Origin of the sequence: Microbacterium sp. 1262 (genome assembly GCF_040544895.1) — a bacterium.
GTDB lineage: Bacteria > Actinomycetota > Actinomycetes > Actinomycetales > Microbacteriaceae > Microbacterium > Microbacterium plantarum.
In genome coordinates, this window is sequence record NZ_JBEPKU010000001.1 from 1867037 (window position 1) to 2092421 (window position 225385).

Here is a 225385-nt window from a genome sequence, read left to right on the forward strand (position 1 = left end):
ACGCGGAAGGTCAGGTCGGTGATGAGGGGCTTCTCGGGAGAATAGGCGAAGCGGACATGCTCGAACTCGATCACGCCGCGGCCTCCGCGCGCCGGCTCGACATCGGGAGCGTCGGGGTCCTGCTCGTCCTCGTCGAGGAGCTCGAACACCCGCTCAGCGGAAGCCGTGCCCGACTGCACGACGGCGGCCATGCCGCCGAGCTCAGACAGCGGCTGGGTGAACTGCTGCGAGTACTGGATGAACGCCTGCACGTCGCCGAGTCGCAGCTGGCCCGAGGCGACCATCAGACCGCCGAGGACCGCGATGCCGACGTACGTGAGGTTCCCGATGAAGGTCATGCCCGGCATGATGAGGCCCGAGAGGAACTGCGCCTTGAAGGCCGCTTCGAAGAGCTCGTCGTTCTCGGCCTCGAACTTCTCGCGGGCGTCTCGTTCGCGACCGTACACGCGGACGAGGGCGTGCCCCGAGAACGACTCCTCGACACGAGCGTTCAACCGGCCGACCTTGCGCCACTGCACCGCGAAGGCCTTCTGCGACCGCGGCCCGATGACACCGAAGATCACGGCCATGAGCGGCAGCGAGACGAGCGCCACGAGCGCCAGCTGCCACGAGATCGAGAACATCATGAACAGCACGCCGACCACCGTCAGCACGCTCGTGAGCGCGGTCGAGAGGGACTGCTGCATCGTCTGCGTGATGTTGTCGATGTCGTTCGTGACCCGCGAGATCAGCTCGCCGCGCTGGACCCGGTCGAAGTACGACAACGGCAGCCGGTTGATCTTCGCCTCGACCGACTCGCGCAGACGCCACATCGTCCGCACCATGATGATGTTGATCACGAAGCCCTGCAGCCAGGTCAGCACGGCGGAGCCGACGTAGATCGCGAGGACGGTGACGACCACCCACTTCAGCCGGTCGAAGTCGACGCCCGCGCCCACCTGGAAGTTCTGCATCGCCCCGACGATGTTGGCGACATCCGTCTGCCCTGCGGCGTTGAGCGCCGCGACGACGTCCTCCTGGCTCGTACCCGGGGGGAATTGCGAGCCGAGGTTCGCGGAGACGACGCCCTCGAAGATGAGGTTGGTGGCATCGCCGAGCACGCGCGGGGCGAGGACGGCGAGAACCACGCCGACCGCACCGAGAACCGTCATGAGACCGAACACGAGGGCATAGGGGCGCAGCAGACCGATCATCCGCAGGAAGCTCGGCCCGAACTTCGCCGCCTTGCCGGGAGCGACACTGTCCCAGCTGCCGGAGTTCTGACGAGCCTGTTCCGCGAGCTCGAGCTCGGCGCGCTCCTCGTCGGTGAGGTTCTCGGCGCTCATGCGTCCACTCCCAGCTGCGATTCGACGATCTCGCGATACGTCTCGTTGGACTCGAGGAGTTCTTCGTGCGTACCGAGACCCGCCATCCGGCCGTCGTCGAGCACGAGGATGCGGTCGGCACCGGTCACCGTGGAGATCCGCTGTGCGACGACGATCTTCGTGACCTCCGGCAGTTCGCGCCACAGCGCTTCGCGCAGTCGCGCGTCCGTGGTGAGGTCGAGCGCGGAGAACGAGTCGTCGAAGACCAGGACGTCGGGGCGCCGCACGATCGCTCGTGCGATGGCGAGCCGCTGGCGTTGCCCTCCCGAGACATTGGTGCCGCCTTGCGCGATGCGCGCTTCGAGGCCTCCCTCCATCTCCGCGACGAAGTCGCGCCCCTGCGCGATCTCGAGTGCCTTCCACAGTTCGTCGTCGGTCGCGTCCTCCCGCCCGAACCGGAGGTTCGACGCGACCGTGCCGGTGAACAGGAACGCGCGCTGAGGGACGTAGCCGATGCCGCTCCAGAGCAGGTCGAGGTCGGCCTCGCGCACGTCGACGCCGGCGACCGTCACCGATCCCCCGGTGACGTCGAACAGCCGGGGTATGAGCGAGACGAGCGTGGTCTTGCCCGACCCCGTCGACCCGACGACGGCGACCGTCTCGCCGGGATCCGCGCGGAACGAGATGCCCTGCAGCACCGGCGTCTCGGCGCCCGGGTAAGTGAACGCGACGTCGTCGAACACGATGGCGCCGGGCTCGGGGAACTCCCGCACGGGCGAGGCGGGACGCTCGAGCGCATCCTGAGAGGAGAGCACCTCGCCGATCCGGTCGGCGGAGACCGCGGCGCGCGGGATCATGATCGTCATGAACGTCGCCATGAGCACGCCCATCAGGATCTGGCCGACGTACTGCATGAACGCGAACAGCGTGCCGATCTGCACGTTGCCCTGATCGACCTGGATGCCGCCGAACCAGATCACGCCGACGACCGTGACGTTGAGCACCAGCATCGCCAGCGGGAACATCAGCACGAACAGCGACCCGACCTTGCGCCCGACGATCATGATGTCGGTGTTGGCACCGCGGAATCGCTGCTCTTCGATGCGCTCGCGGACGAACGCCCGCACGACCCGGACGCCGGTCAGCTGCTCGCGCATGATGCGGTTGACGTTGTCGAGCCGGGTCTGGAACTGGCGGAACAGCGGCACCATGCGGCCGATGATGAGCCCGGCGACCACGAGCAGGAGCGGCACAGCGACCCCGATCAGCCAACTGAGCCCGACATCCTGCTGCAGCGCCATGATGACGCCGCCGATCGCGAGCATCGGAGCTGTGACGAGCATCGTGGCGCCCATCATCGCGAGCATCTGCACCTGCTGCACGTCGTTCGTGTTGCGGGTGATGAGCGTGCCCGGACCGAAGCGCGACACCTCGCGCTCGGAGAAGCCGCTGACCTTCTCGAAGACGTCGCGTCGGATGTCGCGTCCCGCGGCCATCGCGGCACGGGCAGCGCACAGCGTCGCGATGACCGACGCGACGATCTGCCCGAGCGCGATGACCAGCATGATGGCCCCGCGCGACCAGATGTAGGCGGTGTCGCCTCGGGCGACGCCGTTGTCGATGATGTCCGCGTTCAGTCGAGGCAGATAGAGCGAGGCCATCGCCGAGCCGAACTGGAACACCAGCACGCCCAGGAGCAGCCACCGATAGGTGCGCAGATAGCGGAACAGGAGCTTGCCGAGCATGGGTCTCCTTGAGCGAGTCGACCGGACGGTTCATGGTAGCGCCGGGCTCCGACACGCGAACGACCGTGGATCCTCACAGCCGCCGCCGATGCCGGATCGGTACCGTCGGTGCCATGACGACCGGCAGCTCCGTGCCCCCGCTCTCGATCACCGACGGTCTCCAGAACTTCACGCCACAGGAGCTCCGGAGCCTGCGCGACGAGTTCCAGCAGTTCCTCCTGGAGTACCGCTTCGGCATGCAGGAGATCGAGACGAAGCTGCAGATCCTGCGCGACGAGTTCCAGCAGCTGCACGATTACAACCCCATCGAGCACCTCTCGAGCCGGCTGAAGTCACCCGACGGCATCGTGGAGAAGGTCGTCCGGAAGGGGGTCGAACCCGAGTTCGCGTCGATCCGCGAGCACATCACCGACATCGCCGGCGTCCGCGTCACCTGCAGCTTCACGCAGGACGCCTATCGCCTGTTCGACCTGCTCACGGCCCAGGACGACATCGAGGTCCGGACCGTCAAGGACTACATCGCTGAACCCAAGCCCAACGGCTACAAGAGCCTGCACGCGATCGTGGAGGTGCCCGTCTTCCTCTCGACCGGACGCATCACCGTGCCCGTCGAGGTGCAGTTCCGCACCATTGCGATGGACTTCTGGGCGAGCCTCGAGCACAAGATCTATTACAAGTTCGCCGCGAACGTGCCGGCGGAGCTGACCGCGGAGCTGAAGGATGCCGCCGAGACGGCGGCCGAGCTCGACGCGAAGATGGAGCGCCTGCACCGCGAGGTGCGGCACCGTCCCCGCGTCGTGCGCATCTGAGCGCGCGACGCGGGGACGCGGGGATCAGTCCTCCGAGACCGTGATCTCGACGGGGATGTTGCCGCGGGTCGCGTTCGAGTACGGGCACACCTGGTGCGCGGCGTCCGCGAGCTCCTGGGCGACCTCGCGCTCGACGCCGGGCAGCACGACCTCGAGGACGACCGAGAGCGAGAACCCGCCGGCATCCGTGGGGTGGATCTGCACCTGGCCGCCGACGGCCGAGTCGGTCACGTCGATCTTCTTGGAGCGCGCCACCATCTGCAGGGCGGAGTGGAAGCAGGCGGCGTAGCCGGCGGCGAAGAGCTGCTCGGGGTTCGAGCCGCTGCCCGAACCCCCCATCTCCTTCGGAATGGCCATCTCGAGGTCGACCCGGCCGTCCGTGGTGCGGACGTGCCCGTTGCGGCCGGCGCCCGTCGAGAGTGCTTCGGCGGTGTAGAGAGCGCTCATGCGTGCTCCTCCTTCATTTCCTTTTCGGGGGTGGTCTTCGTCGCGCGGGTATCCGCGCGCAGATCGGTGGCGGTGTCGCGCATCCCGTCCGCCAACTCGGTGAGGGCGGCGATCAGCTGCCGGGCACCATCGACGGTGACGCCCATCCCCTGCGCGATGCAGGCGGGCACGTGGGCGAGCTCCGAGCGCAGTTCGCGGCCTCGGGGGGTGAGCGACACGGTCACGACGCGCTCGTCGACACTGTCGCGACCCCGTTCCACCAGGCCGTCACGCGTCATCCGGCGCAGCAGCGGCGACAGCGTGCCGGAATCGAGGTCGAGCGCCTGGCCCAGGTCGCTGACGCTGCGGCCGTCGCGGTTCCACAGCAGCACGAGCACGAGGTACTGCGGGTAGGTCAGTCCGTGCGGCTCGAGGAGAGCCGCGTACGCCTTCGTCGTTGCCCGCGACGCGGCGTAGAGCGAGAAGCAGACCATGTGCTGCGTCGGTTCCATACATGCACTGTACACAACTAGGTTGTGCGCAATCAATATGCTGGAAAAGTGCGCCGGCAGCCGCGGCCACCGGCGCACTCGTCAGCGATGACGTCAGGGCGTGGGCATTCCGCCGTTGACGTTCAGGGTCTCCCCCGCGACGTAGCTCGACTCTGCCGACGCGAGGAACACGTAGGCGGGCGCGAGCTCCGCCGGCTGACCCATACGTCCCAGCGGGGTCTCCTCGCCGAAGCTGTCGATCTTCTCCTGCGGCTGGCCGTCGCTCGGCTGGAGCGGCGTCCAGATCGGCCCCGGCGCCACGGCGTTGACGCGGATGCCCTTCGGCGCGAGCTGCTGGGCGAGCGCCTTGGTGAACGTGTTGATCGTCGCCTTCGTCGAGGCGTAGTCCACGAGCGTCTCGGACGGCGAGTAGGCCTGGATCGACGTGGTGTTGATGATCGAGGCACCTGCCGGCAGGTGCGGCAGCGCGGCCTTGGTGATCCAGAACATCGCGTAGACGTTGGTCTTGAAGGTGTCGTCGAACTGCTCGTCGGTCAGATCGGCCAGCTCGTACTGGAAGATCTGCTTGCCGCCGTTGTTGACGAGGATGTCGATGCCGCCGAGCGCCGAGACCGTGTCGGCGACGAGCGAGCGGCAGTACTCCGGGTCGCGCAGGTCGCCGGGAAGCTGCGCCACCGTCACACCCGCATCCTTCAGGATGCCGGCGATGCGCTGCGCGTCCTCTTCCTCCTCGGGAAGGTACGAGATGGCCACGTCGGCACCCTCGCGCGCGAAGGCGATCGCGGTAGCGGCGCCGATTCCCGAGTCGCCGCCCGTGATGAGCGCCTTGCGCCCGGTCAGGCGGCCGCTGCCACGGTAGCTCTCCTCGCCGAGATCGGCCTTCGGCGTGAGGTCGGCGTCGAGGCCCGGCTCGTCCATGTGCTGCTTCTCGGGCTCGATGTCCGCGTACAGCTCGGCGGGGTTGACGAAGGTGTACTGGTCACGGGACATGGTGTCTCCTTCCATCGGTCTTCCTGGGGGTGGTCGTCACTCGGGTCCGTCGATCAGGCGATCGACGCAGACCCGAACGTGTGGATGGGGCGGCCGGTCGCGCCGGGTTCGAGGCGGAGGATGCCGCCCGAGAGAGGATGCCGCTGCAGCTGCTCCTCGGTGAGGTTCTCGCGCGCCGATCCGACGAGGAGGACGTCGAGGTCGGGCCCGGCGAACGCGACGGAGGTGATGTTGGGCACGGGCATCGTGCTCTCCTCGACGAGGTCTCCGTCGGCGCTCCAGCGCGCCACCATGCCCTCGCCATAGAGCCCGTTGAAGAACGAGCCGTCGGTCGCCATTACCAGCCCGTCACTCGACCGGCCGACAAGGTAGGGCTCGAGCTCTCCGAGCTCGCCGGCGGGACCGTAGGACGCGCGGTAGACGGTCGAGGTCGCGGTGTCGGTGATGTACATCGTGCGCCCGTCGTCGGACCACTCCATACCGTTCGCGATTCCGTAGCCGCCGCCGAGCACCCGCACGTCGCCGTCCGGGTCGACCGACCATACCGCCGCATCGGGGTCGTCAGTCGTGAGCTCCATGGCGCCGACGATGAAGCGGCCGAACGGGTCGACCTTGCCCTCGTTCAGCCGCATGCCGTCGTGGCGGTGACGCAGCGAGGCGAGGTCGCGCTCGATACGGCCGTCCGCGTCGAGAAGGACGACGCGGTCCTTCAGTGCCGCGATGTAGCCGCCTCCGGCGGCCGGCTGCACCGCCGATAGCGGCGGGGGCAACTCGACGACCCGGTCGTCGCTGCCGTCGACCGCCCCGTCGAGCGGGCCGCGATGCAGCAGCCCTGCGGTGATGTCGACCCACACGACCTCGTCGGTGCGGTCGTCCCACCAGATGCTCTCGACGAGCACGGCACGAGTGTCGCGGAACACTCCGATCTCATCTGCCACGGAGGGCCTCCTCGGGGACGACGTCGCGGATGGTGAGGACCGTCGCGATGAACGCGAGGTGGCTGAGGGCCTGCGGGGTGTTGCCCCAGGCGGTGCCGTCGTCAGCGTCGATCATCTCGGCGTAGATGCCGACGTCATTCGCGAGGGCGACGAGCTGGTCGACGAGGTCGAGCGCCTCGTCATGCCTGCCGACGCACGCCAGCGCCTCGGCGCGCCAGAACGCGCAGGCGACGAACGTCTTCTCCTCCGCCGACACCCCGCTGTAGCGGTACAGCAGCGGGCCGGCGCCCAGTTCGTCGGTGAGGGCGTCGATCGTCGTCGACATCCGCTCGCCGCGGTCGAAGCCGGTGGGCGCGTGCAGCAGCACGGAGGCGTCGAGCTCGTCCGAACCCGCGTAGAAGGCGTAGGCCGACTTCGCCTCGGACCAGCAGTTCTCGTCGATCCAGAGCCGGATGCGCTCGCGCTCGGCCTTCCACCGCTCGGCGCTCCCGGGGATCGCGCCGCTCTCGGCGAGCGCGACGGCGTCGTCGAGGGCTTTCCAGCATCCCATCTTCGAGGAGGTGTAGTGCCGTTCCTCCGGCAGCTCCCACATTCCCGAGTCGGGATTGCGCCACAGGTCGCAGGTGCGGTCGGCGACGCCCGCCAGCATCCGCCCCGTACCGATGTCCAGGACGTTCCCCGCATCGACGTACGTCCGGCAGATCGCCATGAGGTCGCCGTAGACGCCGAGCTGAAGCTGCTCGCGCGCTGGATTGCCCGTGACGACCGGACCGACGCCTCCCCAGCCGGGCACGGGGTAGTCCTGAGCATCGGGCACGAGTTCGCCGCCCAAGGTGTACATGACGTGCAGCTCGGGCCCGTGCTCGCGGATGGTGCGCAGCATCCATGACAGTGCCGCGTGCGTCTCCTCGCGGAGACCGAAGCGCACGAGCGCGTGAGCGGTGTAGGCGAGGTCGCGCACCCAGGCGTAGCGGTAATCCCAGTTCTTGCCGCCCTCGGGATTCTCGGGCAGCGACGTGGTGGCGGCAGCGGCGATCGCGCCGGTGGGACTGAAGATGAGCAGCTTGAGGGCGAGCGCGCTGCGCTGGATGCGTTCCTCCCAGGGGCCTTCGTACGAGAAGACCTCGGACCAGTGCCGCCAGTTGTCGATCGTCCGGTCGATGCCGACGTCGACGTTACGGGGGTCGGGAAGGTGCAGGGGCTCGTCGTGCGTCGCGGCGAGCGCGATGAGGTGACGCGAACCCTTCGAGGCGGTGAACGAGCCGGTCAGGCGGGGGCCGCTCGTGCCGTCGGGATCGGGAGCCTCGGGCCCGTGCTCGAACCCCACGACGACGAGAGCGGTCTTGCCGCTGCGGATGACGTCGCCGTGCTGAGTGCGCTCGATCCAGGGCGACGCCGTACGCAGCGAAGTACCGGGATGGATGCGCCAGGCCATCGGCACGGTGCCCTCGAGCCCGTCGATGCGACGAGCCAGCTCCGCCCACGGCATCCGCCCGGCGACTCCCGACACCATGGCGTCGGTGACTCTCACGGACCCGCGAGCCGTTGTGAACGTCGTCTCGAGAACATTGGTGTCGGGCACGTACCGACGGGTGGTCTCGAAATCCTCCGTGGGCGCGAGCTCGAGATATCCGCCCGTCTCGCGATCGAGCAGGCGCGCGAAGACGGGCGTCGAGGTCAGATCGGGGAGCGGCAGCCAATCCACGCTGCCGTCGAGACCGATCAGCGCGACGGTGCGGCCGTCGCCGATCGGCGCGTACGACTCGATCCCCGGGGTCACATGCCCTCGTCGTTGATGTCGCCCTCGCCGTCCTCGCCGAGTTCGGCGATGACCGGGTCGTCTCCCTGGGTCTCCGGCTGGGCGTATCCCGTGGGCAGGTCCTCTGCGGGGATCTCGTCTTCGTCCGACGGGATGTGCGCCGGGTCGTCGCTCGTCGCCGTCGCGACATCGAGTTCGGCGGGGTCGACGCCGGAGTCGAGCGCCTCGTCGATCGCGTCGGTGCGGTCCCACTCGCGCTGGGCCGGGTCGAGGTCGGGGTCGGCCACGCTGGTCGCATCGCCGTCGCGCAGCGGCTGGATGCCGGCATCCTCGGCTGCGGCGGGGCGGGCGAGGTCGTCGTTGAATGCGTTGGACATGCCTCCACGATGCGGCGGGGCGGCGAATCCGTCGAGCCACTTGCACCGGGCCGGAGTGCGCGGTAACGCGCGCACCCCTCGATCGCTCAGGTGCCGTCGGTAGGCTGGCACGCTCCGTCCCCGCTCTTCCCGGAGGTCCCCCATGCCCGTCGCCCGAATGCTGCTGGATGCCGGACGCGGCGCTCTCATCGGAACCGTCGAGATCATTCCCGGAGTCAGCGGCGGCACCGTCGCGCTCATCATCGGCGTCTACGAGACGCTCATCGAGTCGGCCGGCCACCTCGCCCGCGGGGTCGCCCGTGGTGTCGCGGACGGCGTGCGAGGCCGCGGGCTGACGCGCGCTCGTGCCGAGTTGGCCGCCGTGCGCTGGTCCGTCGTGCTGCCGGTCGGCATCGGCATGATCACCGCCGTCCTCGTCGCGTCCGCCGTCCTCGCCCCGATCATCGAGGCCGAGCCCGTCGCCTCACGCGCCTTGTTCGCCGGGCTCATCCTCGCGTCGCTCGTCGTGCCGATCCGCATGGTCGGCGGCCGGTGGCGGATGCGCGAGTACGCCGTCGCCCTCGTCGGCGCGGTCGCCGGCTTTGCCCTCACGAGCCTCCCCCAGGTCGACCCCCTCGACCCTCCTCTCCCGGTCGTCGCACTCGCGGCGGCGTTCGCCGTGTGCGCTCTGGTGCTGCCCGGCGTCTCGGGGTCGTTCCTCCTGCTGGCCGTCGGGATGTACGCGCCGACGCTGGCCGCCGTCAACGAGCGCGATTTCCTCTACCTGGGCGTCTTCATCCTCGGCGCCATGATCGGTCTCGGCCTGTTCGTCTCGGTGCTGCAGTGGCTGCTCGTCCACCGTCGGCGCATCATGCTCGCGACGATGACCGGCCTCATGATCGGCTCGCTCCGGGCGCTGTGGCCCTGGCAGGAGGGCGGCGCCGTCCAGGCCCCCGGGCCCGACGCGCTGCCGGCGCTCCTCCTGGTGGTGCTCGGCGCGGCGGCGGTGGGCGGCGTGCTGCTGATCGAGTCGGCCGTGTTGCGGCGGGCCGCGCGGCGCCTCGAATCCGGAGCCGCGGGCTAGCACACGGCGGTCCGATCCGCCTCCCCCTCGGCTCATCGGACCCGACGTGTGAGCGTGGAGACATGATGTCTTCGATCGCCGCCGCTGCACGCACGCTGACCGACGACTCCCCTCAGCTCCTGCTGCGTGGGTACCGATTCGGCGACCGCATCTGGAGTCGCGTACGGGCTGGCGCCCGCTCGGCTCCGATGGGCCTGCTCGGCGACCCGACCGTCTTCGTCCGCGGCGCGGAGGGCGTCGAGGTGTTCTACGACGAGGAGCGGGTCCGGCGCCACGGGGCGATGCCCGGAATCGTGCAAGAGACCCTGTTCGGGCATGGTTCGGTTCACAGCCTCGACGGCGAGGACCACCGGCACCGCAAGGCGACCTTCCTCGACGTCGCCTACGAGGACGAGCAGGTCGAGCGTCTGCGTCCGCTTCTGGCTGCCGAATGGCAGGGCGAGCTCGACGACTGGTTCGCCGGCGGGGAGCGTTCCGCCTACGACGCGGCGGTGGGCGCCTTCGGCCGCGCCGTCATGCGGTGGGCAGGACTCCCGGGAACGCCCGCGGCGAAGACGCGGTGGGCGGCTCGTCTCGCCCAGATCGTCGACGGCTTCGGCGTCCCCTACTCCCCCGAGTACCTCCTCGCCTGGATCAATCGCCGCTGGTCCGACCGGCACACCCAGCACCTCATCGAGGCGGTGCGCGACGGCGACCTCGAGCCCGAGCCCGGAACGGCCCTGCATGCATGGGCCTGGCACCGGGACCGCGCCGGTGTCCTGCTGTCCGCCCGCCTGGCCGGCATCGAACTGCAGAACAGCATGCGTCCGATGATCGCCGTCGCGCGCTTCGTGGCGTTCGCCGCGAAGGAGCTCCACGACCGTCCGGAGTGGCGCGATCGCATCGCCGCGGAGGCGGCCGAGCGTGAGACGCTCGACGGCGGGCCTCTCGCCGTGGCGTTCGCGCAGGAGATCCGGCGCACGGCCCCGTTCGTCCCCATGCTCCCCGCGCGTGCGGTCGCCGATATCGAACTCGACGGCCAGAGCGTCGCGGCGGGTGGCCGCGTCGTCCTCGACATCCTCGGCACCAACCTCGATGAGAACTCGTGGGAGCGTGCCGACTCGTTCGCGCCCGAGCGTTTCGTCGGCGTCGACGACTACGAGGCTCTCCCCGCATTCATCCCCCACGGCGGTGCCGATGTCGCGACGGGCCACCGCTGCCCTGGCGAGAAGCTCGCGATCGCCGGACTCGCGACGGCGATCACGGCGATGAGCCACCCGGATGTCACTATCCTCGACTCGGGTCTCGACGTGAACATGCGCCGGTTGCCCACCAAGCCGGCGTCGGGCGGGCGCGTGCGGGCGACGGGCACCGGCGGCGGCTGCCCGTTCCACCGGCGCTGACGCGTCACCGGCAGACGACGTGTCCCCCGAAAGGCCGACTCGACGGACCGGCGGGGAGGCCCTAGCGTCGATGACGTCGACGATCTTCCCCCCGGATCGTGGAACGCCCCGCATCCTCCGATGACGGGGCGTTCTGGTTTCTGCGGGACGCGCGGCGCCACGTCATCCGATCGGATGAAATCCTGCGCGGAAATTCAGCCCATACGTAGCTCGCAAATGGCACCGTTGCGCCCCGATTTCACTGCTTCACCGGCCATTTTCCCTCGAGGTGGACGGATGGTCGGCGCGCCCCAGCATCCTGCCACGCGAGGCATGATCGTGACGTCGGGTGCGATCCAGCGCTGATGGGGAGCAGGGCGGGCCTGCTCGATCCCTCGGCCGCGAGTTAGGTCCTCGTCTCGCGTCCGACCTGCGCCCGGGACTCTGGAGGGGTCCCGGGCGCCTTCTCGTTCCCGCGGACTTTCGCGCGCGGTTGCCGTTGCCGAATACGACAAAACCCCCGGTGCGTCCGGGGGTTTTCATCTGTAGCAGGAGCGGGGCTTGAACCCGCGACCTCACGATTATGAGTCGTGCGCTCTCACCAACTGAGCTACCCTGCCGCATCGCATCCGAGGATGCTGCGAGCCCCGAGTCAGGATTGAACTGACGACCCCTTCCTTACCATGGAAGTGCTCTGCCACTGAGCTATCGGGGCGTGCTACCCGCAAGCGGGCAACTAGAAGAGGATACCATCTCGGCGGCCTCACTTCGAATCAGGTCAGCGCTTCGTGTGCTCTTCGAGCCAGGCGATCGGGTCGATCTGCGTCGTCCCGCCGAGGAGCACCTCGAGGTGCAGGTGCGCGCCGGTCGACTTGCCGGTGCTGCCGACCTGTCCGATGATCTCGCCGGGCTCGATCGTGTCTCCGACCTTCACCCGCAGCGAGCCGTACTGCATGTGGCCGTAGCGCGTCGAGACGAGCTCACCGTCGATGTTGTGGTCGATGACGACGGTCACGCCGTAGTCGCCGCCTGCCTCGGTCGCGATGCGCACGGTTCCGCCCGCGACGGCGTGGATCTCAGCCCCGGCCCCCGGCGTCAGGTCGACACCGCGATGCGGGCGGGAGAACTCGGACAGGTACGAGACCGAGCCGAACTGCGCCGAGATCGGAACCCCGACCGGGAACGGCCACTGGATCGCGGCGTTGGGGTCGTTGACCCACGTACCGGCGAAGTTGGTCACACCCGAGTCGGCCGCGATCTCCGAGACGGACGTCACATCGAAGGTGTCGCTGCGATCGAAGGTGACGCCCGTGTTCGGAGACGAGACGTACGCCTGGATCTCTTCGGGCTCGATCGACGCGGATGTCCGGGGCGCCTCGGCCGTGATGTCGCGACCCGTGTCGCCCGAGGCGAAGACGGCGGCGGCAGGGCTCGTCAGGCCGACGGCCAGGAGACCGACGGCGGCGACGGCGCTCATCGAGACGGATGCGGCAGCAACTCGCTTGCCCACGCGACGCAGGCGACCCGGACGCGCGACCGTGACCTCGCGGGTGCGCTGCTGGTGCTCGGCGATGGACTCCTCGCCCACCTGCACCGGGGTCTGCGCAGTGAAGGAGAACAGCCGCGCGGCGAACTCGAACTCGTCGACGTCGTGCGCGTCGGACGGCTCGCGCGTCTCGTCGCTCGCGTGCGCGTCGCTGTGCGAGCGCGCGTCGTCGGCATCCGGCGTCTCGAAGTCGACCGCGGCCGGGCCGAACGACTCGCCCTGCGCGGCAACGTGCTCCGCGGCCGGGCGGGTGCGACGACGGCGGGATGGCGCGACGAAATCCGGTCCCGCGTAAGCGTCGCCGTCCACGACGGTGAGGACCATCTCGTCGGCTACGGTCTCGCTGGTCGCGGCGGCCTGCGAATCGACGGCTTCGACGTCCGGCGTCTGCGGTGCCTCGTCGATCGTTGCGACGTCATCGGCCGGAACGGCGGCGACCTTCGCGGCGAGCTCAGCTTCAGCTGCCAGCCGCCGCCACTGTGCCCGGGTGAGACAGGCAGCCCGCGTGAGTCCCGCCGAGGCTTCCCCTGCCGAGGGTCGCGAGGACGCGGCCTCAGTGGGAGTGGTCTCAGAAGTCAAATCGCAGGCTCTCGAAAACAGCGCGCGCTCGTGCGCAGCGGAACAGTCCGGGTTGCGTTCGATCCCTCGGCTCGGGTTCCGAAGATAACGAACGGGTAAACACTAACGTCTTACAGCTGGGAACGCGATCCACGCGTCAGCTTTCGTGGAAAACCCGTTCGGTCAGCCGACTGTGGAGCGACGACGACGCGGCGATCGTCATGGTACGGCCGGGCCGCTCGCCGGGCATACCGGTGACGACGCCGCCCGCCTCGGCGACGAGAAGCGCCCCGGCGGCGTGGTCCCACGGCTGCAGCCCACGCTCGACGTAGCCGTCGAGACGCCCCGCCGCGACGTAGGCGAGATCGAGCGATGCGGCGCCGGCTCGGCGGATGTCGCGAGCGACCGGCATGATCCGCCCGAGTCGCGCGAGGTCGCCCGCGTGCGTCGCCGGGTCGTAGCCGAAACCCGTCGCCAGGAGGGCACCGGCATCCGTCGGCTCGGACACCGCCAGGCGCGCATCCCCGAGCCACGCTCCCCCGCCCGCGGTCGCCCGGAACATCTCGTCGACAGCCGGCGAGAAGACCGCCGCCGCGACCGCCTCCCATCGCTGCGGATCGGGTTCACCGTCGACGACCGCGATGCTCACGGCGTAATGCGGGATGCCGTAGGCGTAGTTGACCGTTCCGTCGATGGGGTCCACGACCCAGGTCAGCCCGCTGGCGCCGCGCTCGGCGCCGGACTCCTCGCCGAGGAAGCCGTCATCGGGGCGCGCCTGTGCGATGCGATCGCGGATGAGGAGCTCGACCTCGCGGTCTGCTTCGGTGACGATGTCGGCGAGCGCCGACTTCGTCGCGGCGATCGCGACTCCCTCGCCGCGGCGTCGGCGCGCGAGCGCCCCCGCCTCGCGGGCGATGTCGACGGCCAGGTCTTCGAGCTCTCGGGCATCCACCATGCCACCCACGCTACGCGGTCGTGCCGGAGGCCAGCCTCGAAGCCGGATCGCCCAGGTCGAGGACTCGGGGTTCGATCGCCTGCAGCGCCTCCTCATCATGCGTGGCGCACACCACCGCACCGCCCTGCGCGAGATGACCGGTCAGCAGCTCTCGGAGCGCGCGGGCGGAGCTCCCCCCAGATCGATCCCGCCCAGTTAGCGAGGTCGAGCCCAATGAGGATGACGGCGCCGGCCGCTGTCTGCGACGGCACCCCGAACCGGGGCAGGCGAAGTGTCGTCAGGGCAGCAGCGACGATCCATGCGTGGGGCAGATCCACGATCACCGGCGCACCTCGCTCCGAACCGCCGGCATACGTGACAGCGAAGCTAGTGACGACACGGACATCAGCGCGTCGGCGGGAAGTCGCTCTACCGGAAGCTGACGATTCCGAAGCGCGCCGCCGTGATGAGAACCTGCACCCGGTCGCGGGCGTTCCACTTCAGCATGATGTTGCTCAAGTGGGCTTTGACCGTTCCTTGGGATACGTGCATCGAACGGGCGATCTCGCCGTTGGACTGGCCCGCTGCCAGATATCGCACGATCTCCGCCTCGCGCGCCGACAGCTTCTCCGACTCGGTAGGCAGTCGCAATGCACCGGTTTCAGCTGTCTGCAGGGCTCGGATCAGCTAGGGCGGCCCTCCTCGGTGGAGCTTTCGACTCCCGGCGTGAGGGGCGCGAATGGGTGGTGACGGCAGCCCTCCCCGTCGCCTGACGTGCGGCCGCGGAAAGCCTCAGCGCGGGGCGATGGGCTGGTTGGGCAGCGGTGGAGGCGGCGGATAGCCCCCGTACCCGGGCTCGGCGTGGGCCGCCTGCTGCGGCGGGGCCACCTGCGGTGCGGGGGCGGACTGCTGCGTCGGCGCGGGGGCCTGCGGCGCCGGTTGCGCCGGAGCGTAACCCTGCGGGTAGGTGGGGCGCCCCGTGTAGTACGCCTGCCAGTCGGGCGATCCGTCGGCGAGGACGGGGAGAGGCGTCCGGCCATCGGCGTAGGTCGGCCATGCCGGGGCAGCCTGCTGAGGAGCGCGAGGCATCAGTAGCGCGTTCACGAGGGGCACGAGGGCCGTGCCCACGGCGGCGAGGATCGTCAGTGCGACCACGACCCGCCAGTAGATCGGCAGGAAGTCGAACCACTCCCCACCGACCAACGGCACGATGAGCATGACCGCGACGATGCCGAGGAAGGCGATCGTCACATAGGTGACGATCGACAGGAAGGTCGTGGGGTTGCGCAGGTAGGCCTTGGTGAAGAGCCGCAGGTGCAGCAGCGCCAGCTGCAGGATGAGCAGCACCAGGAGGAACCGCATGAACCGCTCGTACCCCCAGCCGAAGCTCTCGGTCGGGGATGGAAGCCAGATCATGACGGCGCCCACGAGCAGCGCCACGACCCAGGTGCCCATGCTCGTCAGAGCGAACCACGCGGGGCGACGACCTGCGAGGTGCGACTCGAGGATGGCGATACCTGCGAAGCCGGCGAGCAGCAGCACGGTCATGAACGCGCGGGCGACGATTCCGGTGCCCGACCCGATCAGCACCCAGACGACGCAGACGATAGCCGCCGCGATGAGCGCACCGATGGCGACCCAGATCGCGGCTCGCAGCAGCTTGTTCGATTCCGGAGATGTGATGGGCTTGCTCATCGACAGGGTTTCCTTCCGCGCTGACACCTCACATCCTGGCATGCACGAGCGTTCCGTGCGGTGCTGAGAGGATTCTGTGGTGAACCCACCCCGAGAGCCTGGCCTTGAACTCGACGCATCCGCGACGCGCACCTTCTTCCGCACGCGTCGCGCGGCGCTGATCCTGGTCGCGATCGTCTCGGTGAGCACGACCGTTCAGGTGCTCGCAACGCCGATCACCGCGATGATGGCTGGCCCCGTCGATTGGCCCTTCGACATATCGATATCGCTGCTGTGCGTCATCCTCGCCCTGGCATGCGTGGCCCAAGCCTCGGCTGTCCTCCTGAGCGATCGGTGGCCCCGCATCGCGGTCTTCGCAACCGTGGCCGTCTACCTCCTCCTCCTCGGCGCCTTCGACATACCGAACTGGCTCATCGGCACGTATCTCGTCGTGGCACTCGCGCAGTTCCTTCTTGCCCGCCGGGTCTCGGCCGGTTCCGCCGTGGTGTGCTTGCTCGGCGTCGTGGTCGCCGGAATGGGCGGGCTCTTCACCTGGGCCGTCTTCTACTCGGGTGATGTCGGTACCGCTCTGAGCTTCATGGCGAACGAGTTCTTCCGCTTCACCGCGCCGGCCCTCGGGGCGACCGCCCTGGGGATCTGGTGGGGCGCCCAGGTTCGTCAGATGAACCTTGCTCGCGAGCAGGCCGAGCTCGCGCGCCAAGAACACGATGCGCGGGTCAACGAGGCGCGTGAACGCGAGCGCGCCCGCATCGCGCAAGAGCTGCACGATGTCGCGGGCCAGCACCTCGCCGGGCTCGTGACGCTGGCCGACGCCGCCATCTCCCTCGCACCGGCACGCCCCGACGAAGCCATCCGTCTGGTCGGCGAGGTGCGCAACGAGGGCCGATTCGCCGCCGCGAGCCTGGCGGGTGCGCTGAGCGATCTGCACGCTGCCGACGCAGCTGGTCCCGCCGAGACGACCCGCGACCTGCGTCGCGCCGGTGAGCTCGTGGAGTTCTGGTCGCAACGCGGCATGCCGGTCTCATTCGACCTCGAAGGAGCCGTGTCCGATCTGCCCGCCGTCGTCTCGACCACCGCCTACCGCGTTCTCCAGGAGGCACTGACGAACTCGGCGAAACACGCCCCCGGAGCGCCGGTCACCATCTCGGTGACCGTGACCGACGAGGAGCTCCGGGCCCGGGTCGTCAACCAAGCACCCGGCACTGATTCGATGCCCGTGCCGGGCCTCGATCTCGGCTGGGGCCTGCGCGGGATGCGCGAGCGCGTCGAACTGTTGCGCGGCACACTGTTCGCAGGGCCGACGCCGACCGGCGGATGGGATGTGCGAATCGCGATCCCGATCGACCCGATCGCCTGACAAGGAGAACGGTATGAATCGTGGGGCCGAGCGCATCCGCGTTCTGATCGCCGACGACAATCGCGCCGTACGCCGGGGGCTGCGGCTTCAGCTCGAAGGCGCTCCCGGCATCCAGGTCGTCGGCGAGGTCTCGAACGGCGTCGACGCCGTTCACGTCGCACGGGCCGAACGCGCCGACGTCGTGCTCATGGACATCCAGATGCCCCAGATGTCCGGGTTGTCCGCCACGCGCCTGCTCGCTCGTCCCGACGACGGTCGCTCCCCCATCGCCGTCATCGTCATGACGAGCTTCGCCGTCGACGGCTACGTCAGTGAGGCACTGGATTCGGGCGCCGTCGGATACCTGCTGAAAAGCCACGACTCGGACCAGCTCGTCGGCGCGATCTACGCCGCAGCGCGGGGCGAGGCACTCGTGTCATCGCGAGTGACGGCGCCGCTGATCCGAGAGTTCGTGCGCCGCGGCGGCGCTCCCGAAGACCCGGAAGCAAGCGCTCTGCTGACCTCGGCCGAGCGCCGCGTGATCTCCGTGCTCGCCGGCGGAGTCACGAGCAACGAAGGCATCGCCGAGACGCTGCAGGTGTCGGTTCACACCGTTCGATCGCAGCTGCATTCCGCACTCAAGAAGCTCGATCTCGCCGACCGCACCCAGCTCGCACTGTGGGGCGCGCGCAACCGGGTGTGAGATTCCTTCATACATCCGGGTGAAACTTCGACACGGGTTTTCACCGCACGACCGACCGCACGACCCGGCTTTTCGAACAGTTTCAGGTCTTTAGCCCTTCGCACCTCCTTGCCCCGGGTATTCTGAACGATCGCGATTGCTTCATCCATTCGGATGAATTTTCACGACCTATTTGCGCGCCGCCTCGGTGTCCGTGAACGGCTGCGACGCGGCACCACCGGCAGCTCAGGGCGCCTTTGTGCCGGCAGCCGCGCAGGCGACGCCGCCCGAGCGGACGGATGATGACCCTGAGCCCGTCGTTCCGGGCCATGGGGGAAGCAGATGGAACCGATTTTCGGGCGCTTCGCGACACGGGATCGGGTGTTCTACGACGCGCCCGGCACCGATGACGCCAGCGCCGAGGCCGACGGGCGTACCGCTGTGTACGCGCCGGCGACCCTCACGTGGCAGGGCTGGCGGCACACCCGACGGGGCCCGTGGTCGGTGTGGCTGCCACCCGCGCATCGTCTGCCCGAACAGGGATGGAAGGTGCACATCACCGCGCTTCCCGATGCGGCAGGCACCGTGCTGGACATCGCCTCGAGGTACTGCCACCGCCACGCCATCGCATTCAAGCACCTGCGAGACGAACGCGCCCTCGGGGCCGTGCTCGCCAAGGATGCCGACCGCGCGGGCGCGGGTAAGTTCATCACGCTCTATCCGCCTTCCGAGCGGAGCCTCGAGCACTGCCTCGTCTCGCTCGACGAGGTGCTCGGCGGCGAGCACGGCCCGTATGTCCTTTCGGACCTGCGCTGGAACGCGGGCCCGCTGTTCGTGCGGTACGGTGCCTTCACCGACCACGAAGTCCTCGTCGACGGTGAAGCCCTGCCCGCCATACAGGATCTGCGGACGGGAGAGTGGGTACCCGACCAGCGGACGGCGGGGTTCCACATCCCACCCTGGATCGAACTGCCGCCCTTCCTCCAGCGGCAACTCGACGCGCTCGGACACGAGCCGCCGCCCGGCTTCCCGGAGATCACCGGCGCCCTGCACTACTCCAACGCCGGCGGCGTCTACACCGGAGCTCTCGACGGCGCAGAGGTCATCGTGAAGGAGGCTCGCCCGTTCGCTGGCTGGACGCCCGACGGGCGCGACGCCGTCGCCCGGCTCCACGACGAGGAACGCACCCTCCGCGCTCTCGCCGGGAGGGTCCGCGTCCCGGCGGTCAGGGCTGCCTTCGAGGCGCACGGCCACCGCTTCGTCGCCCTGGAACGGGTTCCGGGCCAGCCCCTCGATCGGCTGGTCGCGACGACCAGCCCGCTCACCGCCGCCGTCTCGACCGCAGCGGAGCGCCGCGCGTACCGCGATCGGATGCTGCAGGTGCTCGACGCGCTGCGGAGGGAGATCACCCGGCTGCACGCCGCGGGCGTCACCCACGGCGACCTGCATCCGGCGAACGTCATGGTCGACGCCTACGGCTCGGTGAGCCTCCTCGATCTCGAGATGTCCCTTCCCGTCGACTCCCGCGCGCCCGCCGTCCTCGGCGCAGCGGGATTCTCCCTCCCGGACGAGCCGGACCCCGTGCGCCGCGATGCGCACGCTCTGGCGTGCATCGAGCTCTACGTCTTCCTTCCGATGACGAGCCTGCTGGCGCTGCAGCCGACCAAGGCGGATGCCCTCGTCACCGAGGCCGCGGCGGTCTTCGATCTGCCCCGCGAATGGCGCGAGCGGATGAGCGCCCGGCTTCGGCCCACCGACTGTGCGGCGCGGCATCCTGCACCCGTCGTATCGATCGAGCGCGTCGCCGAGCAGCTCGTGGCCGACGCGACGCCCGAGCGGACCGACCGGCTGTGGCCGGGCGACCCCCGCCAGTTCGGGCAGCCCGCGTTCTCGCTCGGTCACGGCGCACTGGGGGTGGCCGTCGCGCTGGATGCCGGGGGCGTCGCCCTCGCGCCGGAACTGCGATCGTGGGTGTCGCGCTCGATCGCGCACGTGAGCACCGGGCAGGCACGCCTCGGGCTGATGGACGGCGCGGCCGGTGCGCTCTGGGCCTGCCGGCGCCTCGGCTTCGCCGACGAGGCGACGGCACTCGACGAGTACCTGCACGACGACGCCGTCGGGTCACTCGGCTCCGACCTCGCGACGGGTCTTCCGGGAATCGGCATCGCTCTGCTCGACGAGCCCGATTCCGAGCGCAACATCGAGCGGGCGACCGCGATCATCGAAATCCTCCGCGCACGCTGGGGGCTGCTCGGCCCCGCCGCGCCGTCGGGAGCGCCGTCGCCCGCGCCGTCACGACGGCACGGCGGCCTGATGGGCGGCGCGAGCGGGACGGCTCTTCTGGCTCTCCGGGTGTTCGAACTCACCGGAGAGCGCCGCTTCCTCGAGATCGCCCGCCGGGCGCTCGACGTCGACCTCCGCACGTTGCGCCGCGACGCGGACGGGTCGGTGCAGGTCGACCAGGGATGGCGCATGCTTCCCTACCTCGCGCACGGGTCGGCCGGCGTCGGCCTCGTGCTCGCACGGTACCTGGCGCATGAGCCTGCCGATGACGAGCTGCGTGTCACGCTGCACGGCATCATCCGCGCGGCGTCGGCGCCCTTCGTCGTACAGGCGGGACTCTCCGCCGGCCGAGCCGGATTGGCCCTCTTCCTTCATTCTCTGGAGGCGACCGGACACGCGAGCGCAGACACGGTCCGCGCGCGCGACCATCACCTCGGGCGAATGACGCTGCACGCCCTCGACGCGCCGGTCGGCGCGCGTTTCGTGGGCGACGGGATGCTGCGCGCGTCGTGCGATCTTGCGACCGGCGCCGCGGGCGTGCTGCTCGCGCTCGCCTCCGCGTCGCCTCCGGCTTCGAACAGTGACCAGCCGGTCCTGCCCTTCCTCCCCCCGGTGCTCGTGCCCGCCGGTTCTCCGGCGGCGAGAGGATGAGGGAGGTGAACAAATGGGTTTCATCCTGGCATTGCAGACGCTCGAGAAGAGCGAAGAGGAACACCGCACTGTCGTGGGCAGCACAGTAAGCATCGGCCTGTGCCGGAGCACCGTGTCGACGGCCTGCTGATCCCGCCGTGATCGCGCGCTCCGCAGCGAAAAACGAAGGGCCCCCGCTGAGCGGGGGCCCTTCTCGATGTGGCGAGTGAGGGATTCGAACCCCCGAATGCAATGCAGTCTGATTTACAGTCAGATCCCTTTGGCCGCTTGGGTAACTCGCCAGTGCGCACCCGCCCGGCTTGTACAGTCGACCGGAGGCGCGAGAACCCATATTACCCCCTGTGGCCGGGTGCTCCGAACCACGGGGGTCGGCCGTCAGTCGTTGCCGACGACCCGTTCGACGAAGGCCTCGGTGCGGTGGCGCGTGCCGTCGATTCGGCGATCGACGCTCGCGCGGATCTCGCTGGGCGCGAGCGGGCCAGCGATCCGCACGTTGTCGTGGCATCCGAGGTCGGCGCAGATGTACGTGCCGATCGTGTCGCCGGCATCGCCGGCGGGCCCGGCCTTACGCGCACTGAAGAGGGTGACCTGGTCTCCGGGCTGCATCGTGTGACAGAGGTTGCACAGCGCGGACCGTGCGCGTGAGCTTCCCGACGCCGCGCGCATGACGACTCCGACCGGGGCGCCCTCACGCTGCGTGATGACGTATCCCCGCTCGCGCGAGTTCGGATCCCGCCACGCGAGGAAGTCGAGGTGGTCCCAGTCGAGCAGCATGAAGTCGATCGGCATCGCCATGATCCGGCGATCGTCGACCGTCGCGTTCACGAACGAAGCGCGGACTTGGTCTTCGGTCAGAGCTTGCACGCGTTCCAGCCTACGAAGCGCACGGCATCCGCGGGCCGCGTGCGCGGACGCCCTCCCGCGGTCACTGCGATGCGACCCATGCCTGCCAGTCGGCCTCGGTGAATTCGGTGCTGTCGACGAAGAATCCGCCGCCGAGGACCGAATCCACTGCCATCGTCCAGGCCGACCCGTCATAGGCATCGGCGTAGGCGTAGAACGAGCCCGCGGCGTCGTACGCGAGGTTCGCGTCCTTGCTGCGCAGCGCCTCGTCGGTGAAGGCACCCATCCCCTGCGCGGCGACGGCGGCCTTCACCTCAGGCCGGAGGTACCCGGGATCGGCGAGCCCCGATTTCCATTCGACGAAGCGGGCGAATCCCTCGTGGACCGCGACGGGCGGTGCGATGAACGACCCGGGCGCCGCTGCGTAGTGAAGGCCGTGTGCGAACTCGTGGACGAACACCTGCTCGCGACCCGACGCGCTGCCCGGGCCCATCACGATGAGCGTTCCGGATGTGTCGGATCCCGTCGCGATCACGGGGTCGAGGAAGCGCTGCGCGATCTGCGGACGCAGGGTCGGACGGGCATAACCGGCGACATCCATGTCCCACGGCGTGCCCTTGCCGTACTGCCAGCGCTGGAAGCGGTCATCGTCGTCGGTGATCGCCGATACGAAGCCGTCCTGCGTCGGCTCGCCGCCGAGGGCGCGGATCGTGTCGAGCGCGATGACGGCCGATCGCTCGGCCGCATCCGCGTTCTGATCGACCAGCTCGGCCTCGTCGCTCATCCCGAACAGGACGACGTGATCGCGCTTGGTGACGTAGATTTCGCCCTCGTCCCACGGGTTCGGCTCGCGCGCGGGGACGATGGACGTGATCGTTGCGGGCTCGGGCGGTTCCGTCTGCTCGTACCGGTCGAACGACCGGCTGGGGACGGTACCGGGCTCGAAGGTGACGGTGTAGGCGAAGCCCTGAATGAGGTCGAGGCCGGCGTCACGGTCGCCGTCGCCTCGCTGCGGCTGTGCCGCGAAGGCGTACTGAGCGCCGAGGATCACCTCGATGGTGCCGGTCTCGTCGACGTCGAAGTCCGACGGCGCGATCGCCGCGACATCCCACCCGATCTTGCTGGAGTTGTCCCACCACAGCGCGAGCTGCGTCGCCGCGTCACCCGTGGCGTGAGCGAGGAACCGCTCACGATCCTTGTCGCGCATCGCGGCGTTCATCTCGGCGAACGTGGCGCTGGTGGGAGTCGCGAGGTCGTTGTCGGCCCACGGCGCCCAGCCGACCGGAACATCGGCCGTCGGCCCGGTCTCGGGCGTCCGCGGCCACAGCACGACGCCCGCGGCGACGGTCATCAGCAGCGCACCGATGCCGAGGGAGGCGATGACGATCTGCATCGTGCGCGCCGCGCGATTGCGAGGCTTCGGCTGCGGTGATGCCGCAGGGTGCACTTCAGTCGTGTCGGTCATCGGGTCTCCGCCTTAGAGATGAGGATGATGCGGCGTTCGGAGTCGGTCGTCAACTCGCCGCCGACGCCTGTCGAGGCGAGAACGAAGACGTAGTCGGTGCCACCGGAAGAGATGAGGTACTGCTCGAGCGGCGCCGGGGTGTTGGGGTCGTTGTGCCAGCCCATCAGATCGGTCATCGGTGCAGCCTGGCCGACGACGGGGAACCCGGCGGCGAGGGCGTCGATGTCGATGCCGTCGTCGAAGGAGGTCGAGGTTCCGCCGCTCAGGCAGACCGCGGCCAGCACGCCTTCGGTGCGCGCGATCTCGGAAATCTGCGACAGCACCACGTCGGAGGTGTAACAAGCCTGATCGATAGGGGCGGGCTCGAAGCTCGTGGTCGCGACGACCGCTCCGTCGTACGCCGACGCCGAGGCGGCGCCCGTCACCCGCCAGGGGCCGATGGCCGTCGGAGTCTCCCCCTGGCGAGCGCCGGAGGGCACATCGTCACCGTAGTAGTAGGGCCGGGTCAGCCAGATCTCGCGGGTCGAGGTCGCCGTCTGCGGCGTGCCGTCGACGGTGAAGGTGTAGGTCATGTCGACCAGTGCTTTGGCGGTGTCCGCGCCGCGCGGCGACTCGTAGCCGGCGGTGCCGTTGGTTCCATAGAGGATGCCGCGCCGGTCGTACTCGATGGAGAGGTCGAGCACCTCCGCGGCACGCGCGTCGCCGAACAGCGGCGTCGCCGACCCCGAGATCGCGATGTACCCGGGCGAGGCGTACTGCGTCCAGCTGGGCTCGTCTGCTGTGGCGGCGGCGAGGAAGCCGTCGACGACATCCGGCGCCTCCGAGGTCGCGGCGGCGTTGGCCGAGACGACGGTCCAGCCGACGAACCCGGCTGCGCCGCCGACGATGAGGAGGGTGGCCGCCAGCACGATCCAGGTCACGCGCGTCATCACCTTCTGCCCGGGGTTCTTGGACGCGGGACCGGGCGCGGCAGCGGGGGCCGCCGCCGGCGCGGCATCCGACGCCGACTGCTCCGCCACAGGGTAGGGCGAGACATGGTCGGTCCATCGCTGGCCGTCCCAATACCTCAGCTGCTGCTGTCCCGATGGGTCGGGATGCCAGCCGGCCGGCGCGGTCGGAACAAAGTCCGGCACGTCGTTCACACGTCCCCCTCGCCCCGGCCGCGAGCACCGCCGGTCCGTGACGATGCTATTGGCATGCGCGAAGTGGCTCGTACACCTGCTTTTCCGCGCCGGATCTGCTAGTCGTGACGGACACCCTGGGCGTCAGATGAACCAGCCGTTCAGGAATCCGGTCCCCAGCAGCACCTGCCCCCAGCCGAGGATCAGCGCGACCACGGGCCACCCGTATCCTCCTCGGTCACCGCGCGCCGCGATCAGCCCGATGATGCCGAGCACGCCGCCGAGGGCTCCGGCCGCGATCGAGATCGGCAGTGCGATGAACAGCATCCATCCCCAGAGCGGATCCACGGTGTACCCGAGGACGACCACGACAGCAACCGGGAGGATGCCGATGCCCGCGAGGATCGTCGCGGCGATTCCCCACCCGCGGCCGCGGCGGCGCCGGGACCGGTCAGCGGGCTCACTCGTCATGGCGCGAGCCTAGCGTCCCCCGGCGCGACGCCACGGGCGCGGCTAGAGTAGCGGCATGGCAGATTCCTCGTTCGACATCGTCAGCAAGATCGATCGCCAGGAGGCCGACAATGCGCTGAACCAGGCCCGCAAGGAGGTCGAGCAGCGCTACGACTTCAAGGGCACCGATGCCTCCATCGAGTGGTCGGGCGAGTCGATCCTCATCAAGGCGAACTCCGAAGAGCGCGCCAAGGCCGTGCTCGACGTCTTCCAGACGAAGCTCATCAAGCGGGGCATCTCGCTCAAGAGCCTCGACTCGGGCGAGCCCACCGCTTCCGGCCGCGAGTACCGCATCGTCTCGACGCTGAAGGAGGGCATCTCGTCGGAGGATGCCAAGAAGATCAGCAAGATGATCCGCGACGAAGGTCCGAAGTCTGTCAAGTCGCAGATCCAGGGCGACGAGCTGCGCGTGCAGTCGAAGTCGCGCGACGACCTGCAGGAAGTGCAGCGGATGCTGAAGGCCGCCGACCTCGACGTCGACCTCCAGTTCGTCAACTACCGCTGACGCTCCCCCGCACCATCCCGGGCTGAGCGCTCACCGGTCGAGGCCGCTGACGAACGACACCAGTCGGTCAGCGGCTTCGGCGCGTGCGGGCGCAGCCGAGAGGAAGACGTCGTGCAGGGCGCCCTCGATGCGGGCGATCGTGACGGTGGCGGCGATGCGGGTGGCCGCGCGTGCGATGTCGTCGACGACGAGCACCGAGTCGGTCGAGGTCATCGTGTCGTTCCAGCGCAGCGGCGACGTCGACCGCGCCGAGAGCAGAACGAGGGCCGGTGCGCCGACCTCCACGCCGGCCGCGACGCGCGCATGCCCGGCGATGACGGCGGCGAGCCATGCGGGATGCGTCGGGAAGCCCCGTTCGGGACGCCAGCCGTCGGGCGCATCGGGCAGGCTGCCCACTTCACGCTGGGCCCGCGTGTAGAACCCGAGATCGACGGCGGGGTGGGCACCGCGCGGGTCGAAGCGCGCCCGCACCTCGACGAGCGGCGCGACCGCCTGCCGCCCGAGGGGGCCGAGCTGCAGCTCCAGCCACGGACTGTTCAGCACCACGGCGGCGGCTCGCCCCGGGTGACGCGCCGCCCAGAGGGTGAGCGTCAGCCCGCCGGTGCTGTGCCCGAGGAGCATGAGCCGCCGGCCCAGACGCTCGGTGTCCATGGCAGCGAGCGCCGCCTCGATGTCGTCGTCGTAGACATCGAGCGATGTGACGTACCCGCGCGCCTGTCCGGGACGGATGCTGCGCCCGTACTTCCGCAGGTCGAGCGCGTGGAACCGCGCGCCACGATCGGTGAAGATCCGCGCGAGGTCGGTCTGGAAGAAGTAGTCCGACCAGCCGTGGACGTACAGCACGTCGATGTCGCGCCACGCGCCGAAGAGGCGGAGCCCCGGATGCGGCATCGCCCGCACGAGTGTCGCGACCACGTCGCCCTCGTCATCCGACCCGAGCGGAAGCGTCGCCTGCTCGAAGCCGGGACCCAGCAGGTCGGGACCCCACGTCACCTCATCCGCCCGCATGCCCCCACCCTAGGTCGTGGACATCCGCGGGCGCAGGGCGTCAGGCGGCGGAACTCTGCTGCGAGCCCGAGCCCGCACCAGAGCCGGTGCGACGGGCCTCACGCTCCTGGGCACGCTGGAGCGCGCGCTTGCGCTGCTCGCGGGCATCGTCCTCGAGCTTCGCTGCCCTCTCCTCGTCGCGCGTGAGGTTCTCTCCCGTCTCGGGGTCGAACACGTGCAGCGAGTCGGGCGAGAACCACAGTGTCGCCGGATCCCCCGCGCGGATGTTGCTGAGCGAGTCGAGCGCCACGACGAGCTCAGTGCGGAGCCCCTCTCCGTCGAGATCGCGGTCGAGCTCGGCGAGCTTCTCGCGTACCGATTCCTCGACCTCGAACGGGATGTAGGCGTACAGCACCTCGCCGAGCCACTCGGTCATCTCGACATCGACCTCGGCGCGCACACCACCCTCGAGCGGACGGTCGGAGGTCTCGGCATCCTCGAATGCATCGGGACGCACGCCGACGATGACGAGCTCGCGGTCTCCGATCGCGCGGCGCAGCCGGTCATCGAGCGGAACGTCGAACATCGGCAGCTTGAGGGTGTCGCCCTCGACCGTGCCGTGCAGGAAGTTCATCGGCGGCGAGCCGATGAAACCGGCCACGAAGAGGTTCACCGGCTGCTCGTACAGCCCGCGCGGGCTGGCCACTTGCTGCAGCTCGCCGCGGCGGAGCACCGCCACCCGGTCGCCGAGCGTCATGGCCTCGGTCTGATCGTGGGTGACGTAGACGGTCGTCGTTCCCAGCGAACGCTGCAGCCGGGCGATCTCGGTGCGCATCTGCCCGCGCAGCTTGGCGTCGAGGTTCGACAGCGGCTCGTCGAACAGGAACGCCCGAGCGTTGCGGACGATCGCGCGGCCCATCGCCACGCGCTGACGCTGGCCACCCGAGAGATTCGCCGGCTTGCGCTCGAGGTGCTCGTCGAGCTCGAGAAGGCTCGAGGCCCGCCGCACGCGCTCGTCGATCTCGTCGTCGGGCACGTTGCTCGACTTCAATCGCATCGGGAAGGCGATGTTCTCGTACACCGTGAGGTGGGGATACAGCGCGTAGTTCTGGAATACCATCGCCAGGTCACGATCCTTCGGCGCCTTGTCGTTGACGAGGTCGCCGTCGATGAGCATCTCGCCGCTCGTGATGTCTTCGAGGCCCACGATCATCCGCAGAAGCGTCGACTTGCCGCATCCGGAGGGTCCGACGAGGATCACGAACTCGCCGTCGGCGATGTCGAGGTCGACGCCCTTGACCGCCGTGAAGCCGTCGTCGTACGTCTTCACGATGTTCTTCAGCGTGATGGAGGCCATGACGTTCCCTTCGAGGTAGACGCGGCGGCGGCGGGGATGCTGGGGGTCATCCCTTGACCGCGCCCTGCGTGAGGCCGGAGACGATCCGGCGCTGGAAGATGACGACGACCACCACGATCGGGATCGTCACGATGATGGCGGCCGCCGAGATCGCGCCCGTGGGCTGCTCGAACTGCGACGCTCCGGTGAAGAACGACAGAGCGGCGGGCACGGGGCGCGCCGCACTTGTCGAAGTGAGCGAGATGCCGTAGACGAAGTCGTTCCACGCGATGAAGAACGCGATGATCGCCGTCGTGAACACTCCGGGTGCCGCGAGCGGGACGACCGTCTTGCGGAAGGCCTCGAACGGCGTCGCGCCGTCGACCTGCGCCGCCTGCTCGAGCTCCCAGGGGATCTGGCGGAAGAAGGCCGCAAGCGTCCAGATAGCGATCGGCAGCGTCAGCGAGAGGTACGGGATGATGAGGCCCAACCAGGTGTCGTAGAGGCCGATGACCCGCCACAGGTTGAACAGCGGCGTCACGATCGAGACGATCGGGAAGACCGACACCGCGAGCGCGGTGACGAGGATGATGCGCTTGCCGCGGAACTCGAGTCGCGCGATCGCGTAGGCGCACAGCGTCGCGAGAACGACCGCGACGAAGGTGGCGATGAGCGAGATGCCGACGGAGTTGCGCAGCGCCGGCAGGAACAGGTCCTGTGCGCCGCCGCCGGGGGCGAGGATCTCGGTGTAGTTCTCGAGGGTCCATTCCTGCGGGAGCAGGGTGCCCGAGAACAGACCCGACGGCGTCTTGAACGACGTCATGAGGATCGAGAAGACGGGGAAGAGCGACCACACGAGCACCGCGATGATGATCGCGGCCCATCCGATCCGCTGCGGCCAGGTGAGCGTGCGCATCAGGAGTTCCGTCCCGTCGCCAGGTCGACTTTGAAGCCCTTGATGAAGATGGCGGCGATGATCAGGACGCTGAGGAACAGCAGCACCGAGATCGCCGAGCCGAGCCCGATCTCGAGGCGCCCGATCGAGGTGTTGTACGCGAGCAGCGACAGCGCCTCGGTGTCATTGGCGCCACCGGTCATGATGTAGATGTTGTCGAAGATGCGGAACGCCTCGAGCGTACGGAAGAGCACGGCGACCATGATCGCGGCCTTCATGTTCGGCAGGATGACGCGACGCATGACCTCCCACCCGGTGGCCCCGTCGACCTTCGCGGCCTCCTCCAGATCGCCGGGCACCTGCGCGAGGCCCGACAGCAGCAGCAGCGAGATGAACGGCGTCGTCTTCCACACCTCGGAGAAGATGATCACCACGAGGGAGGTGCCCTGCTCGGCGAACCAGTTGAGCTCCGGGTCGAACCCGGGGATCCAGCTGAGCCAGTTGTTGACGTACCCGCCCGAGTTGATGTCGAACGCATAGAACCAGGCGAAGGCCGCGACGACGGTGATGATGCCGTACGGCACGAGGATCGCGGTCCGCGCGAGCCCGCGGAGCTTCTTGATCGCCCGGTGCATCACCAGCGCGAGGAGGAAGCCGAGGATGAGCTCGAACAGCACGGTCACGACCGTGATGAAGAGGGTGACCCCCATCGACCGCCAGAACGCGGGGTCGCTGAGCACCACCCGGTAGTTCTCGAAGAGGACGAACGACCGCTCATCGGGGGCGGTGAGTCGCAGGCTGAACAGCGAATCGAACAGGGCCTGCCCGATCGGGTACATCGTGACCAGCAGCATGATGACGAATGCCGGTCCGGCCAGCATCCAGCCCAGTCGTCCCTCCGCACGCGCCCGGGCCGAGCGTCGGGGCCGCGGCGATGCATTCTCCCGCGTGCTCACAGCAGACGCTCCCCTCGCAGAACGGCGAGGATGAACTCGCTCGATGTTCTCGGGGTGGTGTCGGGGTTCACAGCTGCCGGCGGGTGCCATGTCCGCTGGAGCCCGATCGAGATCTCGTTGTAGTACGGCGTCTGCGGACGCGGCACACCGAGGTCGAGCGACTCGCGGATGGTGTCGGCCATCGGGAACTCCTCCTGCACGCGAGGGTCATCGTAGGCGGCGGCGTTGGACGGCGGGTTGCCGTCGGTGACGAAGTACTCCGACTGGTTCTCGGGCTGGACGATGCACTCGACGGCCTGCCAGGCGAGGTCGGGGTTCGTGCTGAAGGCGCCGACGCCGAGGTTGATGCCGCCCACGGGAGGCGCGGCGGGCTTGTCGGCATCGACACGCGGATACACCGCCCAGCCGAGGTCATCGGCGATGGCGGGGTCGGCGCCGGTCATCGCCGGCCACACGAACGGCCAGTTGACCATGAAGGACCCCTGCTCGCCCTGGAAGAGGTTCATGTTGGCGTTCTCGTCGGCGGTCGGGAGACCCGGCCCGCCGAGCCCGTCGGCCCCGATGCGGTGGATGATCTCCGCCGCGGCTCGTCCCGCGTCGCTGTCGAGCCCGAGCTCGAGCTCGTCAGCGGGCGCCTCGGGGTTCTTCAGGATCTCGCCGCCGGCCGACGCGACGAGAGCGTTGATCCACACCGTCAGCGACTCGGCCAGCGCGCCCTGAACGCCCAGCCGCAGATCCTGCTCCTCGGCGACGGCGATGATGTCGTCCCAGGTGACCGGCTGCGACATGTCGAGGCCCGCCGCCTCGACGACCGACTGCCGATACCAGAGCAGCTGCGTGTTGGCCCAGAAGGGAACGGTCACCAGCTCGCCGCCCCAGCTCGCGGAGTCGACCGCGCCCTGGACGATGCCGTCGGTGTTCTGCAGTTCTCCCGGGACGTCGTCGAGGAAGCCGGGCTCGGCGAGCTCCGGGATGAACGGCGGGTCGAGGCTCATGATGTCGAGCGAGGTGTCGCCGGCTGCCAGACGCCGGGCGAGCTGCTCGCGCTGCGACGCCGCATCACGCGGCAGCAGCGACGTCTCGATGCGATACGCGCCGTCAGCGGCATCCGTGCAGGCCGCGGCGATCCGCGCCTGCCCGCCGTCGTCGGGGTTGATGTACCAGGTGAGCGTGGGCACACCGTCATCGGGGGCGCACGCGCCGAGCGTCGCTGCGAGCGCGACCACCGACGCGGCTGCCAGGACCCGGGTCGTGCGCATCGGGCCTCCTCGTTCCGTATCGTCGCGACCCAGCGCGCTCACGGCACCGGGCGTTCCCCCATCATGGCGTCGGAGGAATGCAGCGACCACGGGTTGCCCAACCCGACGCGCTGTAGTACGCCGGGCGGACGAGGATGCCGGTCAGTTCTCGGCGACCAGGCTCACGATCTCAGCGGGGTCGTCGCCCGCGAACGCGTGCGATTTCGTCTCGAGGAACGCGCAGAGGGTCGACACCATCGCGAGCTCGGTCGACAGGGCGAGCGCGGCGCCGGCTCCGAGCCGCAGTTCGGTCTCGCGCGCCTCGAACGTGATGCGCCAGGTGTTTCCGCCCGGCACGTCCGGCTCGATGTACGTCACGGTCTGCGCGTTCATCATGTTGATCGCGACGAGCCCCGTGTCGCGGCCGAGACTGCCGTCCTGCGGGATGACCTTCACGGCGAGGGAGTATCCGAACTGCCGGAACTCCTCGATCCACGAGACGAGCGTCTCCTTGCTGCGGAAGGTCATCGCCCGACCTCTTCGCCGCGCGAGATGGCGACCATGTCGTCGCGGTCGACGACCTTCACACGCGCGCGATCGGCAGCGGCGCCGAGAGCGATCTCGTGCTCGTCGAGACGGTGCCACCCGTCGAGGTCGGTCCAGGCGACGCCGCGCTCGGTCAGCAGATCGAGGACGCCCTGCTCGGACGGGTCCACCGGCTGCCACCACGACCCCTGGTCGTTGATGACATGGCGCACGGTCTCCATCGCGTCGGACTTCGTGTGGCCGATGAGTCCGACGGGTCCGCGCTTGATCCATCCCGTCGCGTACACGCCCGGCACGCGCTCGTTCGAGTCCTCGTGGAGCACCTGACCCTCATGGTTCGGGATGACGCCGTGCGTGGCGTCGAACGGCACGCCCGGCAGCGGCGACCCGAAGTACCCGACCGCGCGGTAGAGACCCTGGAGGGCGACCTCGCGCATCTCGCCGGTGCCCTCGACCCCGCCTTGCCCGTCGGGACGCGTCCGCTCGTAGACGAGCGCGGCGACGCGGCCCGCGGCATCCTTCTTGACCTCGACCGGCTTGGCGTAGAAGTGCAGGTGCAGGCGACGTGAGGCCTCTCCCCTGGCGCCGTTGACGCCCGGGCGCTGACGCCATGACTGCAGCACGCGGTCGATGACCATCACCTGCTTGTTCGACGCGATCGCCGCCTTCGAGGCCTCGTCATAGTCGAAGTCCTCGTCGTAGACCACGAGGTCGACGTCGCGCAGATCGCCGAGCTCGCGCAGCTCGAGGGGCGTGAACTTGACCTGCGCGGGTCCGCGGCGTCCGAAGATGTGGACATCGGTCACGGCCGACGAGCGGAGACCCTGGTAGACGTTGTCGGGGATCTCCGTGACCAGAAGGTCGTCCGCGTGCTTGGCGAGCAGTCGAGCCACGTCGAGCGCGACGTTGCCGTTGCCGATGACGCCGACGGATGCGGCATCCAGCGGCCATTCGCGTGGGAAGTCGGGGTGACCGTCGTACCAGCTGACGAAGTCGGCCGCGCCGTACGAGCCGTCGGCGTCGATGCCGGGGATGTCGAGGGCTGCGTCGCGCACCGCGCCGGTGGCGAAGATGACGGCGTTGTAGTGGTGCTTCAGGTCATCGAGCGTGATGTCCTCGCCGAAGCGGACGTTGCCGAACAGGCGGATGTCGCCGCTGTCGATCACGTCGCGGAGGGCGTTGATGATGCCCTTGATGCGGGGGTGATCGGGCGCGACTCCGTAGCGGACGAGCCCGTAGGGGGCGGGCAGGTGATCGAACAGGTCGATCGAGACGTCGAACTTGCGCTCGGCCTTCAGCAGCAGATCCGCGGCGTAGATGCCGGCGGGCCCGGCTCCGACGATGGCCAGCCTCAGCTTGGTCATGGGTGTTCCTCGTTCCTGGTGGCACCCGAGCGCGGGCGCAGCGGGGGTCTGTGTCAGCTGGCGCGGTCGACGACGACCTCGGCGAACCGGGTCAGCGCGTCGCGCACGGCGCCGGTCGGCAACGGTGCGAGGGCCGCGACGGCGTCGTCGGCCCACTTCTCGGCGAGCTGCCGCGTCTGGGCCGTCACCTCGTGGTCGCGCAGGCGGGCGAGCGGCTCGTCGAGGATCGCGGGATCGGCTCCCTCCGCGATCTCGGCGACGCCGCGGTCGATCGTCGCGGCGAGCTCGCGCGAAGCGGCATCGTCGGCGCGGGTCAGCAACAGGTAGGGCATCGTCGGCACCCCTGCACGCAGGTCGGTTCCGGGAACCTTGCCCGTGGCCTCGGGGTCGGCGGAGAGGTCGATGACGTCATCGAGCAGCTGGAAGGCGACGCCGGCCTTCTCGCCGAACGCGAGCAGCGGCTCGGCCAGCTCCTCCGGCCCGCCGGAGAAGAGCACGCCCACCTGCGCCGCAGCGGCGATGAGCGAGCCGGTCTTGTCGGCGAGCACCTGGATGTAGAACTCGACGGGATCATCGCCCGGCTGAGCGCCGATGGTCTCGTGCATCTGACCGAGCACGAGGCGCTCGAAGGTGTCTGCCTGCACGCGGATTGCTCGCTCGCCGATGCGCGCCATCAGCTGGCTCGCCCGCGAGAAGAGCAGGTCGCCGGTGAGGATCGCGACGTTGTTCCCCCACACCTCGTGTGCGCTGGGGACGCCGCGTCGCTTGTCGGCACCGTCCATGACATCGTCGTGGTACAGCGATCCGAGGTGGGTCAGCTCGAGCGCCGCAGCGCCGGCGATGACGTCCTCGGTCGCACCGTCGCCGAGCTGCGCGGTGAGCAGAGCCAGCATGGGCCGCAACCGTTTGCCGCCGGCTTCGTAGAGGTATCGGGTCTTGGCGTCGACGAGCGCGTCGCTGACGGTGAGCTCATCGCCGAGGCGCGACTCGACGCGCTCGAGCCCGGCTTCGACGGTCGCGAGCAGCTTGCGGGTGCGGGGTCCGGCGAAGATGCGCTCGGTCATCCCGAGGTGCTTCGCCAGCCGCGGCGCGGATGGGCTCGATGTCACCTCTCCAGCCTACCGGCCGGGCGACCGCGCCGATCCGCGCGAGCCGGTTCAGACCGCGGGCTTGACAGCGCGGTGGAGCGCCACGATGCCGAAGGACAGATCGCGGTGCGCGACCTCGTCCCAGCCGGCCTCGCGGATCCACCCGGCGAGGGTGCGCTGGTCGGGCCAATCGCGGATCGACTCGTTGAGGTAGTCGTAGGCCTCGGCGTTGGAGCTCACCGCGCGCGCGACCAGCGGCAGCACCCGGTCGTTGTAGAAGCGGTAGAGCCCAGCGAACGCCCGGGAGGGCGGCTGCGAGAACTCGCTGATGAGCAGGCGGCCGCCGGGCTTGGTGACGCGCAGCATCTCGGCGAGCGCCTTCTTCGGCTCGTTGACGTTGCGGAGTCCGAACGAGATCGTGACGACGTCGAACTCGGCATCCTCGAAGGGCAGGTTCGTGGCATCCGCCTCGACGAACGACAGGTTCGGGATGCCGCCGCCCGGCGCCTGCGCTCCGTACCGGCGGACGCCCTCGGCGATCATGCCGGGCGAGAAGTCAGCGGCGACGACCTCGGCACCGCTGCGGGCGAGCGAGACCGAGCTCGCACCCGTTCCCGCGGCGAGGTCGAGGATGCGCTCCCCCGGCTTCGGGTCGATCGCGCGGGTGGCCGCGATGCGCCAGAGGCGGTCCTGGCCGAGGCTCAGGACGTCGTTGGTGCGGTCGTAGGCGCCGGCCACCTGGTCGAACATGCCGCTCACACGCGACGGGTCCTTGCCGAGGTCGGCGCGGTTGGGCTCGCTGGTCACGCTCCGAGTCTAGGCGCGGCTGTGCCCGCTCAGCCCCGCCCCGCGAGGTCCCACTTCGGCCGGGTATGGGCGCGGCTTTCCCGGCCGGAGTGGGACCTCGGCGGGCGGACGGGAGTCAGGGGCCCGCGGGGGCGGGGAGGGATGCCAGGATGCCGAGCCAATGGGCGGCCGTGGGGGCGTCGAAGGGCGCTCGGTGCGCGGTGACGGCCGCCTCGAGGTCGACGGCCAGGGCCTCGAGCTCGGCGACGATCTCCCGCGGGTACCCGTAGGCGACGCGATGCTCGTCCCACTCGTCGCGGTCGTCGATCCAGATGCCGCGGGTGGCGGAGTCGACGACATCCAGGTCCATGTCGATCGCCGTGGGCTCGCCGCCCTCGTCCCACCGGGCGTCCCAGGCGATGTCGATGTACACGCGGGTGGGATGCGGCGGAGCGTTCATCGTCAGCACCCACTCGCCGACCGGAGGCAGGAGCATCACGCACGGATGCGTCGCGACGAAGTCGCGTCCGGGCCGGTTGCTGCGGTCGCCGGGGCGCTGGCCGAACCAGTCGCCGTGCTCGTCGCTTCCGAGGTAGGTGCAGGCGTGCACCCAGTGGGTTCCGCCGTTCCACTTGCGCCAGCGGAAGGTCATCGGGGTTCCCGGCACGGGGCGGAGCATCACGCGCCGAGTCTAGGCTGGTCGAGTGAACGATTCTGCGCCCGCCGCCCGGCTGCGCGTGGTCACTCGCGAGATCGAGGCCCCCGACGAGCTGCTGGTGTTCGCCGACCCGCAGCACCCGACGGTGTGGTCGCGACGCGGCGACATCCTCGTGGCGCGCGGCACTGCCGCGGCCTTCGACTCAGCCGACGCGAACCCCGGTCCACGCGAAGCCGCCGACTGGTGGCGCAGAACGGTCGCCGCCGCCGAGATCGACGATCCGGTCGGATTGCCCGGATCGGGAATCCTCGCGTTCGGCGCTCTGCCGTTCGATCCCCGCCCCGACGACCGCGCCGACGCCACGACACCGCCGCTGCACTTCGCGGTGCCTCGATTCGTCGTGGGTCGCCGCGGGTCACGCGCCTGGGTGACCGCGATCACCGCCGACGGCTCCGACCCGGATGCCGCCCTCCCCGCCGCGACCGGCTTCGGCCCGCACTGGTCGGCGACGACCGGCCCCGGAGCGCTGACACCCGACGGCTACCAGGAGATCGTGCGCGCGGGCGTCGACGCGATCCTCCACGGCGACCTGCAGAAGGTCGTCCTGGCGCGTGATCTCGCCGGCACCGTTCCCGCGGATGCCGATCTCCGGCGCCTCGTGCGCGCACTGTCGTCGGCGTACCCGGACACGTGGGCGTTCGCGGTCGACGGTCTGATCGGTGCAAGCCCCGAGACTCTCGTGACGGTGTCGGGCGGCACCGTCACCGCCCGCGTCCTCGCCGGGACGATCGCACGCGGGGCCGACGCCGACGCCGACACGGCGGCATCCCTGTCCCTCGCCACCAGCACGAAGGACCTCGACGAGCACGGCTATGCGGTGCGCAGCGTGCTCGACGCACTCCGCCCGTCGACCTCGTCGCTCGTCGCCGGCGAGCAGCCGTTCATGCTCAAGCTGCCGAACGTCTGGCACCTGGCGACCGACGTCGAGGGCGAGCTCGCCGGGGATGCCTCCGCCCTCGACCTCGTCGCCGTGCTGCACCCTACCGCGGCGGTCGCCGGCACACCGACCCCGAACGCACTCGACGAGATCCGCCGCCTCGAGCCCTTCAGCCGGGGACGGTACGCGGGACCCGTCGGATGGATCGACGCGCACGGCGACGGCGAGTGGGCCATCGCGCTGCGGTGCGCGCAGTTCCGTCCCGGCGACCGCGCCGACGGCGGCGCCTCGATGCCCTTCACCGCCTACGCCGGTGCGGGCATCGTGGGCGCGAGCGACCCCGAGTCGGAGATGCTCGAGACACGCGTGAAGTTCCGGCCGATCATCGACGCGCTGGCCTGAGCGGGCGCACGGGCCGCACACCGGGCGGAGCGACTCAGCGGGCGAGCGGGACCTCGATGAGCTGACGTCCGCCGACCGGCGAGGTGAGCACCTGGTCGAGCGCGGAGCGCGTCGTCACGCGGCGGTACTCCCACCCGTAGGCGAGCGCGAGCTGCTCGAGCCGCGCCTCATGCGGCGTGAAGAGCACCCGGTCGGCGGCCTCCGGCGGTGCGGTGCCGGCGACCTCGAGCCCGTCGAAGATGGTGCCCCCGCCGTCGTTGCCGACGATGACCTGGATCCGGGGTTCGTCCTCGGTGCCGGGAAGCAGCAGCGCGCCGACGTCGTGCAGCAGAGACAGGTCGCCGGTGAGCACGCGGGTCACGCCCGCCCGTGCGTCGTCCTGGCTCGCGACCGCGATACCCATTCCGGTGGCGACGATGCCGTCGATGCCCGCGAGCCCCCGATTGGCGTGCACGGGCACTTTCTTGCCACCGAGCACCGTGTCGGCCACGCGAACGAGCCTCGACGAGGCGAACAGCAGACGATCGTGCGGCCAGCTCGCCCGCCAGACGGCGTCGACGAGCGACTCACGGTCGAGCGGAGCCTTGAGAACGGCCATCTCCGCCGAGATCGCGCCGAGTCGCTCCTGCGGCACCGCCGACGCGAGCCCGTCGACATCGGGCGCCGCGGGGCTCAGGTCGACGGCCTCCTCACGCGATGCGCGCATCCAGGCGCCGAGCCAGGCCCGGTCCGCCTCTCCGGGCTGAACGGACACCGCGGCGACCGCTGTCGTCGTTCCGTTGAGATTCAGGTCCTCTCCTGGGCCGCGCACGGCCCAGACCTCGACCTCCGGTCGCGAAAGCAATGCGGCCACCTCGCGGCTGAGCGTCGGGTGCCCGAACACGACGACCCGTTCCACGGCGTCGGCGAGATCGGGGCGGGAGAGCACCGCACGGTAACCGTGGACGAGGTTGCGCCCGAACCGCGCACCGCTGACGATCTCGGCGACGAGCGGCCAGCCTCCCGCGTGAGCGAGATCCTCCGCCGCCGGACCGGCATCCGCGCCCGCGACGACGAGCGTGTTCGGCCCGCGGGTGAGCTCCACCGGCTCGAGGGGCATCGGGGGTTCGGCTTGGCCGATGCCCCCACCGCCCTGATAGTGCGCGCCCGACACTGTGGCGTCGACTGTTTCGCCCGGCTCGGCGCCGCGGGCGGCCGGGGCGGGCGCGGGCTCGGCGTCCGCGTCGATGAGCCACGGCGGGAGGCCGCCCGACAACGGGTTCCGATACGGCAGGTTCAGGTGCACGGGGCCGGCCGGCCGCGATCGGTCGCCGAGCGCCGCGGTGAGCGCGTCGGCGGCCAGGACGGCGATCTCCGCCGACTGCGCCCCGGTGGGGGCGTCGTCGATGTCCTGCGGCGTCACGGCGTCGACCTCGAGCCGGACGAAGCGCGAGAACATCCCGGGCTGATGCGTCGCCTGATTGGCCCCGATGCCGCGCAGCTCCGGCGGCCGGTCGGCGGTCAGCAGCAGCATCGGCACGCCGGAGTGGTGCGCCTCGAGAACGGCAGGCATCAGGTTGGCGACCGCCGTTCCCGACGTGCATACGACAGCCGCCGGCATCCGGGTGTCACGTCCGATACCGAGCGCGGTGAACCCGGCGACCCGCTCGTCGATGCGGACGTGCAGACGGATGAGGCCCCGCCGCTCCAATTCCGCCGCCACGAGCGCGAGCGCCTGGGAGCGCGATCCCGGGCTCAGGACCACGTGGCGCACTCCCCCGGCGACGAGAGCACCGAGCAGTGCAGCGGCGGCGTCGGTCGCCGGCGCCCGATCCGCCGGCGTCGGAGCGTGTTCGGCGCCGTTCATCTCAGGCGCGCGGGCCGCGTGAGCCGGCCGGGCCTTCGGCATCGTCATCGCTCGACGACGAGGAAGCGGGCGGAACGTCGCGAGGGTCGTCGGCCTCGGCGTCGAGGGCCGCCAGCTCCTCCTCGAGACGGCGGATGCGCTCGTCCTGGTCTCGCACCGACCCGAGGCTGCCGAGGAAGTCGGGGTCGTCGTCCGGGGCTCGGCGGACGGGAGCGCTCGCGCGGCGGGCGCGTCCGACGACGAACCAGAGGATGCCGCCCAGCACGGGCAGCAGGACCACGATGAGGATCCAGACCGGCTTGCTGACGCCGCGGTGACGGGTCGCGTCCTGCAGCGCGCAGTCGACGATGCTGTACACCCAGAAGGCGAGTGCCAGCAGCACACCGATGAGCAGGAGCCGCGCCATCCCCCCATCCTAGGCGTCCGGCGACACCCTCGGCCCGGACGTAGAATGGCCGGATGAATGCCCGCTCGGCCGTCGTCTACTCGGTGCTGCGGCTCCTCGCCTTCCTGGTCCCGTTCGGCATCATGATGCTGTTCCCCATCATGCGCGAGTACTACTGGCTCTCAGCGATCTTCGCCGCCCTCATCGGCTTGAGCCTGTCGATGATCTTCCTGCGCCGGCCGCTCGACGATGTCGCCTCGGGCCTCGCCGAACGACGCACGCGCCGCCGCTCCGGCGCCCAGACCGATGCCGAGGCCGAAGACGCCGCGTCCTGACCTCAGATCTTCCGGGCCTCAGCCGACGAAGGCCCAGAACAGGAACGCGCCGTACGCGACGGACGTCAACGAGGTCAGCGCGAGGGCGACGACCAGTTCACGCGGCTGGCGGTACGTCCAGACGATGAGGATCGCCGACAGAGCCGGCAGCAGCGCGAAGAGGCTCAGCCAGGCGATCGGATAGACCAGGGCGAGCAGCACGGCGATCGCGAACGACGCCAGGACGAACAGGGTGAAGACGATGCGCGTCGCCGTCCGGCCGATCAGGACCGTCAGGGTGCGCTTGCCTGCGATGCGGTCCTGGTCGATGTCGCGCAGGTTGTTCGCCAGGAGCACGGCGCACGCGAGGAGCCCAGCGCCCACCGCGCCGAACCAGCTCTCCTGGGGAACGAATCCGGCCTGGACGAAGGTCGTGCCGACGGTTGCGACAATGCCGAAGAAGACGAAGACGAAGAGCTCGCCGAGACCCGCGTAGCCGTACGGGCGCTTGCCACCCGTGTAGAACCACGCCGCGACGACGCAGGCGGCCCCGACCAGCAGCATCCACCAGTGCCCCGTCCGCACGACGATCGCGATGCCGGCGACGGCGGCGATACCGAAGAACCCGAGGGCGACGATGAGCACCGTTCGGGGCTTCGCCAGCTTGCCGCCGGTGAGTCGCGCGGGACCCACGCGCACATCGTCCGTGCCCCGGATGCCGTCGCTGTAGTCGTTGGCGTAGTTGACGCCGATCTGCAGTGCGACCGCGACCACGAGGCAGCACAGCGCGATGACCCAGTGCAGGTCGCGGTCGACGAGCATCGCCGCCCCCGTGCCGATGAGAACCGGGGTGATCGCGAGCGGCAGGGTGCGCAGCCGCGCCGCGCCGATCCAGTCGCGAGCCGTCGCCTTCCGCGGCGGCGGAGCCGAGACGAGGCCGCGCTTGGCGGGGTTACCGCCGCGCGGCGCGGGACGAGACGACTTCGGGGAGCGAGACGAGCGAGCCACGAGGGATCATCCTAGATCGCGAGCATGCGACGCAACGCCGCACGGTCGGGTTTTCCGCTCGCGAGCACCGGCATGTGCTCGACCGGGACGACCCGTGCGGGGCGCGCCGGCTTGCCGAGCCGGTCGCCGACCGTGTCCCGGATCTCGGACAGCAGAGCCGACTCGTCGGCACCGATCTCGGCGAGCGCTGCGATCTCGACGACGACGGCGGACGCCTGCCCCCATCGCTCGTCGGCCGTCGCGACGACGACGGCCGACGCGAGTCCGGGTCGCTCCCGGACGACGGCCTCGACGCGGTCGAGCGAGACGTTGACGCCACCCGAGATGATGACGTTGTCGACGCGCCCGGTCACCCGCAGCACGTTCTCGTCGAACTCCCCCGCGTCGCCGGTGCGGTACCAGCGCACACCGTCGTCCACGATGAAGGATGCCGCCGTGCGGTCGGGCTCGCCGAGGTAGCCGTCGGCGAGCATGGGGCCCGAGAGCTGCACCTCGCCGGACACGATCCGCACCCCTACCCCGTCGAGCGGGACGCCGTCGTAGACGCATCCGCCACTCGTCTCCGTCGAGCCGTAGGTGCGCACGATGCGCGCCCCCAACCGCGTGGCGCGCTCGCGCTGCGACGCCGGGAGCGCCTGCCCGCCCACCAGGATCGCCTCGTAGGCCCGCAGGGCGTCGGCGACGGCGGCATTCGTCTCGGCCGCATCGAGCAGATCGGCCAGCTGGGCGGGTACCAGCGAGGTGAACGTCGCCGCACGCTGCCCGCCGACGCTCGAGTGCGTCGACGCGGTGACCGCGGCGAAGGCGGCGGGCGAGAACGACCCCGTGAGGACGGCCGGCTGGTGCCCCGCGAGGAGGCTGCGCACCATCACCTGCAGCCCCGCCACGTACCCGGGCGACAGGGCGAGGAGCCAGCGCCCTTCGCCGATGCGGGCCGCGGTCGACGCGGCGCTGGCGATGAGGGCCGAACGGCTGAGCACGACGCTCTTGGGCACCCCCGTCGACCCCGACGTCGTGACGACGGCGACGGTTCCCGGCGGCGCCTGCGCCGGAGCGCTCGTGCCGGCGGGCGCGCCGAGGGCGAGCGCCGGCCCGGCACCGTCGAGGGTCTGCCGAAGGGCCCGGAGCACCGCGCGGGGCTCCGACGCGACCGGGACGAGGTCGACCGCCATGTCAGAGGCGAGCCATCTCAGAAGTGGTAGGGGTAGGGCGACCAGTCGGGGTCGCGCTTCTGCAGGAAGGCGTCACGCCCCTCGACGGCCTCGTCGGTGCCGTAGGCGAGCCGCGTCGCCTCGCCCGCGAACACCTGCTGGCCGACCATTCCGTCGTCGATCGCATTGAAGGCGAACTTCAGCATGCGGATCGCGGTGGGCGACTTGCCGAGGATCGTGCGGGCCATCGCGATCGCCTCGCGCTCGAGCTCGGCGTGCGGAACGACACGATTGACCGCGCCCATCTCGTAGGCGCGCTGCGCGGAGTACTCCTCCGCGAGGAAGAACACCTCGCGGGCGATCTTCTGGCCGACCTGCCGCGCCATGTACGCCGAGCCGTACCCGGCGTCGAACGACCCGACATCCGCGTCGGTCTGCTTGAACCGGCCGTGCTCGGCCGAGGCGATCGAGAGGTCGCACACGATGTGCAGGGAGTGCCCGCCGCCCGCAGCCCAACCCGGAATGACGGCGATGACGACCTTCGGCATGAACCGGATGAGGCGCTGCACCTCGAGGATGTGCAGGCGCCCGGCCCGGGCCGGATCGGCGACCGCGCTCTCGTCATCGCTGTACTTGTAGCCGTCGCGGCCACGGATGCGCTGGTCACCGCCCGAGCAGAACGCCCAGCCGCCGTCCTTCGCGCTCGGACCGTTGCCGGTGAGCAGCACGACGCCGATGCGCGGGTCCTGGCGCGCGATGTCGAGCGCGCGGTACAGCTCGTCGACCGTGTGCGGGCGGAAGGCGTTGCGCACCTCGGGACGGTCGAACGCGATGCGCGCGATGCGCCCGTCGGTCGAGATGTGAGCGGTGATGTCGGTGTAGGCGTCCGCCCCGGGGGCGAGCGACCATTCCGCGGGATCGAACAGTTCCGAGACCATGCCGCCAGCCTATGCCGCGGTGGGAGGATGAACGCGTGGACCCCGCCCTGCCCCTCCCCTCCCTGGCCGAGCTGCTCGACCGATCGCACGTCGTGGCGCTGCCGCTGACGACGCGTTTCCGCGGCGTCGACGTGCGAGAGGCGCTGCTGCTCGAGGGGCCGGAGGGCTGGACGGAGTTCTCGCCGTTCACCGAGTACGACGACGGTGAGGCCGCGACCTGGCTGGCCGCCGCGCTCGAGTTCGGCTGGACCGCGATGCCCGCGCAGGTCCGCGAGCGCGTCGCCGTGAACGCCACCGTGCCGGCCGTCGCGGCCGAGCGCGTCGCCGAGGTGCTCTCGCGGTACGACGGATGCCGCACGGTCAAGGTCAAGGTCGCGGAGCGCGGCCAGGTGCTCGCCGACGACGTCGCCCGCGTGCGGGCGGTCCGCGAGGCGCTCGGCCCCGAGGGACGTGTACGGATCGACGCGAACGGCGTGTGGAACCTCGACGAGGCCGAGCACGCGCTCCACGCCCTGGCGGAGTACGACCTGGAGTACGTCGAGCAGCCGTGCGCGAGCGTCGAGGAGCTCGCCGAGTTGCGCCGCCGTGTGCGTTACATGGGAATTCCCATCGCCGCCGACGAGAGCGTCCGCAAGGCCGACGACCCGCTCGCGGTGGCGCGAGCCGGTGCCGCCGATCTGCTCGTCATCAAGGCGCAGCCGCTCGGCGGCGTCCGGCGTGCGCTCGCTCTGGTGGCAGAGGCGGGTCTACCCGCGGTGGTCTCGAGCGCCCTCGACACGAGCGTCGGCCTGTCGATGGGGGTCACCCTGGCGGCGGCCCTGCCCGACCTCGACTTCGACTGCGGCCTGGGAACGGCCTCCCTCTTCGTCGACGACGTCGCGACCCCCGCCCTGCGTCCGCTCTCGGGTGAGCTCGCGACCGGACGGGTCACGGTCGACCGGGATGCCGTCGCCGCGCTCGCCCCGCCCGCGGAGCGGCAGCGGTGGTGGCGCGAGCGGCTCGAGCGCTGCCACGCGGTGCTCGCACAGGCGCGCTGAGCGCAGGTCGCTCGGGCCTCAGGCGTCGAGGAGCGCGGTCGCGAGCTGCCCGATGCGCTCGTGCAGCAGCCGCGTCGTCTCGGGTTCGCCGAGCCCTTCGACCGCCGCCCGCTCGCACGTTGCATCGGAGAGGTCGACCATGAGCTGCGCGACCTCCGAGACCGGCAGCCGGAACCGCAGCTCGTAGACCTTCCGGATGTCGTCGACGATCACCCGGACCCGTTCGACGATGCCGTCCTGCAGGCGAAGGTACGCCTCGGCCATCCTCTCGTCGCGCAGAGCCTGCGTGCGCAGCTCGGACACCAGCCGGGGCTCCATGCCGGCGAGCGAGACGCCAACGACCTGGGGGACGAGCGAGGACGGGTCGGGCGCCGCGGTGCGGTCGAGGGCGCGCACGCGGTCGGCGACCAGGTCGAGCTTCTCGCTGGAGGACCGCTCGACCAGGGCGAGGAAGAGCTCGCCCTTGGAGTCGAAGTTCGAGTAGAAGGCGCCGCGCGAGAATCCGGCGCGGTCGCAGACGGCCTCGACCGACGCGGCATCCAGCCCCACCTCGGCGAACACCTCGGCGGCGGCGTCCAGCAGCCGGGCGCGCGTGTTCTCGCGACTGCGGGTGGCCGGGCGGGCCTCGGCATCCATGGTGCTCCTCGTGTTTCACACCGATCGTCCAGCCTGATCGATGGGTGATCAACCTAGGATACATTGGTGTATCGGATACAGCGCTGTATCGAACAACCATGACGATCGATCAGACCTGGAGCGCCCGTGTCCACACTCCTGTTCACCCTCGGACGCTGGTCGTTCCGTCACCCCTGGCGGGTCCTCGTCTCGTGGCTGCTGATCCTCGTCATCGCCGGCGGCGGAGCGGCGCTGCTGAACAAGGGCACCGACAACTCCTTCTCGATCCCGGGGACCGAGGCGCAGGAGGGGCTGGAGTTGCTGAACCGCACGTTCCCCCAGGCGAGCGGCACGAGCGCGCAGCTCGTCGTCGTCGCCCCCGAGGGAGACAGCGTGCGCGACGAGCCGTTCGCCGGCGAGATCGCCGACACCGTGACCGCGTTCGGCGACCTGGGTGATGACGTCCTCGCCGTGACCGATCCGTTCGACCAGACGGTCTCCGGCCTGGTCTCGGAGGACGACCGGGCCGCGATCGTCCGCGTGCAGTTCGACGGCGAGGCGACCTCGGTCAGCGCAGAGACGAAGGACGCGCTCACCTCGGTGGCCGACCGGATGCGGGCGGACCTACCCGACGGCACGCAGATCGCGCTGGGCGGTGACCTGTTCTCGACCTCGATCCCGGCGCTGTCGATCGTCGAGGTGATCGGTGTGCTGGTGGCACTGTTCGTCCTCATCGTCACGTTCCGCTCATTCGCCGTCTCGTGGTTCCCGCTCGTCAGCGCTCTCATCGGGGTCGCGCTCGCGACGGCGATGATCTTCGTGGCGACGCAGTTCGCCTCGGTGTCGTCGACGACCCCGCTGCTGTCGGTCATGCTCGGCCTCGCCGTCGGCATCGACTACTCGCTCTTCATCGCCGCCCGACATCAGGACCAGGTGCGTGCGGGCATGGACCCGGAGGAGTCCGCCGCCCGTTCGACCGGAACCGCGGGATCGTCCGTCGCGTTCGCGGGCATCACGGTGCTCATCGCACTGATCGGGCTCAGCTTCGCCGGCATCCCCTTCCTCACGACGATGGGCATCGCTGCAGCCGTTGCCGTCGCGATTGCCGTCGTCGTCGCCGTCACCCTCACTCCCGCGCTCCTCGGTTTCGCCGGAGCTCGTGTCGCCGGTTGGCCCCGCCGAGCGAAGCGGTCGCGGAAGCGACCGGCCGCGCCCCGTCGATCGTTCTCGGAGCGCTGGGTGCGCGGCGTCACGCGGCATCCGCTCGTCACCACGATCGCGGTCATCGCGGGTCTCGGCGTCGTCGCGATCCCGTCAGCGAGCCTGACCCTTGCCCTCCCCAACGCGGGGGTGCAGCCGCCCTCGAGCGAGGCCCGGCAGGCGTACGACCTCACCGCCGAGCACTTCGGTCCCGGCGCGAACGGTCCGCTGATCATGACCGGGACGATCGTCACCTCGAACGATCCGCTGACCCTGATGCAGGACATCGGCGATGACATCGCCACCATTCCCGGGGTGAAGGAGGTCGCGCTCGCCACCCCCAACGAGACCGCCGACACCGGGCTCGTGCAGATCGTGCCCGAGACCGCACCCGACTCCCCCGAGACGGCCGACCTCGTGCGCGAGTTGCGGGCACAGCACGACCGCCTGCTCGACGAGTACGGTGTCGACCTCAAGGTCACCGGGTTCACCGCCGTGGGTATCGACATCTCCGATCGGCTCGGCGAAGCCCTGCTGCCCTTCGGTGTCTTCGTCGTCGGGCTCTCGCTCATCCTGCTGACGATCGTGTTCCGATCGATCTGGGTGCCGATCAAGGCCGCGCTCGGATATCTGCTGTCGGTGCTCGCCGCCTTCGGCGTCGTCGCCGCCGTCTTCGAGTGGGGCTGGTTCGCCGACCTGCTGCACGTCACCCGCGAGGGGCCCGTGATCAGCTTCATGCCGATCATCCTCATGGGCGTCCTGTTCGGCCTCGCGATGGACTACGAGGTCTTCCTCGTCTCGCGGATGCGCGAGGACTACGTCCACGCCCGCCGCGACCGGGGCGGCCGCGCGGATCGCCTCACCGCCGTCGGGGCGGTCCGCTCCGGTTTCACCTCGTCGGCGCGCGTCGTCACGGCCGCGGCGGTGATCATGTTCGCCGTCTTCGCCGCGTTCGTCCCCGAGGGCGACTCGTCGATCAAGCCGATCGCACTGGGGCTCGCCGTCGGCATCGCCGTCGACGCATTCCTCATCCGCATGACGCTCGTGCCGGCCGTCATGGCGCTGCTCGGTGAGAAGGCGTGGTGGATGCCGCGCTGGCTCGACCGCGTCCTCCCCCACTTCGACATCGAGGGCGAGGCCGTCGAGCGCGAGCTCTCGCTGCGCGAGTGGCCGGAGCGCAACACCTCCGCCGCCCTGGTCGGAGAGGATGTCGCCGTCCACGCCGACGACGACGGCCACGCGGCGGTCTTCTCCGACGCGACCTTCCGGGTCGAGCCCGGCGAGTCGCTCGTCGTCTCCCACCCCGATCCGCGCGTCGGCCGCGCCTTCGCCCTCGCCGTCTCCGGGCGGCTCCGCGTCGACGGGGGGCTGCTCCGCGTCGGCGGGCACCTGCTGCCCGAGCGGGCGCCGTGGGTCCGCTCGCACGTCGGCCTCGCGCTGCTCGACGACACGACCGACCCGGTGGCCGAGCTGCGTCGCGCCACCTCGGGCGGAGCGACGATCGTCGTGGTCGACGGACTCGACGCCCTCGCCGGCGCTGACCGCGATCAGGCCGCCGCGGTGCTCCGCGATGCGGCATCCGACCTCGACGAACGCCACGCGGGGGCCGGTGCCCTCACCGTCGTGGCGATCGTCCGGCGCGAGCTCGGCGTGCTCGACATCCTCGCTGAGGCCCATCGCCCGGCGCCCCACACCCTCCCCCTGCACGGCGGTGCATCCGCGACATCCGCGTCCGAACCGTCGCACCCGAACACCGAGGTGATCCCGTCATGACCCTGTTCATCGAGCGCGCCCGCTCGCGCAAGCCCGTCACCTGGCTCACGATCGTGGGCGTCATCCTGCTGCCCGTCCTCATCGGCGGCGTCTTGGTCGCAGCGCTCTACAACCCCGTCGAGCGCCTCGACAACATGCGGGCGGCGATCGTCAACGACGACCAGGCGGTCGAGGTCAACGGTCAGCTCGCGCCCCTCGGCCGGCAGCTGACCGCCGGTCTGGTCGCCGGGTCGGACGAGGTCCCGAGCAACCTGGACTGGGTCATCTCGAACGACGAGGACGCCCGGGCCGGGCTCGCCGACGGCACCTACGACGCCGTCGTCACGATCCCGAGCGGCTTCTCGGCCGCGGCCACCTCGACCGCCCCGGGCGGCACGCCCGAGAAGGCCACCATCCGGGTCGACACCGCCCCGGACAGCCTCGTCGTCGACGACGCCATCACGGCGCAGATCACACAGGCGGCCACCTCGCTCATGGGCTCGCAGCTCTCGACGGTCTATCTCGAGAACGTGTTCCTCGGCTTCACGACGCTGGGAGATCAGCTCGGAGATGCCGCCTCGGGCGCCCGACAGCTCGCCGACGGCGGGCGGCAGGCAGCCGACGGCGCCACGCAGCTCGCCGACGGTGCGGGCCAGTTGGCCAGCGGTGCGGGCACCCTCTCGGACGGGGTCGGCCAGCTCGCGACCGGTGCCTCGCAGCTCTCCGACGGGGCCGCGGCGACCCAGACGGGCCTGACGACCTGGGCGCAGGGCGCGCGCACCCTCGCCGGCGGAACCAACGAGTTCGCGACCCAGCTGTCGCAGTCGCTGAGCGGGCTGAGCGTTCCCGAGATCCCCGCCGAGGCCGTTGCCGGAGCGCAATACCTCGCCGAGAACTCCGACCGCATCGCGACCGGCGTGACGCAGGCCGCCGACGAGCTCGCGGCCGTCGCGGCGAGCTGCGAGGCCGACGGTGGATCGGCGCAGGTCTGCGACGCCCTTCGCACCGTCTCCGCGCGCACGCAGAGCGCCCTGCCCGAGGTCACCGGTGTGATCGGTCAGTCCGGGCAGATCGCCGGACAGGTCTCGGGACTGGCGGCCTCTGCGCCCGAGCTGATCTCCGGTCTGCAGCAGGCCGCCGGTGCGGCGACGCAGCTCGCGAACGGCATGACCGAGCTCGCCGACGGTGCGGACGCTCTCGCGGCCGGAGGCGGCCAGCTGGCCTCCGGTGCCTCGGCCCTCGCCGCAGGTGCCGGATCGGCCGCCGACGGCGCCTCACAGCTCTCGTCCGGCGCCGTCGAACTGGCCGGCGGCGCGACCGACCTCGCCACCGGCGTTGGAACCGTCGCCGACGGCACGGGCACCCTCGCCGACGGCCTCGACACCGCGACGGCGGCGCTGCCGTCGTATACCGACCAGCAGGCGACCGACCTCGCGAGCGTCGTGGCCGCCCCCGTCGAGGCAGAGGGTCTCGGGTCCGACCTGTTCGGCGCCTCGGCCATCCCGCTGCTCACGGGCCTCGCCCTGTGGCTCGGCGCGATCGGATCCTTCGTCGCGCTGCAGGCCGTCCCCCGCGGCGCGCTGACCTCACGTCGCCCGTCGTTCCTGCTGACGCTGCGGGCCTTCGCCCCCGCCGCGGTGGTCGGGCTCGTGCAGGGCGTCCTGGTCGCGGTGGTCGTGCAGCTCGCGGCCTCGTACGACCCGTGGACGTGGGCCGCGTTCGCCGGACTCTCCGCCCTGGCGGGTGTCGCCTTCGCCGCCGTCAACCAGGCCCTCGTCGCGCTGCTCGGCGGAGCGGGCCGATGGGTCGCGGCCGGTGTCGCCGTGCTGGCGGTGGCCACGGGAGTCGTCTCGACCGTGCCCGGAGTGCTGTCGCAGATCGCGGGGCTGCTGCCGACGGCATCCGCCTACCAGGGCCTGCTCGCGGTGCTCACCTCGGCCGGAGGTGCCGGAGCCGCGGTTGCGGGGCTGCTCGTGTGGACGGCGATCTCACTCGTGGTCACGGTCATCGTCACGGCCCGGGCGCGCACGACCTCGGTGCGCGACGTGCTGCACCCCGCCGCCGTCTGACACGCGTTCGCCCCGCCTTCTCGTGAGGCGGGGCGGAGCGAGTGAGTTGGCAGTTCACGCCCCCTCCCGCGACGGGAATGGGCGCCTGCTGCCAACCGAGCCGACGCCGCGCACCACAGGCGACGCCCAGTTGGCCGTTCACGCCCCCTCCAGCGACGAGAACGGGCAGCTACTGCCAACCGAAGCGACGCCGCGCACCACGGGCGACTCCCAGCTGGCAGTTCACGCCCCCACGCGCGACGGGAATGGGCACATGCTGCCAACCGAAGGCGACTCCCAGCACCCCGGCAAGGTTCAATTGGCAGATCACGCCCTCTCCCGCGACGAGAATGGGCGCCTGCTGCCAACCGAGCCGACGCCGCGCACCACAGGCGACTCCCAGTTGGCAGTTCGCGCCCCCTCCCGCGACGGGAATGGGCGCATGCTGCCAACCGAGGCGACGCCCCGCACCCCGGCAAGGTTGAGTGGGCAGTTCACGCCCCCTCCAGCGACGAGAATGGGCGCCTCCTGCCAACCGAGGCGACGCCCCGCACCCCGGCGAGGGGTCAGCTCAGGCCGCTGTAGGCGTGCAGACCCTTGAAGAACTGGTTGACGATGATGAAGTTGAACAGCACCGCTGAGAAGCCGACGATCGACAGCCAGGCGCTGCGGTTTCCGCGCCAACCGCGCGTCGCGCGAGCGTGGATGTAGCCGGCGTAGAGCACCCAGATGACGAAGGTCCACACTTCCTTCGTGTCGAAGCCCCAGTACCGGCCCCACGCGTCGTTGGCCCAGATCGAGCCGGCGATGAGGGTGAAGGTCCAGAAGATGAAGCCGATGATGGCGAAGCGGTAGGCGAGCGACTCGAGGGCGTCGGCGCTCGGCAGCGTACGCAGGAACCGCGCACCGTCGCGCTGCGGAGCGGATCCCGCGGATGCCGCATCCCCAGCCTCGGCGCTGACCCGAGCGATCGCGCGTGCCTCGCGTCGCGCCTGCATGAGCTGCACGATCGACAGGGCGAACGCGAGCGCGAAGAACGCCGACGCCAGCGAGGCAACGAAGACGTGGATGACGAGCCAGATCGACTTCAGCGGGTCGGCGAGCGGCACCACCGCGACGTAGAAGTTGAGGACCGAGCCGCCGAGCAACACGACCGCGAGCCCCGTGATGAAGGTACCGAGGAACCGGAGGTCGTACCGGAAGAGCACGACGAGGTAGACCATCACCACGAGGAGCAGCCCGGTGAGGGCGAACTCGTACATGTTCGACCACGGCACACGCTCGGCGGCGATGCCCCGCAGCACGGTCGCGCCGAGGTGGAAGAGGAACCCGATCCAGGTCAGGGTCGTTCCCATGCGCGCCCACAGCAGGCGCGGGCGGTCGGCGGGGCGGGCGTTGAGCGCGAGCTCGGCCTGAGCCTCCGCGGCGCGGATCTCGCCGATCGTCTGCGCACCGCCTGCGGCGACGAGGGCGGGAGCCGCCGCCGCGGCGGGGACGGAGTCTTTCGTCTTCAGCGCGAGGTCGGAACGACGAGCCAGATCGATCGCGTAGGCGATGAAGGCGAGCGCGTAGACAGCCACCGCTGTCCAGACGAGCAGGACCGAGACGGCATCCAGCGACAGGTCTTCGGGCATGATCCTCAGTTTACGTCGGGCGCTTGCGCGCGGGCGGGGCGGGGACGGCGCGGACGCTCGGCCTCGGGCGGCAGCTCGACCTCATCGCGCCCGAGGGCGGCGAGGTGACTGCGGGAGATGTCGGCGACCGCCTGCGCGATCGCGGGGTCCTCGCCGCGGGCGAGGCCGGCGTACTCCAGGCGGATCGCTCCGTCTACCGGGGTCGCCTTGACCCACAGGCGCCGCCGCGGCACGAAGAGCCCCGCGAGCAGGCCGAGGGTGGCGAGGATCGCGAAGACGAGCACGAACGGCGCCCCCACGTCGCGGTGGATCGACAGCGAGACGTAGCGCTTGACCGCCTCCTGAGCGCCGGATGCGCGCTGGTCCTCGAAGGTCACGGTGCCACGACCGCCCGGGAGGTCGACGGTCTGACCGGGTTCGAGCTCGAGCGACGCGGCCTCCGCGTCGCCGCCGGCGATCTGCTCCATGCCGGTCGGGTCGAGCGTGTAGACCGAGCGGGGCGTCCCGTCGTCGATGCCGAGGTCGCCCTCGTAGACACGGAAGGTCACGAGCGGGTTGGTGAGGTCGCCGTAGGCGGAGGCGATGGCCCCCGTCTCGAGCGTCGCCGCCGTCGGGTAGAAGAAGCCGGCGAATCCGAGCTGCTTCGGCATCCCGTCGGCGATCTTGACGACGCCGATCGAGGTCATGTTGTTGTCCTGCGGCAGGAACGGCACGTCCTCGCTGAACACGACCTCGCCGGCGGCGTCGCGGACGGTGATCGTGGGGGCGTAGCCGTTGCCCATCAGATAGACGCGGTCACCCTCAATCCCGTAGGGGTGGTTGACACGCACCTCCCCGTCGCGCGGCTCCTGCCCGGGCTCGGTCACCGTGAGGTGGGCGAGGAAGTCTCCGGCCATCCCGTGACCCGGTCCCCCGCTGAACGGGCCGTACGTCACGTCGAACTTGTCGAGGGTCAGCGAGTACGGCGGCATCTGCTCGGTGTCGACGAAGCGGCCCGGGTTGAACGAGGTGTACCCGAGACCGAGCGAGTTGACGAATGTGTCACCCTCGACGATGACGGTCTGACCCGTGTACGTCAGCCCGCCGCCGATGCCGACCGAGATCAGCACGCCCACGAGCGCACCGTGGAAGACGAGGTTGCCCGTCTCGCGCAGATAGCCCCGCTCGGCCGAGACGGATGCGACCTGGCCCGAGTCGTACCGCTCGACGCGGTAACCCGACTTGCGCAGCTGTCGCTGAGCCTCGTCGACGGCCGCCGACGCCGCGGCCGCGGCATCCTCGTCGTCGCGCAGGGCGACTCCGACCGTGCGGTGATCGGCCAGCCGTGACAGGCGCACGGGGGTGCGGGGCGGGCGCGACTTCATGGCCTGCCAGTGGTGCTTCGTTCGCGGGATGACGCACCCGACGAGCGAGACGAACAACAGGATGTAGATCGCCGAGAACCACACCGAGGTGTAGACGTCGAACATCTGCAGCGCATCGAGGATGGGGTACAGATCGGGGTTGTCGGTGCGCCACTGGGTGACGCCGTTGGGGTCGGCGCTGCGCTGCGGCACGATCGACCCCGGGATGGCCGCGATCGCGAGCAGGAGCAGCAGGACCAGCGCCGTGCGCATGCTCGTCAGCTGCCGCCAGCCCCACCGCAGCCACCCGACGAAGCCGAGCTGGGGCTGGGTGATCTCGCGGTCGCCGTCGGCGGGTTCGGCCGCGGGAGCGGCGTCGGAGTGGTCGCCCGGTCGCAGCGGCGCCGAGGGATCGGCCTGGTCAGAGGAAGGTCGGGACACCGGCCACCACTCCTTGGAAGACGGACATGATCGTGGTCCAGACGCCGGTGACCATCAGCAGGCCGAGGACGACGAGCAGCGCTCCCCCGGCGATGTTCACGACGCGGATGTGGCGGCGCACGAAGGCCACCGAGCGAGTGGCCCAGCTCGCGCCCAGCGCCAGCAGGACGAAGGGGATGCCGAGCCCCAGCGAGTACGCCACGGCGAGAACCCCCGCGCGGGTCGGGTCGGCTTGGCTGAGGGCGATCGAGAGGATCGCGGCGAGGGTCGGACCGATGCAGGGCGCCCAGCCGATGCCCATCGCGATGCCGAGCAACGGCGCTCCGGCGAGGCCGAGGTTCTGCCGCAGCTGCGGCCGGTAGATCCGCTGCGCGAAGCCGAACATGCCGACGAACACGAGCCCCAGGACGATCACGACGGCGCCGAGGACACGCGTGATGACCTCCTGGTACTCGAAGAATGCGCGGCCGATCGTGCCCGCGAAGACGCCCATCGCGAGGAAGACGACCGTGAACCCCGCGATGAACAGCCCGACACCGAGCAGGAGGCGTCCGCGGCCCGGCGCGGACGTCGGAGAATCCGTCGAAACGCGGACCGATCCGGCGGCATCCTCCGAGCTTCCCGACATTTTCCGAGCTTCACCGCGGCTGGCGACCCGCTCAGCGGGCTCGCGCGGCGTGACCGCGCTGCCGAGGAAGCCCAGGTAGCCGGGGACGAGCGGCAGCACGCACGGCGACAGGAACGACACCAGTCCCGCGAGCACGGCGATCGGCACCGCGAGCCACAGGGCTCCGCCGAAGACGATCTCGCCCGGGTTCACGACGATCCCGCGCCGGCGCCCGCCTTCGCGGCGTCCTCGACGAGGGTGCGGAGGATGCCGGCATCCCGCAGCTGGCCGACGATGCGGGCCGCTACGCGCCCTTCGGTGTCGAGCACGAGCGTCGTCGGCGCCGCCTGGACAGACGCGGATGCCGCGAGCGCGAGCTTCAGCTCGCTGTCGCCCTGCATGAGGAGCGAGGGGTAGCTGATGCCGTAGTTCCGCTCGAAGGCCGACGCCTGCTCGGGACCGTCGTAGATGTTGACGCCGAGGAACTCCGCGCCGACCTCCTGCGTATCGGTGTAGACCTCTTCGAGCAGCGGCGCTTCGGCGCGGCACGGGCCGCACTGCGCGTACCAGAAGTTGAGGACGAGCGGCTTGCCGGCGTAGTCCGCGCTCGAGATCGTCGAGCCGTCGACGGCCGTGCCGCTGAACGCGATCGGAGCGCCGCGCTCGGCCTCGGGGATCTCGGTGGTCGTGCCATCGCCCGAGATGAACCCCTTGTTGTCGCCGTCGCGGTACTGCCCGGCGAGGTCGTCGTTGGGGCTCGAGCAGGCGGCGAGGCCCGCCGCGAGTCCGAGTGCGAGGACGGCGGCCACGAGGCGGCGCTTCATCAGACTGCTCCTACATCGACGGCGCCCGCGGTCGATGCGGGCTCGGCGTACGCGACCTCGCGCCACGCGGCGCGCTCTCCCCCGTCAGAGAGCTCGAAGCTCGTGACGCTCGAGAGCGCGCATCGGCGCCGACGCGGGTCGTGGCGCAGCGGCTCGCCGGCGATCGCGAGGTGGGTGATCCAGATCGGCAGCTGGTGCGAGACGATCACGGCATCGCCCGAATCGGTCGAGTGCCACAGGTCGCGCATGGCCGCATCCATGCGCGCGACGATCTCGAGGTAGGGCTCGCCCCAGCTCGGAGTCGCCGGCGTGCGCAGGTGCCACCAGTTCCAGGGATTGACGAGGGCGTTGCGCATGCGCCGACCCTCGAAGACGTTGTGCGGCTCGATGACTCGTTCGTCGATGACAGGATCGAGGCCGAAGAGCTCGGTGAAGGGCTCGGACGACTCGCGCGTGCGCTGCAGCGGCGACGACATCAGGGCGGTGACCGGGCGGTCGAGCGACGCGACGTGCTCGGCGGCCGAACGGGCCATGCGCCGTCCGTCCTCGCTCAGTCCGAAGTGCGGCAGCCGTCCGTAGAGCACGCGCTGGGGGTTGTGAACCTCACCGTGGCGCACGAGATGGAGACGGGCTGCGGGCACGGTCTCCAGTCTACGGCGGCAGCTCCTATGCGGACCCTGAGCGCCCGATCGGCCGGCAGCCGGTGGGTCAGGACCCCTCGACGCTCGGCTCCGGCGCCGGCCCCGCGCCCGCGGCTCGATCGCGACGCAGATCGCGCACGCGCTTCACGACGAACCAGACGATGAGCACCGCGACGACGACGATCACGATCAGCTGGAAGGTCTCGGCGTAGCGCTCGACGATGTGCCAATTCTCGCCGAGGAGGAAGCCAGCCATCACGAAGATCGAGTTCCAGATCAGGCTTCCCGCGGTGGTGAGCAGGCCGAACTTCCACCAGTGCATCCGCGCGACCCCGGCTGGGATCGAGATGAGGCTGCGGAACAGCGGCACCATCCGTCCGAAGAACACCGCGATCGAGCCGTGCTTCTCGAACCAGTGGACCGACCGCACGACGTCGTCGCCGGTCACCAGCGGCATCCGGTCGGCGATGCGGCGCAGCCGCTCCGCTCCCAGCCAGCGGCCGAGGAAGTACAGGATGTACGCGCCGAAGACCGACCCGAACGTGGTCCACAGGATCGCCTCGGCGAGCGTGAAGGATCCGCGTGAGGCCGCGAGCCCGGCCATCGGCAGGACGACCTCACTGGGGATCGGCGGGAACAGGTTGTCCATGCCGACCGCGATCGCCGCCCCCGCCGGCCCGATCGTGTCCATGAGCGAGACGGTCCAGTCGGCGAGCGTGGTCAGCCACGACCCGCCCTCGTCTGCGGAGGCCTCCGACGCGTGGGCGTAGGCGGTGCGGGTCATGACGGTCATCGGGGGCCTTCGCGCTCGGTGATCGGATGCCCGGCCGGGCCCCGCGCACAGCCTAGGACGGCAACGTCGGAGATTGCTGGACGCGTAGACTCTCCCCTCGTGAGTGAACGCGTTCTCGTCCAGCAGCTGCAGGCCCGCCCCGACGGCCCCGTTTCGGTGTCCGGATGGGTCGAGACCGTCCGCGATCAGAAGAAGGTGCAGTTCGTCATCCTCCGCGACGAGACCGGCGCCGTGCAGCTGGTCAACCCCGCGACGCGCCCGGCCGAGGACGGCAGCGAGCAGGATGCCGCGGCCCTCGCCCTCACCGAGCTGATCTCGAACCTCTCGACGGGCACGTTCCTCACCGTCACGGGCGAGCTCAAGCACGACGAGCGCGTCAAGCTCGGCGGCGTCGAGATCAAGATCGGCGCCCTCGACATCGCGGCCGCCGCCCTCCCCGAGACTCCCATCGCGGCCGACTCCGGTCTCGACAAGCGTATGGACTGGCGCTTCCTCGACCTGCGTCAGCGCCGCAACAACCTGATCTTCCGCGTGCAGACGACGCTCGAGCATGCGATGCGCACGTACTGGATCGAGCGCGACTACATCGAGATCCACTCCCCCAAGCTCATGGCCTCCGCTTCCGAGTCGGCCGCCGAGCTGTTCGAGGTGCCCTACTTCGAGGACAAGACGGCGTACCTCGCGCAGAGCCCGCAGTTCTTCAAGCAGATGGCGCAGTCGGCGGGCTTCGGCAAGATCTTCGAGATCGGCGACGTCTTCCGCGCCGACCCGTCGTTCACCTCGCGGCACGCGACCGAGTTCACCTCGATCGACGCCGAGATCAGCTGGATCGACTCGCACGAGGACGTCGCTGCGATGCAGGAAGAGCTGCTGCAGTTCGCCTTCCAGGCCGTCAAGGACAAGCACGGCGACGAGATCGCCGAACTGTTCGGTGTCGAGGTACAGGTTCCGCAGACCCCGTTCCCCCGCATCCCCCTGGCTGAGGCCCGTGAGATCGTCGCGGCACGCGGCTACGACATCCCGCGCACCGACGGCGACCTCGACCCCGAGGGCGAACGCCAGATCTCGGCGCACGTGCTCGAGACCTACGGTCACCAGTTCGTCTTCATCACCGACTATCACCCCGAGATCCGCGCTTTCTACCACATGCGCGACGAGGAGACCGGGCTGACCAAGTCGTACGACCTGCTCTTCAACGGCGTCGAGATCACGACCGGCGCGCAGCGCGAGCACCGCGTCGACGTTCTCATCGAGCAGGCGAAGGAGAAGGGTCTCGACCCCGAGCACCTCGACTTCTACCTCGACTTCTTCCGCTACGGCGCCCCGCCGCACGGCGGCTTCGGCATGGGCCTCGCGCGCGTGCTGATGCTGCTGCTCGGTGAATCGTCGATCCGCGAGGTCACGTACCTCTTCCGCGGGCCGACGCGCCTCGCCCCGTAACACAACACCCCACGCACCCGGCAAGCGCTCAGGCAGCGTCCGCCGCCGCCCGTATCGTGGCTTCTCCCGTGACGGAAGGAGTACGACGTATGTGGGACGGGTGGATGGAGTTCGCCATCGCGGTGCTGGTGGGTCTCGCGGTCGCCGTGGTGATCGCTGTGGTCGCTCATGTGGCGCTGAGCATCGCCGCGCGACGGCAACGCTGGCCGGAGGTGCTCGGCCGCCGCTCGCGCGCGCCGTTCCGTTCGCTGCTCGTCGCCATCGTCCTGTGGGCCGCCGTGCAGGCCGCCTTCCCCGACGAGCTCTGGCGGTCGGCCCTGAGCCAGCTGCTGACGATCGTCATCATCGCCGCGAGCGCCTGGCTGCTCGCCTCTCTCGTGCTGGTCGTCACCGACATCGCGCTCGGCCGTTACCGCATCGATGTGCCGGACAACCGCGTCGCCCGCCGTATCCGCACGCAGATGCTCATCGTGCGGCGTCTGGCCGTGGCGATCATCATTGTGATCGGCCTCGGCGCGGCCCTCCTGACCTTCGACTCGGTGCGGGCGGTGGGGGCGAGCGTCCTGGCCTCCGCGGGTATCGCGTCGGTGGTCGCGGGACTGGCCGCCCAATCGGTGCTCGCCAACGTCTTCGCGGGGCTGCAGATCGTCTTCAGCGACGCTCTGCGCGTCGACGACGTCGTCGTGGCCGACGGCGAATGGGGCCGCGTCGGAGAGATCACACTCAGCTACGTCGTGCTCGACCTGTGGGATGACCGCCGGCTCGTCCTCCCCTGCACCTACTTCACCACGACGCCGTTCGAGAACTGGACGCGGCGCGGCTCCGAGCTGCTGGGGGCCGTCGAGATGGATCTCGACTGGAACGTCTCGCCCGCCGCGATGCGCGCGCACCTGCACGACGTGCTCGAGAAGACCGACCTCTGGGATCGCCGGACGTCGGTGCTGCAGGTGACGGATGCCGTCGCCGGCTACGTCCGCGTGCGCATCCTGGTCACCGCGAAGGACGCTCCCACGCTGTTCGACCTCCGCTGCCTCGTGCGCGAAGCGATGGTCACGTGGGTGCAGCGCACGATGCCGCAGGCCGTTCCGGTTCAGCGGATCGTCATGTCGGATGCCACGGCCCCGGGGCACCACACCGACCACCCGATCACGCACGACCCCACCCCGACCAACGACGGGCTCTTCACCGGCAGTGCCGAGGCCGAACGACGGGCGAGCACGTTCACGAACGCGATCCCGGTGGTCATGACGGACGAGCTCGCCGAGCGCGATCGGCGGGACTGAGACCCCCTCGGGGCGAGCCGGTCGAGGCCGGGTGGCTCAGACCTCGAAGTCGACCGAGATGCGACTCGCGACGACGCCGCGGACGAAGGCGGCGACCTCCTGGTGAGCCGGGTGCACCTGGTACGCCTCGAGACCGGCGACATCGTCGAAGTCGGCGACGAGGGCGACGTCGCCGTTGACGTCGGCGTAAGCCGCGTTCGGCCCGATGCTCAGCGAACGGATCGACGGGACGACACCGACGAGACCCTGGATGCGGCGCGCCACCTCGGCGGCGTGCTCGGCCCGGGTCTCGGGGTCTTCGGCGGCGAGCTTCCAGGCGACGACGTGGCGAATGGTCATGCGGACTCCTCGGTCGGGGTCGGGGTTTCGTCGGTCAGCGCGGCGCGCAGCCGGTCGGCCGACACGCGCCAGTGCGCGTGGAGGCGGTCGTCGATCAGCACGACGGGGATCTTCTCCCACCACTGCTCGAAGAGCGCCGGGTCGTCGAAGATCGACCTCTCGACGACCTCGACGTCCGCTTCACCGGGCAGGTCGGCCACGACGGTGTCGACGATCTCGCGGGCGACGTCGCAGAGGTGGCAGCCGGGCTTGGAGATGAGCGTCAGCGTGGACATCGGTGGCGCGCCGCTGTCAGCGCTCGAGCTCGAAGCCGCGCGAGGCCCACTCGCCCGTGCCGCCGGTGACGTTCGTGGCGTCGTAGCCGCGTGCCTCGAGGGCGGCGACGACCTGGGCCGACCGTCCGCCGGCCTGGCAGATGACATCGAAGGCGCCGTCGGGCAGCTCGTCGATCCGCTCACCGAGCTGCGACATCGGGATGCTGATCGCGCCGGGGACCCGTCCCGCGGCGAACTCGTGATCCTCGCGGACGTCGATGAGGGGGATGTCGCGGCCCGCGCGGAGCTCGTCGATGGTGATGGATTTCATGCTCGTTCCTCCACGTCCAGCCTAGGCCGCGGCGCAGTGGGGCGGCCGCATCTGGAAAGCACGAAGCGCCCCTCGGCCGGAGCCGAATGGGGCGCTCAGTGACGTCGCCGCGACTTACTTCTTGTTGCGGCGCTGGTGGCGAGTCTTGCGAAGCAGCTTGCGGTGCTTCTTCTTCGCCATGCGCTTGCGGCGCTTCTTGATGACAGAACCCACGGAAAACCTCACTATGTCAGGGTCTGGACGCATCTCGTCTGCGTCCGGGAACAGGCACCTCGCGAAAAATGCCTCGGATCAGTCTAGCCGACGTCGGCGATCGGCCGTTGCACGGCGTCGCGAACGGCAGATTCGGGCACGCGATAGCTCCGACCGAAGCGGACAGCCGGCAGCTCGCCGGAATGCACGAGGCGATACACCGTCATCTTCGACACCCGCATGATCTCGGCCACCTCCGCAACGGTGAGGAAGCGCACATCGGGCAGCTCGGCCATCGTCATCCCTTTCCCCCGGATGCGAACACTCTAGGGGCGCGGCGCGACGCGTGTAAACCGGAGTGACACGTGTTGCGGACCGGGCACGGATCCCGCCGTGTCAGCGACCGGAGCGCTTGCCGAACACGCTCGTGACGGCGTGCTTGGCGGATGCCGCGGCCCGGCCGACGAGCTCGGCCGCAGCCACGGCCTGTTCGGGGAGGGCGGCGACGGGCTCGGCGTCGTAGGCCTCGGAGGACAGGAAAGGGACGAGCCAGTCGTCGACGACGTCGAGCGGCTCGGGCGACAGGCTGTAGTACCGGTGCTGCCCTTCCTCTCGGACCGTGACGAGCTCGGCACCCCGGAGGACCTTCAGATGCTTGGAGATCGTCGGCTGGCTCACCCCGAGCTCACTGACGATCTGCGAGACGCTCGTGCCGGACGAGCGGGGATCGGAGTCCCGATCGAGCAAGAGCCGCAGGATGTCCCGACGGGTACCGTCGGCGATCACGTCGAAGATGTCCGCCATGCCATCAGGTTAGTCGGCGCACGCGCCCGAGTACCATGACATCGGCACCGACCTACTGCGGCGCCGGGAGCAGCAGCTGCGATCGTGGGGAGGAACACGCATGGCGGACAGGTCCGTCGGCGCGATCGTCCTCCACCGCCTCGGTGGTTTCGGGCGCAGCGCCTGGGACGCCGGGCGTGATCTGGCGACCGCGTCGCCGTCTCGGTTCGCGGTGCTGATCTTCTCGACGCTGATCCTCGTCTTCACGACGCTGTTCTCCCTGCCGGCGGCATCCGCATCGGGCCGGGCGACCCCGTTCGCCGACGCACTGTTCACCGCGGTGTCGACGATCTGCGTCGCGGGGCTCGCGACCGTCGACATGGCCACGCACTGGTCGCCGTTCGGTCACGTCCTGATCTACATCGGCGTCAACGTGGGTGCGCTCGGCGTGCTGACCCTCGCGTCGATCCTCGGCCTCGTCATCTCCAAACGCCTCGGTCTGCGCGCGAAGCTCATCGCCGCCGGCGACAGCAATCCGATGCGCGCGCACGGCGGTCCCGTCAACGAAGGTCAGGCCGTCCGCCTCGGCGAGGTCGGCTTGCTGCTGCGGACCGTCGCGCTATCGACGCTCGTTATCGAGGCGGGGCTGGCGATCCTGCTGTATCCCTCGCTGCTGTTCGGCGGCGTCGATCCGCTCACCGCGCTGTGGGAGGCCCCGTACTACGCGGCGATGGCCTTCACCAACACCGGCTTCTCACCGAATGCCGAGGGCCTGCAGCCGTTCGCCCAGGACTACGTGATGCTCACCGTGCTCATGGCGGGGGTGTTCCTCGGCTCCATCGGCTTCCCGGTGATCTTCACGCTCTGGCGCCACCAGTGGCACGTGCGGGCGTGGTCGCTGCACGCGAAGCTCACGATCATCACCACGATCATCCTGTTCTTCACCGGCGCCGGAGTCTTCCTGCTCCTCGAGTACGACAATCCGGCGACCTTCGGGTCGATGGAGGCGTGGGACACCACGTTCCAGGCGTTCTTCATCTCGGCGATGACCCGGTCGGGCGGCTTCTCGATCATCGACATCGGCGAGATGCACGGCTCATCCCTCATCGTCGGATCGATGCTCATGTTCGTCGGCGGCGGCTCGGCCTCGACGGCGGGCGGCATCAAGGTCACCACCCTCGCGGTGCTCGCCCTCGCCGTGTGGTCCGAGGCGAAGGGGCGCCCGTCGGTGCAGGTGTTCCGCCGCCGCATCCCCAGCGACGTACAGCGCGTCGCGCTCTCGGTCGTCGCCTGGAGCGCCACGATCGTCGCGATCGGCACCGTCACGATCGCGCAGATCACCAAGGCCCCCGTCGACGAGGTGCTGTTCGACGTCATCTCCGGGTTCGCGACCGTCGGCCTGTCGACAGGCTTGACGGCCGAACTGCCCGACCCCGCGGTGTACGTCATGGCCCTCGTCATGTTCATGGGCCGCGTTGGTACAGTGACTCTCGCTGCAGCGGTGGCCGCGGCATCCCGTTCGCAGTTGTACGCCCTGCCCGTCGAAAGGCCGATCGTTGGTTGAGCAGATCCGAAGCGACGCTCCCGTCCTGGTCATCGGGCTGGGGCGCTTCGGCGCCGCCTGCGCGGGAGAGCTCGACCGCCTCGACCGCGAGGTGCTCGCGATCGACGACAACCTCGAGCTCGTCCAGAAGTGGTCGGAGCGCGTCACGCACGCTGTGCAGACCGACGCCCGCAACCTCGACGCGCTCAAGCAGATCGGTGCGCAGGACTTCCAGGTCGCCGTCGTCGCCGTCGGCTCGTCGATCGAGGCGTCGGTCCTCATCACCGCGAACCTCGTCGACCTGAAGGTCCCGCAGATCTGGGCGAAGGCGGTCTCGCAGTCGCACGGCAAGATCCTCGCCCGCGTCGGCGCCAACCACGTCGTGTACCCCGAGCGCGAGGCCGGCGAGCGCGTCGCGCACCTCGTGAGCGGGCGCATGCTCGACTTCATCCGTTTCGACGACGACTTCGTGCTCGCGAAGATGTACCCGCCGAAGTTCATCCGCGGCGTCGGCCTCAACGAGTCGGGCGTGCGGACGAAGTACCGCGTCACGGTCGTCGGTGTGAAGAGCCCCGGCAAGCCGTTCCGCTATGCCGAGGCCAACACCGTCGTGACCAACCACGACCTCATCATCGTCTCGGGCACCAACTCCGACATCGAGCGCTTCGCCTCCCTCGACCGCTGACCCGGTTTGGTCGCCGCGGTGTCGCGGTGTGCCGGGGTCAGGCGCCGGCGGCGAGCTCGCGGGCGCGGGCCAGCGCCGCGTCGGTCGCGCGGGCGAAGACGTCGTCGAGGCGGGCCTCCTGCAGCACGGCGATCGCCCGCTCGGTGGTGCCCTTCGGGCTCGTGACGCGTCGGCGCAGCTCCGCCGGGTCCTCCCCCGAGGAGTCCAGCAGGGCGGCCGCACCGATGAACGTCTGCTCGGCCATCACCCGCGCCTCGGGCTCGGCGAAGCCCTTGTCGATCGCGGCGCGGGTGAGCTCCTCGATCAGCAGGAAGACGTAGGCGGGGCCCGAGCCGGAGATCGTCGAGAGGGCGTCGATCTGCGCTTCCGGAACCTCGACGACGACGCCGCACGTCTCGAACAGCGCACGCACGGTCGCCCGGTGATCGTCGGATGCCGCGGGGCCGGCGGCCAGCCCGGTGACGGCCTTTCCGACGACGGCGGGGGTGTTGGGCATCGACCGGATGACTGCGACATCCGACCCCAGGATCCCGGCGAAGGTGTCGATCGTGACGCCCGCGGCGAGACTCACCACCACCACCCCCGGGCGCAGCACCGGCGCGATCTCGCGCAGCAGGTCGGGCACCATCGCGGGCTTGACGCCGATCAGGACCACATCGGCCGCGGCGGCGGCATCCGTGTTGCCCGTGGGAGTGTCGGCGAGCGCGACGCTCGTCACTCCCGGCAGGTCGGCGAGGGCGGCGGCCTTCTCGGCGGTGCGGTTGGTGACGGTCACTCCCCCGGCCGCGGCGCCCGAGGCCACGAGCCCCGACAGCACCGCACCCCCCATCGAACCGGCTCCGAGGATGGCGATCGGGGGCAGGGCGACGAGGTCGGGCATGCGGCCATCTTAAGTCCGGCCGTTTCCCAGCGGAGGGAACGGGCGCGAGGTAGAGTCGAAGCGTCCGCGGGCGCGGAGGCGCTCGCCGCGCAGAGCAGAGCGAAGGATCCCGCCATGCCCCTCTTCGACGGCATCACGCCACGCACCATCGAGACGTCGCGCCTGGCGGTGAACATCCTCGAACGCGCTGCAGACGACCCCGAGACGCCGGCCGACCGCACGCTCGTGCTGCTTCACACGGCTCCCGGGTCGAGCCTGTTCTGGCACGAGATCATCGAAGACCTGCCGAGCGACGTCCGCCCGATCGCCATCGACCTCCGTGGCTTCGGCGACACCGAACGGCTTCCCGTCGACGCGACCCGCGGCGTCCGCGACTTCTCGGACGACGTGCGGGCGACGCTCGAGGCTCTGGGCCTCGATGCCGTGCACCTCGTGGGCTGGGGCCTGGGTGCCGCGGTCGCGATGCAGTACGCCCTCGATCACCGGGTGCTCTCGCTGAGCCTGCTCTCGCCCGTGTCGCCGTACGGCTTCGGCGGTACCCGACTCGACGGCACGCGCCTGACCGACGATGACGCCGGATGCGGCGCGGGCGCCGTCAGCCCGGCCCTCGTCGACCGCCTCACGGCTCGCGACGCGGGCGACGACGAGGGCACCGCCCGTTCGTTCTTCCGCACGTCGTTCGTCTCGCCCGACTACGAGTCCGACAACGAGGACACGTGGGTCGAGGCGATGCTCACGACCTCGACGGCCGAGGGCAACTACCCCGGCGACAGTGTTCCGAGCGAGAACTGGCCCGGTTTCGCCGCGGGCCGGCTCGGCGTTCAGAACGCCCTCGCCCCGGGACACTTCGACGTCTCGTCGATCGTGGACCTGGCGGCCGGTTACGACGCTCCCCCGATCCTGTGGGTACGGGGCGGCGCCGACGTCATCGTCGCCGACGGCTCGTTCGCCGACAGCGGTCACCTCGGCGAGATCGGCGCGATCCCCGGCTGGCCCGGCGTGGAGGCCGCACCGGCTCAGCAGATGGTCGCGCAGACCCGTGCCGTGTTCGAACGGTACCGCGAGGCGGGCGGTCAGGTGACCGAGGTGGTCATCGAGGGCGTCGGGCACGCCGTGCACCTCGAGCGCCCGGGCAAGGTGCGCACCGCGATCCTGTCGACGATGGGCTACCTGGGAACGCCCATCTCGCCGGCGCCCCCGACCGAGGCGATCATCCTCAGCTCCTGGGACTGACCGGACCCGTCATCGTTGCTGCGCGAAGAACGTGCGCAGCAGCGCCGACGACTCCGCGGAGCGCACGCCCGCGACGACCTCCGCCCGCACGGGCAACCGACGGTCGCGCACGAGGTCGTACTGCGACCCGGCGGCTCCGGCTTTGTCGTCCCACGCCCCGAAGACGAGTCGTGAGACGTGCGCCTGGAGCATCGCGCCCGCGCACATGATGCAGGGCTCGAGCGTCACGGTGAGGGTGCACCCCGACAGGTTCCACGACCCGGTCGCGACCGCCGCCGCGCGCAGCGCGACCACCTCGGCATGAGCGGTCGGGTCGCCGGTCTCCTCGCGGAGATTCCGGCCCTCGCCGATCACCGTGCCCGCGGCATCCGTCACGACCGCGCCCACGGGGATGTCGCCGGCCGCCGCAGCCGCCTCTGCGAGCTCGAGGGCGCGCGCCATGCTGCGGATGTCGCCAGCGGATGCCGTGAGGGTCACCGCACCAGCGTAGAGCCGAGGACACACGGGCCGTCCGCGTAGGATCATCACATGCGTGTTCACGTCGCCGACCACCCCCTCATCACCCATAAGCTCTCGGTCCTGCGCGACAAGAACACCACGTCGCCGGTGTTCCGCCAGCTCACCGAAGAGCTCGTCACCCTGCTCGCGTATGAGGCCACGCGCAACGTCCGCACCGAGCAGGTGGAGATCGAGACCCCGGTGACCCGGACGACCGGTCTGGCGATCGCGAAGCCGCGTCCCCTCGTGGTGCCGATCCTGCGGGCCGGGCTGGGCATGCTCGAAGGCATGACCAAGCTCCTCCCCACGGCCGAGGTGGGCTTCCTGGGCATGGCACGCAACGAGGTCACGTTCGAGCCGACCACCTACGCGGAGCGCCTGCCCGACGACCTGAGCGACCGCCAGTGCTTCGTGCTCGACCCGATGCTCGCCACGGGCGGGTCGCTGGGGGCCGCAATCGACTTCATCTTCAAGCGCGGCGCGCAGGACGTCACCGCGATCTGCATCCTCGGTGCTCCCGAGGGCCTTGCTGCGATCGAGAAGCAGGTCGGCGACCGCGACGTGACCCTCGTCCTCGGCTCGCTCGACGAGCGTCTCGACGAGCGTGGCTACATCGTGCCCGGTCTCGGCGACGCCGGCGACCGCCTCTACGGCACCGTCGACTGACCCGCGCCCGCACCTGAACCCCACCCGGGGCATCGAGCGCACCTCCGCGAATGAGGCGCAGTTCAAGCTGCGCCTGTCGGTGGGAAGTGCGCTCGATAAGAGCGACCAGCGCGCTTCAGACCGCCCCGACGAGGCGAGCGAACGCGCTCATCCGCGCGACGCCCTCGGGCGTGCGCGGCAGATCGTCGAGGATGCCGGTGCCGTAGACGATGTACGCCGTGTGCTGAGCACGTGAGACGGCGACGTTGAGGCGGTTCTGCAGCAGCAGGAACTCCAGTCCCCGCGGTGCGTCGCGACCCGAGGATGCCGCGAGCGACACGATCGCCACCGCCGCCTCCTGACCCTGGAAGCGGTCGACCGTTCCCACCGGCACCTCGGCGTAGCCCGCTGCGGCGAGCGCTTCTTCTACGAGCACCTGCTGCGCGTTGTACGGCGTGACCACGATGATGTCGCGCTGTTCGAGCGGACGCGGTGCGAGCGCGGCGTCGGGCAGCCACGCGCGGCCGAGGAGATCGCCGACCAGGCGTACGACGACCTCGGCCTCTTCGGGAGAGGCGGTGGCGTTGCGCCGATGCGGGACGGGCACCGGCACGACGCCCGGGGCCACGCCCTCGAGCAGCCGATCGGCCGTCGACGCGTGCGCGGCGAGACGTCCGTCATAGGCCAGCACGGAGACCGGTTCGGCGACCTCCGGCCGCATCCGCCGGGTCTCGGCCAGGAAGAACCCGCGGTCGGCGGGGATGACGTGCGCGCCGTCCATGATCCAGCCGAGAGCCGACGTGTCGACCGGCTCGGGGTGCGTACCCTGGCTGACCTGCGGCAGCTGCTGCGGGTCGCCCAGGAGGAGGAGGCGGGATGCCGCGACCGAGACCGCGATCGTCGAGGCGAGCGAGAACTGGCCTGCCTCGTCGATCACGAGCAGATCGAGGCTGCCGCGCGGGATGCGACCCGCGTGGGTGAGGTCCCACGCTGTGCCGCCGATGACGTAGCCATCCGGACGGGTCGCGGTGAAGTCCGCCACGCCGTTCTTCGGGATGACGGTGAAGGCCTCGTCACCGGTCGGCTCGCCCTTCACCGCCTTGGCGATCTTCTCGCGGGGCACACCCGCCGCCGCGATGCGATCGAGCATGTTCTCGACGACGGCGTGCGACTGCGCGACGACACCGACGCGGTAGCCGCGTTCACCGACCAGACGCGCGACGACGTGCGACCCGACGTAGGTCTTGCCCGTCCCCGGCGGGCCCTGGACGGCGAGATAGCTGCGGTCGAGGTCGACGATGGCGCGCGAGATATCGGCAACCGGGTCCGATCCATCGCTCGGCAACCCGCCCGAAAGCGTCCGCGGCGGCCGGCGCAGCAGGAGATCGGTCGCGGGGTCGGCGGGCAGCTCGGGCGCTGCGGCGATCACGCCGTCGGCCCACGTGTCGATCGCCGCCTGCTGGCTGCCCGCGGGAGGCGGGGCTGCCGGGGTCAGCGCGATCGGCAGCTCCGACCACATGTACGCCCCCGCAGCGAGCTCCTCGACGATCGCGCCGTCGTCGAGGACCTCGACGACCCGGACGCGCCGGTCGGCGTGGATGAAGCGCGGCCGCGGTTCGGTCGGGAACGGCGCGGGCGACTCGTAGATCGCGAAGGGGGACGAATCGACGCTCAGCCGCGTGCCCGGCGCGACCTCGCCGCGGAGCTCGAGGATGCGCCGGTCGGTCCGGGCGCCCTCGGGGCGATGCCAGTCCTCGAGCACGCGGCTGCGCTCCGCCGCGACGGCGACGACATCACGGGTGTCCTCCCACATCGAGAGCGGTTCGCGCAGACGGAGGAAGTGGGTGGCCCAGAACGACTTCGCCTCGCGCGGGTAATAGTCGATCGCTGCCGCGCCGAGCCGGAGTGCAACCGCGGCCGGCGCTTCGACGCCCGCGGGGTCGTCGGCGGCCGCGGCATCCGCGAGCCGTGAGAGCGCGGTCGCTCGCGGCGACGGCTCGTAGGCGCGCTCTTCGGGCTCGACGTCTGCCGACGGCCGCAGCTGCGCTTCTCGCGCCCGATCGACGAGCCAGTCGCGCAGGCGCCGAGTGGAGACGCAGTCGTAACGGTTGTAGTCGGCGAGGTCGGCGAGGATCGCAGCGGCTCCGTCGGCGTCACCGGACTCGGCGAGTGCCCGCGCCTCGACGTAGCGGACGATCGAGTCGTCGCCCTTCTGGACATCGCTCGTCCGGACCTCGGCGCCCATGTACAACGGTTCGAGCTTCTTGATCGAGTACGACCGCGACCCCACGCGCAACGCGCGGCGGACGATCGGGTACAGGTCGACGAAGACGCCGTCACGTAGCAGCCGGTCGACCTCGGCCTCGCCGACGCCGTACCTCGCGGCCATCGCGAGAAGGTGCGTCGGCTCGTACGGTGCGTAGTGGTAGATGTGCATCGCCGGGTGCGCGGCGCGGTGCACGGCGACGAAGTCGAGGAAGGTCTGGAACGCCGCCTTCTCCTCGTCGAACGTGTGAGCCCACAGCGCGGAGTACTGCTCGCGCAGGTCGACCCACCCGAACAAGTAGTCGATGCCCCAGTGGCGACCCGGCCCTTCGGTGTAGAGCGGGTCGCCCTCGAAGTCGAAGAACAGGTCGCCGAGATCGGGCCGGGGAAGCGCGCCGAGCGCCTGGGGGAAGACGACCTCGAAGGTCGGCAGGGCCGCAGCGCTCGGGGAGTTATCGGGGTCGCCGTCGACCGCGGCCGTGACGCCTCCCGCCGGGCTCTCGAGTTGCAGCCGCGCCTGGGTGCGGAGCCCGGTGAACGTGTCCCACGACATCCGCGCGGGCGCTTCACGTGCCGCGGCGAGCTCGTCGATCGTGGTGACTCCGGCGGCCCGCAGACGCTCGCGCTGGATCGGCCGCATCCCCGCGACGAGCAGGAGATCTCGCGCGGCCACGACCTCGAGGTCGCAGGTCGCGCAGCGTCCGCAGGCCGCGATCCGCAGGTCGCCACGGTCGTCGCCCCACGCGATGGGCTCACCTGCCGCGCCCGTAGCGACATCACGATCGGCGATGAGCGAGCGCAGACGCTCGCGACGCAGGACGAACACCGGCGCGATGTCGGCCCGGGCGTGCCGCGACACCGTCCCGTCGCCGAGCAGCAGCTCGACGTGATCGGCCACGCGGGCGCCCTCGCGATCGAGCTGGACGGCATACGCCTCGAGCTGCATCAGCGCGGTGACGCGGGCGTGACGCGCGAGCTTGGTGTCCTGCACGATCCACCGGCCGTCGTCGTCGCGCAGCAGGAAGTCGGCGAACCCGACGAAGTCGGTGTCGGAGAACGCGGCCTGGTAGATCACTCGCGCGTCCGATGCGAGGGCCTCGCGCGTGAACGCGACAGCCTGTGCCAGGCCCGCGGCATCCGATGACCGTGTCTCGGGAATCTCGGTCACGCGGTCACCGAACTCGGCGCGGTACGCCGCGAGCTGGCGCTCTTCGTGCCGGTCGCCGAGACGTCCGGCCCGCTCGAGCGTCGGGTCGTCGGGCTCGTCGACCGCCGCGACGCGTCCGAGCTTGGCGTCGATCGCGCGCAGCCAGGCGAACTCGCACTCGGCCGCGGCCTTGAGGTCGCTCGCGCTCCAGACGACCCGGCCTTCGTCCTCGATGTATCGCATGATCCCCTTCCGTTCAATGACCCTAACCGCGGGGTGCGACACCGCCGACGCCGGTGCCAGACTGAGGAGGGTGAACGAGTCGCTCCCCTTCGCCAGCGCGTACGCCCACGGCTTCGCGCGGATCGCCGCCTGCACCATTCCGGTGGCCATCGCCGATCCCGCCGCCAACGCCGAGGCCGTGCTCGCCGAGGCGCACGCGTGCGACGCCGACTCCGTCGCGGTCGCCGTGTTCCCCGAGCTCTGCCTCACCGGGTACGCCATCGAGGACCTCGTGCTGCAGGACGCCGTGCTGGATGCCGTCGACGCGGCGATCGAGCGCATCGTCGAAGCATCCGTCGATCTCATGCCGGTGCTGGTGGTCGGTGCCCCGCTCCGCCACCGCAGCCGCCTGTACAACTGCGCCGTCGTCATTCATCGCGGCGAGATCCTCGGTGTCGCGCCGAAGGCCCACCTGCCCACCTACCGCGAGTTCTACGAGCGTCGCTGGTACGCCGCGGGTGAGGAGTGGGACGGCGAAGGCATCCGCATCGGCTCGCACGAGACCGTGTTCGGGACCAACCTCCTCTTCGACGTCCGCGACGTGCCCGGGCTCGTGCTGCACGCCGAGGTGTGCGAGGACATGTGGGTACCGGTGCCGCCCTCGTCGCGTGCGGCTCTCGCGGGAGCGACGGTGCTCGTGAACCTCTCGGGCTCGCCGATCACGATCGGCCGGGCCGACGACCGCCGCACGCTGGTGCAGTCGCAGTCGCTGCGATGCCTCGCCGTCTACGCCTACGCCGCGGCGGGTCTCGGCGAATCGACCAACGACGTCTCGTGGGACGGCCAGACCATGATCTACGAGGGCGGTTCGCTCCTCGCCGAGACCGAGCGCTTCCCCGACGGGCCGCGGCGCAGCGTTGCCGACGTCGACCTCGACCGGGTGCGCCAGGACCGGTACCGGCAGGGCACCTTCGACGACAACCGCCGCACGACGGCGACCGACTTCCTCACCGTCGAGACGTTCCTGCACCCGCCCGCCGAGGACATCGGCCTGCGGCGCACCCTCGACCGCTTCCCGTTCGTCCCGGACGACCCGGCACGTCTCGACCAGGACTGCTACGAGGCGTTCAACATCCAGGTGTCCGGACTCGAGCAGCGGATGCGCGCGATCGGCGGCCCCCGCCCCGTCATCGGCGTCTCGGGCGGACTCGACTCCACCCATGCGCTGCTCGTCGTCGCCCGCGCGATGGACCGCATGGGGCGACCGCGCAGCGACATCCTCGCCTACACGATGCCCGGCTTCGCCACGAGCGACCACACGAAGTCGAACGCCGTCGCCCTCGCCGAGGCGATCGGCGCGACGATCGAGACGATCGACATCCGCCCCGCCGCGAACGAACTCCTGCGCGGCATCGGACACCCCTACGCCTCCGGCGAGCCGGTGTACGACGTGACGTTCGAGAACGTCCAGGCCGGTGTGCGGACCGACTTCCTGTTCCGGCTCGCGAACCGCCTGAACGGCATCGTCATCGGCACCTCCGACCTCTCGGAGCTCGCGCTCGGCTGGGCCACCTACGGCGTCGGCGACCACATGAGCCACTACGCGGTCAACGTCGGCGTTCCGAAGACCCTCATGCAGCACCTCATCCGGTGGGTCATCGCGCATCGCGAGGGCACGGGCACCGACCTGTCCGACGAGGCCGTCGCCGTGCTGCAGTCGGTCCTCGACACCGAGATCAGCCCCGAGCTCGTGCCCGCCGGCGAAGACGGCAAGGTGCAGTCCACGGAATCGACGATCGGGCCCTACGCCCTGCACGACTTCGCGCTGCACCACGTCCTGCGCTACGGGTTCCGCCCGTCGAAGATCGCCTTCCTCGCTCAGCACGCGTGGTCGGATGCGGATGCCGGCGACTGGCCGGTCGGCTTCCCCCGCGACAGCCGGTACGCGTATGACCTCGCCGAGATCACCCAGTGGCTGCAGGTGTTCATCAAGCGGTTCTTCGGCTTCGCGCAGTTCAAGCGCAGCGCCATCCCGAACGGGCCCAAGGTCGCCGCGGCGGGCTCGCTGTCGCCGCGAGGCGATTGGCGCGCGCCGTCGGACGGCAACCCCGAGGCGTGGCTCGCCGAACTCCGTCGGGCGCTGCCCGATCTCGTCGACTGACCGGCCTGACCGGGAGGACCCGGGTCAGGCTGTCGGCAGGGTGCCGGAGGCCAGGGTGATGAGCCACCCGTCGCGCGAGATGTCGACGAGCGTGTACTTCATGTTGCGATCGGGGATCCAGCCGCGGTGCCGGCCCGGGTCGAGCCGGACCTGCTCCGGCGCGACGCGGACACCGCGACCGTCGGCCTCGAGCACCGCCTGCACGTGAACCCAGTGGTCGACCAGGTCGAGTGTGTCGGTGCCCGCGAACAGCCGCGAATGCTTGCGCATCCGGGCCAGGTCGGCCGGCTCGGGGTGCGCGTCGCGGATGTCGATCCCGAGCGGCAGTCCCGGGTCGCTGACCGCGACGACCGTCGCCGCGCGGAAGCTGGCCGTCGTGATCGCCAGCGGCACCTCGACTCCGTCGCGTGAGGCGACGAGGCGCGTGTGATACCCGAAACCGCGCGGCGCCTCGCGTTCGATCCGCACGTCCTTCTCGTCGCAGCCGAGCGCCTGTGCGACGAGCTCGCGCGCGATCATGCGCCGCCGGTGGTGCACCGTGATCGCCGGGTCCCAGCCGAGCCGGGCCGTGATGCCCGCGGGCGTATCGAGAAGTACCGTCTGCATGTCGTCGCTCCCGCCTCTGGATGGTCTGACCTCAGTTCGAGTCTAACGATCACGCCTGCCCGCACCAGGGTGTGCCGCCGGGTCAATCCGGCCTCCTGGCCGCTCGCGCTTCCGGTCGACGCGACCTCGCCTAGGCTGGCGGGATGAGCCTCGACAACGGCGACGACAAGCGACCGTCCTCCGCCCGCATCGCGATCTGGGTCGTGGTGGGCGGCATCGGCGCCTACCTGCTGATCTCCGGCATCCTCGGCATCATCGCTCGGGGCGGTGCATGACCGTGCGACGCCTCCTGGTCGTCGCCCACCGCGACGAGCTGACCGGCTTCCCCGCCGACATCCCGGGGTTCGACATCCTGCTGACCGGCCCGGGCAAGCTGCTCGCCGCGCATGAGCTGACCCGCGCTCTCGATCGCACCGTGTACGACGAGATCGTCGTCGTCGGGACGGCGGGGGCGGTGGCCGGCGCTCTCGGACCCGGCATCTACGAGGTCGGCGACGCCGTTCAGCACGACGTGTTCGATCTGGCCGGCGTTCGCGGGCGACACCTCTCGATGCCCGAGCGCGTCGAGGCCGGGGGCGCCGGGGTGCGCATCGCGACGGGTGACGTCTTCGTCGACGATGCCGAGGCGGTCGCCCTCATCCAGTCACTCGGCGCCCAGCTGGTCGACATGGAGACGTACGTCTACATCTGGGTCGCGCAGCGCTTCGGCATCCCCATCCGGGTGCTCAAAGCGGTGTCGGATGATGCCCAGGACGGCGCGACGACCGGGTGGGATGAGGCCGTGGCCGCGTGCAGCCGGGCTTTGTACGCGCGGATCCGCGCCGACTACGGCGTCTGATCGCTGCTGCGTGCGAACAGCCGGCGTAGCAGCAGGAACACGACGAGGGCGACGACCGCGACGAGCCCGAGCTTGACCGCGAACACGGCCAGGCGCAGCACGATGTCGACGATCACCCACGCGACGAAGATCGCGGCGATCACTCCGACGACGGTCCAGAAAGTCCTCACGACGCCAGCCTAGTCGCGCTCGCTGAGCGCCTCCTGCCGGATGATGCTCGGGCCCTCGCGCGTCGCCTCGACGACGATCTGTGCGGCGAGCTGCTCCTTCATGCCCTCGACGTGACTGATGACGCCGACGGTCCGGCCGCCCGCGCGCAGCTCGTCGAGAGTGCGCATCGCAAGCTCGAGGGTCTCGGGATCGAGCGACCCGAAGCCCTCATCGACGAAGAGCGTGTCGAGACGGATGCCGCCGGCACGACCGGTGACGACCTCGGCGAGACCGAGCGCGAGGGCGAGGGAGGCGAGGAAGGTCTCTCCTCCCGACAGCGATTGCGGCGAGCGGAGACGGCCGGTGTGCGCGTCGAGCACCTCGAGCCCGAGTCCGGATGCTGCGCCACGGGCCTGCAGCGCGTCGCTGTGGTGGAGGGTGTAGCGACCCGACGACATGTCGCGCAGGCGCAGATTGGCGGCCGCGACGATCTCTTCGAGCTCGGCCGCGAGCACGAAGGTCTCGAGATCCATCTTCCGGGTGTTGGGCGCACGGCCGGCGACGGTGTCGGCGAGGCGGGTCACCGTCGCCGTCCGCTCGGCGAGACCGGCCACCGCGACGAACGCGTCGTCGATGCGCAGGAGGAGGTCGCGCATCGTCTCGGCGGCGTTGACGGCATCGCGGTGCGCCGCGATCGCCGCACTCCGCGCGCGGTCTCCGCTGGCGACCGCCTCCGCAGCAGCGTCGAGATCGGGCCGCTCGTCGGGCAGCCCCGCGGCGGCGAGTTCGAGCTCGAGCAGGCGGGCGCGCGTGGCCGCGACGTCCGCGGCGTGCTCGGCGACGCGCCGCGTGAGGGCGGTTCGCTCGTTCTCAGGGAGCAGCGCCTCGCGCACCTCGCCGACGTCCGCGAACACCGATGCTTCGATCCGCTGCGCCCGGTCGTTCGCCGCATCACTCGCGGTCGCCTCGCTGTGGGCGAGCGCCCGCCGGCTCTCGAGCACCGCGCGCGCGAGGTCACGCCGCTCGGTCGCCGCCGCGATGCGCTCCGCGACCGTCGCGAACGGACCCCGCGCGTCGGCCACCTCCCTCTCCAGGCGCGCGAGCGTCGTCGTCGCGACGGCGGAGCGCTCGCGCGCATCGGCCAGGGCGGCCGCGAGGCGAGAGCGTTCCTCGGTGGCCTCCGCGTCGAGACGGTCGAGCACGTCGCGCTTCTCGGTGAGAGCGATGACTCGCTCTGCGGCGCGTTCGGAGGATGCCAGCTCGTCCCGGGCCTGAGCGAGCAGGTCCGCGAGCTCGTCGCTCCCGCGTGCGCCCGCGCGCGCTGTCGCGGCGGCGAGCTCTGCGCGCAGCAGGGCGGCGCGCTCGCCCGCGTCGCGGGCCTCGGCGGCGGCGGCATCCCGCGCCGACTCCGCGTCGGCCAGATCGTCGTCCGTCACACCGTCGTCCGCCGGGGGTGCGGGATGCGGGTGATCGAGCGCCCCGCAGACCGGGCAGGCCTCGCCCTCGGTGAGTTCGGCGGCGAGCTCTCCCGCGCGACCGGCCACCCGTCGCCGCAGCAGGTCGGTGACGGCGGCGGCTGCCGCCTCCGCGTCACCGCTCGCCCGCAGGTAACGCTCCTCGGCCTCGCCGAGCTTGCCAGCAAGGCGTCCCGCGTCGTCGGCGGCCTCGGCCCGGGCGGTGAGATCACTCACTCGCACGCGCTGCTCGTCGACGCGCGCCGCCGCGAGCGTCTCTGCCGCGAGCTCGGCCGCGACGCGTTCGCGCTCCGCGGGCAGAAGGGCATGCTGCTCGTCGAGCAGCGTCGCCTGTTCTTGAAGGAGGGCGATCTCGGCCGCAGTCGCGTCTCGGGCGTCGGTGGCGTCCGTCAGCTCGTGCTCACGGGCGAGCGCGTCGGTCCAGCGCGCGATGTCGCCGGTCAGGGTCTCGACCAGAGCGGAGATGTCGTCGTCGGCGGCTCCGCCCGCTGCGGTCCAGCGCGTCTCGGCCCGCTCCACCATCGCGCGGGCCTGCCCCGCCGCTTCGCCCGACCGGTCGGCCTGCTCCAGTGTCGCGCGGAGCGCTTCGGCGGCGCGCGCACGCTCGAGTCGGCGTTCAGCCGCAGCTACCTCATCGGCGACCGCGTCGAGGTCGTCCAGACGTCGCCGCGCCGCGGCGAGGTCATCGAGCACCCGCACCCGCTCGACGAGCTCGGCATGCGCCGCCACGAGAGCGGCCTGCCGTGACTCCGCCTGCTGGCGGAGTTCGTCGGCCTGCTCCACGCGATAATCGGCGCGACGGTGTGCTCGCTCGACGACATCGCGTCGACCGGCGAGGTCGAGCGGCGCCGCCTCGTCCGTCGCGCCGTCGTCGCCGATGGCGCTGCTCTGCTGCGTCATCGCGGCCTCGGCCAGCTCGAGAAGCGTCCGCACCTGATCACCGGCGGCGTCGAGCTCGCGCTGCGCGGCGCGGCGACGCTCCTCGAGGTCGTCCTTGTACTGCTCGAACCGCTTCGTGCCGAACAGGGTGCGCAGCAGCTGCTGCCGCTCGTCGTTGCGGGCGAGGAGGAATCGCGAGAACTTGTTCTGCGCCAGCAGGATCACCTGCTGGAACTGCTGCGCGTTCAGCCCCAGCACCTCGTCGAGCAGCAGGGCGACCTCGCGGGGTTTCGCCGCCCGGCCCACCCACTCACCGTCGACGTGCTGCTCGAGCTCGGCGCGCGCGATCTCGGTCGTGAGCTTGTCGCCGCGCTTCGCGGGCCGCTCGTACTCCGGCGCTCGGGTCACGCGCCAGCGCTGCCCGCCGACGGTGAACTCCAGCCGCACCTCGGTGGGGTCGCCCAGGAAGCTGTGGTCGCTGCGAAGACGCCGCTCACCGTTGTCGTAACGCGGCACCGAGCCGTAGAGCGCGAAGCTCACCCCGTCGAGGATGCTCGACTTGCCCGCGCCGGTCCGCCCCGAGATGAGGAAGACGCCGTCGCGATCGAAGGCGTCGAAGTCGACGGTCTGCTTCTCGCGGAACGGACCGAAGCCGGTCAGCTCCAGGCGATGGAGCTTCACGCCATCGCCTCCACGCGGATCCGCTCGTCGAGGACGTCGGCCAGCAGCTCGCGCTCGCGCTCGTCGGCCCCAGCCCCCTCTCGGACGTGCACGAGGAACGCTTCGACGAGCTCGGCGTCGCTGCGCGCGGCGCGCACGCGGTCGACGTAGGTGCGCGCGTCGCTCGGCGCGGCATCCGCCGGGGCGTGCACCACCTTCGCGCAGAACGGGAAGCGTTCCTGCAGACGACGCATCGGATCGCGCTCGGGCAGCGTGTCGGTGTACTCGACGCAGACCCACGCATCGGCGTGCTGCTCGTGCGCGGGATCGGCGAGAACGTCGGCCAGCGGCCCGCGGAGGGTGACCACCCGACGCGGGACCGGCAGCTCGAGCCACCGCGCATCCGCGAAGCCGTCGGCGTCGAGATCGACCAGCCACGAGCCCCGGGGCTTCTCACCCTCGCCGAAGCTGTAGTGGAGCGGCGCACCCGCGTAGCGGACGGCGGGGGCGAGCTGCTGGCGTCCGTGGATGTGCCCCAGCGCCATGTAGTCGACGCCCGCGAAAGCAGACAGCGGCACGACGTCGAGACCGCCCTGCTGGATGTCTCGCTCGAGGTGCGGCGTCGGCTCGACACCCGCGGCGAAGCAGTGGGCGATCGCGACGGACCGCCCGCCCCGCATCGCCAGGTCGTCGCGCACGAGCCCCATCGCGCGATCGATCACGGCCGCCTGCGACCGCGCCTCGGGCCACAGGTGTCGCAGCAGTGCCGGCTCGAGGTACGGGATGCCGTAGAAGTGCACGGGCCCGTCGGCATCCGTGATCGTGATCGGAGTGCCCACCGCGGCCGGGTCGGTGAGGACGTGGATGCCCTCGCGCAGCAGGCCCGCCTGAAAGCCCAGGCGCGCGGCCGAATCATGGTTGCCGCTCGTGACGATGAGGCGCGCGCCGGTGTCGGCGATACCTTGCAGCGTGTCGGAGAGGAGGGCGTAGCAGCCCGCCGCCGGCGCGGCCGAGTCGAACACGTCGCCCGCCACGACGACGACGTCGACCTCGTGCTCGCGGACCTGAGCCGTGAGCTCCTCGAGCACGCCGCGAAGCGCATCGAGCGTCGAATGACCGTGGAAGGTCCGCCCGATGTGCCAGTCGGAGGTGTGGAGGATCCGCATGCCGACCAGGGTAGGAGCAGGCTCGGACATCGCCGGGGTGCCCCGCGGGGAAGCAGCCAGACTCAGGCCTGACGGGCTCGCCTGCGCCGCGAGGAAAGGTCGGCGACGCCGAGCACGAGCGCGAGCGCGAGGAACAGGCCCACCGAGACCATCCCCAGCGCATAGGCGTCGTGGTAGACATCGATCCGCGGTGTCGACCCGCCGCCGAGCCGGTTCACCGTCGAGTAGAACAGCGACAGCGCGACGGCGGTTCCGACGGCGGTTCCGATCCGCTGCACGAGCTGACCGACCGAGCCTGCGAGACCGCCCTGCTTCACGGGTATGTCGGCGAGGGTGAGGGTCTGGTTCGGCGAGATGACGAGGCCACCGCCGAAGCCCCCCACGGTCAGGACTCCCGCCATCGCGAACTCCACGATCCCGGGCGGCACGAAGTACGCGACGAGGGCGAGAGCGACCACGGCCGAGAGCATGATGACGAGGCCGCCGACGACGAGCGGGCGCCCGACGCGCGTCACGATCCGGCCGCCGACATACGAGGCCGCGGCGCTCGCGACGGCGAATCCGATCGAGACCATCCCCGCGAAGACGGGCTCGAGGCCGACGCCCAGCTGCAGGAAGAGGGTCGTCAACAGGAACATCGCCGGCAGCGCCATGAAATAGACCGCCTGGATGAGAGTGCCGTTGCGGTACGACGAGATGGCGAAGAGCTGCAGCGGAATGAGCGGATGCTTGCCGGATGCTGCATAGCGTCGCTCCCACCACACGAAGAGGGCGGCGAAGACGCCGAAGGCGACGAGCGACCACCAGCGCTGCGGATCATCGCCCGGCGCACCGGTCGTGAGGAGGAAGGGCACCATGAGGGCGATGACGACGAACGCGAAGAGCAGGAGACCGACGGGATCCAGCTGCAGCCGCGCCGGCCGGGATTCGCGCGTCTTCGGAAGGAGCCAGACGACCCCGGCGAGTACGGCGAGGGTCAGCGGGACGTTCATCCAGAAGATGTAGCGCCAGCCGTCGTCGGCGCCGCCCAGCGCGATCATGAGGCCTCCGAGCGTGGGGCCGAAGGCCGTCGAGATGCCGATCGTGGCACCGAACAGCCCGAATGCCTTGCCGCGCTCGGCCCCCTGGAACATCTCCTGGGCCAGTCCGATCACCTGCGGCATCTGGATGCCGGCGGCGACGCCCTGCACCAGCCGTGCGGCCAAAAGCACCTCCGTGTTCGGAGCGAGCGCGCACGCGATACTCGTCACGGTGAACAGCGAGAGTCCGATCACGAACAGCGCGCGTCGCGAGCGCTGGTCGCCGATACGTCCGGCGGGAACGAGCGTGAGCCCGAAGGTGAGGACGTAACCCGACACGATGAGCTGGAGCTCGGTCGAGCCCGCACCGAACGCCTGCTCGATCGAGGGCAGCGCGACGTTGACCTTCGTCAGGTCGAGGATCGTCAGCGCCGCGACGGCCACGCAGACCCAGAAGGCCCGCCACCGCTGGTGCACCGACAGCGGGATGCTCGCCGTGTCACTCATCGTGGGTCAGGGTATGCCCGCATGAGCGCGGCAGGCCCGCCCTTGCACTCTCGGGCCGAGCGTCGTACAGGGCACCGCCTCGACACGACGAATGCCCCGGGGTCCCACCCGGGGCATTCGTACCGTCGTCCGTCAGTCGGCGGCGAGGTCGTCGACGATTCGCGCGATCTCGTCGTCGCCGACACTCAGGCCGACCTCCGAGACGCGCTGACGCACGTACTTCTCGACCGTCGCGCGGTTCTCGCCCGGGAGATCAGCCCGCAGCTGCGCGACGAGCCCGTCGAGGCGCTCCTGCTCGGTCGTGTCGTGCATCGACAGCGCGGGGCCGTCCTGCACGCCCGGGGGCGAGACCGGGGTGTCCTCCTTCGGAGGCGTCACGTCGCCGCCGGTGCCCGCAGTGGTCGACCGCGTGCCGCCGCGGCCGGTCTCGGGCGCGTCCTGCGTCGCGGAGTCAGAGACGCTCGAATCGATCTCGTCGGCCTGACCGCTCATCGCTGCTCCTCCTCGTCTGCCTGCTCGTCGGTGACGAGGTCGGGGTCCAGGCCCTGCTGGATCTCGGCGCTCTCGACGAAACCGTCGGGGCTGTCGCCATCGGGCATCGGGACGTCGGCGGGGCTGTCCGCGTCGCGCACGGCGTCGTCCTCGGCCTCGCTCGCGGCGAGCGACGTGGCACCGGCGCCGTCAGGATCGACGACACCCTCGGGTAGATCGCGGTTCATGACTGTCTCCTTCGATCGATCGCCCCAGTCTGGCCCCGGCGTCCTCTCGTGAGCACCGTCTTGACAGCCGCGCGGCAGGAGACGTATCTGCGGCTTCGCGGGTCAGCGCCGCGGCTGCAGAATCCCCGCGCGATCGGGGTGCGCCTCGAACCAGTCGGCGACGTACCAGCAGACCGGGCTGATCGTCCGGTCACCGAGCGCCTCGATGTCGGCGACGGCGCGCTCGACGACCTCCGCCGCATAGCCGTGCCCGCGGAACGTCGGAATCGTGTACGCGCGGGTGAGTGCGACCGTGCGCCCGTCGTCGCGGTAGTCGAGCACGCTGACGAGGTCGTCTCCCCGGTGCAGCGTGTAGCGGGAGGCATCCCTCTCATGCGTGAAGGTCAGATCGCTCATGCGCCCACGCTACGCCCGGCCGGTGGCAGCGAGGCGAGCCAGGCGTCGATCTCCGAGCGATCGCGCAGCCGCACGATGCGCTCCCCCGCGGCGATGCGCCCGAGCATGCGCTCGCGCGTGACGGGATGGTTGGTCCACGCGAACCGGATGATGTTCCGCTCCGGATGCCATCGGAAGAGATTGCCCGCGCGCTCGCGGTTGCCGTGCCAGAGCTCCTCGCGCCGCACCACGCGGCGCAGCGTGCGTCCGACGACCTGACGCATCACGCGTCGGCGCGGCAGGTCGAGCCACACGACCGTGTCGGCGCCGTCCGGCGAACCCGGGTCGAGCAGGTCGCCCAGGCGCGACGTCCAGTTCCCGTCCGCGACCCACCCGTCCGGATGCTGCCGCACGAACTCCCGGACCCGGGCCCGGGCCTCGTCGAGATCGCGCATCCGCCAGCCGGCATCCCAGAAGACGGCGTCGAGCTCGAGCCGCGGCAGCCCGGTCCGCGCCGAGACGCGGTCCGCGAGCACGCTCTTCCCCGAGCCGGAGGTGCCGACGATCCGGATCCGCGTAGCCACGATCGTGCACCGTAGCGAGGATTGAGCAATCTGTCACATTCCGTCATCGAAGGACGCGCGGCGCTGGTGTGTTTGACACATCCGGACACGGATCGTCATAATCAACCCCATGACTGACATCGCACGCACTCTGTCCGCCCGGGAGGCGAACGGAACTGCCGACATCATGATGATGTCGCAGCGTGCTGTCATGTGTTGCCGAATGTGCCGCTGACAGGTGAACCCCGCCTGATCCTCCGCCGCTTCTGAACGCGGCCGCGGATCCCCGAGTTCCGATGGCCCGGCCCACAACGCCGACATCCGGATGCTCGCTCACCGGCCCCCGCTGGGCCTCACGCAACGCACACCCGAACCCGCCGCAGGCTGACAGCCCGGGTTCACGTTCCGAGGACGAACCTCCCATGTCGAACACCGCTCTTCTCGCCCCCGCCGCCCCCGCTCGCCACCTTCGCGCCGTCGAGACGCCTCCCCCGGCGCCCGCCGCTGCGACCTCGACCGCACCCCGCGGCTTCGCCCTGTACGTCGGCATCGACGAGGCCAAGGCCGCCGTCGACGGCGTCTCGCTCTCGACCCTCGTCGAGGCGCTGCGCCGCACGCTGGGCGAGCTCGCCCCCCACGCCGAGACCTACGCGACCGTCGCCCTGGCACCGGTCGGCGCGGGCGGACGCGACGTCGACGTCGTCCGTCTCGCGCTCCACGAGCCCAGCGCGGTCGCCCGCACGAAGCAGGACGTCCCGGCGGAGGACCACGTCCCCGGCGGCGTGACCGTCGACATCTCGCGCAAGCGCGTCTTCATCGATGGCGAGTCGGCGGCCTTCACCTTCAAGGAGTTCGAGCTGCTGCAGTACCTGGTGCTCCGTGAGGGACGCACCATCGAGCGCTCCGAGCTCGTCGAGTCGCTGTGGAGCAACGGTTCCGACGACGAGGCGCCGGGCGAGCGCACGATCGACGTCCACGTCCGCCGGCTGCGTGCGAAGCTCGGCCGCTACGAGGACATCGTGCGCACGGTACGCGGCGTCGGCTACCGGTTCGACCGCCACGCCGACGTGGTCATCCGCTACGGCCACGGCACGCCCTCGCCCGACCGCTTCTGATTCGCGCCGCGTCACCCCGACGCCGATCGACGTCGCTCACGGCGGGATGTCGGAGGTTCCGACGTAGGGTGTCGGCATGAGCGCGGTGACGACGGGACGGATGCCGGGTCGCCGCCCGGCGATCCGCGAGCGCGATGCCGCGCCGCCGCCGCCGTCATCCCGCCCGATCGAGACCGAGTACCGACCGGCTGCGCCGATCGACATCGCCCGCGCGGTACGTCACCAGCAGCACGGCGCCCACGATCCCACGATGACGGTCTCAGGCGACGTGATCTGGCGCGTCAGCCGCACGCCGCGCGGCGTCGCGACGCTCGCCCTGCGGGTGGGCCGCTCGCTCGTGAGAGCAGCCGCCTGGGGTCCCGGCGCCCAGTGGGCGATCGAGCAGCTGCCGCGGCTGTGCGGCGCACACGACGATCCCGAAGGGTTCGACGGGACGCGGCATCCGCTCATCGCCGACATCCACCATCGGCATCCCGACATCCGCCTGGGCGCGACCGACCTCGTCTTCGACGACCTCGCGAGCGCGATCTTCGAGCAGAAGGTGACGGGCCTGCAGGCCTTCGGCGCTTGGCGCGCGATCGTCACCTGGTACGGCGAGCGCGCGCCGGGACCGACGCCGCGTCCGATGTTCGCCCCGCCCGCGGACTGGCACCTGATTCCGAGCTGGGCGTGGCATCGCGCCGGCCTCGAGCCGCCGCAGTCGCGCACCGTCGTGCGCGCGGCACAGCGACGGGCGTCGGTCGAGCGCGCGGTCGCCGGCGCCCGCGGCGGCGACGAGCACGAACGCATCCTGACCTCACTGCCGGGGATCGGGCCGTGGACCTCCGCGGAGACCCGCATCCGCGCCTTCGGCGATCCCGATGCCGTGAGCGTGGGCGACTACCACCTGTGCCACACCGTGGGCTACGCCCTGACGGGCCACCGCGTCGACGACGACGGGATGCTCGAACTGCTCGAGCCGTGGCGGGGCCACCGGCAGCGTGTCATCCGGCTCATCTACGCGGGCGGCGTCTTCGAACCGCGCCGCGGCCCGCGGCTGCATCCCGAAGACCACCGCGACCGCTGACCCGCGCGGCACCGTAGGCTCGGGGCATGGCGAATCGGGGATGGCAGCGCGGACACACCTACTGGGCGCTCGGCGCCGCCCTCGTCTTCCTGCTCGGCATCGTGTTCGGCCTCGTGATGAACAACGTGTGGCTCGGCCTCGTGCTCGCCGCGGCGATCTCGGTGGGATGGCTCATCGCCTACGAGTCGCGCCGGGGACGCAACGAGGGCGTCTACGACCGCGACGACGACGGCGCGCAGCTCTGACCGCCGCGCGAGCCGCTTCACCTGACACTTTCCGCCCCCTTCACGCGCCGGATGCGGCCACAACTGCCAGGTGAAGCCCTCTCGGTGCGCTGCGATCAGCGGAAGTACACCGCGAGCGGGTACTCGCCGTCGTCGCGGACCGCGATCGGCGTCTGGAACACGCTCTCCAGCACGTCGGGGCGCATGATGTCGCGCGGTGTCCCCGCGCACGCCACCGTTCCCCCGGTGAGCGCGACGATGCGGTCGGCGTAGGCGGCGGCGAAGTTGATGTCGTGGATGACGACGACGACGGTCTTGCCCAGCTCATCCGCCGCACGCCGCAGCTGCCGCATCATCCCCACGGCGTGACGCATGTCGAGGTTGTTGAGCGGCTCGTCGAGCAGGATGCAGTCGGTGTCCTGCGCGAGCACCATCGCGACGTAGGCGCGCTGGCGCTGCCCGCCGGAGAGCTGATCGAGGTAGCGGTGCGAGAGGTCCTCCAGATCGAGGAAGCGCAGCGCCTCGTCGACGTGGCGCCGGTCGTCGGGAGTGAGGCGTCCCCCGGAGTGGGGGAACCGCCCGAAGCCGACGAGGTCGCGCACCGTGAGCCGCGTGACGAAGTGGTTCTCCTGCCGCAGGATCGACACCACGCGCGCCAGCTCGCGGCTCGGGGTGCGCGCGACATCGAGACCGCCCACCGTGACCGTGCCCGTGGTGGGCTCGGTCAGGCGCCCGACGATCGTCAGCAGCGTGGACTTGCCGGCGCCGTTGGGCCCGACGAGGGCGGTCACCCCGCCGGCCGGGATCTGGAGGTCGATGGGACCCAGCACGCGCAGGCCCCCGTAGGACTTCGAGACGTCGGTGAGGGTGATCACAGCGCGCCCTTTCGCAGCAGGTAGACGATGAAGAAGAGGCCGCCGACGAACTCGATGATGACCGTGAGCATGCCCGCGGCGTAGAACACGTGCCGCAGCACGAAGTAGCCGCCGAGCAGCGTCGCCGCCCCCAGCAACGCCGCGAAGGGCAGGATCACGGCGTGGCGGGACGATCCGGCGAGCTGGTAGGCGAGGGTCGCGACGATGAACCCGAAGAAGGTCATCGGGCCGACGAGCGTCGTGGAGACCGAGATGAGCACGGCCACCAGGATCAGCAGGACGGTGACCTCGCGCTTGTACGCGAGGCCGAGGTTCGTCGCTACGTCGCGCCCGAGGGTCAGCACGTCGAGACGTCGGCGGCGGCGCCACACCACGACGAGGACGATCGCGACGATCACCGCGGCCCATGGCAGGTACTCGGGGTTCGAGTTGCTCAGGTTGCCGAACAGGCGCGCCGAGAGGAGGTCGAAGTCGCTCGGAGTCAGCAGCCGCTGCATCACCGTCGAGAGCGAGCCGAAACCGACCCCGAGCACGATTCCGATCAGCAGCATGATGTGCAGGTTTCCCCGCTTGCCGGCGAAGAGCCACCCGTAGAGGAGCGTCGCGAACGCCACCATCAGCAGGCTCTGGAGGGCCACCTTGGCGAGCCCGTCGGTGGCCGCGAGCGCAGCTCCCCCGAAGAAGAACACCAGGCCGGTCTGCATCACGACGTAGAGCGCGTCGAACCCCATGATCGAGGGCGTCAGGATGCGGTTGCCCGTCGCGGTGTGAAATAGCACCGTCGCGACCGCCTGGCAGCATGCGACGATCGCGACCGTCGCCACCGTCGTGACCCGGAGCTCCACGGCGAGCCAATAGCCGCGCTGCGCCGGATCGAGAGGGATGTTCCACGTCAGCAGCAGAACGGCCGCCGCGGCGACCATGATGGCGAGAACGACGAACCGCAGCCACACCCGCGATCGGACAGTGCCGCGCAGCGTCTCAGCCATCGTGCCCTCGCTGCCGCAGGAGCAGCACGACGAACACGGCAGCACCGAGGACGCCGAGGATCATCGAGACGGGCACCTCGAACGGCATCCGGATGACGCGGCCGACGATGTCGCAGACGACGATGACAGCCACTCCGCCGAGACACACCCAGGGGAGGTTCGCGCGGAGATTGTCTCCCCGCCACATCGACACGAGGTTGGGCACGACGAGCCCGAGGAAGGGCAGGAACCCCACGACGACGGTCGTGACGCCGGTCGCGACGGCGACGAGGGCGGTGCCGAGGAGGAGCACCCGGTCGTAGTCGACACCGAGCGTCGTTGCGACATCCTTCCCGAGGCTCGCCGCCGTCAGCCGGTCGGCGAAGAGCGCGACGAGCACGACGACGATGCCGACGACCCACAGGACCTCGTAGCGACCACGGACGACGGCGGTGAAGCTGCCCATGAACCACGTACCCAGCATCTGCAGGGCGTTCGCACTGACCGCGAGGTAGGTCGTGAAGGACGAGACGACGGCGCCGAGCATGATGCCGATGAGCGGCACGATCAGCGACGAGCGCAGCTGGATGCGACGCAGGATCGCGAGGAAGACCATCGTGCCGACGAACGCCGCGAGGCTCGCGAAGAGCATGCGTACGACCAGCGGAGCGTCGGGCGCGAGGAGCACCGTCGCGAGGAGGCCGAGCGCTGCCCACTCGGTGGTCCCAGTGGTGGTCGGCTCGACGAAGCGGTTCTGCGTCAGCAGCTGCATGACGAGGCCGGAGACGGCCATCGCGCAGCCCGCGAGGACCAGCGCGAGCGTGCGCGGAATCCGGGTGATCCACAGCATCTCCGAGCCGACGCCGTCCGAGGCGAGGTCGTAGACGCCGACGAAGAGGGACAGCACGACGAGACCGGTCACGACGGTGATCGCGGCCGGGAGGGCGAGACGCCCGCGGATGCGGGCGGGGGCGGTGAGCGCAGTCATGACGGATCGCGGCGCCCCGGCCGGCAGTACCGGACGGGGCACCGCGCAGGACGATCAGGCCGCCGCGGCGAAGGCCGTCGCGATGTCGGCGTAGAGCTTGGTGTACGCCTGGATGCCCTCGTCGAGGTAGAAACTCGGTGCGAGGTAGACGATCTGCCCCTTCTGCACGGCGGGCACGTTCTGCAGCGCTTCGGACCCCTCGATGAGCTCCTTCGCCGAGACATAGCCGTCCTCGCCGAACATGGCGTCCCGGTCCAGCACGATCAGCCACTCGGGGTTCGCCGCCGCGATCGCCTCGACGCTGATGTCGTCGCCGTGCGAGGCGTTCTCCGCTCCGCGATCGATGCCGGGGACGAGTCCGAGCGTGGGGAAGACGGCACCGACGCCGCGCCCCTCCCCCGGGGCCGCGAACGAGATCTTGCCGCCCGAGGTGAGCAGGCCGACGACCGTGTCGGTGCCGTTGTAGGCCGCCTTCGCGTCGGCGACGGCGCCGTCGAGGGCGTCGGCGAGCTTCTTCGCGTCATCCTCCCGATCGAAGACCTGTCCGAGGATCTCGACCTGGCGCTTCAGCTCGGCGACCTGCTCCTCGCCCTCGCGAGCACTGGTCTCGATCGTCGCGGGCTGGATCGCCGTCAGGTCGTCGTAGATGTCGCGGAAGCGGTACCCGCCGACGATGAGGTCGGGCTGGGCCGAGATGATCGCCTCGAGGTCGGGCTCGCGGTGCAGCCCGACGTCGAGCACGTCGTCGCCCCCGGACAGGTTGGGCCACAGGTCGTACATCAGCGGCTTGGGTGCCGCCACGAGGTCGATGTCCCAGTCGCTGAGCGTCTGGAACGTCGTGTTATCGAGCGCGACGACGCGTTCGGGGGCGACGGGCACCTCGATCTCGCCGTGGTTGTCGGTCACGGTGACGGTCGTGGGCGCGGTCGCGTCACCGCTGGGCGCGGCATCCGGGCTCGCCGACGACGCGCACCCGGCGAGGCCGAGCGCTGCGACGAGCGCGATCGAGACGAGTGCGGGACGGCGGATGGCATGGCTCACGTGACGTAACTCCTGGTGCGGTGCGTATCGGATGCTGGTCGACGGGGCGACCGGATGCCGGGATCGAGAACCGGCGACTGTGTAGGTTAGCCTAACCTTCATGTCCGCCTCGACCGCAACCCCCTCGTTCCGGATCGCTCGCCGAGCGCTCGACCTGCGTTTTCGCTTCGTCCGCCTGGCAGCCCGACAATGGCTCACTCCCGCCTATGTCCGGGTGCGGCTCGAGGGCGCCGATCTGCGGGACTTCGATTCCCCGGGGTGCGACGACCACGTCCGTGTGTTCTTCCCCGAGGTGGCCCCCGAGAGCATCGACGAGCTGCGTGCGGCGCCGAGCCGCGAGTACACCCCGCTCGCCTGGGACGCCGACGAGGGCTGGCTCGACCTCGAGTTCGCCCTGCACGGCGACGGCGTGGCTGCGGACTGGGCGGCGACGGCGGAGATCGGGTCGACGATCGGCATCGGCGGACCGCGCGGATCCGCCGTGCTCACGGGACGCCCCGACGGCTGGTTCCTGGCGGGAGACGAGACCGCGGTCCCCGCGATCCGGCGGTTCGCCCATCACATGGATGCCGCTGCCGTCGGGCGCGTGCTCATCGAGGTGCCCGACGCCGATCACGAGCTGCCCATCACCACGCCGCCGGGGGTCGTCGTCGAGCAGGTGCACCGCGGATCGGCATCCGCCGGCGCTCCCCTCGCCGCTCGTCTCGCCGCGCTCGGCGACGACGACCGACCGGACGGCGCCGTCTTCGCTTTCGTGGCGGCCGAGCAGTCGATCGTGCGCTCCGCTCGAACGCTGCTCCTCGACCGCTGGCGCCTCGACCCCGAGCAGATCACGGTGAAGGGCTACTGGAAGCGGGGCGAGCCCGAGTATCACGCACCCCACTGACGCGCACGGGTCGGTTCACCTGACGCTTCCCGCCCCCTCTCCGCGCGGGATGGGGCCAGAACTGACAGGCGAAGACTGCGCCGCCCCGCGACGCTCCGCTAGCATCGCGGGATGGAGGCCGTCTCGACAGCACCGCTGCCGAACGCTTCGCTGCCCCAGGCGATGCGCCGTTTCGTGGTGCACGCCTTCTGCCTGCGCGGGCGCGCGAGCCGCAGCGAGTACTGGTGGTGGATGGCCGTCGGCACCACGGCCGCCGTCGTCTTCCTCCTCGTGATCCCGCGGATGCTGTCGGGGCGCTGGCCGCAGCTCGACCTCGGGCTGCACCCCTTCGGCTGGTGGGGATGGCGCGGGATCGAGCTCTTCGGGCCGATCGCTCCGACCGATCCCCTCTCGACCCTGGTGGCGGTCTACCTGTGGAGCTCGACCGTGTGGGTGGTGGCCACCTTCATCCCGGGTTTCACCGTCGCGGTGCGGCGGCTGCACGATTCGAACCTGTCGGGATGGTGGGTGCTGCTGAACCTGATGCCCATCGGCGGGTTCGTGCTTCTCCTGCTCGCCCTGCGACGGTCGCGCCCCGAGGGCGCGCGTTTCGACGGGGATGCCGCGCTGCTCGAGCGCGCCGCGGGCTGGGCCCCGACAGGGGTGGTGGCGTGATGTCCCTCCTCTCCACGCTCCCGATGCTGCTCTCGGTCATCGGCGCCCTCTCGCTCGGCGACTCGAGCGGGCTCGCAGCGGCGACCGCGGTGGCGCTGCTCACGATCGCGATCGCGGTCGCCTCGATCGCGGGCGCCGTCACGGCGACGGGGGCGGCGGGTTCGCGGCGCCCCCACCCGCGGCGATCCATCTCGCCGTCGACTCTGCTGGCGCAGAGCGACCCGGACGCTCCCGGGAGACGCCGCCCCCGAGCCCCGGGGCTCGCGGCTCCAGCCGCGTAGCCACGTCCGGAACGGCTCCACACCCGCGCGCACCCGCACCGCAGGCCCCGTACTCCGCGCCGTCCGGCGTCCCCTCGCGGCTGATCCCCCGTGCTCAGCTTCGTCGATCGGACTCTCCATGGACCTGTACTCCTTCCCGCCCATCGCCGCCGCGCTCGACGCCGTGGCCTCGATCCTCGCCGCACTGACCGCGGCGCTCGGACCCGCGCTCGGCGACCTCGCCGCCGCGGCATCCGTCATCCTCATCACCGTCGTCGTGCGCACAGCACTGATCCCCGCGGGCGTCGCCCAGGCGCGAGCGGATCGCGCTCGTGCACGCCTGGCGCCGCGGCTGCGCGAGCTCCAGCAGCGATACCGGAGCGACCGCGAGAAGCTGCAACGCGAGACGCTCAAGCTCTATCGCGACGAGAACGTCTCGCCGACGGCAGGCTGTCTGCCGCTGCTGGTGCAGGCTCCCGTCGTGGGGCTGCTGTACGGGGTGTTCATCCATTCGACGATCGCGGGCCACACCAACGTGCTGCTCGCCGAGACGCTCGCCGGGGTCCCCCTCGGGTCGAGCCTGACGGGCACCGTCGCGTCGGGCACACTGCCGCTCGCCGCCGCCCTCGTGTTCGGCGCCGTCATCGCCTCGATCGCGCTCGTCGGCGAGCTGACGCGGCGAGCCTTCCGGGTGACGGATGCTCCGGCCGCCCTGTCGGGGGTGCTCGGGGTCGCGCAGTTCGCGACCGCCGTCGTCGCGGTGTTCGTTCCGCTCGCGGCGGGCCTGTACCTGGTCGTGACGGTCGCCTGGACGCTGGCGCAGCGGCTCATCCTCCGTCGCATCCTCCCGCCCGTCGCCGCGTGAACCCGTTCATCTGACAGGAGAGCGCCGCAAGGCGCGACTGAGACGCGACTCAGGCGCGCGCGGGCAGATTCTCCTCGAGGAACGCGAAGACCGTCTCGTACCAGACCCGCGCGTTCTGCGGCGAGAGGATCCAGTGGTTCTCGTCGGGGTAGTACAGGAACCGGTGCGGGCTCGTGCCGTCCTCGGCGGCGTGGTGCTCGTTGAGGTCGGCCCACAGCCGCAGACCCTCGCCGATCGGCACCCGGTAGTCACGGTCACCGTGGATCACGAGCATCGGCGTCCGGATGTCGGCGACGAAGCGATGCGGCGAGTTGGCGAACGCACCCTCGGGGCTGAAGATGCTCTGCCAGTACGGCGCGAAGTCGGTCGTGCCGGCGAACTGGTCGAACGCCCACAGGCTCGCGTGGGTCACGATGGCGTCGAAGCGGTCGGTGTGACCCGCCACCCAGTTCGCCATGTAGCCGCCGAACGATCCGCCCATCGCGGCCGTCCGGGTCTCGTCGATGTCATCGCGCGCGACGACCGCATCCGTGATCGACATGAGGTCGGTGAAGGGCGCCGCGCCCCACGCGTCCCACCCGCGCGCGATGAAGTCGAGCCCGTAACCGGTCGACAGCGCCGGGTCGGGCAGCAGCACGGCATAGCCTCGGGCCGCGGCCAGCAGCGGGCTCCACCGCCAGCTCCACGCGTTCCAGCTGTTGAGCGGTCCGCCGTGGATCCACAGCAGAAGCGGCGCCGGGGTCGCGGCATCCGCCCCCTCGGGCAGCACGAGCCAGCCGCGCACGCGGGCTCCGTCGTCGGCGGTCGTCTCGACCTCGACCATCGAGGCGGTCGTCGCGGGGGACGGCGCCGGGTTCGCCAGCGGCGTGACAGAGCCGTCGGCGGCGACACGGACCGGATGCGGCGGCGTCATCCAATTGGAGCGGAGCGCGATGACGTCCGTGGTGCCCGAGACCGGCTCGACGTGCGTGTACGCGAAGTCGTCGTGCGTCGTCTGCGAGACAGCGCCGCCGTCGAGCGGCACGCTGAAGACGGGGCCGCGACCGTCGTGGTCGGCGGTCACCACGAGCGCCGCGTCGTCATCGGAGAATCGGATGCTGCCGGGCCAGCGGTCCCAGTCCGAGGCCAGGCGCTGCGCGTCGGCACCGTCGAGGGCGCTCGCCCACAGCTCCTGATCGGCGGGCCCCGCTGGGGTGGACTTCACCGTGCGGACGTAGGCGACACGGGCGCCGTCGCGGCTGATCGCGGGCATCTCGACGTCGACGTCGACCTCGTCGCGGATGACGCGCAGCTCGCCCGTCGCGGTGCCGATCGCGACGAGACGGTACCGGGCGTCACGCCCCTGCGGCTCGGGCACCGAGGCGACGAGGGTCGCACCGTCGGGCGTGAGCGCCATACCCGCCGTCGAGGCCGCACGACCACGGAGCAGGATGCGCGGGCGCGGCAGCCCCGCGGGGTAGGGCTCGTCGGCAGCCTCCCCCGCTTCGGCGCCAGCGCCGACGACCTCGTCGACGGCCTGGTCGGCGGTCGCGATGACGGCGGGCGCGTCGCCCAGCTCGTTCAGATCGAGGGCAAGCAGCGCGGGCTCGTGGGGGCCGAGATCGTGGTCCCAGTACCGCACGGGGTAGGTGTCGTGGATGATCGCGGAAACCTTGAGCTTCTTCCGCTCCGCCCGCAGCTTCGCGTCGGCCTCGATCGTGGCGGCCTCGGGGAGCAGCGACGACGCGATCACGATGCGGTCGGAGTCCGCCGCCGTGACGACCGCGGAGACGCCGCCGGCCAACCGCGTCACCGGGCGCGCCTCGCCGCCGGCGGCCGGAAGCAGCCAGAGCTGAGCGGGTGCGCCGTCCGCGGCGTCGTTGTCGGGGCGGGCCGACACGAACAGCAGATCGCCGGAGGATGTGAACACGGCGCCGGACTCGCCGGTCGTCGAGCGGGTCAGGCGTCGCGGCGCACCGGCGCCATCGGCGGGCACCGACCACAGCGAGCGCTCGTAGCCGGTGCGATCCTTCGTGAGGGTCGCGACCGTCAGCACGACGTGCGAGCCGTCGGGCGCGGTCGCCGCCGCGTCGATGCGGGGAAGGGCGTAGTAGTCGTCGAGAGAGTCGAACGGCGTCGTCATGCCTCCACGCTATCCGGCGCGGGCTACATCTCCTCGTGGGTGTCGGGGTCGCCGTCCCAGAGCCGGCCACGTTCGAGGGCGCTGATCGCCGCGATCTCGTCGCCCGACAGCAGGAAGTCGAAGACGTCGGCGTTCTCGCGCTGGCGGACCGGGTCGGCAGACTTCGGGATCGGGGTCGACGACAGCTGCGTGTGCCAGCGCAGCACGACCTGCGTTCCGGTGACGCCGTGGGATGCCGCGATGTCGGCGATGACCTGCTCGTTCAGCAGCTCGCTGCGCCGAGCCAGGGGGCTCCAGCTCTCGGTGCGGATGCCGTTCGCAGCGTGGAACGCGCGCAGGCCGGCCTGCGGGAAGTAGGGGTGCATCTCGACCTGATTGACCGCCGGGGCGACTCCGGTCTCCTCGATGAGGCGGGCGAGCATCGGCTCGGTGAAGTTCGAGACGCCGACCGAACCGACCTGCCCCTCGTCGCGGAGCGCCAGCATCGCACGGTAGGTCTCGAGCCACTTGCCCTGGCTCGGGTTCGGCCAGTGGATGAGGTACAGGTCGATCTTCTCGACGCCGAGCCGGCCGAGCGAGCCTTCGGCGCTGCGGATCGTCTCGTCGAAGCCGTGGTCGCGCCCCGGCACCTTGGTCGTGATGATCAGCTGGTCGCGGATGCCGCTGCGACGCACGGCTTCCCCGACCTCCGACTCGTTCTGATAGTTCACCGCGGTGTCGAGCAGCCGGTAGCCCGAGTCGATCGCGGCGGCGATGGCGTCGATGCCCTCGGGGCCGCGCAGGTTGTAGGTGCCGAGCCCGAGCTCGGGGAAGTCGGAGCCGTCGTTGAGCGAGACCGTGGGAATCGTGACCATGCCGCACACGCTACGCCGTCGCCGTGGTCTTCGGTGCGGGCTTGCGCAGAGCGATCCCGTCGCTCAGCGGGCCAGGAACTCCTCGATGACCGTCAGCACTCCTGCCTCGGTGTGCGAGGGCGCGCTGTAGCGGGCGACGGCCGCGATCTCGGGGTGCGCCTCGGCCATCGCGTACGAGTAACGGGCCTGCTGGAGCAGTTCGAGGTCGTTGAGGTAGTCACCGAACGCCATCGTGTGCTCGGGGCCGATCCCGAGCGTCTCCTGCAGACGGGACAGCGCCCGCCCCTTGTTGACCCCCGGGTTCATGATGTCGACCCAGTGCTGCCCCGACACCACGACCTGGTGCGTCTCGCGGAGGTCGAACAGCTCGGGTGCGACCGAGTCCTCGGCGAGCGCGAAGTCGTAGACGGCGAGCTTGAGGATCTCGTCGTCGACCGAGGTCAGGTCGTCCACGACAGCGAGCTCGGCGTAGTACTTGTCGGCCTCGGCGAAGAAGGCTGCGTCCGCGCGCTCGATGTAGGCCGACCGCTTGCCGCAGACGACGAGGCCGACATCGAGGTGGTCGAGACCGCGGATGCGGCGGACGACGGATGCCGCGAACGCGGGGTCGACGGCATCCGAGCTGACCTCGGCGCCGTCTCGGACGACGTACGCACCGTTCTCGGCGATGTAGTCGAGCTCGACCGGCGCATCCGCGAACTGCCGGCGGAGCGTCGCGAGCTGGCGTCCGCTTGCGGGAGCGAACACGATGCCCCGATCGCGCAGCCGCGGCAACAGCCGCCACAGGCCCTCGGGGATGCGGCCGTCCGCGTCGAGGAGCGTGCCGTCCATGTCGACGGCGATCAGGCGGATGTCGGGAGAGGTCACTCCCCCATCCTCTCCGACACGACCGGCGGCTGCGGCCGTGCGCCCCCGGGGGATAACCCGAAAGGGAGTCTCCGGGCGGCTCGCCTGCGCGGCACCCGGCCGCGGTCCTAGCGTGGAGCCATGACCACCGCCGTCGCCAGCACCGCCCCTCCATCCCGTGCTCTGACCTGGGTGCGCCCGCTCGGAGCGCTCGCCCAGCTCGCCGCCCTCGGCTTCGCGGGCACCGCCGTGTTCACCGTGCTCCTCACCCTCATGGCGACGGGGATCGGCCTGACTCCGGCACTCGGACTCGGCCTGCCGATCCTGGTGGGTTTCGTCTACGCGCTCTGGCTCACCGGCTGGCTCGAATACGCCCGCGTCGACGGCCTGTACGGGTGGGGCCTGCCCTCGCTTTCGCCGCGCAGCAGCGGCCGGCCCGGGTTCGGCGGCTGGCTCCGCACGGTCTGGCTGCAGTTCACCGACGGGCGGATGTGGCGCGGGGTCGCCCACGCAGCGATCTCGACGGTGCTGGGGCTCATCGCGCTCAGCCTGTCCGGACTGCTCGCGTCGGGCTTCGCCCTGATCTTCGCCCCGCTCTACGCGGAGCAGACCGTCACCGTCGCCTCGACCTGGATCAGCGTTCCCCGCGAGGGCGCCGTCGTGGCCGGGGTGCTCCTGGTCCTCGTGCCGGCAGCCCTCCTCGTGGGGATCACCCTTCTGCACGGCATCCTCGCCAAGGCGATCCTCGTCCCCTCGCGCGAAGCGCAGCTGGTCGAGGCTGCCCGCACCGCGGGGGTGCAGCGCGAGGGCGCGGTCCGCGCCGGTGAGCTCGAGCGCACCCGCATCGAGCGCGACCTGCACGACGGCGTGCAGCCGCGGCTCGTCTCGGTGGGCATGACGCTGGGACTCGCCCAGCAGAAGATCGACGACGACCCGGATGCCGCGAAGGAACTGCTTGCCGAGGCCCACACCTCGACGAAGGCCGCGATCACCGAACTGCGTCAGCTCGCCCGCGGAATCCACGCCTCGGTGCTCGACGATCGCGGACTCGACGCGGCACTGTCCGCCCTCGCCGCCCGCTCGCACGTGCCCGTCAGCCTCGACGTACGGGTCGACCAGCGGTGCAGTCGCACCGCGGAGGCGGCGGTGTACTTCGCGATCGCGGAGTCGCTCACCAACGCTGCCAAGCACTCGCGGGCCGGGGAATGCCGCGTGGTGGTCCGTCACCGCGACGATCACACCCTCTGGGCGCGGGTCGAGGACAACGGCGTCGGTGGAGCCCGGGTCATCCCCGGAGGCGGGCTCGACGGGATCATCAACCGCATCACCGCCGCGGGCGGCACGACACGCCTCGACAGCCCGGCCGGTGGACCGACCGCTCTGGAGGTGAGCGTGCCGTGCGCATCCTGATCTGCGAGGACTCGACGCTGCTGCGAGAGGGGATCGTCCGGCTGCTGGCCGACTCGGGCCACGAGGTCGTCGCGGCCCTCCCCGATGCCGACGGTATCTCCGCCGCCGTGGCCGAGACCCAGCCCGACCTCTGCATCCTCGACGTCCGGCTGCCGCCGACGTTCACCGACGAGGGCATCCGCGCGGCCCTCGCCCTGCGTGCCGAGAACCCCCGGCTGCCCATCCTCGTCCTGAGCCAGTACGTCGAGGAACGCTACGCGAGCGAGCTCATCACTTCGCAGGGGGCGGCCCTGGGCTACCTCTTGAAAGACCGCGTGGCCGACGTCGGCGAATTCCTCGCGACGATCGAACGCATCGGCGCGGGAGCCACGGTTCTCGACCCCGAGGTGGTCGCGCAGCTGCTCATGCGCCGATCGCGTGACGAGCGGATGTCGCGGCTCACCGAACGCGAGCGGACGGTGCTCGCCCTCATCGCCGAAGGGCGCAGCAATCAGGCGATCGCCGGGGCGATGTTCCTCAGCGAGGCGAGCGTCGAGAAGTACATCACCTCGCTCTTCCAGAAACTCGACCTCGAGCAGGACGAACACGGCAACCGCCGCGTGCTCGCCGCCCTCGTCCATCTCGAACACGGCGGCTCACAGCCGCAGAACGGAGCAGTGCGATGAGCACGACCCTGACCCCGCCTCCTGCCACGCCGCCGGGAGCCCCCGACGGGCCGCCGTCGGCGGGCGGCACGCCCCCGACGGTGCCGACGTCGACGCCGTCGTCCGCAGCCCGCGTGGTCGCCGGGCTCACGATCGCCGCGGGCGCGGGCCTCCTCCTGTTCACCGCCGGAACCAGTGTCGTGTCGACAGTCGTCAGCGGCGGCACCGCGACCTCGACGATCTCGGCGCCGACCGCGGGTGTGAGCTTCCTCGAGATGGATGCCGCGGCTGCCGACGTCGAGGTCTCCTTCGGCGATGTCGACGAGGCGACCCTCACCGTGACCGGCTCGGGAGGCGCCGAGGCGTGGGAGCTCGCCCGCGACGGCGACCGCCTCGTGGTCGACTCGGACCGTGACTGGTGGAGCGGATGGCGCCTGTGGGGCGGAACGTCGCGGGCGACGCTCGTCCTTCCCGACGACCTCGCGGGACTTGACGCCCAGCTGAGCGTGGGGGCGGGGGCCCTGCGAGCGGACGGGGAGTTCGGCGCTCTCGCGCTGCGCGCCGATGCCGGGTCGATCGATACGGCCGGCTCCGCGACGAGCCTCGACGCCCGCGTATCCGCCGGACGCGTTTCGGTCGAGCTCGACGGGGTCCGTGAGGCGACCGTCGACGTCAGCGCCGGCCGGGTGTCGGGCTCCCTCGCGGGCACCGCTCCGACGTCGGTGACGATCGCCGCCGAGGCGGGCGGGGTCGACCTCGCGCTCCCCCGTGGTGATTACGCCGTCAGCTCGACCCAGGAGGCAGGCTCGTTCGTCAACGGCCTGAACGAAGACCCCTCGTCGCGCAACCGCGTCGAGGTCCGGGTCTCGGCGGGGTCGGTCGTCCTTCGGGAGGGTCGCTGAGGGTCCTGCCGCGATCCTGAACGATCACTATGCAGCGCTGATGAGAACGGCCCAGCCGTTGCATCCCGTTACCTGGTCGTTATAACTTCGAGGCACGCAGTTCCCCCCAACTGCGCGGTGTGATCTCTGGTGCAAGGGATGACAGGGCCGGTCGACGATTCTGAGTCGACCGGCCCTTCTCACGTCCGGCTGGCGGTCGCCGCGGTCGTAGGCTGGCCCGGTGCGTGCGTTCACCGGTCATGTTCCCGGGTCGCCCGCTTACCGCCGGCTCATCGCCGGGTTGTTCTTCGCCGGCGTCGCGACCTTCGCGCAGTTGTACTCGCCCCAGGCGGTCCTCCCCTTCATCGGCTCGGAGTTCGGGGTCGAACCGGCCACCGCCGCATTGGCGGTCTCGGTCTCGACGCTCGGTCTCGCCGTCGGCGTCATCCCCTGGTCGGTCGTGGCCGACCGCATCGGTCGCGTACCCGCGATGGCGACCGGGGTCATCGCCGCGACCGTGCTCGGCCTGCTGGCCCCGCTCGCCCCGACGCTGCCGCTGCTGCTCTCCGCCCGGCTGCTCGAGGGCGTGGCACTCGGGGCCGTGCCCGCCATCGCCCTCGCCTATCTGTCAGAAGAGGTCGACGCCGCCCACACCGCGACGGCAGCCGGCAGCTACATCGCCGGCACCACGATCGGCGGACTGCTCGGAAGGCTCGTCGCGGGCCCCTTCGGCGATGTCGGTCTGTGGCGCGGCGGCGTGTTCGCCGTCGCGGCGGTGTGCGCGGCGTCGGCCGTGCTCTTCCTGTGGCTCACCCCGCCGGCCCGCGGCTTCGCGCCGCAGCGGAGGACCGGAACCTCCGACCCCTCGCTCGTCGCCCGGCTCGCGACGAACCTGCGCGACCGTCGCCAGCTGTCGCTCTACGCGCAGGGATTCCTGCTCATGGGCGGCTTCGTCGCCGTGTACAACTACCTCGGGTTCCACCTCGTCGCACCGCCGTACTCGCTGCCGCTGTGGATCGTCAGCTTCCTCTTCCTCGCCTACCTCGCCGGGACCGTAGCCTCTCCCTGGGCCGGGTCGCTCGCGGGGCGGTTCGGGCGTCTGCCGGTGCTGCTGGCGGCGCTCGCGGTCATGGCGATCGGCATCGTCGTGACGGCGGTGCCCCACGTGATCGCGGTGCTCGTGGGGCTCCTGATCCTCACCGCCGGCTTCTTCGGCGCCCACGCGATCGCCTCGGGCTGGGCTCCCGCGGCGGCGAGGCCGGAGACGCGCGCTCAAGCCGCGTCGCTGTACTACCTCGGGTACTACGGTGGCTCGAGCCTGTTCGGCTGGCTCCTGGGATATGCCTTCCACGACCTCGGCTGGGCCGGTGTCGCCGGATGCACCCTCGTGATGGTCGCGGTCGCCGGCCTGCTCGCGGTGCTCGGGCTCAGGGCGCCGCGTCAGCCGGCCTGACCGGGGTCGGGCCCGGCAGCGCAGCGGCGGCAGCCTAAGGCTCTGGCGGCGCTGCGTCGGCGTAGGCCCGGCTCAGTCGCCGGTACTGCGGCGAGAGGAACGCGAGCAGCACCACCACGAGCATGAGCGCGCTCCCGGCGACGAAAGCCAGGGCGATGCCCCGCGCCTCACCGCCGCCGAGGAGCCAGCCGAAGCTGCGCTCACCGGCATCCGTGCGCATGAAGGGAATCAGACCGAACTGCGCGAGCGGTCCGACGAGGTACGCCGAGATCGGCGAAGCGGCCGACTCGACCGACGCCGCGAAGCCGAAGACGCGGCCCTGGGTCTGGAACGGCACGACGCGCTGGATGACGGTCTGCTCGGCGGCCTCGGCTGCGGGCATGAGCATCATGAACACGAAGATCCCCAGGGCGTAGAGCCACCACCACTCGCGGATCGCGAAGGTCATCCCCAGCACCGCGACGCCGACGTTGACCAGCAGCAGGGTGCGCACGGGGTTGCGGCCGAGACCGCGGGCGGCGACCAGCGCGCCGCCGACGATGAACCCCGTGCCGGTGACCGCGAGCACGATCCCCCACGCCTCGACGGTGAAGAGCGTCAGCCCGTATGGATCCATGAGCGCCATGAACACCCCGCCGACGAGGTTGTTGAGGGTCGTGAACAGGATCAGGGCCAACAGCCCCGGGACGGATCGGATCGCCGGAACGACGCCGCGGAACGTGAAGGCCGGTGCCGCGGCCTCGTGCGATGCGGCGATGCCGCGCTCGGGGATCGACACGAATGTCAGATGCGCGAGGGCCAACGCGGTCGCGGACACCGCGATCACGACGGTCCAGCCCATCCCGAGGAGGCCGATCGAGAGACCGGAGAAGACGCTCGTGACGATGAACGCCACACCCTGCACCGTTCCGACGAGGCCGTTCGCCCGGTCGCGGCGGTCGCTCGGCACGAGAAGGGTCACGGTGGTGGACAGCGCGATGTTGCGCAGATTCTCCACGACTCCCCCGACGAGGATCAGGCCCGCGAACACCCAGAACCAGGGGCGCCCCCAATCGACGAGGATCGACTCGGGAAACAGCAGGTAGACCGCGCCGGCACCGAGATAGGTCGCCAGGGTGATGAGGCTCGAGAGCACCATCACGGCCTTCTTCTTCATGTGGTCGACGAGGGCCCCGAAGACCACCCCGAACACGGCGACGAGCAGCATGTACGAGCCGCCGATGATGGATGTCGCCAGGACGTTCTCCGTGGCGAGGTAGGCCCAGAACGTCAGGGCGAACCAGAGGAAGCTCGAGGTCACGTTCGCGAGCAGAGTGTTGCCGAGCACCTGGTGGAACGCGCGCATGCGCGAGGTCTCCAGCGCGCTGAGCGGGGCGGTCATGGGACGAACAGTAGACCCGCTCGCGAACGCGGAGAAGAACGCGTTTCGGGTCGACGGTCAGGCTCGCAGCGCGGGATCGGCGAGCGACCACTTCTGGGCCGTCTGCATCATCCAGAACACCAGGAACAGCGCCAGGGCGATGAGCTCTCCCGCCAGCACGACGGGGATGTCGAACAGCACCGCCGACACGACGGTCGCGGCGAGGTCGAGCAGGAGCGCGATCGCGACGATGACGTACCCGATCCGCGTCCGCCTCGCCGGTGGGTGCGCATCGGAGGGCCGCAACGCCTCGGCGAGCGCGACGAGGGCGATGAGGATGAAGAAGCCGAAGGCCGCGACGGCGTGACCGTAGCGGACGAGCAGTTGCGGTGCGAGCGTCCACACGAGGGCCACGCCCGCGAGCACCGTCGCCGCAAGGGCGAGCGTCGGCCCCGTGTCGCGGAGGGCGACGTCTCCGCGTCGCGCCAGCACGAGACCGATCGCGAGCACGACGGCGCCGATCACGAGGTACGTCGCCAGAGCGTTGTCGAGGTCGTCCGTGAACCCGGCGGGGACGCACGGGGCGGCGCAGTCGACGACGACGCCGGGCACCTCGCCGGCCGAGATCGGCGTCGGGATGATGGCGATGAGCGGGGCCAGGAGCGCCGCGACATCCAGCAGCACCCGCTGCGGGCCCCGCCCGGAGAGCGCGAGCAGGCAGGCCGCGGCCGCGACGAGGGCGGCGGAGAAGACGGTGCGGGCCGAGCTGTAGAAGTAGTGGCTGACGCTGGGCAGCACTCCCGCGTCGGGGATCGCGAAGAGCACCGCGAGCATGATCGCGACGGGTGCGCCCGCGAGGGTCAGGCGCAGGTAGCGATACGTGCGCTGCGAGGTCGAGACGGGCGGCACGACGCCAGGCTAACGGCGACGTCCGACGTCCGCCGCATCCGCCCCGGTGACCGGAGCGGATGCGGCGGCGCGGCGCGTCAGGAGACGGCGGCGATCTCGTTCGGAACGTGCGGCAGCTTCACCGTCTGCACGATCTCACCCGTCGTGAGGTCGACCGCGACGAGCTCGCTGTCCGCCGGGTCGGTGACGTAGGCGATGTCGCCCGCGACCTTGACGGCCGGGTGCGGAGCCTGCCACTCGGCCGGACCCTCCCACGGGTCGACAACGGGCAGGGACTTCGTGATGCCCCCCGTGGCGGGATCGATCCAGTGCAGCGATCCGTCGGTGCCGATCAGCACGGCCTCGCCGGCCGGCCCGCGCGCGATGCCGCGGAAGGTGTACTCGACGCCGGCGGGCAGCGCGACCTTGGTCAGCGACTTCGCCTCGGTGTCGACGAGGGCGATGTTGCGCAGCAGGTAGCCCTCGGCGTCGGGGTCGTCCTTGTAGTCCATGACGACGAGCGGGCTGTCCTCCGCGACGAAGGCGTTGCCGATCCGGCCGTACGAGTCGGGCGAGGTGACTTTGGTGATCTCGCCGCCGTCGTAGATGATCGCGCCGTTCTCGCAGCCGAACACGACGCGCTCGCCCTCGGCGGTGCCCTCACCGTGGACGCCCGGGCAGTCGGCGTTGGACGCGACCTCGGTGCCGTCCGCATCGAGCACGCGGATGCCGGTGCGCCCGGCCTCGCCGCCGACGGTGGTCAGCAGTGTGCCGTCCTCGAGCTCGACCGAGACGCCGTGGTGCGCCTCGACGCCGGCGATCACCTCGGCGTCGGGCAGCTTGCCGTCGAGCTGTGCGAGGTCGGCGGTGTCGAAGATCGTCGTATCGCTCGTCGCGTCGTCGTACAGCACGGTCTTGCCGCCGTGGACGACGACGTGTCCGGCGGCGTCCGCCGGGACGACGAGGTCGGTGAGCTCGGGCTGCTGCACGTCGAGCAGCTGGAAGCCCTCCGACGTGGTGACCATGACGTGGCGGCCGTCACCGGCCGCGTTGAGCCGGATGAAGTCCTCGGAGTCGAAGTCTCCGATCACCTCGAGCTCGTCGCCGCCGAGCACGAGCACGCCGCCCTCGTAGCCGAGCGCGACCCGGGGACCGGCGGGGACGGATGCCTCGGCCGACGCGTCACCGGACGGGCTGGACGTCGCGGAGGGCGAGGACGAGCATCCCGCCAGCACCAGGGCTGCGGCGCCGGCGAGGGCGCCGAACTGCAGGGTTCTCTTCATGGGGTGGGTTTCCTTTCCAGGGAAATGCCTCATCGGGTGAGGCCGTCGGTGATGCGCTGGAGGTTCTGGCGCATCATGTCGAGGTAGGTGTCGCCGGGCTGCCCCTCTGGCGCGAGCGACTCGGTCAGCAGCGGCACGACGGACACGTCGCGCCCCGCTTCGTCGGCGAGGACGCGCATGAGCCGGTCGGGCTGCGACGAGTCGGCGAAGATCGTGCGGACCCCGGCCGCGTCGATCGCGTCGACGAGCTCCTGCAGGTCGGACGCGCTGGGCGCTGCGAGCGTCGTGCCGCCCGGGATGGCCGCCCCCAGGATGCGGACGTCGTAGCGGCGCGCGAGGTAACCGAACACGTGATGGTTGGTGACGAGGGCCCGGTGCTCGGCGGGGATGGACTCCAGGCCCGCCGCCATCTCGGCATCGACGGCCTCGAGTTCCGCGACGTACGCGTCGGCGGCGTCCGTCACGGCCTGCCCGCCGTCACCGGCGAGGTCGGCGAGGACCGGAGCGAGGGCGTCGACGACACGAGCGGTCTGGGTCGGATCGGTCCAGAAGTGCGGGTCGACCGCGTCGGAGTCGAGGTAACCGAGGGTCTCGACGTGATCGCCCGCGACGAACTGGGCCACACCGTCCGCGGCGGACGCGTCGACGTGGTGCTGCACCCCCTCTTCGAGCCCGAGCCCGTTCGAGACCACGAGATCGGCACTGCGCATCGTCGCCGCGTCCTGGGCCGAGAGCTCGAACGAGTGCGGATCGGCGTCCCGCGGCATGAAGGTGACGACGTCGAGCTCTTCGCCGGCGAGGTTCTGCACGATGTCGCCCAGGATGTTGGTCGTCACGACGACGGTCGGGCGGTCGCTTCCGACCCCCGAGCAGCCCGCGAGCGAGACCACTCCGGCGACGACGAGGCCGAGAGCCAGCGCCACCCGCCTCATCGGCCCGTCTCCGTGAAGAGGGCCGGGGCGTGCTCGGTCGCGAAGCTTCGGGCCACCCGCCCGCCGTCGGCGGGATCGAGCTCGAACAGCGTCCGCTCCGCGGGCCCGTTGAGGTAGGTGCGACGCTGGTCCGCGACGAGGTCGACGCCCGCGGCGAGCGCCGGGTCTGCGACGGATGCCGCCACCAGCGGCTCCGTGCGGGAGAGCTGCTCACCCGTCGCACCGGAGATGACGATCACCGAGCCGTCGGCGGCGAGCGCGACCACGGTCTCGTCGGCGTCGTCGACGGCCGTCACGCGGACGATCGGCTGGCCGGCGTCGTGCGCCGTCCACGAGCGCTCGCGGGTGTCGAGCAGCCAGAACGCCGAGGACTCGGTACGACCGGCCACGGTGGGGCGACCCTCGCGGTTCGCGAACGACAGGGCACGGCTCGGCCCGCCCGCGGGATACGGGATGCTCTCGAGAGTCGTGCCAGCGGCATCCGAGACGGCGAGCACGGCACCGTCGGCGCATCCGATGACGACGCCCACATTGGTCGCGATGGATCCTGCCGGGTCGACGCAGGGCGCGGTGTCGAGTTCCGATCCCGAGGCGTCGACGCGGCGGATCTCGCCCGAGCCGGCGTCGGCGATCAGCGCCCCCCCGGGGATCGGTGCGACGAGGGACCCGGGGGCATCGAGGTCGAGGCGGAACCTCTCGACGATGTCGCCCTTCTTGAGCGCGTCGAAGTCGAGCAGCACGGCCTCGCCGCCGCGGTCGCCGTCGTCGAAGTAGACGCCGACCCCGAGATCGCTCGTCACGGTCCGCGGTGTGCCGGAACCCTCGAGCTCACCGAGGATGCGGGACGGCGCCTCGTAGTAGTGGAAGTGGTCGATGTGGTTCCACGTCCACACGCCGCTGTCGATGATCGACACCTCACCCTCGCGGCCCGCGAAGAGGAAGCGTCCTTCGCTGTCGAGCGTGTCGGCGGGAGCGATGTCACCGAGGACCTCGGACTGCTCGTCGATCAGGTCGAGGTGGTGCACGGCACCGTCGGTGCCGATGCTGGTGAGGTGCAGCGCGGGCTCGGCGAGTTCGCGCGCCCCGGCGATGGCGCCGTGACCGTCGCCGAGGGCTTCGCCACGCGCGGTGGCATCGGCATCCGGAGTCGCGGCGGAGTCCGACGGAGCGGCCTGGCAGCCGGCGAGCAGGGCGGCACCGGCGGTGAGAGCGATGAGCGAGAGAGGTGCACGAGTTCTCATGCGGTCCTTTCCGGGGTGTTCGGGATGACGGATGCCGGCGCGCGGCGCCCGTCCGGGCGGGTCAGAGCGCGCACGAGCGCGCGGATGCCGGTGGAGACGGCACCGGAGCAGATCGCGGTGAATGCGACCGTGGCGCCGGCAGCGGTGGCGGCGTGCCAGGAGATGAGCAGGCCCACGGCGACGGAGAGCGTGCCGATCAGGGCGGCGAGGATCATCGTGGGCACGATGCGCCGGGTCCACTGCCCGGCCGCGACGGCGGGGCCGAGGAGCATGCCGACCACCAGCAGCGAGCCGACCGCCTGGTAGGCCGAGACCACCGCGAGCGTGACGAGCCCGACGAGGACGATGTGGGCGGCGCGGGGACGGAGACCGAGCAGCTGCGCCTGTCGCGGGTCGACGGTCAGCGCGACGAACGCGCGGTGCCCGAGGGCTGCGACGACGACGGTGACGATGACCGCGACGGCGAGGGCGACGAGTTCGGAGGGACCGATGGCCAGGATGTCGCCGAAGAGGATGGCCGAGGCATCCGTCGCGAAGCTCCGCGACGCCGAGATGACGATGATGCCGAGCGAGAGGCTCGCGACGAACAGGAGTCCGATGCTGGTGTCGGCCGAGAGGCGGCCCCGGCGCTGCAGGGCTCCGACCCCGAGCGACATCGCTGCCGCACTGATGGCAGCGCCCGCCATCGGCGGGAACCCCGTGAGGGTCGCGACGGCGACCCCGGGAAGCATGCCGTGCGCCATGGCCTCGCCCAGGAACGCCATGCCGCGCAGCACGACCCACGTGCCGACGATGCCGCACACGATCGCCACGAGCGCGCCGCCGAGCAGGGCGCGCTGGACGAACGTGACGGCGAAGGGATCGAGGAGGAGGGACACGGTCGACGACCTTACATGAAAGTGAGAACCGTTTTCATTTGCAATACTGGGTGGATGTCCAGCTCCACCACCCCACTCGTCCCCGGTGGCTCCGTCGTCGCCCTGCGGGAGGTGACCGTCGCCTTCGACGGGCACCTCGCCCTTCGCGGCGTGGATCTCGATGTGACCGGCGGAGAGGTCCACGCGATCGTGGGCGCCAACGGGTCGGGGAAGTCGACCCTGATCGCCGTCGCGGCCGGGCTCCTCTCCCCCACCTCGGGAACGGTGCGCCGAGAACCCGGCATCCGCGTCGGTCTCGTACCGCAGACCTCGAACGACGGCGCCCGCCTGCCGCTGACCGTGGCCGACCTGGTCGCGATGGGGCGCTGGCGCGAGCGGGGACCATTCCTGCCGCTGCGGCGCAGCGACCGCGCGCGCATCGCCGAAGCGATCGACACCGTCGGGCTGGCCCCGCTCGCCCGGCGGCCGCTCGGCCTGCTCTCGGGCGGCCAGCGCCAGCGGGCGTACATCGCGCAAGCCCTCGCGCAGGAGGCCGACCTGCTGCTGCTCGACGAACCGATGAGCGGACTGGATGCGGCATCCCGCGACGCCGTCGCATCCGCTCTCGCCGCCGTGGCGAGCACGGGCACGGCCGTCGTCGCCGTCACGCACGATCTGGCAGAGCTCGGCGACGTCGATGCCGTGTGCCGCCTGGTCGACGGGCGCGTCGTCGAGAGTTCTTCCGCCGCGCCGCGTGGACGCGGACACCGCGGCGCGGCTACCGTGAGAGCGTGACCGCTGCTCCCATCGATGCCACCACCACCGCCGCCTGGACCGACCTCGAGTCGCTGAAGAAGGGCTTCACCCCCGACCTCCGCGGGTGGTTCGACAGCGACCCCGGGCGCGTCGAGCGTCTGAGCCTGCCGCTGGCCGACCTGCACGTCGACCTGTCGAAGAACCTCGTCACCGACGAGATCGTCGCCGCCCTCGTACGCCTGGCCGAGCAGACCGGCGTCGCCGAGCGCTACGCCGCGATGGTCTCCGGCGAGCACATCAACACCAGTGAAGACCGCGCGGTGCTCCACACTGCCCTGCGTCGCCCCGCCGGCACCTCACCCGAGCTCGTCGTCGACGGCCAAGACATCGACGCCGACGTCCAGGCCGTGCTCGAGAAGATGTCGGCCTTCGCCGACCGGGTGCGCTCGGGCGAATGGACCGGCATCACCGGCAGGAAGGTGACCCACGTCGTCAACATCGGCATCGGCGGCTCCGACCTGGGCCCGGTCATGATCTCCGAGGCGCTTCGGCCGTACGCGACCGCCGGCATCCAGGCGCGGTTCGTGTCGAACATCGACCCGTTCGACATCGCGAACAAGACCGCCGACCTCGACCCCGAGACGACGCTGTTCATCGTCGCGTCAAAGACCTTCACGACCCTCGAGACCCTCACCAACGCGCGCCTCGCCCGCGACTGGCTGTGGGCCGGGCTGCAGGAGGCCGGCGCGATCGACGACGGCGAGGCGCAGAGGACGGACGCCGTCGCCCACCACTTCGTCGCCGTCTCGACCGCGCTCGACAAGGTCGAGGCCTTCGGCATCGACCCCGCCAACGCGTTCGGATTCTGGGACTGGGTCGGCGGCCGCTACTCCGTCGACTCGGCGATCGGCCTGTCGCTCGTGATCGAGCTCGGCCCCGACGCGTTCCGCGACCTGCTCGCCGGCTTCCACGCGGTCGACGAGCACGTGGCATCCACTCCGCTCGAGAAGAACGTGCCGGTTCTCATGGGCCTGCTCAACGTCTGGTACACCAACTTCCTCGGCGCCCAGACGCACGCGGTGCTCCCTTACGCGCAGCAGCTGCACCGCTTCGCGGCCTACCTGCAGCAGCTCACGATGGAGTCGAACGGCAAGTCGGTCCGCTGGGACGGCACCCCCGTCACCTCCGACACCGGCGAGGTCTTCTGGGGTGAGCCCGGCACCAACGGCCAGCACGCGTTCTACCAGCTCATCCACCAGGGCACGCGGCTGATCCCCGCCGACTTCATCGCCTTCGTCAACCCGGCCCACCCGCTCACCGACGGCGGGCGTGACGTGCACGGGCTGTTCCTCGCGAACTTCCTGGCGCAGACGAAGGCGCTCGCCTTCGGCAAGACCGCCGAGGAGGTCGAGGCCGAGGGCACGACCGGAGCGCTCGTCGCGGCACGGACGTTCGCGGGCAACCGTCCGACGACGTCGATCTTCGCGCCCGCGCTCACCCCGAGAGTGCTCGGCGAGCTCATCGCGCTCTACGAGCACATCACCTTCACGCAGGGCACGATCTGGGGCATCAACTCGTTCGACCAGTGGGGTGTCGAGCTCGGCAAGCAGCTCGCCCTGCAGATCGCGCCCGCGATCGAGGGCGACGCCGACGCGCTCGCCGCGCAGGACGCCTCGACCCAGGCCCTCCTCGCCTACTACCGCACGCACCGCCACTCCTGACCCACAAACGCACACCGTCGACTCGCCAGAGAACGCGAATGCCGGGACACCGGCATTCGCAGTTCTCGGCGAGTCGACGCGTAGGGGGCGGGTGTCAGGAGGGGGCCGTCAGGGTATGCATGCGCTCACCGGCGGCGCTGAAGATGCTGATGACCTCGGCGGAGCGCGTACCCACCGCGCTGATGGAATGCGGGGTGCGGGTGTCGAACTCCGCCGCCTCGCCCCGCGCGAGGATGAGCTCCTGGTCGTCGAGCACGAGCCGGATCCGCCCGCTCAGCACGTAGAACCACTCGAAGCCGTCGTGGACACGAGGGGCCGGCGCCTCATCGGACGGCGGGAACGTCACCTTGTAGGTCTGCACGGGTGAGCTCTCGCGCGTCAGCGGCGCGACGACATGACCGTGCCGGGTCGTCGCGGGCCGACGCACCCGGGGATCGGGATGCTCGGCGGGCACGAGATCGTCGATCCGGATGCCGAGCTGCCGCGTGAGCGGCACGAGAAGCTCGAGGTTCGCCTGACGCTTGCCCGACTCGAGCCGCGAGAGCGTGCTCGTCGACATGCCCGCCCGCTCCGCGAGCTCTTCGAGGGTGAGCCCGCGTTCCTGCCTGGCCGCGCGCAGGCGCGGGCCGATCTGATCCAGTCCGGTCATGCATCCAGTTTGCCATTTCCGCAAACCTGTTTGCCAGAGAGCACTCGAATCCGGATGCTGTTCGACATGCAGAATCTCGATCAGGACGTCGTCATCGTCGGCGCCGGCCCCGCCGGCCTCAGCGCCGCGCAGATGCTCGGGCGGGCTCGCCGCCGCACCCTCGTGCTCGACTCCGACAGCCCGCGCAATCGGTTCGCCGAGCACATGCACGCCGTCGTGGGCTTCGACGGCACCTCGCCGACCGAGCTCCGCCGACGCGGCCGCGAAGAGGCGGAACGCTACGGCGTCGCCTTCCGTTCGGCGCGCGTCGCGTCGGTGACCGAGATCGACGGCGGCCTCGAGGTCGTCCTCGCCGGCGGCACCGAGCGGATCACGACGCGAGCGCTTCTCGTCGCGACCGGCGTCTCCGACCGCATGCCCGATGTGCCGGGGCTCGCCGAGCGCTGGGGACGGACCGTGCTGCACTGCCCCTACTGCCACGGCTGGGAAGTGCGCGATCGCCGTATCGGCGTGCTCGCGACGTCGCCGATGAGCCTGCACCAGATCGAGCTCGTACGGCAGTGGAGCCCCGACGTCGTGGCGTTCACCGCTGCGGCGGGTGACCTCGGGGACGACGTGCGGGAGCGGCTGCGCGCTCGCGGCATCCGCACCGTCTCCTCGCCCGTGGTCGCCGTCACCGGCCCGGCGGAAGCGGCGGACGACGCCCACGACGCGGCGATCGGCGCTGTCGTGACCGCCGATGGGCAGCGCGTGGCGATCGACGCGATCTTCACCGGCGGACACCTCGAGCCTCACGACGGCTTCCTCGCCGGGCTCGACCTCGCCCGCGCCGACGGACCGGTCGGGTCGTTCATCGCCGTCGATGCGGCGGGGGCGACGAGCCACCCCCTCGTGTGGGCCGCCGGCAACGTCGTCGCACCGATGGCGAACGTCCCCCTGTCGATGGGCGCCGGGTCGATGGCCGGCGCCGCGGTCAACGCCGCGCTCGTCGGCCGCGACGCCGCCGCAGCGCTCGAGCGCCGCCGCGGTCACGCCGCCGACTGGGAGGCGCGATACGCCGAGACGGACCGGGTGTGGTCGGGGCGCGTGAACGAGACGACCTCGACGGTGATCGCCGAGCTCGAGGCGGCGGGCTCGCTCACTCCGGCCGCGGCGCTCGATCTGGGCTGCGGCGAGGGCGGCGACGCCCTGTGGCTCGCATCGCGCGGGTGGTCGGTGACCGGCGTCGACCTGTCGCCGACGGCGGTCTCACGGGCCCAGGCGGCCGCCCGTGACGCTCAGGTCGACGCGACCTTCGTCGCCGGGGAGATCGACGCGGCCGAGCTCGGCGAGTTCGACCTCGTGACGACGAGCTTCCTGCACTCGTGGGACCCGGAGTTCTCCCGCATCCCTCTCCTGCGCGCCGCCCTCCGCCACGTCGCCCCGGGCGGGCGACTGCTCGTCGTGTCGCATGCCGGCGGACCGCCGCGCGGGCCCGAGGACGGCGAGCCGCACGACCATCCCGACCATCCTCCGTTCCCCACGCCCGCCGAGGAGCGCGCCGCGCTCGACCTCGACCCCACAGAGTGGGTAGTCGAGCGCGAGGAGATCGTCGAGCGGCGAGAGATCCGCGAGCACGCCGCCTCTGCGGCATCGGGCCACGCGGCATCCCGTCCCCCGCACCCGCTCGACGGCGTCCTCCTGCTCCGCCGCCTCCCCTGACCCCGCCTACGTAAAACGTCGACTCGCCAGAATCTGCGGATGCCGGGAGCCCGGCATCCGCGATTCGTGGCGAGTCGACGTTGGGGGTCGGGGGTTGAGGAGTTACTTCTCCAGGACCAGGAGGGGGGCGCCGGTCGTCGTCGGGCCGAAGCCCACGGGGTCGACCGTCGCGAACGCGTCGCCGTTGAGGACGATGACCGGCGTGATCAGCGGGTAGCCCGCCTTCTCGATCACGGCACGGTCGAACGTCACGAGGGGCGTGCCCTGCTCGACGCGGTCACCGGCCTTGACGTGGACCTCGAAGCCCTCGCCCTTCAGGTTGACGGTGTCGATGCCGACGTGGATGAGCAGTTCCACCCCGTTGTCGAGCTCGAGGCCGAACGCGTGACCGGTCGGCTGTGCAGCCGCGACTGTTCCGGCACCGGGCGAGACGACGGTGTTGCCCGTCGGCTCGATCGCGACACCCGGACCCATGACGCCGCCACCGAAGACGGGGTCCGGCACCTCGGAGAGCGCGACGGCCGTGCCGTCGAGCGGAGACGCGATCTCGATCGCCGCCGACACCTCATCGGTGGCGCCGGGCTTGTCGAGGGTCGCGGTCGCGGTCCCCTGCGCGGTCTGCGCGGGTGCCGCGGTCGACGAGCCCGAGCCCGAGGCCGCAGCCGCAGCGGGCGCTGCCGCAGCACCGGCAGCCGTCGCGCCGGCCTTCGCCTCGGCCTTATCGCGCTGCGCCTCGAACTCGGCGCGCTGCTCGGGCGTGCGGTAGTCGCTGATGATGACGAGGGCCATCGCGACGACGAACGCCGCGAGCACGGCGATGCCGTAGAGGACGACCGAGTCGAAGGCGGGGATCGTCAGGAGCGACGTGAACACGAACGCCTGTGTCTTGACGCCACCTCCGATGCCGATGATGAGACCACCGACGAGGCATCCGACGAGCATCCGGGGGTAGATGCGCTTGAAGCGCAGGTGGATGCCGTAGAGCGAGGGTTCCGAGATGCCGCCGAGCAGACCGGCCGCGAGGGCTCCCGTCGCCGTCTGCCGCATCTGCTTGTCACGGGCACGCCACGAGATCCACAGCACGCCGGCGGTCGCGCCGAAGCAGGCGAAGTTCCACGCACCCATCGGGCCCTGGATGAAGTCGTAGCCGAGGTTCTGGATGTTCAGCAGCATGATCGCGTTGATCGGCCAGTGCAGGCCGAGCGGAACCATGAAGGGATACGCGAGCGGGATGACGACCGCGAAGATGAACGGCGAGAAGTCGTTGATCGAGCTCAGCAGGTTCGCGAGACCGGCACCCGCGTACACACCGATGGGTCCGATGAGGAAGGCCGTGAGCGGGATCATGATCAGCATCGCCAGGAACGGCACGAAGATCAGCTGGATGTTCTCGGGGATGACCTTGCGCAGCCCCTTCCAGAGCAGCCCGAGCGCACCCGCCATGAGCAGCGGCGGGAACACCTGCGAGCTGTAGTCGAAGATCGTCAGCGGCAGACCGAAGACCGAGACGGTCGTGATGTCCGAACCGAGGAAGTTGATCTGCTGCGCGCCCTCCTGGGTCGCCAGACCCGAGAACTGCGGCAGCATCACGACGGCCATGATCGCGAAGCCGACCCACGGGTCGGCCCCGACCTTCTTGGCCGCGTTGTAGGCGACCATGAGCGGCAGGAAGATGAAGACGCACTGCCACATCAGGTTGACGAACTGCCACGACGGGTCGAGGACGACGCCCGGGGCGTTCCAGGCCGGGATGACGCCGAGCGTCGCCATCAGCGCCATGAACGTGATGAACAGAGATGCGCCCAGCAGCGCGCCGAGGATGGGGCGGAACGAGTCCGAGAGGAACTCGAACAGGGAGTCGAGCCAGGCGACCTTGCCGCGCGGGCCCTTCGCGCGCTCGCGCGCCTTGACCGAGTCGATGTCGTCCTCGTCGACAGCGCCACCGCCGGCGCCCGACATCGAGGGGAGCGCGTTGATGTCGTTGTAGACGTTCTGGACGGCTCCGCCGATGACGACCTGGTAGCGGTTCCCGGCCTGCGGCACGGCGCCCATGACGCCGGGGATCGCCTCGACCGTCGACTGATCGACGTTCGAGGAATCGCGCAGTTGGAAACGCAGGCGCGTGGCGCAGTGCGTCAGACTCTCGATGTTTCCCGGACCGCCGACGGCGTCGACGATCGATTCAGCGGGGCTTGTCGCCATGGCTTCTCTCCTGTTCTCCGACGGGTGGCCGGAGTTCTTCGCCCGGAACTTTACCCTGAGAATTCGCCGGGAACGAGGGCTTGACCAGTCATGGCCTGACCACACTCGTTTCCGCTCCCCCGGAGGAAGATCTCCGCGCCCGACGACCCCGGGCGCCCTGTACGAGCGCATCCCCGATGACGAACGCGGCGAGCGGCAGGCCGACGAGGGGAAGGAAGTACCCGATGCCGATCGCGACGGCCACCACGAGCACGACACCCCATACCGGCGCGTTCGGAAGGGCCTCGCCGGGGACCGTGCCCATCCGGCGAGCGGGGTCGCGGGTGGGCCGGCGCTTCCACCACATCAGGTACCCGAGCACGACCATCGTCGCGATCCCTGCGGCGACCACGAACAGGACGAGCTGATTCACGAGGCCGAACATCGACCCCATGTGGAGGTCGACGGCCCACCGCGCGAGCTTCGCCATGAACGGGTAGTCAGCGAAGTCGACCCGGTCCACGACCGCGAGCGTGTCGCCGTCGATCGCGACACCGTCGACCTCCGTCGGGAAGCTGCGCTGGATCTCCTGGACGACCCACGCCTGCCCCGCAGCCGAGGGCGGCCGGATCTCGATGAGGCCGACGTTCACGTTCTCGGTGCGCGCGACCGCGAGCACGTCGTCGAAGGTGTCGGGTGAGACCGCGGCGGTCGGCGCCGCGACGACCCCGTGGTCCGCATGGGCTCCCGCAGCACCACCGGAGCCGGTGTCACCGAGCGCCGTCGACAGCGCCGGGTTCTGCCACGACAGTGCCGCTCGCAGCGTCGAGACGTTCGCACCGCCGTAGGTGGACCACGTGATGCCGGAGGCAGACAGGAAGAGCGCTCCGAGTACGAGCCACACTCCGAGCGACGCGTGCCACCCGAAGAGGCGTCGGTAGCCCCGCGCTCCGCGCTTCGGGCGGAACAGGTCCTTCTTGGCGCGCGCCGTACGCAGCCGCACCACCCAGAGCGTGAGCCCGGCCACCACGACGATGCCGAGCCACGAGGCGGCGAACTCGCTGTAGAGGCGGCCCGGCTCGCCGAGGTGGAGATTGCGGTGCAGGTCGCTGACCCACGCGCGAAGCGGCAGCGCGCCGCTCGTGCCGTAGACCGTCAGGTCGCCTCGGATCTCGCCCGTTCCGGGGTCGACGAAGACAGCGCGGGTCTGGCTCGGACCGAGCCCCTCCTGGGCGAACATGACGCGCGTCGTGTCGCCCGCTGCGGGCGCGGGCCGCACCGCCGCGAGCGAGGCGGCGTCACCGATGTACCCCTCGGCGATGCGGACCTGGTCGCCGATCGGGAGTGTCGTCTCGGTGACCGGCGCGCTGAGCTCATGGGCGTAGACGACGCGCTCGAGCTGCGGCGTCACGACGTAGACCGCTCCGCTGAGCGCCGCGATCAGGATGAAGGGGCCGACCAGGATGCCGGCGAAGAAGTGGATCCGCAGCAGCAGCGGCATGACCCACGCACGCGACCGCCGGGGCGGAGCGTGTTCGCGGGACGTGGTGGCGGGCGCGCCGCCCGTATCGGCGGCGCCGTCGGTGGACGCGTATGACTCGGTGATGGACATGGGACTCCTCGGTCATCGGGGTGCCGGCACGCGAAGCATGGTCAGCGCGCACGACGGATCGCCCCGACGGGCGCCGGGGCGTCAGAGAGCGAGGAGAGCGGGCGGGCCGCGACGCGCGGGCGCCGCGACGAGGGCGCGAAGGCGCGGTGTGCGAACGCTCGACGCGAGGGGGCGCAGACGCGGCGGCATCGGCGCGGAAGGGACGGCATCCCGAGTCACAGACCGCAGCCGCGTCGCGATGCGCCGCGCGAGATCGGCGAGCGCCGCGAGCAGCCGTTCGCCGCGATGCAGCAGCAGGGTCGTGATGGCGGCCGCCAGGATGTGGGCACCGATCATCGCGGCGTCCGGGGCTGCCGCAGCGATCTCACCCGGCGCGGACGGGGATGCCGGGAGCGACATATGTCCCGCGTGCAGGCTGAACGGCCCCGTCAGGCCCGACGCCGGCGTGGGCATCCGTGCGGAGCCTGCGAGCGGCACGACTCCGAGAGCGAACATGACGTGGAAGAGCGTCTGCGCGGCCGTGACCGCGGCACCGAGGCGCACGACCGAGACGCGGCACCCGACGACGGGGAGGCTGATCATCAGCGACAGCGCCCACGGGAGGGCGGCGCCCAACGCCGAGGGCGGTTCGCCTCCCGCTGCGACGTGCGACAGCAGCGCGACGAACGTGGCCAGGGTCGCGGCAGCGGCGGCTCGCAGCGCGCGCTGGTGGCGAGACGAGGTCACGTCGCGGCGGTCGGTCGGCCGGCGTCAGACGCCGACGCGGGAGAAGGCGTCGAGGCTGATGCCCTGGTCGAGGACGGTCTTCGACCACTCGCGGGCCGAGTGCAGCGAGTGGTCGCGGTAGTTGCCGCATTCGAGAGCGGAGACGCCCGGGATGTCGGCCTCGACGGCCTCCTCGGCGATGAACCGCAGGCTGCCGGTGAGCGCCGCGACGACATCGGCGACCTCGGGCTCGCCCCACATGAGCAGGTGGAAGCCGGTGCGGCATCCGAACGGCGAGATGTCGATGACCCCCGCGATCCGATCGCGGAGGAGACCCGCGAGCATGTGCTCGATGGTGTGGATGCCGGCGGTGGGGATCTCGCCGGCGTTGGGCTGCACGAAGCGGACGTCGAAGTTGGTGATGGTTCCGCCGTCCGGTCCGTGCTCGACGCCGATCCGGCGCACGTACGGGGCCAGCACAGCGGTGTGATCCAGCGTGAAGCTCTCGATTTCAGCCACGTGTTCCTCCTTCGACGCGGACGGTCGGACGGCCGCCGAGCGCCGCCGTTCCGGCCAGAGTAACGCTCCCCGTCATGGGCTCGGCGCGGTCGGGCATTCAGGTTACGTCCAGGGACTGTCCGGGACTCGTCCAGACTCAACCCGCAGACTCGGGGAGTTTTGTGCGTCCGCCCGAGACGCCCGCCGCCTCGCGGTGCCCGCAAACATCGAAGGACCGCCCCTGTTCGCATGACTTCTTCGTCGAGCCAGACCACCCGCCGCGACCTGCGGCGCTCCGCCAGCGTGAGCTCCAGCTCCGCATCACGCCGCTTCGTCCGTCCCGCCGCCCTCACCCTCGGGCTGGCCATGGGGCTGACCGCGGTCGTGGGCACGACTGCCTCGGCCGCACTGCCCACGGCATCCGGCCCCGCACCGGTGATGCAGCGCGCTGCACTGGTGACCGCCGCGGCCACGTCGACGGCGAAGCCGCTCAGCGCGATCGAACAGGCCACGAGCGACGCCGTCGCCGCGGCTGAGGCATCGGTCGTCGAGGCCGCCACCGTGACCGGTGACGTCTCGGCCGCCGCGCTTCCGATCGAGGGCGATACGACGATCGACACGACGCAGCTGCGCGAGCGCATCGAGGGCCTGAAGGACACCGAGGTCATCCCGACGCTGCTCCTGCCCGACCTCACCGACAAGCTCACGGACGCGACCGACGATGTGCAGGCCGAGACGGCCGACCTCCGCGGACGTCTCGAGGCCGCACAGGCGCAGAAGGCCGCCGAGGAAGAGGCCGCGCGGATCGCCGCCGAAGAGGCCGCAGCCGCTGAGGCCGCCGCGAAGGCGAAGGCCGAGGACGAGGCCGCCGCAGCCGCAGCCCAGCGTTCGAGCGGCTCGCGCTCGTCGTCCTCGTCCTCGTCGTCGTCGTCCGCGCCCGCTGCTTCGGCGGTCGCTTCGACGGGCGACAACTCCCCCGGCGCCGCGCAGCAGGCCGCGAGCAACATGCTCGGCGAGTTCGGCTGGGGCCAGGACCAGTTCTCGTGCCTCGTCTCGCTCTGGAACAAGGAGTCGGGCTGGAACTACCAGGCCTACAACAGCGGCAGCGGTGCGTATGGCATCCCGCAGGCGCTTCCCGGCAGCAAGATGGCTTCGGCCGGTGGCGACTGGCAGACCAACGCCGTCACGCAGGTTCGCTGGGGCCTCGGCTACATCTCCGGCCGCTACGGCTCGCCCTGCGGCGCCTGGGGCCACTCGCAGTCGGTCGGCTGGTACTGATCACCGCTCGCTGACGGTTCGCGAAAGCGCACGTCCGCACGGTCCGCTCGCGCGGGAGACCGTGCGGACGTGCGCTTTCGCCGTTCCGGAGCGGGGTCAGTCCTCGTCGAGGGGGTCCTCGTCGAGGGGGTCCTCAGCCGTGACCTCGAGCGTCGGAGCTTCCTCGATCGGGTCGATGGGCATCTCACCGGGTGCGACGAAGGGCACGTTTCCATTGAGGCTCATGGTGGTTCCTCCCTGCAGTTCGTGAGTGGCTCACGCTACGACGTCGCCAGCGAGCGGTCAGCCCCGTTGCCGTCCAGCGATACCGGGTGTACCCACTGTCGGAGGGCGGGAGTACCGTCGGTCGCGACGAGGAGGTCACCATGAACAGGCTCGGCAACATCACCTTCTACGCAGACGACCCACGGGCGCTCTCGCACTTCTGGGCCGACGTCTTCGGCTATCCGCGCCTCGACTGGCCCGACGACATGCGCCGGCAACAGCTCGATGCCGGCCTGACCGATGACGATCTCGACCGCCGAGGTCTCGCGGAGGATCCCGAGGGCCGCGGACCCCGCCTGTACTTCCACCACGCCGACGGCTCGAAGAGGGGGCGCAACCGCCTGCACATCGACGTGTCGGTCGCACCCGTCGACGGTGCTCGCCGCGCGACGGCCGAGGCCGTGGATGCCGAGAAGGATCGTCTCGTCGGGCTCGGGGCGAGCGTCGTGCGACTGGTGGAACAGCAGTGGGGCGCGTGGCCCGAGCGGTATTGGCAGATGCGAGACCCCGAAGGCAACGAGTTCTGCCTCCAGTGATCGTCCGGCATAGGGTCGAGGGCATGGCCCCCCGCATCCTCGCCGTCGTGAACGGCCGCATCGTCCCCGTGTCCGCGCCCGTCATCGAGAGCGGGACGGTGATCGTCACGGACGGCGTGATCATCGCCGTCGGCGGGGCCGAGACGCCCGTGCCCGACGGCGCCGAGATCGTGGATGCCGCGGGGCGCTGGGTTCTGCCCGGGTTCGTCGAGGCCCACGGCCACCTCGGAGTCCACGAGGACGGCGAGGGCTGGTCGGGCAACGACACCAACGAGATGACCGACCCCAACGGCGCCCGCTTCCGCGCGCTCGACGGCATCGACATCGACGAGGTCGGGTTCCGCGACGCCCTGCGCGGCGGCGTCACCTCCGTCGTGATCAAGCCGGGGTCGGGCAACCCGATCGGCGGACGCACCGTCGCCATCAAGACGTGGGGCGGGCGCACCGTCGACGAGCAGGTGATCGCCGAGAACGTGTCGGTGAAGTCCGCCCTCGGCGAGAACCCGAAGCGCGTCTACGGCGACAAGAAGCAGACGCCCTCGACCCGCCTGGGCGTCGCGTCCGTGTTGCGCGACGCCTTCGTCGGCGCCCAGAACTACGTCGCGAAGCGGGATGCAGCGGCGGCCAAGGGCGAGCCGTTCGAGCGCGACCTCGGCAAGGAGACGCTCGCTCAGGTGCTCGACGGCACGCTGCTGTGGGATCAGCACAGCCACCGTCACGACGACATCGTCACCGCGATCCGGCTCGCCGAGGAGTTCGGCTACCGGCTCGTCGTGAACCACGGCACCGAAGGCCACAAGATCGCGGACGTCCTGGCCGAGAAGGGCATCCCCGTCATCTTCGGGCCGATGCTCACCTCGCGCTCGAAGGTCGAGCTGCGCGACCGGGCGATCGGGGCACTCGCCCTGATCGCCGAGGCCGGCGTCACCGTCGCCATCACGACCGATCACCCGGTGGTGCCGATCGACCAGATCCGTCTGCAGGCGATCCTCGCCGTGCGAGAGGGCCTCCCGGCGGATGTCGCGTTGCAGGCGCTCACGACGAACCCGGCCAGCATCCTGCGACTCGACGACCGCGTCGGCGCCCTCGAGGCCGGTCGCGACGGCGATCTCGTCCTGTGGTCGGGCGACCCGCTCGCGGTGGAGTCGCGAGTCGAGCACGTCGTCATCGGCGGCACCACGGTGCTCGAGACCACGGATGACGGCGATGTGCACATCGTCGAGCGGTGGGAGCGGTTCGGACGCTCCAGCTGGCTCCGCTGAGCCGGAGTCCATTCCGGCCGCGAACGCAAGCGGTACGCCGTCGCACAGGTTCGGGTGTGCACTGAGGGGATGTCGAACCTGCCCCTCTGGCTGCTCCTCCTGGTCTTCGCCGCTGCCGCCGCCGTGGTGTGGGTGGCCGGCATCCAGCTCTCGAAGTCGACCGACGTCCTCGACGATCGCTGGCACATCGGCAGCGCGTTCGGCGGGCTGATCGTGCTCGCTGTGGCCACGAACCTGCCCGAGATCGCCATCACCGTCAGTGCCGCCATCGCGGGCAACCTCGAAGTCGCCGTGGGCAACATCCTGGGTGGCATCGCGCTGCAGACCGTGGTGCTGGTGATCCTCGACTTGTTCGGCAAGCGCGGTCGCGGGGTCAGGCCGCTGACCTATCGCGCCGCATCCCTCGTCCTCGTGCTCGAAGCCGTGATCGTGGTCGCCGTGCTCGCGGTCGTGATGGCGGGGAGCCAGCTTCCCAGCGACCTCGTCGTCGCACGTGTCACCCCCGATGTCGTGCTCATCGCGGCGCTGTGGCTCGCCGGGCTCTTCCTCGTGCAGCGCGCCGGCAAGCACCTCCCCTGGCACGAGAACGGCACGTCGCCGGGTGCGAGTGAACACACCCCGGGCCACCGGCGCGCCAAGCCGCGGCATCCGCATCATTCGATGAGCACCGGGGCGGTCGTCGCGATCTTCGCGGTCTCCGCGCTCGCGACGCTCGGAGCCGGTGTCGTGCTGGAGCGGGTCGGCGACGCCATCGCCGACGAGATCGGCCTGTCGGGTGTGCTGTTCGGCGCGACCATCCTCGCGCTCGCGACCGCGCTGCCGGAAATCTCCACGGGGCTGCAGGCCATCCGTCAGGGCGACGACAATCTCGCGATGAGCGACATCTTCGGCGGCAATGCGTTCCTGCCCGTGCTGTTCCTCGTGGCCACCCTGATCTCGGGCCAGGCGGTGCTGCCGCAGGCGAATGGAGCCGACATCTACCTCACCGCGCTGGCCGCGCTGCTGACGCTCGTCTACGTCATCGGACTCATCTTCCGGCCCGCGAAGCGGATCGCCGGGATGGGTGTCGACTCGCTGACCGTGCTCGTTCTCTACGGCGCGGGGATCGCGGGGCTCTTCGCCGTCGCCGCGTGACCGACCGCGACGCGCGGGCGACTCAGACCTCGTCGGAGCGCGGCGACCGCACCGACCATCCGACCCGCCGCAGCGCATCGGCCAACCGCGCGGCCTCCGTCGCCGCGACATCCCAGGACACGTCCGAGCAGACGTCGACGGCGAGCGGCGGCGGGTCGGCGAACTTCGGGATCTGCACCTCGGCCCACACGTCCCGGCCCAGCCCGACGCGCGGGAAGGCCGTACCCGCATTCTCGATCGCCCCGTCCGATACGAAGGCGATCGTCTCGAGGGCATCGGGCTTGGCGATCGGCAGGTCGACGACGAGCGTGACCACGAAGGGTCCGCTGGCGGTGTCTCGGCCGTGGGCGTGCACGCGCTCATCCTGACAGACCCGCGGCACTGCGGAGGCCGAAAACCGGATGTCGTCGAGGTGCCGGCTCAGCGTTTCCAATGATTACGAAAAGATAACGGGAAAACCCTTGCTCGTCGTTACCTCGCCGTTATAGAGTGCTCGCACGGTAGCTGTTTTGCTGTGGCAGCCACCGGCATGTGATTGCAGGAAACTCTTGGTGCAAAGGGACGAGGGTCCGACCGAATGCCTCTTCGGTCGGACCCTCAACTGCTTTCCGGCCGCGAGAGCCGACCGCGCGTGACGACCGCGCGTGACGACGCGTCAGGCGCCGCCACCACCGCCTCCGCCGCCTCCCCCGCCGGCAGACCCGCCCCCGCTCGACCCGCCCGAGGTCGATGACGACGACGATGCCGCCGACGACAGCGTGCCGATACCTGCCGCGAACGATGACGCATCGAACGCCGCCGTTCCCACGTACCACCCCGGCGTCGCGATGCCTGCGTCGCCGTAGAGCGCCGTCAGGTGCGCAGCCCACTCCTTCTCGCGGCCGAACAGCACGGCGTACGGCAGCAGCCGCTCGTAGATCCGGAGCATCTCCCGGGGGTCGTCCGTTGCGACCGGCTCGCGCTCAGCGCCGGTCGGCGACTGCAGCATCCGGATGCGGTCGGCTTCGGCCCACCGGATGAAGAGGTCGAGCCCGCGCAGGTGGTCGCGGATCTCCGCCCCCGTGTCCGACAGCGGCTCACCGGCGACCGCGAAGACGACCACCAGGAACGACGCCGCCGCCAGAACGATGCCGACGATGGGCAGTGCGGGGTGGACGTAAGCGTTCAGCGCGAGCGCACCGAACAGGATGACCAGACCCGCCGCGATGGCCCATGCGGCGACGGGCCAGCCACGCACTCCCGCCGGCACAGGCTTGTACATGCCGCGACCGCGGAGACTGTCTTTGGCCATCTTCAGCGCCCGCTGGGTCTCGGTGGACAGCCGGGTGTCGGAGGAGCCGAAGCGGTAGACCTCGCCACGACGGTGATGCGGGAACATGCCGCGCAGGAGTCTGCGCCCGTTCTCGTCTGCGGCCCGAGGGTCGACGAGCTCCGCCTGCAGCTTCGCACGTCCCCAGCGGCTCTTCCCATCGTCGACGATGCGGATGGCGCCCACCAGCGCCAGCTCGAGGACCTCGGCGGGAATCGCCTTCGACGTCTTCTGCAACAGCACCGCCGCGTCGATCGCATCGATGCGGCGCGGTGGCGCGTACTCGGCGATGACCGTCGGGCGCCCGGGCTCGTCGCGGAGGTACCGCCGGCGATTGCGCAGCGCCCAGCCGGTGGCGCCGGCGAGCAGCGCCGTCGACCCGGACTGGAGCCATCCGAGCGGCGACGCCAGGAACCCGGTGTCGTACACCTCGAACGTGCCCTCCTCGAACCCGACGGCGAAAGTGAGCGTCTCGTGCGGCGCGAGGTTGGTCGCCGAGGCGGTGATCGCGGTTCCGTCCGGTGAGGCGACGATCTCGGGACACGGCGTGGTGCTGTCCTGCTCGCCGACATAGCAGGCCTGCCGGCCGGCGAGGGCGTCCGCGATAGCGGGGTCGACCCGCAAGGTGGCCGTCACCTGCCGGAACGGCTGATTCCAGTCGGTGCCGTTGACGTCCCAGTAGAACTCGAGCCCGGTGTCCGGGAAGTCCCACACGACATTCTCGAGGTCGTAGGTGAAGACGAAGGTGTTCGGCCCGTGCAGGTACTCGGGCCCGCGCGTCAGGATGCCGAGGGTGCCGTCTTCGCTGTCGGTCTCGACGGGACGGGCATCGCCGTTCTCGTCGGTGACCGAGATGAGTTCCGGATGCAGCGGCTGCCCGTTGTAGGTCTCGAGCAGAAGGCGGCGCATGCCCCGGTTCTGATCGGACTGGGGGAAATCGGCGACGAAGGTCTCGACGACCCTCATCCTGGCCGTGCCGTCCTCGTCGCGGCTGAGGGTGTAGTCCACGGCGAGCGAATCGAAGACGAAGGCGTCGAGATCGGCGGATTCGTCGGCGGATGCCGCGGCAGGGACCGCCAGCCCGAAAAGGCCCGTGATCAGCACGAGGACCACAATCGCGAGTGCCGCCCGGGTGCGACGCATCATGCCGACCAGCTTAGGCGGGCAGTAAAGTTGTCGCCATGAACGATCGTCGTCGCGCCGTTGCCGCGTGGGAGAGTCTCTTCCGCGCGCAGCACGAGATCTTCGACGACATCAGCAATGACTTCGCCGGCGATGAGCTGACCCAGGCCGAGTACGACGTGCTCCTGACGGTCGCGCGAGGCACGGGCCATCGCGCTCGCCTGCGAGACGTCACCGCGAACATGCTCATCAGCCAGCCGAGCGTCTCGCGCCTGGTCGATCGGATGGTCGCGCGCGGCCTCATCACCAAGTGCGGCGACCCGACGGATGGCCGCGGCGCAATGCTCACGGCGACGCCGGAGGGGATGTCGGCGTTTCGTCGACTCGCCGCCGCCCACGGCCGCTCCATCGCCGAACGCATGTCGGTGCTGTCGACCGAAGAGCTCGAGCAGCTCGAGCAGCTGACGACGAAGCTGCGACGTCTGTCCTGACGACCGCGCGGACCGGAGCCGGTCGCGCGGTGTCGCTCGGTGTCGTTTCCTCCCCAGGCGGAACGGTGCCCCGACTTTCGACAACCGAACATAGGTTCGACTCGGATGTCGTACCCCGCTGTCACAATGGGAACATGACGGCGAGTGACGGGGGTGGCGAGGCGCGACGCGACGACGTCACGCCGTCGCAAGCGCTCGCTTTTGCGAGATACGCGGAGGCCCTTGACCTCTCTCACGCCGCTGACATCGCTCGCACCCGGGCGCTGGCCGACCTGGGCCACGCCGCGCTGCACGACGCTCGCCGTGATGGGGTGCGGAGCATGGCGTCGGACATGGAGCTGCGGTCGGTCGCGGCCGAAGCAGCGGGCATGGCGCGGTTGACGGACCGGCGGCTGCAGGGCGAGATCGACCACGCGATGACCGTCATCGATGACTACCCCGCCGTGTTGGACGCATGGGCGCACCGGCGGATCGAACGCGGCCACGTCGATGTGGTCGTGCGGGTCGGCGCGGGGGTGCCAGCTGAGGTGCGGGATTCGTTCGCGGAAGCCGCGATCGGGGTGTGTGAGCGGGACGTGCCCTCGCGCGTGCGTGGTGCGCTGGACGCGTTGGCGGCGCGGCTTCACCCGCAGACCTTCACCGACCGGCACAAGACCGCGGCGGCGGAGCGGTGCGTACGGGTGTTCCACCGGTCGGATGGGATGTCGAATCTCGTCGCGAACCTTCCGACGGTCATCGCCGCCGGGATGCTCGACCGGCTGACGCAGATGGGGCAGTCCGTGAAGGACGCCCGGGCGGAGGGCGATGGGGCGGAAGGTGCCGGGGCGGATGCCGCTGGGTCGGGTAAGCCCGCCGACACCAGGACGATGGATCAGCTGCGCGCCGACATCCTCGGCGACCTGGTGCTCGGCGGGGCGCCGGTCGTTGACCCGACGTATGGGATCGACCGGGCTGGTGGCCTCGGGGCGATCCGCGCGCGGGTTCAGGTGGCGGTCACCGCCGAGACGCTGATAGGTAAGGACGAGAACCCCGCGGAAGCGGTGGGCGCTGCGCTGATCGATGCCGACACGGCACGCGAGCTCGCCGGGCAGGTCAGCGAGTGGGACCGGCTCTTCATCGCCCCCGTCACCCGCACCCCGGTCGAGATCGACACCTACCGGCCCACCGCTTCGATGAAGAAACTCCTGATGGCCCGCGACCAGCACTGCCGGTTCCCCGGATGCCGACGAGCCGCGCTCCGCTGCGAGATCGACCACACGATCGACTACGCCCTCGGCGGGCACACCCACATCTTCAACCTCGCCCACCTCTGCCAACGACACCACTCGATGAAGCAGTTCACGAAGTGGGAGGTCAGGCAGGTCGGCGGCGGGGTCCTCGAATGGACCTCACCCCTGGGCAGGGTCTACCGCGAAGACGTCCCCATACCCGCGGTCTGCTTCACCATCGACACGGACCCGCCACCGGATGCCGCACCCGGCGGACCACCGCCGGACGAACCGCCACCCTTCTGAGTGCTGCAGCCACGCAGTCGGGCGCGCGCATCGCGCACCTTCGAATCGGTCGCGGGCGCTGGGGGATATACGCGAAAGGGCGGCCGCCGCCCCCGAAAGAGCTGCGGCCGCCCGTCGTGCGAACGCGGATCTGCGCGATCAGTTCTCGATCGGCACCACCGGCGCGGCTGCGTCGGTCGTGACCTCGACCTTGCGCGGCTTGGCCTTCTCGCTGACCGGGATGGTCACAGTCAGGACGCCGTTGTTGTAGGTCGCGGCGATGCCTTCCGTGTCGACGCCCTGGCCGAGGTTCAGCTGACGCAGGAAGCTCGCGGCTTCACGCTCGCGCGTGATCCACTTCACTCCGTCACCGCTCGCGAGCGTGCGCTCGGCGCGGATGGTCAGCAGCTGGCCGTCGACGTCGATGTCGACCGAGCCCGGGTCGATGCCCGGCAGGTCGGCGGTCATCACGTAGTGGTCGCCGTCACGGTAGAGGTCCATCGGCATGCGACGGGGGCCGCGGCGCGTGTCGAAGAGGCTCGAGGCGATGCGGTCGAGGTCGCGGAACGGGTCATAAGTAGCCATCGATCTTTCCCTTCTCTGATGCTTCGTGTTGAGATCTGAAAGTTGAGCCGTCTCGGCTCAACTGCATCCAGATTAGCACTCTCCCCCATCGAGTGCCAAGGGTTCTCGCACAGCGAACAGCGCCCCGAAGACGGGGCGCGGGAGGGCCTCTCAGCACTCGACGACGTTCACGGCGAGACCGCCCTCGCTCGTCTCCTTGTACTTGTGCGACATGTCGATCCCGGTCTGGCGCATCGTCTCGACGACGGCATCCAGCGACACGTAATGCTGCCCGTCACCCCGCAACGCGAGTCGCGCCGCGGTGACCGCCGTCGACGCCGCGATCGCGTTGCGCTCGATGCACGGGATCTGCACGAGGCCACCGACCGGGTCGCACGTGAGCCCGAGGTGGTGCTCCATCGCGATCTCCGCCGCATTCTCGATCTGCGCGCTGTTGCCGCCCATGACCGCCGTCAGGCCTCCCGCAGCCATTGCGCACGCAGATCCGACCTCGGCCTGGCAGCCGCCCTCCGCACCCGAGATGGACGCGTTCGCCTTGAACAGCGACCCCAGCGCCGTCGCGGTCAACAGGAACCGCCTGATGCCGCGGCGCCGATCCAGATCCTCCGACGCGAGCCGCGACTTCGCCGCGAACCGCCACCAGTACATAGCCACCGCCGGAAGGATTCCTGCGGCACCGTTGGTGGGCGCGGTGACCACGCGTCCACCCGACGCGTTCTCCTCGTTGACGGCGAGCGCGAAAGCACCGAGCCACTCCCCCGGCAGCTCACGCCCACCCGCCGCCTCCGCCTGTTCGAGCTGCGCCCGCATCGCCCCCGCCCGGCGCCGCACGCGCAGCATCCCCGGCAAGGTGCCGTCGGCTCGAAGCCCCGCCTCGACGCACCCCGCCATGGCATCCCAGATCGCGTCGAGGCCGGCAGCGACCTCGGCCTCCGGCCGGAGTGCCTCCTCGTTGCGGCGCGCGAGGCCGGCGATGCTCATCTGCTCGCGCTCGCACAGCTCGAGCAGCTCCGCCGCGGTGCTGAAGCGGTACGGCCAGGCGACAGCGCCCGAACCTCCGCGCCGTCCGCCCGCCTCGGCGGCTTCGCCTGCGCGTCGGATGAAGCCGCCCCCGACCGAGAGATACGTTTCCGACGCGACGAGATCGCCCGCGGCGTCCCACGCGCTCAGGGTCATCGCGTTGGGATGCTCCGGAAGCCGCGTCCGCGGTTCGAAGGTCACGTCGCTCCGCGAGAACGGCACCGCGTGCCACCCCGCGAGCACCAGGGGCGACCCGTCGACCCATTCGGTCCACGCGCCGCGAACCACGTCGGGATCGACGGTCTCGGGCGCATGACCCTGTAGCCCTGCGACCACGGCGTCGGGCGTGCCGTGCCCGATCCCGGTCGCTCCGAGCGACCCGTACAGCACGCAGCCGACCCGTGCGACCTCGGGAAGCCGCCCCGCGGCCTCCAGCCTGACGACGAAAGCACGGGCAGCACGCAACGGGCCGACCGTGTGGGAGCTCGAGGGTCCTACACCGATGGAGAACAGCTCGAACGCCGAGACGTAAGCGCTCACTCGCCCAGGCTACGCCAGCATCTGCCGTACGGGCCCGGCGGCGTCAAGGGGCTGCTGTCGGGCGCGCTGTACGCCTATCGTCGCGATTGATGACCGCCGTACCCCATCCCCGCCTTGTCTCGCTGAAAGCCGCGGCGCGGACCGCGGGCGGAGAGGCCTTCGCGCTCTCTCGTCTGCTGCTCGCCGGCAAGGCGGCCCTCGCCGCTGCGATCGCCTGGTATCTCGCGCCGTACGTACCTTTCGCGCACGACGAGTACTCCTACTACGCTCCGCTCGGCGTGCTCGTGAGCATGTATCCGACGATCGCCGACTCGGCCAAGGCCGGCCTGCAGGCGGTCGGCGGCCTGGCGATCGGCATCGCGATCGGCCTGGTGGGCCTGTGGTTCGTGTCGGGCCCCAGCCCCCGCATCGTGGGTGTGGCGATCGTCGTCGGCGTCGGCGTCGCCGTCGGCGGCATCCGAGCGCTCGGCACCGGCCGAGACTGGATCGCCATCGCCGCCCTGTTCGTACTGCTGCTCGGGGCGAACGACGCGGGCGGCTTCTCGGTGTCGTACCTCGTCACGATGGCGTTCGGCGTCGTCATCGGCGTCGCCGTCAATCTCGCCATCATTCCGCCCCTCTACCTCCGCCGCGCCTCCACACGCCTGTCGCAGCTGCGCGACGCCGTATCGGACCGGCTCGAGATGCTCGCGACCTCGATCGCCGACGGCGAACCGGCCGACGAGGCCGGTCAGCGCTATCTCGAGGAGATCCTCGACGCCGTGTCGACCGACGTCCGCGAGGCCGCACGCAGCCGCAAAGCGCATCCGCTCGCCCGTCGCCGACGGGGCATCGAGACGGAGAACAACCGCCGATTGCGCGCCCTCGAGAACACCGTCCGCCAGACGATCGAGCTGGCCGACGGCATCGACGGGCTGCCCCTCACACCGGATGCCGCGCCCCCGCGTGCCGCACTCGCCGAGGCTGTCCGTGCGACCGCCCGAGCCGTGGCTCGCCCTCTGGGCGACCCCGCCGCCGCGACCACGGTCGAGGATGCCGAGAAGGCGCTCGCCCGCGTCGTCGAGACGGTTCCCGCCCGCAACGACGGGCGCATCTCACCGTGGACGCGGACCGCCGTCGACCTCAGCCGCATCATCGACGCCTCGCGACCCTTCACCTGAGCCGCGGGGCTCCTCAGCGCGCGGGGATGCCCAGTACCCGCTCGAGGTAGGGGCCCGAGAACTTCCCCGTCGGGTCGACGCGCGCCACGAGCTCCCGGAAGTCATCCAGGTGCGGCAGCGATCCGCTGATGGGCATCGAGAAGACCTTGCCCCAGTGCGGGCGCGGATCGAAGGGGGCGAGCGCCCGCTCCACGTGCGAGATGGCCGTGCGCACGGCATCCGGCTCGTTCTTCCAGGTGAAATGGATGCACACGCTGTCACGTCCGAACCCGGGAGAGAGCCAGAGGTCATCGGCGGCGACGGTGCGCAGCTCCGTGACGAGGAGGGCGGGCTCTACCCGGTCGGCGATCGAGCGGACGGCGGCGATGGCGTCGACGGCGACAGCCCGGTCGACCCAGTACTCCGTCTGGATCTCGTCGCCGTTGGACGGCGTCGCATCGATGCGGAAATGAGGCAGACGCTCGCACCAGTCGCCCGGGACGCCGCCCTGCTCGGTCGTGTTGTCGACCCCGTCGGCCGCCGGCGAGTCCGCCTTCGCCGTCACCCGGCGTGCGCTCAGCACTCGTTCCGGCATGTCGGGAGCCGCGGTGTCGTCGAGGCGCTCCTTGACCCATACCTCGCCGACGTCGGGCGTGTTCCAGCGTGTGAAGACACTGACGCTGTAACCGGCTGCCGTCACCCCGTCGAATCGCTCGAAGAGGTCATCCCACGTCAGGCCGGCGTAGGTGTCCTGCCTCACCTGATACGTCGGCTCGATCGCGAGCGTCAGCCGGACGACCGGCCCGAGGGCGCCGAGGTGGACCACACTGCCGGCGAAGTCGGCGTCGCCCGCGGAGACCGTGCGGAGCTCGCCGCCCGGGCCGATGAACTCAAGCGCTCGCACGGCGGTGGCGAGGGATCCGTTGCGATCCCCCGAGCCGTGCGTCGACGTCGCCGTCGCACCTCCGACGGAGATGTGGGGCAGCGACCCCATGTTGTGCAGCGCCCAGCCGTGATCGGCGAGGTGTCGCGCGACCACGGCGTAGCGCGTGCCGGCCCCCACTGTCACCGTGCGGGCCGTGTCGTCGACCTCGATGTCGGGCGCGATCGCCGTCAGGTCGAGAAGGGTGCCGGGAGTATCGGCCAGATCGTTGAAGGAATGCCGCGTTCCCAGCGTCCGGATGCGGTCGTGTGAGGCGACGAACCGCTGCGCCTCGGCGATCGTCGTCGGTGTCAGCACGGCTTCGGCGGCGAAGGTGTGCGTTCCGGCCCAGTTCCGTTCGGTCACGAACCCACGCTACGCGATACCCGCCGAGAATGTATAGCGACGCAACAAAGTCGGCGGGAGCAGCCAGGAAAACAAAGAAGCCCCCGCAGAGCGGAGGCTTCTCGTTCACTGTCTCAACACAGTGTGCGCCCGAAGGGACTCGAACCCCTAACCTTCTGATCCGTAGTCAGATGCTCTATCCATTGAGCTACGGGCGCATGTCCCGGAATCTCTCCCGGGCCGTCGTCAAGCATAGCCCGCTCTCGCGCAAAGAGCGAATCGAGCGCGGAGTGGCTAATCGATCACCGGCGCGACCGCGGAATCCACGGCCTCGTCGCGCTCGACCGCCTGGCGCTGAGCATTGCGCCGCTGCGAGCGCAGGCGCGGCAGATCGACCATCCGCAGGGCCTGCATGCGGGCCGTGCGCATGCGCTCGTAGTCGGGCTCGAGATCGGGCCGCGCCGCCTCGATCCGCAGCGTGCGATCGATGTTTCCGGCCACCTCGCCCCACGCGGCCTCGCGCGCGTCGGCGATGAGCTTGCGCAGCTCGGCCTCGTCGGCGGCGCGCTCGCGCAGCTCCTTCGCGATCCGCAGCGACTGCTTCCGCCGTCGCCGCAGGTTCGACACATCACGGCTGCGATAGTCGTGCGTTCCGCTCGAATCGCTGTAGCGGCCGCTCGCCGCCTTGCGTTCACGGTGGGTGCGTTCGGCGTCGGCCTCGGCCTCCTCGGCGAGCGAGATCAGCGCGTCACGCGCGTCGTCGAGGAAACGATCGGCCTCGAAGTCGCGCCCATCGGCGAGGATGTCGACGAGAATGGCGTTCTTGAGCGCGAGGCGGGTCGCCGCGGAGGCGATGTACAAACCTTCGGCGACGATCTCCGAGCTCTTGGTACGCGCTTGACGGGTGGCCAACGCTGCCCCTCCTCACCTCACCCCAATCCTACGGGGCGCGCGTGTCAGCCGAGCTTGGCGACGACCGCCGCGATCCGCCGCGCGCGCGTCTCGGGCGCCTTCGCGGACTCGATGTTCACGACGTGCGCCTTGCGCGCACTCGGCGACAGCGCGGCGAACGCCTCACTCGCCCCGGCATCCGTCAGGGCGGTGGCGAGATCGGCCGGCACCTCGACCTCGCGCGGCGCGTCGTCGAGCTCGATGTCGACGACGATCCGGTCGCCTCCCGCAAGCCCGCTCTCGCGCCGTCGCTCCGCTGAGAAGGGGATGAGGGCGAGACCCCGCATCGACCCCACCGTGCTGCGGAAAGCGAACCCGTTGACCGTGACCGAGACCGCCGGGCGACGGCCGCCGCCGAGGGCATCCAGCACCGAGAACGGCACCTCGATGCCGGTGTTGTTGCCGAACTGGGACAGCGTGGTCTCGAATCGCACGCTCCTCCATACCACCGCCCGATAAGGGCGCACAAGGCCTGTGAGCCGTGAGATCGCTGACCGTAGCCTCGCGTCACGGCCTGGGCATTACTCCCCATCGATATCGACGACTCACACAAGATCGGACGCCCCGGGCTCCGTCAGAGGCAAACCGATCTGCCACTGTCACCGAACAACCGCAGCACCGCGACATCCGTCGCCCAATGGGAGGGAACCCTCATGCGTACATCACCGAACCGCCTCGTGGCAATCATCTTCGGCGCCGTCTACATCCTCGTCGGCCTCCTCGGCTTCACCGTGACCGCGGGCGTCGACTTCATCGCCACCGAGGGTGGTCTGCTGCTCGGCATCTTCGAGGTCAACCCGCTGCACAACATCGCGCACCTCCTGATCGGTGCCGCGCTGCTCATCGGCGGCCTCTCGGGCGTCCGCGCCGCGAAGGGCGTCAACGTCACCGTCGGAGCGGCCTACCTGCTGCTCGGCATCGTCGGCTTCTTCATCCAGGACAGCGCTGCGAACGTGCTCGCCCTGAACACCGCCGACCACTTCCTCCACCTCGCCAGCGCCCTCGTGCTGCTGGGTGTCGGCCTCGGCACCGACCGCGCCGTCGACAACCGTCGCCACGCCGTCGCCTGATGAACACCGCCGCGCTCACCCGCTCCTGGCCCACGCTCGCCGCGTGGGGGGCTGGCCTGCTTCAGCTCGGCGTGGGCGCGGGCATGATCACGCAGGGCACCGGCGTCGCTGACCGCGGCGTCGGTGTCCTCGCGGCCGTCGTCGGGGCGGCCGCTCTCGGTTGGGGCGTCGCCGCCCTGACCCGCGGCCGCCTCGTCGCTCCCCGCGTCGCGATGGCCATCGCCGTCGTCGGCACGGTCGTATCGGGGCTCGCTCTCGCAGCGGACCCGATGCGGATCAGCGTGCACGCCGTCGGCGTGACCGCGCTTCTCCATGTGTCGTACGGCGTGGCCGCGGCGGCCGTCGTGCGCCGGGCGCGCTCTGCGTCCGCCGGCACCTCCCCCGCCGACGCCCCCGTCGCCCCGCGGACGAGCGTCATCGGACTCGTCGCAGGCTGCGTCATCGTCGCCGGGCTCGTCACGCCTGCGCTGGGCGCGACGGAAGCCGGCCGGGCCGCCCCGAGCCACTCCGACCACCCGCTCTTCTCCACCGAGCACAGCCACTGATCCAGCCGCCGCTCGGCGGCTCGGACAGCTCGGATCCGGTCAGATCGCGCTGATGCGCCAGGAGGCCTCGACCGTGTCGGCCGGCTCGATGAAGACGAGCCCCGCGTCGTAGTCGTACCGTGAGGCGTTGAAGGCATCCGGCGCGCACGTCATGGGTTCGACGGCCAGACCCGCGCGGTGCCCCGGCTGAGCCGGCCCGCCGGGGAGGTCTGCGGTGTGAACCTGGACCCACGGGCACACGGCATCCCACGAGATCGCGACACCGGTTCCCGACGGGTCGGTCACCCGTACGGCGGCGATGCCGTCCTCGGCACGTGAGAGCGCCGTGAACGCGTGGTCGATCTCGACGGGGCCCAGCGTCCGCGGCTGGCGGAAGTCGAACTCGGCGACATCCGTGACGTCGGCCAGCCCGACCGGCGAGAGCCGATCGGGGGTGACCTCGAGCACGCGGTCGGCAGGCAGCTCGAGCGTCCACTCGTCCAGCGGCGCGGATCCGGCGACGAGATACGGGTGCGGGCCGGTGCCGAAGGGCGCGGCATCCGCGCTCTCGTTCGTCGCACGCACTGTCTGCGTCAGGCCGTCGGCCCCGAGCCGGTAGGTCGTCTCGATGCGCACGGTCCACGGGTAGGCGGTCTGCGCGACGATCGTGGCGCCGAGCGTCACGTGGTCGCCCCCGACGACCATGGGCTCGAAGTCGAGCCACGCCACCAGGCCGTGCAGCGCGTGGTGGCGCTCGGGCTCGGTGAGGGCGAGGCGGTAGCGCGTGCCCGCCACCTCGTACTCACCGTCGACGACGCGGTTGGGCCACGGTGCGAGCGTCGCACCGCGGTATCCCGGGCGCACCTCGTCCTCGCCGTAGGGCACGACGAGGTCGCGTCCGGCGACCTGGAAGGAGCGCAACGACGCCCCCACGCTCGCCACGATCGCCTCGGCGTCGCCGAATCGCAGCACGTACGACGTTCCGGATGCCGCCACGGGCGCCCCCTCTCGGTTCTGGTCCTCGGAGCTCACAGTCCGCGGGCCAGGCGGTAGTAGGCCTGGTTCCAGCGGAGCTCCTTCTGGAATCCTCGCACCGTCGTGTCCTCGTCGATGACCACGAGCTCCGTGCCGGCGATCTCGGCGAAGTCGCGGAACACCTCGATACCGACGGCCGTCGTCATGACGGTGTGGTGGGCGGCACCGGCGGCGAGCCAGCACGCGGCCGACGTGGCGAAGTCGGGGGCCGGCTTCCAGATCGCCCGGCCCACGGGCAGCTTCGGCAGGTCGGGAGCCTCGACGTTCTCGACCACGTTCGCCGTCAGGCGGAAGCGGTCGCGCATGTCGCTCATCGCGACCACGAGGGCGGGACCCGGGTCGGCGGTGAAGACGAGGCGCACCGGGTCGTCCTTGCCGCCGATGCCCAGCGGGTGGATCTCCAGACGCGGCTTGGCGGTCGTCAGCGACGGCGACACCTCGAGCATGTGCGCCCCGAGGATGCGCTCCGAACCGGGAACGAGGTCGTAGGTGTAGTCCTCCATGAGGCTCGCCCCGCCGGGCAGGCCCGAACCCATGACGTTGGCGACGCGCACGAGGATCGCGGTCTTCCAGTCGCCCTCGGCGCCGAAGCCGTACCCCTCGGCCATGAGGCGCTGGACGGCGAGCCCGGGAAGCTGCTTGAGCGCGCCGAGGTCTTCGAACGACGTCGTGAAGGCGCCGAACCCGCCCGCCTCGAGGAACGAACGCAGCCCGATCTCGATCGCCGCGCCGTCGCGCAGCGACTGGTGACGCTCGGCCCCGGGAAGAAGTTCCTCGGCGACGTCGTACTGCGCGAGGTACACCTCGACGAGCGCGTCGATGTCGGCGTCGGAGGCCGCGGCGACGGCATCCGCCAGCTCGTTCACGCCCCACGTGTTGACCTGGACGCCGAACTGCAGCTCGGCCTCGGTCTTGTCGCCCTCCGTGACGGCGACGTAGCGCATGTTGTCGCCGAAGCGCGCGAGCTTGAGCGTACGGGCGGCCTGCCAGCCGGCCGCGGCTCGCTGCCAGTCCTCGATCTGGCGCGTGACCTCGGGGTTCGAGACGTGGCCGACGACGGTCTTGCGCGAGACGCCGAGGCGGGTCTGGATGTAGCCGAACTCGCGGTCGCCGTGAGCGGCCTGGTTGAGGTTCATGAAGTCGAAGTCGATGTCGGCCCAGGGCAGCTCGACGTTGGCCTGCGTGTGCAGGTGCAGCAGCGGCTTGCGAAGAGCGTCGAGGCCCGTGATCCACATCTTGGCCGGGCTGAAGGTGTGCATCCACGCGATGACGCCGATCACCGAGTCGTCGGCGTTGGCGTCGAGCGCAAGTCGGCGAATCGACTCGGAGTCCTTGAGCACCGGCTTCCATTCGACGCGCACCGGCAGCCCGGCGAGGCCGTCGACGACCTGCTGCGACTGCTCGGCGACCTGGCGCAGGGTTTCCTCGCCGTAGAGGTTCTGGCTGCCCGTCACGAACCAGACGGTGTACTGCTCGAGAGAGGTGGAGAGGGTCATTGTTCTTCTTCCGGTGATGTCGGACGGGTCAGGAGAGGGCGGCGACGGCGGCGCGCTCGACGGCGAGCCCCGCGTCGTAACGGTCGAGATAGGCGGCGAAGCCGGCGGAATCCGCCTCGTCGGGCTCGGCGACGTCGATCGACGCCGACGCGAACACGCGCTCGCGGAGATAGGCGTCGAGATCGAGACCGTCGCCGTGGACGAGGTAGTCGGCGAGGACGGCGATGCCCCAGGCCCCGCCTTCGGAGGCGGTGTCGCCGACCGCGACCGGGGCGCCGAGGGCGGCGGCGAGGAATCGCTGGGCGACCCCGGCGGTGCGGAACATGCCGCCATGGGCGAACATCCGGTCGAGCTGCACCCCCTCGCGGTCGAGCACGCGCATGCCGAGCGCGAGCGTGCCGAACACGCCGTAGAGCTGCGCCCGGATCGCGTTGGCGAGCGTGAACCGGCTGTCGGGGGCGCGCACGAAGAGCGGACGGCCCTCCTCGGTGCCGGCGATCGGCTCGCCCGCGAGGTGGTTGTACGCCAGCAGGCCGCCGGCATCCGCGTCTCCCGACAGCGCTTCACGGAACAGCGTGTCGTACACGGCGTCCGCGTCGAGCGCCGATCCCGACACTGCGGCGAATCGCTCGAACATCCCCACCCAGGCCGCGAGCTCGCTTGCTCCGTTGTTGCAGTGGACCATCGCGACGAGATCGCCCGCGGGCGTCGTGACCACGTCGATCTCGTGATGCGTGGACTGCAGCGGCCGCTCGAGCACGACCATCGCGAAGATGCTCGTGCCGGCGCTGACGTTGCCGGTGCGGGGCGCGACAGCCTCGGTGGCGACCATGCCGGTGCCCGCATCGCCCTCGGGCGGGCAGAACGGGATGCCGGGCCGCAGCACGCCGGACGGATCGAGCAGCGCGGCACCAGCCGCGGTCAGCGAGCCGGCGGCCTGACCCGCCACGCGGACCTCGGGCAGCAGAGCACGGAGGTTCGCGGGGAGTCGCCCGGCGCTGTGCGCGTCGAACAGGTCGACGCGGCGCTGGTCGTAGTCGCGCGTCTCCGGGTCGATCGGGAACATCCCCGATGCATCACCGACTCCGAGAACCTTCTCGCCGGTCAGGCTGGCGTGCACGTACCCGGCGAGGGTGGTCACGTGACGGATGTCGGCGACGTGCGCCTCGCCGTCGAGCACCGCCTGGTGCAGGTGGGCGACCGACCACCGCAGCGGGATGTTGATGCCGAGCAGCTCGGTGAGCTCGGCCGCGGCCGGGCCCGTGCTCGTGTTGCGCCACGTGCGGAACGGCACGAGCAGCTCGTCGTCGGCGTCGAACGCGAGGTAGCCGTGCATCATGGCCGAGACGCCGATGGCACCGAAGGTCGCGGGCACGACGCCGTACTCCGACTCGACCGCGGCCTCCAGGTCGGCGTAGGCCCCCTGGAGACCCGACCAGACGTCGTCGAGGGAATACGTCCAGCGCCGCTCTTCGAAGCGGTTCTCCCACGCGTGCGAACCGGTCGCGAGCACCTGCGTGGGGTCCGAGCCGATGAGGCACGCCTTGATGCGCGTCGAACCGAACTCGATGCCCAGGCTCGTGCGACCGGCGAGGATGTCGTCGCGCTCTGCCGATCGGTCGCGCGTGGCGGTGTGGGTCACGGATGCCTCCATTGGTCGTGCCGCGGTGGGATCATGTTACCGGTAACACAGCGTCGACGCGAGTATCGGCGGGGACGGATCGACGAACCTCAGACCCGGCGAGTCGAGTCGCGCACCACGAGCCGGGGCGGTTCCGGACCGGCCGGGGCGTCAGCGCCCAGCAGGATGCGCACGCACCGCCGCGCCTCCCCCGCGATGTCGAGACGCACCGTGGTGAGGGCGGGCCGGTAGAACGCGGCGTCGGGATGGTCGTCGAAACCGACCACGCTGACGTCCGCGGGCACATCCACCCCGAGGCGGGCCAGCCCGGAGATGAGGCCGAGCGCCATCTGATCGTTCGCGACGACGATCGCGGTCGGCCCGGCTGCCTCGCCGACGGCGGCGGCGATGCGGGAAGCGATGGCTGCACCCGAGCCGGCGGACCAGTCGCCGCGCCATCGACCCGCGAGCTGCAGTCCCCGGCGCGCGAGCGCAGACTCGGCACCGGTGTCGCGCGCGACGGCCTCGAGCCAGGCAGCGGGGCCCGACAGCTGAGCGATGCGGCGGTGCCCGGCGTCCAGCAGGTGATCGACGGCGAGCGCCGCTCCCTCGGCGCCGCGGTCGCCGCCCCCGCTCGCTCGCTCCCCCGCGGCATCCACTCGTGCATGCAGCGGCACGACGGGAACTCCGAGGGATGCCGCAGCAAGAGTCTCGAGGGCGGCGGTATGCGGCGCCACGACGACGATCCCGTCCACCCCCTGGGCGAGCAGGTGATCGGCGGCAGCGGTCACGCTCCCTGCGTCGGAGCCGTCGGCGTAGGCCGTGGCGATCCACTGGCCCGCCGCGCGCGCGGCACGTTCGAGGGCGCCGATGCCCGCCGCGGGGCCGTAGAGGTCGGTGTCGGAGGCGATCACCCCGATCGTGCGCGTCGTCGCGGTCCCGAGGGCACGGGCCGCGTTGTTGACGCGGTAGCCGAGCTCGGCCATCGCTGTGATCACGCGCTCCCGCGTCTCGGGCCGGATGTGGGGGTGGTCGTTGATGACACGCGAGACCGTCTGCGTCGACACCCCCGCGGCGGCGGCGACATCCCGCACGCCCACTCGCGCCCGCCCGGACATCGCTTCGCTCACTGCGCCAGGCTAGCGGGCACGCCGAAGGGCGGCACCGGCCGAAGCCGCGTGCCGCCCTTCGAGACCTCTCGGTCGGACCGGATCCGGTGGATCAGCGGTCGCCGAGGATGCCGCCGACGAGGTCGTCGACGTCGGAGGTCACATCCGAGGTGATGCCGCCGACGAGGTTGTCGACGGTGCTGCCGATTCCGCTCGTGACGTCGCCCGTGCTGACCTCGCCGGTGCTGACGTCGCCGGTGCCGACGTCCGTGCCGTTGCCGAGGTCGGTGTCGGTCTGGTTGCCGTTGCCGACCTCGTTGCCGTTACCGGTCTCGTTGCCGTTGCCGGTCTCGTTGCCCGAGACGATGGGGGCGTCGACCGGGGCGTCCACGGCGGTGTCGTTGCCCGAGGCGATCGGGGTGTCGTTGCCCGAAAGAAGCGCGCCGTTGCCGACGTCGCTGATCAGCGGGCCGTTGACGAGGCCGCCCTCGAGCCCGAGGTTGCCGACGTTCGCGTTCTCGCCCACGCCGTTGCCGTTGGCCTCGAGGACGCCGTCGATCCACGTCGACAGCGCATCGAACGACGATGCGACATCCGTGGTGGTGGTGGTCGTGTCGGTGGTGGACGAGTCGACTGCGGTGGTGTCGTCAGCCGACGCGGGCAGGGCGAATCCGGCGGTGGCGATCGCGGCGGCACCCAGGCCCGCCGTGCCGAAGATTGCTGCTCGCTTCAGGTTCGTACGCATGTCTCTTCCTTCCGTCACGTGCGCTGGATTGCGGCACGTGGGGCTATCCGGGACGACCCCCGGATGCGGATTGGACACCTCGAGCGAAAACCGCGCATCCGCCCCCGTTCGGGCCGCCTGCGATCCGCGCCCTCATGCGGATCGCGGCGGTTTCCTGGCAGTCGCCTGAGAGCGGTCGATCCGGCTCAGGCTTTGACCGGGCGCCCGCGCTTGGGCTTGTCGGTCGACAGCTCGATCGCCATGGCGCGTCCCGGATGCTGCGCGAGGCGATGCTCGGCGTGGTCGAGCCACCGCACCTCGGCCTCGGCCGCGAAGACCATGGAATCGACCACGAGCGACCAGGCGAGCTCCTCGGGGCCCTCGGGGTTCGCGCCGGCGTACTCGGAAGTGCGGAGCTCCTGCAGCCGCGCGAGCGAGGAGCGACGCTGCGCCGCGATCACCTCGCCGACGTCGACTCCGGGGAGGGTCGCCGCGACCGCGAGCTTGATCGCGAGCTCATCCCGTGTGCCCGCCGGCCGTTCGACGGGCGAGCCCAACCATGACGCGACCTCGGCGCGACCGTCATCCGTGATCTGCCAGTAGACGTGGCCCTGCCCATCGACCGCCCCCTTCTCGACGAGCCCGTCCCGCTCGAGCCGGTCGAGGGTGTTGTAGATCTGGCCGACGTTCAGCGGCCACGTCGACCCGGTCCGACGGTCGAACTCCACCCGCAGCTGATAGCCGTAGCAGGGGCCTTGATCGAGGATCGCCAGGAGGCTGAGTCGAACCGACACGATCGTCCTTTCGCATACCGGGTATGTAGTTTGCGAGTATATGCATACCGGGTATCGAACGACCTACCGGCGCGGCCCCACCACGATCAGGCTGCTGAGGATGCCGAGCCCGACGCCCACCGCGGTGTCGACGACGCGCTCTGCCGCGAGCTCCGCACCGCCCGCGCCCGCCGCACTCAGGATGAGCAGCACGAGCGGCGTGATGAAGACGAGCGCGAGCGCGTAATGACGCACGACGACGAGCTCGATGACGAACTGCAGTGCGCCGAGCACGATGCCGAGCACGACGCCGCCGAGCGGCACGACGCTGATCGCGAGGAACACCGCCGCACCAGCCGCGGTGCCGAGCGCCCGGTGGATGCCGCGCGACAGCGCGACGCGCCGACTCGTGCTGACCCCGAGCACGGCGATCCCCGCCCCGACGATCCAATAGGCGCGCTCGGGATCGACGAGGAGCGCGATCGCCGTGCCGACGACCGCCACCGCCGCCGTGCGCGTGACGAGTGTCCGCGTCGTCGCCCCACCCCAGGCGGCGGGGAAGAGAGAGCGCAGCGCGCGAGGCTGCGTGCCGCGGTGCGCGCGCCGCACGAGTGGGGCCGCCGTGACCAGCCATCCGAACAGGAGCGACGCCGCGAGGATACCGAGGTACAGCGCCGGGTTCACCGCGTGCGATGACTGCGGCGCGGTGACGTGGGCCGACAGCCCGTAGATGAGCACGGCGAACAGCGGGCCCGGCGGCCCCACCGAGCGCCCGAAGACCAGAACGGATGCCGCGACGGCGACCACGATGAGGCCGACGGCCACCGCGACGGGACCGATGGCCGCCGCCGCGACCCCGACCGCCGCGCACGACCACAGCACCGCCGCGACGATCGGGACGAAGCGCAGGCGCTCGAGCGGCGACAGACGCCCACCGTAGAGCGTCGCGAACGCTCCGGTCGCCGCGAGCAGCGCGATGCTCTCGAGCCCCAGCGCCGAGAGCACGATGACCGGCGCCGCCATCGCCAGCGCGGCCTGCAGCCCCAGATGCCAGCGTGGCCCCGGCGACGGCCCGAATCGCGTCAGGCTGCGGCCCAGCTCGCCCGCCTCACGCCGCCACCGGCCGGAACTGTCGGGCGTCGGTTCGGGCGAAAACGGCATTACCCCATTGTCTCGCGAGAACGGCGACGCCCGCGCACCGGCACGTACCCTGGAGGCGGAGAACGACATGAGCGACGATTCCCCCGCATCCCCGCCGCCGGAGACGCCCGCGCCCGGCGCGCGCGAACGAGCCGCCTACATCGAGACGGCGATCCAGCAGGCCATCCGCCGCGGCGACTTCGACGACCTGCCGGGAGCCGGCAAGCCGATCGCCGACCTCGGCCCGCACCATGACCCCGACTGGTGGATCAAACGGAAGATCCGCGAGGAGCAGCTCACCGGCCTCGGTCCGCCGGCGCTGACCCTGCGGATCGAGCACGCCGAGTTCGATGCCCGCGTCGACGCGCTCACCCGCGAGGACGATGTGCGCGAGTACGTCGCCGACTTCAACCGGCGCGTCGTCGAGGCCCGCCGGCAGCTGCAGGGCGGCCCACCGGTGGTGACGCCGACGCGCGACGTCGAGACCGAGGTCGCGGCCTGGCGTCAGCGTCGCGCGGATGCCGCCGCCGCGGCATCCGCCGCTCCCCCGGTCGAGCCTCGACGCCGTCGGCGGCTGTTCCGGCGCTGAGCGGTTCGCCGGCGCCCGGACGTCAGCGCAGCGCCTGCTCCACGTCGGCGAGCAGATCGTCCACCGACTCGATGCCCACCGACAGCCGCACGACCTCGACCGGCACGGCGGCCTCCGTGCCGCGGACCGAGGCGTGGGTCATCGCGTCGGGGTAGTTCACGAGCGACTCGACCCCGCCGAGCGACTCGGCGAGCTGGAACAGCCGCGTGGACTCCGCGAAGCGACGCGCCGCCTCGCCGGACTCGAGCGCGAGCGAGAGCATGCCCCCGAAACGGGTCATCTGCGACGCGGCGAGCTCGTGCCCCGGGTGAGAGGCGAGCCCGGGGTAGAACACGCGGGCGACACGCTCGTGCCCCTCGAGGAACGCGGCGATGGCCCCGGCGTTCTCACTGTGACGCTGCATGCGGACATCGAGCGTCTTGATGCCGCGCGTCGTGAGCCAGGCATCCATCGGTCCCGACACCGCACCGGCGGCGTACTGCAGGAAGCCGATCTTCTCGGCGAGCGCGTCGTCATCGAGCACGAGCGCACCGCCGACGACATCCGAGTGTCCGCCGAGGTACTTCGTCGTGGAGTGCACGACGACGTCGGCCCCGAGCTCGAGCGGACGCTGGAGCGCGGGGGTCGCGAAGGTGTTGTCGACGACGACCAGCGATCCGGCCTCGTGTCCGATGGCCGCGAGCCCGGCGATGTCGGTGATCCGCAGCAGCGGGTTCGACGGCGTCTCCACCCACAGCACACGGGGCGCCCGCTCGGCGACCGCGGCCCGCACTGCGGCCAGGTCGCTCATGTCGACGACACGCAGCTCGACCCCCCAGGGCGCCAAGACACGGGCGATGAGGCGATGGGTGCCTCCGTAGACGTCGTTGCCGAGCAGCACCTCGTCGCCGGGCGTCAGCGCGGCACGCAGCAGCACGTCCTCGGCCGCGAGGCCCGACGCGAACGAGAAGCCGTGCGCGCCGCCTTCGAGCGCCGCGAGCTGCACCTGGAGCGCCGTCCGGGTCGGGTTGCCCGAGCGGCCGTACTCATACCCGCCGCGGAGGCGGCCGATGCCGTCCTGAGCGAAGGTGGTCGAGAAGTGCACCGGCGGGATGACGGCCCCGGTGGTGGGGTCGAACTGCTGGCCGGCGTGGACGGCGAGGCTGGCGAGGCCGCGGGCGGAATCGTGCGTGCTCATGCGTCGCTCCTGGTGTCGTGGGTCGTGCGGGGATCGGGGATGCCGTGGTCGGGTTCGTCGACCAGGTCGGCGAACCCGTGGGTCCGCATCCAGTCGTCGTCGTAGATCTTCGAGAGGTATCCGCGGCCATGGTCGGGAAGCACGACCACGACGACGTCGTCGGGTCCGAGGTCGCGTGCCGTCCGCAGGGCGGCGACGACCGCCATGCCCGACGAACCGCCGACCAGCAGTCCCTCTTCGCGCGCCAGGCGTCGGGTCATCGCGAACGATTCCCGGTCGCCGACGCGCTCGTAGCGGTCGACCACCGAGGGGTCGAAGGTCTCCGGCCAGAAGTCCTCGCCGACGCCCTCGACGAGGTACCTCCCCACCTCGCCGCTGTAGATGGATCCATCCGGATCGGCACCGACGATCGTGACCGCGCCGCCGGAGGCTTCGCGCAGGTAACGCCCCGTCCCCGTGATCGTGCCGCCGGTGCCGACCCCAGCGACGAAGTGCGTCACGCGTCCCACCGTGTCACGCCAGATCTCGGGTCCGGTCGTGTCGTAGTGAGCCCGCGGTCCGGCGGCGTTGGCGAACTGGTTCGGCTTGAACGCGCCGTGGATCTCGCGCGCGAGCCGGTCCGAGACGCTGTAGTACGAGTCCGGATGCTCGGGCGGGACGCTCGCGGGGGTCATCACGACCTCGGCGCCGTACGCCTTCAGCACGGCCACCTTCTCGCCGGCGAACTTGTCGGGCACGACGAAGACCATCCGGTAGCCCCGCTGCTGCGCGACGAGGGCGAGTCCGACACCGGTGTTGCCGCTCGTGGGCTCGACGATCGTGCCGCCCGGGCGCAGCAATCCGTCGCGCTCGGCGGCCTCGATGATCCTCGCGGCGATGCGGTCCTTCGCCGAACTGCCCGGGTTGAAGTACTCGACCTTGGCGAGCACGGTCGCGCGCGTCGAGGCGGCGACGCGGGTCAGACGAACGAGCGGGGTGTTGCCGACGAGATCGGCGATGTTCTCTGCGTAGCGCACGAGGGTTTCCTCACGGTGTCCGCGCGCTCAGAGGCGCGGGTGCTGTCGGGGTCGTCTGAGGTGAGCGCGGCGGCGCTCAGCGACAACAACGACAGGTCTGCACGCGTCAACTCTAAGCCAGGGCCGCGCCGCTGTCGAGGGTTCCGGCTGTCGGGCTCAGCGCGACGACAGACCGCGGCGTTCGAGCGAGCGGCGCATCGTGTGGCGCCCGTGCAGGCTCGCGGCATCCCGCACCCGGGCGATCGCGGCGCGGAGCCAGCCCCGCGGCTCGCCCTGCGTGCGGTAGTACGCCGTGACGGCGTCCTCGTATGCGGCGATCTCGGCGTCGTCCGGCAGACGGTAGGTCTCGCGGTGACGGACGACCCGCTGCGGCAACCGGGGCTTCACCCCCGCCCGGTCGTTCGGGTCGGGGTGGCCGAGGACGACGCCGAACGCCGGGAAGGCCCCGTCGGGAAGCTCGAGCAGGTCGGCGATCTGCTCGGGATGGTTCCGGACCGCCCCGACGTAGACGGCGCCCAGGCCCAGCGACTCGGCGGCGATCACGGCGTTCTGTGCGGCCAGCGCCGCGTCGATGAAGCCGACGATCGTGCTCTCGATGTACTCCACGGCATCCGAAGGTTCCCCCGCGCGATGCGCGAGCTCGCGCGCCCGCGCCCAGTCGGCGACGAAGACGAGAAAGACGCCGCCCCGGCGGATGAAGTCCTGGTCGCCCGCGAGTCGTGCGAGCGCATCGCGTCGGTCGTGGTCGCGCACCTCGATCACCGACCACGCCTGCAGGTTCGAGCTCGTCGAGGCCGACTGGGCGGCGGCGATGATCGCGGTCAGCGCCGCATCGTCGATCTCGCCGGGCCCGAATCGCCGCACGGAACGGTGACGGTAGAGCACATCGAGCACATCGTTGCGCGGGAGGCCCTCGGGAGCGGGCGAACCGTACCGCCGAGTCCAGCCGTCGTGTGGTTCCGTCGTCACGCGGGGCACGTTACACGGCGTCATCGATCGTCTCCGACGTTCACGGAACATGCGACGGGTCGTCGTGGTTACTAACGTCGTGATCATGTCGCAGCCGAACCTCGACCCGTCCGCGGAGCACCCCTCCCGTCATCTGGGCGGTTCGCTGTCCGCCGATGACTTCAAGACGCTCTTCCGCGGGCACCCCGGCGGTGTCGCCGTCATCACGGCCGACGCCGGCGATGGTCCGGTCGCCCTGACGGCGACGTCGGTCTCCTCGGTGAGCGCCGACCCGCCGCTGCTGGTGTTCTCGGTGTCGGCGCAGTCCTCCGCCTCCGCCGTGCTGTCGACGGCCGAGACCGTCGTGGTGCACCTGCTCGACGCCGACGACCTCGCGCTGGCGAAGCTCGGCGCGACCAGCGGCATCGACCGCTTCGCCGACGCCTCCGCCTGGTCACGGCTGACCACCGGCGAGCCGGTCTACCGCGGCGTCCGCGCCTGGGTCCGCTGCGCCGTCGTCTCTCGCATGGATGCCGGCGGTTCGATCGTCATCGCCGGCCATGCCCTGCAGTCGCACGTCGAGCGCGACGTGGAGCCGGGCGGGCACGGCGATGCGCTGGTCTACCACAACCGCACGTGGCACCGGCTCAGCGAGGGCTCGGCGATCCGCGACTGACGCGGTTCCCCGAGCCCGGTCAGACCACGCCGATCGTGGCCGCCGGACTCGGCCCCGTCGCGACGGGGCGTCCCGGATCGCGGGACCACTGACTCCACGATCCCGCGAACACGCGCGCCCGGCGGTACCCGGCCACCGCGAACGCCAGCGCGGTGTGGGCTGAAGCGACGCCCGAGCTGCACGTGATGACGACGTCCGTGTCGGGTCCGACTCCGACGGCCGCGAGCGACATGCGGATCTCGTCCGGGTCGCGGAGAAGACCGTCCGGGCCGATGTGGACGACGGTCGGAAGGTTGCGAGCCCCCGGGATGTGGCCGCTGACGGGGTCGGCCCCCACCGCCTGACCGCGGTAGTGCTGGGGTGCGCGCACATCGAGGAGAACCCCGCGCGCCGGGGCGACAGCCGCTTCGTCGATGCCGGCGAGGCCTCCGCTCCCCTCCGGGAGATCGACGTCACCGGTCGCCGCGGCGCGGTCGCTGTGCTCCAGGCGACGGCCCGATCCGACCCAGGCGCGGAAGCCGCCGTCGAGCACCCGGATGTCGAGGCCGTGGCGACGGAGCAGCCACCACGCACGAGCCGCGGCGACCCCGTCGTTGTCGTCGTACGCGACGAGCCGGTCGCCCGCGTTCACACCCCACCGCCGGGCAGCGGCCTCGAGATCTGCGCGGCTGGGAAGCGGATGCCGTCCCTGTTCCGGAACACCGGGACGAGCGAGCTCGCGCTCGAGATCGACGTACACGGCGCCGGGCAGATGCCCGAGCAGATAGTCGGGTCGTCCTTCGGCACGGTCCAGGCGCCACCGGACGTCCAGCAGACGCACCGGAGCGTCCGCGGCAAGTTCGGCGGCGAGGTCGTCGACACTCACCAGGGGGGACATGACCCCATGCTCGCCACCGCGCGCTCCCGTCGTGAACGGGGCCGAAACAGTCGGAAACCGGAGAACACAGAGAGACACACGAGGGCGAGCTCCGGTCACCGCGTGACTCCGGATGACGGCGGAGAAGCGCCGCCGCGGCCGCCCGCCGTACTCTTCCCCCCATGCCCGCTCTCGAGAACCACTCCGAATCCCTCGCCTTCGCGACGCGCCAGCTGCACGCGGGCGCCCGTGGCTTCGACGCGTATGGCTCGCGCGCGACTCCCATCTACCTGACCGCCGGCTTCGAATTCGACGACATCGCCGACGGCGAGGGCCGCTTCGCGGACCCCGCCACCGGGTTCAGCTACACGCGCGTGGGCAACCCGACCGCGGCGGCGGCCGAGCGGCGCATCGCCGACCTCGAGGGCGGCGTGGGCGCGCTGCTCGTCGGCAGCGGCCAGGCGGCGACCTCGACGGCGCTGCTGACGATCCTCGAGTCGGGAGACCACATCGTCGCGGCCTCCGCGATCTACGAGGGAACGCGCGAGCTGCTGCGCTCCGAGTTCGGGCGCCTCGGCATCGCAACGGACTTCGTCGACGATCCGCGCGACCCGGCCGCCTGGGAGGCGGCGATCGGCCCGCGCACCCGCGCCCTCGTCGCCGAGACGATCGCGAATCCGCGCGGCGGCGTGCTCGACATCCCGACCGTCGCCGAGGTCGCACACCGGCACGGCATCCCGCTCGTCGTCGACTCGACCCTCGCGACGCCGTACCTGCTGCGCCCGCTCGAGCTCGGGGCCGACATCGTCATCCACTCGGCGTCGAAGTTCCTGTCGGGCCACGGCACGGGTCTGGGCGGCGTCATCGTCGACGGCGGACGCTTCGCCTGGGATGCCGCGCCCGGCCGTTTCCGCCAGATCGCGGCCGAGACCGGACCCGACGGCCGCACGTTCGTCGAACGCTCGGGCGAGCGCGCCTTCCTCGACACCGCGCGCCGCGTCGCGATGCGCTTCGGCCCCTCACCGTCGCCCCTCAACGCCTTCCTGCTGCTGCAGGGCATCGAGACCCTGTCGCTGCGAGTGGAGCGGCAATCGCAGACGGCGGCGACCCTCGCCGGCTGGCTCGAGACCCGCCCGGAGGTCGCCGGCGTCGACTACAGCGGACTCCCCTCGCATCCGGACCACGACCTCGCCGTGCGCCTTCTCCCCGCGGGGCAGGGCGCGCTGTTCTCCTTCACCCTCACCGGCGGGCGGGCAGCTGCGGAGGCCTTCACGCGCAGCGTGCGGCTGTTCACCCCGATGACCCACCTGGGCGATGTGCGGTCGCTCGTGCTGCATCCGGCGACCACTACCCACGCGAGCCGCAGTGACGCCGACCTGGCGCGCATCGGGGTCGGGCCGGGCCTGCTGCGGCTCTCGGTCGGCCTGGAGGACGCCGGCGACCTCATCGCAGACCTCGACCGCGGACTCGATGCCGCCCGAGCCGCGACCGCCGCAGCACCGGAAGCGGTGTCGGCATGACGCGCGCCCAGCACTTCGGCTGGTTCCTCTCGCGCGGTTTCGGTCCCCACGGCTGGGCGCGGCCGTACCAGCGGTGGAATTGGCCGTGGCAGAAGCCCGACCTCTACCAGCACTCGGCCCGTGAGCTCGAGCAGGCGGGGTTCGACTTCGTCCTGATCGAAGACGCGCTCTCGGTCGGGATCACTCCCGAGACGCTGAACCTCCGCGTCCGCAAGGCCTACGGCGGGCCCAAGCACGACCCGTGGACGCTCGCCCCGTACCTGTTCGCCGCGACGCAGCACCTGGGCGTCATCCCCACCGTCAACCCGGCCGCGTGGCCGCCGTACCTCGCCGCTCGCCAGTTCGCGTCGCTGCAGCACCTCAGCGGCAGCAGGCTGGGCCTGAACGTCGTCACGGACGTCGGGTCGGCGCATCATTTCGGCGCGGAGCGCCTCGGGCACGACGCTGCCTACGACCGTGCGCAGGAATGGCTCGATGCGCTGCGCCTGCTGTGGCACAGCTGGGACGACGACGCACTGATCGCCGATCCCGACACGCAGATCTACGCCGACGGCTCGAAAATCCACGCCGTCCAGCACCGGGGCGAGTACTTCTCGTTCGACGGTCCCCTCAACGCCGAGCCCCTGCCCGCCGGCGACCCGATCGTCGCCTCCCCCGGCGGCTCGCCGCGGGGCATCGGCTTCGCCGGGGCGAACTCCGAGATCCAGCTCGCCCTGTCGAACCTCGACCCCGCGAGCATCCGCGCGTACCGCGGCCGCGTGCGCGAAGCGGCGATCGCCGCGGGGCGGGACGCCGACGCGATCAAGACTCTCTTCGTCGTCAAACCGATCGTCGCGAGCTCGGTCGAGGAGGCGGAGCGCATCGTCGAGGCATCGCGGCATCCCGACGAGGCGACGCTCGTCGAGGTGGCCGAGGCATGGTCGAGCGACCTCGAGACCGACCTCACGTCGCTCGACCTCGACCGCCCGCTCGATCCCGCGATCTTCGGCGATCACGTCTCGAAGGGCACCATCCGGGGGCTGCTCGGGCGGTACTCCGACTTCTCCGAGGCGCCGCTGCGCGACATCCTCGCCGGCAAGGCGCGGCTCGGACGTGTGACCGACGGTGCCGGAGGCACGGTGGGGACCGCGGAGGAGATCGCCGACGTCATCCAGGCGCTCGGCGACGACGCCGACAACGACGGGCTGATCTTCTCGGGCGACTTCCACCCCGTGACGCTCCACCGCGCTCTCGACGAGCTCGTGCCGGTACTGCGACGGCGGGGCATCCTGCGCTCGGAGCACACCGGGCAGGGCCTGCGCGCCGACCTCGACGCGTTCTGACCCCGGCCGGCGCGCTCAGACGTGCGGGTGCGTGCGCTCGAGCTTGGCGCCCTCGACGTCGACATCCGGGAGGATGCGGTCGAGCCACCGGGGCAGCCACCACGCACCGCGCCCGATGAGGTGCATGAGCGCGGGCATGAGCAGCATGCGCACGACGAGCGCGTCGACGAGGATGCCGAAGGCGAGACCGAAGCCCATCGAGCGGATGATCGTCGCCTCGGCGAAGATGAAGCCGCCGAAGACGGACACCATGATGAGCGCGGCCGCGATCACGACCGAACGCCCGGCACGGAAGCCCTGCATGACGGCGAGCCTCGCCTCGGAGCCGTGCACGAACGCCTCGCGCATCCCCGACGCCAGGAACAGCTGATAGTCCATCGCGAGCCCGAACAGGATGCCGACGAGGATCACCGGGAGGAAGTTCAGGATCGGACCGGTCGTGTGCAGACCGATGAGCTCGGCACCCCATCCCCACTGGAAGACCGCGACGACGGCGCCATAGGTCGCGAACAGCGACAGGATGAAGCCTCCGGTCGCGATGAGCGGCACGACGAGCGAGCGGAAGACGACGATCATGATCACGAGCGAGAGCCCGACCACGACCGCGAGGTAGATCGGCAGAATGCCGACGAGCCCCTCGGAGATGTCGATGTTGATGGCGGCCTGACCGGCGACACCGAGCGCGTACTCGCCGTCGACCGGTGGCAGTGAGCGCAGGTCACGCACCAGGTCCTCGGTCGCGACGCTGCTCGGCCCATCCGTGGGGATCACCTGGAACGCCGCGATGGTGCCGCTGTCGGAGACCGCGATCGGCGCGACGGCACTGACGTGGTCGCGGTCGGCGATCGCCTCGGCCACAGCGACCTGCGCTCGCAGCCGCCCCGTGTCGTCGAGGCCCTCGGGCAGGCTCGCGGTCACCAGCAGCGGCGAGTTCGCACCGGGGCCGAACGCGTCCTCGGTGAGCTCGAACGCACGCTGGCCGTTCGATCCCTCCGGCTCGGACGCTCCGTCGGGCAGGCCCACCCGCATCGACAGCGCCGGAACCGCGAGGGCGAGCAGGAGCCCGACCGACACGACGGCGGTCGTGATGGCGCGCCAGGTCGGCATCGCGCGCGTCGGGGTCGATACCGCGTCGGGCTGGCCTACGCGCGCACGCGCACGACGGCCGAGCACGCGCATCCCGAGCAGCCCGAGGAGCGCCGGCAGCAGCGTGATCGCGATCAGCACCGCGATGGCGACGCAGACGGCTCCCGCCGTACCCATGAGACCGAGGAACGGGATGCCGGTGATGTTGAGGGCGAGGAGGGCGACGACGACGGTCGATCCGGCGAACACGACGGCGTTTCCGGCGGTTCCGCCGGCGAGGCCGATCGACTCGTGCAGGTCGATCCCGCGCAGCAGCTGCTTGCGGTGCCGATTGAGCACGAACAGGGCGTAGTCGATGCCGACCGCGAGCCCGAGCATCACGCCGAGCACGGGCGTCACCGAAGCCATCTGCACGACTCCCGACAGTGCGAGCACCCCGAGCACGCCGACGCCCACTCCGACGATGGCGGTGACGAGCGGGAGGGCGGCGGCGATGAGGCTGCCGAGCATGATGAGCAGCACCACGGCGGCGACCGCGACGCCGACGGCCTCGCCGACGCCAAGGATCTTCGGCACGCCCTGGGAGATCTCGGTCGAGAAGCCCACCTCGACGCCGTCGATCGGCTCGGCGGTGAAGTGCTCGACGACGGCGTCCTTCGCATCCTGCGGCAGCTCGAGGCGCGGCAGGGTGAAGGCGACGTTCACGGTCGCGGTCGAGCCGTCCGGCGAGACGAGGGCGATACCGTCGGCGAGGTCGAGCAGGCGCCCGCCGAGGTCGGCGGTCTCGGCCTGCGCCTCGAGCTCGGTCCGCCCGGAGTCGAGGGTCGCCTGCTGCCGCTCCAGCTCGGCGCGGCCCGCGTCGAGCTGAGCCTGCTGAGCGTCGAGCGCGGCGAGCTGCGCGGCCGGAGCACCGGCTGCCTCGAGTTGGGCGCGCGCGGCGTCGAGCTGGGCCTGGCCCGCCTCGAGCTGCGCCGTGCCCTGATCGAGCTGCGCCTGTCCGGCGTCGAGCTGGTCGCGCGCGGAGGAGATCTGCGCTTGACCGTCAGCCAGCTGCTGGGCCTGCGCCGCGCGCTGCGCCTCGGCCTCGAACGGGTCGTTGACGGTCGCGACGTCGGGCAGATCCGTGGCGGAGGCGACGAGGTCGGAGATCGCCGCACGCTGATCGTCGGTGAGCGCGCCGTCCTCAGCGTGGAACACGACGGTGCCCGCCGCTCCGGCGAAGTCGGGCAGCTCCTCGGCGAGCTGGTCGGTGACCTTCGACGAAGCGGTGCCCGGGATGTCGAAGCTCGATGAGAGTCCGCCGAAGCCGAGCGCGAAGGCGCCGCCGGCGATCCCCAGCACGGCGACCCAGGCGACGACGACGAGCCATGCGCGACGCGCGGCTCCCTTGCTCAGGCGGTACAGCAGCTCGGCCATCAGCGACTCCTTCGGAATGCGGACGCCCTTGACGAGACGCAGCGTCTCGTCAACCCTAACCCGGGACCAGCGCGTGGACGATCGCCCGGATGCCGTCCGGCGTCGGAGCCGCGCCCATGAGCACCTGCATCATCATCCAGCCGGCGATCGCGTCGCCGATCTCGACCGCGGCGACCGCGGGATCTCCGTGCGCGACGACCCGCGCCCGGATGCCGCCGTCGGCGCTCAGCCGATCGCGCATCAGCTCGCCGATGGCCGGGTGCTCGGTCGCCGCGGCGACGAGCGAACGCAGCAGCATCCGGCCCTGCGGCGCATCGAGGACCGACCACACCCGCGACATCCACTCCGTGAGATCGCGGCGCAGGTCTCCGGTGTTCCGCACCGCGAGCTGCTGTCGGAAGATCATGCCCTCGAGCAGCGCCTCCGTCAGGATCGCCGCACGCGAGGGCCACCACCGGTAGATCGTCTGTTTGCCGACCGATGCCTGCCGCGCGATGGCCTCGATGGTGAGATTCTCGTAGCCGTTCTGCGCGAGCAGGTCGGCCGCCGCCGTCAGGACCGCGAGGCGGGCCTGTTCGCTCCGCCGCGGACCGGCCCGGTGCTCCTCCATCCCCCCACCGTATCCAGCCGAACGCTACGGTGGAGGCCATGCTCGCCGTGCTGGTCCTGGCCGATCACGACCTGGTGCGCCGCGGCGTGGCCGACCTGATCGACGCGGCCGCGGGCATGCAGGTCGTCGCCGAGGCGGCGACCGCACGTCAGGCGAAGGCTCGCGCCGGGGTGACACGACCGGATGTCGCGATCCTCGGCTATCAGCTGGCAGACGGCACCGGCGCGGCGGTCTGCGCCGCCCTGCGCGCAGCGGATCCGCGCCTGCACTGCATCATCCTCTGCGCCTCGGACGACGACGAGGCGCGTCGCGAGAGCGCATCGGCGGGCGCGTCCGCCTTCCTCCTCGAGGACGTCGCGGCCGGAGAGCTGATCGACGCCGTGCGCCGGGTGGGATCGGGCCATCCGCTGGGCGCGACGCTGCATACGACCGCGTCCTCCGCGCCGTCTCCGGACCCTCTCCCCCGGCGCCAGCGGGAAGTGCTGGCGCTCGTCGCCCGCGGGCTGTCGAATCGCGCGATCGCGGCCGAGCTCGGCATCGCCGAGAAGACGGTCAAGAACCATCTGACAGGCATCATGCGAACGCTCGGCGTCACCAGCCGCACGCAGGCCGCTCTTCGCGCGGCGCAGCCCGCGCACGAATGAGCGAAGGCGCGGACCCCCGGGGGGGATCCGCGCCTTCGGCGGGGCGACTCGGTGTCAGACGAGCCACCGGAAGCGCTGCACGAGAGGCAGCTTCTTCCACATGGCGCCGAGGCCCCAGGTGTCGCCGGCGTGGAGCACGGCGATCACGATCAGCGCGAGCGCGTAGACGATGTGGTAGTCGACGAGGGGGTTGGTAGATGCCGCACCCCAGGCGAACGGCCACTCGGCGAGGTACATCAGGAGCATGACGAGGCTTCCGGCTACCGCTGCGACGCGGAGACCGATGCCCGACATGACGGCGACTCCGATGGCCAGCATGCCCGCCATGAACAGGACGTCGGCGAGCGGGCTCGCCATGCTCTGGAACCAGGGCTGAAGGGGGCCGGTGACGGCGGGGCTGTTGAGGAAGCCCTGCGCCGGGGTGCCGCCGTTGATCCACGCCCGCTCGAACGGCGTCGAGAATCCGAGGCCGAACAGCTTGTCGAGGAACGCCCAGAGGAAGATGAAGCCGGTCGCGTAGCGCAGCGCAGCGAGAGTGCGGCGCCCGGCGAGCGAGGTCACGATCTCGTCCTGGCGGGCGATCGCCTGGGTGCGGGTCCGAGCCTCCGTGCGGGGGATGGCTGCGTGGACCGCGTGCGTGGTCATTTCTGTCTCCTTCGTCGTATGTGGTCTGACCACATAACTATCTCGCATTCGCGATGACTCCACCAGGGACCAAAGTCCCAGTCGAGCTCTGCGCCTCCCGCGCGATATCACCGTGCCGAATCGGAGACAATCCCCGCACGCGTCTCCTCCACCGGTGCTTAGGGTCGCGCCAGGAGGAGAAATGACCCACATCGATGAACTCGCCCGGCTGGCACAGGAGAGCGGCACCGTGATCGCGGTGGCGGAATCGCTGACCTCGGGCAACCTCGCCGCCACCATCGGCGCGGCGGAGGGCGCGGGCGACTGGTTCGCCGGCGGCGTCGTGGCCTACCGACTGGAGACGAAGCACCGCGTCCTGGGTCTGGCCGAGGGGATCGACCCCTGCTCCCCGGAATGCGCCGAGCACCTCGCACGCGCGGTCCGCGACCTGACAGGCGCGGATCTGGCGGTGTCGGTGACGGGCGTCGGGGGTCCGGAGCCGCACGACGGCCACGAGCCGGGGACGGTGTACCTCGGGTGGAGCGACGGCGCAGAGACGGGCCACGTCCTGCTCGACCTCGACGGCGAGCCCGAACAGGTCATCGACGACAGCGCGAACGCAGCCGTCGGGTTGCTGATCGATCGGATGCGGCGCTGACCGCACCCGAGCCTCAGGCCCGCGAAAGCGGCGGACGGTGCGCGATGGGAGTCGGCTTGGTCGCCAGCGGCGACCCGGTGCGGCGGGACGCGGCGTGTCGGTCGGCGATCGCGCAGGCGGCTTCACCGATCGCGACGAAGGTCTCGGTCCCCGCAGTGCCGCAGAGCCACACCACCTCGAAGACACCGTCCCGGCGCCGTTCGACGTAGGCGACGACGGCATCGGCATCGGAGGACGGGCGCGTGGGATCGCATACCCGCCAGGCATCCTCAGCGATCTCATCCCAGCGCAGTCCCGTGTGGTGCATGGGACGAGCCTGCGTCGACAGCGGGCGAAACCCCAGGGCCTTGACAGGGCGCTCAGCGGATGCGTCAGCCGGTTGTCGCCTGGCGGATGCGCTCCATGGTCCGCAGCGTCGCCGCCGTGCGCGCCTGGTCCTCGTCCGGAGCGATCGCGCCGCCCACGAGCTCGACGAAACGCGCGACCTCGCCGTCGAGCGTGTCGACGGCAGCATCCGACGTCCACGCGGACTCCGCACCGTCGAGACCGACCCGTGTCACGCGGCGCGGACTGGCCAGGTGATCGATGAGCAGCGTCGCATCCTCGCCCTGGATCTCGCTCGACCGGAAAGCGGTGGTGATCTTCGAGTAGCCGACGTCGACGACCAGCCCCGGGTATTCGAGCACCGCCAGACCGGCGCCGTCAGCGCCCGTGGCGATCGTCACCGACGACCCGGCCACGCGGGTGGGTTCACCGAACAGGAGGACCGCCGCGTGCACGCCGTAGACACCCAGATCCGCGAGCGCTCCGCCGCCCATGGCGGGATCGAAGATGTTCGGCGTCCCACCCGCCAGCACGGCGTCGTAGCGCGACGACCGTTTGGCGTAGTGGAACGAGGCGCGGCGGAGGGTTCCGAGCGATCCGAGCTGCTCGCGGACGGCCGCGATGCCGGGGTCGTACGCCGTGCGCATCGCCTCGAGCAGGATCACGCCCGCGCGGCGCGACCGGTCGACGAGGTCATCCCACTCCCGGGCTGTGGCGACCGCGGGCTTCTCCACGAGCACGTGCTTGCCCGCCGCGATGGCGGACTCGACCTGCGAGCCGTGGGCGGCGTTCGGCGAACCGATGTAGACCGCGTCGACTTCGGGATCGGCGAGGACGGTATCGAGGCCGGCGATCGCCCGTGCGACACCCAGACGATCGGCGTAGGCCTGCGCCTTCACCGCATCTCGAGACGACACCGCGACGACCTCGATCCCCGGGGTGCGAGAGGCCGCACCGATGAAGGCGTCGGTGATGACACTCGTGCCGATGGTGGCGATGCGGATCATGTCCCCCAGCCTAGGAGGCCGGAGGACCGCTGCCGGGCCGCGCCTCAGTGACGCCGGGTCGAGCGCAGCGTCTGCACCGCTTCATCGAAGCGGAGCGTCTGACGCAGCTCGACGGCAGCCGAGTACCAGGGCCCGCCGAGGGCTACGAAGACCGCGCCGACGACGTCGATGTAGCCGAGGGTGACCTCTCCCTCTCGCACCTCGTAACGGTCGACGTCGACGAGCTCCCAGCGGACGTCCGCCTCGGTGCTCGGCGCTTCCGGCCGCCGCGACGGCAGCTGACGCAGAGCGCCCGACGTGGCCAGGCGCACCGCGCTGGGCTTGCGGGCGATCGGTGACATATCCAAGACCATGATCACTCCCGTCGCTCTGACACGACTATCGCGGCCCGAGCCGTCTGCACCTACCCGCTTGACAGAAGTTCACGAGGGGTTTACGCGCCATCCCTCCTCTAACTAGTTCGCCTAACTAACCGGAATTAATTAGGCGGACCCCCGCCAGTACCCTCGCGTCCGTGGGAACACTCGTTTACGGCAGTCAAGGACGGACGTTCGACGTAGAAGACCGTCTGCTCGCGCACCTGCGGGTCGTGTTCATGAACAAGCTGCGCCGCAACGAGCCGTTCATGTTCCACCGTTCGACCGACAGCGGGCTGTTCAGCGTGTGGGTGCACCCGGCCGTCCCGATGGTGTTCCTCTTCAGCGGCAGCCGTCCGCCGACGATCAATCGACATTGGGTCGAGGCCCTCCTGCTCGAAGCGGGCGGAGCGAACGGCCTGCGTGTCGTCCCGGAGCCCGCGACCGGCGACGCCTGACCTCAGCGACACTCCTCGTCGACCGCATCCGCGATCGCGTCGAGAAGGGTCGTCAGCTTCGCGGCGGTGTCGTCATCCAGCCCGCGCGCGATGTCGCGCACACGCAGCGTCAGCGGATCGACACCCTCGACGTCTGCGTTGCGATCGGTCGGCACGACGTACTTGCTCCGACCGTCGTCGGGGTTGCGCTCGAACGCCACCAGTCCCCCGTCGCGGAGACGCTTCAGCATGGTCGTCGCCGTCGGCGTCGAGATGCCCAGCGAGGCGGCGATGTCGGTCGGGGTGACGCGCCGGCCGGCATCCGCGCTGTCGTACACCACCCGCATTGCGGCGCGCGCCGTCTCACTGGGACCGCAGTCGCTCTGACGCCGCCGAGCCAGGCTGGCCTCTGCCAGACGGAGCCGTTCGACGGCTCGCGCGACGGATTCGGGCTCGGAAGCACCGGACACCATGAACCTCCCGCAGACGACAATGGTGCGTCCACTGTACGAGCGCGGCGACGGGGCGCTCTTCCGCTTGACTCCGGCGCCTCCCACCCCTAGAGACGCGGTGAGAGGTCGGGACGCGTGAGCACCCCGAACTCGTGCCGCAGAGCGCTCAGAGCCGACCACCATCCGGCCAGCCCATGAACGCCTGGGCCCGGGCTCGTCGAGGACGAGCACAGATAGACGCCGCCCATGGGCGTCCGCCACGGGTCGCGTGCGAGCAACGGGCGGGCGATCAGCTGATCGAGCGACGGGATGCCGGCGGAGATGTCACCCTCGGGATAGTTGAGGTTGCGCGCGGCGACCTGCTGCGCGGTCTCCGAGTGGGTCGCGAGGATCGTGTCGCGGAAGCCCGGCGCGAACCGCTCGATCTGGCGCACGATCGCCTCGGTCCGGTCGACCTCGCTGCCCGCGGGAACGTGCGTGTATGCCCACAGGGTGTGATGGCCCTCCGGCGCCCGGCCCGCATCGAACAGCGACGGCTGCGCGACGAGCACATACGGCGCGTCGGGCAGCCGGCCGGCGCGCACCGCGTTCTCGGAGGCGGCGATCTCCGGCCGGGTCCCGCCGACGTGGACAGTGCCGCTCTGCGCGATCGCGGGATCGCGCCACGGCACCGGCGCGGACAGGGCGAAGTCGACCTTCGCCACCGCGTCACCGTACCGGAAGCGCTCGAGGCGGTGCCGATAGCGCGTCGGCATCCGGTCCCCGGCGATCGCGATGAGGGCGCGCGGCGTCACGTCGAGCATCACGGCGCGCGCGCTCGGCAGCTCGTCGAGCGAATCGATACGGCGTCCCGAGAACAGCTCGCCGCCGTGCGCACGGATGTCGTCGACCATGGCGGCCACGATCGCCCCGCTTCCGCCGATCGGGATCGGCCACCCGCGGGCATGACCGTATGTCGCGAGGGTGAGGCCGCCGCCGGCTGCCGCGAGACTCGGGAGGCCGAGAATGGTGTGGGCCGCGACCCCCGACATGAGGGCCGGGGCCGCCTGCTCGCGGAACCGCAGGCTCCATGCCGGTGTCCCCTGCTCGAGGGTGCGCAGGCCGAACCAGGCCGCGGCGATCGGATCGCCGGGCACGCGCAGCAGCGATCCACCGGTGAAGTCCGCGATGCCGCGCACGCGCTCGACGAGCGGCGCCATCAGCCGGGCATACGCGCGGCCGTCGGCACCGAGCCCCTCCGCCGTGCGGTCGAGATCGCGGTACGCCAGCGCCGCGCCGCCGTCGAGAGGGTGCGCGTACGACACCTCGGGCACGACGAACTCGACGCGGTGGCGCAGTCCGAACTCGCGGAAGAAGGCGGATTCGAATGCGAGCGGGTGCACCGCCGAGCACAGGTCGTGCAGGTAGCCGGGGAGGGTGATCTCCCCGGAGGCCGCCCCGCCGCCGAAGTGATCCTCGGCTTCGAACACCGCGACCGAGAGCCCGGAGCGCGCCAGGGTGACGGCCGCCGCCAGCCCGTTCGGCCCGGAGCCGACGATGACGGCGTCGTACTCGGTCGTCACCGTCCCGCGCCGCCCTCCGCGAGGTGCGCGAGCCGACGCAGGGTCTCGGCGTTGCGCACGTGCAGGGGCAGGTCGAGCAGCGGTTGCGGGATGAACGACCCCGGCCCCTCCGCGGCCACTTCCTGAATGCGCACGACGCAGTCATCGCCTCGGGGCTTGACGTCGATGGTGATGTGGGCTTCGCCGATCGGCCAGCCGCGCGCCTGCAGCACCATGCGGTGCGGCGGATCGAATTCGAGCACCGACGTGCTGTCGTCGATGACGAAGGGCCACACCCCGAAGGAATGGTGCAGACGCGACCCCTTCTGGGGCCAGGCGGGACTGACATCGCGCATGCGCGAAGCACCGACGACCCACGCCGGGAACAGCCAGCCGTCGTTCAGGACCGCGAAGACGTCTTCGGGGGCGCAGCGCATGAGTCGGACGTTACGCGACATGGCAGTCTCCTCTCCGGGGCGGAGTCACGGCTGCAGCACCACCTTGATGCAGCCGTCCTCCTTCTTCTGGAAAGTCTCGTAGAGGCCCGGCGCGTCGGACAGCGGCGCGCGGTGGGTCGTCAGATCCATGACGCCGAGCGGGTCAGCGGGGTCTTCGACGAGAGGCAGCAGGTCATCGATCCACCGCTTGACGTTGCACTGACCCATCCGAAGGCTCAGCTGCTTGTCGAACATCGTCTTCATCGGCATCATGTCGGCCTCGCCGGCGTACACGCCGCTGAGCGAGACGGTGCCGCCGCGGCGGACGATGTCGATCGACGAGTGGAGCGCCGCCAGCCGATCGAGCCCGCCGGTCTCCAAGACCTTCTGAGCCAGGGCATCGGGCAGCAGCCCCAACGCCTTGTGCACCGTCGAGACGGCGGGGTTCCCGTGGGCCTCCATGCCGACGGCATCCACGACGGCGTCCGCGCCGCGCCCGTCGGTGAGGTCGCGGAGTTCGTCGACCACCGAGTCGGTCAGGTCGAACACGTCCGCACCGTGCCGCTCCGCCATCGCTCGCCGTTCGGCGACCGGGTCGACCGCGAGCACCCGGTACCCTCGGTGCACACCGACGCGCGCGACGAACTGGCCGACGGGCCCCAGCCCCATCACCGCGAGAGTGCCGCCCTCGGGAACATCGGCGTACTCCACGCCCTGCCACGCGGTCGGCAGGATGTCGCTGAGGAAGAGGTACCGGTCGTCGGGGAGGTCGTTGCCGACGCGGATGTGGTTGTAGTCCGCGAGCGGCACCCGCAAGTACTCGGCCTGACCGCCGGGGACCTGGCCGTACAGCTTGGTGTAGCCGAACAGCGACGCGCCGCTGCCGTACTCGGTGACCTGCGTCGTCTCGCACTGCGACTGCAGCCCGCGCCGGCACATGAAGCAGTGCCCGCACGAGATGTTGAACGGCACGACGATGCGGTCTCCGACCGCCAGGTTCGTGACGGCCGAGCCGACCTCGACGACGACGCCCATCGGCTCGTGTCCGAGCACGTCGCCGCTGTCGATGAACGGCCCGAAGATCTCATACAGGTGCAGGTCGGAGCCGCAGATCGCGGTCGAGGTGATCCGCACGATCGCATCGGTGGGCTCGAGGATCTCGGGGTCGGGCACCGTCTCGACGGAGACGTTGCGGCGCCCCTGCCAGGTGAGGGCCTTCATCGCTCGACCTCCGGCTCGTCACCGTCGGCCTCGGGCGTACCGGGCCCAGGTCCCGGACGCACGGCGGCCGAGTCGGCGATGTCGATGCGCGTGACGCCGTCGTGCTCGCTCGTCTCGATCCGCGGCGCCGCGTCGGCCTCGGTCGATCCGCCGGCGCGCAGCAGTTCCTCGCGGCGGGCGTCTTCGTCGGTCAGGGGTTCGGATGCGTCGGACATGGGGTGACCGTAGGCACATCGTCCCGCCCGGGGCGAGGGGATGGCGGGGGTTGGACAAGCGTGATAGCCAGAGACGACGACCCCATCTCGGAAGGAGACCGTCGATGTCACGAGACGACGCGAAGCCCAGCCAGGCCGAAGGCGCCGACCCCGATCACCCCGACACGGGCGAAGCCCCGGAAGAGGAGACGGGACACCCCTCGCAGGCTGAGGGCGAAGACAGCTGACACGACGAAGCGGGGGCCGACACCACTGATATGGAGTCGGCCCCCGCTTCGTTCGGGAGTCAGGCGCTGCGCTCGGCGATCTCGTCGAGGGCGGAAGCGAGGAGGTCGATGACCTCGGCCGCGATGGCGGTACGCTCAGGGTCGAGCTCATCGATGACCGTCACAATCGCTCGGTGATGGGCGGCGAAGGCGGCATCCACCCGCTCGACGGCGGCGGCGGTCGGAACGAGGTAGTGCGCCCGGCGGTCGCTGGGGTGCTGCACGCGCTCGACCAGGCCCTTCGAGGCGAGACGCTCGACGACATTGGTGACCGTGGCGCTCGAGGTGGCGAGCATGACGATGAGGTCCTTGGGCCCGAGATCGCGGCCGTCGCGGTGTCCCTGAACGAGGTAGCGCAGCGCGGTCAAGTCGATCGCCGACAGCTCGGAGGCGCGCACGGCGAGCCCGGCCTGCACCTGTTCCGCACGCCGCAGACGCAGGACGGCGTCGCTCAGCCGACGACCGACCTCGTCACGAGGTTGATCCGCGTACAGGTGAAGTCCTTCATGACGGACGACGTTTCGAGGCATCGGGTTGCCACCTCCTCCGACAGCATCCTAGAACACTAGCCCAGCTTGACAGATTCTGTCTTTCACAGATGGTGAGATACATAGGATCTAAGAATTGACAGAAACTGTCTTGTCTGGCTAGATACTTAACGAGGGAACCAACACTTCACTCGCTCATCGACGATCTCAGGAGGACAGCATGGGACAGCTCCACTACGGAAACTCCGACACCCGAATCGAGATCCCGGACCGCCTGCTCGCGCACCTCAAAGTCGTCATCGCGACGAAGCTGCGGCGCAATGAGAGCTTCATGATGTCGTGGACGGCCGACGACGGTCGTTCCTCGATCTGGCTGCAGCCGTCCATCCCGCTGCGCTTCGTCTTCGAAAGCGCCGACATGGAGGTCCTCAACCCGGCCGCCATCCGCGACATGGCCAATGCGGCGACGTCGTCCGCCGGACTCGTCGTCGCGCTGGACCAGGAGATCCCCGAGGCCCCGCAGCGCGAGCTGCGGCCGGTGACCGCCGGAGTGCCGCGACTGAAGGTCCCGGCGTAACCCGTACCGAACACTTCACGCCGTCGTCGGTCGTTCCTATAATCGGAACGTCCGGCGGCGGCGTTGCCGTCGGTGCTCGAAAAATGGGCACGAAGCGGCATCCGCGCGTGAGACACATACGGCCTCCATCACCGTTCCGTCTCGAAAGGCATCGCCATGCCCTCCGTCTCCGCGCACGTCGCCGCCGCCCTCTCCCGACACGTCTCGCACGTCTTCGGCGTGATGGGCAATGGCAACGCACACCTGCTCGATGCGCTCGAGCGCTCCCCCGGCGTCACCTTCACCGCGCTCCGTCATGAGGCGGGCGGCGTGGTGTCCGCCGATGCCCACTACCGTGCCGGCGGAGGCCTCGCGGCCGCGACCGCGACGTACGGAGCGGGGTTCACCAACACCCTGACACCGCTCGCGGAGGCAGCGCAGGCACGCACCCCGCTGGTCCTCGTCGTCGGCGATGCGCCGACGTCCGGCCCGCGCCCGTGGGACGTCGACCAGATCGCGCTCGCCTCGGCGGTCGGAGTCCGCACCTACACGGTGGGCCGGGCGGATGCCGCGGCCACGACCGTCATCGCGATCGAGCACGCCCTCGCGTACTCCTCCCCCGTCGTGCTGGCGATCCCCTACGACGTCGCCAAAGCCGACGCCGGCCCGCTCACCCGTACCCCCGAGCCGCGGCGAGCGCCTGAGCTCGCTCCCGCCACGCCGTTCGCGACCGGAACCGTGACGCAGATCGCCCGCGCACTGGCGGGCGCGCAGCGGCCCCTCCTCCTCGCGGGCCGCGGCGCGTGGCTCGCCGGAGCGGGCACCGCTCTCGGCGCGATCGCCGACGCGACGGGAGCGGTGACCGCGACCACGGCTCTCGGGCGCGGGGTCTTCCCGCGTCCGGAGTTCGATCTCGGCGTGACCGGCGGATTCGGCGCCGACGGGGCGATGTCCGTCATCCGCGACGCCGATGTCGTGCTCGTCGTCGGCGCGTCTCTCAACCAGTTCACGATGCGGTTCGGGACTCTGTTCGCCCCCGGGACGACGGTCGCTCAGATCGACACGGCACCCACGGCGACGCATCCGCACGTCGGGCTCTACCTGCGCGCCGACGCGGCCCTCGCGGCCCGGGCGATCGCCGACGAGCTCGCCGCGCTCGTCGCTCCGGCGAGCGGATGGCGCGAGTCGCTCGACATCGCCGCCCTGCGCGACCATCTCCCCGGCGATGCCCTCGCCCCCGACGGGCGTCTCGACCCGCGGTCCGCCGCGCGGCGGATCGGAGAGCTGCTGCCCGAGGACCGCGTCGTCGTGTCGGACGGTGGCCACTTCATCGGATGGGCGAACATGTACTGGCCCGTGTCGTCACCCGACCGGATGATGATGGTCGGCACCGCCTATCAGTCGATCGGCCTCGGCTTCCCCTCGGTCCCCGGCGCAGCCCGCGCCCGTCCCGACGCGACGATCGTGCTGACGACGGGCGACGGCGGCGGTCTCATGGCCGTCAGCGACCTCGAGTCGGCCGTCCGGGTCGCCGGCGGCCGCGGCCTCGCCGTCGTGTGGAACGACCGCGCGTACGGCGCCGAGGTGCACCTGTACGGCGCGCAGGGCCTCGCCCCCGCCCCCATGCTCATCCCCGAGGTCGACTTCGCCGCGCTGTGCCGCGCGGTCGGCGGCGAGGCCGTCGTGGTGCGCACGCTCGAGGATCTCGAGGCCCTCGCCCGGTGGCGCGATCGCCCCGCCGATGAGCGCCCGTTCCTCCTGCTCGACCTGCGGGTGTCGGCGACGATCCGCGCCCCGTACCAGGAGGAGATCCTCCGCGTGAACTCCTAGGGCGAAGCCCTAGGCGCGCAGCAGGGCTCCCGCGAAGAAGGCGGTCAGCTCGTCGGTCGCGGTGAGCGGCAGCACAGCCGCGACGTACTGGTCGGGGCGGACGACAACGACGACTCCGTCGCGCGAGAGCCCGCGCTCGTCGAAGATGTCGGCATCGTGCCACGCGCTCGGTGCCGCGGCGAACACCTTCTCCCAGTCCGTCAGGCCGAGCGGGCCGGTGCGGGGGCGGAAGATGTCGGGCACGAGCGGCAGCTCGATCTCGTCGTACCGCTGCTGGTACACCACCTTGACGTCGAACACCGCGTCGACGTCGACGCCCGCGGGGGTGTGCACGGACACCGGCGACACGGGCGACGCGAGCCACCGCGCGAAGTCGTCGAGCGCGGACGGCGCGCCCGGCAACGGGGCGTCGGCGAACGCGTAGATGCGCCACCGCCCGTCGGCCCGGGCATGGTGACCCAGGTGCACGGCGTTGCCCTCGGCGACGCGCGCGACCTCGACCGACGCGAATCGCATGCCGATCGGGAAGCCCGAAGCGAGGTCCTGGTGCGCGGCATCCGCGACGATCTCCGACGGGTCGTACCGGGTGCGGAAGCCGGAGGGGAACTCCGCCGTCGCGAGGTAGTGGGTCGCGAGATCCTGCGGGTCGGTGATCTCCTCGGGCTTGCGCGCCATGAGGGCCGACCACTCCCGGTCGAAGTCGATCAGCTGCTGCGCGACGGGGCGTCGTTCCGCCCCGTACGTCGACAGCAGCGACGGCGCCGCCAGGCCCGTCAGGACGTGGCCGAGCTTCCACCCCAGATTGAACCCGTCCTGCATCGAGACGTTCATCCCCTGCCCGGCCTTCGCGCTGTGGGTGTGGCAGGCGTCGCCGGTGAGGAACACGCGCGGCGCGCGCGGGGCGCCCGCCGGCACGTCGTCGAAGCCGTCGGTGACGCGATGCCCCACCTCGTAGACGCTGTGCCAGGCGACTTCTCTCACGTCGATCGAGTACGGGTGCAGGATCGCGTTGGCTCGCCGGATGATCTCGTCGATCGGCGTCTGCCGCACGCGATGATCGTCGTCGGGGGCGACCTCGCCGAGGTCGATGTACATGCGGCTGAGGTAACCGCCCTCGCGCGGGATGTGCAGGATGTTGCCCGCCGCTGAGTTGATCGCGCACTTGATGCGCCAGTCGGGGAAGTCGGTGTTCGCCAGCACGTCCATGACGCCCCAGGCGTGCGCCGACGCCGCCCCGACGTGGACCCGGCCGATCGCGTCGCGCACGCGGCTGCGCGCGCCGTCGCATCCCGCGACGTACTTCGCGCGGATCGTGCGCTCCTCACCCGCCCGGGCGCCCCCGACATGACGCACCCGCACCTCGACCGGGAACTCGCCCTCCTCGCCGACGGTCAGCCCGAGGAACTCGACGCCGTAGTCGGGCACGACGCGCCCCGGTCCCTGCGCCGCGGCCTCGGCGAAGTAGTCGAGCACGCGCGCCTGGTTGACGATCAGGTGCGGGAACTCGCTCATCCGCAGCGCATAGTCCTCCGTGCGCATGGTGCGCACGATGCGCGTCGGATCCTCCGGGTCGGGTGCCCAGAAGTTCATCCAGCCGATGTTGTAGGCCTCCGCCATGATGCGCTCGGCGAATCCGAACGCCTGGAAGGTCTCCACGCTCCGCGGCTGGATGCCGTCTGCCTGCCCCAGCTCGAGACGCCCCTCGCGGCGCTCGATCAACCTCACGTCGACATCGGGGAACTGCGACAGCTGCGCCGCCAGCAGCATCCCCGCCGGTCCCGAGCCGACGATGAGGACGTCGGTCTCGTCGGGCAGCTCGGCGGGGCGGTGCAGCCCGCGACCGGCCGCGGGCTGCACGCGCGGATCTCCCGAGACGTAGCCGTGATGATGGAACTGCATCGTGCTCTCCTCGCCGCCGCGGTCAGCGCCGGCCGGTGCCGACGATCGGGCTGACCGACTGCTCGGCCTCGTGGTCGGGGTCGAGCGGGATGCCGCTGCGGTCGCGCAGCAGCAGCGTCGCGACGAGCCCGAGCACCGTCATCCCCGCCAGGTACCAGGTCACCGACGTGGTCGATCCCGTCGCCTGCACGAGCGCGGTGGCGATCGTCGGCGCGAACGCGCCGCCGAGGATGGCGCCGATGGCGTAGGAGATCGAGACGCCCGAGAACCGGATGGATGCCGGGAAGAGCTCGGCGTACAGGGCGGCCTGCGGGCCGTACGTCAGGCCCAGGCCGATCGTCAGGATCGCCAGCCCGGCGAAGAGGAGGCCGATGCTTCCGGTGTTCACGAGCGGGAAGAGAGCGAACACGCCCGCGAGCTGGAGGATCCAGCCGGCGATGTAGGTCGTGCGGCGCCCGATGCGGTCGGAGAGGAACCCGGCGATGAGCGTCGTGACGAGCCAGGTGACCGCCGAACCGGCGACCGCCCACAGGACCGGTTCGCGGTCGAACCCGAGCGGTCCGTCGGGGTTGGTGGCGTAGTTCTGGATGTAGCCGCCGGTGGTCATGTAGCCGACGGCGTTGTTCCCCGCGAAGACGAACGCGGCGATGATCACGAGAGCGGCGTGCTTGCGGAAGAGCTGCACGATCGGCATGTGGGCCTTCTCGCGCCGCTCGGCGAGCTCGGTGAACACGGGGCTCTCCTCCACGCGGCGACGCACGTACCAGCCGACGAGGATGAGCACGACGCTCAGGAGGAACGGGACCCGCCAGCCCCAGGCCAGGAACGCCTCGCCGGGAGCGATCATGGCCATGAGCGCCATCACTCCGGACGCGAGGAGGAGGCCGAGCGGTACGCCGATCTGCGGCGACGCACCGAATGCGCCACGGCGCGTCTTCGGGGCGTGCTCGACGGCCATGAGCACGGCACCGCCCCATTCGCCGCCGGCCGAGATGCCCTGGACGATGCGCAGCAGCACGAGGATGACCGGCGCGGCGAGGCCGATCGTCTCGTACGTGGGCAACAGGCCGATCAGTGCCGTCGCGACGCCCATGAGGATGAGCGTCCACATCAGCACGAGCTTGCGCCCGAGCCGGTCGCCGAGATGGCCGGCGAGGAAGGCGCCGAGGGGCCGGAAGAGGAAGCTCACCCCGACGGTGGCGAAACCGATCAACGCGCTGTTGGCGCCGAGCGGAGCGAAGAAGAGCTGGCCGAAGACCAGCCCGACCGCCGTGGCGTAGATGAAGAAGTCGTACCACTCGACCGTCGTCCCGACGACGGTGGCGAAGACCACGCGGCGGCGGTCGGCGGCGGTGGCGATGGTCCCGGTCGGAGTGAAGCCGCTGCGTGCGGCCGGACCGGGGGTGGATGTGGGGGTGCTCATCTTCGTGCTCCCGAGGTGTCGACGACGTTGTCTGCAGACGTTGTTCTGCTGGCGATGATCATATACGATTTCGAATATGAGACAAGAGCGAGGAAGCTCCGGTCGACCGGGCAAGATCATCGCGGTCCACCTGAGCTATGCATCCCGGGCCGCGCAGCGCGGGCGCACGCCCGCCGCCCCCTCGTACTTCCTGAAGGCGTCGAGCTCGATCGCCGGGAGCGGCGACACGGTCGAACGCCCGGCGGGTACGGAGCTGCTGGCGTTCGAGGGCGAGATCGCGCTCGTCATCGGGCGCGACGCGCACCGGGTCGGCCTCGCCGAGGCCTGGGACCACGTCGCCGCCGTCACCGCGGCCAACGACCTCGGCGTCTACGACCTGCGCGCCGCCGACAAGGGATCGAACCTCCGCTCGAAGAGCCGTGACGGCTTCACTCCCCTCGGCCCCGACCTCATCGACGCCCGGACCGTCGACCCGCACCGGCTCCGCGTCCGCGCCTGGGTCAACGGCGACCTCGTGCAGGACGACACCACCGGCGGCCTGCTGTTCCCGCTGGCGCAGATCGTCGCCGACCTCTCGCAGCACCTGACCCTCGAGACCGGCGACGTCATCCTGACCGGCACGCCGGCCGGATCGTCGGTCATCGTCCCCGGCGACGTCGTCGAGATCGAGGTCGACGCGCTCGATACCGGCGCCACGTCGGGACGACTCGTGACGACCGTCGTCGCCGACGAGGGCGCCGCGTTCGATCCCGCGCTCGGCTCGCTTCCCACGGTCGACGACATCCAGCGCGAGGAGGCCTGGGGATCGCGCGAAGCTGCCGGGCTGCCGGACGAGCCGGCATCCGGCCTCACCGACGATCTCCGGGCCAAGCTCGAGCGCGTGCCCGTCGCGGCACTGTCGCAGCAGCTGCGCAAGCGCGGGCTCGACGACGTGACGATCGACGGTGTGCGGCCGATGCACCCCGCCAGCAAGCTCGTCGGAACGGCCGCCACGCTGCGGTTCGTGCCGTTCCGCCCCGACCTCTTCGCCCGGCACGGCGGCGGATTCAACGCGCAGAAGCAGGTGTTCGACGCGGTCTCGCCCGGCGAGGTCATCGTCATCGAGGCGCGCGGCGAGACCGGATCGGGCACGCTCGGCGACATCCTGGCCCTCCGCGCCCGGACCCGGGGAGCCGCCGGCGTCGTCACTGACGGCGGCGTGCGCGACTACGCCGCCGTCGCCGAGATCGGCCTGCCCGTCTATGCCGCGGGCGCGCATCCGGCCGTCCTCGGGCGCAAGCACGTTCCGTGGGAGGCGGGCGGAACCATCGCCTGCGGCGGCGCGACCATCCAGCCCGGAGACGTCATCGTGGGCGACGCCGACGGGGTCATCGTCATCCCGCCATCTCTCGTCGCCGAGGTCGTCGATGCGGCCCTCGCTCAGGAGGACGAGGACGCCTGGATCGCCGCGCGCGTGGCGGAGGGCGCCTCGGTCGACGGGCTGTTCCCGATGAACGCGGCCTGGCGCGCCCGGTACGACGGCGAGCGCGGCGCATGACCTCCCCGACGCCTCCCCTGCCCGAGACGCAGAGCAAGTCGCAGCGCGCGTATCACTGGATCCGCGAGCGCATCGCCGAGCAGGAGTTCACCCCGGGGTACCGGCTCGTGCTCGGGACGATCGCCGGCGAGCTCGACATGAGCGTCGTCCCGGTGCGCGAGGCGATCCGCCAGCTCGAGGCCGAGGGCCTCGTGACCTTCGAGCGCAACATCGGCGCCCGCGTGGCGATGGTCGACGACTCGCAGTACCGCTTCAGCATGCAGGCGCTGTCGATCCTCGAGGGCGCCGCGACGGCGCTCGCGGCGCGCGCGCTGAGCGTCGACGACATCCGGCGTGCGCGCGAGATCAACGCGCTGATGACCGAGTCTCTCGATCACTTCGATCCGCGCTCGTTCACCCGGTTGAACCAGGAGTTCCACGCGACGCTGTTCGAGCAGTGCGCCAACCCTCGAATGCTCGAACTCGTGCAGGCCGAATGGGCACGGCTCGGACACCTGCGCGACTCGACCTTCAGCTTCGTCCCGGGCCGCGCGCAGGAGTCGGTGCAGGAGCACGAGCACATCCTGGCGCTGATCGAACGAGGGGCGCCCCTCACCGAGATCGAGCACGCCGCGCGGCGCCACCGCTCGGCCACCCTCGACGCCTACATGACGCACGAGCACCCCGATCAGGCGCTCGGCCTGCCCAACTTCTGACCGCCCCCTGCTGCAAGGACGCACGAGATGACCGACACGACGCTCACCGCCCCCCACACGCCCGCGGACCTGCCAGGCGCCATCCGTCACTACATCGACGGGTCGCTCGTCGACTCGGTCGACGGCGCGACGTTCGACGTGCTCGACCCCGTCACCGGGCGCGTGTACCTGCAGGCGGCCGCCGGCAAGAAGGCCGACGTCGATGCCGCCGTCGCGGCAGCCCGCCGCGCGTTCACCGAGGGGCCGTGGCCGCGGATGCTCCCGCGCGAGCGCTCGCGCGTGCTGCATCGCATCGCCGACCTGGTCGAGTCTCGCGACGCCCGCCTCGCCGAGCTCGAGTCGTTCGACTCCGGACTCCCCATCACGCAGGCGCTCGGCCAGGCCCGGCGGGCCGCCGAGAACTTCCGGTTCTTCGCCGACCTGATCGTCGCCCAGGCCGACGACACCTACAAGGTGCCCGGCCGTCAGATCAACTACGTCAACCGCAAGCCCATCGGCGTCGCCGGGCTCATCACTCCGTGGAACACCCCGTTCATGCTCGAGTCGTGGAAGCTCGCCCCGGCGCTCGCCACCGGCAACACGGTCGTGCTGAAGCCCGCCGAGTTCACGCCCCTGTCCGCGTCGCTGTGGGCGGGCATCTTCGAGGAGGCCGGACTGCCGCCCGGGGTCTTCAACCTGGTCAACGGCCTCGGCGAGGACGCGGGCGACGCGCTCGTGAAGCACCCCGACGTGCCGCTCATCTCGTTCACGGGCGAGAGCTCGACGGGGCAGCTGATCTTCGCCAACGCGGCGCCGCACCTCAAGGGGCTGTCGATGGAGCTGGGCGGGAAGAGCCCGGCGATCGTCTTCGCCGACGCGGATCTCGACGCGGCGATCGACGCCACGATCTTCGGTGTGTTCTCTCTCAACGGCGAGCGCTGCACGGCCGGCAGCCGCATCCTCGTCGAGCGCGCGGTGTACGACGAGTTCGTCGGACGCTACGCCGCGCAGGCCCAGCGGGTGCGAGTCGGCTTCCCCCACGACCCGGCGACCGAGGTGGGCGCGCTCGTGCATCCCGAGCACTTCGAGAAGGTCATGTCGTACGTCGAGCTCGGAAAGAGCGAGGGCCGCCTCGTCGCCGGCGGCGGCCGCCCCGAGGGGTTCGAGAGCGGCACCTTCGTCGCCCCGACCGTGTTCGCCGACGTCGCTCCGACGGCGCGGATCTTCCAGGAGGAGATCTTCGGCCCGGTCGTCGCGATCACCCCGTTCGACACGGATGCCGAGGCGCTGGACCTCGCCAACGACACGAAATACGGGCTCGCCGCCTACGTCTGGACCAACGACCTGAAGCGGGCGCACAACTTCTCGCAGGCCGTTGAGGCGGGGATGGTCTGGCTCAACTCCAACAACGTGCGCGACCTGCGCACCCCGTTCGGCGGGGTCAAGGCGTCCGGCCTCGGCCACGAGGGCGGCTACCGGTCGATCGACTTCTACACGCACCAGCAGGCGGTGCACATCACCCTCGGCGCGGTCCACAACCCGACTTTCGGCAAGAGCTGACCCGCCGCCCGGAACCGCCGGACCCACCCGACATCGAGAGCAAGGACGCTGTCATGACCCACCGCGACCAGATGACCCGGACCTCCTCGGGCTACTTCGTCAGCCAGGAGGCGCCGATCACCTGCGACGACCCGATCCCGACGCCGACGGCGCCGGCGCCCGACATCCTCCGCTGCGCCTACATGGAGCTGGTCGTCACCGACCTCGCCGCCTCACGGGAGTTCTACGTCGACGTGCTCGGGCTCTACGTCACAGAGGAGGACGACGAGGCGATCTACCTCCGTTCGACCGAGGAGTTCATCCACCACAACCTGATCCTGCGTCAGGGACCGGTCGCCGCCGTCGCGGCGTTCTCGTACCGCGTCCGGTCGGCCGACGACCTCGACCGCGCCGTCGCGTTCTACACCGAGCTGGGCTGCCGGGTGGAGCGGCGGCCGGGTGGCTTCGTGCGAGGCATCGGCGACTCTGTCCGCGTCGAGGATCCGCTCGGCTTCCCGTACGAGTTCTTCTTCCAGACCGAGCACGTCGAGCGCCTCTCGTGGCGCTACGACCTCCACACGCCCGGCGAGCTCGTGCGTCTGGATCACTTCAACCAGGTGACCCCGGACGTCCCGCGCGCCGTGCAGTTCATGCAGTCGCTCGGGTTCCGGGTGACCGAGGACATCCAGGATGACGCGGGCACGGTGTACGCGGCATGGATGCGGCGGAAACCGACCGTCCACGACACCGCGATGACCGGCGGTGACGGCCCCCGGATGCACCACGTGGCCTTCGCGACGCACGAGAAGCACAACATCCTCGCGATCTGCGACAAGCTCGGCGCGCTCCGCCGATCGGACGCGATCGAGCGGGGGCCGGGGCGCCACGGCGTCTCGAACGCGTTCTATCTCTACCTGCGCGACCCCGACGGACACCGCGTCGAGATCTACACGCAGGACTACTACACCGGCGACCCCGACAATCCCGTCATCACGTGGGACGTGCACGACAACCAGCGCCGCGACTGGTGGGGCAACCCCGTCGTGCCCTCCTGGTACACCGAGGCCTCCCTCGTCCTCGACCTCGACGGGAAGCCCCAGCCGCTCCGCGCCCGCACCGACGACTCGGAGATGGCCGTCACGATCGGCGCCGACGGGTTCTCGTACACCCGACCGGGCGACGACGGGTTGCCCGAGTACAAACAGGGCGAGTACAAGCTCGGCAACCAGCTCTGACCTCCAACCAACTCTGAGAGGACGCTCATGCTCTCCCCCGACGACATCGCCGCCATCGCGGACGACCTGGCCGAGGCCGATCGCACCCACGGCGTCATCCCGCGCATCACGGCACGGTATCCCGGCGCCACCGTCGAGGACTCGTACGCCATCCAGGGCGTGTGGCGCGACCGGATGATCGCCTCGGGCCGCCGGCTCGTGGGACGCAAGATCGGTCTGACCTCCCGAGCGATGCAACAGGCGACCGGAATCACCGAGCCCGACTACGGCGTCATGTTCGACGACACGGTCTACGGCTCGGGCGCCGAGATCGCCACCGAGCGGTTCTCGAACGTGCGCGTCGAGGTCGAGCTCGCCTTCGCGCTCGCCCGTCCCCTCGCCGGGCCGGACTGCACGCTCGACGACGCGCTCGACGCGATCGACTATGCCGTCCCGGCCCTCGAGATCCTCAACTCGCACATCGAGCTCGAGGGGCGCACGATCGTCGACACGATCGCCGACAACGCCGCTTACGGTGCGATGGTGCTCGGCACCGAGCGGCGACGTCCCGACGAGATCGACCTGCGGTGGGTGCCGGCGCTGCTCTCGCGCAACGGCGAGATCGAGGAGACCGGGGTGGCGGCGGGTGTCCTCGGCCATCCCGCGACGGGGGTCGCCTGGCTCGCCAACAAGGTGTCGCAGCACGGCGCGCGCCTGGAGGCGGGTGAGCTGATCCTCGCCGGGTCGTTCACGCGGCCGATGTGGGTGTCGCGCGGCGACGAGGTCCGCTGCGACTATGGCCCGATGGGAGTGATCGCATGCCGTTTCGTCTGACACCGACCTTCCGCGACGCCCTCGCTCGCGCGGACCGCCCGCTCGCGGGGATGTGGGTGTGCTCCGGGTCGCCGCTGGTCGCCGAGATCTGCGCCGGCGCCGGACTCGACTGGCTGCTCATCGACATGGAGCACTCTCCCAACGGAATCGAGTCCGTGCTCGCCCAGTTGCAGGCCGCCGCCGCGACACCGGTCACGACGATGGTGCGGGTTCCGACCGCTGACCCCGTCGTGATCAAGCAGGTGCTCGACCTCGGTGCGCAGAACCTGCTCGTGCCGATGGTGTCGTCGGTCGCCGAGGCCGAGGCGGTCGTGCGCGCGGTGCACTATCCGCCCCGCGGCATCCGGGGCGTCGGTTCCGCCCTCGCCCGTTCGGCCCGCTGGAACCGCGTCGACGACTACCTGGCCGAGGCCGAGCAGCACGTGTCGCTCGTCGTGCAGATCGAGACCGCCGCGGGGGTCGACGCCGCCGCGGGCATCGCTGCGGTCGACGGGATCGACGGCGTGTTCGTCGGCCCGAGCGATCTCGCCGCCTCGATGGGGCTGCTCGGACAGCAGTCCCACCCCGACGTGGTCGCCGCCGTCCGTCGCGTCTTCGCCGACGCCCGGTCCGCCGGCACACCGGCGGGCGCGAACGCCTTCGACCCCGCGCTCGCGCGCGGCTACGCCGAGGCCGGGGCGGACTTCCTGCTCGTCGGCGCCGACGTCGCGCTGCTGGCCCGCGGCTCGGAAGCGCTCGCGGCGGCCTGGGTGCCCGAGGCCGACCGCACCACCCGCGCCGGATACTGACGCGGGATCACCCCGGCACGGCGCGTGCGATGTGGAGAGCGAGGTAGGCGACCTCCTCGTCGGTGATCTCGATGTCGTGCTGCGTCCGCACGAGCGCACGCACGCGTTCGGCCGTCGCCGTCGCCCGAGGATGCCGCCGGCTCATGCTCTCGAAGAGGAAGCCGTCGTCGCTGTCGAGCATGCGCCCCGAGAACACCCGCTCGGCGAAGAACTGCAGGTGCACGAGGAAACGCGACGAATGCAGGTCGTCGCCGAAGGCGATCCCCGTGGTGTTCGACACGATCGTGGTCGCCGCCGAGATGAGCCGTACGACATGCATCGTGTCGGCACCGGCCCGCCCGTTGGCGGCGTTCGCGAGGTGGAACGCGATGTTGGCGGCCTCTTCGTCCGGCACATCCACGCGCATGCGCGCCCGCAGCAGCTCGACACCGCGGGATCCGACGGCGTACTCGTCGGGGTAGACGGTGCGTAGTTCCCATGCGAGCCGGTTCACGACGACGAGACCGCGACGGTGACGCTCGACGGCGAAGTGAAGGTGGTCGGTGAGCGTGAGGTAGATGTGCGGATCGAGATCGAGCCCCGAGGCCACGGCGTCACGGACGATCTCCCGGGTGAGCTCGACGAACTCACCCGGGATCTGCGCGAGCAGCTCGACGAGGTTCCGCTGATCGGCGTCGTCGAGCGCGACGAACACCCGATCGGTCGCGCCCTCGTCGACGACGTCGCCGGGTTTGGCACCGAATCCGATGCCCTTGCCCAGCAGCACCCGCTCGACGCCGCGCTCGTCATCGACGAGCACGACGCTCGAGTTGAGCACCTTCTTGATGATCTGCATGCCCGTCCTCATCGACCCGGCCTCACGCTCGTGGAGCAGGAGGGTCACCCGAGATCTGCGCCGTTCGTGGCGATCACCCGCTGGTACCACCAGAACGAATCCTTGCGCCGACGCTCACCGCTGCCCTGACCGAGATCGTCGAGGTCGACGTGAATGAAACCGTATCGCTTCGAGATCTGCGACGACGACGCACTGATGATGTCGATCGGCGCCCAGCTGGTGTAGCCCATCAGCTCGACGCCCTCGTCGACGGCCCGGATCATCTCGCGGAAGTGCGCCCGGAAATAGTCGATGCGGTAGGGGTCGTGGACGCGCCCGTCGGCGGTCAGCTCATCGCGCATGCCCAGCCCGTTCTCGACGATGAACAGCGGCTTGCCGTAGCGGTCGTACAGATCGATGAGCGAGATCCGCAGCCCGACCGGGTCGATCTGCCAGCCCCACTCGCTGGACTCGAGGTAGGGGTTCTTGACCCCGAGCACCGTGTTCCCCGGGGTCCGCTCGGCATCCGGGTCGACGGACTCGGCGAGGGTCATGTAATACGACAGCGAGATGAAATCGACGGGGTGCTCGCGCAGCAGCTCGGCATCCCCCTCGGCGAACGGGATCTCGACGCCCTGTCGCGCGAGCGCGTTCAGGGCGAGGCGGGGGTAGGCGCCGCCGGCCTGGACATCCGTGCAGAGGTAGAGCAGCCGGTCCTTCGCCTGGGTCGCGGCGATGTCGTCGGGGTGGCACGTCAGCGGGTAGGTCTTCAGCATGGTCAGCATGCAGCCCATCTGCGACTCGGGCCACATCTCGTGCAGCATCCGCGTCACCGAGGCCGAGGCCACGAACTGGTGATGGAGGGCGGTGTAGCAGGCCTGCAGGATGCTGCCTTCGACGGTCTCCTCGATGATGCCGCCCGAAGTGAGCGGATGCCGCACGATGCCGTCGATTTCGTTGAACGACAGCCACAGCTTGACCAGGTGCCCGAAGCGCTCGAAGCACGTGCGGGCGAAGCGCTCGAACAGGGCGATCGTGCCGCGATCGACCCAGCAGTTGTTCTTCAGGGCGAGGGCGAGCGGCGGGTCGTAGTGCGAGAGCGTGACGAGCGGTTCGATGCCCAGCCGCCGCATCTCGGTGAACAGCCCCTCGTAGAAGGCGATGCCGTCCTCGTTGGGTTCGGTCTCCTCGCCCGTCGGGTACAGCCGCGTCCACGCGATCGACACGCGCAGCACCGTGAACCCCATCTCGGCGAACAGGGCGAGATCCTCGGGATACCGGTGGTAGAAGTCGATGCCGCGGCGCTTGGGGTAATACGTCTCGTCATCATCGGCCATGGCGGCGGTGATGCTCTCGACCGTGTGCGCGTGATGGATCGCGTATTCGCGGGGGTCGACGTTCGGACGATACTTCGCGATGTCCGAGACGGCCGGACCGCGGCCGCCCTCGCGCCACGCGCCCTCGGCTTGATTGGCGGCGAGCGCGCCGCCCCACAGGAACGAATCAGACAGTGCCACGAGCGGCCTCCTTGGTACGAGCGGTGAAGATGCCGGTGCCCGCCTCGACGGGCCCGGTGAGGGCTTCGACGACCTCGAACGCGTCGCCGTTGAGGACGACGACCGGGGTGATCGTGTCGAAGCCGGCGAGGTGGATCGCCTCGAGGTCGGCCTCGAGGATCAGCTGCCCGCGTTCGACGCGATCGCCCTGCGCGACGTGGGCGACGAAGGGAGCTCCGTCGAGCTTGACCGTGTCGAGCCCGACGTGGACGAGGATCTCGACGCCGTCGTCGCCGGTGATGCCGAAGGCGTGCTTCGAGGGCAGCAGGCTCGAGACCACTCCCGACAGCGGCGCGTACACGGCGCTCGCACTGGGGCGGATCGCGACGCCGTCGCCGAGGATGCCGCCGCCGAAGACCGGGTCGTCGACGCGGTCGAGCGGGACGACCTCGCCCGCGACGGGGGCGACGAGGCGGCCGTCGCCGACCGGGTTGGGCGCGATCCCGCCCGCCGGGCCGGTCTGAGCCTCGAGGGCGCGGATCGTGCCCGAGTCGGAGTCCTTCCAGATGACGAGCGCGACGACGAAGGCGGTCGCGAAGGCGACGAGCGCCCCGATGACGGCATGGATGAGGTTCCACGGGTTGAGCACGTCGATGAACATCGAGATGCTCGCAGCCCCCGGGCTGACGAGCGCGAAGGCGCCCACGGCGGCGATGCCCAGGTAGACGGCGCCGGTCAGCGAGCCGGCGATCACCGCGAACAGCGCACGGCGGTTCTGCAGCGTCACGCCGTAGAGCGCGGGCTCGGTGATGCCGAAGAACGCGGAGATGCCCGACGAGATGGCCGTGCCGCGCAGAGTCTTGTTGCGGGTGCGGATAGCGACGGCCAGGCTCGAGCCCGATTCGGCGATGTTGTGGGCGAGCGAGGCCACGAGGTAGAAGGGGTCACGCCCCTGCTGTGCAACGGTGGCGATCGTGGGCGGGATGAACGCCTTGTGCATCCCCACCGAGATGATGAAGGGGAGCACGGCTGCCAGCAGCGCGATAGCGACCCAGCCGAGCGTGCCGTACAGCCAGAGCATGCCGCCGGTGAGCAGCGATCCGAGGCCGTAACCGAGGGGCCCGAGGGCGAAGATCATGATCGGCGAGACCACGATGAAGCACAGCAGCGGCACGAAGAAGGTGCGGATGGGCCCGGGCGTGATCTTCGTCGCCAGCTTCTCGACGGGCCACAGCAGCAGCACCGCGAGGATCGGCGGGAAGACCTGGGCGTTGTAGGAGATCGCGGGGATGGCGAGGCCGAAGAGCGCGACACCGCCCTCCTGCGTCAGCAGACCGGAGAACGTCGGGAACACCAAGAGCCCGACGATGCCGAGAGCCAGCGGGATGTTGACGCCCAGCTTCTTCGCGGCAGTGTAGGTCACCAGCAGCGGCAGGAAGAAGAACACCGCGTCGGGGATCGCCGAGAGCACCTGGTAGCTGGGGTCGGTCGTCTGCATCCACCCGAGCGCCGAGGCGAGGATCAGGAACGACTTGAAGATGCCCGCGCCGGCGATGGCCGGGATGATCGGGGTGAACACCGCGACGACGAAGTCCATGACCGCCGAGCCCGCGCGCTTCCATGTCAGCTTCGGACGGGTCTCCCCCGCCGCACGTGCCGCCGCACGCCCGCCGCGCAGCTTCTCGATCTCGGTGAAGTAGTCGCCCACCTTCGACCCGACGATGATCTGGGTCTGCGGACCGCGCACGACGCCGATGACGCCGGGCACCGCCTTCAGAGCCGCCTCATCGGCGCGGGCGTCGTCGACGAGATTGAATCGGAGCCGCGTCGAGCAGTGCTGCAGGGCGGCGATGTTCTCGGGTCCGCCGACGTGCTCGAGGATCGCGCCCGCGGCGTCCTTCGTGGTGGTCATCTTCGTTTTCCCTCCTGTGGAATCCCGGACCGTGCCGCCGGAGCGGCTCCGCTCCGGCCCCGGTCGGAGGCAATAAAAAAAGGACCCGACCGCCGTGCGATGCACGTACGTTCGGATCCTGCCTGCATGACCAGTCACATGTCCGAGATGATCGTCGCACGTTCCACGGCGGCACGCAAACGAGCACGGCGGGGCCGTCGCGCGGATGCGACGATGGGTGCATGACGCAGACGCATCTCATCACGGGCGCGGGCTCGGGCATCGGACTCGCGATCTCGCGCCGGCTTGCCGACCGTGGCGACCGGCTCGTGCTCCTCGGCCGGAACGAAGCCCGCGCGGCCGAGCTCGCGGAGCTCCTCCCGGACGCCGTCGGCGTCGCCGCGGACCTGCGCGAGCCCGCGGCCCTCGCCGGCGCGCTCGCGGACCGGCTGCCGGAGGCGATCGACACCGTCATCCACGGCGCGGGCGTCGTCGAGCTGGGTCCTGTTGCCGAGCTGCCCGTCGCCGCATGGACCGATCAGCTCACCGTCAACCTCATCGCCGCCGCCGAGCTCACCCGCCTCGCTCTGCCCGCGGTACGGGCCGCGCGCGGTCAGATCCTGTTCGTCAACTCCGGCGCCGGCCTCACGGCGCACCCGGCGTGGAGCGCCTACGCCGCGTCGAAGCACGGACTCAAGGCCCTCGCCGACGCGCTGCGCGGCGAGGAGGCCGCCCACGGCGTCCGCGTGACGACGGTCTACCCGGGGCGGACCGCCACGCCGATGCAGGCGGAGGTGCACCGCCAGGAGGGCCGCGACTACGACCCCGCCGCCTTCATCGATCCCGAGTCCGTCGCGACGACCGTGCTCGCCGCCCTCGACCTGCCACGAGACGCCCTGGTCCCGGACGTGTCCGTGCGTCCCGGCCCCCGGTGACGTCGACGTGGCCGGCTCCGACCTTCCTCCCGGGCGTCACCTCGCACTGACCTGGGGCATCGCCGTTCCCTACGGGGGCATGACCACCGCCCTGCTCGATCGCAGCCGCCTCTTCGCCGAGGCCGGAACTCCGGTCGACGTGCTCACCCTCGACGACCGCGCGTTCCCCCTGCCGCCGGTCACCGACCCCGACGCCACGACGCCCGTGACGATTCGCAACCTCTACGACTGGCCACGGACCGGCGGCGTGCATCCCGGCACGGGGCTCCCCGACGCACCGCCCGCGCTCGATCCCGCGGACGACGGCGTCATCATCGATGAGGCGAACGACGTCATCCTCCGCCGCCTGCGGCTCGGCGCCGACGGCAAACCGGTGGACATCGACCACCTCCGCCCCGATGGCACGATCGCGCTGTCGGAACGACGGGTCGGCGCCCGGGGCCGCCTCCTCCTGGCCCGCGACGCCGACGGCCGACCGGTCCGCGCCTGGCGCCGACGCTACGACTTCTACGCCGACTGGCTCGACCACCTCGTGGGCGACGGCGAGGCGTTCCTCATCGTCGACAGCAAAACCGTTGCGCCCTTCGCGGCGGGATACCGGCGACGCCGGGTCACGACCGTGCACGTCATCCATGGCTCGCACCGGGGGCCGAAACCGGGCTCGGTGCGAGCATCGCGCCAGGCGGTGTTCTCGCGACTGACCGATTTCGACGCCGTCGCATTCGCCACCGACGCCCAGGCCGCCGACGTGAGGGCGATCGTGGGGCCGCGCCCGTTCCTGGCGAGCGTCGCCCACCCGGTCTCGCTCATCGACGCCGCGACCCTGCCGACGGAGGCCGCGCGAACCGGCGCCGTCGTCATCGCCCGGCTCGAAGCGATCAAGCGGGTGGAGGATGCCGTCGCGGCGGTGCGCCTCGTGCACAGCGACGACGGACCGCGCGTCCCCCTCGACATCTACGGCACGGGTTCTCGCGCCGCCGAGCTCGCCGTCCTCGCCGAGGACGACGACGCGATCCGCTTCCACGGGCACACCGACGAGCCGGCAGCGGCCATGGCCACCGCCAGCGTCCTTCTGCTCACGAGCAGATCGGAGGCGTTCGGTCTGGTCCTCCTCGAGGCGATGGCCGCGGGCTGCCTCCCCATCGCCTACGACATCGCCTACGGACCGGCCGAGCTGATCCGCCACGGCGAGAACGGATGGCTCGTCGCGGACGGCGACGTCGGCGCCCTCGCGGACGCCGTGCGAGCCGCGGTCGAGCTCGACCCCGTCCGGCGGGCCGCGATGCGGGAGAACGCCCGAGCGACCGCATCCGAGTACAGCGACGCGCGCATCCGCCGCCGCTGGGCGAGCATCTTGCGCGCGGCTCGCCGCCGGGGGCGCACCCGCGGCGGACTGCGCCGGTTGTCGGCGGCGGCGCGTCGCGTCGTCGGCGACGTGCGACGACGACTGCACCGCTCCACCCGCTAGCCCGCCGTCCGCCAGCTCGTCAAGGGGCACTCGCAACAGCGGGCCCCTGGTGCACCCTGTCGTGGCACGAGGGGAGAGCGCCGCGATGGGAGAACTGCGATACGGGTCGGGCCTCATCCCCGTCGCCATGCCCGACGACATCCTCGCCCACCTCCAGCTCGTGGTCGCCGCCAAGCTCGGCGCAGGCGAAGGGTTCACGGTGAGCTGGAGACACAGCGACGGACAGGGGCGCAGCACGCTGTGGCTCGAGCGGTCGATCCCCCTCCGGTTCGACTTCGCGTCGCCTCATCCCGTCGCCACCGATCCGCGGCGGGTGCGGGCGATGCTCACCGAGGCCGCCGCGGTCACCGGGCTCTCCCTCGGCACGCTTCCGCTCGAGGCCTCATGACCGACCTGCTCACCTCGCGGGCCGAGACGCGCTGGCTCGTCGCGAGTCCCGAATACGCCGGCGTCACCGCCTACACCGGCGGAATCGGCCGTCACTACGCCGCGCTGCTCCCGGCCCTGGCCCGCCAGGGGGTCGCCGTCGACCTCGCGCTCGAGACGAGGGACGATCTCGTGTCCGACGACCCGGGCGACGGGGTCAGGCTGGTCGACGGCGGCGTGCGTCGCGCCTACCGCGCTCATCACCATGACGTCGTCTTCGCTCCCGAGTGGGGTGGCCTGGCCGCGCCGCTCCCCCGCACGGCACCCCTGCTGACGAATCTGGCGACCGGCGTCCGCCTCGCCGACCAGGTGTCCGGGCTCACGCCGGGAGACCTGCCGATCGGGCAGCGGCTCGCCCGCCTGCGGCAAGCGTCGGCGGAACGGCATCAGCTGTACCGGTCCGCCGGTCTCATCGCCATCTCGCGGGCGATGCTCGAGCGCACCAGCGACCTGTACCCGGGCCTGCCGCCGGCTCGCGTCGTCCGCAACTGCATCGACGTCGACGCGGTCGCGGCCGCAGCGACGCGCGCGGCCGCACCCGACGGCTGGCCCGACGATGACGCGCCGGTCGTGCTCTTCCTCGGCCGTTCCGAGCGACGGAAGGGCGTCGAGGACGCTTTCGCGGCGTTCCGGCTCGTGCATGACGACGTGCCGGGCACGCGCCTCGTCCTCGCCGGCGCGGGTGGGGATGCCCGGTACGAGCCGACGCGCGCCGCACTCCTCGAGATGCTGCCGCCGACGGCGCGCGACCGCGTGATCTGGCTCGGGCACGTGCCGGGCGAGGAGCTCTACGGAGCGATCTCACGAGCGGATGTCGTCATCTGCCCCTCTCGCTGGGAAGGCTTCGGCAACGTCGCCCTCGAGGTCAAGGCGATCGGCACGCCGCTCGTGGTGACTTCCGGCAGCGGATACGACGACTTCTGCACCGACGGCCAGGACTGCCAGAGCGTGCCGGCCGCCGACCCGGGACGTCTTGCCGCCGCGATCACCGTCGCCGTGCGGCATCCCGCCTGGGCACGGACACTCGCCGAGCATGCGCGCGCGCAGGTCGCCGATTTCGCCCCCGACCCCGTGGCCCGCGACCTGCTCGCTGCCGCGGCCGAGTTGCTCGCCGGCGCGGTCAGACCGAGGCTCGACGCCAGCCGTCGTCCTCGCGGGTGATCGCTCCGGCTCGCTCGAAGGCCTCCAGCCAGCCCGTCATGGGCCACTCGCCCCACTTCTCAGCGAAGAGGGCGCCGTTGCGCAGGATGTCGTCGAGGTGCTGCCAGGGCGGCGACGAGGTCTCGTGATGCTGGTGATAGGCGTCGGCGCCGCCGACCCAGATCATCGGGACGCCGGCGCGACGCAGGGAGAACGCGAAGTCGGTGTCTTCTCCCCCGTAGCCCTCGTACCGCTCGTCGAACCCGCCGACGGACCGCCACACGGCGATCGTGGTCGCGAACGAGAGCGACCAGAACAGCGGGTACTCCGCGGGCTCGGCACGTTGCAGGGTGCCGGCGGGCGGAGCCGGGCGCGCCGCGTGGGGCGCAGTGGCCGCGCGGAGGGACGCCGCGTCGAGCGCGGCCCTCGCGGGCAGATACGTCACCGGCCCGCACAGGACCGCATCGGGGTGCTGGGTCGCCGCGTCACGGTAGCGATCGACGAGCTCGGGCCCGGGGACGCAATCGGCGTCGAGAAAGACAAGCAGGCGCGCCCCGAGCGCCTCGGCTGCACGGGCGCCGGCGTTTCGCGCCGCCGCGAGCCGCAGACCGGCCGCCCCCGGGGGAACGCGCACCACGGACTCGGCGTCGAGGAGGGGCGCATCGTCGTCGCCGATCCAGACGACGACCCGCGGCACACCCGCCGTCGCGCGCAGCTGATTGCGCAGGTGCTCGAGGCGCGGTGCCGAGCAGAGCGTCACGATCGCCATGTCGCTCATGCACCGGCTCCCGCCGCCGCTTCGGCACGGATGATCTCCGCCGCGCGCTGCGCCGCTCCGTCGGCGCGCCACGCGGTCCATCCCTCGCCGCAGGCCGAGGCCTGGTCGAGCAGATCCGGCCAGCGCGCCGGCTCGGGCCACCGGGGCACGGCGACGGCGAGGCCCGACCGCCCGAGCGCCAGGGCGGTCGCCCGCTGCTCGGAGAACGGACGTTCCTGCGGGATGACGATCGCAGGTGCGCCCGCGGCGGCGAGATCGGCGACCGCGTTCTGACCGCACCACGACACGACGACGGCTGCCGTCGTCAACGCATCCCAGGGGTCGGCGGCCCACGCTCCGGAACCGGCGCCGAGCACACGCCACGGACGCCCCGACGCGCGCTCCGCGGCCGCGATGTCGTCGGCCGAGACGTCGGCGCCACCACCGCCGCCGAGCAGGACGACCTCGTCGCCGCGCGGCTGCGCGGGCCGACGACGACCGGCGAACCGCGAGATCCCGCCGACGAACGCGACGCGGTCACCGAGCGAGGTCAGGTGCTCGGGAGCATAGATCTCCTCCGGCCAGGGCGCGATGACCCGCCGCGCCGCGGCATAAGCCAGCCGGTGCGGCTCGTCCGTGCGGTCACCGGGCTGCGTGATGATCACCACGGGCACGCCGAGGAGCCGGACGAACAACGTCACCTCGGCCGAGACGTCGACGACGAACGCGTCGATGTCGCCCGCCCCGACCGCTGCGGCGATGACCGCGAGCCGCGAACGGTGGCCGACGTGGTGCAACGGAGCCCAGTGGAGCAGGCCGCCCGCCGTCGGGTCATCGGCGGGGACGGCCGGTGCGGGCACGTCATCGCGGGCGAGCTCGACCCACGAGACGTTCGCGGGCAGCTCGGAGGGAGCCAGCATCGAGCTGAAACAGACGACGTCGACATCGAGGTGGGGCGCGATGGCGAGCATACGGGTCAGGTGGCCGCGACCATGATGGTGCACGTACCAGCCGATGCGCCCCGTCATGCCGGCAGCTCGGCTGGCGCCGCGCGCGTGCTCAGCGACGCGAAGATCTCCTCGAGCGCACTCGTTCGCGCGTCGAGCGAGAACCGCTCCACCGCCCGCCCCCGGACCGCGCGACGGAAGCGCGGATCACGGGCCTGCGGCCAGATCTCCGCCACGGCATCCGCCATCGCGGCGACGTCTCCGGCGCCCACGAGGCGCATCCCGACGGAGGCCGCCGCGATCTCGGGCACGCCGCCCACCGCGAAGCCGACGACGGGCGTCCCGCACATGAGGGCTTCCGGACCGACGAGCCCGAACGGCTCGGCCCACGCGGGAGTCGCGAGCGCGACGGCCGACCGACCGACGAGCGCGGCGAGTTCGTGAGGGGTGAGCTCACCGGCCAGCGTGACGTCGTCGCCGAGCAGCGGGCCGAGCACGTCGTCGGCGTACGCGCGGTCGCCGACACGACCGGCGATCGTGAGCCGTCGCCCGAGCGATCGGGCGACGGCCACGGCCAGGTGCGGGGCCTTCTCGGGAACGATGCGGCCGAACCAGACGAGGTCGTCGCCGCCCGGCCCTGCGGTCCAGACGCGGGGGTCGACGCCGTTGGCAAGCAGGGTCGAGGCGACACCCGCGTGCTGCCACTCCCGACGCGTGTGCTCGCTGACCGAGAGGAACGTGCTGCCCCGGCCCGCCGCGGCACGGTGGGCCCGCACGAAGTCATCGTCGACGGGCGTGTGCAGGGTCGTCACCATCGGCACGTCCAGCTGCGGTGCGAGCTGCAGCGGGAGGGCGTGCAGGCAGTGGTTCGAGATCACGTCGAAGTCCGCGGCCCGCGCGCCGATCGTCTCGAGGGCACGCCGGAGCATCGGCACGCTGAGGGTTTCGTAGGCGGGCGGATACGTCTTGTCGGTGCGCACCGCGTCGGCGTCCCAGCCCAGCTCGGGCATCTCCCAGATGCTGCCGGGCTCGACGTGGTCCGACCCGGTCACCGCGACGACGGTCACCTCGTGGCCTCGGGCGCGCAGAGCCTCGACCTCCGACCACACGGCGGCCTCGAGCCCGCCGGCGTGAGGCCTCCGGATCGGAAACCGGAGCGGCGCGATGACCGCGATGCGCAGCGGACGCCCCGTCACGAGGCACGCTCGCTGCGAAGACGGCGGTACAGCGCGGCATGCGCTTGCGCCGTCCCGGCATCCTGCTCGCGGCGACTGTCGCGACGCGCCTCGATGAGATCAGCCCGCGCGACCGAACCGGGACGGGCCGCCTCGTCGCACGACAGCAGCGTGCGCAATGAAGCGGTGAGCGTCTCCACATCGCCCGGGTGAAAGCTCGCGATCGAGTCGTCGTCATGCTGATCGGCGAAGTGGCCGACATCGGGGACGGCGACGGGGACGCCGAGGTCCCAGCAGAGCTCGAGCCAGCCGGAATGACTGCCGAAGCGGTAGGGCAGCACGCAGACGTCGAGTCCGCCGAGCGCCGTGTTCAGCGCGGCGTCGGGAAGTCGGCCCTGCTCGACGAGGACCGCGTAAGGGTGGCCGGCCACGGCCGCCCGCACCTCGTCGCGGGCGTCGTGATCGCGGACCGACCGGTGCATGCGGATCTTGGCGACAGCGTGATGGCCCTCATCGCGGAGGCGCTCGACCGCGGCGATCAGCGTTCGCGCGCTGGTCGGCCCATCGGTGCCGGGGCGGAGGTCCTTCAGGTGCATTCCGATCCGCAGCTCTTCGCTCACCGCGACGACCGACGGGGTCTCGCCCTCGCGCAGGATGGCGGGATGCGGCAGCACGACCGCCTCGCGTCCCCAGCGCTCGCGCACCTCGGCTGCGGCGCCTGCGGTGAGCGTCACGAGAGCGTCGACGCGCGGAATGAGCTCGTCGAGCTGGGCGGCGTACGGACCCTGGTCCGCGAGCTGGGGGTGAGTCAGATCGTGGACGGTGAAGACGACCGCCCAACCGGCGGCATGGGCCGCGTCGATGCACGCCGTCAGATGGCCCGCGGGGAAAGACTCGGTGCCGAAGTGCACGTGCAGGATGTCGGCACGATCGGCGTGCTGAAGAATCCAGTCGGGGTCGAGGGCGACGGGGGGCCACCACACGCCTTCGGCCGCGCCAGCCACCGGCGGGTCGGGCAGAAGCTCGATGCCCGCGGCGTGCGTGACACGCTGCACGTAGGGATGCCCGGCGGGCACCGCGACGACGCGCACGTCGGGCGCACCGGACATCTCGTCCAGGGGCGCACTGGCGGTGACGATGGTCACGGTCCTCCTTGCTGAAACCGCCGAAACGGGGGCGATCCGAGTCGGACGCTAGCCGAGCGGGACGCCCGGCGCCTCGCACTTGCGCGAACCACAGGCGACCGGTAACGATGACCGGATGCCCGTCGACACCCCTCCCCTGTGCCTCGTCTGGGGTCCTGCCGGACACGGAGTGACCGACTACGGCTCCGACGTCGCCGCCGCCGCGCACCGTCTCGACCCGGCCGTGCGCGCCACCGCCGTGACCGACCTCAGCGCCGTGCTGACAGCGGTCGCTCCCGACGAGCCCGTGCATCTGCACGCGACCGACCGCCTGCTCGGAGCGAGCCTGGAGGATGCCGCCGACGCGGTCGAAACGCTCTCGCGCGCCTGCCGGCTGACCCTGACACTGCACGATCTGCCGCAGCCGTCAGACGGCACGAAGTACGACCGCCGGGTCGCCGCCTATCGCCGTTTCTTCGCCGCCGCCGACGCCGTGGCCGTCAACAGCGAGCACGAGCGGCTGCTCGTGTCGGAGCACCTCGGCGACGACCTGCGGCCCGAGGTGATCCCGCTCGGAACCCGGCTCGCTCGCGCTCCTGAGCCGGGTCCCGCCGACGCCCCGGACCGACCCGGCGCCTCCGCCGACCTCATCGTGCTCATCGCGGGGTTCGTGTACCCCGGAAAGGGGCACGAGCCGGCCCTGCGCGCCGCCACCGCGGCAGTGAACGCGCTGCGTGCGTCGGGCCGACCGGTCGGCGAAGCGGTCGTCCGCGCTCTGGGTGCCGCCTCGCCGGGCCACGAGGGCGACGTCGCGACGCTCGAACGCTTGGCCGCCGACCTCGGCGGCCGCTTCGAGATCACCGGATTCCTCGACGACGCCGAGTTCGCCCGGCGGCTGCGCGAGCCCGGCATCCCGGTCGCCGCGCACGAGCACGTGTCGGCTTCGCGATCGATGCTCGACTGGATCGAAGCCGGACGTCGTCCGCTCGTCGTCCGGTCGCGCTACAGCGACGAGATGGACGGCCTGCGCCCCGGGACGACGGTTCTCTTCGACCCGGCGGAGCTGACCGGCCGCCTCGCGGAGGCGTGGGAGAACCCGGCCTCGACTCGTCTGGCCCCCGGGCATCCCCTGCGTCCCGACCTGGCCGACGTCGCTGGGTCGTACCTGAACTGGTGGCGCGGGATGTCGCGATGAGCTCGGGCCCACTGCCCGGCGAAGCCCTACCCGGCAACCGGTGGGACCTTCTCGACGGCCGATGGCCCGCACAGCCGCCGACCGTCTCGGTGATCGTCGCCCACTACCGCCAGCCCGAACAGCTCGCTCGGACGCTCGCCGCGCTGCGGTCGCAGGATCACCCGGCCGACCGGCTGCAGATCATCGTCGCGGACGACGGCTCGCCCGAGCCGCCCTCCGTTCCGGACGGGGTCGAGCTCGTCCGCCACGAGGACCGGGGCTTCCGGCTCGCGGCCGTCCGCAACCTCGGTGCCGCGGCGGCTCGCGGAGATGTCCTCGTGTTCCTCGACGCCGACACGGCCCCCGAGCCCGCCTTCATCCGGGAGCTGACCCGGCTGCCCGCACTCGCGCCGGACTGCCTCACGGTCGGGCGGCGCCGGCACGCAGACCTGCGCGGCGTCGACGTCGTCCGGCTCGCCGAAGAGGCGGCGCGCACGGCCCTGCCCGAGCCGGAATGGCTCGCAGCGGAGTATCGCCGAACCGCGAACCTGCTCCGCGCTGACGACCGCAGCTATCGCCACGTCATCGGGGCTGTCATCGCGTGCTCGCGGGTGCTGTTCGACGCGACGGGAGGCTTCGACGAGTCGTTCACGTCGTATGGCGGGGAGGACTGGGAATGGACCTATCGCGCGTGGCTGCGCGGCGCGCTGCTCGCCCACGTGCCCGCAGCCGTGGCGTGGCACGACGGACCGGATGCCGCCGGACGCGATGAAGGCGCGGTGGCGCGCCGCAACGCGGAGACCATCCGGCTCAGCGACCTCATCCCCGTCGCCGGTTCCGCCGGCCGGGGCCTGCGGCCCACCCACCCCGACATCGCGATCATCGCGCCGCCGCGCGCGAGCGACGGGCAGCGGTTCCTCGCTCTCGACAGCGTGCTCGCGGCTCTGGGGCCGGCTGCGGGGCGCGCCGCCGTGCTTCCGGAGGAATCCGAGCCGGATCCCGCGTTCGATCGCGTCCGGATCATCATCGAGCTGCTCCGCCCGGTCCGCATCGACGCCGACGACGACGTCCTCACCGCCGCACTGGCTCGCGTCGACGGCGAAGGCCTCGGTGAGCTGACCCTGTGCTCCCCCGATAGCGAGCCCCTCCTGCGGGTCATCTCGGTGCGCGCCCGCGCGCGGAGCGACCGCTGGCGCCGTGGGGATCTCTTCCCGACGGCGTCAGCGACGACGCGTGCGATCCGCGCCGTCACCGACGAGCCCGATCTCGCCGCCTACCTCGGCGGCTGGGGCTGACCCGGGCTCACTCCGCCGGGTAGCGGGCGGCGCGCAGCACGCGCGCGAGATGCGCCGCGTTGCGTGCGAGAGTAGCGGTCGTCGAGGCGACGGGGTCGGGGGTCTGCTCCAGATCCTTGAAGTCGACGGTCTGCATCGCCTCGCCGTTCCAGTAGGTGCCGCCCTGCGCGGGGATCGTGAACCCGACGTCGTTCAGCCCCTGGAACAGGTCGGCGGTGGCCTTGTGCGCGCCGTCCTCGTTGCCGACCACGGCCACCACGGCGACGCGGTCGAAGAGGATCGGCCGACCGGCGTCGTCCGTCTCGGAGAGTTCGGCGTCGAGGCGCTCGAGCACGCGCTGCGCGAGGCTCGAGGCGTGTCCCATCCAGATGGGCGTCCCGACGACGAGGATGTCGGCGGCGAGGATCTGCTCTCGAACGGAGGGCCACTCGTCTCCGTCCCCCATGTCGGTCTCGACGCCCGGCGCGATGTTCAGGTCGGCGATGCGCACCTGCGTGCCCGAGGCGCCGTGCTCGGCGAGGGCGTCGAGCACCTGCTGCAGCATGAGCTGCGTGCTCGACTCCGCAGGCGCGGGCTTCAGCGTGCAGTTGAGGGCGACGACCCGGAGCGGGGCATCGGAAGCGGGCATGTCTGTCGTCATGGCGAGTCCTTTCGTCTGCCGCCATCGTCGGCGACGCCCCGCGGTGGGCGACAGGCTGTTGACAGCGCGGCGTCAGGCCGGAACAGCGGCGTCCCACCACCGCAGCACGCGCAGGGCGATCATGGTCAGCCAGGGCGACGGCTCGCCCGCGGCGACATCGATGTCGAACCAGACGCGTCCCGCCAGCGGCTCGCCCTGATGCCATGTCCCGTCGGCGGCGCGAGCGTTCCGGACCATGTCGATCGCCTCCGCCAGCCGCGGGTCGGGTGCGGCGGTTTCGAGAAGCGCGACCGCGCGGAAATGATCGAGGGCGGCGAGCGCGCTGTAGCGGTGGCGGTTGGGGTAGACGAACTCCGTCACGAAGTCGCCGACGGGCTCGCCGGTCGAGGCGCGGAAGGCCAGCCGCCGCGACAGCAGGTACTCCTCCCCGCGGTGCCGGCTCTCGCGGAGGGCCCGGTCGCCCGTGATCTGCTCCCAGGCGAGCATGCCGCGCAGTGCGTTGAGAGTCGAGTGGAATGACCCGCGCACCGATCGCCCCTCCTCCGCCTCGCAGTTCCACCCGCCGTCGGCCAGCTGATGCTCGCGGAACCACTGCGCCAAGCCGCTCATGTCGACGCCGAGCCAGGCGCCCGTCGCGAGCGTGAAGGAATTGATGCAGACGTCGATCTCGCCGTCCCAGTACGGCAGGTCGTCGTACTCCCACCGGCTGTTGCGTCGCAGCCGTTCCGCGGTGTCGCCGAGGACGGCGGCATCCAGACCCCACTCCCGCAGATCCTTCAGGGTCCAGGTGGTCGCCGTCCAGGGCTGTCCCGGCGCGCGGGCCTCCGCGCTGTCGAAGAACCCCGCCGGGAAGTACGCGCCACCCTCCCACTGACCGTCGTCGCCCTGCTCCCGCAGGAGGCGTGCGCCGTTGCCCTCTGTCGCGACGCGAGCCCGCGTGGCCTGCCACACGGACGGCGGAGCGTCGGCGAGATCACGCTCCACCTGCCAGCGCAGCGACGGGTCGGTGTCCAGAAGCCACGCCAGCGTGCCGTCCGTGTCGGTCATGCGGTCATTGTCGCGCGGCTCAGCCCTCCTGCGCGAGCACCGCGACACCGCGCGGGGCGATCGCGACGGCATCCGCGGAACCTCGCTCGGCGGCACCCGCGAGCAGGTCGCCCGCCGCGGCCACCACCACCTCGGCGTCGGTGCGGTTCGCGAGGAACACGAAGCGCCCACCCTCGTGGCGGCGGATGATCACGTCGACGTCGCCGTCGGCCGCGAGGGGGTCTGCCGCGAGCGCCGGGATGTCATCGGCCAGACGTCGGATGACATCGGCGGCGCCCGCGCGTCCGATCGCGGCGGAGACGTACGTCGCGCTGCCGCCGCTGTCGTGGCCGCTTCGGCGTCGGGTGACGGCCGGGGCGCCATCGAGGTCGCCTCCGGCGTAGGTGTCGAGCACCTCGACATCCGGTTCGACGCGCGCGATGCGCTCGCTCCAGTCGCGGACGACCGTGCCGGAGGCGAGGGATGCCGTCTCCCCCGGCAGCATCGGCACGAACTCCTCGATCGTGATGCCGAGCAGCTCGCGCAGCGCGCCCGGGTAACCGCCGAGCCACACCCGGTCGTTCTCGTCGACCACGCCCGAGAAGTAGGTCGTCACGAGGTGACCGCCACCGGTGACGAAGGCGGTCAGGCGCTCGCGCAGCGCCGCCGGCACAACGTGGAGCATCGGCGCGACGACCACCTCGTAGTCACCGAGGTCGGCCGCGACGGGCAGGACGTCGACGCGCACGCCGAGGTCGAGGAGCGCTCGGTACCACAGCAGCGTCTCGTCGTCGTAGGCGGGCGACTCGGAGGGGTGCGAGTCGCGTCCGCTGACCCACCACGACTCGTAGTCGAACACCAGCGCCACGCGCGCCCGTTCGCGCCGGCTGCCGGTGACCGGCGCCAGGTCGCGCAGCTGCGAGCCGAGGTCGACCACATCGCGGAACACCCGACTCTCGGCGCCGGCGTGCGGGACCATGCCGGAGTGGTAGCGCTCACCCCCGGCGCGGGACTGCCGCCACTGGAAGTAGCAGACCGCGTCCGCCCCGTGCCCGACATGGGTCAGGGCGTCGCGGACCAGCTCGCCGGGCCGCTTGGGCGGATTCACGGCGCGCCAGTTCACCGCGCTCGGCGCGTGCTCCATGAGGAACCACGGCCGGCCGCCGGCGATGTTGCCCGTGAGGTTCGACCAGAACGACAGGTCGTCGCGCCCGAGCTCGCCCGGGCGCAGGTAGTGGTCGTTCGACACGAAGTCGACGTCGCCGACCCACGAGGGGTAGTCGATGTCGCGGACGTTCTGGGCGACCATGAAGTTCGTCGTGCGCGGGATGCCGGGCGTCACCTCGGCGAGCACCGCGTTCTCGGCGCGCAGGTGGTCGCGCACGGCATCCGACGAGAAGCGCTCGAAGTCGAGCTGCTGTCCAGGGTTGCGCTGCGTCGGAGCGGCACGCGGGGGCAGGATCTCGTCCCACTCCTCGTAGTGCTGCGACCAGAACGCCGTGCCCCAGGCCTCGTTGAGCGCGTCGAGGGTCGTGTAGCGCGCCTGCAGCCACACCCGGAAGGCCCGGGCGGCGTCATCCGAGAAGTCGTAGAGGTTGTGGCAGCCGAGCTCGTTCGAGATGTGCCAGGCGACGAGAGCAGGGTGATCGGCGTAGCGCTCGGCGAGCGCACGCGTCAGCCGCAGCGCGTACTCGCGGAAGACCGGCGACGTCGGCCGCCAGTGCTGACGCGACCCCGGCCAGAGGGTCGTTCCGTCGATCGTCTGCGGCAGGATCTCGGGATGCCGCTTCGCGAGCCACGGCGGCGGGGACGCGGTCGCCGTGGCGAGGTCGACGTCGATGCCGTTGGCGTGCAGCAGATCGATGATCTCGTCGAGCCAGCCGAAGTCCCACTCGCCCGGGCGCGGCTCGAGCAGCGCCCAGGAGAAGATGCCGAGCGAGACGATGTTGACGCCGGCCTCGCGCATGAGCCGGACGTCCTCGTCCCACACCTCGCGGGGCCACTGCTCGGGGTTGTAGTCGGCGCCGTAGCGCATCCGTCCCGGGCCGAGCGCCCCGTCCTTCACCCAGCGGTAGGTCGTGTCATCCGTTGCCATGCGATCAGCGTAGACCGAAACACGTGCAGATGCACGGGATTGATGTGTTCTACGCTCGGGTCATGCCATCCGACGCCCCTCACCCCCGTGGGCCGTACGCGAAGAGCGCGGCCCGGCGTGCGGAGATCGTGGCGTCGGCGACCGTCGTGTTCGGCACCCACGGCTACCGCGGCGGGTCGCTCCGGCAGATCGCCAAGCAGCTCGATCTGAGTCTCACCACCGTGATGCACCACTTCCCCACGAAGGTCTCGCTGCTGGCGGCCGTCCTCGAGCAGGAGGATGCCGCCGACACCGACTTCCCCGCGCGCGCAGCCCGCGACGGGTTCATCCCGAGCGTGCTGGCGATCGTCGAGCGCAACCTCGCCCGGCGCGAGCTCGTGCGCATGTTCTCGATCGTGTCGGCCGAGGCGACGCACCCCGAGCACGAGGCGCACGCGTGGCTGCTCGAGCGCTACCGCGCGGTCACCGAGACGTACGCCGCGGCCATCGCCGACGATCGCGCCCGCGGCCGACTCGATGCGGACGACGACCCTCGAGCCCTGGCCGACCTCGTGATCAGCGGGTGGGAGGGCATCCAGATCCGCTGGCTGACCGACGACACCGACCCCGTCGCCGCGATGCGCCTGCTGCTCGTCGGCCTGCTGCGGCCCCGCGCCTGAGCCGATACATTCGTCGGACTGGCGGGGCTGATGTGGCCTCGGCGCCCGCTGCAGGCGACACCAGCACCACCGGTCCGACGGCTGTATCGCCGCTTCTGGGTTCGGCGATCAGCCTCGATCGGCGATCATGCGCCCGTAGCCCTCGACGAACGTCGGGAACGTCAAGTCGAGCATCGCCGCGAGGCGCGAGCCGTCGAGCACCTTGCCGCGGTCAGCGTCGGGTTCGACCTCCGCGCGCGGCGGAGCGTCGACCCCGAGGCGATCCGCGATGAACTCGACCACCTCGCCGAGGGTCGCGGGTCGCCGGTCGACGCCGTGCAGAAGCGCAGGCGGCGCGTCCGCGTCGAGCAGCTGCGCGATCGCGCGCACGAGGTCGACCTCGTGGATGCGGTTGGTGCGACGCTCGTAGTCGACCGGCTCACCCGCGAGCACCTGCCGGATCAGCCGCTCACGTCCGGGGCCGTAGATCCCGGCGGGCCGCACGACGATCGCGTCGAACATCTCGCGGGCCGCATGCTCGCCGTCGACGAGCTGTTCGCCGCGCGTGCTCGTCGGCCGGGGCTCGTCGTCCTCGTCGAGGGGACGCTCCGGACCCCACCCCTCGAAGACCCGCGTCGACGACACGAATACGGTGCGCTCGGGCGGTTTCGGCAGCGCGCGAGCGATCCGCTCCAGCGCGGCGCGGTAGAAGCCGGGGTCATCCCCCGGCGGAAGCGTGACGACCATCGCGTCGACCGCGGGCAACGTCGTGTCGAGGGGCGCTGCCAGATCGGCGACGATCGGCGTGAACGCAGGCCGGATGCCGCCGGCGCTCCGCCGGATCGCGACGACCTCCTGCCCCGCATCGACGAGACTCTCGCCGAGGCGAGTGGCGACCTTGCCGGATCCGACCAGGAGCGTACGTCGAGCAGTCATGCCCCCATCTTCCCAGGGCGCGCCCGGGCCGGGGCCGGGGCCGGCTCGGGCTGGGGCCTCACAGATCCACGCCTCGCGACCCGAGGTCGCGGGTCAGGATCCCGACCCCCGCGGCGGAATCAGATCTCATCCCGCGGTTCGCTAGTCTGCGAGCGTGGCACAGAGCGCATCCCGAAACGAAATCGGATATATCGACCTTCCCCTGGACCCGTCGAGCGGCAGCGACCAACTCGGAATCGGTCATTACTACGATGGGCTCGCGGATTTTGTTCGACGCTGCCAAACCCCGATGACGATCGCCGTTCAAGGAGACTGGGGAACCGGCAAGACGACGGCGCTCAATTTCATCAGCAACCGCCTCGCCGGTTCCCGCGACGCCGCCGCCGGTGCCGTGAAGGTCATCGAATTCAACACGTGGCTCTACTCTCAGTTCGATCTCGGCGAATCGCTCGTCTTCTCGCTCGCACACGCGATCCTCCGCCCTATCGCCACGGCGTCTCAGAAGGCCAAAAAGCTCTTGCCGTTCCTGGGCGCCCTCGCCACCGGTGTGGCTGTCGGCGGCGCGAAGTCCATGGCGAAGTTCGCTCAGGTGGAGGGCGTGATGGATGCCGCCCTAACGGTACTCACCGACGCCGCAACTCCTGACGGGGAACCCGACTACATCTCTCGGCTCAAGCGCATCCGCGCGGATTTCGGAGACGCCGTCGAGCAGTACTGCAAGAGCGAGAAGGTCGATCGCATTGTGATCCTGATCGACGATCTGGATCGCGTGGAGCCGGGGCGCGCCATCGAGATCCTGGAGAGTCTGAAGCTCTTCTTCGAGGTCAAGCAGTGCGTTTTCGTGCTCGCCGTCGACTTCGAGGTGGTTGTCCGGGGAGTCCGCGTCAAGTACGGAAACGACGTCGATCCTCGCAAAGCGCGACAGTACTTCGACAAGATCATCCAGGTGCCCTTCTCGATGCCTGTCGGGTCGTATGACGTCCGCGGTCTGATTGGAGACGCACTTCAGCTCGAACCCGGCGCATCCGAAGAGGTCGTGCAGATCGTGCGGGCCACCATGGGCACAAACCCTCGTGCGATCAAACGACTACTCAACTCCTTCGAACTCTTGAAGCTCGTCTCGCCCGCACATCGTACGCACGAGCTGGAGCAGACGATGGTGGTCATGCTGTGCGCTCAAACCGCGTATCCGAAGCTGCACGATCGCATCGTCGACGCGGTGTACTCGACAAACATCGAGATCGACACGGAGGAATCCGTTCAGCTCGACATCCTCAGCGAGAGCCTGCTGTCAGACCTGGACGACGAGCAACGCGCGCGCCTCTTCGAGGACCTCGAGATCTCGCTGCGAGAACAAGCCGCCTTCATTCATTTCCATGCTCTGCTCGCGCGGCACCTGAGCGACGCCGACGGCTTCACCGACTTCGTCCAGCTCCGAGACGCGGTGCAACTGACGCAGGTGACGGCGGTCGAGACGCCGCGGCGGGTCGACCGCGCCGACGGGGCGGCCCTACGCCCGGCGTCCATGGAGGAGATCGAGGCGCTCGTGAAGAAGCGCTCGCGCGCCACGACCGCCACCGCGGTAACCGACATCCTCGCGAACCTCGAACAACGCCTACAGCAGGCCGAGAAGCCGGTCTGCTGGCTCGTCCAGCCGGAGCTCCGCTACCTCGTGCTCTACGCGTCCGGTGACGCTTCGGAGATCATGAGTGCCGCACCTCGCGTGCGGCCCCGTGTGGCGGCACTGAGCTACAGCCGCAAGGGCTTCAGGCTGAGCTTCGGACGTCGTGTCGCGCTGAGGGACGGCGGTGCGACACACGGAGCCGAATGGGACGCGTTGGTCCGCGGGCTCGGGCCGGCACACGTCCGTGATGCGGGAATGGTCCTGCGCGAATCTCCGTCAGGGTACCCACTGAACGTTGAAGTGACCGCGCTGGCATCGTCCGACTCCGTCGTCGAACTGTTGACCGAGATCTACGACATCTCGCGATCGCTGCGGTGATTCCGACACCCGATTCGCTGCGCGAACGAAGAAGCCCCGGCGGACCGGGGCTTCTTTCGTGGCGGAGACGGAGGGATTTGAACCCTCGGTCCCCTTACGGGGACTCCACCTTAGCAGGGTGGTGCACTAGGCCTGACTATGCGACGTCTCCACGGCATCCGACGCGAGACGGCGCGGATGCACCCGGCAATCATAGCCCGGACTGCCTCAGGCTCCGAATCGAGGGCCGGAGAGCACCCCGGCTCACCGGGAGCTGACGGTACAGGTGACCTGCGCCGCCGTCTGGCCCGTGACCGACTCCGGCAGCACGACCGGTCCGCCCGCCTCGGGCGCGTCCGTCGCGGGCGCGTCCGGCGTCGCCGCCGGGTCGGCGGGCGCTGCGGAATCGGTCGGAGCGGGCGTGGGAGGAGCCGCCTCGCCGACGACCTCGGTGCCGTAGCCGTCACTCGTCGACCCGCTCAGCTGCACCGGCTGGTTCGCGGCGAGCGCGTCGAACAGCACCTTGGCGGCGCTCTCGACCGGCTGCACACGTGATCCGCCGTTGACGTAGGCCGTGGGGTACTGCACGAACACGATGTCCTCGTAGGGCACGCTGCGCATGGCGAGGGCGATCTGTACCATCCGCTGCGGGCTCGACAGCGACGAGCTCAGCTTGATCTGCCCGCTGGCGACCTGGTCGACGGCGGTGGTGGCGAGATTGAGCAGCGCCGTGGGGTTTCCGAGCACCCCGTCGGACTGCAGCTTGCGCACCATCGAGCTCATGAACTGCTGCTGGTTCGAGATCCGGCCGAGGTCGGATCCGTCGCCGATCGCGTACCGCGTGCGGAGGAACTGCAGCGCTTCCGTGCCCTGGAGGGTGTGGTTGCCCTTAGTCAGGCTCAGCCCCGTGTGAGAGTCGTTGACGTCATCCGACACGCAGACGTCGACGCCGCCGATCGCGTCGGACATGTTGATGACGCCGGTCCAGCGGGTCGCGGCGGCGAATTGGATGTCGATCCCGGTCAGCTCTTCGATCGTGCTGACGGAGCACGCGAGACCGCCGTACATGTACGAGACGTTGAGCATCTGCGCACTCATCGCCGAGTACTGGGTGCCGTCCTCACCGGTGCAGGCGGGGATGGGAACGATCATGTCGCGCGGGAACGAGATGACCGTCACGCGCCGCGGCTCGTCGCTGATGTGCACGAGCATCGTCACATCGTTGCGCTCACCGTCGGTGTCCTTCGCCTGGCAGGCGGACGAGAGCTCGGCGTTCGCGCCCTCGCACGAGTCGGTGCCGACCACGAGCATGTTCACGCCGCCCTCGATCTCGCCGATCGTCGGGGGGAGCTGCGAGTCGTCGTCGCCGATCGAGACGCCGGCGTCGGCCACGACCTGCGTGGCGTTCCACACGTAGAAGCCGCCGACGGCGACACCGCTCACGACCACGACGGCGACCATGACGCCGAGCACCGCCAGGATCTGGGTCAGCGGGTTCGGCGACCGCAGCTGGCCGTGCCGGGCGACGGGACGACGACGGCGCCGCGACGCCTTCGCATCGGAACGTGCGCTCACGGGTGTCCTCTCGACGAGCCGGCGAGGAGTGCGTTCGGGTGCGCGCTCTTCGCGTCGCGCAGGCACTCCCGGTGACCGACTCATCATAGGGACGGATGTCTGGAAAGTCCGTGAGCGCCCCGGACATGCGAGGCGGTGACGCCCCCCATTCAGCCGCCACCGCCCGACATGTCGCCGTGCTCACCTGCACGCTAACCAGCCGCGAGCGGGCAACCGGCCGGAACGGGACGAGACTGGTAACCGCTCCCAGGGGCGAGTCGCGACCGGCGGTCAGGCGGGTTCGAGCAGACCGCGCTCGGCGACGAGCTCCGTGGCGAGCACCTTGTACCCCTGCGATTCGAAGAACACGGTGACACGGTCGTCCTCGACGGCCATCACGGTTCCCTCACCCCACTCGTGGTGGCGCACGACGTCGTCGACGCGGAAGGGACCGTCGGCGTGATCACCCCGTTCCTCCGAGGTTTCCTCGCGCGCCGCTCGGTCGTTCGCGGATGCCGCGCACGTGTCGCAGTTCTCGCACGGCTCGACGTAGTCCTGCCCGAAGTATCCGAGCAGCGTCGCCCGCCGGCACCGACGGGTCTCGGCATAGCTGCGGAGCATCTCGATACGGGAGGCGTCGATGCGTTCCCGCTCGGCCGACCTCTCCAACGCAGCGTCGACGGCGCGCTCCACGGTCATCCCCCGCCGCAGCGCGACCCCGGCGCGACTCGTCCGCATCGCGCCCGCATCGACGAGAACCGTCAGCAGCGCGGTCACGCGACGGGTCGACAGCCCGCCGGCCGCGGCGATCTCGGCGCGCGACCGCGTCGCGCCGGCGATGGCGTCGACGAGTCGCTTGAGCTCGCCCCGCTTCGGTGCCGACGCCGCGAAGAAACGTCGCAGCGACAGGTCTTCGGGCCGATAGTGAAGCGTCGCCGTCGCGGGCTCGCCGTCGCGGCCGGCGCGACCGAGCTCCTGGTAGTAGGCGTCGATGGAGTCGGGGATGTCGGCGTGGACGACGAAGCGCACGTCGGCCTTATCGATCCCCATCCCGAACGCGGAGGTGGCGACCACGACCTCGACCTCGCCGTCGTGGAACGCCTCGTGCACCCCGTGCCGCTCCTTCGCCGACAGGCCGGCGTGGTACGCGACGGCGTTGATCCCTCGTTCCTGCAGCGCCTCGGCGTACTCCTCGGTGCCGCGCCGGGTGGCGGTGTACAGCAGCCCCGGCTTGGGCAGCTCCACTACCTCGTCGATCACGGCGTCGCGCTTGCCCGACTTCTCGGAGTGACGGCGGACGTTCAGCTCGATGTTCGGCCGGTCGACGTCGCCCACGAGGATGGCCGGGTCGTCCATGCCGAGCCGCTCGATGATCTCGGTGCGGACGGGGCTGGTGGCCGTCGCCGTCATCGCGAGGATCGGCGGTCGCCCCAGACGCTCGGAGACCTCGCCGAGCATCAGGTAGTCCGGGCGGAAGTCGTGTCCCCAGGCTGCGATGCAGTGCGCCTCGTCCACGACCAGCAGCGAGACCCCGGCCTTGGCGAGCTCGGCGACGACGTCATCCTTCGCGAGCTGTTCGGGCGCGAGCAGGACGTACGAGGCCTCTCCCGACCGGATCGCGTCCCAGGCCTCGCGCTGGGCGCGCGCGCCACGGCTCGAGTTCAGGGCGACGCCGTCGGGCGCATCGGGTGCCTCCTCGATGCGCGCGAGCTGGTCCTCCTGCAGCGCGATGAGGGGCGAGACGATCGCGGTCAGGCCGGGCCGGAGAGCCGCAGCGACCTGGTAGACGGCCGACTTCCCCGCACCCGTCGCCCAGACGACCAGCACGTCTCGCCCGGCGACCGCCGCCTCGATCGCATCGAGCTGCTGCGGGCGCAGCTCCTCGATGCCGAAGGACTCTCGGGCGACACGGGCGATCTCGTCGGGCTGCACCGATTCAGTCCATCGCGCCCGCTGCCACAGCGCACGCCGGTTGCGCCGGCGCTTCCGGTGTGGAAGGCGCGTCGTCGGCGGGCAGCCCGCGCCGCTGCACACGGTCATAGGACGGCTGGCGCAGCGCGCGCACCCAGGGGTAGACCCGCGCGCCGGGCAGCACCCGCCGTCCGGCGTCGAATCGAGGCTGATCGCCGGGCCATGCAGCGCGCGTCAGCCGCAGGAGCACGAACGGACGCCACGGGCCGAGCGGTGAGGCGAACGAGAGCACGAGCCGCCAGTCCGCGGCATCCGGGCCGCCGTCCACGGTCGTCGCCGAGAGCAGCACCGGACCGCGACGACCGCGGTAGGGCAGCAGGATGCCGAAGCGTGCGCGCTCGGGCCGGCGCAGGGGCAGCAGCGCGTAGCGCAGCGGCACGCCCCGTCCTGTCGAGGCGAACTCGATGTCGCCGGCGTCGACCTCCGGTGATGCGGATTCGCCCGAGAGGCGCAGAGCGAGCCCGAAGATGTCGGGCAGGGCGTCCGGCAGCCCCACGGAACGCGACAGTCGGGCGACGACCCTCGCCTCACCCGACTGCGGTGGCTCGTCGATCCACGAGATGCCCGACCGGCGCTCGGGCCCGACCCAGCGGACCGTGCCCGTCAGCATCGTGCCGCGCACGTGGATCGGGCGCGGTCGACGCAGCATCAGCAGAGCGCCGAAGAACCCGCGGAGCAGCATTCCGGCGACGCGGGCGAGAGGTGCTCGAGGAAGAGCTGTCATAGCACCACCGAACTCGATTTCCTGCATCTTGCGCACAGGGGTTGCGCTGGGACGTCGATGCGCTATGAGATCGCTCCCACTACACTCGGGGACGCCCTTCCGGACGCCATGTGAACAGCCCCACGCTCTCCCACCCGACGCCGCGACGCGACATCCAGGGCCTCCGGGCCCTCGCCGTCCTCGCGGTCATCGGCGCGCACGCGGTCGGCTGGCCACGTGGCGGATTCGTCGGGGTCGACGTGTTCTTCGTCGTCTCCGGCTTCCTCATCACCGGCGCGCTGCTGCGCGAGGCGCAGCTGACGGGCGGCATCCGCCTCGCCGCCTTCGCCGGTCGGCGCGCCCGCCGCATCCTGCCCCTCGCGGTCGTCGTACTCATCGCCACAGCGGCGAGCGCCTTCGTCGTCTTCAATCGCCCGCGCGCCGAGCAGACGCTCCTCGACGCCCTGTGGTCGGCGGGGTTCGCCGCGAACTGGCGATTCACCGCGGTCGGCACCGATTACTTCCACGCCGACGACGCGGTCTCGCCGCTTCAGCACTTCTGGTCGCTCGCCGTCGAGGAGCAGTTCTACCTCGCCTGGCCGCTGCTGCTCCTGCTGGCCGTCTCGCTCCTGCCCGCCGCCCGTCGTCGCGGCGCCGCGGCGACCGGGGCCGTGGCCGTGCTCGCAGCGGTCGTCGTCACCGCGTCGTTCGCGTGGGCGCTGCTGCAGAGCGCGGATGCCGCCGTCCCAGCCTACTTCTCCACCTTCACCCGCGCGTGGGAGCTGGCGGCCGGGGCGCTCATCGCCGCGGCGGTGCCGCTGCTGCGCCGCATTCCGCCCGTCGTCGGCGGACTCGTGTCCTGGATCGGTGTCGGGGGCCTCATCGTGGCCTTCGCCGTCATCGATCCCGCGGCGGGCGGATTCCCGGCTCCGTGGGCCGCCCTTCCCGTCGCCGCGACGGCGCTCGTGCTCGCCGGCGGCGTGCCGGGCGACCCGCGGCATCGGCACCTCTTCCCGCTGACGAACCCGGTGAGCGTCTTCGCGGGCGACGTGTCGTACTCGCTGTACCTCTGGCACTTCCCGGTCATCGTGTTCGCCGCCGTGCTGCTGCCCGCCCGCGATGCCACGACGACGCTCGTGCTCGCGGTCACGGTCGTCCTCGCGGTCGCCTCGTACCACCTGGTCGAGCGACCGTTCCGGTTCGCGCCGTACGGCCGGCCGGTCGGCGGCGAATCGGCCGAGGCGCCGCCCGAGGATGCCGCCGCCGCGCTGGTGCCCACTGCGGTCCGCCCTGCGGCGCCGGTTCGGGATGCCACGACGGTTCGGGATGCCGCGCCGGTTCGGGATGCCGCTCCAGCACCGGCTCCACGCGCGCTCAGCACCCGCCCCGCGGGCTGGACTCCCGGGACGCGGTACTACCCCGGGGCGCCCTCGGCCACGTCCACGAGCGCGTCGAGCGGCGCTCCTGAGCTGAGCCGCGCGGACCTCGGCGACGGCCCGGGCGTTCCGGAGGTTCCAGCGCCGCGCGCCATCGCAAGCCCCGAACCCGCCCCCGCCGCTGCGCCCGAGCCGGTGCCCGCTTCCGCGCCCTGGGCCGCGTGGCGCGCCCGCTTCGGCCCGCCGGCGCTGCTCGCGGCATCCGGGCTCGGCATCGCCGCCCTGGCCGTCGTGCTCGTCGTCCAGAACGTCTTCGGCGGCCTCACGGCATCGCTCGTCGCCTTCCCGCCCGCGGGCGCCGCCGACGCCGCGAGCGACGCGGCGGACGCGGACCCCGGCGACCCGATCGCCGCCCTGCAGGCCGAGCTCGCCTCGGCCGCGACCGCGACCGAGTGGCCCCAGCTGCATCCCTCGCTCGACGAGGTCATGACCCGGTCGTCGGCGAGCAACCCGGCTCGCGACTGCTTCTCGCCCGAGGTGTCGCCGACCGCCGCGGGCTGCTCCACGGGCAGCTCCGACGCCCCGGTCCACGTCTATCTCGTCGGCGATTCGACCGCGATGGCCTACGCCCCGGCGTTCCGCAAGCTCGCCGACGACAGCGACGGCGGCATCCGCGTGACGACCGTCGGCCTCTACGGATGCCGTTTCACCGACGTCGCGGTGCAGAACGACGGCGCCGGCGTCATGACGGCATGCCCGCAGCGCAAGGCCGATGTCCGCGCCATGATCCTCGCCGACGCGCCCACCCTCGTCGTGATGTCGAACGCGTACACGCTCGGCCACACCCCCGACGGCGCCGACCTCTCGGCCGATGCGCTGCTCGCCGCCCAGGAGGCCGAAGCCGACACCTACGGGATGCCGGGCCGCATCGTGCACCTCGCGCCGCCGCCAGAGGGCGCCGATCTCGGGCGCTGTTACTCCCCCGCCGCCTCGCCGTACGGATGCGCGGCCGGCGTCTCGAGCACGTGGGGCCAGATGGAGTCGGCGGCCGAGCAGGTGGCGGCCGCATCCGGCAACCACGCGGTGAGCTCACTGCCCTTCACCTGCTGGGAGCTCGTCTGCCCCGCTTTCGCGGGCGACATCCCGACGCGGTACGACCGCACGCACCTGACCGTCGCGTACGCGGAGCACATCGTGCCCGCGCTGCGCGCCGAACTCGCCGCTCGCGGGCTGCTCTAGCCCGCGGAGCGAGACGCGGACGGGAGCCTTCATCCGTTTGGATGAACTTCGGGCCGTAATGCGCGGGGCACGTGCCACGGACGGCAGATCCTTCGCCCGACGCCGGTCGTGGTTTCGCCCGCGTTTCCGGGCGTCGGCAGCACCGGATCGTCGCGTCGGAGGCGGCCGCCAGCGACTCGCGCGTCCAGAGCAGCGCGAGCGGAGGACTAGCTTGAGGTGCCCGCTCGACGTGGCTGCTCTGGGGGCGCCACCTGACGACGCTCGTCGTGTCTGCGTGGCATCACACCGTTCAATCTGGAGATCCGCATGACCACCACTCCGCCGCCCTTCGGCGCGCCCGAAACGCAGCCCGCCCCTTACTACCCGCCTCAGCCCGCGGGGGTGATGCCGACGAAGCAGCGCAACATCGTCGGCATCGTCGCGCTCGCGATCTCCGCCGTCGGATTCATCTTCGCGTGCGTGCCCGCTGCACTGATCCTGGGCTGGATCCTCCTGCCGGCCGGCTTCATCCTGGGCATCGTCGCCGTCTGCCTGTCGGGCCGCGTCAAGTGGCAGGGGCTGACGGCGATCATCGTCTCGGTCGTGGGAACCATCGTCGGCTTCCTCGTCTTCACCTTCGTCGCCACCGCGCTCTCGGACGCTGTCGATGAGGCGACGGGCGGAAGCACGACCGTGAACGAGGCCCCGGCAGGTGCCGCGCCGCAGGACGAAACGGCCGACGAGGCCACGAGCGACGCCCCTACCGGCACGCGCGAGGACCCCCTGCCGTTCAGCGCCTCGATCAGCAACAACGACTGGGACGTGATCCTCAACTCGTTCGAGCGCAACGGAAACGACGCTGTGATGGCCGGGAACTCGTTCAACACGGAACCCGGCGAGGGCACCCAGTACGTCATCCTCGACATGACAGCCACCTACAAGGGGAGCGGCGACGGTAGTTCTGCACTTGTCCAGGTCGAGTACGTCGCGGCGGACGGCACCGTCATCTCGACCTGGGACAACTTCGTCTCCGGTGTCGAGCCCACCTTCGGCACGGCGAGCTTGCTGGCAGGCGCCTCAGACACCGGCAAGCAGGTGTACCTCGTACCGTCCTCGCTTGATGGCCTCATCCGCGTGACGCCGGGAATCCTCGCCGACGAGGTCTACTTCCAGCTTCCGTGACCGTCAGCTGTTCGGCTGGGTACGTCGCCGTGCCCGGCCGAACGGGGCTATCCGCGGGCAGAGCCCCAGCTCTCACGCGAGGGGGAATCCGGCGGCGGCCGCGTCCCGCTCAATTCACGCGTTCGTCTCGCCGTGTCGACAACGAGCGACAGCCTGTCCAGCCCCGCCGATCCGGCCTCCACATGTCGCCAGGTTCGCGGGTCGGCGCGCGCATGCCCGATAGCGTTCATCATCAGCTCGAGCTCGCGCTTGTCCAACCCGGGGTGGCCGTCAACGTCATCCGGTCCCAGCAGCGTCGCGAGGAGAGCGAAGTCGCCGAGATGTCGGGCGCGGTTCCGGTCGAGCGGGACGGTGTAGGCGGCCGCCTTCGCGATCAAGGCGCCGAGAAGAGACGGCCGCGGCGCGCTTCCCACACGGTCTCCGATTCGCACCTGCACCGTTTCTGTTCGATTTACGGCTTTCTGTGCGCCAGGCGTTTCGATCGTCCGGCCGCCACCAACGCCAGTTCTGTTTGCCGCAACCGGCCCGAGATGCCGAGGGATGAGCACGTCGACAGCCGCTGCACCCTTGCGCCACCGGTGCTGAACTCCTGAACCGGTTGTCTCTGCTTCGAAACCGCGTCGGCTCAACGCGGCGGTGAAGACGCGAAGGATTTCCGGCTCCGACCGCACATCGAGGACAGTGTCTGCGTCGTCTGTAGGTCGCGCCATCGCAACACCTCGTTCGGCGCACCAGAGGTGCACCATTTGGCCTCCGACGATGGTCCAACCCGTCGCGAGCTCCTCATAGATGTCGAGCAAGGTCAGCCACGCTTGCTCCTGCGCCACAGTCATTGTCGGCAAGTCGATCATGTCAACCGTCGCCCACCTGTTTCCTGAAAAGCACGAGAGCTTGCTGCGCTTCCCGCGCTCCGCCTTCAGATAAGTCGGCCACGACGGCGAGCCAGGGCAGAGGGCGAGGCACTGGACCATCTACTGCTCGAAGAACGACATTCTCCGGGCCGACTGCAGGCAGCAGCAGGTGCTTCCTCTTGACGCTTTCAAGATCGAGCGAGTGAACGTACCCTTCTGCGAACTGGGCCGTGGACATCCCCGCCCGCGGATCGCTCGCCCCCGTCGCGATGACACGAGGGTCACCACCCACTCGGCTGGGCTCGGGGCCGGACAACCGCGACCGAACCGCCCGTCGCGCGAGGCTGGAGCGTATGACCGGCAGCGGGTCGGGGCTGTCCCGCAACTTTCGCCATCGCGATCGCAGACGGGAGAGTTCGGAAGGCGAGACCCAGTCCGGAGTCTTGCCTTCTGCCACAGCGATGAAGGCCCACGCCACCCGTGGACTGAAAGGCTGTCCCGCGCGGCGTCCGAACGAGGGAAGGCTCGCTGATTCCACCATCCACTGCGTACCGATGCGCTCGCCGCTGATGTCCTGAGAAGCGAGCATCGCGCGGACACGCCGCGGCGAGACGCCGAGTTGTGAGGCGGCATCAGCCACGCTGATCAAGCCCATGAACAGTATTATTCCACCGCCGGAATAATACTGTCAACGCGGCCTGGTCTGGCATGGCGGAGGGTGTGGGATTCGAACCCACGGGACATTGCTGCCCACCAGTTTTCAAGACTGGATCCTTCGGCCGCTCGGACAACCCTCCCAGCGGCGTGAACCGCTGAGCTTCGATCCTAGCCGCCCGCGGCCCCGGTCAGAGCGAGCGGAGGATGGCCGCGACGCCGCCCTCCTGAACCGACACGGTGGTCTCGGATGCCTCGGCCAGCAGTTCGGTCGCGCCCTGCGCCATCGCGATCGCCCGCCCGCCGCGCTCGCGCGCCCAGCGGAACATCCCGATGTCGTTGCGGCCGTCGCCCATGACGAGGACGTCGGCCGGCTCGATGTCGAGCCACGTGCGCACCCGCTCGAGCGCCGTGGACTTGTCGACGCCCTGCGGCGCGATGTCGAGCCAGGCCGACCAGCCCACCGCGTACGACACCTTGTTCAGGCCGATGCGGTCGACCAGCTCGACGAAGTCGGAGTCGGTCTCATCAGGAGAGACCACGACGACGCGGCACACCTCCTGCTCCGACAGCTCGGCGAAAGCGACCTTGTCGGCGTCGTGCAGGTTCCAGTCGTGGAGCTCCTCGGTGTAGAGGCGGCGCCCGTCGGGCAGCTCGACCATGTAGCGGGCGTGCGGCAGGTGCTGACGCAGCAGGCCGAGCACCTCGCTCGGGTCGAACGTCTCGATGAAGAAGCGCTCGTAGGCGAGCACGTCGGCGAAGTCGTCGTCGATCCGCTTGAGGATCACGGCACCGTTCGAGCACACGACGTAGTCGGGGTTCAGCGCGAGCGAGCCGAGGATGCCATGCGTCCCCTCCCACGAGCGTCCTGTCGCGAGCATCACCTCGTGACCGGCCGCGTGCGCGTCGGCGACCGCCTCCACCACGCCGGGACTGAGCGTCTCGTCCTCGAGCAGCACGGTGCCGTCGATGTCGAGCACGATCATCAGGCGCGAGGCGCCGGCGACCGCCGGCATGACCTCGGCGACGTCCTCGACGATCTCGGCCGCATCGCGCGGCGCGACGACCTCGATGCCGCCCTCGTCGGGAAGCGCGTCGGGCGCCTGCGTCATCCCGCCGTCGGCGCCGGTCATGCGATCGGCTCCGCGACCTCGAGGCCGCCGAGATAGGGCCGCAGCACCTCGGGGATCACGACCGAGCCGTCCTCCCGCTGATGGGTCTCGAGAAGAGCGACGATCCACCGGGTCGTGGCGAGCGTGCCGTTGAGGGTCGCCACCGGCTCGGTCTTGCCGCCGTCGGGGCGGTGACGGATGTCGAGGCGACGCGCCTGGTACGTCGTGCAGTTCGAGGTCGACGTGAGCTCGCGGTACGCGCCCTGCGTGGGCACCCACGCCTCGATGTCGTACTTGCGCGCCGCGCTCGAGCCGAGGTCGCCGGCAGCGACGTCGATGACGCGGTACGACAGCCCCAGGTCCTGCAGCATCCGCTCCTGCATCTCGACGAGGCGCAGGTGCTCGGCCGCCGCGTCGGCGGGCGTCGTGTAGACGAACATCTCCAGCTTGTTGAACTGGTGCACCCGGATGATGCCGCGCGTGTCCTTGCCGTACGAGCCGGCCTCGCGCCGGTAACAGGTCGACCATCCGGCGTAGCGCTTGGCGCCGCGCTCGAGGTCGAGGATCTCGTCCATGTGGTACCCGGCGAGGGGGACCTCGCTCGTGCCGACGAGGTAGGCGTCGTCCTCCTCGAGGTGGTACACCTCGGCGGCGTGCTCACCGAGGAACCCGGTGCCCCGCATGACCTCGGGACGCACGAGCGTCGGCGGGATCAGCGGCGTGAACCCGGCGGCGAGGGCACGGTCGAGGCCGAGCATCATGAGCGCGATCTCGAGGCGCGCGCCGATGCCGCTGAGGAAGTAGAAGCGGCTGCCGGCGACCTTCGAGCCGCGCTCCATGTCGATGGCGCCGAGCTTCTCGCCGAGGGCGAGGTGGTCGAGCGGCTCGAAGTCGAACGACGGCGGCTCACCGTGCGTGCGAAGCGTGACGAAGTCGGCCTCGCCGCCCGCGGGCACATCATCGATGACGATGTTCTCGATGCGGGCGAGCGCGGCGTCGGCGGCCTCCTCGGCGGCGGTGACGGCCTGCTGGGCCTGCTTGACCCGTTCGCTGAGCTGCTTGGCCTCGGCGACGAGCGCGGCCTTCTCGTCCTTCGGCGCTTGCGCGACCTTCTTGCCGTGGGCGTTCTGCTCGGCACGGAGCCGCTCGAACGTCGTGATGGCCTCGCGGCGCTCGCGATCGGCGGCAATGGCGTCATCCACGCTCTCCGACGAGTTCCCGCGCTTCACCTGCGAGAGTTTCACCAGGTCGGGCTGTTCACGGAGCAATGCGAGGTCGATCACGCGTCAAGTCTAGGGTCGCCCGCATCCGCGCAGCCGGATCAGCGCACCCCGTACCGCCGCGGCCGTCCGGCGCAAGGGGCAATCCGCCACGGGCGGCCACCCCTAGGGTGTAGCCATGGCGACCGAGTCCGACGACACCTCCTCGCGGGAGCGCTCCGACGATCCCACCTCCCAGACCCCCGACCCGGAACAGGCGGCGGCTCCCGACGACGTCATCCGCGAGCCCGAGGACGTCGCGCCCGACACGACCGACGGTGAGACCGGCGAGGCACGCCGCGTCGGCCCCGAGGGCGAGACGGAGCCGATGTCGGGCGGCTCGGAGAAGCCCAATCCCAAGGCGGCCCTCGTCTACAATCCCATCAAGGTCGACGGCGACGCTCTGCGCGAGCAGGTGCTCCGCGCCGCCGAGGCGGCCGGGTGGGAGGAGCCCCTCTTCTACGAGACGACGGTCGACGACCTCGGCGACGACGTCACGCGTCAGGCGCTCGAGTCGGGCGTCAACGTCGTGCTCGTGGCCGGCGGCGACGGTACGGTGCGTGCCGTGTCGGGAGAGATGAGCGGCAGCGGCATCCCGCTCGCCATCGTCCCCAGCGGAACGGGGAACCTGCTCGCCCGCAACCTCGGTCTGCCCCTCACCGAGCCAGAGACCATGATCGAAGCGGCCTTCAGCGGCGACCGGACCGCGATAGACGTCGGCTGGGCGCGGATCACCCGCGAGAGCGGCGAGGTCGAGAAGCACGCGTTCGTCGTCATGGGCGGCATGGGGCTCGACGCGGCCATGATCGCCAACACCAACCCGCAGCTGAAGAAGTCGGTGGGCTGGGTCGCATACGTCGACGGCGCGACGCGCTCGCTCGTCAACGCCAAGCCGTTCCGCGTCGTCTACCAGCTCGACGGGCACCGCATGCACGCGGCTCGCGTGCAGAGCGTGCTCTTCGCGAACTGCGGGTCGCTGCAGGCCGGCATCGCCCTCATTCCCGAGGCTTCGATCACCGACGGCCAGCTCGATGTCGTCATCATGCAGCCGAAGGGCTTCTGGGGCTGGCTGCTCGTGTGGCGCCGCGTCGCGTGGGATAACAGCTTCCTGCGGAAGTTCCGGGCCGGACGCCGTGTGCTCGCGCTGCGGACGAAGGACAACGCGGTCGTCTACTCGCGAGGCCGCGGCGTCGCTCTCGCCCCGCAGGAGCCGCACCCGGTGCAGCTCGACGGCGACGAGTTCGGCGAGGCGAAGCACGTGCAGACCCGCATCGACCCGCGGGGCCTCATCGTCGCCGTGCCCGCCGGTCACACGCTGCCCGGCGACTGAGCCCCCGTCCGCCCCTGTCAACCGCTCGCCGTCGCCCGGGTCGCTCGACAGGATGACGGGATGAGCTCGCCTTCGATCGTCTGGTTCCGCGACGACCTGCGCCTGGCCGACCACCCCGCGCTGCGCGCCGCCCTCGACCGCGGGGAGCCCGTCGTCGGCCTGTACGTGCTCGACGAGGAGTCTGCGGGCATCCGCCCGCTCGGCGGCGCCGCACGGTGGTGGTTGCACCACTCGCTCGCATCGCTCGCCGACGATCTGCGCGCTGGCGGGTCGCATCTCGTGCTGCGCCGCGGAGCTGCGGCATCCGTCGTCCGGTCACTCGTCGACGACATCGGTGCCGGAGCCGTCTACTGGAACCGCCGGTACGGCGGAGCCGAGCGTGCTGTCGACACCGACCTGAAGGACGGTCTGCGCGCCGACGGCGTCGAGGTCGAGTCGTTCGCGGCGAACGTGCTGTTCGAGCCGTGGACGGTGAAGACCGGGAGCGGCACTCCGTTCTCGGTGTTCACCCCGTTCTGGAACGCGGCACGCAACCTGCCCGCCCCGCGTGAGCCGCTCCCCCGGCCGGACGAGGTCCCCGGCCTGCGCTCATCGCCCGCCGGCGACGACCTCGACGATTGGGAGCTGCTGCCCACCCGGCCCGACTGGGCGGGCGGTCTGCGCGAGCGCTGGCAGCCCGGCGAGGCGGCGGCGCGCGCACGCCTGCGCGAGTTCCTCGACGACGACCTCGGCACCTACGACGCGGCCCGCGACGAACCCAGCGCGGGAGCGACCTCGCTGCTCTCGCCGCGCCTGCGATGGGGCGAGCTGAGCCCGCACACCGTCTGGCACGCAGGAGTCGAAACCGGCGGCGGCACCGGCGCCCATGCGACCTCCGCCTCGCGCTTCCTCTCCGAGCTCGGCTGGCGCGAGTTTGCGTGGCACACGCTCTACCACTTCCCCGATCTCGCGACGAAGAACTGGCGGAGAGGCTTCGACGCCTTCCCCTGGCCGGCCCTCGACCCCGCACACCTGACGGCGTGGGAGAAGGGCGAGACCGGCGTGCCGATGGTGGATGCCGGGATGCGCGAGCTCTGGCACACCGGATACATGCACAACCGGGTGCGGATGGTCACGGCATCCTTTCTCACCAAGAACCTGCTCATCGACTGGCGACTCGGTGAGCAGTGGTTCTGGGACACCCTCGTCGATGCCGACGGTGCCAGCAACGCCTTCAACTGGCAGTGGGTCGCGGGGTCGGGCGCGGACGCGTCGCCGTACTTCCGCATCTTCAACCCCGAGCGCCAGGCCGAGAAATTCGACCCGAGAGGGCTCTACATCGGCCAGTGGGCACCCGACAGCGCCGCGCGCGAGCCGATCGTCGACCTCGCGGCGACCCGCAAGGCGGCGCTGCAGGCGTACGAGGCGGTGAAGCGGGCGCGGTGAGGCGGGCGCGGGAATGCCCGCGGCGGCCGCACGGTTGACAGAGGCGATATGACTGATGCATCCCGCCCCGCCCTGTCCGTGCTCGACCTCGTGCCCGTGCGCACGGGACAGACCAGCGCGCAGGCCATCGCGGCGTCGCTGACCGTCGCGCAGCGGGCGGACGAGCTCGGCTACCGCCGCTACTGGTTCGCCGAGCACCACAACATGCCCGCCGTCGCCTCGACGACCCCGCCGGTGCTCATCGCAGCCGCGGCAGCGCGCACTTCCCGCATCCGGGTCGGCTCCGGCGGCGTCATGCTTCCCAACCACTCGCCCCTCGTCGTCGCCGAGCAGTTCGCGGCGCTCGAGGCGATCGCCCCCGGACGCGTCGACCTGGGCATCGGGCGCGCCCCCGGCAGCGATCCCGTCATCACGCAGCTGCTGCGTCAGTCGGGCACGACGAGCGACGTCGACCGGTTCCCCGACAACGTCCGCGACATCCTGGCCCTCGTGACCGGCGACGGCGCGACGGTGCGGTTCACGTCGGGCGGGACGTACGACGTCCACGCGACGCCCGCCGCCACGACGACGCCGGATGTCTGGCTGCTCGGATCGAGCGACTACTCGGCGCAGCTCGCCGCCGCCCTCGGCCTGCCGTACGTGTTCGCGAACCACTTCTCGGGTGAAGGCCTCGACCGTGCGCTCGGGCTCTACCGCGACCAGTTCCGACCGTCCGAGACCCTCGATGCGCCGCGGACGTTCCTCACCGCGAACGCCGTCGTCGCCGACAGCGATGCGGAGGCCGAAGCCCTCATGCTGCCGCAGGCCCGCATGATGGCACGCCTGCGGGGAAACCGTCCGCTCATCGCCCTCGAGACCGTCGAGGAGGCCGCCGCCGCCGAGGCGACCGACCACCTCGCCGCACCGCTGCTGGATGCCCTGCGCTCGCGCTGGTTCGTCGGCACCGGCCCCGAGGCCCAGGCCGCCCTCGCCGCGTTCGCCGCGCAGCACGGCGTCGACGAGGTCATGGTCTCGCCGGTGTCGGCCGCGCACGACGGCGAGCAGCCGGATGCCGCTCCCGCCCGCATCCGCACCCTCGAGCTCCTCGCCGCCTGACCCTGACCCGGCCCCGGCCCCGGCGGTCGTGGGGAGGCGGTGGGTCAGGCCTCGGGCTCGCCGGAGATCAGGGCCCGCAGCCAGTCGCGCGCCTCGACGAAGACGTCGTCGGAGTACCGCTGCGGGTAGCGGACGATCGCCCGGTCCGCGCGCGGGTACGACCCGAGGAACAGCACCTTCGGGCTGAAACGCCGCACGCCCATGAGGGCGTCGGCCATGCGCTCGTCGGCGACGTGGCCGTCGGCGTCGATGACGAACCGGTACCGTCCGAGCGCGTCGCCGATCGGCCGCGACTCGATCAGCGAGAGGTTGATGCCGCGGGTCGAGAACTGCTCGAGCAGCTCGAGCAGCGCACCCGGGTGGTCATCGGGCAGCTCCGCGATGAGCGAGGTCTTGTCGGCCCCCGTCGGCGACGGCGGGGCGACCGTGCGGCTCACGAGGACGAACCGGGTGACCGCGTGCTCGTTGTCGCCGATGTCGGATGCGAGCAGCTCGAGGTCGTGATGCTCGAGGATGCCGGGGGGCGCGATCGCCGCGTCGGCGTCGCTGACCCCGTCGATGAGGCCGACCGCGGCGGCGACATTGCTCGCGGCGGGCAGGTGCGCGTGCTCGGGGAGCGTCTTGAGCAGCCACTGCAGGCACTGTGCGTAGGCGACCGGGTGCGCCGCGATGAGCGACACGTCCTCGATTCGAGTGCCGGGCCGCGCCACGAGCACGAAGTTCACGGGCACGAGGTACTCGCCGACGATCCGCAGACCCGGCATCGTGGCCAGCGCGTCCTGCGCCGTCGAGACTCCGCCGTCGACGGAGTTCTCGATCGCGATCATCGCGGCATCCGAGCGTCCGTCCACGACATCCGCGAGCGCTTCGCCGACGTTGCGCACCGACCGCCAGATCTGGTCCCGCGCCTCGGGCACCTGGGCGAGGGCGGCCTCGGTGAAGGTCCCCGCCGGCCCGAGATAGCTGTAGGTGCGGCGGGCGGGCTGGTCGTCGTGCTCGGGCGTCACGCAACGAGCCTAGACCGGCGCGCCCACGGCACGCGCACGCTGGTCACGAGCACGCCGAGCACGAGCACCGCTCCGCCGACGATCTCGGCGGGGGCGGGGATCTGTCCGAGCAGTGCCGCGGCCGCCGCCATCGCCACGACGGGTGCCAGCAGCACCCACGGCACGACGGCGGCTGACGGATTGCGCGCCAGCAGACCGTTGAAGATCGCGTAGCCGACGAGGGTGCAGAGCCCCGCGGTGTAGACCGTCGAGACGAGGGCGCGGATGCCGAACCCGGCAAGACCCGCGCCGATCGCTTCCGGCCCCTCGAACACCAGCGCCAGCACGAGCGCGGGCACCGGCACGACGAGGGCGGACCAGACGGTGAGCGAGAGCGCCCCGAGCGGACCGCGCCCGGTGACCACGCCGGCGCGGCGGGCGATCACGTTGCCGACGGCCCACGAAAGGGCGGCGCCGAGCGCGAGCACGACGGCGAGCGCGGGAGCGTCTCCCCCACGGCCGGCGGCGACGGTCGCGAGCCCGGCGATCCCGAGGCCCACGCCGATCACCTGCCCCGGTGTGGGGCGCTCGCGCAGCACTCCGGCCGCGATGACGACGGTGAACACCGCCTGGGCCTGCATGAACAGCGCGGCGAGACCCGGCTGCAGCCCGAGCCCGAGAGACAGGTACAGCAGCGCGAACTGGCCGAGGCTCATGAACAGCCCGACCCCGATCACCGACCCCCAGCCGGCCCGAGGGCGCGGCACCACGAGCGCGAAGACGGCGACGGCGGCGAACCGGATCGCCACGAACAGCAGAGGCGGGATGCCGGCCATGCCCCAGTCGATGACGAGGAAGTTGAACCCCCACAGGGCCGCCACCGCAGCCGCCAGGATCATGTCGCGTCGAGTCACGAGGCTCAGTCCACCGTCCAGAACGATCAACGACAAGCGATGCTTTCTCCACTCGAATCGGTAGCATCACTTCATGATCGATCTGGATGCCGTCCACTCGCTGCGGACCGTCGCACGGGAAGGCAGCGTCGCGGCCGCGGCATCCGCTCTGGGATTCACACCCTCGGCGGTGTCGCAGCAGATCAAGCGTCTCGAGCGCGAGACCGGTGTCGCACTGCTCGAACGCGTCGGCCGCGGTGTGGCCCTCACGGCTGCCGGAACGCAGCTCGTGGTCGGGTCGACCCCGATCCTCGCCGACCTCGAGCGACTGCGCGCCGACCTGCACGCCGGCGTCGGTGCGGACGGAGACGGCCGCGTCACCGGCGAGCTGCGCCTCGCCGCGTTCTCGACCGTCATGCGCGGGCTGCTCGCTCCCGTGCTCGTGGAGCTCGCGGGCGCCCACCCCGACCTGCGTCTGCCCGTGCGGGAGAGCGAGCCGTGGGAGACGGTGGCGCTCGTCGCCTCCGGCCAGCGCGACCTCGGCATCGTGCATCAGTGGGGCGGCGTCGCGCTGGCGATCCCCGAGAACCTCGTCGTCACTCCGCTGTTCACGGATGTCGCCGACGTCATCCTCCATCGCGACCATCCGCTCGCCGGCCGCGACGTCCTGCACCCGGCCGACCTCGCGCGTGAGCAATGGGTCGCCACCTTCGACACGACCATCTGCCGGCAGTGGCTGCGGCGGCTGTTCGACGGCATCGGCGGCGCCCCCCGCGTGCTGTACGAGTCGATGGAGTTCGAGAACCACATCGAGCTCGCCCGAACCGGAGCGGTCGTCGCGCTCGTTCCGCGCCTGGGACGCGGCGATCTCGGCCCGGATCTCGTCGCGGTGCCGACCGAGGCTCCCGCGTCGACGCGCGATATCTCCGCGGTGCATCGGCGCTCGCAGGCCGACTCCCCCGCGCTCAGAGCAGTCCTCGCCGCGCTGCTCGCCGCGACGAACGCGCACGATCGGCCGTGAGTGCCGTGTCAATCCGTCACCGCCGCGCCCGGAAACGGGCAGACTAAGCACTATGAGCCGTGCAGGAGCGCCCGCAGAAGCATCCGACCTCATCGACATCGATGAGCTGATCGCCGCCTACTACGACCGGAAGCCGGATGCCGCGGTCCCCGGGCAGCGCGTCGCGTTCGGAACGAGCGGCCACCGCGGTTCGTCGCTGTCGACGAGCTTCAACGAAGACCACATCCTCGCCACAACCCAGGCGATCGTCGACTATCGGCGCGCTCAGGGCATCGAGGGCCCGCTCTTCCTCGGGCGCGACACGCACGGCCTCTCCCTTCCCGCAGAGCGCAGCGCCATCGAGGTTCTCGTGGCCAACGGAGTCGACGTACGCGTCGACTCCCGCGACTCGTGGGTGCCGACGCCCGCGCTCAGCCACGCGATCCTGACCTACAACCGGGGCCGCGCGCTCGACGACGCGGGCCGCGCCGACGGCATCGTCGTGACGCCCTCGCACAACCCGCCGCGCGACGGCGGCTTCAAGTACAACCCCCCGCACGGCGGACCCGCCGACACCGACGCGACCTCGTGGATCGCCGACCGCGCGAACGAGCTCATCGCCGCAGGTCTCGAGGGCGTGCACCGCACCCGTCACGCCGACATCGACCTCGACGCGCTCGGCCAGTACGACTTCCGCGACGCGTACGTGCGCGACCTCGCCACGATCATCGACGTCGACGCGATCAAGGCGTCGGGCGTGCGCATCGGGGCCGACCCGCTCGGCGGCGCCTCGGTCGAGTACTGGGCGCTCATCGCCGAGGTCTACGGCCTCGACCTGACCGTCGTGAACCCCGAGGTCGACCCGACCTGGAAATTCATGACGCTCGACTGGGACGAGAAGATCCGCATGGACCCGTCGTCGCCGTCGGCGATGGCCGCGCTCGTGGCGCGCCGCGACGAGTACGACATCCTCACAGGCAACGATGCCGACGCCGACCGCCACGGCATCGTGACGCCCGACGCGGGTCTGATGAACCCGAACCACTACCTCGCCGTCGCGATCGACTACCTCTTCGCGAACCGCCCCGGCTGGCCGGCGGATGCCGCGGTCGGCAAGACCCTCGTCTCGTCGATGATCATCGACCGCGTGGCCGAGTCGCTCGGCCGCGAGCTGCTCGAGGTCCCCGTGGGCTTCAAGTGGTTCGTTCCCGGCCTGCTCGACGGCTCCGTCGCCTTCGGCGGCGAGGAGTCGGCGGGGGCCTCGTTCCTCCGCAAGGACGGCAGCGTGTGGACCACCGACAAGGACGGCATCCTGCTGTGCCTGCTCGCCGCCGAGATCCTCGCGGTCACGGGCAAGACTCCGTCGCAGCGCTACGCCGAGCTCGAGGCCCAGTTCGGGTCGTCGGCCTACCAGCGCGTCGACGCCGCGGCGACGCCGGAGCAGAAGGCCGCGCTCGGCAGGCTGTCGGGCGACGCCGTGACCGCCACGGAGCTCGCTGGCGAGCCGATCACCGCGAAGCTCTCGCACGCGCCGGGCAACGGTGCAGCGATCGGCGGCCTGAAGGTGCAAACCGAGCACGCGTGGTTCGCCGCGCGCCCGTCGGGCACCGAGGACGTCTACAAGCTCTACGCCGAGAGCCTGCGCGGACCCGAGCACCTCGCCGAGGTGCAGGCCGAAGCGCGCGCCGTGGTCTCGGCCGCGCTCGGCGCCTGACCCCGCGGCATCCTCGCATCACACGCCCAATGCACGGCTGAGCGCCGGTTGCACGACCTTCGAGCGTGAGCGGGCCGTGCGCTCGCGGCGAAGCCGTGCGCTCGGGCGCGTACCGCGGTCAGGACGGGCGGCGCCGGGATGCCGAACGGGGCGGCGCCGAGCGCAGGTGCGTCGTCACGCTGCCGAGGATGCGCGCGAGGTCGGCGGCGTCCGCGTCCGACAGCCGCGCGAACAGCAGCCGATGCACGGTCTCGATGTGACCGGGGAACACGGCGGCGAGCACCTCGCGCCCCGCGTCAGTCAGCACGACCACGGTGCTGCGCTCGTCCTCCGGAGACGGTGAGCGCGTGACGTATCCGCGCTGCTCGAGCAGCGTGGCCTGATAGGTCAGCCCGCTGCGGCTGTACACCACGCCGTCGGCGAGGTCGGTCATGCGCAGCGTGCCGCCCGGGGCGTCATTCAACCGCGCCAGCAGCTGGAACTGGACGTAGCTGAGACCTCCGGCATCCTTCAGCTGCGCCTCGACGGCGGGACGCAACAGGCTGCCCACCTCTGTGAAGGCGAGGTAGGCCGCGAGCTGCGTCGACGTCAGGGAGCGTGGCGCGTTCGTCATGGTTTCGATCATACCTATTGCTTCACATTCGAAGCAGTGCTACGTTCTCCATATCGCTTCGAATTCGAAGCACTTGAGCGTAAAGGATCACATCATGAAGGCAGTGCAGTTCTCTCGGACCGGTGGCCCCGACGTCCTGGAGGTCGTCGACATCGACCGCCCCGAGCCGGCCGCGGGGCAGGTCCGCATCCGAGTAGCCGCATCCGCGTACAACGCGGCAGACGGCGGGATGCGCGCGGGCTTCCTCCCCATCCCGATCGAGTTGCCCCACGTGCCCGGGTACGACGTCTCCGGGCACGTCGACGCGGTCGGCGCGGGCGTGAGCGACCTTGCCGTGGGCGACGCCGTCATCGCGTTCCTCCCCATGGAGCACGACGGCGGAGCGGCGGAGTTCGTGCTGGCTCCCGCCGACGCCGTGGTCGCCGCGCCCACGAGCATTCCCCCCGCCGATGCCGCCGCGCTGCCCTCCGTCGCGCTGACCGCATGGCAGGCCCTCTTCGACGACGGTCGCCTCGAACCCGGCCAGCGGGTGCTGATCGTCGGCGCCGGCGGCGTCGTCGGAAAGTACGCCGTCCAGCTCGCCAAGCGCGCCGACATCCACGTCATCGCCACCGCGAGCCCCCGCAGCGTCGACGCCGTCCGCGCTGCCGGAGCCGACCAGATCATCGACCACACTACGACCGACGTGCTGGGCGCGATCGACGGACGAGTCGACGTGCTGCTGAACCTCGCCCCGATCGAACCCGAGCTGTTCGAGGCCTACGTCGGGGCCGTCGCCGACGGCGGCGCGGTCGTCAGCACGACGGCGTTCATGGCCACGCCGAGCGACGAGGCGCGCGGCGTCCGTGCCGCGACGGTGTTCGTCCGCCGCGATAGCGACCGCCTGGCCGAGCTGGTCCGCCTCGTCGACGAGGGCGCGCTCACCGTCGAGGTCACGCGGCGCATCCCCCTCGCCGAGCTCCCCGCGCTGCACGCCGAGGCGGCTGAGAGCGGCATCGCGGGCAAGGTCATCGTCCTGCCCTGAGCGACGTCATCCGAGCCCACCACGACGAGCCGAGCTCCCGCCCCGCATCGCACCCAATGCACGGCCGAGCGCCGCGTGCACGACCTTCGAGCGCGAGCAGGCCGTGCGCTCGCGGCGAAGCCGTACGCTCGGGGCCGTCCGCTCGCGCGAGTCAACGCGCGAGGAGGGCTGCGAGGCGGGGCAGCTGCGACTCGTCTTCCAGGGCCGAGCCGACGGCCACCACGCGCACGCCAGCGTCGAGGAAGAGCCCGGCGTTCGTGGCGTCCATGCCGCCGGTCGCCACGAAGCGCACGCCGGGGAACGGACCGCGGATGTGCCGGAACCAGTCCGCGCCGAGCCACTGCGCGGGGAACGCCTTCAGCCACGTCAGCCCGAGGGCGACGGCCTGCTGCACCTCGCTCGGCGTCGCGACGCCGGGCAGGATCGGGATGCCGCGCTCCTGGGCGGCCCGCACCACGTCGGCGTCGAGACCCGGCGCCACCAGATAGGCGGCTCCGGCCGCGACGGCCTGATCGACCTGGGCGACCGTCAGGATCGTGCCGGCGCCCACGGCCTTGCCCCGCTCGGCGCCCAGGCGCACGACCTCGCGGAGCGCGCGCTCATCCTCTGCGGTCTGCAGCGGCACCTCCACGGAGTCGATGCCGAGGTCCCAGGCGGCTGTCGCGAGCCGGACGGAGCGCTCGAGTCCCATGCCCCGGAGGATCGCCATCAGCGGGGCTCCGGCGAAGATGTCGTCGAGCACGGCGGTCGGATCGGTAGGGGCGATGGTCATGACGGGTTCCTTTCGGAGAACGCGGCTGGGGTGAAGGCAGCAGTGGGGGTGACGCCATCGGGGAAATCGCCGGTCGTCCCCATCGTCAGCGCGGCGCGGGAGTGACCCGAACGCAGTCGCTCGGATGCCGGCGCTCCGGCGAGAAGGGCCGCCAGGTAGCCCCCGGCGAAGGCGTCGCCGGCTCCGACTGGCTCGACGACGTCGACGAGGAGGGCGGGCTCGAACACCCGCTCGCCGCCGGCGAAGAGCGTCGCGCCCACCGCGCCGTCCTTGACCACCAGCTGCGGCACCGCCGCGAGCAGCGCTCGCGCGTCATCGGCCGTCGCGGCACCCCAGAGGGCCTCGGCCTCGTCGCGACCGACGAAGACGATGTCGGCTCGGCGTGCGAGCGCGAGGAGGGGCGCCGCTGCCGCGGCGACGGGCCACAGCGGCGCGCGGTGGTTCACGTCGACGCTCACGAGCACGCCGGCCGCCCGTGCCCGGTCGACGACTCGGCCGAGGAACGCCGGCGCCGTGCCGCCGAGTGCGGCCGTGATGCCCGAGACGTGCAGCAGCGCGACGCCGTCCCACGACAGAGCGTCGGCGTCGGTCTCCGAGAGGTGCGCGGCCGCCGACCCCGCCCGGTAGTACGCGACGCCGTGACCGGGGTCCTTCAGGTAGAGGCCGGTCGGGTAATCGGCGTCGATGACGACCCGCGAGACGTCGACTCCGCGGGCACCGACCCGCGACAGGACCCGTCGACCGAGGGCATCGTCGCCGACGCGGGAGAACCACGCGGCGGGCTGACCGAGCGCGGCCGCGTGCGCGGCGACGTTCGACTCCGCTCCCCCGGCGTCGATGCGGAACACCTCGGCGTGCTCGAGGCGCTCCGCCGCAGCGGGCGCGACCATCGCCATGGTCTCGCCCGCCGTCAGCAGCGCCCCACGCAGCTCCCCCCGCATGGCCCCGCTCACTTCAAGGTCGTGACGGGTGCGGCATCCATGTCGTCGAACGTCTGGTTCTCGCCCGCCATCGCCCAGATGAACGAGTACGCCGCAGTACCCACTCCGGAGTGCAACGACCAGCTCGGCGAGATGATCGCCTGCCGGTCGGCGACGACGAGGTGCCGGGTCTCCTCGCGCTCACCGAGCAGGTGGATGATGCGGGCGTCCTCGGGGACGTCGAAGTACAGGTAGCACTCGGTGCGACGGTCATGGGTATGGGCGGGCATCGTGTTCCACATCGAGCCCTCGTGCAGCGTCGTCACGCCCATGACGATCTGACAGCTCTGCACGCCGTTCTCGTGGATGTACTGGTTGAGCGTGCGGCGGTTGCTCGTGGCCTGGTCGCCGAGCTCGCGCACGGTGCCCTCGCCGGGCGACACGAGCGCCGCCGGGTAGGCGGTGTGCGCGGGCGCCGAGAACAGGTAGAACTGCGCGCCCCCCTGGCCATCGGCCGCGTCCGCGTCGGCGAAGACGACGTCGCGGATGCCGCGGCCGAGGTACAGGCACGCGCCCGTCACGAGCGTGTAGACCTCGCCGTCGGCGGTGACCGTGCCGGTGCCACCGACGTTGATGATGCCGACCTCGCGGTGCTCCAGGAAGTAGTCGCTGCGGATCTCGGGGTAGCCCGGAAGCACCAGCTCGCGTCCGGCCGGCACGGCGCCGCCGAGGACGATGCGGTCGTGGTGGGTGTAGACGACGGTGATCTCACCCGGCACGAACACCTCGGGCACGAGGTACTGCTCGCGCAGGTCGGCGGTGGTCATGCCGGGGATCTGCGCGGGGTTGGTCGCGTAACGCTGCTGCATGGGGGTTCCCTTCTGGGGCGGTTCGGCGGGATGCCGGTGATGGAACGGGGAGGACCGGGGCCGGCTCAGCGGACGAGCCAGCCGCCGTCGACGGGCACGATCGCGCCGGTGACGTACGCCGCGGCATCCGAGGCGAGGAAGACGAAGGCACCCTGCAGGTCGCCGGGGGTGCCCCACCGGCCGGCGGGGATGCGGGCCAGGATCGATGCCTCGCGGTCGGCGTCGGCCCGGATCGGCGCGGTGTTGTCGGTCGCCATGTACCCGGGCGCGACCGCGTTGACGGTCACCCCCGACGCGGCCCACTCGTTCGCGAGCGCCTTGGTGAGGCCGGCGACCGCGTGCTTCGACGCCGCGTAGCCGGGCACGAGGATGCCGCCCTGGAACGACAGCATCGACGCGACGTTGATGATGCGCCCCGAGCCCTGCGCGATCATGCGGCGCCCGGCGGCCTGCGACAGATGGAACACGGCGTCGAGGTTGACCGCGAGCACGTCGTCCCAGTCGGCGGCCGGGTGGTCGGCGGCCGGGGCACGACGGATGATTCCGGCGTTGTTGACGAGGATGTCGATGCCGCCGAGCTCGGCGACCGTCTCGGCGACCGCTTCGGCGAGCTGCTCCGGCGTCGCGGTACCGAGATCGAGGCGGATGCGGTGCGCGCGGCGACCGAGCGCGGTGATCGCCTCCGCCGTCTCGGCCGCGTCGCCGCGGTCGAGTAGCGCGACATCCGCGCCTGCCTCGGCGAGAGCGACGGCGGCGCCCTGGCCGAGGCCGCGAGTGGAACCGGTGACGAGGGCGACGCGGCCGTCCAGCCGGAAGGAGTCGAGGATCATGCGGGGCCTCCGATGAAGGTGGTGGTCAGTTCGCCGAGACGCTCGATGCGCACGGTGACCGTGTCGCCGGGACGCAGCGGGCGGTGGCTGGCCTGCGCGTCCGGCAGCTTCTGCGGCGTGCCGGTCGAGATGACGTCGCCGGGTTCGAGCGTCATGACGCTGCTGAGGTACGACACGACGCGCGCGACCGAGAAGATCGTGGTGGCGGTGGACTGCGAGACGGTCACGACGCCGTCGCGGACGACCTCGACGAGCATGTCCTGCGGGTCGCCCGCCTCGTCGGGTGTGACGAGCCACGGCCCGAGCGGCGCGAAGCCGTCGAAGCACTTGCCCATCGCCCACTGGCTCTGCCGCCGCTGCCACGAGCGGTCCGACACGTCGTTGAGAATCGTGTAGCCGGCGACGTGCGAGAGCGCCGTCGCCTCATCGACATCCTTGGCCCGCCGCCCGATGACGACGGCGATCTCGCCTTCGTAGTCGACGTCGTCCGCGACCGCGGGCACCACGACGGGGTCGGCCGGTCCGGCGAGGGTGTTGGGGGTCTTCACGAAGATATCGGGGAACGCGGGGTCGTCGGCGGTCGGGTCGGCGCCGTCGGGCACATGCCCCCGGTAGTTGTAGCCGAGGCACAGGATCTTCCCCGGACGCACCGGCGCCTCGAGCCGCGCTGCCGACAGCTCGAGGTCGGCGACATCCGCACGCGCTGCGGCGCGGTCGAGCGCGTCGCGGTCGGCCGCGAGCAGGTCGGTCAGCGCCGCGGGTCCGAGGTCGACGACGCGGTCGACGCCGTCGACCGTCACGACGACGCCCGACCGGACGGCCCCCTCGGCATCGGCCGCGCGGACCGCGCGGTAACGGACGAGCCTCACCAGTACGGCTTCCAGTCGGGGCGCGCCGCGCGAACCAGAGCCTCGAGGTAGAAGTAGTCGCCCCACAGCGTGCCCTCGTCGACGCCGACGGACTTCGGCAGGTCGTAGACGCTGTGCAGCAGCACCGCGTCGGCGGCTTCGGGGCTCTCGGGCGTGTAGTTCTCGATGAGCGACGCGAGGATCTCGTGAGCCGCCGCACGATAGCGCGAGGCGGCCTCGGTATCGGCATCCGTCCCCGCTTCGAGCACGCCGGCGAGTTCGAACAGCCCCGACACCGCGATCGCGGCCGACGAGCTGTCGCGCGGAGCGTCGGCGCCGTCGGTGTAGACCATGTCCCAGAAGGGCACGCGGTCGCTCGGGAGGTGCGAGAGGAAGCGTTCGGCGCAGCGACGCGACGCGTCGAGCAGCGCCGGGTCGCCGGTCGCGCGGTGGTTCATCGCGAAGCCGTAGATTCCCCACGCCTGACCGCGCGCCCAGCACGAGTCGTCGAATGCACCCTGCTCGGTCGCTCCGCGCAGCGGCTCACCGGTCTCGGGGTCCCAGTAGAAGGTGTGGAAGGTCGTGTCGTCGTCGCGCAGGATGTGCGTGCGCAGCTGCGTCGTGTGGCGCCGCACCGCGTCGGCGAAGCGCTCCTGCCCGGTCTGCTCGCCCGCCCAGGTGAGCAACGGCATGTTCATGAGGCTGTCGACGATCGTGCGTCCGCGCTGCGCGGGGTCGGAGAGATCTCCCCATGCCTGGATGATGCCGGCGGGCTCGAGGAAGCGGCGCATGAGGTGATCGGCGGCCGCCAGGGCCGTCTCACGCGCGTCCTCGTCGCCGAGCAGCCGGTAGGGCGCGACCGAGGCGAGGCTGTACAGGAACCCCAGGTCGTGCGTGTCGAGGTCGTCCTCGTCGCGGATCCGTCGCGCGAAGTCCGCGGCGTGGGCCAGCCCGGCGTCGCGGAAGAAGGCGTCGCCGGTGATCTCCCACGCGATCCACATCATCCCCGGCCAGAAGCTGGTCGTCCAGCCGCGGTTGGCGCCGGCCGGGAACCCGTTCGCCGCGGGGCGGATCGGGTACCGGTCATCGTGCGTCGTGTCGTCGGGGTAGCTCAGCCCGAAGGTCTCGATGTTGCGGCGGAGCGTGCTCAGGGCGTCGGCGATCGCCGCCTCGATGGCGCCGCTGTCGCGCGCGAGGGCCGCGTCCGCGGGTACGCCGAGGTCGGTGCCGGGGAGGGATGTCATGTCGAGGGGTTCCTTCGGGGTTCAGACGGTCTGAGGCTCGGGATCACCGAGCGCCGGACGGAGGATGTATCGGGCGTTGGCCCAGGCGAGGTAGAGCGCCGGCGCCGAGGTGAGACCGATCGCGATGGCCGGCATCGAGACGAACAGCCCCGCCTGCAGCGCGATGACGGCGAGCGAGACGAGGCTCAGCCACCACCGGCGCACGCTCAGGAGCACCGCCGCTCGGGCGATCGAGCGCAGCGAGGCGTCGGGCTCTTCGGCGAGGGCAGCGAACGCGACGAGACCCGATGCGAGCAGGAGCACGGTCAGCACGCCGAGCACGGGGACGACCGCGACCCCCGCCTGCATCGGTGCGAAGAAGCGGACGTCGACCAGCACGACGACGAGGGCCGCCACGACGATCCCGCCCAGCACGATGGCCTTGCGCCACGAGCGCTTCCAGCTGCGGACGAAGGTCCGGACGACCTGGTTCTCACCCTCGCCGTGGGCGCGGAAGGTCGCGAACGCCGCCGTGATGCCCGGTGCGCACACCGGTGCCACGACGGCGAGCATCGGCCACGACAGCGCGGGGTCGGTGATCACCAGCAGCACGACGAGCGGCAGGCACGATGCCAGCAGCAGCAGGTTCGTCATGAGCCCGAGGTAGACGACGCCGAAGACGGTCGCGTAGGTGTTGTGCGAGATGCGCTTCACGGCCTCAGCCCTTCATCCCGCTGGTCGCGATGCCCTCGACGAAGTACTTCTGCCCGACGAGGAAGATGATCGCGATCGGCACCACCGAGATGACGAGTCCGGCGAACAGCAGGGCGTAGTTGGTGTCGTAGAGGTTGCTCACGAAGCTCTTGAGTCCGAGCTGGATGGTCCACAGGTCGGGGTTGCGCAGGTAGATGAGCGGCCCCAGGTAGTCGTTCCAGGTGTTCACGAACGTGAGCAGCGTGAGGCTCGCGAGGGCGGGCACCGAGAGGGGCAGCATGATGCGGCGCCAGATGCCGTACTCGCTCAGGCCGTCGAGGCGCGCGGCCTCCGAGAGCTCCTCGGGGATGGTCTCGTAGAACTGCTTCATGAGGAACACCCCGAAGGCGCCGAACGCCTGGATGAGGATGATGGCCCACAGCGTGTTCGAGACCTTGACGTTGGAGAGCAGGATGAACTGCGGGATCATGTACGACTGCCACGGCACGGCGATCGTGCCGATGTAGGCGAGGAACAGCACGTCGCGGCCGGGGAAGCGGATGCGGGCGAAGCCGTAGGCCGCGAACGACCCGGTCAGCACCTGCAGGAAGGTGACGACGACCGCGAGCACGAGCGTGTTGCGGATCCAGGTCAGCATCCCCGACTGGTTCCAGATGTCGACGTAGTTCTGCCAGACGAACACCTCGGGGATCCACTGGATCGGCACCGAGAAGACCTCGTTCGCCGTCTTGAGCGAGCTCATGATCATCCAGAAGAACGGCAGCAGCAGTGCCGCCGCGGCGATGATGAGCGCGACGTAGCCGGCGAGGCGTCCGACGCGGCGCAGCGGCGACACGGTGTCGGGGCGGTGTCCCTCGGGCAGGCCGTCGGCTGCGATCTTGCGCAGCGCCCGGCGGTCGTCCTGGGGTACGAGAAGATTCGTCATCAGACGTTCCTCCGCTTGTTCCAGATGAACTGGAGGATGGTCACGAGGATGCAGAGGAAGAAGAGCGCCACGGCGGCCGCGGAGGCGTAGCCGAACTGGTTCTCCTCGAACCCCTTGCGGTAGATGAACTGCGAGATCACGAGCGTCGACTGACCCGGCCCGCCCTCGGTCATGACGAGGATCAGGTCGAAGATCTTGAACGAGTTGATCGTGAGCATCACGGTGACGAAGAACATCGTCGGCCGCAGGCACGGCAGGGTGACGTTCACGAAGCGCTCCCACGCGTTCGCGCCGTCCATGCGGGCAGCTTCGTAGAGCTCGCGGGGCACGGTCTGGAGCCCCGCGAGGAACAGGATCATGTAGTAGCCCATGTCTCGCCAGGTGCTGACGATGACGACGGCGGGCATCGCCCACTCCGACGAGGTGAGCCAGCCGGGCGGGTTGGCGATGCCCACGGCGCGGAGGATCTCGTTGATCGGGCCGTACTCGGGGCTGAAGAGCAGGTTCCACACGACCGCGATCGCGACGATCGAGGTGATGTAGGGGAAGAACGCGGCGGTGCGGAAGAACGCGACGCCGCGCAGCTTGTTGTTCAGCAGCAGCGCGAGACCGAGCGACGCGATGATCGTCAGCGGGATGTGCAGCGCGGCGTAGTACAGAGTGTTGACGAACGAGATGCGGAAGCTGCCGTCACCGAGCAGCCGCTCGAAGTTGGCGAGGCCCACCCAGTTCGCCGTGCCGAAGATGTTCCAGTTCGTCAGCGACATGTAGAACAGGGTGATGACCGGCACGAGGGTCAGCAGGGCGAAGCCGACGAAGTTCGGCAGGATGAAGCTCCACCCCAGCAGCGTGTTGCGCAGGGTCAGCTTCGATCGCCTGCGGCGCTGCGCCGGCTCGGGGCGGCGCGCCTTCGGTGAGGCGGCAGTGGTGGTCATGGTGTCTCCTGGGGAGGACGGCGGGGGATGCGGCCGGCGCGGGGTGCCGCGCCGGCCGCGGGGTGCCGTCGGCGAAGCGACGGCGCGCGGGATCAGTCGAGACCGACCTCGTTGGCGACACGGTCCTCGGCCTCGGTGATGGCCCGCTCGACCGGGGTCGAGCCCGACAGGATCGCGCTGTGCATGTCGTTGAGGATGTTCTGGATCGCCGCCGTCTTGTTCGACGTCGGGTTCTCGGGGTGGACGTCGCCGGTCGACCACGCGAACTTCGACAGCTCGTCGGTCGGAGCGCCCTCGACGGCGAAGTACGCCTCGGTGACGGCGTCGTTCGACGCGGCCGGGGTGATGCCGATCTTCGCCAGCTCCTCGGCGGCCTCCAGGCTCGCGGCATAGGCGAGGAAGTCCTTCGCCGCCTGCACCTTGGCGCCGTCGATGTTGGCGTTGATCGAGAAGCCGGTCGGGTCGCCGAACGTCACGGGCGTGTTGTCCATGCCGGTCGTCGACGCGTCGAGCTGCGGGATCGGCGCGATGCCCCACTCGAAGTCGTTGGCCTCACCGGAGGCCTGCTGCGAGATCAGGGTCGCGACGTACCACGTGCCCATCGGCAGCATGGCGGCCTTCTGCGTGCCGAACTCGCCCTGGTAGGTGAGCTGGTTGGCCGTCGAGGTGTTGAAGTCGACCTGCGCGCCGGCACCCTGGAGCGCGAGCACCCGGTTGTAGTAGTCGGCGAAGTAGCCGTAGTCGCCCGAGAGCACGTCGGTGTCCTCCTGTGCCGAGGCGAAGCCCTGCACGGTCGACTGCCAGCGGTGCTGGTAGGTGCCCTTCGCGACTCCCGCGGTGTTGATCGCCTCGGCGGCCGCGTCGTAGTCCTCCCACGTCCACGAGCCGTCGGGGTACTCCTGGCCCGCGGCGTCGAAGAGCGCCTTGTTGTAGAACAGCACCCAGCGGTCCTGGCGGTAGGGCACGCCGTAGGCGGTGCCGTCGACCTCGTACGACGAGGCGCCGCCGACGCCGTCGGGCAGCTCGACGTCGGAGACGTCCATGAGCTGGCCGCCCTCCTGGAACGTCGTGACGAACTTCACCTCTTTCTGGGTGATGATGTCGGGTCCGACGCCCGCGGCGAGGTCGGCGGTGACCAGCGTGTTGTACTCAGCCGCGTCGTACTGCTTGAGCTCGACCGTGACGTCGGGGTTCTTCTCGTGGAAGGCGTCGGCGAGCACCTGGAACTCGGGGGTGGTGTCGAGGCTCCACCCCGACAGGGTCAGGGTGACGGGGCCGTCGGCGGTCTGGGCGGGCTCGGATCCCCCGCCGCAGGCGGCGAGCGACAGGGTGGCGACGACCGCCATTCCTGCTGCGGCTGCGAATTTGCGCTTCATGCGTGCTGCTCCTTTGCGATTGCGTGCGAGGTCCCACGTCGGACCTCGTGATGCCGAAGCGCCGGGGCAGGCGATTCGGAGTCGATGAGACGGCTCACGGTCCGGGCCCCGTCGGGCCAGGTGACCGTGACCGAGGCGCCGTCGACGGCGACGGCCGCGTGCGGTGCGCTGCGCTCGCCACCGGCGAGATCGAGCAGGGCGACGACGGGCTCGCCGACGCGCACCGCGTGCTCGATGACGGGCACGAGCGTGCGGACGCCGAGCGGATCGGCGTCTGCACGAGACACGAGTCCCGCGACCCCGCCGGTGGTCAGGGCGCGGATGCCGCTGCTGCGGCCCCGCGATGACACCCACGCTCCGGTGTCGTCGGTACCGCCGACCACCTCGTCACCCGAGAGCGGCCAGCCGCCGAGGCGGAGTCGCAGCGATGCGGCATCCTGCCCGGGCGCGAGTGCGTCGACGACGATGACACGCACCTCCGACGATCCGCGGACGATCGAGGTGGTCGTGACGGTGCCCACGGACGTGGCATGTCCGACCAGCCCGGATCCGTGACGATGCGCGCTGGGGACCGGGTCGACGAGGTGCGCGTCCCAGCGGGATGCCGCGATCCCGACCCGCCCGTCCGCGTCATCCTGCACGCGCACGTCGCGCAGGGTCATCGCCGTGCGGTGCGTCGCACGTCCGTCCGAGTCGACGAGTGCGACCGACTGCTCGAGCGGCTCGAGCCAGCCACACTCGTCGACGATCGGCGAGGTGGCCGTGGAGTAGCCCAGTCGCGCATAGAGCGGTGAATCGGTCGTGCGGTCGCCCGGGAACGCGTGGTCGGTGCCGTGGTTGACGATGCGGACGATTCCGTCGGCGACCGTGCCCGACACGATCCAGCCGGGCGATGCGATCGCGCGCAGGTCGTCCCCCGCCTCGATCGGCAACGGCTCGGCCGGGGCCGTCCAGGCCGGGTGGTCGGCGGGCAGCAGCAGACCGAGGAAGCCCTTGACGGCCCAGTACGGAGAACCCGGGCCGGAGTACGACTGCGCGAGCCCGCGCCAGGTGCCGTGCCAGCCCATCGTGAGCAGGCCGTCGGCATCGGGGGCGCCGTGTTCGGCGAAGTGCGTCACGATCCGGTCGGCGGCGTGGCGGAGGCGGCCGGGGCTGTGTGAGGGCACATTCGCGATGGCGCCGGCCCAGAACGGCGCGGCGGCGGCGAAGCGGTAGATGAGGCTGCGGCCCTGGATGAGGGGCGAGCCGTCGCCGCCGACGAGCGCGAAGGCGTCGTGGAGGAACGCGTCGAGTCGGGCGACGTCGGCGCCCGTCCGGCCCCCGGCGAGGTCGGTGGCCCCCGTCATGCGCGCCCACAGGATCGGATAGACATGCAGAGCCCACCCCACGTAGTGGTCGTAGGAGCGCTGGGCACCGTCGGAGAGCCAGCCGCCCTCGCGGACGAACGAGTCGTGACGGGCGAGGTCGGCGGCGATGTCGTCGGCCGACCAGGGGCCGCCGACCGAGCGCAGGAAGGTCTGCACGACGATGCGGAACCAGACCCAGTTGGTCTGCGGATAGGTGTCGTCGCCGACGACGGGAGCGAGGTAGTCGACGACGCGCTGCTGCGTGAGGGTGTCGAGACGATCCCAGATCCAGGGGCGGGTCAGATCGAGGACGAGGGCGAGGGATGCCGCCTCGACCTTGGCCTGCGCGTGCTCCTCCATCCGAACCCACCGGTCGGGTGCGTTCGGGTCGACGCCCGAGACGATTCCGCGCGAGTAGTGCGTGATGAGCTCGTCTACCCCCTCGCCTCGTGCGCCCGCGATCCGGAATCCTGCGAGCAGGAAGGTGCGCGCGAAGCCCTCGAGCCCATCGACGGCGTGACCGTAGCCACCCTCGGCGCCCGGGAAGTGGATGCGGCCCGCGCCGGGCGTCGCGTGACGGAGCGCGGCATCGAGCAGAACGTCGGCGCGGGCGACCCAGGTGTCACGCTCGGTCGCGCCGTGTGGCGGGTTCGGGTGCTCAGAAGTCACCGGTTCTCCTTCGAAGGGCTTCATGGTCGTCATCGTTGATCGCGACCGATTCGGAGATTAGCAACCCGATTCGATCATTGCAAGATCTTCTTCGTTTCCTTATGATCGATACTGATCGATTTATTCGTCTGGACTGGTGACACCGCCGTCACCCGAAGGAGCAGCCGTGCTGTGGAACACCGAGGGATTCGCCGGCCCGCTCGCGGCCGTCTGCGGCGATGTCCCGGCTCGCCTCCGCCCGCCCGCCGACGCCCTGCCCGTGCCCGACGCCGACCACTGGGCCCGACTGGTCCCGTCATCCGCCGCGCGCCCGCTCGTCGACCGGGCACGCGCGGACCTCGACGCACCGTGGCCGCAGCCCCGCGCGAGCGCGGCAGCGCGCGTGCATCGCGACGGCGAC

216 protein-coding genes and 6 tRNA genes (2 of these 222 cut by a window edge) are annotated in these 225385 nt (G+C 70.7%); 78 read left to right on the top strand and 144 right to left on the bottom strand.

Going from position 1 to position 225385, the window contains the following annotated elements:
* Together ABIC53_RS08920 and ABIC53_RS08925 are read right to left on the bottom strand one after the other, a co-directional pair.
* Positions 1 to 1325, bottom strand: partial view of an ABC transporter ATP-binding protein gene (locus tag ABIC53_RS08920; RefSeq protein ID WP_274178510.1) — the 5' portion only. The gene continues 733 nt to the left of window position 1, outside the view; 1325 of the gene's 2058 nt are visible here — the first part of the coding sequence; its start codon is at positions 1323 to 1325; its stop codon lies beyond the left edge, outside the window.
* Positions 1322 to 3049 (bottom strand): ABC transporter ATP-binding protein, encoded by a 1728-nt coding sequence (locus ABIC53_RS08925; protein WP_114588120.1) that lies wholly within the window; start codon positions 3047 to 3049, stop codon positions 1322 to 1324. The genes ABIC53_RS08920 and ABIC53_RS08925 overlap by 4 nt, the downstream gene beginning before the upstream one ends.
* Before the next feature lie 113 nt (positions 3050 to 3162).
* On the opposite strand from ABIC53_RS08925, the gene ABIC53_RS08930 reads away from it, so the two are divergent.
* Positions 3163 to 3858: a GTP pyrophosphokinase gene (locus ABIC53_RS08930; protein ID WP_112616804.1), complete on the top strand. Its 696-nt coding sequence runs from the start codon at positions 3163 to 3165 to the stop codon at positions 3856 to 3858.
* Between the two features lie 24 nt (positions 3859 to 3882).
* Here ABIC53_RS08930 and ABIC53_RS08935 read toward each other — a convergent pair whose 3' ends face one another.
* From ABIC53_RS08935 to ABIC53_RS08960, 6 genes are all read right to left on the bottom strand, one after another.
* Positions 3883 to 4305, bottom strand: a complete 423-nt coding sequence (locus ABIC53_RS08935; protein WP_282502171.1) for an organic hydroperoxide resistance protein — start codon at positions 4303 to 4305, stop codon at positions 3883 to 3885.
* Positions 4302 to 4796: a MarR family winged helix-turn-helix transcriptional regulator gene (locus tag ABIC53_RS08940; RefSeq protein WP_240309688.1), complete on the bottom strand. Its 495-nt coding sequence runs from the start codon at positions 4794 to 4796 to the stop codon at positions 4302 to 4304. Before ABIC53_RS08940 ends, ABIC53_RS08935 begins: the two co-directional genes overlap by 4 nt.
* A gap of 93 nt (positions 4797 to 4889) precedes the next feature.
* The gene (locus ABIC53_RS08945; protein ID WP_112616993.1) at positions 4890 to 5786 is read right to left on the bottom strand and encodes an SDR family oxidoreductase; all 897 of its coding nucleotides are present in this window, start codon (positions 5784 to 5786) and stop codon (positions 4890 to 4892) included.
* A 53-nt stretch (positions 5787 to 5839) separates the two neighbouring features.
* Entirely contained in the window at positions 5840 to 6724 is an 885-nt protein-coding gene (locus tag ABIC53_RS08950; RefSeq protein ID WP_354451179.1) for an SMP-30/gluconolactonase/LRE family protein, read from the bottom strand.
* Positions 6714 to 8504, bottom strand: coding sequence for a glycoside hydrolase family 15 protein (locus ABIC53_RS08955; protein ID WP_282502169.1), 1791 nt, complete (start codon positions 8502 to 8504; stop codon positions 6714 to 6716). Before ABIC53_RS08955 ends, ABIC53_RS08950 begins: the two co-directional genes overlap by 11 nt.
* Positions 8501 to 8860, bottom strand: a complete 360-nt coding sequence (locus ABIC53_RS08960; protein ID WP_112616796.1) for a sugar ABC transporter ATPase — start codon at positions 8858 to 8860, stop codon at positions 8501 to 8503. The genes ABIC53_RS08955 and ABIC53_RS08960 overlap by 4 nt, the downstream gene beginning before the upstream one ends.
* A 142-nt stretch (positions 8861 to 9002) precedes the next feature.
* Here ABIC53_RS08960 and ABIC53_RS08965 point away from each other — a divergent pair, with 142 nt between their 5' ends.
* Positions 9003 to 9923 (top strand): DUF368 domain-containing protein, encoded by a 921-nt coding sequence (locus ABIC53_RS08965; RefSeq protein ID WP_282502168.1) that lies wholly within the window; start codon positions 9003 to 9005, stop codon positions 9921 to 9923.
* 62 nt (positions 9924 to 9985) lie between these two features.
* Positions 9986 to 11305: a cytochrome P450 gene (locus ABIC53_RS08970; RefSeq protein WP_323987313.1), complete on the top strand. Its 1320-nt coding sequence runs from the start codon at positions 9986 to 9988 to the stop codon at positions 11303 to 11305.
* A gap of 525 nt (positions 11306 to 11830) precedes the next feature.
* On the opposite strand, the gene ABIC53_RS08975 is transcribed toward ABIC53_RS08970, so the two are convergent.
* The 6 genes from ABIC53_RS08975 to ABIC53_RS09000 all read right to left on the bottom strand — a co-directional run bounded on the left by ABIC53_RS08975 (position 11831) and on the right by ABIC53_RS09000 (position 16017).
* A tRNA-Met gene (locus tag ABIC53_RS08975) sits at positions 11831 to 11904 on the bottom strand.
* Positions 11905 to 11927: 23 nt separating this feature from the next.
* Positions 11928 to 11999, bottom strand: a tRNA-Thr gene (locus ABIC53_RS08980).
* Between the two features lie 63 nt (positions 12000 to 12062).
* Positions 12063 to 13409: a M23 family metallopeptidase gene (locus tag ABIC53_RS08985; RefSeq protein ID WP_354451182.1), complete on the bottom strand. Its 1347-nt coding sequence runs from the start codon at positions 13407 to 13409 to the stop codon at positions 12063 to 12065.
* A gap of 136 nt (positions 13410 to 13545) precedes the next feature.
* Positions 13546 to 14343 (bottom strand): inositol monophosphatase family protein, encoded by a 798-nt coding sequence (locus ABIC53_RS08990; protein WP_354451184.1) that lies wholly within the window; start codon positions 14341 to 14343, stop codon positions 13546 to 13548.
* Positions 14344 to 14751: 408 nt separating this feature from the next.
* Positions 14752 to 14973, bottom strand: a complete 222-nt coding sequence (locus ABIC53_RS08995; RefSeq protein ID WP_354451186.1) for a response regulator transcription factor — start codon at positions 14971 to 14973, stop codon at positions 14752 to 14754.
* 141 nt (positions 14974 to 15114) lie between these two features.
* Entirely contained in the window at positions 15115 to 16017 is a 903-nt protein-coding gene (locus tag ABIC53_RS09000; protein WP_354451188.1) for a hypothetical protein, read from the bottom strand.
* A 79-nt stretch (positions 16018 to 16096) separates the two neighbouring features.
* On the opposite strand from ABIC53_RS09000, the gene ABIC53_RS09005 reads away from it, so the two are divergent.
* The 4 genes from ABIC53_RS09005 (at position 16097) to ABIC53_RS09020 (ending at position 21099) form a co-directional block, all read left to right on the top strand.
* The gene (locus ABIC53_RS09005; RefSeq protein ID WP_354451190.1) at positions 16097 to 17374 is read left to right on the top strand and encodes an ATP-binding protein; all 1278 of its coding nucleotides are present in this window, start codon (positions 16097 to 16099) and stop codon (positions 17372 to 17374) included.
* A gap of 13 nt (positions 17375 to 17387) precedes the next feature.
* Positions 17388 to 18056: a response regulator transcription factor gene (locus ABIC53_RS09010; RefSeq protein ID WP_112616763.1), complete on the top strand. Its 669-nt coding sequence runs from the start codon at positions 17388 to 17390 to the stop codon at positions 18054 to 18056.
* Positions 18057 to 18377: 321 nt separating this feature from the next.
* Entirely contained in the window at positions 18378 to 20969 is a 2592-nt protein-coding gene (gene lanKC, locus ABIC53_RS09015) for a class III lanthionine synthetase LanKC (protein WP_354451192.1), read from the top strand.
* A gap of 13 nt (positions 20970 to 20982) precedes the next feature.
* Positions 20983 to 21099 carry a SapB/AmfS family lanthipeptide gene (locus tag ABIC53_RS09020; RefSeq protein WP_354451194.1) on the top strand — a complete coding sequence of 39 codons (117 nt, stop codon included), beginning with the start codon at positions 20983 to 20985 and terminating at the stop codon, positions 21097 to 21099.
* Between the two features lie 69 nt (positions 21100 to 21168).
* Here ABIC53_RS09020 and ABIC53_RS09025 read toward each other — a convergent pair.
* The 5 genes from ABIC53_RS09025 to ABIC53_RS09045 form a co-directional block, all read right to left on the bottom strand.
* Positions 21169 to 21250, bottom strand: a tRNA-Tyr gene (locus ABIC53_RS09025).
* Positions 21251 to 21344: 94 nt separating this feature from the next.
* Positions 21345 to 21833, bottom strand: coding sequence for an FBP domain-containing protein (locus ABIC53_RS09030; RefSeq protein ID WP_269267386.1), 489 nt, complete (start codon positions 21831 to 21833; stop codon positions 21345 to 21347).
* 61 nt (positions 21834 to 21894) lie between these two features.
* Positions 21895 to 23277, bottom strand: coding sequence for a hypothetical protein (locus tag ABIC53_RS09035; protein ID WP_282502159.1), 1383 nt, complete (start codon positions 23275 to 23277; stop codon positions 21895 to 21897).
* Complete coding sequence (locus ABIC53_RS09040) at positions 23274 to 24419, bottom strand: DUF2510 domain-containing protein (protein WP_354451197.1); 1146 nt, start codon at positions 24417 to 24419, stop codon at positions 23274 to 23276. Before ABIC53_RS09040 ends, ABIC53_RS09035 begins: the two co-directional genes overlap by 4 nt.
* A gap of 123 nt (positions 24420 to 24542) precedes the next feature.
* A complete protein-coding gene (locus ABIC53_RS09045) occupies positions 24543 to 24869 on the bottom strand; it encodes a hypothetical protein (protein WP_282502157.1) in 327 nt (108 codons plus the stop codon).
* 55 nt (positions 24870 to 24924) lie between these two features.
* On the opposite strand from ABIC53_RS09045, the gene ABIC53_RS09050 reads away from it, so the two are divergent.
* The gene (locus tag ABIC53_RS09050) at positions 24925 to 25413 is read left to right on the top strand and encodes a YajQ family cyclic di-GMP-binding protein (RefSeq protein WP_071918434.1); all 489 of its coding nucleotides are present in this window, start codon (positions 24925 to 24927) and stop codon (positions 25411 to 25413) included.
* A 30-nt stretch (positions 25414 to 25443) separates the two neighbouring features.
* Here the strand turns inward: ABIC53_RS09050 and ABIC53_RS09055 are convergent, their stop codons facing one another.
* The 10 genes from ABIC53_RS09055 to ABIC53_RS09100 form a co-directional block, all read right to left on the bottom strand.
* The gene (locus tag ABIC53_RS09055; protein ID WP_354451199.1) at positions 25444 to 26421 is read right to left on the bottom strand and encodes an alpha/beta hydrolase; all 978 of its coding nucleotides are present in this window, start codon (positions 26419 to 26421) and stop codon (positions 25444 to 25446) included.
* Between the two features lie 40 nt (positions 26422 to 26461).
* Positions 26462 to 27757, bottom strand: a complete 1296-nt coding sequence (locus ABIC53_RS09060; protein WP_269267378.1) for an ABC transporter ATP-binding protein — start codon at positions 27755 to 27757, stop codon at positions 26462 to 26464.
* A gap of 46 nt (positions 27758 to 27803) precedes the next feature.
* Positions 27804 to 28652 carry a carbohydrate ABC transporter permease gene (locus ABIC53_RS09065; RefSeq protein ID WP_094262209.1) on the bottom strand — a complete coding sequence of 283 codons (849 nt, stop codon included), beginning with the start codon at positions 28650 to 28652 and terminating at the stop codon, positions 27804 to 27806.
* Positions 28652 to 29677: a carbohydrate ABC transporter permease gene (locus tag ABIC53_RS09070; RefSeq protein WP_114588143.1), complete on the bottom strand. Its 1026-nt coding sequence runs from the start codon at positions 29675 to 29677 to the stop codon at positions 28652 to 28654. The genes ABIC53_RS09065 and ABIC53_RS09070 overlap by 1 nt, the downstream gene beginning before the upstream one ends.
* On the bottom strand, positions 29584 to 30846 hold the full coding sequence (locus tag ABIC53_RS09075) for an extracellular solute-binding protein (protein ID WP_354451202.1): 1263 nt from the start codon (positions 30844 to 30846) through the stop codon (positions 29584 to 29586). Before ABIC53_RS09075 ends, ABIC53_RS09070 begins: the two co-directional genes overlap by 94 nt.
* A 141-nt stretch (positions 30847 to 30987) precedes the next feature.
* Positions 30988 to 31353, bottom strand: coding sequence for a hypothetical protein (locus ABIC53_RS09080; protein ID WP_274178475.1), 366 nt, complete (start codon positions 31351 to 31353; stop codon positions 30988 to 30990).
* A complete protein-coding gene (locus ABIC53_RS09085; protein ID WP_354451205.1) occupies positions 31350 to 32735 on the bottom strand; it encodes an FAD-dependent oxidoreductase in 1386 nt (461 codons plus the stop codon). Before ABIC53_RS09085 ends, ABIC53_RS09080 begins: the two co-directional genes overlap by 4 nt.
* A 53-nt stretch (positions 32736 to 32788) precedes the next feature.
* Entirely contained in the window at positions 32789 to 33844 is a 1056-nt protein-coding gene (locus tag ABIC53_RS09090; RefSeq protein WP_274178473.1) for a polyprenyl synthetase family protein, read from the bottom strand.
* A gap of 48 nt (positions 33845 to 33892) precedes the next feature.
* On the bottom strand, positions 33893 to 34630 hold the full coding sequence (gene ubiE / locus ABIC53_RS09095) for a bifunctional demethylmenaquinone methyltransferase/2-methoxy-6-polyprenyl-1,4-benzoquinol methylase UbiE (RefSeq protein WP_112616737.1): 738 nt from the start codon (positions 34628 to 34630) through the stop codon (positions 33893 to 33895).
* Between the two features lie 115 nt (positions 34631 to 34745).
* Positions 34746 to 35288 (bottom strand): DUF402 domain-containing protein, encoded by a 543-nt coding sequence (locus tag ABIC53_RS09100; RefSeq protein WP_354452201.1) that lies wholly within the window; start codon positions 35286 to 35288, stop codon positions 34746 to 34748.
* A 25-nt stretch (positions 35289 to 35313) separates the two neighbouring features.
* Between ABIC53_RS09100 and ABIC53_RS09105 the strand changes: the two genes are divergently transcribed.
* Entirely contained in the window at positions 35314 to 36606 is a 1293-nt protein-coding gene (locus ABIC53_RS09105; protein WP_354451207.1) for an isochorismate synthase, read from the top strand.
* Positions 36607 to 36640: 34 nt separating this feature from the next.
* Here ABIC53_RS09105 and menD read toward each other — a convergent pair whose 3' ends face one another.
* The gene (menD, locus tag ABIC53_RS09110) at positions 36641 to 38452 is read right to left on the bottom strand and encodes a 2-succinyl-5-enolpyruvyl-6-hydroxy-3-cyclohexene-1-carboxylic-acid synthase (protein WP_354451209.1); all 1812 of its coding nucleotides are present in this window, start codon (positions 38450 to 38452) and stop codon (positions 36641 to 36643) included.
* 1 nt (position 38453) lies between these two features.
* The gene (locus ABIC53_RS09115) at positions 38454 to 38858 is read right to left on the bottom strand and encodes a PLD nuclease N-terminal domain-containing protein (RefSeq protein ID WP_274178470.1); all 405 of its coding nucleotides are present in this window, start codon (positions 38856 to 38858) and stop codon (positions 38454 to 38456) included.
* A gap of 53 nt (positions 38859 to 38911) precedes the next feature.
* On the opposite strand from ABIC53_RS09115, the gene ABIC53_RS09120 reads away from it, so the two are divergent.
* On the top strand, positions 38912 to 39172 hold the full coding sequence (locus tag ABIC53_RS09120) for a DUF4229 domain-containing protein (RefSeq protein ID WP_112616729.1): 261 nt from the start codon (positions 38912 to 38914) through the stop codon (positions 39170 to 39172).
* A gap of 18 nt (positions 39173 to 39190) precedes the next feature.
* Here the strand turns inward: ABIC53_RS09120 and ABIC53_RS09125 are convergent, their stop codons facing one another.
* The 3 genes from ABIC53_RS09125 to ABIC53_RS09135 are packed head-to-tail and all read right to left on the bottom strand — an operon-like array spanning position 39191 to position 42248.
* Positions 39191 to 40159 carry a 1,4-dihydroxy-2-naphthoate polyprenyltransferase gene (locus ABIC53_RS09125; RefSeq protein WP_354451212.1) on the bottom strand — a complete coding sequence of 323 codons (969 nt, stop codon included), beginning with the start codon at positions 40157 to 40159 and terminating at the stop codon, positions 39191 to 39193.
* A gap of 11 nt (positions 40160 to 40170) precedes the next feature.
* The gene (locus ABIC53_RS09130; protein WP_354451214.1) at positions 40171 to 41331 is read right to left on the bottom strand and encodes an AMP-binding protein; all 1161 of its coding nucleotides are present in this window, start codon (positions 41329 to 41331) and stop codon (positions 40171 to 40173) included.
* 17 nt (positions 41332 to 41348) lie between these two features.
* Positions 41349 to 42248: a 1,4-dihydroxy-2-naphthoyl-CoA synthase gene (locus ABIC53_RS09135; RefSeq protein ID WP_274178468.1), complete on the bottom strand. Its 900-nt coding sequence runs from the start codon at positions 42246 to 42248 to the stop codon at positions 41349 to 41351.
* 47 nt (positions 42249 to 42295) lie between these two features.
* Here ABIC53_RS09135 and ABIC53_RS09140 point away from each other — a divergent pair, with 47 nt between their 5' ends.
* On the top strand, positions 42296 to 43285 hold the full coding sequence (locus tag ABIC53_RS09140) for an o-succinylbenzoate synthase (RefSeq protein WP_354452203.1): 990 nt from the start codon (positions 42296 to 42298) through the stop codon (positions 43283 to 43285).
* 18 nt (positions 43286 to 43303) lie between these two features.
* Here ABIC53_RS09140 and ABIC53_RS09145 read toward each other — a convergent pair whose 3' ends face one another.
* Positions 43304 to 43921: a TetR/AcrR family transcriptional regulator gene (locus ABIC53_RS09145; RefSeq protein ID WP_282502148.1), complete on the bottom strand. Its 618-nt coding sequence runs from the start codon at positions 43919 to 43921 to the stop codon at positions 43304 to 43306.
* A 126-nt stretch (positions 43922 to 44047) separates the two neighbouring features.
* On the opposite strand from ABIC53_RS09145, the gene ABIC53_RS09150 reads away from it, so the two are divergent.
* Positions 44048 to 46873, top strand: a complete 2826-nt coding sequence (locus ABIC53_RS09150) for an MMPL family transporter (RefSeq protein ID WP_274178466.1) — start codon at positions 44048 to 44050, stop codon at positions 46871 to 46873.
* The gene (locus tag ABIC53_RS09155) at positions 46870 to 48921 is read left to right on the top strand and encodes a YhgE/Pip family protein (RefSeq protein WP_354451217.1); all 2052 of its coding nucleotides are present in this window, start codon (positions 46870 to 46872) and stop codon (positions 48919 to 48921) included. The genes ABIC53_RS09150 and ABIC53_RS09155 overlap by 4 nt, the downstream gene beginning before the upstream one ends.
* 545 nt (positions 48922 to 49466) lie before the next feature.
* Here the strand turns inward: ABIC53_RS09155 and ccsB are convergent.
* The 6 genes from ccsB to ABIC53_RS09185 all read right to left on the bottom strand — a co-directional run bounded on the left by ccsB (position 49467) and on the right by ABIC53_RS09185 (position 55183).
* Positions 49467 to 50534: a c-type cytochrome biogenesis protein CcsB gene (ccsB, locus tag ABIC53_RS09160; RefSeq protein ID WP_354451219.1), complete on the bottom strand. Its 1068-nt coding sequence runs from the start codon at positions 50532 to 50534 to the stop codon at positions 49467 to 49469.
* 5 nt (positions 50535 to 50539) lie between these two features.
* A complete protein-coding gene (gene resB, locus ABIC53_RS09165; protein WP_354451221.1) occupies positions 50540 to 52318 on the bottom strand; it encodes a cytochrome c biogenesis protein ResB in 1779 nt (592 codons plus the stop codon).
* Entirely contained in the window at positions 52299 to 53138 is an 840-nt protein-coding gene (locus ABIC53_RS09170) for a cytochrome c biogenesis CcdA family protein (RefSeq protein WP_114588157.1), read from the bottom strand. Before ABIC53_RS09170 ends, resB begins: the two co-directional genes overlap by 20 nt.
* Positions 53135 to 53749, bottom strand: a complete 615-nt coding sequence (locus ABIC53_RS09175) for a TlpA family protein disulfide reductase (protein WP_112616711.1) — start codon at positions 53747 to 53749, stop codon at positions 53135 to 53137. Before ABIC53_RS09175 ends, ABIC53_RS09170 begins: the two co-directional genes overlap by 4 nt.
* Positions 53749 to 54390 (bottom strand): histidine phosphatase family protein, encoded by a 642-nt coding sequence (locus ABIC53_RS09180; protein ID WP_112616709.1) that lies wholly within the window; start codon positions 54388 to 54390, stop codon positions 53749 to 53751. The genes ABIC53_RS09175 and ABIC53_RS09180 overlap by 1 nt, the downstream gene beginning before the upstream one ends.
* Before the next feature lie 67 nt (positions 54391 to 54457).
* A complete protein-coding gene (locus ABIC53_RS09185; RefSeq protein ID WP_112616707.1) occupies positions 54458 to 55183 on the bottom strand; it encodes a DedA family protein in 726 nt (241 codons plus the stop codon).
* Between the two features lie 99 nt (positions 55184 to 55282).
* On the opposite strand from ABIC53_RS09185, the gene aspS reads away from it, so the two are divergent.
* On the top strand, positions 55283 to 56623 hold the full coding sequence (gene aspS, locus ABIC53_RS09190; RefSeq protein WP_064956100.1) for an aspartate--tRNA(Asn) ligase: 1341 nt from the start codon (positions 55283 to 55285) through the stop codon (positions 56621 to 56623).
* A gap of 104 nt (positions 56624 to 56727) precedes the next feature.
* The gene (locus ABIC53_RS09195) at positions 56728 to 57906 is read left to right on the top strand and encodes a mechanosensitive ion channel family protein (protein ID WP_354451225.1); all 1179 of its coding nucleotides are present in this window, start codon (positions 56728 to 56730) and stop codon (positions 57904 to 57906) included.
* Between the two features lie 36 nt (positions 57907 to 57942).
* Here the strand turns inward: ABIC53_RS09195 and ABIC53_RS09200 are convergent, their stop codons facing one another.
* The 6 genes from ABIC53_RS09200 to ABIC53_RS09225 all read right to left on the bottom strand — a co-directional run bounded on the left by ABIC53_RS09200 (position 57943) and on the right by ABIC53_RS09225 (position 59826).
* Positions 57943 to 58245 (bottom strand): Dabb family protein, encoded by a 303-nt coding sequence (locus tag ABIC53_RS09200; protein WP_112616703.1) that lies wholly within the window; start codon positions 58243 to 58245, stop codon positions 57943 to 57945.
* The gene (locus ABIC53_RS09205; RefSeq protein ID WP_274178459.1) at positions 58242 to 58520 is read right to left on the bottom strand and encodes a glutaredoxin family protein; all 279 of its coding nucleotides are present in this window, start codon (positions 58518 to 58520) and stop codon (positions 58242 to 58244) included. The genes ABIC53_RS09200 and ABIC53_RS09205 overlap by 4 nt, the downstream gene beginning before the upstream one ends.
* A 16-nt stretch (positions 58521 to 58536) precedes the next feature.
* The gene (locus ABIC53_RS09210; RefSeq protein WP_269267353.1) at positions 58537 to 58830 is read right to left on the bottom strand and encodes a rhodanese-like domain-containing protein; all 294 of its coding nucleotides are present in this window, start codon (positions 58828 to 58830) and stop codon (positions 58537 to 58539) included.
* A 114-nt stretch (positions 58831 to 58944) separates the two neighbouring features.
* Entirely contained in the window at positions 58945 to 59043 is a 99-nt protein-coding gene (locus ABIC53_RS09215) for a 30S ribosomal protein bS22 (protein ID WP_003792170.1), read from the bottom strand.
* Between the two features lie 83 nt (positions 59044 to 59126).
* Complete coding sequence (locus ABIC53_RS09220; protein WP_094262527.1) at positions 59127 to 59318, bottom strand: helix-turn-helix domain-containing protein; 192 nt, start codon at positions 59316 to 59318, stop codon at positions 59127 to 59129.
* 100 nt (positions 59319 to 59418) lie between these two features.
* Positions 59419 to 59826, bottom strand: a complete 408-nt coding sequence (locus ABIC53_RS09225) for an ArsR/SmtB family transcription factor (protein ID WP_023952229.1) — start codon at positions 59824 to 59826, stop codon at positions 59419 to 59421.
* A 100-nt stretch (positions 59827 to 59926) separates the two neighbouring features.
* Between ABIC53_RS09225 and ABIC53_RS09230 the strand changes: the two genes are divergently transcribed.
* Positions 59927 to 61369 (top strand): TrkH family potassium uptake protein, encoded by a 1443-nt coding sequence (locus tag ABIC53_RS09230; RefSeq protein WP_112616695.1) that lies wholly within the window; start codon positions 59927 to 59929, stop codon positions 61367 to 61369.
* The gene (locus ABIC53_RS09235; RefSeq protein ID WP_023952231.1) at positions 61362 to 62033 is read left to right on the top strand and encodes a potassium channel family protein; all 672 of its coding nucleotides are present in this window, start codon (positions 61362 to 61364) and stop codon (positions 62031 to 62033) included. Before ABIC53_RS09230 ends, ABIC53_RS09235 begins: the two co-directional genes overlap by 8 nt.
* 37 nt (positions 62034 to 62070) lie before the next feature.
* Here ABIC53_RS09235 and proC read toward each other — a convergent pair whose 3' ends face one another.
* Positions 62071 to 62913 (bottom strand): pyrroline-5-carboxylate reductase, encoded by an 843-nt coding sequence (gene proC / locus ABIC53_RS09240; RefSeq protein WP_274178457.1) that lies wholly within the window; start codon positions 62911 to 62913, stop codon positions 62071 to 62073.
* Between the two features lie 114 nt (positions 62914 to 63027).
* Between proC and ABIC53_RS09245 the strand changes: the two genes are divergently transcribed.
* The gene (locus ABIC53_RS09245) at positions 63028 to 64146 is read left to right on the top strand and encodes an alpha/beta fold hydrolase (RefSeq protein WP_274178456.1); all 1119 of its coding nucleotides are present in this window, start codon (positions 63028 to 63030) and stop codon (positions 64144 to 64146) included.
* Between the two features lie 9 nt (positions 64147 to 64155).
* Here the strand turns inward: ABIC53_RS09245 and ABIC53_RS09250 are convergent, their stop codons facing one another.
* Positions 64156 to 64587, bottom strand: coding sequence for a nucleoside deaminase (locus tag ABIC53_RS09250; protein ID WP_274178546.1), 432 nt, complete (start codon positions 64585 to 64587; stop codon positions 64156 to 64158).
* Positions 64588 to 64674: 87 nt separating this feature from the next.
* On the opposite strand from ABIC53_RS09250, the gene upp reads away from it, so the two are divergent.
* Entirely contained in the window at positions 64675 to 65310 is a 636-nt protein-coding gene (upp, locus tag ABIC53_RS09255; protein ID WP_023952235.1) for a uracil phosphoribosyltransferase, read from the top strand.
* 115 nt (positions 65311 to 65425) lie between these two features.
* On the opposite strand, the gene ABIC53_RS09260 is transcribed toward upp, so the two are convergent.
* Positions 65426 to 68944: a TM0106 family RecB-like putative nuclease gene (locus tag ABIC53_RS09260; RefSeq protein ID WP_354451231.1), complete on the bottom strand. Its 3519-nt coding sequence runs from the start codon at positions 68942 to 68944 to the stop codon at positions 65426 to 65428.
* Between the two features lie 70 nt (positions 68945 to 69014).
* On the opposite strand from ABIC53_RS09260, the gene ABIC53_RS09265 reads away from it, so the two are divergent.
* A complete protein-coding gene (locus tag ABIC53_RS09265) occupies positions 69015 to 71084 on the top strand; it encodes an NAD(+) synthase (protein ID WP_274178454.1) in 2070 nt (689 codons plus the stop codon).
* A gap of 24 nt (positions 71085 to 71108) precedes the next feature.
* On the opposite strand, the gene ABIC53_RS09270 is transcribed toward ABIC53_RS09265, so the two are convergent.
* Positions 71109 to 71690, bottom strand: coding sequence for a hypothetical protein (locus tag ABIC53_RS09270; protein ID WP_282502134.1), 582 nt, complete (start codon positions 71688 to 71690; stop codon positions 71109 to 71111).
* 143 nt (positions 71691 to 71833) lie between these two features.
* Here ABIC53_RS09270 and ABIC53_RS09275 point away from each other — a divergent pair, with 143 nt between their 5' ends.
* On the top strand, positions 71834 to 71965 hold the full coding sequence (locus ABIC53_RS09275) for a hypothetical protein (protein WP_258524632.1): 132 nt from the start codon (positions 71834 to 71836) through the stop codon (positions 71963 to 71965).
* The gene (locus tag ABIC53_RS09280; RefSeq protein WP_354451234.1) at positions 71962 to 72528 is read left to right on the top strand and encodes a phosphorylase family protein; all 567 of its coding nucleotides are present in this window, start codon (positions 71962 to 71964) and stop codon (positions 72526 to 72528) included. Before ABIC53_RS09275 ends, ABIC53_RS09280 begins: the two co-directional genes overlap by 4 nt.
* On the opposite strand, the gene ABIC53_RS09285 is transcribed toward ABIC53_RS09280, so the two are convergent.
* The 8 genes from ABIC53_RS09285 to ABIC53_RS09320 all read right to left on the bottom strand — a co-directional run bounded on the left by ABIC53_RS09285 (position 72516) and on the right by ABIC53_RS09320 (position 80062).
* Positions 72516 to 72698: a hypothetical protein gene (locus tag ABIC53_RS09285; RefSeq protein WP_023952247.1), complete on the bottom strand. Its 183-nt coding sequence runs from the start codon at positions 72696 to 72698 to the stop codon at positions 72516 to 72518. The genes ABIC53_RS09280 and ABIC53_RS09285 overlap by 13 nt on opposite strands.
* Before the next feature lie 9 nt (positions 72699 to 72707).
* Positions 72708 to 75713, bottom strand: coding sequence for an AAA family ATPase (locus tag ABIC53_RS09290; protein ID WP_354451236.1), 3006 nt, complete (start codon positions 75711 to 75713; stop codon positions 72708 to 72710).
* Positions 75710 to 76858: an exonuclease SbcCD subunit D gene (locus ABIC53_RS09295; RefSeq protein WP_274178451.1), complete on the bottom strand. Its 1149-nt coding sequence runs from the start codon at positions 76856 to 76858 to the stop codon at positions 75710 to 75712. Before ABIC53_RS09295 ends, ABIC53_RS09290 begins: the two co-directional genes overlap by 4 nt.
* Positions 76859 to 76920: 62 nt before the next feature.
* Positions 76921 to 78384, bottom strand: coding sequence for an MFS transporter (locus ABIC53_RS09300; RefSeq protein WP_274178450.1), 1464 nt, complete (start codon positions 78382 to 78384; stop codon positions 76921 to 76923).
* Positions 78385 to 78516: 132 nt separating this feature from the next.
* A complete protein-coding gene (locus ABIC53_RS09305; RefSeq protein ID WP_258524631.1) occupies positions 78517 to 78876 on the bottom strand; it encodes a hypothetical protein in 360 nt (119 codons plus the stop codon).
* The gene (locus ABIC53_RS09310) at positions 78873 to 79103 is read right to left on the bottom strand and encodes a hypothetical protein (RefSeq protein ID WP_064956107.1); all 231 of its coding nucleotides are present in this window, start codon (positions 79101 to 79103) and stop codon (positions 78873 to 78875) included. The genes ABIC53_RS09305 and ABIC53_RS09310 overlap by 4 nt, the downstream gene beginning before the upstream one ends.
* Positions 79104 to 79205: 102 nt before the next feature.
* The gene (locus ABIC53_RS09315) at positions 79206 to 79499 is read right to left on the bottom strand and encodes a GNAT family N-acetyltransferase (protein WP_112616677.1); all 294 of its coding nucleotides are present in this window, start codon (positions 79497 to 79499) and stop codon (positions 79206 to 79208) included.
* On the bottom strand, positions 79496 to 80062 hold the full coding sequence (locus ABIC53_RS09320; RefSeq protein ID WP_274178449.1) for a P-loop NTPase family protein: 567 nt from the start codon (positions 80060 to 80062) through the stop codon (positions 79496 to 79498). The genes ABIC53_RS09315 and ABIC53_RS09320 overlap by 4 nt, the downstream gene beginning before the upstream one ends.
* A 401-nt stretch (positions 80063 to 80463) precedes the next feature.
* On the opposite strand from ABIC53_RS09320, the gene ABIC53_RS09325 reads away from it, so the two are divergent.
* From ABIC53_RS09325 to ABIC53_RS09335, 3 genes are all read left to right on the top strand, one after another.
* Positions 80464 to 81156, top strand: a complete 693-nt coding sequence (locus tag ABIC53_RS09325; protein ID WP_274178448.1) for a winged helix-turn-helix domain-containing protein — start codon at positions 80464 to 80466, stop codon at positions 81154 to 81156.
* Between the two features lie 100 nt (positions 81157 to 81256).
* Positions 81257 to 82222 (top strand): DNA-3-methyladenine glycosylase family protein, encoded by a 966-nt coding sequence (locus ABIC53_RS09330; protein ID WP_282502543.1) that lies wholly within the window; start codon positions 81257 to 81259, stop codon positions 82220 to 82222.
* A 26-nt stretch (positions 82223 to 82248) separates the two neighbouring features.
* Entirely contained in the window at positions 82249 to 82467 is a 219-nt protein-coding gene (locus tag ABIC53_RS09335; protein ID WP_112616669.1) for a hypothetical protein, read from the top strand.
* A gap of 95 nt (positions 82468 to 82562) precedes the next feature.
* Here ABIC53_RS09335 and ABIC53_RS09340 read toward each other — a convergent pair whose 3' ends face one another.
* The 4 genes from ABIC53_RS09340 to ABIC53_RS09355 are packed head-to-tail and all read right to left on the bottom strand — an operon-like array spanning position 82563 to position 86318.
* Positions 82563 to 83321 (bottom strand): iron ABC transporter ATP-binding protein, encoded by a 759-nt coding sequence (locus ABIC53_RS09340; protein WP_282502129.1) that lies wholly within the window; start codon positions 83319 to 83321, stop codon positions 82563 to 82565.
* Positions 83318 to 84310, bottom strand: coding sequence for an iron chelate uptake ABC transporter family permease subunit (locus tag ABIC53_RS09345; RefSeq protein WP_282502128.1), 993 nt, complete (start codon positions 84308 to 84310; stop codon positions 83318 to 83320). The genes ABIC53_RS09340 and ABIC53_RS09345 overlap by 4 nt, the downstream gene beginning before the upstream one ends.
* Positions 84303 to 85277 (bottom strand): ABC transporter permease, encoded by a 975-nt coding sequence (locus ABIC53_RS09350; protein WP_282502127.1) that lies wholly within the window; start codon positions 85275 to 85277, stop codon positions 84303 to 84305. The genes ABIC53_RS09345 and ABIC53_RS09350 overlap by 8 nt, the downstream gene beginning before the upstream one ends.
* Positions 85278 to 85331: 54 nt before the next feature.
* A complete protein-coding gene (locus ABIC53_RS09355) occupies positions 85332 to 86318 on the bottom strand; it encodes a siderophore ABC transporter substrate-binding protein (protein WP_274178444.1) in 987 nt (328 codons plus the stop codon).
* Positions 86319 to 86418: 100 nt separating this feature from the next.
* Between ABIC53_RS09355 and ABIC53_RS09360 the strand changes: the two genes are divergently transcribed.
* The 4 genes from ABIC53_RS09360 to ABIC53_RS09375 all read left to right on the top strand — a co-directional run bounded on the left by ABIC53_RS09360 (position 86419) and on the right by ABIC53_RS09375 (position 88983).
* Positions 86419 to 87204, top strand: coding sequence for a siderophore-interacting protein (locus ABIC53_RS09360; protein WP_274178443.1), 786 nt, complete (start codon positions 86419 to 86421; stop codon positions 87202 to 87204).
* A 111-nt stretch (positions 87205 to 87315) separates the two neighbouring features.
* Positions 87316 to 87858, top strand: a complete 543-nt coding sequence (locus tag ABIC53_RS09365; protein WP_282502126.1) for a DUF805 domain-containing protein — start codon at positions 87316 to 87318, stop codon at positions 87856 to 87858.
* Positions 87855 to 88139 (top strand): DUF6412 domain-containing protein, encoded by a 285-nt coding sequence (locus ABIC53_RS09370; protein ID WP_354451242.1) that lies wholly within the window; start codon positions 87855 to 87857, stop codon positions 88137 to 88139. Before ABIC53_RS09365 ends, ABIC53_RS09370 begins: the two co-directional genes overlap by 4 nt.
* 118 nt (positions 88140 to 88257) lie before the next feature.
* Positions 88258 to 88983, top strand: a complete 726-nt coding sequence (locus ABIC53_RS09375) for a YidC/Oxa1 family membrane protein insertase (protein ID WP_282502125.1) — start codon at positions 88258 to 88260, stop codon at positions 88981 to 88983.
* A gap of 49 nt (positions 88984 to 89032) precedes the next feature.
* On the opposite strand, the gene ABIC53_RS09380 is transcribed toward ABIC53_RS09375, so the two are convergent.
* The 3 genes from ABIC53_RS09380 to ABIC53_RS09390 form a co-directional block, all read right to left on the bottom strand.
* Entirely contained in the window at positions 89033 to 91105 is a 2073-nt protein-coding gene (locus ABIC53_RS09380) for a S9 family peptidase (RefSeq protein WP_282502124.1), read from the bottom strand.
* Positions 91106 to 91128: 23 nt separating this feature from the next.
* Positions 91129 to 91959 carry an aldo/keto reductase gene (locus ABIC53_RS09385; protein ID WP_282502123.1) on the bottom strand — a complete coding sequence of 277 codons (831 nt, stop codon included), beginning with the start codon at positions 91957 to 91959 and terminating at the stop codon, positions 91129 to 91131.
* A gap of 63 nt (positions 91960 to 92022) precedes the next feature.
* Positions 92023 to 92826 (bottom strand): Cof-type HAD-IIB family hydrolase, encoded by an 804-nt coding sequence (locus ABIC53_RS09390; protein ID WP_274178437.1) that lies wholly within the window; start codon positions 92824 to 92826, stop codon positions 92023 to 92025.
* Between the two features lie 120 nt (positions 92827 to 92946).
* Here ABIC53_RS09390 and ABIC53_RS09395 point away from each other — a divergent pair, with 120 nt between their 5' ends.
* From ABIC53_RS09395 to ABIC53_RS09410, 4 genes are all read left to right on the top strand, one after another.
* Positions 92947 to 94215: a sensor histidine kinase gene (locus ABIC53_RS09395; RefSeq protein WP_282502122.1), complete on the top strand. Its 1269-nt coding sequence runs from the start codon at positions 92947 to 92949 to the stop codon at positions 94213 to 94215.
* Positions 94203 to 94880 (top strand): response regulator, encoded by a 678-nt coding sequence (locus ABIC53_RS09400; protein WP_282502121.1) that lies wholly within the window; start codon positions 94203 to 94205, stop codon positions 94878 to 94880. Before ABIC53_RS09395 ends, ABIC53_RS09400 begins: the two co-directional genes overlap by 13 nt.
* Positions 94877 to 95761: a hypothetical protein gene (locus ABIC53_RS09405; protein WP_282502120.1), complete on the top strand. Its 885-nt coding sequence runs from the start codon at positions 94877 to 94879 to the stop codon at positions 95759 to 95761. Before ABIC53_RS09400 ends, ABIC53_RS09405 begins: the two co-directional genes overlap by 4 nt.
* Positions 95762 to 95981: 220 nt before the next feature.
* Entirely contained in the window at positions 95982 to 97193 is a 1212-nt protein-coding gene (locus ABIC53_RS09410; protein WP_274178434.1) for an MFS transporter, read from the top strand.
* Positions 97194 to 97227: 34 nt separating this feature from the next.
* On the opposite strand, the gene ABIC53_RS09415 is transcribed toward ABIC53_RS09410, so the two are convergent.
* From ABIC53_RS09415 to aztB, 6 genes are all read right to left on the bottom strand, one after another.
* The gene (locus ABIC53_RS09415; protein WP_274178433.1) at positions 97228 to 98574 is read right to left on the bottom strand and encodes an MFS transporter; all 1347 of its coding nucleotides are present in this window, start codon (positions 98572 to 98574) and stop codon (positions 97228 to 97230) included.
* Between the two features lie 57 nt (positions 98575 to 98631).
* On the bottom strand, positions 98632 to 99462 hold the full coding sequence (locus ABIC53_RS09420) for a hypothetical protein (protein WP_323987279.1): 831 nt from the start codon (positions 99460 to 99462) through the stop codon (positions 98632 to 98634).
* 77 nt (positions 99463 to 99539) lie between these two features.
* Positions 99540 to 100724 (bottom strand): zinc metallochaperone AztD, encoded by a 1185-nt coding sequence (aztD, locus tag ABIC53_RS09425; RefSeq protein WP_282502117.1) that lies wholly within the window; start codon positions 100722 to 100724, stop codon positions 99540 to 99542.
* A gap of 29 nt (positions 100725 to 100753) precedes the next feature.
* Complete coding sequence (locus ABIC53_RS09430) at positions 100754 to 101656, bottom strand: metal ABC transporter solute-binding protein, Zn/Mn family (RefSeq protein WP_323987278.1); 903 nt, start codon at positions 101654 to 101656, stop codon at positions 100754 to 100756.
* Positions 101653 to 102897, bottom strand: coding sequence for a hypothetical protein (locus ABIC53_RS09435; protein ID WP_323987277.1), 1245 nt, complete (start codon positions 102895 to 102897; stop codon positions 101653 to 101655). Before ABIC53_RS09435 ends, ABIC53_RS09430 begins: the two co-directional genes overlap by 4 nt.
* Positions 102894 to 103775, bottom strand: coding sequence for a zinc ABC transporter permease AztB (aztB, locus tag ABIC53_RS09440; RefSeq protein ID WP_269267310.1), 882 nt, complete (start codon positions 103773 to 103775; stop codon positions 102894 to 102896). The genes ABIC53_RS09435 and aztB overlap by 4 nt, the downstream gene beginning before the upstream one ends.
* A gap of 54 nt (positions 103776 to 103829) precedes the next feature.
* Here aztB and aztA point away from each other — a divergent pair, with 54 nt between their 5' ends.
* Positions 103830 to 104549: a zinc ABC transporter ATP-binding protein AztA gene (gene aztA, locus ABIC53_RS09445; protein WP_274178427.1), complete on the top strand. Its 720-nt coding sequence runs from the start codon at positions 103830 to 103832 to the stop codon at positions 104547 to 104549.
* The gene (gene pgi, locus ABIC53_RS09450; RefSeq protein WP_282502113.1) at positions 104546 to 106231 is read left to right on the top strand and encodes a glucose-6-phosphate isomerase; all 1686 of its coding nucleotides are present in this window, start codon (positions 104546 to 104548) and stop codon (positions 106229 to 106231) included. The genes aztA and pgi overlap by 4 nt, the downstream gene beginning before the upstream one ends.
* A 94-nt stretch (positions 106232 to 106325) precedes the next feature.
* Here the strand turns inward: pgi and ABIC53_RS09455 are convergent, their stop codons facing one another.
* A complete protein-coding gene (locus tag ABIC53_RS09455) occupies positions 106326 to 106880 on the bottom strand; it encodes a helix-turn-helix domain-containing protein (protein WP_354451249.1) in 555 nt (184 codons plus the stop codon).
* Positions 106881 to 106946: 66 nt separating this feature from the next.
* Between ABIC53_RS09455 and ABIC53_RS09460 the strand changes: the two genes are divergently transcribed.
* On the top strand, positions 106947 to 108581 hold the full coding sequence (locus ABIC53_RS09460) for a bifunctional NAD(P)/FAD-dependent oxidoreductase/class I SAM-dependent methyltransferase (protein ID WP_282502111.1): 1635 nt from the start codon (positions 106947 to 106949) through the stop codon (positions 108579 to 108581).
* A 102-nt stretch (positions 108582 to 108683) separates the two neighbouring features.
* Here ABIC53_RS09460 and ABIC53_RS09465 read toward each other — a convergent pair whose 3' ends face one another.
* From ABIC53_RS09465 to ABIC53_RS09480, 4 genes are all read right to left on the bottom strand, one after another.
* Complete coding sequence (locus ABIC53_RS09465) at positions 108684 to 110783, bottom strand: glucose PTS transporter subunit IIA (RefSeq protein ID WP_323987275.1); 2100 nt, start codon at positions 110781 to 110783, stop codon at positions 108684 to 108686.
* A gap of 88 nt (positions 110784 to 110871) precedes the next feature.
* On the bottom strand, positions 110872 to 112374 hold the full coding sequence (locus tag ABIC53_RS09470) for a PepSY-associated TM helix domain-containing protein (RefSeq protein ID WP_502915520.1): 1503 nt from the start codon (positions 112372 to 112374) through the stop codon (positions 110872 to 110874).
* Positions 112375 to 112455: 81 nt separating this feature from the next.
* Entirely contained in the window at positions 112456 to 113100 is a 645-nt protein-coding gene (locus ABIC53_RS09475) for a hypothetical protein (protein ID WP_282502109.1), read from the bottom strand.
* Positions 113101 to 113124: 24 nt separating this feature from the next.
* The gene (locus ABIC53_RS09480) at positions 113125 to 113598 is read right to left on the bottom strand and encodes an S-ribosylhomocysteine lyase (protein ID WP_114588189.1); all 474 of its coding nucleotides are present in this window, start codon (positions 113596 to 113598) and stop codon (positions 113125 to 113127) included.
* 228 nt (positions 113599 to 113826) lie between these two features.
* Here ABIC53_RS09480 and ABIC53_RS09485 point away from each other — a divergent pair, with 228 nt between their 5' ends.
* Positions 113827 to 114855, top strand: a complete 1029-nt coding sequence (locus tag ABIC53_RS09485; protein WP_282502108.1) for an aggregation-promoting factor C-terminal-like domain-containing protein — start codon at positions 113827 to 113829, stop codon at positions 114853 to 114855.
* A 96-nt stretch (positions 114856 to 114951) separates the two neighbouring features.
* Here ABIC53_RS09485 and ABIC53_RS09490 read toward each other — a convergent pair whose 3' ends face one another.
* Complete coding sequence (locus tag ABIC53_RS09490) at positions 114952 to 115080, bottom strand: hypothetical protein (protein WP_256978038.1); 129 nt, start codon at positions 115078 to 115080, stop codon at positions 114952 to 114954.
* A 140-nt stretch (positions 115081 to 115220) separates the two neighbouring features.
* Here ABIC53_RS09490 and ABIC53_RS09495 point away from each other — a divergent pair, with 140 nt between their 5' ends.
* The 3 genes from ABIC53_RS09495 to ABIC53_RS09505 all read left to right on the top strand — a co-directional run bounded on the left by ABIC53_RS09495 (position 115221) and on the right by ABIC53_RS09505 (position 118051).
* Complete coding sequence (locus tag ABIC53_RS09495; protein ID WP_282502107.1) at positions 115221 to 115655, top strand: VOC family protein; 435 nt, start codon at positions 115221 to 115223, stop codon at positions 115653 to 115655.
* Positions 115656 to 115678: 23 nt separating this feature from the next.
* Positions 115679 to 116917, top strand: a complete 1239-nt coding sequence (locus ABIC53_RS09500) for an amidohydrolase (protein ID WP_354451253.1) — start codon at positions 115679 to 115681, stop codon at positions 116915 to 116917.
* Positions 116918 to 116986: 69 nt separating this feature from the next.
* Positions 116987 to 118051: a sodium:calcium antiporter gene (locus tag ABIC53_RS09505; protein WP_323987270.1), complete on the top strand. Its 1065-nt coding sequence runs from the start codon at positions 116987 to 116989 to the stop codon at positions 118049 to 118051.
* 22 nt (positions 118052 to 118073) lie between these two features.
* On the opposite strand, the gene ABIC53_RS09510 is transcribed toward ABIC53_RS09505, so the two are convergent.
* Together ABIC53_RS09510 and ABIC53_RS09515 are read right to left on the bottom strand one after the other, a co-directional pair.
* Positions 118074 to 118406 carry a hypothetical protein gene (locus ABIC53_RS09510; RefSeq protein WP_112616605.1) on the bottom strand — a complete coding sequence of 111 codons (333 nt, stop codon included), beginning with the start codon at positions 118404 to 118406 and terminating at the stop codon, positions 118074 to 118076.
* Positions 118407 to 118706: 300 nt separating this feature from the next.
* Complete coding sequence (locus ABIC53_RS09515; RefSeq protein ID WP_354451256.1) at positions 118707 to 120506, bottom strand: DUF2207 domain-containing protein; 1800 nt, start codon at positions 120504 to 120506, stop codon at positions 118707 to 118709.
* Positions 120507 to 120541: 35 nt separating this feature from the next.
* Here ABIC53_RS09515 and ABIC53_RS09520 point away from each other — a divergent pair, with 35 nt between their 5' ends.
* Both ABIC53_RS09520 and ABIC53_RS09525 read left to right on the top strand, forming a co-directional pair.
* Entirely contained in the window at positions 120542 to 120973 is a 432-nt protein-coding gene (locus ABIC53_RS09520) for a MarR family winged helix-turn-helix transcriptional regulator (RefSeq protein ID WP_354451258.1), read from the top strand.
* A gap of 134 nt (positions 120974 to 121107) precedes the next feature.
* On the top strand, positions 121108 to 122487 hold the full coding sequence (locus ABIC53_RS09525) for an HNH endonuclease signature motif containing protein (RefSeq protein WP_354451260.1): 1380 nt from the start codon (positions 121108 to 121110) through the stop codon (positions 122485 to 122487).
* A 138-nt stretch (positions 122488 to 122625) separates the two neighbouring features.
* Here the strand turns inward: ABIC53_RS09525 and ABIC53_RS09530 are convergent, their stop codons facing one another.
* Complete coding sequence (locus ABIC53_RS09530) at positions 122626 to 123051, bottom strand: Hsp20/alpha crystallin family protein (RefSeq protein WP_064956137.1); 426 nt, start codon at positions 123049 to 123051, stop codon at positions 122626 to 122628.
* A 150-nt stretch (positions 123052 to 123201) separates the two neighbouring features.
* A complete protein-coding gene (locus ABIC53_RS09535) occupies positions 123202 to 124611 on the bottom strand; it encodes an L-serine ammonia-lyase (protein WP_323987267.1) in 1410 nt (469 codons plus the stop codon).
* Positions 124612 to 124700: 89 nt separating this feature from the next.
* On the opposite strand from ABIC53_RS09535, the gene ABIC53_RS09540 reads away from it, so the two are divergent.
* Entirely contained in the window at positions 124701 to 125771 is a 1071-nt protein-coding gene (locus ABIC53_RS09540; RefSeq protein ID WP_274178416.1) for an FUSC family protein, read from the top strand.
* Between the two features lie 13 nt (positions 125772 to 125784).
* Here the strand turns inward: ABIC53_RS09540 and ABIC53_RS09545 are convergent, their stop codons facing one another.
* From ABIC53_RS09545 to ABIC53_RS09560, 4 genes are all read right to left on the bottom strand, one after another.
* Positions 125785 to 127038, bottom strand: a complete 1254-nt coding sequence (locus ABIC53_RS09545; RefSeq protein WP_282502100.1) for an FAD-binding protein — start codon at positions 127036 to 127038, stop codon at positions 125785 to 125787.
* A gap of 124 nt (positions 127039 to 127162) precedes the next feature.
* Positions 127163 to 127235: transfer RNA gene (locus tag ABIC53_RS09550), tRNA-Arg, on the bottom strand.
* Positions 127236 to 127311: 76 nt separating this feature from the next.
* On the bottom strand, positions 127312 to 127929 hold the full coding sequence (locus tag ABIC53_RS09555; RefSeq protein ID WP_269267287.1) for an asparagine synthase: 618 nt from the start codon (positions 127927 to 127929) through the stop codon (positions 127312 to 127314).
* Between the two features lie 44 nt (positions 127930 to 127973).
* The gene (locus tag ABIC53_RS09560; RefSeq protein ID WP_112616589.1) at positions 127974 to 128402 is read right to left on the bottom strand and encodes a YdeI/OmpD-associated family protein; all 429 of its coding nucleotides are present in this window, start codon (positions 128400 to 128402) and stop codon (positions 127974 to 127976) included.
* A gap of 219 nt (positions 128403 to 128621) precedes the next feature.
* Here ABIC53_RS09560 and ABIC53_RS09565 point away from each other — a divergent pair, with 219 nt between their 5' ends.
* Both ABIC53_RS09565 and ABIC53_RS09570 read left to right on the top strand, forming a co-directional pair.
* Positions 128622 to 129038, top strand: a complete 417-nt coding sequence (locus ABIC53_RS09565; protein ID WP_112616587.1) for a DUF4383 domain-containing protein — start codon at positions 128622 to 128624, stop codon at positions 129036 to 129038.
* Positions 129038 to 129583 carry a hypothetical protein gene (locus ABIC53_RS09570; protein WP_274178413.1) on the top strand — a complete coding sequence of 182 codons (546 nt, stop codon included), beginning with the start codon at positions 129038 to 129040 and terminating at the stop codon, positions 129581 to 129583. Before ABIC53_RS09565 ends, ABIC53_RS09570 begins: the two co-directional genes overlap by 1 nt.
* A gap of 39 nt (positions 129584 to 129622) precedes the next feature.
* Here the strand turns inward: ABIC53_RS09570 and ABIC53_RS09575 are convergent, their stop codons facing one another.
* The 7 genes from ABIC53_RS09575 to ABIC53_RS09605 form a co-directional block, all read right to left on the bottom strand.
* Positions 129623 to 130558 (bottom strand): aldose 1-epimerase family protein, encoded by a 936-nt coding sequence (locus tag ABIC53_RS09575; RefSeq protein ID WP_282502099.1) that lies wholly within the window; start codon positions 130556 to 130558, stop codon positions 129623 to 129625.
* Between the two features lie 32 nt (positions 130559 to 130590).
* The gene (araA, locus tag ABIC53_RS09580; protein WP_112616582.1) at positions 130591 to 132093 is read right to left on the bottom strand and encodes an L-arabinose isomerase; all 1503 of its coding nucleotides are present in this window, start codon (positions 132091 to 132093) and stop codon (positions 130591 to 130593) included.
* Positions 132094 to 132121: 28 nt separating this feature from the next.
* A complete protein-coding gene (locus ABIC53_RS09585) occupies positions 132122 to 133735 on the bottom strand; it encodes a xylulokinase (protein WP_282502098.1) in 1614 nt (537 codons plus the stop codon).
* An 89-nt stretch (positions 133736 to 133824) separates the two neighbouring features.
* Positions 133825 to 134844 carry a LacI family DNA-binding transcriptional regulator gene (locus ABIC53_RS09590; RefSeq protein ID WP_323987265.1) on the bottom strand — a complete coding sequence of 340 codons (1020 nt, stop codon included), beginning with the start codon at positions 134842 to 134844 and terminating at the stop codon, positions 133825 to 133827.
* Positions 134845 to 134935: 91 nt separating this feature from the next.
* On the bottom strand, positions 134936 to 135568 hold the full coding sequence (locus tag ABIC53_RS09595; RefSeq protein WP_282502096.1) for a hypothetical protein: 633 nt from the start codon (positions 135566 to 135568) through the stop codon (positions 134936 to 134938).
* Positions 135569 to 135753: 185 nt separating this feature from the next.
* A complete protein-coding gene (locus ABIC53_RS09600; RefSeq protein ID WP_282502095.1) occupies positions 135754 to 136341 on the bottom strand; it encodes a PadR family transcriptional regulator in 588 nt (195 codons plus the stop codon).
* Between the two features lie 63 nt (positions 136342 to 136404).
* Positions 136405 to 137481, bottom strand: a complete 1077-nt coding sequence (locus ABIC53_RS09605; RefSeq protein ID WP_282502094.1) for an FUSC family protein — start codon at positions 137479 to 137481, stop codon at positions 136405 to 136407.
* Positions 137482 to 137548: 67 nt separating this feature from the next.
* On the opposite strand from ABIC53_RS09605, the gene ABIC53_RS09610 reads away from it, so the two are divergent.
* Entirely contained in the window at positions 137549 to 138049 is a 501-nt protein-coding gene (locus tag ABIC53_RS09610) for a DnaJ family domain-containing protein (RefSeq protein ID WP_282502093.1), read from the top strand.
* A gap of 22 nt (positions 138050 to 138071) precedes the next feature.
* Here ABIC53_RS09610 and ABIC53_RS09615 read toward each other — a convergent pair whose 3' ends face one another.
* The 3 genes from ABIC53_RS09615 to ABIC53_RS09625 form a co-directional block, all read right to left on the bottom strand.
* The gene (locus ABIC53_RS09615; protein WP_282502092.1) at positions 138072 to 139226 is read right to left on the bottom strand and encodes a cystathionine gamma-synthase; all 1155 of its coding nucleotides are present in this window, start codon (positions 139224 to 139226) and stop codon (positions 138072 to 138074) included.
* Entirely contained in the window at positions 139223 to 140242 is a 1020-nt protein-coding gene (locus tag ABIC53_RS09620) for a pyridoxal-phosphate dependent enzyme (RefSeq protein ID WP_282502091.1), read from the bottom strand. Before ABIC53_RS09620 ends, ABIC53_RS09615 begins: the two co-directional genes overlap by 4 nt.
* Before the next feature lie 156 nt (positions 140243 to 140398).
* Positions 140399 to 141211, bottom strand: coding sequence for a nitroreductase family protein (locus ABIC53_RS09625; RefSeq protein WP_282502090.1), 813 nt, complete (start codon positions 141209 to 141211; stop codon positions 140399 to 140401).
* Positions 141212 to 141296: 85 nt separating this feature from the next.
* Here ABIC53_RS09625 and ABIC53_RS09630 point away from each other — a divergent pair, with 85 nt between their 5' ends.
* Positions 141297 to 141866, top strand: a complete 570-nt coding sequence (locus ABIC53_RS09630) for a flavin reductase family protein (protein WP_112616979.1) — start codon at positions 141297 to 141299, stop codon at positions 141864 to 141866.
* A 19-nt stretch (positions 141867 to 141885) separates the two neighbouring features.
* Here the strand turns inward: ABIC53_RS09630 and ABIC53_RS09635 are convergent, their stop codons facing one another.
* On the bottom strand, positions 141886 to 142743 hold the full coding sequence (locus tag ABIC53_RS09635) for a sulfurtransferase (protein WP_282502088.1): 858 nt from the start codon (positions 142741 to 142743) through the stop codon (positions 141886 to 141888).
* A gap of 161 nt (positions 142744 to 142904) precedes the next feature.
* On the opposite strand from ABIC53_RS09635, the gene ABIC53_RS09640 reads away from it, so the two are divergent.
* Positions 142905 to 144242, top strand: coding sequence for an O-acetylhomoserine aminocarboxypropyltransferase/cysteine synthase family protein (locus ABIC53_RS09640; protein WP_282502087.1), 1338 nt, complete (start codon positions 142905 to 142907; stop codon positions 144240 to 144242).
* Positions 144239 to 145564, top strand: coding sequence for an NtaA/DmoA family FMN-dependent monooxygenase (locus tag ABIC53_RS09645; RefSeq protein WP_282502086.1), 1326 nt, complete (start codon positions 144239 to 144241; stop codon positions 145562 to 145564). Before ABIC53_RS09640 ends, ABIC53_RS09645 begins: the two co-directional genes overlap by 4 nt.
* 15 nt (positions 145565 to 145579) lie before the next feature.
* Here the strand turns inward: ABIC53_RS09645 and ABIC53_RS09650 are convergent, their stop codons facing one another.
* Positions 145580 to 148066 carry an MMPL family transporter gene (locus ABIC53_RS09650; RefSeq protein WP_282502085.1) on the bottom strand — a complete coding sequence of 829 codons (2487 nt, stop codon included), beginning with the start codon at positions 148064 to 148066 and terminating at the stop codon, positions 145580 to 145582.
* 55 nt (positions 148067 to 148121) lie between these two features.
* Complete coding sequence (locus ABIC53_RS09655) at positions 148122 to 148676, bottom strand: TetR/AcrR family transcriptional regulator (RefSeq protein WP_112616556.1); 555 nt, start codon at positions 148674 to 148676, stop codon at positions 148122 to 148124.
* Positions 148677 to 148714: 38 nt separating this feature from the next.
* On the opposite strand from ABIC53_RS09655, the gene ABIC53_RS09660 reads away from it, so the two are divergent.
* Positions 148715 to 149320, top strand: a complete 606-nt coding sequence (locus ABIC53_RS09660) for a response regulator transcription factor (RefSeq protein ID WP_282502084.1) — start codon at positions 148715 to 148717, stop codon at positions 149318 to 149320.
* Positions 149321 to 149374: 54 nt separating this feature from the next.
* Here ABIC53_RS09660 and ABIC53_RS09665 read toward each other — a convergent pair whose 3' ends face one another.
* Positions 149375 to 149965 carry a DoxX family protein gene (locus ABIC53_RS09665; protein ID WP_269267261.1) on the bottom strand — a complete coding sequence of 197 codons (591 nt, stop codon included), beginning with the start codon at positions 149963 to 149965 and terminating at the stop codon, positions 149375 to 149377.
* Positions 149966 to 150146: 181 nt separating this feature from the next.
* Here ABIC53_RS09665 and ABIC53_RS09670 point away from each other — a divergent pair, with 181 nt between their 5' ends.
* Entirely contained in the window at positions 150147 to 150602 is a 456-nt protein-coding gene (locus ABIC53_RS09670; RefSeq protein ID WP_282502082.1) for a CinA family protein, read from the top strand.
* Positions 150603 to 150615: 13 nt separating this feature from the next.
* Here ABIC53_RS09670 and ABIC53_RS09675 read toward each other — a convergent pair whose 3' ends face one another.
* From ABIC53_RS09675 to ABIC53_RS09685, 3 genes are all read right to left on the bottom strand, one after another.
* Positions 150616 to 150909 (bottom strand): hypothetical protein, encoded by a 294-nt coding sequence (locus tag ABIC53_RS09675; RefSeq protein WP_282502081.1) that lies wholly within the window; start codon positions 150907 to 150909, stop codon positions 150616 to 150618.
* A 64-nt stretch (positions 150910 to 150973) separates the two neighbouring features.
* Positions 150974 to 151933 carry a Gfo/Idh/MocA family protein gene (locus ABIC53_RS09680; RefSeq protein ID WP_282502080.1) on the bottom strand — a complete coding sequence of 320 codons (960 nt, stop codon included), beginning with the start codon at positions 151931 to 151933 and terminating at the stop codon, positions 150974 to 150976.
* A gap of 44 nt (positions 151934 to 151977) precedes the next feature.
* The gene (locus tag ABIC53_RS09685) at positions 151978 to 152274 is read right to left on the bottom strand and encodes a hypothetical protein (protein ID WP_114589261.1); all 297 of its coding nucleotides are present in this window, start codon (positions 152272 to 152274) and stop codon (positions 151978 to 151980) included.
* A 173-nt stretch (positions 152275 to 152447) separates the two neighbouring features.
* On the opposite strand from ABIC53_RS09685, the gene ABIC53_RS09690 reads away from it, so the two are divergent.
* A complete protein-coding gene (locus ABIC53_RS09690; RefSeq protein ID WP_282502079.1) occupies positions 152448 to 152747 on the top strand; it encodes a DUF7882 family protein in 300 nt (99 codons plus the stop codon).
* A gap of 2 nt (positions 152748 to 152749) precedes the next feature.
* On the opposite strand, the gene ABIC53_RS09695 is transcribed toward ABIC53_RS09690, so the two are convergent.
* From ABIC53_RS09695 to ABIC53_RS09715, 5 genes are all read right to left on the bottom strand, one after another.
* Positions 152750 to 153196, bottom strand: coding sequence for a MarR family winged helix-turn-helix transcriptional regulator (locus ABIC53_RS09695; protein WP_354451271.1), 447 nt, complete (start codon positions 153194 to 153196; stop codon positions 152750 to 152752).
* Positions 153197 to 153285: 89 nt separating this feature from the next.
* Entirely contained in the window at positions 153286 to 154740 is a 1455-nt protein-coding gene (locus ABIC53_RS09700; RefSeq protein WP_274178398.1) for a phytoene desaturase family protein, read from the bottom strand.
* Positions 154737 to 155177: an SRPBCC family protein gene (locus ABIC53_RS09705; RefSeq protein ID WP_282502078.1), complete on the bottom strand. Its 441-nt coding sequence runs from the start codon at positions 155175 to 155177 to the stop codon at positions 154737 to 154739. The genes ABIC53_RS09700 and ABIC53_RS09705 overlap by 4 nt, the downstream gene beginning before the upstream one ends.
* Before the next feature lie 24 nt (positions 155178 to 155201).
* Complete coding sequence (locus tag ABIC53_RS09710; RefSeq protein WP_282502077.1) at positions 155202 to 156377, bottom strand: zinc-dependent alcohol dehydrogenase; 1176 nt, start codon at positions 156375 to 156377, stop codon at positions 155202 to 155204.
* The gene (locus tag ABIC53_RS09715) at positions 156374 to 156592 is read right to left on the bottom strand and encodes a multidrug transporter (RefSeq protein ID WP_112616536.1); all 219 of its coding nucleotides are present in this window, start codon (positions 156590 to 156592) and stop codon (positions 156374 to 156376) included. The genes ABIC53_RS09710 and ABIC53_RS09715 overlap by 4 nt, the downstream gene beginning before the upstream one ends.
* 104 nt (positions 156593 to 156696) lie before the next feature.
* On the opposite strand from ABIC53_RS09715, the gene ABIC53_RS09720 reads away from it, so the two are divergent.
* The gene (locus tag ABIC53_RS09720) at positions 156697 to 156819 is read left to right on the top strand and encodes a hypothetical protein (RefSeq protein WP_258524624.1); all 123 of its coding nucleotides are present in this window, start codon (positions 156697 to 156699) and stop codon (positions 156817 to 156819) included.
* Between the two features lie 59 nt (positions 156820 to 156878).
* Here ABIC53_RS09720 and ABIC53_RS09725 read toward each other — a convergent pair whose 3' ends face one another.
* On the bottom strand, positions 156879 to 157388 hold the full coding sequence (locus ABIC53_RS09725; RefSeq protein ID WP_274178396.1) for a MarR family winged helix-turn-helix transcriptional regulator: 510 nt from the start codon (positions 157386 to 157388) through the stop codon (positions 156879 to 156881).
* A 178-nt stretch (positions 157389 to 157566) separates the two neighbouring features.
* On the opposite strand from ABIC53_RS09725, the gene ABIC53_RS09730 reads away from it, so the two are divergent.
* Both ABIC53_RS09730 and ABIC53_RS09735 read left to right on the top strand, forming a co-directional pair.
* Positions 157567 to 157923, top strand: a complete 357-nt coding sequence (locus ABIC53_RS09730) for a DUF7882 family protein (protein ID WP_269267244.1) — start codon at positions 157567 to 157569, stop codon at positions 157921 to 157923.
* Between the two features lie 156 nt (positions 157924 to 158079).
* Complete coding sequence (locus ABIC53_RS09735) at positions 158080 to 159732, top strand: thiamine pyrophosphate-binding protein (RefSeq protein WP_354451275.1); 1653 nt, start codon at positions 158080 to 158082, stop codon at positions 159730 to 159732.
* A gap of 9 nt (positions 159733 to 159741) precedes the next feature.
* On the opposite strand, the gene ABIC53_RS09740 is transcribed toward ABIC53_RS09735, so the two are convergent.
* Entirely contained in the window at positions 159742 to 161631 is a 1890-nt protein-coding gene (locus ABIC53_RS09740) for an FAD-dependent monooxygenase (RefSeq protein ID WP_354451277.1), read from the bottom strand.
* Between the two features lie 22 nt (positions 161632 to 161653).
* Entirely contained in the window at positions 161654 to 163054 is a 1401-nt protein-coding gene (locus ABIC53_RS09745) for an MFS transporter (protein ID WP_354451279.1), read from the bottom strand.
* A gap of 76 nt (positions 163055 to 163130) precedes the next feature.
* Here ABIC53_RS09745 and ABIC53_RS09750 point away from each other — a divergent pair, with 76 nt between their 5' ends.
* From ABIC53_RS09750 to ABIC53_RS09775, 6 genes are read left to right on the top strand one after another with little or no spacing between them, the layout of a single operon-like run.
* Positions 163131 to 164591, top strand: a complete 1461-nt coding sequence (locus ABIC53_RS09750) for a fumarylacetoacetate hydrolase family protein (protein WP_354451281.1) — start codon at positions 163131 to 163133, stop codon at positions 164589 to 164591.
* Complete coding sequence (locus tag ABIC53_RS09755; RefSeq protein WP_274178391.1) at positions 164588 to 165286, top strand: GntR family transcriptional regulator; 699 nt, start codon at positions 164588 to 164590, stop codon at positions 165284 to 165286. The genes ABIC53_RS09750 and ABIC53_RS09755 overlap by 4 nt, the downstream gene beginning before the upstream one ends.
* A 27-nt stretch (positions 165287 to 165313) precedes the next feature.
* A complete protein-coding gene (gene hpaE / locus ABIC53_RS09760; protein ID WP_354451283.1) occupies positions 165314 to 166825 on the top strand; it encodes a 5-carboxymethyl-2-hydroxymuconate semialdehyde dehydrogenase in 1512 nt (503 codons plus the stop codon).
* Between the two features lie 53 nt (positions 166826 to 166878).
* Positions 166879 to 168039, top strand: a complete 1161-nt coding sequence (gene hpaD, locus ABIC53_RS09765; protein WP_114589187.1) for a 3,4-dihydroxyphenylacetate 2,3-dioxygenase — start codon at positions 166879 to 166881, stop codon at positions 168037 to 168039.
* Positions 168040 to 168066: 27 nt separating this feature from the next.
* Positions 168067 to 168852, top strand: coding sequence for a 2-keto-4-pentenoate hydratase (locus ABIC53_RS09770; protein ID WP_282502071.1), 786 nt, complete (start codon positions 168067 to 168069; stop codon positions 168850 to 168852).
* On the top strand, positions 168837 to 169640 hold the full coding sequence (locus ABIC53_RS09775) for an HpcH/HpaI aldolase family protein (protein WP_282502070.1): 804 nt from the start codon (positions 168837 to 168839) through the stop codon (positions 169638 to 169640). Before ABIC53_RS09770 ends, ABIC53_RS09775 begins: the two co-directional genes overlap by 16 nt.
* A 7-nt stretch (positions 169641 to 169647) precedes the next feature.
* On the opposite strand, the gene ABIC53_RS09780 is transcribed toward ABIC53_RS09775, so the two are convergent.
* From ABIC53_RS09780 to ABIC53_RS09790, 3 genes are read right to left on the bottom strand one after another with little or no spacing between them, the layout of a single operon-like run.
* Positions 169648 to 170475: a PRD domain-containing protein gene (locus ABIC53_RS09780; protein WP_112616976.1), complete on the bottom strand. Its 828-nt coding sequence runs from the start codon at positions 170473 to 170475 to the stop codon at positions 169648 to 169650.
* Positions 170476 to 170519: 44 nt separating this feature from the next.
* Positions 170520 to 171971, bottom strand: coding sequence for a family 1 glycosylhydrolase (locus ABIC53_RS09785; protein ID WP_282502069.1), 1452 nt, complete (start codon positions 171969 to 171971; stop codon positions 170520 to 170522).
* Complete coding sequence (locus ABIC53_RS09790; protein ID WP_354451287.1) at positions 171958 to 173862, bottom strand: glucose PTS transporter subunit IIA; 1905 nt, start codon at positions 173860 to 173862, stop codon at positions 171958 to 171960. Before ABIC53_RS09790 ends, ABIC53_RS09785 begins: the two co-directional genes overlap by 14 nt.
* A gap of 221 nt (positions 173863 to 174083) precedes the next feature.
* Between ABIC53_RS09790 and ABIC53_RS09795 the strand changes: the two genes are divergently transcribed.
* The 4 genes from ABIC53_RS09795 (at position 174084) to ABIC53_RS09810 (ending at position 177831) form a co-directional block, all read left to right on the top strand.
* On the top strand, positions 174084 to 174776 hold the full coding sequence (locus ABIC53_RS09795; protein WP_274178382.1) for an SDR family oxidoreductase: 693 nt from the start codon (positions 174084 to 174086) through the stop codon (positions 174774 to 174776).
* Positions 174777 to 174855: 79 nt separating this feature from the next.
* Positions 174856 to 176244, top strand: a complete 1389-nt coding sequence (locus tag ABIC53_RS09800) for a glycosyltransferase (RefSeq protein ID WP_323987249.1) — start codon at positions 174856 to 174858, stop codon at positions 176242 to 176244.
* Between the two features lie 85 nt (positions 176245 to 176329).
* Positions 176330 to 176632, top strand: a complete 303-nt coding sequence (locus tag ABIC53_RS09805) for a DUF7882 family protein (protein ID WP_274178380.1) — start codon at positions 176330 to 176332, stop codon at positions 176630 to 176632.
* On the top strand, positions 176629 to 177831 hold the full coding sequence (locus ABIC53_RS09810; protein ID WP_354451290.1) for a glycosyltransferase family 4 protein: 1203 nt from the start codon (positions 176629 to 176631) through the stop codon (positions 177829 to 177831). Before ABIC53_RS09805 ends, ABIC53_RS09810 begins: the two co-directional genes overlap by 4 nt.
* On the opposite strand, the gene ABIC53_RS09815 is transcribed toward ABIC53_RS09810, so the two are convergent.
* The 4 genes from ABIC53_RS09815 to ABIC53_RS09830 are packed head-to-tail and all read right to left on the bottom strand — an operon-like array spanning position 177791 to position 181834.
* Positions 177791 to 178588 (bottom strand): glycosyltransferase family 2 protein, encoded by a 798-nt coding sequence (locus ABIC53_RS09815; protein WP_274178378.1) that lies wholly within the window; start codon positions 178586 to 178588, stop codon positions 177791 to 177793. The two genes, ABIC53_RS09810 and ABIC53_RS09815, sit on opposite strands and share 41 nt — an antisense overlap.
* Positions 178585 to 179595: a glycosyltransferase gene (locus ABIC53_RS09820; protein ID WP_354451292.1), complete on the bottom strand. Its 1011-nt coding sequence runs from the start codon at positions 179593 to 179595 to the stop codon at positions 178585 to 178587. The genes ABIC53_RS09815 and ABIC53_RS09820 overlap by 4 nt, the downstream gene beginning before the upstream one ends.
* The gene (locus ABIC53_RS09825; protein ID WP_323987247.1) at positions 179592 to 180710 is read right to left on the bottom strand and encodes a glycosyltransferase; all 1119 of its coding nucleotides are present in this window, start codon (positions 180708 to 180710) and stop codon (positions 179592 to 179594) included. Before ABIC53_RS09825 ends, ABIC53_RS09820 begins: the two co-directional genes overlap by 4 nt.
* On the bottom strand, positions 180707 to 181834 hold the full coding sequence (locus tag ABIC53_RS09830; RefSeq protein WP_354451294.1) for a glycosyltransferase: 1128 nt from the start codon (positions 181832 to 181834) through the stop codon (positions 180707 to 180709). Before ABIC53_RS09830 ends, ABIC53_RS09825 begins: the two co-directional genes overlap by 4 nt.
* 115 nt (positions 181835 to 181949) lie before the next feature.
* On the opposite strand from ABIC53_RS09830, the gene ABIC53_RS09835 reads away from it, so the two are divergent.
* Both ABIC53_RS09835 and ABIC53_RS09840 read left to right on the top strand, forming a co-directional pair.
* Positions 181950 to 183008: a glycosyltransferase family protein gene (locus ABIC53_RS09835; protein WP_354451296.1), complete on the top strand. Its 1059-nt coding sequence runs from the start codon at positions 181950 to 181952 to the stop codon at positions 183006 to 183008.
* Positions 183005 to 184282 carry a glycosyltransferase gene (locus ABIC53_RS09840; protein ID WP_354451298.1) on the top strand — a complete coding sequence of 426 codons (1278 nt, stop codon included), beginning with the start codon at positions 183005 to 183007 and terminating at the stop codon, positions 184280 to 184282. Before ABIC53_RS09835 ends, ABIC53_RS09840 begins: the two co-directional genes overlap by 4 nt.
* Before the next feature lie 7 nt (positions 184283 to 184289).
* On the opposite strand, the gene ABIC53_RS09845 is transcribed toward ABIC53_RS09840, so the two are convergent.
* The 3 genes from ABIC53_RS09845 to ABIC53_RS09855 form a co-directional block, all read right to left on the bottom strand.
* The gene (locus ABIC53_RS09845; RefSeq protein ID WP_274178372.1) at positions 184290 to 184922 is read right to left on the bottom strand and encodes a flavodoxin family protein; all 633 of its coding nucleotides are present in this window, start codon (positions 184920 to 184922) and stop codon (positions 184290 to 184292) included.
* A 72-nt stretch (positions 184923 to 184994) separates the two neighbouring features.
* Complete coding sequence (locus ABIC53_RS09850; RefSeq protein WP_323987242.1) at positions 184995 to 185969, bottom strand: squalene cyclase; 975 nt, start codon at positions 185967 to 185969, stop codon at positions 184995 to 184997.
* A gap of 19 nt (positions 185970 to 185988) precedes the next feature.
* Positions 185989 to 188043 carry a beta-galactosidase gene (locus tag ABIC53_RS09855; RefSeq protein WP_274178370.1) on the bottom strand — a complete coding sequence of 685 codons (2055 nt, stop codon included), beginning with the start codon at positions 188041 to 188043 and terminating at the stop codon, positions 185989 to 185991.
* Between the two features lie 62 nt (positions 188044 to 188105).
* Here ABIC53_RS09855 and ABIC53_RS09860 point away from each other — a divergent pair, with 62 nt between their 5' ends.
* Positions 188106 to 188702 carry a TetR/AcrR family transcriptional regulator gene (locus tag ABIC53_RS09860; RefSeq protein WP_274178369.1) on the top strand — a complete coding sequence of 199 codons (597 nt, stop codon included), beginning with the start codon at positions 188106 to 188108 and terminating at the stop codon, positions 188700 to 188702.
* Positions 188703 to 188810: 108 nt separating this feature from the next.
* On the opposite strand, the gene ABIC53_RS09865 is transcribed toward ABIC53_RS09860, so the two are convergent.
* On the bottom strand, positions 188811 to 189617 hold the full coding sequence (locus ABIC53_RS09865) for a sugar nucleotide-binding protein (RefSeq protein ID WP_274178368.1): 807 nt from the start codon (positions 189615 to 189617) through the stop codon (positions 188811 to 188813).
* 154 nt (positions 189618 to 189771) lie between these two features.
* Between ABIC53_RS09865 and ABIC53_RS09870 the strand changes: the two genes are divergently transcribed.
* The gene (locus ABIC53_RS09870; RefSeq protein ID WP_354451302.1) at positions 189772 to 191619 is read left to right on the top strand and encodes a KAP family P-loop NTPase fold protein; all 1848 of its coding nucleotides are present in this window, start codon (positions 189772 to 189774) and stop codon (positions 191617 to 191619) included.
* A gap of 59 nt (positions 191620 to 191678) precedes the next feature.
* On the opposite strand, the gene ABIC53_RS09875 is transcribed toward ABIC53_RS09870, so the two are convergent.
* The 4 genes from ABIC53_RS09875 to ABIC53_RS09890 form a co-directional block, all read right to left on the bottom strand.
* Positions 191679 to 191770: transfer RNA gene (locus ABIC53_RS09875), tRNA-Ser, on the bottom strand.
* A 92-nt stretch (positions 191771 to 191862) separates the two neighbouring features.
* A complete protein-coding gene (locus ABIC53_RS09880) occupies positions 191863 to 193173 on the bottom strand; it encodes an LCP family protein (protein WP_282502054.1) in 1311 nt (436 codons plus the stop codon).
* A gap of 270 nt (positions 193174 to 193443) precedes the next feature.
* Positions 193444 to 195084, bottom strand: coding sequence for a RecQ family ATP-dependent DNA helicase (locus ABIC53_RS09885; RefSeq protein WP_282502053.1), 1641 nt, complete (start codon positions 195082 to 195084; stop codon positions 193444 to 193446).
* Between the two features lie 4 nt (positions 195085 to 195088).
* A complete protein-coding gene (locus tag ABIC53_RS09890) occupies positions 195089 to 195847 on the bottom strand; it encodes a hypothetical protein (RefSeq protein ID WP_274178364.1) in 759 nt (252 codons plus the stop codon).
* Between the two features lie 110 nt (positions 195848 to 195957).
* Here ABIC53_RS09890 and ABIC53_RS09895 point away from each other — a divergent pair, with 110 nt between their 5' ends.
* Together ABIC53_RS09895 and ABIC53_RS09900 are read left to right on the top strand one after the other, a co-directional pair.
* Positions 195958 to 198441: an acyltransferase family protein gene (locus tag ABIC53_RS09895; RefSeq protein WP_323987235.1), complete on the top strand. Its 2484-nt coding sequence runs from the start codon at positions 195958 to 195960 to the stop codon at positions 198439 to 198441.
* A gap of 306 nt (positions 198442 to 198747) precedes the next feature.
* On the top strand, positions 198748 to 199602 hold the full coding sequence (locus tag ABIC53_RS09900) for a hypothetical protein (RefSeq protein WP_354451305.1): 855 nt from the start codon (positions 198748 to 198750) through the stop codon (positions 199600 to 199602).
* A 47-nt stretch (positions 199603 to 199649) separates the two neighbouring features.
* On the opposite strand, the gene ABIC53_RS09905 is transcribed toward ABIC53_RS09900, so the two are convergent.
* From ABIC53_RS09905 to serS, 4 genes are all read right to left on the bottom strand, one after another.
* A complete protein-coding gene (locus ABIC53_RS09905; protein WP_274178361.1) occupies positions 199650 to 200453 on the bottom strand; it encodes a hypothetical protein in 804 nt (267 codons plus the stop codon).
* Positions 200454 to 201162: 709 nt separating this feature from the next.
* Positions 201163 to 201250 (bottom strand) — tRNA-Ser (locus ABIC53_RS09910).
* A gap of 48 nt (positions 201251 to 201298) precedes the next feature.
* The gene (locus ABIC53_RS09915; protein WP_103841269.1) at positions 201299 to 202240 is read right to left on the bottom strand and encodes an HAD family hydrolase; all 942 of its coding nucleotides are present in this window, start codon (positions 202238 to 202240) and stop codon (positions 201299 to 201301) included.
* A complete protein-coding gene (gene serS / locus ABIC53_RS09920) occupies positions 202237 to 203502 on the bottom strand; it encodes a serine--tRNA ligase (protein WP_274178360.1) in 1266 nt (421 codons plus the stop codon). Before serS ends, ABIC53_RS09915 begins: the two co-directional genes overlap by 4 nt.
* A 115-nt stretch (positions 203503 to 203617) precedes the next feature.
* Here serS and ABIC53_RS09925 point away from each other — a divergent pair, with 115 nt between their 5' ends.
* The 3 genes from ABIC53_RS09925 to ABIC53_RS09935 are packed head-to-tail and all read left to right on the top strand — an operon-like array spanning position 203618 to position 207328.
* Positions 203618 to 204808 (top strand): diacylglycerol/lipid kinase family protein, encoded by a 1191-nt coding sequence (locus ABIC53_RS09925; RefSeq protein WP_337994954.1) that lies wholly within the window; start codon positions 203618 to 203620, stop codon positions 204806 to 204808.
* Between the two features lie 60 nt (positions 204809 to 204868).
* The gene (locus tag ABIC53_RS09930; protein ID WP_274178359.1) at positions 204869 to 206233 is read left to right on the top strand and encodes a cryptochrome/photolyase family protein; all 1365 of its coding nucleotides are present in this window, start codon (positions 204869 to 204871) and stop codon (positions 206231 to 206233) included.
* A 48-nt stretch (positions 206234 to 206281) separates the two neighbouring features.
* Positions 206282 to 207328 (top strand): LLM class flavin-dependent oxidoreductase, encoded by a 1047-nt coding sequence (locus ABIC53_RS09935; protein ID WP_269267208.1) that lies wholly within the window; start codon positions 206282 to 206284, stop codon positions 207326 to 207328.
* A 44-nt stretch (positions 207329 to 207372) separates the two neighbouring features.
* Here ABIC53_RS09935 and pheA read toward each other — a convergent pair whose 3' ends face one another.
* Both pheA and ABIC53_RS09945 read right to left on the bottom strand, forming a co-directional pair.
* Complete coding sequence (pheA, locus tag ABIC53_RS09940) at positions 207373 to 208335, bottom strand: prephenate dehydratase (RefSeq protein ID WP_112616472.1); 963 nt, start codon at positions 208333 to 208335, stop codon at positions 207373 to 207375.
* A complete protein-coding gene (locus ABIC53_RS09945; RefSeq protein ID WP_354451309.1) occupies positions 208332 to 209264 on the bottom strand; it encodes an EamA family transporter in 933 nt (310 codons plus the stop codon). Before ABIC53_RS09945 ends, pheA begins: the two co-directional genes overlap by 4 nt.
* Before the next feature lie 37 nt (positions 209265 to 209301).
* Here ABIC53_RS09945 and ABIC53_RS09950 point away from each other — a divergent pair, with 37 nt between their 5' ends.
* A complete protein-coding gene (locus ABIC53_RS09950) occupies positions 209302 to 210228 on the top strand; it encodes a LysR family transcriptional regulator (protein WP_354451311.1) in 927 nt (308 codons plus the stop codon).
* A 52-nt stretch (positions 210229 to 210280) separates the two neighbouring features.
* Positions 210281 to 211921: a phosphoglucomutase (alpha-D-glucose-1,6-bisphosphate-dependent) gene (gene pgm, locus ABIC53_RS09955; protein WP_112616468.1), complete on the top strand. Its 1641-nt coding sequence runs from the start codon at positions 210281 to 210283 to the stop codon at positions 211919 to 211921.
* Between the two features lie 118 nt (positions 211922 to 212039).
* Here pgm and ABIC53_RS09960 read toward each other — a convergent pair whose 3' ends face one another.
* On the bottom strand, positions 212040 to 212534 hold the full coding sequence (locus ABIC53_RS09960) for a MarR family winged helix-turn-helix transcriptional regulator (RefSeq protein ID WP_282502045.1): 495 nt from the start codon (positions 212532 to 212534) through the stop codon (positions 212040 to 212042).
* Between the two features lie 94 nt (positions 212535 to 212628).
* Between ABIC53_RS09960 and ABIC53_RS09965 the strand changes: the two genes are divergently transcribed.
* On the top strand, positions 212629 to 213558 hold the full coding sequence (locus ABIC53_RS09965) for an NADP-dependent oxidoreductase (protein WP_282502044.1): 930 nt from the start codon (positions 212629 to 212631) through the stop codon (positions 213556 to 213558).
* Positions 213559 to 213709: 151 nt separating this feature from the next.
* On the opposite strand, the gene ABIC53_RS09970 is transcribed toward ABIC53_RS09965, so the two are convergent.
* The 11 genes from ABIC53_RS09970 to ABIC53_RS10020 form a co-directional block, all read right to left on the bottom strand.
* Positions 213710 to 214330, bottom strand: a complete 621-nt coding sequence (locus ABIC53_RS09970) for a bifunctional 4-hydroxy-2-oxoglutarate aldolase/2-dehydro-3-deoxy-phosphogluconate aldolase (RefSeq protein ID WP_323987224.1) — start codon at positions 214328 to 214330, stop codon at positions 213710 to 213712.
* Complete coding sequence (locus ABIC53_RS09975; RefSeq protein WP_274178353.1) at positions 214327 to 215271, bottom strand: sugar kinase; 945 nt, start codon at positions 215269 to 215271, stop codon at positions 214327 to 214329. Before ABIC53_RS09975 ends, ABIC53_RS09970 begins: the two co-directional genes overlap by 4 nt.
* 8 nt (positions 215272 to 215279) lie before the next feature.
* On the bottom strand, positions 215280 to 216119 hold the full coding sequence (gene kduI / locus ABIC53_RS09980) for a 5-dehydro-4-deoxy-D-glucuronate isomerase (RefSeq protein ID WP_274178352.1): 840 nt from the start codon (positions 216117 to 216119) through the stop codon (positions 215280 to 215282).
* Positions 216120 to 216184: 65 nt separating this feature from the next.
* Complete coding sequence (gene kduD / locus ABIC53_RS09985; RefSeq protein WP_269267195.1) at positions 216185 to 216949, bottom strand: 2-dehydro-3-deoxy-D-gluconate 5-dehydrogenase KduD; 765 nt, start codon at positions 216947 to 216949, stop codon at positions 216185 to 216187.
* Complete coding sequence (locus tag ABIC53_RS09990; protein WP_323987222.1) at positions 216946 to 217818, bottom strand: fumarylacetoacetate hydrolase family protein; 873 nt, start codon at positions 217816 to 217818, stop codon at positions 216946 to 216948. Before ABIC53_RS09990 ends, kduD begins: the two co-directional genes overlap by 4 nt.
* Complete coding sequence (locus tag ABIC53_RS09995) at positions 217815 to 219041, bottom strand: glycoside hydrolase family 88 protein (RefSeq protein WP_323987220.1); 1227 nt, start codon at positions 219039 to 219041, stop codon at positions 217815 to 217817. Before ABIC53_RS09995 ends, ABIC53_RS09990 begins: the two co-directional genes overlap by 4 nt.
* 21 nt (positions 219042 to 219062) lie before the next feature.
* Complete coding sequence (locus tag ABIC53_RS10000; RefSeq protein WP_269267190.1) at positions 219063 to 219734, bottom strand: DUF624 domain-containing protein; 672 nt, start codon at positions 219732 to 219734, stop codon at positions 219063 to 219065.
* A gap of 4 nt (positions 219735 to 219738) precedes the next feature.
* Complete coding sequence (locus ABIC53_RS10005) at positions 219739 to 220659, bottom strand: carbohydrate ABC transporter permease (RefSeq protein ID WP_269267189.1); 921 nt, start codon at positions 220657 to 220659, stop codon at positions 219739 to 219741.
* Positions 220659 to 221594: a carbohydrate ABC transporter permease gene (locus ABIC53_RS10010; protein ID WP_269267188.1), complete on the bottom strand. Its 936-nt coding sequence runs from the start codon at positions 221592 to 221594 to the stop codon at positions 220659 to 220661. Before ABIC53_RS10010 ends, ABIC53_RS10005 begins: the two co-directional genes overlap by 1 nt.
* A gap of 92 nt (positions 221595 to 221686) precedes the next feature.
* Positions 221687 to 222970 (bottom strand): ABC transporter substrate-binding protein, encoded by a 1284-nt coding sequence (locus ABIC53_RS10015; protein WP_354451317.1) that lies wholly within the window; start codon positions 222968 to 222970, stop codon positions 221687 to 221689.
* A complete protein-coding gene (locus ABIC53_RS10020; RefSeq protein ID WP_282502041.1) occupies positions 222967 to 224985 on the bottom strand; it encodes a DUF2264 domain-containing protein in 2019 nt (672 codons plus the stop codon). The genes ABIC53_RS10015 and ABIC53_RS10020 overlap by 4 nt, the downstream gene beginning before the upstream one ends.
* Positions 224986 to 225151: 166 nt before the next feature.
* Here ABIC53_RS10020 and ABIC53_RS10025 point away from each other — a divergent pair, with 166 nt between their 5' ends.
* Positions 225152 to 225385, top strand: partial view of a heparinase II/III domain-containing protein gene (locus ABIC53_RS10025; RefSeq protein ID WP_354451319.1) — the 5' portion only. 1650 nt of this gene lie beyond the right edge of the window; 234 of the gene's 1884 nt are visible here — the first part of the coding sequence; it begins with the start codon at positions 225152 to 225154; its stop codon lies off the right edge, out of view.

Bases quoted from the DNA above. Each gene is read 5' to 3' on its own strand.
- ABIC53_RS09050 (WP_071918434.1), top strand. From the start codon at position 24,925: ATGGCAGATTCCTCGTTCGACATCGTCAGCAAGATCGATCGCCAGGAG.
- ABIC53_RS09960 (WP_282502045.1), bottom strand. From the start codon at position 212,534: ATGACGAACGCGCCACGCTCCCTGACGTCGACGCAGCTCGCGGCCTAC.
- ABIC53_RS09655 (WP_112616556.1), bottom strand. From the start codon at position 148,676: ATGGAGGAGCACCGGGCCGGTCCGCGGCGGAGCGAACAGGCCCGCCTC.
- ABIC53_RS09650 (WP_282502085.1), bottom strand. From the start codon at position 148,066: ATGGCCGAGCTGCTGTACCGCCTGAGCAAGGGAGCCGCGCGTCGCGCA.
- ABIC53_RS08930 (WP_112616804.1), top strand. From the start codon at position 3,163: ATGACGACCGGCAGCTCCGTGCCCCCGCTCTCGATCACCGACGGTCTC.
- ABIC53_RS09640 (WP_282502087.1), top strand. From the start codon at position 142,905: ATGCCCGCTCTCGAGAACCACTCCGAATCCCTCGCCTTCGCGACGCGC.
- ABIC53_RS09800 (WP_323987249.1), top strand. From the start codon at position 174,856: ATGACCACCGCCCTGCTCGATCGCAGCCGCCTCTTCGCCGAGGCCGGA.
- ABIC53_RS09780 (WP_112616976.1), bottom strand. From the start codon at position 170,475: ATGCAGATCATCAAGAAGGTGCTCAACTCGAGCGTCGTGCTCGTCGAT.
- pgm (WP_112616468.1), top strand. From the start codon at position 210,281: ATGAGCCGTGCAGGAGCGCCCGCAGAAGCATCCGACCTCATCGACATC.
- ABIC53_RS09330 (WP_282502543.1), top strand. From the start codon at position 81,257: ATGCCGGGTCGCCGCCCGGCGATCCGCGAGCGCGATGCCGCGCCGCCG.
- ABIC53_RS09035 (WP_282502159.1), bottom strand. From the start codon at position 23,277: ATGACCGACACGACTGAAGTGCACCCTGCGGCATCACCGCAGCCGAAG.
- ABIC53_RS09540 (WP_274178416.1), top strand. From the start codon at position 124,701: ATGACCGCCGTACCCCATCCCCGCCTTGTCTCGCTGAAAGCCGCGGCG.
- ABIC53_RS09670 (WP_282502082.1), top strand. From the start codon at position 150,147: ATGACCCACATCGATGAACTCGCCCGGCTGGCACAGGAGAGCGGCACC.
- ABIC53_RS09755 (WP_274178391.1), top strand. From the start codon at position 164,588: ATGACCTCCCCGACGCCTCCCCTGCCCGAGACGCAGAGCAAGTCGCAG.
- ABIC53_RS09100 (WP_354452201.1), bottom strand. From the start codon at position 35,288: ATGCTCCGCCCCGTGCCGGGAACCCCGATGACCTTCCGCTGGCGCAAG.
- ABIC53_RS09660 (WP_282502084.1), top strand. From the start codon at position 148,715: ATGCTCGCCGTGCTGGTCCTGGCCGATCACGACCTGGTGCGCCGCGGC.
- ABIC53_RS09725 (WP_274178396.1), bottom strand. From the start codon at position 157,388: ATGCCTCGAAACGTCGTCCGTCATGAAGGACTTCACCTGTACGCGGAT.
- ABIC53_RS09155 (WP_354451217.1), top strand. From the start codon at position 46,870: ATGACCCTGTTCATCGAGCGCGCCCGCTCGCGCAAGCCCGTCACCTGG.
- ABIC53_RS09790 (WP_354451287.1), bottom strand. From the start codon at position 173,862: ATGACCACCACGAAGGACGCCGCGGGCGCGATCCTCGAGCACGTCGGC.
- ABIC53_RS09935 (WP_269267208.1), top strand. From the start codon at position 206,282: ATGACTGATGCATCCCGCCCCGCCCTGTCCGTGCTCGACCTCGTGCCC.
- ABIC53_RS09295 (WP_274178451.1), bottom strand. From the start codon at position 76,858: ATGCGGATCCTCCACACCTCCGACTGGCACATCGGGCGGACCTTCCAC.
- ABIC53_RS09380 (WP_282502124.1), bottom strand. From the start codon at position 91,105: ATGACGACGCCGTTCGACTCTCTCGACGACTACTACGCCCTTCCCCGC.
- ABIC53_RS09175 (WP_112616711.1), bottom strand. From the start codon at position 53,749: ATGAAGCGCCGCCTCGTGGCCGCCGTCCTCGCACTCGGACTCGCGGCG.
- ABIC53_RS09130 (WP_354451214.1), bottom strand. From the start codon at position 41,331: ATGGCGGTCGACCTCGTCCCGGTCGCGTCGGAGCCCCGCGCGGTGCTC.
- kduI (WP_274178352.1), bottom strand. From the start codon at position 216,119: ATGCAGCAGCGTTACGCGACCAACCCCGCGCAGATCCCCGGCATGACC.
- ABIC53_RS09975 (WP_274178353.1), bottom strand. From the start codon at position 215,271: ATGCGGGGGGAGCTGCGTGGGGCGCTGCTGACGGCGGGCGAGACCATG.
- ABIC53_RS09325 (WP_274178448.1), top strand. From the start codon at position 80,464: ATGTCGAACACCGCTCTTCTCGCCCCCGCCGCCCCCGCTCGCCACCTT.
- ABIC53_RS09395 (WP_282502122.1), top strand. From the start codon at position 92,947: ATGACCACCGCCGTCGCCAGCACCGCCCCTCCATCCCGTGCTCTGACC.
- ABIC53_RS09465 (WP_323987275.1), bottom strand. From the start codon at position 110,783: ATGGCGACAAGCCCCGCTGAATCGATCGTCGACGCCGTCGGCGGTCCG.
- ABIC53_RS09335 (WP_112616669.1), top strand. From the start codon at position 82,249: ATGGCGAATCGGGGATGGCAGCGCGGACACACCTACTGGGCGCTCGGC.
- ABIC53_RS09595 (WP_282502096.1), bottom strand. From the start codon at position 135,568: ATGCGTACGAACCTGAAGCGAGCAGCAATCTTCGGCACGGCGGGCCTG.
- ABIC53_RS09775 (WP_282502070.1), top strand. From the start codon at position 168,837: ATGCCGTTTCGTCTGACACCGACCTTCCGCGACGCCCTCGCTCGCGCG.
- ABIC53_RS09530 (WP_064956137.1), bottom strand. From the start codon at position 123,051: ATGGCTACTTATGACCCGTTCCGCGACCTCGACCGCATCGCCTCGAGC.
- ABIC53_RS09855 (WP_274178370.1), bottom strand. From the start codon at position 188,043: ATGGCAACGGATGACACGACCTACCGCTGGGTGAAGGACGGGGCGCTC.
- ABIC53_RS09630 (WP_112616979.1), top strand. From the start codon at position 141,297: ATGTCGCAGCCGAACCTCGACCCGTCCGCGGAGCACCCCTCCCGTCAT.
- ABIC53_RS09515 (WP_354451256.1), bottom strand. From the start codon at position 120,506: ATGATGCGTCGCACCCGGGCGGCACTCGCGATTGTGGTCCTCGTGCTG.
- ABIC53_RS09710 (WP_282502077.1), bottom strand. From the start codon at position 156,377: ATGAAGGCCCTCACCTGGCAGGGGCGCCGCAACGTCTCCGTCGAGACG.
- ABIC53_RS08940 (WP_240309688.1), bottom strand. From the start codon at position 4,796: ATGGAACCGACGCAGCACATGGTCTGCTTCTCGCTCTACGCCGCGTCG.
- ABIC53_RS09250 (WP_274178546.1), bottom strand. From the start codon at position 64,587: ATGGCGCGCGCCCTCGAGCTCGCAGAGGCGGCTGCGGCGGCCGGCGAC.
- ABIC53_RS09705 (WP_282502078.1), bottom strand. From the start codon at position 155,177: ATGTCGCGTAACGTCCGACTCATGCGCTGCGCCCCCGAAGACGTCTTC.
- ABIC53_RS09405 (WP_282502120.1), top strand. From the start codon at position 94,877: ATGAGCACGACCCTGACCCCGCCTCCTGCCACGCCGCCGGGAGCCCCC.
- ABIC53_RS09720 (WP_258524624.1), top strand. From the start codon at position 156,697: ATGTCACGAGACGACGCGAAGCCCAGCCAGGCCGAAGGCGCCGACCCC.
- ABIC53_RS09075 (WP_354451202.1), bottom strand. From the start codon at position 30,846: ATGCGCACGACCCGGGTCCTGGCAGCCGCGTCGGTGGTCGCGCTCGCA.
- ABIC53_RS09220 (WP_094262527.1), bottom strand. From the start codon at position 59,318: ATGGCCGAGCTGCCCGATGTGCGCTTCCTCACCGTTGCGGAGGTGGCC.
- ABIC53_RS09795 (WP_274178382.1), top strand. From the start codon at position 174,084: ATGACGCAGACGCATCTCATCACGGGCGCGGGCTCGGGCATCGGACTC.
- ABIC53_RS09845 (WP_274178372.1), bottom strand. From the start codon at position 184,922: ATGACGACAGACATGCCCGCTTCCGATGCCCCGCTCCGGGTCGTCGCC.
- ABIC53_RS09865 (WP_274178368.1), bottom strand. From the start codon at position 189,617: ATGACTGCTCGACGTACGCTCCTGGTCGGATCCGGCAAGGTCGCCACT.
- ABIC53_RS09225 (WP_023952229.1), bottom strand. From the start codon at position 59,826: ATGGCGGACATCTTCGACGTGATCGCCGACGGTACCCGTCGGGACATC.
- ABIC53_RS09685 (WP_114589261.1), bottom strand. From the start codon at position 152,274: ATGTCACCGATCGCCCGCAAGCCCAGCGCGGTGCGCCTGGCCACGTCG.
- ABIC53_RS09365 (WP_282502126.1), top strand. From the start codon at position 87,316: ATGGAGGCCGTCTCGACAGCACCGCTGCCGAACGCTTCGCTGCCCCAG.
- ABIC53_RS09520 (WP_354451258.1), top strand. From the start codon at position 120,542: ATGAACGATCGTCGTCGCGCCGTTGCCGCGTGGGAGAGTCTCTTCCGC.
- ABIC53_RS09850 (WP_323987242.1), bottom strand. From the start codon at position 185,969: ATGACCGACACGGACGGCACGCTGGCGTGGCTTCTGGACACCGACCCG.
- ABIC53_RS09060 (WP_269267378.1), bottom strand. From the start codon at position 27,757: ATGGCCTCCATCACGCTGAAGAACATCGTGAAGACGTACGACGACGGC.
- ABIC53_RS09430 (WP_323987278.1), bottom strand. From the start codon at position 101,656: ATGAGGCGGGTGGCGCTGGCTCTCGGCCTCGTCGTCGCCGGAGTGGTC.
- ABIC53_RS09965 (WP_282502044.1), top strand. From the start codon at position 212,629: ATGAAGGCAGTGCAGTTCTCTCGGACCGGTGGCCCCGACGTCCTGGAG.
- ABIC53_RS09470 (WP_502915520.1), bottom strand. From the start codon at position 112,374: ATGTCCATCACCGAGTCATACGCGTCCACCGACGGCGCCGCCGATACG.
- ABIC53_RS09000 (WP_354451188.1), bottom strand. From the start codon at position 16,017: ATGAGCAAGCCCATCACATCTCCGGAATCGAACAAGCTGCTGCGAGCC.
- ABIC53_RS09500 (WP_354451253.1), top strand. From the start codon at position 115,679: ATGGCCCCCCGCATCCTCGCCGTCGTGAACGGCCGCATCGTCCCCGTG.
- ABIC53_RS09495 (WP_282502107.1), top strand. From the start codon at position 115,221: ATGAACAGGCTCGGCAACATCACCTTCTACGCAGACGACCCACGGGCG.
- ABIC53_RS09835 (WP_354451296.1), top strand. From the start codon at position 181,950: ATGCCCGTCGACACCCCTCCCCTGTGCCTCGTCTGGGGTCCTGCCGGA.
- ABIC53_RS09735 (WP_354451275.1), top strand. From the start codon at position 158,080: ATGCCCTCCGTCTCCGCGCACGTCGCCGCCGCCCTCTCCCGACACGTC.
- ABIC53_RS09820 (WP_354451292.1), bottom strand. From the start codon at position 179,595: ATGACGGGGCGCATCGGCTGGTACGTGCACCATCATGGTCGCGGCCAC.
- ABIC53_RS09485 (WP_282502108.1), top strand. From the start codon at position 113,827: ATGACTTCTTCGTCGAGCCAGACCACCCGCCGCGACCTGCGGCGCTCC.
- ABIC53_RS09715 (WP_112616536.1), bottom strand. From the start codon at position 156,592: ATGTCCGACGCATCCGAACCCCTGACCGACGAAGACGCCCGCCGCGAG.
- ABIC53_RS09270 (WP_282502134.1), bottom strand. From the start codon at position 71,690: ATGCAGACGGTACTTCTCGATACGCCCGCGGGCATCACGGCCCGGCTC.
- ABIC53_RS09915 (WP_103841269.1), bottom strand. From the start codon at position 202,240: ATGACCGGCGCCGACGGCGGGATGACGCAGGCGCCCGACGCGCTTCCC.
- ABIC53_RS09815 (WP_274178378.1), bottom strand. From the start codon at position 178,588: ATGAGCGACATGGCGATCGTGACGCTCTGCTCGGCACCGCGCCTCGAG.
- ABIC53_RS09615 (WP_282502092.1), bottom strand. From the start codon at position 139,226: ATGAGCACGCACGATTCCGCCCGCGGCCTCGCCAGCCTCGCCGTCCAC.
- ABIC53_RS09750 (WP_354451281.1), top strand. From the start codon at position 163,131: ATGAGACAAGAGCGAGGAAGCTCCGGTCGACCGGGCAAGATCATCGCG.
- ABIC53_RS09770 (WP_282502071.1), top strand. From the start codon at position 168,067: ATGCTCTCCCCCGACGACATCGCCGCCATCGCGGACGACCTGGCCGAG.
- ABIC53_RS09740 (WP_354451277.1), bottom strand. From the start codon at position 161,631: ATGCAGTTCCATCATCACGGCTACGTCTCGGGAGATCCGCGCGTGCAG.
- ABIC53_RS09385 (WP_282502123.1), bottom strand. From the start codon at position 91,959: ATGGTCACGATTCCCACGGTCTCGCTCAACGACGGCTCCGACTTCCCC.
- ABIC53_RS09860 (WP_274178369.1), top strand. From the start codon at position 188,106: ATGCCATCCGACGCCCCTCACCCCCGTGGGCCGTACGCGAAGAGCGCG.
- ABIC53_RS09675 (WP_282502081.1), bottom strand. From the start codon at position 150,909: ATGCACCACACGGGACTGCGCTGGGATGAGATCGCTGAGGATGCCTGG.
- ABIC53_RS09460 (WP_282502111.1), top strand. From the start codon at position 106,947: ATGCAGAATCTCGATCAGGACGTCGTCATCGTCGGCGCCGGCCCCGCC.
- araA (WP_112616582.1), bottom strand. From the start codon at position 132,093: ATGACCCTCTCCACCTCTCTCGAGCAGTACACCGTCTGGTTCGTGACG.
- ABIC53_RS09055 (WP_354451199.1), bottom strand. From the start codon at position 26,421: ATGCGGGCGGATGAGGTGACGTGGGGTCCCGACCTGCTGGGTCCCGGC.
- ABIC53_RS09635 (WP_282502088.1), bottom strand. From the start codon at position 142,743: ATGTCCCCCCTGGTGAGTGTCGACGACCTCGCCGCCGAACTTGCCGCG.
- ABIC53_RS09305 (WP_258524631.1), bottom strand. From the start codon at position 78,876: ATGAGCGGTCAGGCCGACGAGATCGATTCGAGCGTCTCTGACTCCGCG.
- ABIC53_RS08965 (WP_282502168.1), top strand. From the start codon at position 9,003: ATGCCCGTCGCCCGAATGCTGCTGGATGCCGGACGCGGCGCTCTCATC.
- ABIC53_RS09995 (WP_323987220.1), bottom strand. From the start codon at position 219,041: ATGACATCCCTCCCCGGCACCGACCTCGGCGTACCCGCGGACGCGGCC.
- ABIC53_RS09415 (WP_274178433.1), bottom strand. From the start codon at position 98,574: ATGACCGCCCCGCTCAGCGCGCTGGAGACCTCGCGCATGCGCGCGTTC.
- ABIC53_RS09925 (WP_337994954.1), top strand. From the start codon at position 203,618: ATGGCGACCGAGTCCGACGACACCTCCTCGCGGGAGCGCTCCGACGAT.
- ABIC53_RS09280 (WP_354451234.1), top strand. From the start codon at position 71,962: ATGACCGTGCGACGCCTCCTGGTCGTCGCCCACCGCGACGAGCTGACC.
- ABIC53_RS10015 (WP_354451317.1), bottom strand. From the start codon at position 222,970: ATGAAGCGCAAATTCGCAGCCGCAGCAGGAATGGCGGTCGTCGCCACC.
- ABIC53_RS09070 (WP_114588143.1), bottom strand. From the start codon at position 29,677: ATGGCACCCGCCGGCAGCTGTGAACCCCGACACCACCCCGAGAACATC.
- ABIC53_RS09680 (WP_282502080.1), bottom strand. From the start codon at position 151,933: ATGATCCGCATCGCCACCATCGGCACGAGTGTCATCACCGACGCCTTC.
- ABIC53_RS09315 (WP_112616677.1), bottom strand. From the start codon at position 79,499: ATGAGCGATCTGACCTTCACGCATGAGAGGGATGCCTCCCGCTACACG.
- ABIC53_RS09205 (WP_274178459.1), bottom strand. From the start codon at position 58,520: ATGTCCACGCTGACGCTCATCTCCAAGCCCGGCTGCCACCTCTGCGAC.
- aztD (WP_282502117.1), bottom strand. From the start codon at position 100,724: ATGAAGAGAACCCTGCAGTTCGGCGCCCTCGCCGGCGCCGCAGCCCTG.
- ABIC53_RS09115 (WP_274178470.1), bottom strand. From the start codon at position 38,858: ATGGCGCGGCTCCTGCTCATCGGTGTGCTGCTGGCACTCGCCTTCTGG.
- ABIC53_RS09300 (WP_274178450.1), bottom strand. From the start codon at position 78,384: ATGAGTGACACGGCGAGCATCCCGCTGTCGGTGCACCAGCGGTGGCGG.
- ABIC53_RS09455 (WP_354451249.1), bottom strand. From the start codon at position 106,880: ATGACCGGACTGGATCAGATCGGCCCGCGCCTGCGCGCGGCCAGGCAG.
- ABIC53_RS08935 (WP_282502171.1), bottom strand. From the start codon at position 4,305: ATGAGCGCTCTCTACACCGCCGAAGCACTCTCGACGGGCGCCGGCCGC.
- ABIC53_RS09345 (WP_282502128.1), bottom strand. From the start codon at position 84,310: ATGGCTGAGACGCTGCGCGGCACTGTCCGATCGCGGGTGTGGCTGCGG.
- ABIC53_RS09120 (WP_112616729.1), top strand. From the start codon at position 38,912: ATGAATGCCCGCTCGGCCGTCGTCTACTCGGTGCTGCGGCTCCTCGCC.
- ABIC53_RS09525 (WP_354451260.1), top strand. From the start codon at position 121,108: ATGACGGCGAGTGACGGGGGTGGCGAGGCGCGACGCGACGACGTCACG.
- ABIC53_RS08925 (WP_114588120.1), bottom strand. From the start codon at position 3,049: ATGCTCGGCAAGCTCCTGTTCCGCTATCTGCGCACCTATCGGTGGCTG.
- ABIC53_RS09745 (WP_354451279.1), bottom strand. From the start codon at position 163,054: ATGAGCACCCCCACATCCACCCCCGGTCCGGCCGCACGCAGCGGCTTC.
- hpaD (WP_114589187.1), top strand. From the start codon at position 166,879: ATGACCCACCGCGACCAGATGACCCGGACCTCCTCGGGCTACTTCGTC.
- ABIC53_RS09065 (WP_094262209.1), bottom strand. From the start codon at position 28,652: ATGCGCACGCTCACCTGGCCGCAGCGGATCGGATGGGCCGCGATCATC.
- ABIC53_RS09435 (WP_323987277.1), bottom strand. From the start codon at position 102,897: ATGAGAACTCGTGCACCTCTCTCGCTCATCGCTCTCACCGCCGGTGCC.
- ABIC53_RS09565 (WP_112616587.1), top strand. From the start codon at position 128,622: ATGCGTACATCACCGAACCGCCTCGTGGCAATCATCTTCGGCGCCGTC.
- ABIC53_RS09200 (WP_112616703.1), bottom strand. From the start codon at position 58,245: ATGACCATTCGCCACGTCGTCGCCTGGAAGCTCGCCGCCGAAGACCCC.
- hpaE (WP_354451283.1), top strand. From the start codon at position 165,314: ATGACCGACACGACGCTCACCGCCCCCCACACGCCCGCGGACCTGCCA.
- ABIC53_RS09950 (WP_354451311.1), top strand. From the start codon at position 209,302: ATGATCGATCTGGATGCCGTCCACTCGCTGCGGACCGTCGCACGGGAA.
- ABIC53_RS10010 (WP_269267188.1), bottom strand. From the start codon at position 221,594: ATGACCACCACTGCCGCCTCACCGAAGGCGCGCCGCCCCGAGCCGGCG.
- ABIC53_RS08990 (WP_354451184.1), bottom strand. From the start codon at position 14,343: ATGGTGGATGCCCGAGAGCTCGAAGACCTGGCCGTCGACATCGCCCGC.
- ABIC53_RS09610 (WP_282502093.1), top strand. From the start codon at position 137,549: ATGAGCGACGATTCCCCCGCATCCCCGCCGCCGGAGACGCCCGCGCCC.
- ABIC53_RS09360 (WP_274178443.1), top strand. From the start codon at position 86,419: ATGTCCGCCTCGACCGCAACCCCCTCGTTCCGGATCGCTCGCCGAGCG.
- ABIC53_RS09810 (WP_354451290.1), top strand. From the start codon at position 176,629: ATGACCGACCTGCTCACCTCGCGGGCCGAGACGCGCTGGCTCGTCGCG.
- ABIC53_RS09080 (WP_274178475.1), bottom strand. From the start codon at position 31,353: ATGACCTTCCGCAGCAAGGAGACGCTCGTCTCGTGGATCGAGGAGTTC.
- ABIC53_RS09230 (WP_112616695.1), top strand. From the start codon at position 59,927: ATGGCGGACAGGTCCGTCGGCGCGATCGTCCTCCACCGCCTCGGTGGT.
- ABIC53_RS09045 (WP_282502157.1), bottom strand. From the start codon at position 24,869: ATGACGAGTGAGCCCGCTGACCGGTCCCGGCGCCGCCGCGGCCGCGGG.
- ABIC53_RS09145 (WP_282502148.1), bottom strand. From the start codon at position 43,921: ATGGATGCCGAGGCCCGCCCGGCCACCCGCAGTCGCGAGAACACGCGC.
- proC (WP_274178457.1), bottom strand. From the start codon at position 62,913: ATGCCCGACCTCGTCGCCCTGCCCCCGATCGCCATCCTCGGAGCCGGT.
- ABIC53_RS09020 (WP_354451194.1), top strand. From the start codon at position 20,983: ATGGGTTTCATCCTGGCATTGCAGACGCTCGAGAAGAGCGAAGAGGAA.
- ABIC53_RS09260 (WP_354451231.1), bottom strand. From the start codon at position 68,944: ATGCGATACATCGAGGACGAAGGCCGGGTCGTCTGGAGCGCGAGCGAC.
- ABIC53_RS09890 (WP_274178364.1), bottom strand. From the start codon at position 195,847: ATGACAGCTCTTCCTCGAGCACCTCTCGCCCGCGTCGCCGGAATGCTG.
- ccsB (WP_354451219.1), bottom strand. From the start codon at position 50,534: ATGCCCGAAGACCTGTCGCTGGATGCCGTCTCGGTCCTGCTCGTCTGG.
- ABIC53_RS09375 (WP_282502125.1), top strand. From the start codon at position 88,258: ATGGACCTGTACTCCTTCCCGCCCATCGCCGCCGCGCTCGACGCCGTG.
- ABIC53_RS09310 (WP_064956107.1), bottom strand. From the start codon at position 79,103: ATGAACCGCGATCTACCCGAGGGTGTCGTCGATCCTGACGGCGCCGGT.
- ABIC53_RS09805 (WP_274178380.1), top strand. From the start codon at position 176,330: ATGGGAGAACTGCGATACGGGTCGGGCCTCATCCCCGTCGCCATGCCC.
- ABIC53_RS09900 (WP_354451305.1), top strand. From the start codon at position 198,748: ATGACCACCACTCCGCCGCCCTTCGGCGCGCCCGAAACGCAGCCCGCC.
- upp (WP_023952235.1), top strand. From the start codon at position 64,675: ATGCGTGTTCACGTCGCCGACCACCCCCTCATCACCCATAAGCTCTCG.
- ABIC53_RS09645 (WP_282502086.1), top strand. From the start codon at position 144,239: ATGACGCGCGCCCAGCACTTCGGCTGGTTCCTCTCGCGCGGTTTCGGT.
- ABIC53_RS09185 (WP_112616707.1), bottom strand. From the start codon at position 55,183: ATGACCGTCATGACCCGCACCGCCTACGCCCACGCGTCGGAGGCCTCC.
- ABIC53_RS09505 (WP_323987270.1), top strand. From the start codon at position 116,987: ATGTCGAACCTGCCCCTCTGGCTGCTCCTCCTGGTCTTCGCCGCTGCC.
- ABIC53_RS09010 (WP_112616763.1), top strand. From the start codon at position 17,388: ATGAATCGTGGGGCCGAGCGCATCCGCGTTCTGATCGCCGACGACAAT.
- ABIC53_RS08970 (WP_323987313.1), top strand. From the start codon at position 9,986: ATGATGTCTTCGATCGCCGCCGCTGCACGCACGCTGACCGACGACTCC.
- ABIC53_RS09350 (WP_282502127.1), bottom strand. From the start codon at position 85,277: ATGACTGCGCTCACCGCCCCCGCCCGCATCCGCGGGCGTCTCGCCCTC.
- ABIC53_RS09210 (WP_269267353.1), bottom strand. From the start codon at position 58,830: ATGAAATCCATCACCATCGACGAGCTCCGCGCGGGCCGCGACATCCCC.
- ABIC53_RS09605 (WP_282502094.1), bottom strand. From the start codon at position 137,481: ATGCCGTTTTCGCCCGAACCGACGCCCGACAGTTCCGGCCGGTGGCGG.
- ABIC53_RS08945 (WP_112616993.1), bottom strand. From the start codon at position 5,786: ATGTCCCGTGACCAGTACACCTTCGTCAACCCCGCCGAGCTGTACGCG.
- ABIC53_RS09905 (WP_274178361.1), bottom strand. From the start codon at position 200,453: ATGATCGACTTGCCGACAATGACTGTGGCGCAGGAGCAAGCGTGGCTG.
- ABIC53_RS09135 (WP_274178468.1), bottom strand. From the start codon at position 42,248: ATGGTCTCGGAACTGTTCGATCCCGCGGAATGGTCGCTCGCCCCCGGG.
- ABIC53_RS10005 (WP_269267189.1), bottom strand. From the start codon at position 220,659: ATGACGAATCTTCTCGTACCCCAGGACGACCGCCGGGCGCTGCGCAAG.
- ABIC53_RS09570 (WP_274178413.1), top strand. From the start codon at position 129,038: ATGAACACCGCCGCGCTCACCCGCTCCTGGCCCACGCTCGCCGCGTGG.
- kduD (WP_269267195.1), bottom strand. From the start codon at position 216,949: ATGATCCTCGACTCCTTCCGGCTGGACGGCCGCGTCGCCCTCGTCACC.
- ABIC53_RS09840 (WP_354451298.1), top strand. From the start codon at position 183,005: ATGAGCTCGGGCCCACTGCCCGGCGAAGCCCTACCCGGCAACCGGTGG.
- lanKC (WP_354451192.1), top strand. From the start codon at position 18,378: ATGGAACCGATTTTCGGGCGCTTCGCGACACGGGATCGGGTGTTCTAC.
- ABIC53_RS09195 (WP_354451225.1), top strand. From the start codon at position 56,728: ATGGAGTTCGCCATCGCGGTGCTGGTGGGTCTCGCGGTCGCCGTGGTG.
- ABIC53_RS09730 (WP_269267244.1), top strand. From the start codon at position 157,567: ATGGGACAGCTCCACTACGGAAACTCCGACACCCGAATCGAGATCCCG.
- ABIC53_RS08960 (WP_112616796.1), bottom strand. From the start codon at position 8,860: ATGTCCAACGCATTCAACGACGACCTCGCCCGCCCCGCCGCAGCCGAG.
- ABIC53_RS09245 (WP_274178456.1), top strand. From the start codon at position 63,028: ATGCCCCTCTTCGACGGCATCACGCCACGCACCATCGAGACGTCGCGC.
- ABIC53_RS09930 (WP_274178359.1), top strand. From the start codon at position 204,869: ATGAGCTCGCCTTCGATCGTCTGGTTCCGCGACGACCTGCGCCTGGCC.
- ABIC53_RS09490 (WP_256978038.1), bottom strand. From the start codon at position 115,080: ATGAGCCTCAATGGAAACGTGCCCTTCGTCGCACCCGGTGAGATGCCC.
- aztA (WP_274178427.1), top strand. From the start codon at position 103,830: ATGTCCAGCTCCACCACCCCACTCGTCCCCGGTGGCTCCGTCGTCGCC.
- ABIC53_RS09970 (WP_323987224.1), bottom strand. From the start codon at position 214,330: ATGACCATCGCCCCTACCGATCCGACCGCCGTGCTCGACGACATCTTC.
- ABIC53_RS09665 (WP_269267261.1), bottom strand. From the start codon at position 149,965: ATGACCACGCACGCGGTCCACGCAGCCATCCCCCGCACGGAGGCTCGG.
- ABIC53_RS09275 (WP_258524632.1), top strand. From the start codon at position 71,834: ATGAGCCTCGACAACGGCGACGACAAGCGACCGTCCTCCGCCCGCATC.
- menD (WP_354451209.1), bottom strand. From the start codon at position 38,452: ATGAACGGCGCCGAACACGCTCCGACGCCGGCGGATCGGGCGCCGGCG.
- ABIC53_RS09085 (WP_354451205.1), bottom strand. From the start codon at position 32,735: ATGACCAAGCTGAGGCTGGCCATCGTCGGAGCCGGGCCCGCCGGCATC.